This window comes from Propionibacterium ruminifibrarum (genome assembly GCF_900289195.1).
Lineage (GTDB): Bacteria > Actinomycetota > Actinomycetes > Propionibacteriales > Propionibacteriaceae > Propionibacterium > Propionibacterium ruminifibrarum.
The window spans coordinates 115344-346029 of sequence record NZ_OMOH01000001.1 but is presented as its reverse complement, the minus strand read 5'-3'; the positions used below and the strand labels follow the sequence as shown (position 1 = coordinate 346029).

The window sequence follows — 230686 nt, the reverse complement described above, 5'->3', positions numbered from 1 at the left end:
AGCTCATGGCTGCCGGACGCGTCGCGCCGACCGTTCCGCCCTGGTACTACGGCGACCCGGCCGGCTTCAACCCTGTCACGTTCGCCCGCTCGATGACGCACGTCAGCCAGGTCAGCTACGCGAGGAGCTCCACCGGTGGCGGCGGGGTCGGCGGCACCGGCCGCGGTTCCTCGTTCGGTGGCGGCGGCCGGGCCGGCCGCGGCGGCGGTGGTGGGGGAGCGCACAGTTGGTGAGTGAACCCCGGACGAAGAGAACAGGAGCGATGAGATGAGTCATTCCCCGACAGCCGGCACGGCCGGGCGGCGCCTCGGCCTGCTGCTCGCCGCCCTGGGGCTCGTGGTCGCCGGGCTGGTCACGCCCGGCGTCGCCCAGGCCCAGAGCGCCGACAGCGTCGACTCGTGGGACGTCACCTACACCGTGGACACGGACGGGCTGCTGCACGTGTCCGAGACGCTCGTGTGGCGGTTCGGCTCGAACTCGGGTCGGCACGGCATCACCCGCACGCTGCCCACCCGCGAGCCCTTCGGGAACGAGGACGACAAGCGGGACGCCGTCTACGAGATCTCCGACATCTCGGTGTCCAGCCCCGACGCGTCGGCCGCGTTCACCACGAGCATCAAGTGCGACCAGGACGATCCGAGGGACTGCCTCGAGACCATCAGGATCGGCGACGCCAACAAGCGCATCACCTCGGCCACGGCGACCTACACGATCGACTACACGGTCTCGGGCGCGCTGCGCGGCTCCGGTGACTACGACGAGCTCTACTGGGACGTCGTCGGCACCGAGACCCCGCAGGTCGATCTGCTCACCGTCACCGTCGACGTGCCCGGCGGCGCCCAGGACACCCGCTGCTACGCGGGCCGGGCCGGTTCGACCGACGCGTGCACGAGCGCAACCATCACCGGCGGCAAGGCCGTCTTCACCGAACGGAACAAGGCCCAGGGCGAGATGATGACGATCGCCGTCCAGATCACCGCGGGCCTGATCAGCGACAACCGGCCCCACCTGGAGGACGCCGCCGTGTCGAACGCCACGAAGGCGCTGCGGAGCGGCCTCGGGGTCGGCGGTGCCGGGACCGCCGCGGCCGCCGGCGGACTGCTGGCCTACCGGCGGCACCGCCGCGACGAGCGGTTCGACGGCATCCCGCCCGGCACGGTGCCGACCAGCCCCGAGACCGTGCGGGTGCGTGCCGACACGAAGGTCGACAGGGACACCATCCCGGTGCGGGTGACCCCGCCGGACCTGCCGGTCCCCGTGGGCGGCCTGCTCATCGACGGCCGGATCGGCGTGCGCGAGACCTCCGCCGTCCTCGTCGACCTGGCCGTCCGCGGCGCCATCCAGCTTCGCGCCGAGGACGACGGCGACAAGACCTACGCGCGGCTGGTGGACGCCTCCCGCGCCACCCAGCCGTACGAACAGCGCTTCCTGCGCGATGTCTTCGGCAAGCGCGATCCCTCCGGCAAGAATGCCCTGAAGTACTCGAGCCGCGAGGTGGCCCTGCACAAGCCGGGCAAGCTGCTCAAGGCCAGCGAGGAGCTGAGCCACCAGGTGAACGACTCGGCGACGAGCCTCGGCCTCATGAAACACACCGGAAAGGTCGGTGGCGGGGGCGGATCCAACGTTCCCATCCGTGGATTCCTGTACGCTCTCCTCTTCCTCGTCTGGGGCATGGGTGCGTCCGGGATCGTGCTGTCGGGGCTGCTGAGCATCTTCAAGACGAGCGGGTACCGGGTCGGCATCGTCGCCGGGCTGGTCTTCGCCATCACCATCTTCGTCGTCGGTGCCTGGCTGATCCGGCGGCGCGGACAGCGCACGGCCCTCGGTCGGGCCTTCACCGACCAGGTCGACGGCTTCTACGAGTACCTGTCCACCGCCGAGGCGGACCAGATCCGGTTCGAGGAGGGCCAGGACATCTTCAGCCAGTACCTGCCCTGGGCGATCGCCTTCGACCTGACCGACCGCTGGTCCCAGATCTGCGAGCAGCTCGTCGCGCTCGGACGCATCCCCTCGACACCACCGGCCTGGTATTACGGTGACCCGTACTCCTTCCACTACGGCTACTTCGTCGGCTCCATGGTTCACTCCATGAATACCGGCGCCAGCCCCGTGCCGTCGTCCAGCGGCGGTGGCAGCGGCGGCGGCTTCGGCTCCAGCGGCGGCTCGGCCTTCAGCGGTGGCGGCGGCTTCTCCGGCGGGGGTGGCGGTGGCGGCGGTGCCAGCAGCTGGTGAGAGAGCCGTGCGCATGAGTGAACGGACGCCCAGCGGCGTGGGCCGCATTGAGACCAGGGGCATCGAGCCGGTGCCCGACGGCGAACGCCGCGGCGGACCGGCGAGCCTGTTCTGGATGTGGTTCGCGGCCAACATGGGCGTGCTCGGCATCACCCTGGGGGCCGCGCTCGTGACCGTCTACGGGCTCGACCTTCCCCAGGCGGTGGCCGTGACCGTCATCGGATCGTGCGGCTCCTTCGCGCTCGTCGGCTGGCTGTCGACCACCGGCCGGCGCAGCGGCGCACCCGGCCTGACCGCCTCCCGCGCGGTCTTCGGCGTGCGCGGCAACTGGGGCCCGACGTTGGTCAGCTGGATCAGTTTCGTCGGCTGGGAGACGGTCATGTGCACGACGGCCGGGTTCGCCCTGCTCGCCGTCCTCGAGGCCGTGGGCGTACCGGCCACGACGCCCGTCATCGTCGCGTGCATCCTGCTCGTGGTCGTGATCGCCGCCGTCATCGGCCTGTTCGGCCACGCCACGATCATGTGGATCCAGAAGTGGCTCACCTGGGTCTTCGGTGCCCTCACGATGATCGTCATCGGCTTCCTGGCCGTCACCGTCGACTGGCGGGCCGTCGGTTCCCTGCCATCGGGGGACGCCTCGGCCGTTCTCGGCGCCCTGGGCTACATCGCGGCGGGTACCGGGCTCAGCTGGGTCGCAGCGGGCGCCGACTACACCCGTTACCTGCCCCGGGGCGCCTCATCGCGTGGCCTGATCGCCGCGGTCGTCGCCGGCGCCGGCATCCCGCTCGTCCTGCTCATCACGACGGGTTCGCTCATGGCCGGGTCGGATCCGGGCCTCGCCTCCGCCTCCGACCCGGTCGCGGCGATCGGTGCCAGCCTGCCCCCGTGGATGCTCGTGCCCTATCTGCTGGCCGCGGCCTGCGGTCTCATCGCCGCAGCCGACCTGTCCCTGTACTCCTCGGGACTGAACCTGCTGACCGGCGGGATCAGGGTCACCCGCATGAGCGCCGTGTGCATCGACGGCGTGCTCGTGCTGGCCGGCGGCCTGTACATCACCGTCCTCGCCGAGGACTTCTACGGTCCGTTCACCACTTTCCTGACCCTGCTGGCCGTCGGCCTGACCGCGTGGGCCGGCGTCTGCGCCGTCGACCTGGCCACCCGCAAGGTCTACGACACCGCCGGCCTGACCGACACCGGAAGGGGCAGCGCCTACTGGTACACGGGTGGGGTGAACTGGGCGGCCTTCTGCTCCTGGGCAGCGGGCATCGTCCTGGGACTGTGCTTCACCACCGCCGGGGCAGAGGACGCCTGGTTCGCCGGACCGTTCGCCCAGACCTGGCTGGGCCGGAACTCGATGGGCTGGCTCGTCGCCGGCCTGTCCGGTGCGGTGCTGTACGCGATCACCCGCAACACCATCAGACGCCCCGTGGAGACCGAACGGCTGTGAGCGCGATGGGACGGGTCATCTCACTGGAATCGATCATCGTCGACCTCGGCATCGACGTGCCAGCACTACCGCCCGTCGGCGGGGATGTCATCGCCGCCGATTCACGGGCCCGCGTCGGCGGCGGGTTCAACCTGGTGGCCGCCGCCGCCCGGCAGGGCGTGCCCACGAGCTATGCCGGCCGGATCGGCAGCGGGCCCTACGGGCAGCTCATCGCCGAGGCCCTCGCCGCAGAACACATCGACGTCAGTGGCCCGATCGACCCGGCCGGCGACTCGGGCTACTGCGTGGCCTTCCAGGTTCCCGGGGCCGACCCCACCTATGTGACGGTGCCCGGTGCCGAGGGCAGGCTGGTGCCGCGGGACCTGGCCGGCGTCGACTTCGGGCCGCGGGACGTGCTGTGTGTCTCCGGTTATGACCTGCTGTACCGGGTCAGCGGCCCGACGATCATCGGCTGGCTGGCCGAGCACGGCGCCGACCTGCACGTCGTGCTCGACCCGGGCCCCCTCGTGCTGGACATTCCGGCGGCGACCATGAGGACCCTCACCGGCGTGCTCGACGTACTGACGATCAGCACCCGTGAGGCGCTGCTCATCGCCGGGGACGAACCGTCGAGCGATGACCTGCACCAGGCCGTGCGCCGGCGCCTGGGCCTCCATGACGCGACCATGCTCGTCGTCCGAGCTGGGGAGCGGGGCTGCACTGCGACCGGTGGTGGACTCGACGGCCTCGTCACCGTACCGGTCGATGCCGTCGATCCCGTCGACGTGACCGGCGCCGGTGACACCCACACCGGGGTGCTCGCGGCCCGGCTGGCCGAGGGCTCCGGCCCGGAGGAGGCCTTGGCCGCCGCCAACGAGGCGGCAGCCGCGTCCGTCACACTTGAGGGCCCTGCTACGGCACCCGCCCGATCCGACATGACCACATGACGACCCATGATCCTTGAGGCATCAGGGGTATCCCTCATCTTTCCCTTATAATCCCTGTTGTGGTGCTGCCGGTGGCCGACAGTCGGGACCACGGGTGCTCTGGGTTCACCGCAGTGTCGTGGCAGGTCGTTCATGCGCGCATGGTGGGTTCCTGTTCGAAGTCATGCCTGCCGCGACGGCCGACCGAGTCGGCTCGCCATGAGCTGACGGATACTGAAAGCGGGTTTGCATGAGTTCTCTTCATCGTCATCCACTCGCCTGGGCCGCCGGTGTCGGCGTGTGTGGCATGATCCTGGGCTCGGTGGGAGGACAGGCCAGTGTCTCGACGGCGACCGATCCGACCGTCACCGTGTCCGCGGTGACCGTGACCACGGCGACGAGCACGACGACGGTGACGCCCAGCCAGACCCCAACCCCGGCGCCGACCGTCACGGTGACCGAGGAGGTGACCGCCACCGTCACCGTGCCGGTCGAGTACGCAGGCTCCGGTACGGGAGCGGACGAGGGCTACGGCGAGGATGCGGCTCCGGCGAACGACGCCGGCTACGCCTATTACCAGAACTGCAGTGCGGCACGAGCAGCAGGGGCGGCACCGCTGTACCGGGGTGACCCCGGTTACCGGTCGGCGCTCGACCGGGACAACGACGGCGTTGCCTGCGAGTGAACGATTCGGTTCGGGGATGCAGAAGGTATCATGGATTCAAACCCTCCTCGCCGGTTCGCCGTGCGGTGGTCGGGTGACAACTCAACAGGGGGTGATCGGTTTCGACTGGAGTGGTAGCTCCAGGGGAAGCGGGCCGAGAATCCAGAGTCAACTCGTTAATGTCCTCTGGGAACCAATAAGTGCCGATACCAATCGCACTGACTTCGCTCTCGCTGCCTGATCAGTGATCGAAGGGTCAGCCCGGGTGTAGCCTTCCACCCGGTTCCTGGCCTCATTCAGAAGGCTTGCTCAGTAGTCCGTGTCCGGGGGACTGCTGGGGACTCCTCCCGGACTGGGCCTGGCCGCAACTCGCCGACATGAGTGCGGGGGCCGAGTAGACCGTCACAGTCGGCTGCGCCCGGAGAAGACCTGGTCCGCCTCGTCAGGACGCGGGTTCGATTCCCGCCACCTCCACCACGTCCGCCTCGGCGGACACCAGATGCATCCTGTTGACGATGTGGCGGCCCTTTTGCGGGGTCGCCATCGTTGCGTTCTAGGGGGCTTGCGCTCTTCTGAGTCGTCATCGGTATCGGCCGTAATGGTACCGACAGGCGGCGATTCGGAGAGGGAGACAATCACGACGGGCTCGTGGCCCGCGCGCGTGATGATGGTTTCTTCTCGGTTGTTGACGAGGCCGTCGAGCACTTGGGCGCAGTCGGCGCGGGACTCGGTGTAGCAGAGCGTCTTCATGACCACCGCAGGTGCGTAAAAGTGTGCGTCACGAGTAATGCGCCATCAGTGGTGGTGGGGCTCCACGACGCTGGTATCACTTCGGCATCATCGGATCATGGCGATGACACTACGACTCTCCGAACGCGACAAGCGGGCTCTGGCGCTGCTCGCCGAGGCCGACGGCGTGAGCAAGCATGAGGCCACGATCCGCGCCATCCATGAGGTGGCCCGGCGCCGCGGGCATGAGGCGCGGGTCGCTGATGCGTCACAGCGTGTGCGGGCTCGTTACGCCGATGTCATCGAGCGGTTGGGCCGGTGACGGAATTCCTCACGGCCGAGGATCTCCGGGCGCTCACTGACGATCTTGGGGTCGGGCCCGTGCGGGATCTGGGGCTGCTGGAGTCTGCGGCACATCGGCCCACGACGTCGTTGTGGGGGCAGGAGGCCTATCCCTCGTTGGAACTGAAGGCTGCCGCACTGATGGACTCGGTGGTGAACACCCATCCCCTGGTCGATGGCAATGAGCGCTTGGGGTGGCTGGCGACACTGGTCTTCCTCGACGTCAACGGAGTGTGGATCGAGGCGCCCGATGATGACGCCTACGACCTGGTCATCGCTGTGGCAAGCGGTTCCGCCGGTCTCTCTGAGGTGGCTGAGGCCCTGGTGACGTGGTCCCGTTCGCGCAATGCCGACGACAGCTGGCAGGTCTGATGAATGTCGCTGCAACGCAGTCCGTCTTTCGTGCTGTGGGGACTGCTGCAGGGATCGGTGACACTCGGGGTGTGGTGCTTCGGGCCATGGCTTGGTCGGGCCCATGGGCCGTGTCGGCGCTGCAGGCGACAACGCGGCGATGGAGTCATCCTTCGCGCTGTTGCAGATGAACGCGCTCAACACCCGCCGCCGGACCAACAGATGACAGCTCCGCCTGGCGATCATCAGCTGGATCGAGAGTACCTACCACCGCCGTCGCCGACAACGAGCCAAAGCCGGGTTGGCCCCATCGAAGTCGAGACCATCATGAGGACCACCGCCATACCGTCCAGTCGGATGGGGTTTTCACGCCCACACAAGGGGTCCTGCTGTCACAATGGCCGTCCCGAGGGCATCGTGCCAGGCTCAGCGCGCCCACCATCAGGTGACGAAGGGTAGCCTGAGGCGTGTCCGCGTCGATGAGGACGTCGATGAGAACGGACACGTCCGTCTCAAGGCCTCGATCACCCACTGCGTCGTTGAATCGAGTCCCGATCCACGGCGCCGTTGAAAAGAGCAGGCCAGCCAGATGAGAGCACGATGAGGAGCACCATCATGACGAACCGGATATGCGAGATCCTGGGAATCGAGAAGCCGATCATCCAGGGGCCGTTGAACTGGCTGACGAATGGGAGATTCGTCGGCGCCGTGAGTGCCGCCGGGGCGCTCGGCGTGCTGGGTACCAACGCCGGCCAGATGGAGCCGGTCTTCACCGTTGAGGAGACGGTGGAGAACATGCGGCGTGAGATCCGCGTGGTCAAGGGGATCACGGACAAGCCGTTCGGCCTGAACATCGTCCCAAGCTCGGACGATCCCGCCGTCGATCCGTTCACCGGGCCGATGCTCGACCTCATGGTCGAGGAAGGCGTGACGGTCGCGGTCATGGTCGGCGGTTTCAGCAAGGCATGGACGAAGAGGTTCAAGGAGGCCGGCATCAAGGTCGTGTTCCGCGCCCTCGATCCGTCCGCAGAGAGCACGAGAGCAGCCGTGGCCGGCGGCGCGGACGTGATCGTCGCGACGGGTTTCGACGAGGGCGGCACGGTCCCGACCAAGGTAGTCGGCACCTTCTCCATCGTCCCCCTGGTGGTGGATGCGGCCGAGGGCAAGGTGCCGGTCATGGCGGCCGGGGGCATCGCCGATGAGCGCACCGCCAGGGCCGCGTTCGCGCTCGGCGCCGAAGGGCTCTACGTGGGGACGGCGCTGATGATGGCAGAGGAGTCACCGCTCGCCGACAACATCAAGGCGATGGCACTGGAGGCCGACGCCGATGACCTGCTCATGTACCGCACCGTTCCCGCCTACTACCGGTCCCTGCCCGGCGAGCTTCCGAACAGGCTGCTCAAGATGAGCAGGGACGGTGCAACGGAGGAGGAGATCTACGCGGCGCAGAACGCCTATCTCGGCATGAGGGACGGCATGCTGTTCGGCGACCTGACGAAGGGATACGCATCCTTCGGCCTCGGGATCTCCATGATCCACGACATCGAGCCGGCGCAGACGATCATCGACAGACTCATGCGTGGCGTCCCCGACTGATGCCGGAGCTGTCCGGAGACAGTTCCGGGTGGCCCTTCCCGGACGTCTCCAGAAGCAGGAACCGATACCGGTTCAAGATCGTCTTCGCCCGTCCGGCGAACCCTTCGCGCAGACAGGTGAAGGGGACCACCTCTTGGGGACGCGGCGGAGCTACCCGTCCGGACGAGATTGGTGTGATGATGCGGGTTGTTCGCCCAATCCGCAGTTTTCGTTTACGATATTGGCATGAAGGAAACCGAGGTCACCGACGAGCAGATTCAGACGTGGGTGGCTGAGGCCGAGGCCGGCTACGACGTCGAGAAGCTGAAGAAACGTGGGCGTGGTCGCCCGGGGCGTGGTGCTGAGCCGATGCAGGTCGTCGCGGTGCGGCTGACCGCAGATGAGCTCGCAGCCCTCGACGCCATCGCTGAAGGCAGGCATCTGTCTCGCTCGGAAGCCATCCGGCAGGCGCTGGCTGCGTACGTGGCATGAAGCTGCACGACAGCGCTCAAACACGGCCTCGATCCCGAAGACATCATCCACGCCGCCTATTGGGCGCAATGGCTCGAACCGCTCGAGGACGACGATTGGCCCCACCAAGAGCTTCGACTCGGATTTGACACCAAATCACGGCTGCTGGAGACCGTCGTGATGGTCTTCGAAAGCGGCTCTGAACTGGTCATTCACGCCATGCCCGCACGGAAGCAGTACTGGGATCTGCTGCCCTAACTCCTGGGCATGGGTGTCGGTGACAGCGAGGAAGCGGTCCGTGAGACCTACCACCAGGTCACTGCCTCCATGCAGGCCTCGTTCCCGACGGTCGCGGCCATGCTCCGTGACGCCGAAACCGTCCTGACCGCGTTCGCCAGTTCCTCCTCGGTTGAAAACGACTGTGCGGCGCCCCTTGGGGCGCCGCACAGTCGTGGGAAGGGGTGCCCAGAGGCCCTCGGGCCATGGTCACCCGGTTCGGTTCATGCCAGGGATGTCAGCCGTCGGTCTGCCTGGCCGTGGAGTCGTGGCCCCTCTTCTGCTCGCGGTGCTTCTGCTCCCCGCGCTGCCCGTGCTCGCGGCGCGGGGTCATCGCCGCCACGGCTGCCCGGTAGCGCCGCGCCCTGATCTTGCGTTCCATCTCCTCACGGTGCAGACGCCGCTCGTGGGCCAGCTTGCGTGCGAAGCGCTGGTGCTCGCGGTACTCCATGTAGATCGTGTCGTTGCGCAGCCCCTTGACCAGCGCGAACATGAGAACGATCACGATGACCAGGAACGGGCTCGCGGCGATGATCGTCACGTTCTGCAGGTTCGACAAGGCACTGCGGTCGGTGCTGCTCTCGCCGGACAGCAGGAGCATCAGGCCGATGAGGGCGGTCAGCGCGCCCCATGCCGCGGACAGGGTGGGTTTGGCCGTCGCCAGCCCGTTCTGCGACATCGATCCCATGACCGTGGAGGCCGAGTCCGCCGAGGTGATGAAGAACGTGGCGAGCAGGAGCATCGCCACATAGCCGGCGATCGTGCCGCCCGGCATCTGGTGGAGCAGCGTGAACAGCTGGGACTCCGCGTTCCCGTCACCCCAGATCGAGTTGCCGCTCTGCTCGAAGTGGATGGCGGTGCCGCCGAAGATCGCGAACCACACGGTCGACAGGCCGGCCGGCACGAACATCACGCCGATGCAGAACTGGCGGATCGTCCGGCCGCGGGAGATCCGGGCCAGGAACATGCCGACGAACGGCGACCAGGAGATCCACCAGGCCCAGTAGAAGATCGTCCACGTGCTCAGCCAGCTGCCGGCGGTGCCGTCGGCCGAGATCGCGCTACGGCCAGCCATCTCGAAGAAGGAGTTCAGGTAGCTGCCGATCGAGGAGGGGATGAGGTCGAGGATGGCGACCGTGGGGCCGAGGACGAACACGAAGATCGCCAGCAGCGCGGCGAGCACCATGTTGGTGTTGGACAGGTACTGGATGCCGCGGCTCACCCCGGACATGGCCGACACGATGAAGGCGAGGGTGAGGATGACGACGATGGTCGTGACCGTCAGGGTGCTGGGATTCTCGATGATGCCCGAGGCCTGGAGGCCCGCGCTGACCTGGGTGGCGCCGATGCCCAGCGAGCATGCCGTGCCGAAGATCGTGGCGATGACCGCCAGGATGTCGATGAAGCGCCCGAGCGGGCCGGAGGCCCTCCTCTCGCCGATGAGCGGGACGAAGGTCGAGGAGATCAACTGCTTGCGCCCCACCCGGAAGGTCGAGTACGCGATGGCCATGCCGACGATCGCGTAGATGGCCCATGGGTGCAGGGTCCAGTGGAACATGGCGGTGGCCATCGCCGTGCCGACGTCGTGCTCGTCGTGGCCTGGCACGCCCTCGCGGTAGAAGGTCAGCGGTTCCGAGGCGCCGTAGAACATGAGCCCGATGCCCATGCCGGCGGCGAACATCATGGCGATCCAGCTCGAGGTCCGGAACTCCGGCTCCTCGCCGTCGGCACCCAGCCGGATCCTGCCGAAGTTCGACATGGCGACAACGACGACGAAGAACACCGCGACGGTGCCGCACAGGATGAATGCCCACCCGAAGTTCTCCACGATGAAGGCCAGGGCGGTGTCTGCGAAGGCCTTGAAGGTGCTCTTCGATGCAAGACCCCACACCACGATGCCGGCAACCACCACCATGGCCGGGGCGACCACCCACCAGTCGATCGGTGCGCTGTCATTGTCGGCGGCCAGTTCGATGGACTCGTCGGCAGGGGCCGGCTCGCCCGCCTCCAGCAGTGCGGACAACTGCTCGGTCGCCGACATGGATTCGGTGACGGATTCGGCTGTTATGTCAGTTATGTCGGCGCCCTCAGGCGCCTGGTTCTCGCTCGCCACACGGTCTCCGTTCTCTCACAGCAGGTGCACATACACCCGCGGACATGCTTCCCAACCTACCCAATTCCCCCTGTCCCGGGTCTTTCCCGATCCATATGCTGATAGCCGGGCGTGGCCTGGACCGGCGTGTCAGACTGGACTTGTGACCAGTCAGCAGCACGTCAGTGGGGGAGAACTCCTGGTGAGCACCCACCCTGTTGGGGCCGGTTTCTTCGACCAGTCGGTCATCCTGCTGCTCGAGTCGGACGCGGACGGCGCCGTCGGCGTCGCGCTGAACAAGCCGTCCCAGATGCCCGTCTCGCAGGTGCTGCCCGACTGGGAGGCCCAGCTCAACCCGCCGCAGGTGCTCTTCGCCGGTGGCCCCGTGCTGCCCAACGGCGCCTTGTGCCTGGCCAAGGTGCTCAACCCCGGGGAGGACCCGCTCGGCTGGCGGCGCATCACCGGTGACATCGGCGTGCTCCACCTCGACACCCCGGTCGAGCTCGCCGTCGGTGCCTTCTCGGACGTGCGGGTCTTCGCCGGCTACAGCGGCTGGGAGCCGGGCCAGCTTGAGGGAGAGATCCGTCAGGGCGCCTGGCTGCGCACGACGCCCCGCGAGGAGGAGATCTTCGGCGCCGACACCGATGACCTGTGGCGCAGGGTGCTGCGCCGCATGGGCAGTCAGGCCGCTCTGCTGAGTGCCTACACGGCGACCCCGGAACTGAACTAGGCCGGTCAGCCGGCGGGCTGGGCTGGCCCTCCCCACGCCCGGTGAACCGGTTGGTCCTGCTCGCGGCACATCCGTGCCAGGCGCGGGTGCCCGCGCGCCCGAAGAGCTGGTGCGCTGCTCGATGCGGCGACGGTGACGGAGCCCGCGGTCAGGGCGGGGTCCCGTGCAGGGCAGGGTCCCGTGGCCGCCGTCACCCCGCCCGGCGGTGAGCCGGCACGGCTGTGCCCCGGGGCGGTGTCGCGGCCACGACGTGGGCGACTCATCGGGCAGAAGAGCCCTGTGCGCATCTGATCGAACCGGCTCAGTCGGTTGCACCATCAGGGCATGCGGATCGGATGGCTGACCGAGCTTGCCGACGCCGGGCTGGACCTGCTGCTCGGCTCCCAGTGCGCGGCATGCGGCGCCCCAGGCGCCGTGTTGTGCCGGGTGTGCCGCGGGAGGCTCCCGGCCGAACCGATCAGGCGGCGTGCCCCGCTGCCGGGGCTGGGGCCCGACGCCCCACCGGTCTGGTCCGGTGCGTTCTACCGGCCTGTCGCAGGCATGCTCGTCATCGCCTACAAGGACAGGGGCGCATGGACACTGCGCGGACCCCTGGCGGAGCTGGCCGCCCGGGCCGTGCTGGCGGCCACCGGCGAAGCGGGGCTGAGTCCCTCGGCAACACTCCTCGTCCCCGTGCCCTCGGACCCGCGGCGGGCCCGCGAGCGGGGGATCGACCACACCTCCTCGCTGGCCAGGGCAGTGACGAGGCTGACGGGCATCCGGCACGGGCCGGTACTGGCCCGTGCCGGGGCCGCACCGGACCAGATCGGCCTCGGCGCGGAGCAGAGACGGTCCGCGCAGACGGGCACCATGGCGATGAGCCGACGCCCCCGACCAGCGGTGCCATGGCCCGGCGGGCCGGTCGTGGTGCTCGACGACGTGGTCACCACCGGCGCCACGATGGCCGAGGCGGTGCGCGTCCTGGAACGGGCCGGAGTCGAGGTGGCCGGCTGCGCCGCCGTTGCGCAAACCCCCTTGCAGGAATCACGACAGAAATAGGGGGAATACCGCTTGTCCGCTCCCGCGCCGTCACGAAACTGAGTAGCTTTGGGGCATGGCACGGGCGGTGGTGAGGACCGGCTTCAGGTCGCGAATCGCGGGTTCCGTGCCACCGTCGTCCCGGGGCCAGCGCCATGGCCGTCCTGGTGTGGTGTGGGCCCTGGACCGGCGGGACTGAGTCCGCAACCGAAAGGGTACTGACATGGATGTCATCGTCACCGGACGTCGCTGCAGCATCAATGACGACACGCGCGAAGTTGTCGCCCGCCGACTCGAGGATTCGATCTCGAAACTGCGTGATCGCGTGATTCGCACCGAGGTCGAGTTCACCGCACAGGATGCGAAGGGCGACCCGTCCTCCGCCGTCCGATGCGAGATAACGCTCCGCGCGAAGGGCCCGGTCGTCCGCGCGAGCGCCAGCGCCGAGGAGAAGATGCTCGCCTTCGACAAGGCACTCGACAGGTTGCGTGCCCAGTTGCGCCGAGCCGCGGACCGCCGCAAGAACCGTCGTGGACTGCGCGTCCAGGACCTGCCCGTTGCCGAGACCCAGGCCCCCGCCGAGGAACCCGAGCCGGAGAGGCGCCAGGTCGCCGGTCTGACCGTCGAGGGTGACGGCCCGCTGGTCGTCCGCGAGAAGACCTTCGAGACACCGCCCCTGACACTCGCCCAGGCCCTGGACGAGATGGAACTGGTCGGCCACGACTTCTTCCTCTTCCAGGACGCGGCCACCGGGCAACCGAGCGTGGTCTACCGCCGCAAGGCGTACAACTACGGTGTCATCCACATCGATGTGAAGTGACACGTCGGATGCCGTGATGCGTCACTGAGCGCCGGCCCGGGCCCTGACGGCGCCCGGGCCGGCGCTCGTTCAAGGGCCGGCGTCCCCGCGGGCCCAGCCGGTGCCGCGTCGCTCCCCACTGGCCGTGGGGGCAGGCGTGCATAAGATGGGTGGGAATGGTTGCGCTTGTGTGCGCGGCTCCACGCACTGTCGAGAGGAAACCGACTCGTGAGCTTCATGGATCGCCTGCTTCATGCCGGTGAAGGCCGAACTCTCAAACGGCTGGCGCGCATCGCCGACCAGGTGAACAGCATCGAGGAGGACTACCTCGCCATGGACGACGAGGAGCTGCGCGGCCAGACGGCCGACTTCCGCCAGCGCCTTGACAACGGCGAGTCCCTCGACGATCTTCTCCCCGAGACCTTCGCCACGGTCCGCGAAGCGACGAACCGGGTGCTCGGCAAGCGCCCCTTCGACGTCCAGATCATGGGGGGCGCGGCGCTGCACCTGGCCAACATCGCCGAGATGAAGACCGGTGAGGGCAAGACGATCGTCGCCCTCGCCCCGAGCTATCTCAACGCCCTCGAGGGCAAGGGCGTGCACGTCGTCACCGTCAACGACTACCTGGCCCAGTCCCAGTCCGAACAGATGGGGCGCGTGCACCACTTCCTCGGGCTGGACACCGGCGTCATCCTGTCCAGCCTGAAACCCGCCGAGCGCCGCAAGGCCTACGACGCCGACATCACCTACGGGACCAACAACGAATTCGGTTTCGACTACCTGCGCGACAACATGGCCCTCAAACTCGCCGACTGCGTCCAGCGCGAGCACAACTTCGCCATCGTCGACGAGGTCGACTCGATCCTCATCGACGAGGCCCGGACCCCGCTGATCATCTCCGGTCCGGCTGCCGAGAACAAGCGCTGGTACCCGGAGTTCGCCCGTCTCGCCCGTCGCCTGCGCCCCGACGTCGACTACGAGGTCGACGAGAAGAAGCGCACCGTCTCGGTCCTGGCCCACGGCATCCAGATGACCGAGGACGACCTGGGCATCGAGAACCTCTACGAGTCGGTCAACACCCCGCTGATCGGCTACCTGAACAACGCGATCCGCGCCAAGGAGCTCTTCAAGCGCGACCGCGACTACGTCGTCATCAAGGGCCAGGTGCTCATCGTCGACGAGCACACCGGGCGAGTGCTCGATGGCCGCCGCTACAACGAGGGCCTGCACCAGGCGCTCGAGGCCAAGGAGGGCGTGCAGATCAAGGACGAGTACCAGACACTCGCCACGATCACCCTGCAGAACTACTTCCGCATGTACGACAAGCTCTCGGGCATGACGGGCACGGCAAAGACCGAGGAGGACGAGTTCCAGAAGATCTACGGCCTCGGCGTCATCCCGATCCCCACGAACAAGCCGATGATCCGCACCGACCAGTCCGACTTGATCTACCGCACCGAGGAGGCCAAGTTCGACGCCATCATCGAGGACGTCGTGGAGCGCCACGAGGCGGGACAGCCGGTGCTCATCGGCACCGCCTCGGTCGTCAAGTCCGAGGAACTGTCCCGGCGTCTGCGCGAGGCCGGTGTCGTCCACCAGGTACTGAACGCAAAGCAGCACGCGCGGGAAGCCGCTGTCGTCGCACAGGCCGGCCGCAAGGGCGCCGTCACCGTCGCCACGAACATGGCCGGCCGAGGCACCGACATCATGCTCGGCGGCAACCCGGAGTTCATGGCCGATCAGGAACTGCGCAAGAAGGGCATCGACCCCGTCTCCGACCCGGACGGCTACGAGGCGGAGTGGGACAAGGCCATCAAGGAATTCGACGAGCAGGTCGCCGACGAGCACGAGGAGGTCATCGAGGCGGGCGGCTTGTACGTCATCGGCTCCGAGCGCCACGAGTCCCGGCGCATCGACAACCAGCTGCGCGGCCGCTCCGGACGTCAGGGCGACCCGGGGGAGAGCCGTTTCTTCCTCTCCCTCGAGGACGACCTGCTGCGCCTGTTCAAGGCGGACACCGTCGAACGGGTCATGACCACCATGAACCTGCCGGATGACCAGCCCATTGAGATGCGCATGCTGACCAAGTCGATCGAGAGTGCCCAGAAACAACTCGAGGGCCAGAACTTCGAGATGCGCAAGAACGTCCTCAAGTACGACGACGTCATGAACCGCCAGCGTCACGTCATCTACGGAGACCGCCGCACGGTGCTCGAGGGCGCCGACGTCGAGGGCATGCTGCGTTCGACGGTCGACCGGGTCGTCGCCGCCACCGTCAAGCTGCACACCCAGGGCTTCGCCGACGAGTGGGACCTCGATGCGCTGTGGAACGACATGAAGCAGCTCTACCCGGTCGGTCTGGACCAGTCCGACTACGTGGACGTGGAGGAGGCCTCCGAACTCATCGACGACTTCAAGGAGGACGCCCAGAAGGCCTACGACACCCGCGAGTCGAATCTCGGTGAGGACGTCATGCGCGAGCTGGAGCGCCAGGTCTGGCTGACCGTGCTCGACCGCAAGTGGCGCGACCACCTGTACGAGATGGACTACCTGAGGGAGGGCATCGGCCTGCGCGCCATGGCCCAGCGCGACCCGCTCGTCGAGTACAAGCGCGAGGGCGCCAATATGTTCGACGCGATGCGCGACGCCTTCCAGGAGGAGGTTGTCGGCTACCTGTTCAACATTGAGGTCGAGACGCAGGACTCCCCGGTCGTGGGCGAGCGGCATGACGGCGATGGCGGGGTCGTCGATGCGGCGGCGCTGCTGGGCAGGGCGGCCAGGGCCGACGAGGACGAGGAACAGGAACAGCCGAGGGTCCGCGCCATCATCAAGGGTCTGGAGGATCAGCGTCCGAGCAGGATGACGTATTCGGCGCCCGGCGAGAGCGGCGACGCCGAACAGCGCGGCGCCGACGGTGACGAGGCGGAGACGGACCCCTACGCCAAGGTCGGGCGCAACCAGCCCTGCCCGTGCGGTTCGGGCAAGAAGTTCAAGCACTGCCACGGCAAGAACCCCAACGTCCGCTGAACCGCCTGGCCCGCCGACAGCAGGAACCGGTGCCCGTTCACCGGGGCTGGTGCGCATCGGCGCGCCCGAGATTCGGGACGCCGATCGTCAGTTCGCGGCAGACCCAGCCGCTGTCGGTACGCCTCATCTGATAGGCGACGCACACGAGCCTGGCGCCACGACCTCCGCCCGGGCGCCACTCGTAGCAGGCGACGACCTCGGTTGAACGGGCCGAGGCGGAATTGCCGATGTGGAGGGAGTGCAGCCGGGCGCCGGTGAAGGGACGCTCAGCCTGGATGCGGACGAGTTCGTTGATGGTGCTCGGCCTGCTCAGGGGCGCGAGCTGGGCGGCGGGACGTCGACCTGCCAGCACCTCTGCGAGCGCGAGCGCGAACCGTGATGCCGCCGCGGCGCTGGACCGGCTGGGCGCGTTCGTCCGCGGACGCGCAGGGCTTGCACTGATGAGCAGCGTGCCGTCCTCGGAGTGCCAGATGGTGCGGTGCCCATCGGTCGCGGGAGTGGGGGCAGCCATGGGTCAAGCCTGCCTGGCCAGTCGGGCACTGCGCCAGCCTCCGGACGATGTGTGGAAAACTTCGGGTCGAGGAGGCCCCAATGAGTGACCAGCGCCGTGAGACACGCCAGATCGTGTTCGTGCCCGTCGATGAGGCCCAGGTACGACGCCTGAGCGAGCAGCACCAACCGCTGCCGGGCCCGTTGCCGGTCATCGTGGCGAACCATGCCCTGTGCCGCACCTTCGAGGTCGCCCCCGCCAGTGAGGAGGCTGAGCTCGCGGCGCTTCAGGTGGCGTCCGTCAGCGCGCTGGCGCGCACTGGGCGCCGGCTCGTGCTGTCCGCCCAGGTTCCGGCCGCCACGATCGGCGAGCCGGCCGCGGGCGCCGATGCGGCCAACGGTGCTGCCACGCTCAGCCGGCTCGAACCGAACCAGGTGGAGGCCTTCTTCACCGACGATGACCGGGTCGAGACCACGGCAGCCGCGCGGGCGGCGGCCGGGCTGGGCATCGACGAGGCCTGGGGGGCGGCTGCCGTGCAGGAGCTGCTCGGCGAGCCGCTCCTGTGGCATGACGTCAGCGAACTCGCCGGCTGGGTGTCCCAGTGCGCCTCAGCAACCGACGCTCCAGGAGCCCACCGGGACGGGCCCCGCCGGTGAGGGTGGTCAGTCGCCGTGCCCGGCGAGCCAGGCGTCACCGCTGCCCTTCTGGGCGTCGAGCGCCGCGCGGATGCGCGGCTCGGCCATCTGCTCGACCTTCTTGCCGATGAAGGGAATCGTCACCGAGACCGCCAGGAAGTACTCGACGATGGTGCCGGCACCGCCGGGCTGTACGGTGACGCGGGCGGAGATCTGTGCCGGAACCTTGAGCTTGGCGGCCTCGGCGACGCCCTTCCAGCCCTCACCGTCACGCTCCCACAGGATGCGGGTGTTGAGACTGATCGTCTCGCCCACCATGGCCTTGACCTGCTCGGGGGCCTTCGCCTGCACCTGCAGGGAACTGACATTGCCCTGGTTCTCGAGCAGGACGGTGGCGCCCGACCGCTGGCCGAGACCGGAGAAGTACTCGGGGGAGGTGAGCATCGCGTGCACGGCGTCGGGGGAGGCCGCGTACTCGTGACGAACATTCAGATCCATGCCCCTATTGTGCCGGGTCGCGCGGAGCCCGCCGGCGCCATGGTTGGGGACGGCCCCGGCGCGGGGGAGGGCAGAATGGAGGCATGCGAATCGACCTGCACACCCACTCCAATGTCTCAGACGGCACCGACAGTCCGACGATGCTGGTGCGCGCCGCCCAGCGGGGCGGCGTCTCGGTCGTGGCGCTGTGCGATCACGACAGCTTCGACGGCCTGACCGAGGCCGAGGAGGCAGGTCGTCGTTTCGGTGTCGCGGTGCTGCCCGGCGTCGAGATCAGCACTCACAGCCAAGACGCGCAGGTGCACCTGCTCGGTTACGGATGTGATCCCTGGGCCGAGCCGCTGCGCGGTGAGCTGGCGCGGATGCGGGTGTCCCGGGCGACGCGGGTCGGTGACATGCTGGCGAAACTGGACGCCCTGGGCATGCACCTGACCGAGGCAGACGTCGCCGAGCAGGCCCAGGCTGCCGTGACGATCGGTCGCCCCCACATCGCCGACGCACTCGTCGCCAAGGGCTACGTGACCGATCGCGACGATGCCTTCGCCTCCTACCTGTACAACGGCGGCCCCGCCTACGTCGAACGCGAGACGCTGGAGCTGGGGCGCGCGATCGATCTCGTCCATGCAGCCCACGGAGTCGCGGTCCTCGCCCACCCGTGGATCCGCGGCAACCGCGAGAAGGTCACGGCCGAACTCATCACGCAGCTGGTCCGCGAACACGACCTGGACGGCATCGAGATCGACCACCCCGATCAGGACCAGGAGACCCGGCTCATGCTCTTCGACCTCGGCGGCCGCCTGGGGCTGATCCGGACCGGCTCCTCGGACTACCACGGCACGGGGAAGACCGGCCACGAGATCGGCTGCGAGACGACCAGGCCATCGGCTCTTCATGAGATCACCACGCGCATCATTGCCCGCGGCGGCGACCTCGGCACGGTCGAGCAGATTCTCAACCGGTTGTGATCCGGTGGCCTCCGTCGCGACGTTGCCCGATGCCCGGTTCCTGCCGCGAGGCCAGGGTCCTGGCGAGTAGACTGCAGCGCATGCAGATGAGCCCGGGCATCCCAGCAGCGTGCGCACGGTGCTGGCGGCGCCGCTGACGCGGCCATCGTGCATTTCTCCATTGACGACAACGGCCGCTCGCGGCGGTCCTTCGTCATGCTCGGCGGCCGCCGATCAGGGCGCAGGGAAGGGACAACATGCCGGAAACCACCAAGGGCGAGACGAACACGGTCACCAATCCGGCCGATGGCTCGTTGCGCGCCAGCCAGGAACGCAGCGACGCCATCGAGGCCGACATCGAGAAGAACCCGCAGCGCTACCGCGTGCTGACCGGTGACCGGCCCACCGGACGCCTGCACATCGGCCACTACTTCGGGTCCATCGCCAACCGCGTGCGGTTGCAGAACGCCGGCGTCGAATCCTTCCTCGTCATCGCCGACTACCAGGTGATCTACGACCGGGAGGGCGTCGGCGCCATCCAGGAGAACGTCTACAGCGGCATCGCCGACTACCTGGCCAGCGGCATCGACCCGGAACGGACGATGATCTTCACCCACTCCGCCGTCCCCGCGCTCAACCAGCTGCTGCTGCCCTTCCTGAGCCTGGTCACCGAGCCCGAGTTGCACCGCAACCCCACCGTCAAGGACGAGCTGGAGCACTCCGGGAACCGGGCCATGAGTGGTCTCATGCTCACCTTTCCCGTGCACCAGGCCGCAGACATCCTGTTCTGCAAGGCGAACCTCGTGCCGGTCGGCAAGGACCAGCTGCCGCACATCGAGGTCACGCGGCTCATCGCCCGCCGCTTCGACGAGCGCTACGGTCGCGCCGTGCCCGAGGCCCCCGTCTTCCCGCAGGCCGACGCCCTGCTCAGCTCCTCCCCGGCCATCCTCGGCCTGGACGGGGAGAAGATGAGCAAGTCACGGGGGAACACCATCGAGCTCGGCATGACCGCTGACGAGACGGCCAGGCTCATCAAGAAGGCCAAGACCGACTCGGACCGGCACATCACCTACGATCCCGAGAATCGCCCCGAGGTCTCCAACCTCGTGCTGCTCACCGCTCTCGCCAGCGGGCAGAGCCCGCAGGCCGTGGCCGAGCAGATCGGTGACGGCGGCGGGGGAGGTCTGAAGAAGGCCTGCACCGAGGCCCTCAACGATCATTTCGCGCCGATCCGGGCGCGCCGCGCCGAGCTGGTCGCAGACCCCGGCTATCTGCGCGAGGTTCTGCACGCCGGGAACGAGCGCGCCAACGACGTGGCCGACGCCACCCTCGACGAGGTGCGCATCGCCATGAAGATGAACTATTGAGCCCGAATTCGTGTCGGGGCGCCGCGCCGACGTCTCGGTTCGGGCATTGCCCCGGCGGGAGTCAATCCCGCCGGGGCAATGCCGGCGACCACGGCCTGGGCCGCCCCGTGGCCCGTTCTACTCGGTGCTCTCCCTGTCGACCGGGTGACCGTTGCGGGTACGGCGGCGTTTGCGGCGCGGACGATCCTTGCGATCCTTGTCCCTGGCCTTCTTCTCGCCGTCCTTCTTCTCCCCGCGGTGCTTCTTCCCGTCGCCATGCTTGCCGTCGCCACGACCGCGGTGACCGCGCGTCCCATCGCGGTCCTTGTCCTTGTCAGCAGCGCGCTCGGCCCGATGCCGACGCTCGACCTCATCGCGTGACCTGGCCCCGGGCAGCCGGCCCTTGGTCCCGGCCGGGATGTCGAGGTCGGTGAAGAGATGCTCACTCGTGGAGTAGGTCTCGACCGGATCGTGGAAATCGAGGTCGAGGGCCTTGTTGATGACCTTCCAACGGGTGACGTCCTGCCAGTCGACGAGCGTCACGGCGATCCCCTCGTGACCGGCCCGACCGGTGCGGCCGATGCGATGCACGTACTGCTCGGGGCTGTCGGGCACCTCGTAGTTGACCACGTGCGTGACGTCATCGACATCGATGCCACGGGCCGCGACATCGGTGCAGACCAGGACGGTGATCTTGTTCTCGCGGAAACGCTTCATCGTCTTCTCGCGCTGGGCCTGGTTCAGGTCGCCGTGCAGCCCGGCCGCGTCGAAACCACGGTCGCGCAGGTCATCGCACAGGCGCTGCGCGGCGCGCTTGGTGCGGGTGAAGACCATCATCTTGTGCATGCCATCGGCCTGAAGGACCTTGGCGATGATCTCGGGCTTGTCGAGGTCATGCGCCTGGTAGACGAACTGGGTCGTCTGCGGCACCGTCATCTGGGCGTTCTGGCTCTCGGCGCGAATGTGCACCGGCTGGTTCAGGCGGCTGCGGGCCAGCGACATGATGACGGCCGGCATGGTCGCGCTGAACATCAGTGTCTGGCGGTTCGTCGGCGCACGGTCCAGCAGGGCCTCGACGTCGGGCAGGAAACCCAGATCGAGCATCTCGTCGGCCTCGTCGAGAACGGCGATGCTCACGTGCGACAGGTCGAGGTCACGGCGGTGCACGAGGTCGAGGAGGCGTCCAGGGGTGCCGACGACGACGTCAACGCCCTCGGCGAGTGCCTTGAGCTGGTCGTCGTAGCCGACGCCACCGTAGATGGTGGTGATACGGGCCCGGCCCCTGGCAGCGGCAGCGGCCAGGTCATCGGCGACCTGCATGGCCAGCTCGCGGGTGGGCGTCATGACGAGCGCCTGCGGTGTGCCGAGGGTTTCGAACTCATCGGCCTCCTTCGTGCCCGGCAGGACGATGCGCTGCAGGATCGGGATGCCGAAGGCGAGGGTCTTGCCGGTGCCGGTGCGCGCCTGACCGATCATGTCGGCGCCGCCCAGGGCGATCGGTATGGCCATCTCCTGGATGGGGAAGGGATGCTCGATGCCCTTGTCGGCGAGGGCTGCGACGATGGGGGGCGCCACGCCCAGATCGGCGAAGGTGGTCTTCTCGGTGGCCGTGGGGTCAGTGATCGGAAGGGTCATGTACTCGGTTCTCCGCCCCCGCGTCAACGGAGGACAAGCAGTTCGGTGGCCTGCATGCGCGTGCGGTGCGAAACCGGAACCCGGGATCGCCGTACGGCCCGGAAGCACGCCTGATGAGAGAACGACGGCACCGCCGGGAGCATCGTGCAGGCGGCGCACGGGAGTGCGCCGTGACAATTTTACCCGATGATGGCCCCAGCGCCCCGCCCGGATCGGGCCCGGGCCGCTAATGTTGGCGTCGTGAGCCCCAACTCAGACAACCAGCAGAGTGCCGCAGCACGCCACCACGACGAGGGGCGTGCGCCCAGTCCCATCGAACTGCCCCCCGGCGGTGCCGACCTGCTCGGCTTCACCGCCCAGGCCGATCTCGTGGACTTCGAGATGCTCACCGCCTCGGCCCCGCTGGCCCCGACGCTGGCCCAGCGCATCGACGTGGCGATGCTCGCCGCCGACCAGTTCGCCCGATTCGAGCGCATCGCCGATCAGCTCGCCGCGCAGGATCTGGTGCTCGTCGACACCCTGGAGCCATACCGTGAGGCTCTTGACGCCTTCGCCCGCGCGACGAGGGCTCGCACCTGGGACACCTGCGTGCTGCGCGCGCTGCTCGTCAACGGGCTGCGCGCCGATTTCGTCGCCGCCATCGGCGACCGGCTGGACGACCGGATCGCCGCCTTGATCGAGCCGGGCCCGACCGCATGGCGCATCACTGATTTCGCCGGGCGCTCCCTGTCCGAGGCCCTTGAGGCCGATCCCACCGCGACAGGTGCCCTGTCACTGTACGGCCGACGCTTCGCGGCGGAGGCCGTCGGCCAGATCCAGCGTCTCGTCGCGCGGCAGGTCGAGTTCACCTCGCTCGTCGCCCGCGCGGCCGACAGCGATGATGCGATCACCTCTGCTGGTGACGAGCTGGGCGTCGTCAGCGAACTCCTCGAAAGACTCATGGTCGAGCACGGCAAGCGCCTCGCCCGTCTCGGGCTCGGCACGTGAGGCCTGCCGCGTTCGGCGGTCAGATCGCGCCGAAACCGACCTGGCGGGCATGCTCCTGACCGAACTCGATGTACGCGATCCGGGCCGCGGGGACGATGACCTGGCGGCCTCTGGAGTCGGCGATGGTGAGCAGACCGTTCTCGCTGGCGAGGGCCGCGGAGAGGGCTGCTGTGATGTCCTCGCGAGACTGTTCGGTCTCGATGGACAGTTCGCGGGTGACGTTCTCGATGCCGATCTTGATATCCACGGCCTCAACGGTACCGGCGTTCCTCAAGGATGCGGCACGCGGCCAGCGGAGCGGGGGAGAGGCCTCACAGGGGCAGTTCCGGCTGGGGCGATGCCTCGGAAGGGCCGGGCCGGGAGACCGCCGGCTCGTCCTCGGTGGACGCGCGCCGCAACGGGGGCTCGGCGCTGCGGGCGGGGGAATCCATGGAGGGCTCCTGCGCCGCCCGGGCCGGTACACCGCGCAGGTCGTCCTCGTCGATGCGAATGAGGCCGACGCTGATGTTGTCGTGGCCGCCCTGTTCGTTGGCCCAGTCGACGAGCGCGACCGACAGTTTCTCGGCGCTGGCGTCGGCGCTGACCGGAAGATGGTTGAAGACATTGCGGAGTTCGTCGGCGTCGGAGGCGTAGTTCCACAGGCCATCGGTGCAGACCATCAGCCAGCCGGGTTCGGCGACGCGGAAGGGCGAGATCGTGGGGTCGAGACCCGGTGAGCTGGGGCCCAGCCACTTCGTGATGGCATGCGCCTGGGCGCTCGCCTCGGCGATCTCGCGTGGTGTGCCGAGCGAGATGCTCAATTGCGCCATCGAGTCATCGGTGGTGAGGATCATGTTCGTGCCGCTGTCACCGAACCAGTAGGCCCGCGAGTCCCCGACATTGGCGACGATCACGAGGCCGCGGTGGAAGAGCGCGAGGACCAGGGTGCAGGCGTACCCATCGATGTCGTGGCCGGCCTGCGCGACGATCTCGTCCTGGGCCGTGAGGACGGCCATCCGCATGGCCAGGCACAGGTCATCCGGGTCGCTGGTCGCCGGGTGCCGGGTGAGCGCACCGATCAGGGAATCGGTGGCCGCGTCGACGGCGATCTGGCTGGCCAACTCGGAGTGGGGTGAGGTGGAGACACCATCGGAGACCGCGGCGATGGCGCTGTGATGTGCGGCGGCGTTGGTTGCCGCGACGGCCAGTGCGTCCTGGTTGGGGGGAGTCTTGGAGCCCACGTGCGATGCGCCACCTGCCCACACCGCGGGTCCGCGGCGCAGATCATCGCGCCCCGTGGCTCGTGGTCCAGTGGTCATCTGACTTCCCTGATCGGCGTGTGCACTCCAGTTCAGCACCCGGAGCACCCCCACGGGAAATCGCCGCACCGTGGCGACCGGGTGTGTCATGGGCCGGTCCGGCCCGGAATGAGTCGTCAGCATCCTATGCGAGAGGAGGAGCAACCCACCACATGGTCGACGGGAGGCCACGCCCATGGGCGGGACCTCCCGTCAGGAGGGCCGGTGGGTCAACTGAGCGGCTTCACGTGCTCGGCCTGCTGACCCTTGGGGCTCTGTGCGACGTCGAACTCGACCCTCTGGCCCTCGTCGAGCGAGCGGAAACCGCTGGTCTCGATGGCGGAGTAGTGGACGAAGACATCGTCCCCCGCACCGTCGACAGCGATGAAACCGTAGCCCTTCTCCGCGTTGAACCACTTCACAGTTCCAGTGGCCATGTGGTACTCCCTATCGTTGCTCCCGGGCCTTGGCGGGCCGCTACCAGTCTCGTCGAACGTCATCGACGGGCTCCGGGACTGGCGGGATGATGTCGCCGTTACGGCGTGAACAGCGCTTTCATCCTTCCACACTCCCGCCCCCACTGGGAAGGACGAATGGCGTCGCGGCCCCTCCGCCCGCCGGTCATCTGCACGGTCGGGCGCTCGATGGGGCGAGCCGGCCGCATCGGCCATGTCCGGCGCGACGGCTCCGGTGGACGCCGCGCCGGAGGGCCGGGCAGCTACTTCTCCAGCTGGCTGGCGACCTCGAAGGCGTCCCAGATCGCGTACATGATGTTGGCGCACCGTCGCGCGTCACCCACGACGTGGCATGGGATGCCTGCTGCTCTCACTTCGGACAGCAGCTCGTGTCGGGGTGTGTAGCCGATTGCGGTGACGACCGTCGTCGCCGGCACCAGTCTTTCCGCACCGTCGACGGTGACGAGCAGGCCCTCGTCATTGACGCGGTTCGCGCGGGCCCCGGTCAGTACCTCGACCCCGCGGTACGGGACCAGATCGTGAAGCATCACGTGGTTCGCCATGCACAGGGGCGCGTTCTTCTCCAGGACGTCCGACAGCGCCTCGACGATCGTGACCTCGGTGCCGCGTTCGCGCAGCGAGATGGCCAGTTCGCAGCCGGTGAGGCCTCCGCCCACGATGGCGACCCGGTCGCCCAGGGAGCCCGGGTCGAGCAGGGCGTCCGTTGCCTCGACGACCGGTATGCCCTCGCCGAGATCGAGGGACTGCGGCGTCGAACCCGTTGCGACGAGGACGTGGTCGGCTCCGGACCGACGGATCAGGTCGGCGTCGACTCGTGAGCCCAGGTGCACCTCGACCCCGAGATTCTCGAGTTGACGCTCGTACCAGGCGATCAGGGCGAGGTCATCCCGTTTGAACGAGGGTTGGCCGCCTGCGATGACGACCCCTCCGAGCCGGTCGGACGCCTCGTGGAGCACCGGGATGTGGCCACGCTCGGCCAGAACCCGTGCGGCCTCCATCCCCGCAACGCCGCCGCCGACGATGAGGACGCGCATCCGTGTGCGATCGGTGGCCTGCGGCATCGGACGTTCGATCTCACGGGCCGCGAGCGGGTTGACTGCGCAGCGCAGGGACGAGTACTTCTCGATGCGACCGATGCAGCCCTCCTGGCACGAGATGCAGGGGCGGACCAGGTCGCGTCGCCCGCGCTGGAGCTTGTTGACGATGTCCGGGTCCGCGAGTGTCGGCCGGGCGAGCGAGACCAGCGTCGCCGTGCCGTCGGCCGTGGCCGCGGCCGCCAGCTCGGGATCATCCATGCGTCCGGCGACGATCAGCGGGATGTCGGGGCAGGCCTCGTGCAGCTGGCGCGCGTAGGGGACGTACAGGCCCTTGTCCTGGTACATCGGCGGGTGACTCCAGTACCAGGCGTCGTAGGAGCCGACATCGACGTCGAGGGCCTCGTAGCCGTAGGACTCGAGAAGACGGGCCGCTTCGATGCCCTCGTCGATGTCGCGTCCCAATTCGCTGAAACTCTCGCCCGGCATGGCGCCCACCCCGAGGGCCTTGATCATCGACTTCGGGGAGAAGCGGAGCTGGACGGGAAAGTCATCGCCGGCTGATTCATGAATGGCCTCGACCACTTCACGGGCGAAACGCAGCCGATTCTCCAGCGGGCCACCGTATTCATCAGTGCGGTGGTTGAAGAGTGAGATCGCGAATTGGTCGAGCAGATAGCCCTCGTGGATCGCGTGCACCTGAATGCCGTCAAATCCGGCCTCGCGTGCTACCATTCCGACAATCCGGAATTGCGCGACGACGCCCTTGATCTCCTCCACCGTCATTTCACGGCAGGTGATGGTGGGATCCCATCGGTAGGGGATCGCCGACGGGGCCACCGGCGTGCGGCCGCCGAGGACACCCGGGAAAAGCACCCGGCCGAAGCCCGCTCCCGCCTGCAGGACGATCTTCGCGTCATAGCCGTGAACACGTTCGGTGAGGTCTCGGCTCGTGGTGAGGAAGACCCCCGGGGACTGGGTCGGATTGGGGAAGATGCCCGGCGGGACGGCGTCGGCGGGATTCGTCACCTGGCACACGCCCGTGATGATCAAGCCGATCCCGCCGCGAGCCCGCGTCGCGTAGAACTCGATCCCGCGCTGGTTCCACCCGCCCTCGGCATCGGCGAACCCCAAGGGGCCCATCGGCCCCATCGCGAAATGATTCTTCACCTCGATACTGCCCACCGTGGTGGGCTCGAACAACTCTGGATGCAGGGATGCAGACATACCGGTTCCTCCTTGAACTCGGCTCACCCGAACCTCGGTTAAAGCTGAACATAACACTCGACGTCCAGAACATCATCGGTTTATCGGCCATTTTTCTGGGCATTGAGGTTAGGGGATCCTGATGACTTGGGCGACGAAAATCCCCATCCGCTGGTCCTTGGTGAAGCTCATCATTCCCTGTCACAACGATTTCATCGATGAGCCGTGGAACAGTCTTGATGTCGAATCATCGATGTCGTTCACGGATTATCGGGCGGTATTGAATGATCAACGGTGGTGACCGTGAGACTCGAAGCGCGGTCATGCGCGCGGGGGGGGGTCAGCGCGCCGGACGATCACGGGGCGGGCGCAGGCGCGGGTCGGTGTCGTGACGGACAGTCCTGGCCTGCCCGGGGGCGGTCCGCACGCTCATGGCGAGCAGGGCCCACCCGTCCGACCCGTCCAGGACATGAGCCGGGGTGACCGGCTGCTCGGGCACAAACCTGCTCGGCTGATGTGTGGTGTCCCTGCCTCGTGGCAGGGTCGGGTGCCCCCGTGCTGGTTGCGCGAAGGCACCTGTTCATTGCCGGTGCCGGGGTGTGGCGTGTGGGCAGGTATGCCAAATCCCACAGGATCTGGCCGTTTCAGGCCGAAGAAGAGAGGAAACGGCCAGATCTTGTTGGGAAAAGCATGCCCTCGCCGCTGGAGTGCTCGCTGGGCGCCAGTCCCGGACAGGACGCGATGCTCGCGCCGGTGAACCGGTCCAAGTCACCGGTCTCGACCGTTGACGCGAACCCGGTCAATGGTGAGGTCCCGCGGGGCCGGGGGTTCTTGCCGCCTTCCGAGGGAACGGCTGGGTGACGTCATCACAGTGACCTGCCGAGCTCAAAGCCCGCCCTGATCGCCTTGCCCGCCAGGCCGGTTTGCGCGGCATCGCCGATCAGCTCGACCCGGCAATCCAGGTCGCCGAGCTCATCTGCCAAGGCGGTCACGGGCGTGGAACCGATGGCCAGGATCACCTTGTCGGCCTTGACCGTGCCGGCGGACTTCCCCTCGAGTACGACACAGTCCTGCTTGATCTCTTGCACGGTTGTCTCGGTGAGCACCCGGACGCGGTGGCCCTCCATGTCGGCGAGGAGATCCTGCCTGGTGGGGGCCTCTTCGTCGACGGCGATGTCGTCCAACATCTCCACGACTGTCACCGATTTGTGGCTGGCGGCGATGAAATTCGCTGTCTCACAGCCCACGGAACCACCGCCGATGACGACATTTCGCTCCCCGGCGAGCGTCTCACCCGCCAGGACGTCATGGGCGGTCGTGACATGTGCACTCCCGATCCCGGGAATGGTCTTGGGGATGATGGGTTTGGCGCCTGTGGCAATCACGACGACGTCCGGTCGCTTCTCCTCGACAAGTGCTCTGGTGACTTCTGTTGCCCAATGAATCGGGACGCCCATTTTCTCCAGCTGGTGCACCTGCCAGCGGATGAACGAGGCTATCTCACCCTTGCTGGGCGGAACCGCGCCGAGCCGGAACTGTCCGCCGGCCCATTTTCTTCGCTCATAGACCTCAACCTGATGCCCCGCCTTGGCTGCTTCAATGGCGGCCGCCGCTCCCGCGGGCCCGGCCCCCACCACCATGACCTTCTTGGGGTGCTCGGCTCTTACCGTCACCGGAGTGTTGTACTCATGTGCTGTGAAAGGATTCAGGATGCAGCCGCCCGGCTCCTGCTTGTAAATTTCACCAAGGCAACCCTGCTCACATCCAATGCACGTGATGATGTCTTCAAAATCACCCGCCCTTGCCTTGTTGGGTGCTGCCGGGTCGGCTAGCGAGGCACGGCCGAATGCGATGAGATCGGCCTTGCCACAGGCCAGCACCTCATCCGCGATGCGCATGTCGTTGTATCGGCCCACGGATATGACGGGCAGGTTTGTCACCTGCTTGACCTCTCTCGCATCGTCCGCGATCCAGGCATGTCGCGTGTACATGGAGGGGCAGAGGGCGCCCAACGCGCCATAACAGCCAGCACTGACATGGACGTAGTCGATACCCGCTTTCTCCAGGTACGGCACGATCGTCTTGGTGTCTTCAATGGTGCGGCCTCCTGATACGTATTCGTCGCCGGAAATTCGGTAGCCCACGATGAATTCTGGACTGACCTTGGCGCGCACATTACGGATGACTTCTTCGGCGAATCGAACTCGGTTCTCAAGGCCACCGCCGTACTCATCCGTCCGTTGGTTCGAATAGGGCGAGGTGAACTCGGCCAGGAGATAGCCATGCGCACCGTGCAATTCGACTCCGTCAAATCCCGCGGCCTCGGCGCGCCTGGCGCAATCACCAAAGGCTTCCGTCACCTCGTCAATCTCCTCAGTTGTCATCTCGTGCGGAATCTCCCAGCTGAGCGGACACGGGTTGGCCGATGGCGCCCAAGGTTGTTCTCCGCTGATTGCCTCCGTGGTTTGACGTCCGCAATGATAGATTTGCGCAACGACGACGGCGCCCAACCGATGAATCCGGTCCGTGAACTCCTTGAAGCCCTCGACTTGACTGTCCGCCCAGAGACCGGGTACTCCGACGAACCCCTTCGCATGCGGCATGACGGCGAAGTCTTCGGTGATGATCATCCCGAAGCCGCCTTGCGCCTTCGCCTCATGATAGGCGATGAAGCGTTCGGTGCACGTACCATCGGAATTGCACAGGTTCATGACCATGGGAGCGACCACGGTTCGATTCCTGAGGGTCTTTCCTTTGAGTTCGTATGAGCTGAATAGATTGGCTAGCATTGCGTTCTTCCCCTCGCGCTGTGATTGACGCATGGCGCCGTTGGCTGGCAGTGGCGCTGATGGCTCCTGGGTTCGGTTGTGCTCATTTGTCTGGCGAGCGTGTTTTCGTTGATCGTGGATGATGACTGTGGTGTGGTCGGGCTGTAGGGATCGCGTCGGGTGTGCTCGGTCCCGACTTCTTCTGTCGGCGCGCAGCGGCTGATGCGCAGGGTGGCGCCTCGATGGGCGGTGATCCCATCCCCGTGGCATCGACGATCCCCGCGGGATTCATCAGCCCCTGGCGGCATGATTCGCGATCGCGATACGGTCCGCTGTTGCCGGCTCGAACAATTCTGGGTGCCACTATTCTTGATACAGGGCCACGGACATACCGGTTCCTCCTTGAACCCGGCTCTCCGGAAGCTCGGTTAAAACCGAACATAACACTCGACGGCCACGGTATCCATTGATGGGTCGATCATTTTTCGAGTACCTAGGTGAGGGAGACCTGCTGGTATCACCTGCCGGCAACGCATTCAGCATGACCCAGCGAATAACATCGCTCCCCGTCACGGCAATGTCACAGGCACGCAGTGGGTGAATCTTGATGTCGACTTTTCGCCCGTAGCCGCTGGCTGCCGGAGATCGTTTGAATGATCAACAGTGGTGTCTGGAGGCTCGGCGCGCGGTCATGCGGCGGCGAGGGCTCCCACGGGCCGGACGATCACGGGGTGGGCGCGGGCCGGTGCCGTGGCGGACGGCCCGGCGCCGTCCGCGGGAAAACGTCGGTGGTCTGTGCTTGCATTGTCGCCATGGCTGGGCAGCGGATGGATCGGTGGCAGCGCGCTTTCCTCGAAGCGGCCGCCAGGCCGCACGCCGCTGTCCTGGGGGTGGGCGGCCCGCGCACCGGCAAGAGCACTGCGCTAGTCGAAGCCGTCGCCGCCGCCGTCGAGTCAGGGAGCAGCCTCGACCGGCTCGTCGTGCTCACCTGGTCCCGGCCCGCGGCCCATCGGCTCCGCGCCGAGATCATCGCGCGGATCGGGCGCACGCAGCGGGCGCCGGTCATGACCACGGTCCCGGGCTGGTGCCTGGCCCTCCAGTCCGCCTACGGGTCGTTCGACGATTCCGGCGGGATTCCCCGAGTCCTGACCGGGCCCGAGCAGGAGATGCAGGTGCGCGAACTCCTCGCCGGCGCCGGTGAGCAGTTGTGGCCGCCGGACGTCCGCCCGGCCCTGCGGACACGTGCCTTCACCCAGGAGGTCCGTACCGGTATGGCCCGGGCTCGTCAGTACGGGCTCGACCCCGATGACCTCATCGAGCTGGGCGAACGCACCGGCCGCTCCCAGTGGGTCGGACTGGGGGTCTTCTTCGAGAAGTACCTCGACGTGCTCGACGGTCAGGGCGCCTGGGACTATGCCGAACTCGTCCACCGGACACGGCTCCTGTTGCTCGACGAACGAGCCGCGGCCGGTGTCTCCTCGCGTGTGCAGGGCGTCTACGCCGACGAGTTCGCCGAACTCGACAGGTCGCAGATCGGGCTGCTCGCGCACGTGCACGAACTGGGTGTCCCCGTGATCGCCACGGCCGACCCCAGCACCCGCGTCTTCGCCTTCCGCGGTGCTGACGCACGAGCGGTCGCCGACTTCCCGCGCCGGTTCACCGCGCCGGGCCTCGAGGAGCCGAGGATCATCGGACTCGCGGGCGACCACAGCGGTGTACGCGAGGTGCGGGCCGCGCTCCGGGCGGTGCTCGCGCACAATCCGGCCGAACCGGGGTGCGAGGCGGTGACGGTGCAGGAACGGGCGTGGTCGGCAGACACCGATGTGGACCCTCGCGGCAGCCGTTCCCCCGGGGACGACGAGCCCCGTGTCGACGCCCTGCTCCACCCGTCCGCGACGGCCCAGCTGGATGCCGTTGCCCGGTGGCTGCGGGACCACCACATGCAGGGCACGGCCTGGTCCGACATGGCGGTCGTCGGCAGATCCGGGAAGAGCCAGCTGGCGCTCGTCGCGAGGGCGCTGGAGGGCCTCGGCGTCCCCGTCGACGTCGACGGGGACGACATCGCCCTGGGTGAGCAGCGATGCGTCCAGCACCTGGTCGAGGCCGCCGAGTGCTGCCTCGAACTGGCCAGTCTAGGGCGGTTCGGCTCCCCACGCGTCCTCTCCCTCGTGGGCGGCCCACTGTGCCCGGTGGAGCCCAGGACGCTGCGGCTGCTCCGTCGCCGCCTCCGGCGCGGCACCGACGGCTCGGATGAGTCGCTGCTCGACCTGATCGGTCGGTCCGCCGTCACAGCGATGGGCTCTGGCGGCGGGGCGGGCGCTGGGGGCCAGGCCCGGACGACTGCCGGCCCGGTGGCCACCGGCCAGGACCATCCGGTCCCGACGTCGGCCGGGGACGAGGCCGCTGCGCTGACGGCGTTGGGGGCACTTCTCGGCACTGCGGCCCGCGGCCTCAGACGCGGTTCGGGCGTCTACGAGGTGCTGTGGAGCCTGTGGCAGGGCACCGACTGGCCGGCGCGGCTTCGCGCCGAGGCCCTGGGCCAGGACGAGAACTCTGCGCCGGCCCAACGAGATCTGGATGCCCTGTGCGCCCTGTTCGACCTGGCCGCCCGACACGACAGGCTGGAGGGGGACCGGGGCCTGCGCACCCTCGTCGCCGAGATCAACGGCCAGGAGATCCCCGGTGACCGGGCCCGGGAGTCCGACCCCCACGGCAGGGGAGTCCAGGTCATCACCGCACACCGGGTCAAGGGCCGTCAGTGGGCCCACGTGGCCCTCGTCGATCTCGTCGAGGGCACCTGGCCAGGGCAGCGGGGCGGTGAGGGACTCCTGTCTGCCGAGATGATCGGTGATCCGGCCGGCACGGACCAGACCGGTCGTGACGCGCTCGAGGCGGCCCGGGAATGGGTGCGGCAGGAACGTCGGCTGTTCGCCCTGGCCGTCAGCCGTGCCACGCGGACGCTGCTCGTCACAGCGGTGGCCGGTGAGGGCTCCGAGGGTGGCGTACCCTCCCGGTTCATCGCCGAACTCGGTGTCGAACCCCGCCAGGAGCCCCGCCCCGGGACACGACGCAACAGCACCCTCGACGAGCTCGTCGGCGAACTGCGCCGGACCGCTCTCGACCCCGCCCGGCCACAGGCCCTGCGCCGCAGGGCCGCCGAGCGCATCGCCGAACTCGCCGGCGCGCGTTCGGCGCACGGGCGACGACTCGTCCAGGCCGCCGATGCCTCCACCTGGTGGGGGCTGGGAGGGCTCAGCGGGGCGGCGTCCCGGGCACGTCCGGAACTGACCGTGAGCGTCACCGGCCTCGAGAAGCTGGCCAGGTGCCCCCGGCGCTGGTTCCTCGACTCCCGGGCCGGTGCCCCGGAGGCGGCCGGCCCCCAGGCGGCGATCGGTTCACTCGTCCACAAGATGGCCGAGAACGCCGTCGTGCACGGATGGAGCATCACGCGTCAGCACGAGCAGGTCGACGAGTACTGGGACCTCATCGGCTTCGACATCGCATGGCAGAGCCGGGCCCAGCGCGATGCGACCCACGAGATGCTCGATCGTCTGGGGGCGTGGTCGTCCGCCCAGCGTGGACGCGAGGTCGTCGGGGTCGAGGTGCCCATCACGCACCGTTTCCACCTGCCGGGCGGCATCGTCCTCCTGCGCGGCACCATCGACCGCCTCGAACGCGAGCAGGACACCGGCCGCGTTCACGTCGTCGACTTCAAGACCGGCCGGCGCGTGCCCACCCAGAAGCAGCTCGCCGCCCATCTGCAACTCGGTGCGTATCAGCTGGCTGTCGCCGAGGGCGCCTGCGCCGATCTGACAGGGCCACGTCCCGACCTCGGCGGCGCGGAACTCGTCCATCTCCGTGTCCCCCAGAGCGCGAAAGAACCCGGTCAGCCGAAGGTGCTGACTCAGCCGAGTATCGAGGACCACCCCTACCCGCCGCTGGCCGAGCAGCCCGAGGGCGGCGGACCCACATGGATCCACGACGCCATGACGCAGGCCCTGACACACGCCGCCAGCGGCGACTGGACGGCAGTCCAGGGCGACCTGTGCCGCACCTGCACCCACCGGAGCGGATGTCCGCTCTGGACCCGGGAGGACTCCAGATGACCGCACCACTGCACGATCCCGGCCAGCTGTGTGAGGCCCTGGGCATCCCCTTCTCCGAGGAGCAGCTGGCCGCCATCACCGCTCCCCTCGAGCCCGGCGTCGTCATGGCCGGTGCGGGCTCGGGCAAGACCACCGTCATGGCGGCGCGCGTCGTCTGGCTCGTCGGGACGGGCGCCGTGCGGGCCGACCAGGTGCTCGGGCTGACGTTCACCCGCAAGGCAGCCGGCGAGTTGTCGGCCCGCATCAGTGCGGCCCTGGAGCGGTCCGGAGTCGTCGACGAGGAGACCCTGCACGACATGCAGGCCCAGCTCGTCATGACCTACGACGCCTTCGCCGGACACCTGGTCGCCGAGTACGCCCCGCGCATCGGCGAGGACCCGATCGAACGGCTGCTCGCCGAGCCGATGCGCTACCGGCTCGCCGGGCAGGTCGTCTCGGCCGCCGAGGGCGGCTGGGAGTACCTCACCGACATCTCACCGGCGACCCTGGTGGACCACCTCATCACGCTCGACAACGAGATGAGCAGCCATCTCGTCGACCCCGACCGGCTCGAGGCCTTCACCGGCTCACTCATCACCGGGTTGCGTGAGGCCCCGCTCCACAGGGGCAGGCCCTACCGGGATGTCACCCACGCCATCGACGTGGCCCGCACCCGGCTCGAGCTGCTCGGGCTGGTGCGCGCCTACCGGATGCGCAAGAAACAGCTCGCCGTCGGCGACTTCGGGGACCAGATGGCCCGGGCCACCACGATCAGCCTCCGGGTGCCCCAGGCCTCCGATGCGCTGCGCCAAAGGTTCCGCGCCGTCCTGCTCGACGAGTACCAGGACACCTCCGCGGCCCAGACGATGATGCTCTCCGGGCTGTTCTCCGGCCCCGACACCGAGCACGGCCTCGGTCATCCGGTCATGGCGGTCGGCGACCCCCGCCAGGGCATCTACGGCTGGCGCGGGGCCGCCGCGAACACCATCGCCGAATTCCCCCGCACCTTCCGGCGGAGCGACAACAGCCCGGCAGAGGTCTACTCGCTGACCGTCAACCGTCGGAGCGGCCCGGTGATCCTGCGGTGCGCCAACGAGGTGGCGGCCCGGCTCGACGAGGACCCCGCCATGCCGGTCACCGACCCGACGGGTCAGCGGCTGCGCGCCCCCGAAGGGACCGAGCCCGGCCGTGTCACGGTGGGGCGGTTCACCGATGTCGACGAGGAGATGGCCTGGCTCGCCGCCGATGTCGCCGCGCACGGAGGCCCGGGCCGGTGGGCCGGCATGGCCATCCTCTGTCGAACGAACACCTCGACAGGACGCATCTACGAGGAACTGGTCGAAGCCGACGTGCCGGTCGAGATCGTCGGCATCGGCGGCCTGGTCTCGTTGAGCCCGGTGCGTGAGATCGTCGCCACACTGCGGCTGCTCGACGACGAGACGAACAACCCCGCGCTCGTCGAGCTGCTCACCTCGCGGCGCTGGCGGATCGGGGCGAGCGACTTGACACGTCTCGCCGAGGCGGCTCGCTCCACAGCCGCGGAGCAGGAATCCCCGGCCGGGGCGGCCCCGGGGCGCGATCCGGCCGGCGATGACGGTGACGGCGCCATGGCGGCCTTCGTCGAGGGGCTCGTCCGGCCACCGGTATGCCTTCTCGACGCCCTCGATGGGCAGATCCCCGGGATCTCCGAGCAGGGCGGGCACCGGCTGCGCCGCTTCGCCACGGAATTCGCGCGGCTACGGCGCGGGATGGATGCCCCACTCGCCGATCTCGTGCGGCGGATCTGCCTGCTGGCCGGCGTCGACGCCGAACTCGAGGGGGACCCGGCGTTCTTCCGCCAGGGCAGACGCGATCAGGTGCGGCGTTTCCTCGACGTGGTGACGGAGTTCACCGATGTCGATCCGCAGGCGGGACTGAGCGCCTTCCTCGCCCATCTCGACGTGCAGATCGACCACGAGAACGGCATCGAGCAGGCGGTCGTCTCCGCCGGCGACTCGGTCAAACTGCTCACCGTCCACCGCGCGAAGGGCCTCGAATGGGACCGCGTCTATCTCCCGTGGCTGGTCGACGGGGTCTTCCCGGATCACCGCGCGGACAACTGGGTGAGCTCGGCCAGGCTCCTTCCCGGTCCGCTCCGTGGCGACGCCGGCAGCCGGCCGGCGCTGTCGGAGGCCTCGCGTGACGGCATCCGTGCCCATGCCGAGGAACTCAAGTCGGCGGCCGGTTTCGCCGAGGACCGGCTGGCCTATGTGGCGATCACCCGCGCCAGGCATGACCTCGTCGCGACCAGCCACGTCTGGGAGCCCGGCCGTTCCAGGCCTCGTGGGATCTCGCCCTACTACGCGGTTCTCGCCGAGAGCGCGCAGGACGTGGTGGCTGAGCCGCAGACCGTCACCGGCGAGAACCCGCTCGGCGACGGCCACCTGCGCATCAGCTGGCCCAGCACGGGTGACGAACAGGCCCAGAGGCGTCTCGAGGCGCTGGCCGCCTTCGTCCTCGGCCGTGCCCGGTCGGAGCAGGACGAGGAGTCCGGGGAGTTCACCAGTGACGAGCCCCTCGACCTCGACGACCAGGCCACGGTCGACCGCTGGGCGCGTGAATCAGAGCTGCTCCTCGCCCAGGCCGCCCGCCGCGCCGACGGGGATGGCCAGGTCCCGGTGCCCGGCTCGCTGTCGGCAACGGCACTCATCCAGTCCCAGCAGGACCGCGCCGAGTTCATGGCCACCCTCGCCAGGCCGATGCCGCGCCGGGCGAGTGTCGGCGCCGGTGTCGGCACGAGTTTCCACGAGTGGGTCGAGGCCCGTTTCCGTCGGGCGGGCAGCCCGCTCATCGACGACCGGATGCTGCAGCCAGGAGGTGTGGATGACCTCGCCGACGACGGCCGGTTCGGCGCCCACGCCGCTGCGGGCGCCGAACCGGCGCGTGCCAGGCTTGACAGGCTCAAGGAGCGTTTCGAGGCCGGCCCCTACGCCGAACGCACCCCGTGCGCCATCGAGGAGGCCTTCGTCCTCATGGTCGACGGCCAGCAGATCCGCGGCCGCATCGACGCGGTCTTCACACTCGACGACGACCCGGACCACGACTTCAGGGTCGTCGACTGGAAGACCTACGACGGTCCTGGTGACGCCCTCCAACTCGCCCTCTACCGACTCGCCTGGTCCGAGATCGTCGGTGTCCCGCCCGAGCGCGTTGATGCCGTCTTCCACCACGTCATGAGCGGTACCGATGAACGTCCAGCCCGGCTCGTCGGCCGGGAGGGGCTGCGACAGATGGTCGCCGGGCTGCGCTCCCAGGGGCCGGGGTCCGTCGGGGTCACCCGGAGCGGGGCCCTTGGGGGCTGATCGGCTGTGCGTTAGTTTTGACTCCCATGAGACTCAGCCAGGATCTCGATGCCGGCCGCGACCCGTACATGTGGGATCTCGCGGCGTGGGGCGGTCCGCCGAGCCTGGACCATGCCTCCGGCGTCCGTGAGGACGCGCAGCTGATCGAGCAGGCCTGGCGCGAGCCGGGGGCCCGCCTCATCTGCCTCGACGACGAGGGTCGCTTCAACGATGATCCCTTCGGCCGGCCCGTCACCGCGGCCGACGGTGATGTCCCCGGCGATGACGACGTCTTCCTCGGTCGCTTCGACGGTCACCCGTGGTTCGCCCGGCGGGACGCCGGTCCCTACACGGCGGTGCTTCGCAGCGCCAGGCTCACCCCGGGCGAACGCGAGGTCGCCAGCGCCGCCCAGGCCATCCTCAACTGGGTCCGCACGACCCGCCGCTGCGTCCGCTGCGGGGGAGAGCTGCTGCGCACGCGGGGCGGGTTCGCCGCGGTGTGCTCCCAGTGCGGCTACGAGACCTTCCCCCGCACCGATCCCGCCATCATCTGCGCGGTGCTCGATCATGACAACCGACTCTTCCTCGCGCACCAGGGCACCTGGGAGCAGGGTCGCGTCTCGGTGCTGGCGGGTTTCGTCGAGGCCGGCGAGACCGTGGAGCAGGCCGTTCACCGCGAGATCGCCGAGGAGGCCAGACTCCGCATCGCCGCCCTGCGCTACCTCGGCAGCCAGCCGTGGCCCATGCCGCGTTCGCTCATGCTCAGTTTCGTCGCGCGCAGCGACTCCCCGGGCAGGGTCGACGGCCAGGAGCTCTCGTGGGGCGGCTGGTACACCCGCACCGAGGTGACCCGCCTCACCGAGGCCGGGTCACTCGTGCTGCCGCCCGGTGCCTCGGTCGGCCACCACCTCATCCGGGCATGGCTGGAGGACCGGCTGCCCGGCCCCGAGGGCTGAACGGCCCCTGGTCAGCGGCCGCGCCACCCGGGGGCTCTCGACAGTCGCGCGGTCAGCCCCGACGCCCGTTGCGCCTCCGTGGTGACGGCGACCCGGACCGAGGCCGCCGGGCCGATGATGCGCACACCGGTCCTGGCCCTCGTCACGGCCGTGTAGAGGAGACTTCTCGTGAGCAGGGGCGAGTCGGGCGAGGGCAGGACGAGAGTGACGTTGTCGAACTGGCTCCCCTGGGACTTGTGCACCGTCATGGCGTACATCGTCTCGACGTCCTCCAGCACGTAGGCCGGGTAGGTGCGGTGGTTGCTCATCGCCGCGCGCCTGCCCCGGTCCGTCGTGATGACGACGCCGGTGTCCCCATTGCTGATGCCCAGCTCGGGGAGGTTCCTGGTGGCCAGCAGCGGCCTGCCGTCGTACCACGCGCCCGAGCCGAGCTGACCGGCTGCGGCGCGTTGCAGGCGTTCAGCCGCGGCACCCCACGTGGTGACGCCGTACGGGCCGGTGCGGTGCGCGCAGAGCAGGCGGTGGGCCCCGAGCGCCTCGGTGGCCGCCTCCGCACGGCCCTCCCGGGCGGCCCGTGTCGTGGCGAGCGCCTGGTCGACGAGCGCCGTGCGCAGCGAAAGCGTCGCCTCCAGATCGAGTTCGGCGGCGTCCTGGTCATGGAACTCGACACGGTCCGTGCCGGCCAGCAGCTCAAGGGTGCGGTCCGGGTCGCCGTCCCTGATCGCCCGGGCGATGTCGGAGATGCCGCTCGTGAAACGGTAGCCGTGATCGAGGACGACGACGCCCGGCAGGCCCGGTTCCGGTCCGGGCAGTCCCGCCGCGGTGATGTCGGCGAGCACGGCGCCGGCGTCGACCGGGGTCAGCTGATCCGGGTCGCCCACCATGACCAGGCGGGTGTCCGGGCCGAGCGCCTCGAGCAGGCGTGCCATGAGTTCGAGGGAGACCATCGACATCTCGTCGACGATCACCATGTCGAAGGGGAGCCGATGGCCGGGGCCGAAGCGAGGGGCACGGTCGGGGCGGACCCCGAGCAGGCGGTGCAGGGTCGTCGCGGCCGGAGCCCGGCCGCCGAACTCGCGGGCGTGCTCCTCGAGCGACTCACTCAGCCGGGCGGCGGCCTTGCCCGTGGGCGCCGCCAGCGCGATGCGCAGCGGCGTCCCGGAGGCCTCGGCCTGATCCCTTGCGGCGGCGACCACGCGAGAGATCGTCGTCGTCTTGCCGGTACCCGGGCCGCCGCAGATGACCGTCGTGCGGGCGCCGATGGCCGTGCGCACCGCGCGGCGCTGGGCCTCGTCGCGCCGGTCGGACCGCCCCGATCCCCAGGCCAGGCTCTGTTCGAGCACCTGCCCGTCGACACCGGGGAAGGGCCCGCACCTGCCGAGCAGGATCCGCGTGATCGATTCCTGGTCCTGCCAGTGCCGTTCGAGGTAGAGGGCCTCGTCCACGAGACGGAGCGGATGCTCGTTGGCCGGGGCGTGCTCGTCGCCCACGAGAGGCGAGCCGGCCAGCGCGTCGAGCCACTCGTCGGCCCCGGGCCAGGGGAGCGCGTCGAGCTCGGGTGCGATGCCGGCCTGGGCGTCGGCGTCGCGGACGAAGAACTGGGCCAGACGGTGGACCTGCCGGATCGGCAGGCAGACCGAGCCGGCGCGCAGCGCACGCATGGCGAGCGCGGCGCCGAGCAGCGCCATCGGGTTGCGCTCACCGGCTGTGCGGGCGATCAGCTGGGCGGTGTGGATGTCGGGTGCCTCGAGCAGACCTGCCTCGTTGAACCGGGCGAGGTCGTCCCTGGCCGAGACGACACGACCGTCGGCGACACTCACGCCTCACCACCACCCCTGGTCTGCCGGCCGCCGGCGAGGACCTGCGAGGCCGCCTCGACGAGAGCGGCGCTGGGGTGCCACACGAAGACGCCCGGCGGCATGAGGGCCTGGGCCGGGCCCTCGGGGCCGGCCATGCCCCGAAGGAAGAGGTACCCGACACCGGCGAGGTGCTGCTGCGGGTCGTACCCGGGCAGCCGCCAGTTCAGGTACCGGTGCAGGCCGACGCAGTACAGCAGCGCCTGCAGCGGGTAGTGGGCCTCGATCATCGTTCTCGTCATGGCTGCGGGGGTGTAGGCGTGCGGGCCCAACCGGACGTGAGGAGGGGTGGGGATGCGGTTCGTCTTGTAGTCGATGACCGCGTAACGCGCCCGCCTGCTCTCGACGGGCCTGCCCGGTTCGGTGCTCTCGCCGGCCGGCGGGAGCCGCAGCACGGCGTCGATCGATCCGGTGAGGAAGCCGCGCAGGACGGTGTGGGCGGCGCCGCTGTTCGCCAGCGCCTGGCCGTAGTCGACCAGGGGGTCGTCGGCGGGGACGAGGGAGCGGTCGTTCCACAGCTCGGCGATCGCCCCGAGCTCCCGGGAACCGGTCACCGATCCGAGGGGAATGTCGAAACTCAGCTCTGCGAGGCGGTTCACCGCGCCGATGTGGGACAGGCTCGCCCCGCCCGTGAGGTCACCGAGAGGCGTGCCCAGGACGATCTGCAGGCCCTGCGACAGCTGATCCGCCGAGACCCCCTCGATCGGCCACCGGGTGAGCATCTGGCGGGTCGCCGCCAGGACGCGTTCGGCCAGGCGCGGGCCGGCCGGGTCGACGATCTCGAGGACCGAGTGCACCAGCGAGCCGAACTGGGTGCCCCCCGGCAACTCCGACAGGGGCGTGGTGCCCTCGGAGGGCGCCGAGCCCGCGACCTGCGCGCCGACGTCCCCGCCGAGGCTGGGCTCGTCATCGGTATCGTTCTCGTCGAACCCGATCAGCCCGCCGGGTGCGCCGTGGAGGCCGGCCACCAGACCCGAGTACGAGGTGCGGGACCACGCGTGGTCGATGCCGCCGGTGAATGTGCGTCCGACGAGCCGGGGCGGGGCGGCGGCCGGCATCGGGGCCTCGGGCGTGCCCGAGGGGCGCGGCACGACCATCAGCCGCACCAGGTCGCGGCCGGCGCAGGACCGTTCGACGTCGGCCCCGACCGGGTACGAGGAGGCCAGCTCGTGGTTTCCGGCGGGGTTCATCAGCAGACGGTGCAGGGCCGAACGCGAGGTGTTGTGCCTCGTGCGGGTCCACCAGGCGATGAGGCGGCTCTGGGCGCGGGTCGCCGCCACGTAGAGCAGCCGCACGTCCTCGCCCTGCTCCTCGGCGACCTTCGTCCGGTGACGTTCGGCCGACCTGTCCCCGAACAGATCGAGGCCGAGGACCCCGCCGGAGTGAACCAGCACGCGGCCGAGACGGTCCGCCGTGTCCTGACCGATGTACTTGTTCGCCATGTCGGGGAGGGCCACCACCGGGAACTGCAGGCCCTTGGCCTTGTGGATCGTCATGATCGTGACCGCACCGCGGTCGGTCTCGAGACGGCGCACGGCGTCGTCGTCGCCGTGTTCGGCGTCCTCGCGGATCGAGTGCGCCAACCAGTCGCGCAGACCCACGAGGTCACGCCCCGAGTGACGCCGCTCGTACTCGAGCAACTCGGCGACGTGGCGAAGATCGGTGTAGGCGCGCTCACCGTCGCGGTCGTCGGCGAGCAGCCGTGCCAGGAGCCCGGGCCGCCCGTCGTCCTGCTGGGCGCACAGCCGCTCGAGGACACCGAGAGGGCCCGTCTCCGCCATGCACTCGCGCAGCGAGGTGACCAGGATGAGCACGTGGTTGCGGGCCTCGTCACTGGCGTGCGCCAGACGTCCCGGGGACCAGCCGACCAGTGCGGTCAGGGACAGCTCGAACAGCCGTGCAGGACGCGGATCGCACATGGCCTCGAGCAGGCACAGCCAGTCCCTGGCGCCCGCGGAACCGAAGATGGTCTCCCCACCGGTGAAGACCGCGGGAACACCGGCCCCGGTCAGTGCCCGGCGCACCTGGTCGCCGACCCTCCTGCTGCGCACCAGGACGGCCAGATCGGCTGCGCGGACGTTGCGGACGGTGCCGTGGTCGTCGATTCGGCCGCGGGCGAGCAGGTTGATGAATTCGCGCACCAGGTCGGCGGCGACCGCCTTGCGCGCGTCGGCCGCGGGCAGCTCCTGGTCGGGGGCGATCGCCCGCACGTACACCCCCGGTGCGTTGGTGGCGTCGTCGAGCCAGACACGGCACGTCCGGCCCGAACTCGTGACCGGTGTCAGACCGATCGCCTGGCCGGGGCCACCCAGCGATGCCCGGCCGAAGAGCTGGGCGATGCCGTCGACCACGCGGGCGTCGCTGCGGTGGTTGTGGTTGAGGGTGAAGCGGCGGTCCGCGCGGTCCCGGGCGTCCAGATAGGCCTGCAGGTCGGCGCCGCGGAAACCGTAGATGGCCTGCTTGGGGTCGCCGATGACGACCAGGCGGGTGCGGTGGTGGAAGGCCCGTTCGAGGATGCGCCACTGCAGCGGGTCGGTGTCCTGGAACTCGTCCACCATCACCAGGTCGAACCGTGCGGCGAGTGTTCGGGCGGCCAGTTCGCCGGTGCGGGGATCGTCGAGGGCGTCGCTGACTCGCTGCACCATGTCGTCGTAACCGTAGACCCCCATCGCGCGTCGGCGGCGGGCCATCCGGGCCCGGACGTCGGCGGCGAAGGCCAGACGGTCCTGCTCATCGGGGGATTCGCCCGGCCCGGGCAGGAGCGGCAGACCGGGGTGCGTCAGTGCCGCCGCACCGATGACGCGGGCCTGCTCGTGACTGAGCTGCGTGTCGCCGGCGACGGCACGAGCCAGGTAGGCGTCGTCGATGACCTGTGACCGCAGGGCGGTCATGTCCCTCATGAAGCGCATGGCCCCGTCGTGGTCGACGAGCATTCCCAGTTCCTCGAGCAGGCGTGCGCAGAACTCATGGGTCGTGGCGATGACGGCCCGGTCGAAGTCGGCGAGTGCCTGGCGGAGGCGCGCGTGCCGCCGTGCCAGCTCGTCGGCCGGTCCCACGCACAGCTGGGCGTCGACCGGATCGAGACCCTCAGGCCTCGTCCCGGCCGTGGCCTGCCCGAGAACGCGTTCACTGGACTGCAGCCGCTCGTAGACCCGCGAGCGCAGCTCGAGAGACGCCGAACGGGCGAAGGTGACCAGCATGATGCGGTCGATGCCGCCCTGGCCCAGGGCGACGAACCGCGCGGTCGCAGCAGCGATCGTATAGGTCTTCCCGGTGCCGGCGCTGGCTTCGAGAACGGTGGTGCCCTCGGGCAGGTCGGCGGTCGGGTCGAACACCGGGGCGGGGGAGGACGGGTCAGTCATGGCGGGCCCCAGGATCCCACGTGCGCAGGGAAGCCGCCACCGGGCCGTAGAACCAGCGGGCGAGGTTGACGAACCGGCTGGGTGAGGTGGTGAGCGGGTCCTCGGGTTCAGAGCCGATGGCCTCGATGTCGCGCCAGGAGGCCCCCACCCAGCGCAGCACCGGGGAGAACTCGAGTTCTCGGGCGTAGTCACGCGTCAGGAAGGCCGCGGCGCTGCGCGGGTTCCGGTTCGCCCGCCGGGCGTAGTCGAAGCAGGTGTCAGGGGGCATCGGCAGGAACTCGCCGAGCCCGGTGAAACGCAGGCGGCACATCTGCCCCAGCAACGCCCGCGCCCTCTCGGGGCTCGGAGCGCCGATCCTGAGGCGGTCGCTCCTGCCGAGGAGAAGGGCCTCGCTCACGTCTGCGCCGGCAGCGGCGGCACAGACGAGCTCGACCCAGGCGGCTGCGACATGCCTGCCCCCGAGTCGGGCGTAGCGGTGGTGCACGATCCGGCCGGCGTACGAGCTGACGGTGCCGGAAACCGACCACGGGCCCTCGCGCCACGTCACGTCGTGTTCGGCCGGTTCGGTGAGCCGGGCCCGTACCGCAGAGGCGTAGGACTCGAGGGCCGGCAGGCGGCTGCCGAGCATCGTGGTGCCGAGCCGGCCGGGAGGAACCCGGCCGCCGAGCAGCGCCGCGTCCAGGGCCGCCGCGGGGGACTGACCGGCGACCAGTGCCGCGGTGATCGACTCGTTGACCGCCCAGTTCTCGAGGCCGTCCAGGACGATCGGCAGGTCGGTGGGTGTCTCATCGGCCGCGGACCCGGGGAGGAAACCGAAGCTGTGAACGGCCCAGGCCCGGATCGGGTCCTGGAAGAAGGAGGCGAGCTCGTCGACGCTCACCGCGTGGGCCGACTCGTCAGGGGCCGTGCCATGGATCGACCAGATGCGTTCCGGCCGGGGCCTGGGCCGCTGCTCGCTGCGGGCCCTGGCGCCGGAGAGGGCCGCCGCGTCGAAACTCGGCGCACCACCTGCCAGGTCGGGGCCGAAATTGTCTGCCGCATGGGCGTGCAGCGGGTGGACGCGGAGCATGCTGGGCCACCGCCCCGCATCGGGACGGTGCGCCTGCTCCCACACGGCGCCTGGCTCGCGGCCCGTGCAGGCCGCGATGATGTCGGCCACGACGACCGGTTGCGGCAGCGTCTCGCCCGTGCGCGGATCGGCGCCGGCGGCGACGATGAGGAGTTTCTCGCCGGCGCTGCCGATGGCGTCGAGCACCTGCTGCCGGGCGGTGTCCGCGCCGTCCGCCCGGGCCCGGCCGGCGGTGCGGGCGAGCAGGTCGTCGCCCGTCGTACTTGACCGTGGCGGGAAGTGGGCGTCGTCCAGACCGAGGATGGCCACCACCTTGTGGTCGATGGCCTGCAGCTCACCGAGCCCGCAGATGAGCATGGAACCGGCGCCGTAGTCGGCGCGCCCACGCTGGGGCCTCACGAGGTGCCGCAGAGCCGCGGCGATGTCACCGGCGTCGAGCCGGGACCCGGCTCGACCCGCGCACGACAGGTCGGACAGGGCGCTGCTGAGGTGGTTGAGCATCCACTGGTCGTCGGGGCTGTTCCCGGCCAGGTCGGCTGCGGCGCGGAGCAGGCGGGCTCGCCATGTGGCGACGTCGGCGGGCTCCTCGAACCGCAGCAGGTGCATGCGCACCCGTGAGACCAGTTCGGCCATCGAGCCGATGAGGTCCGCGTCGGAACCGTTGAGGTGGTCGACCGGGACGACGGTGTTGAGCCTGGTGAGTGGGTCGTCCGCAACGATGAGGCCGGCGAGCAGCCGGTCGGTGCCGGTGACCCAGGTGCCCTGGCGCACGGTGGGCAGCCCGTGCGCCGCGCGGTGACGCGAGTCGACGCCCCACCTGATCTGTGACCGCTCGACGAGCCGCACGACCCGCTCCAGGGCCCCGGCATCGAAGCCGAAGGTGCGTGCGACGGGCTCGAGTGAGGCCAGCGCGATCAGGTCGGTGCTCGTGGCTCGTGAGGCCGGCAGGTCGAGCAGGGTCAGGAGAACGGTGAGCACCTGGTTCTGCCGCTCCGTCGAGGGGCCTGCGATGCGGGCCCGCAGATCGTGCCCGGGGTGATGGCCGGGAGCGTCGACGGGTCCGAGGGCCGCCTCGAGCAGCGGCGCGTAGGCGGGCAAGTCGGTGCACAGCACGGCGACGTCACGCGGCTGCAACGTCGGGTCGGAGTCGAAGGCGTCGCACAATGCCTCGCGGAGCACCTCGACCTGGCGGTCCGGGCCGTGGCTGACGTGGATGCTGACCGAGCCATCGGGCTCGGCCGGCTCAACGGGCCGGCGGCCGGTGTGCAGCTGGTACTTGAGCGCCTCCAGCATGGTCGAGGGGTCCCGGACGGGCTCGGCGGGGGGACGGACGGTCACCGCGGCGCTGAGCCAGCCCTGCCAGCTTCGCGCGCGGGCCGTGCCATAGCGCTGCCGCAGCAGCGATCCCGCCCGATCCGTGGCCGCCCAGTCCGGGGATCCCAGCTGCCAGATGCGGACCGGTCGTCGCCCGGCCAGCGCGGTGAGCAGTTCGACGTCGGACGGCGGGGGCGCCTCGAGGCAGGCGAACCCCAGTGCGGTGGGCAGCGAGTCCTCCCGTGCCTCGTGCACGGCCCGGCAGAGCCGTTCGTGGCGCACTCCAGGGTGGGGCCAGTCGATCGTCGCCACCAGACGTTGCCACAAGAGGGCCTGCCACTGGTCATGGGCCGCCAGTGGTGCCCCGAGCGGATCGACCAGGGAACCCTGCGACCAGGACTGCACCATGGCGGGGCAGTGCCGCAGGTAGCTGCGGACCAGGCGGGTGTAGTCCTCGGCGGTGGCGACGAGGCGTCCGGGGGCCGGCCCGGGTGCCTCGCCGGGCCCGGGATGACCCGCGAGGTGCCGCTGGACGAGTGCGAACCAGGGTTCTGCGGCGCAGTCGCGCATGAGCGAGGCGACGTGGAGGACCAGACCATTCGAACGCCAGGGATCGGACTGTGGGTCAAGACCGAGCAGGTCGTGTTCGAACCGGGCACGCAGACCGCCCGGTGTCATGGTGTCGACACCGGCGAAGACCTGTGGGCCATCCGGAGCCGCCGCGATGAACTGCCCGATGCTGCGGCTGTGGGCCGCACCGGGAGTGACGAGCACGGGTACGGTGAAGGGATCGTTTGCGTGGGCGGCGAGGAACTCGCCGGCGTGGGCGCAGACGTCGGCCCAGGAGCGGCAGGCGGTGACGACTGCCCTGCCGGGCTCGTCCGGTGCTCGCGTGTACGCCATGGTCAACACCTTAGGCAGCGGCACCGACACCTGGGGCCGCCGTGTCCACGTGGGCGCTGCCGGCCCGGTGTGGACAACCGCCGGCAGGACATGAACGTGCCGGTGGTCGGTCCTAAGGTTGCCACCATGAATGGTCAGCCGCTCGACAGCGCATCCGCGTCGGCCGAACTCGACGAGTCCGTCCTGAACGGGCTCGATCCCGAGCAGCGGCAGGTCGCCACGACCATCGGCGGGCCCGTCGCGGTCATCGCTGGCGCCGGCACCGGCAAGACACGCGCCATCACGCACCGCATCGTGCACGCCGTGCTCACCGGTCAGCAGAAGGCCTCGGCGATCCTGGCCGTCACCTTCACGACGCGGGCCGCCGGTGAGATGCGGGCCAGACTCCGCGCGCTCGGCGCCCCCCGCGTCCAGGCGCGCACCTTCCACTCGGCCGCCCTGCGTCAGATCCGCTACTTCTGGCCGCGCGTGACCGGCACCGAGTTGCCAGAGGTCGCCGGGTCCACCTTCGGTCTGGTCGCCGAGGCCGCGTCGCGTGAGCGCCTCGGCACGGACACGGCTCTCATCCGTGACCTGACGGGCGAGATCAGCTGGGCCAAGTCCACGAACGTGCTGCCGGTGGACTACGCGGCCCTGGCCACCAGGGCCGGCCGTGCCGTCGCGGGCGTCGCCCCGGAGACCGTCGGCCGGGTCGCGGCCGAGTACGAGCGGGTGAAGTCCCGTCGCGGTGTCATGGACTACGACGACATCCTGCTGTGCGCCGTCGCCCTCATGCACGAGCACCCCGAGGTGGCCCAGGAGTTCCGTTCCGGCTACCAGCACTTCGTGGTCGACGAGTTCCAGGACGTCAGCCCGTTGCAGCACTCGCTGCTCACCCAGTGGCTCGGCGATGGTCAGGACATCTGCGTGGTCGGGGATCCCGATCAGGCCATCCACTCCTTCGCCGGCGCCGACCCGCGTTTCCTCACCCGCTTCGCGCGGGAATTCCCCGGTGCGACGGTACTGCACCTCGACCGCAACTACCGCTCGACACCGCAGATCATCAAGGTGGCCAACGACCTGCTGCATCCCCCGAGGCGGGCCGCCGTCGGCCAGGGCGTGGTACTGCGTCCCATGCGCCCCGCGGGGCCCGCCGTCGAGACGGTGTGCAGTTCCGACCAGGACGAGGAGGCCTCGATGCTGTCGGCCTGGCTCGTCGACCGGCACCGCCGGGGCACGCCCTGGTCCGAGATGGCCGTGCTGTACCGGGTGAACTCGCAGTCGCCGGTGCTCGAGGCCGCTCTCGCGCAGGCCCGCGTCCCCTACCAGGTGAGAGGAGCCGAGCGCTTCTACGATCGGGCCGAGGTCCGTGCCGCTCTCGCGGGCCTGCACGCGGCGGCCGAGTCCGATCCGGCCGCCCCGGCCCTCGAGGCCGTCGATGAGGTGCTGGGCGCCCTCGGCTGGAGCCCCGAGCCGCCCGCAGGCCAGGGGCGGGTCCGCGAACGGTGGGAGTCCTGGCAGGCCCTGCACGACCAGGTGGCCGAACTCACCGAACAGCACCCGGCGTCCCTGGGGCAGGCCGTGGCCGACCTGGACCAGCGTGCCGCGGATCAGCAGGCCCCGGTGGCCGATGGCGTCACCCTGTCGACACTGCACTCGGCGAAGGGCCTCGAGTGGGATGCGGTTGCGCTCGTCGGTGTGCAGGAGGGGCTGCTGCCCTTCTCCCTGGCCAGGACCACGCGACAGATCGCCGAGGAGCGAAGGCTCTTCTACGTCGGTCTCACGCGCGCCAGGCGCGACCTGCGCCTGAGCTGGGCCACCGGCGCGACCGGCCACCGCGGCCGCAGGAGGGCCTCGCGTTTCCTCGGCGGCCTGGTCGAGCCCACCGGGGGCGTCGATGAGGAGGCGGCGCCCGGCGCCCGAACACGCCGCCGCGGTGTCGCACGCTGCATGGTCTGCGGCAGGGCGCTGAGCACGGGAGCCGAGATGAAGCTCGGTCATCACGCCGACTGCGAGGTGCCCTTCGACGAGAACCTCTTCGAACGTCTCAGAACCTGGCGTCTGGCCGTGGCGAAACGCCAGTCCGTGCCGGCGTTCGTCGTCTTCACCGACGCGACGCTCATGGCACTGGCCCAGGACGCACCGCTCAGCGAACACGACCTGCTCCAGATCCGTGGCGTCGGGCGCGCCAAGGTCCGCCGGTACGGCGAGGATGTGCTGGCCATCCTCAAGGGCGCGGACGTGGACGACGTCCTCGCCTCGGCCGACGCGGACGGCTAGGACGCCTCGGCCTGCTGCCCGGCGTGCGTCTTGTCGGTCGGGGGCAGCCGGCCCCACCCGGGGGTGCAGATCAGGCAGTCCTCCTGAGGCGCCCTGCTCGGCCAGATTCCGCCACTGAACTCCACCGTGGGGCTGACGGTGCCCTCGTCGAGGTAGGCGGCGCTCACCGACCTGGTGATCGCGACCACCCAGTCGATCACGACGGCGGCTGGAATCGCCGCCTCGGCGGCGGGGCTGATGCCGCGGCCGATGGCCGGCCCCGCCGCACAGAAGGCGCAGCTCGTGGTGCCCGGCCTCACCAGCGGCCCGACACGTGCGTCGCGGTGATGGGCGCTGACGATCAGGTGCGGGATGCCCAGATGGCTGAGCAGCCACGACATGGCCGGGTCGGGTGTGGGCCGGGAGATCGCGACGATGACGAGATCGAGCCGGGTGTCATCGATGCTCATCCAGTGCTCGAGCCGGTCGACCCGGGGCACGGGGCCCTGCCGAGTGACCCGCTCGCCGTGACTGCTTCGCGGTGGCAGCGGCTCGGTGAAACCTCGGACCCAGTGCGTGGCGGCCACGGCGTGCCTGATGTGTTCGGCGCACGTGCCCTCCCCGATGACGCCGATCCGGGCCGGGCTGGGGCGGTACGGCTGTTTGCGGATCATCCCGAGGGACCGCAGTCGTCTCAGCAGGTCCTCGAACAGTTTCAGCTCAGCAGGGGACAGACCGCAGCAGGCGCCGTCGAGGGTGGTGCGGCCGTCGAGCCGCCGCAGGGCCTGGGTGAGGGGCCCCGCGGATCGGCCGGTGATCGCGACGCACCCCCGATCGGGGCCGTACAACTGGTACGCGGTGGCCGAGATGCGGACGACGTCGGCGTCGAGACGAAGCGTCCTGGGCGGCACGCGACGACCCTGCGGCATGCTGGACGTCGGGCTCTGCTGCGCCGTGGGGGCCGCGTCATTGCGGCGACCGGGGGTGGTGTGCATGCCCTTAGCGTCGCCCGTGGACGGGCCGATGTCCATAGTGTGGGGGAACCGGACAACACCTGAGGCGATTCGGACAACACCTGAGCCGGTCGGCGCATGGACGCGCCGGCCCGGAGCCCGCGACGGATCAGGTGCCGCGCGGCACGAACGGACCAGGTCCCGCATGGTGAGGGGCGGAACACCCAGTGGGTGTTCCGCCCCTCACCATGCCCGGCACGTGGCCGGGGAAGTCTCAGGCCCTGCCGAGGATGCGGTTCAGGTTCGTACCGCATTCGGGGCACTTGGCCTTGGCCATGCGAGTGCCCTTGTCATTCACGACGACCGTACCCCGGGCGTGACGCTTCTCCTTGCACTTGACGCAGTAGTACTCGCCCTCGTAGGTCTCGTCTGCCATATTTCCTCCTCGTTCGTTGTCCGTGCCGACCCGCTCCAGGCTGAGCGACGGAGGCCGGCGTGCGACCACAACTGTAGCCACAGCCTGGGAGCGAAGCCGACGCGCCGAACCCCGGTCAGGGAAGGTCTCGGGACGGCTCCGGGTCACGATGATTTCGCCCACAGCGGATTCAAGCCTTGTGACGAGGAACAACGGTTCCCAGCAGGGGCTCGGCGCGACTACCCCGAGAGGACGCGTTGACCGTGGTGGCGGGCTCGCGAACCGCTCGCCGTGCCGGCCGCCGGCCCCATCGGCAGCCGGGCAGCCTCATCGGGACGCAGGCGCAGAGGAAACCCCCGGCGGCTCCTCATCTGCCTTCCCCTGCAGAGAGAACACCGAACCGGGGGTTCTCGTGAACCATATCGGGCCGTCGTCGGAGGCGTCAAATCGGCGCCGGCACCGTGCTGGGAACCGTGCGCGACGGTGGTTAAGCTGAGCCGGTGAGCGGTGATGAACGGACGGTGCGGGCAGTCAGAAGGGGCGTCACCGACACGATCGTCCCGGTCCCCGCCGGCGTCACGTTGCCCGCCGGGGTGGACCGGGTCGTTCTGCGGCGCAGCGCACGTCGCCGCCGCAGCGTGGCCGCCCGCCGCGAGGACGGGCGGATCGTCGTCATGGTCCCCGCTTCGATGAGCAGCGCCGAGGAGACGCGGTGGGTGCGTGAGATGGTCGAGCGCATCGCCACGCGCGAGCAGCACCGGGCGCAGGAGGCCGGTGACGACGGGCTCATGGCCCGGGCGGCCAGGGTCCGCAGGGCGTACGTCCCCGAGGCGCCGGATCCCGTCAGTGTCCGCTGGGTCTCGAATCAGCGGACACGCTGGGGCTCGTGCACATCGGCCAACCGCACGATCAGGCTCTCCGACCGGATGCGCACCATGCCCGACTGGGTCATCGACGCCGTCCTCGTCCACGAACTGGCCCACCTGGTGCACGCCGACCATGGACCGCAGTTCCGCCGTATCGAGCGCCGCTACGGACTCATCGAGAAGGCCAACGGTTTCCTCGAGGGCTGGGACGCGGGTGTCGCCGCCACTCGCCGCGGCGGCTGACGGGAACGAAGGGGTCAGGCGGGCTCGGCAGGACCGGGCTCGGGGTCATGGCCCGGGTCGTCCCCCCGGTCGTGCTGCTCGAGGAGTCTGCTCAGTTCGAGATCCCAGTCGGCGCCGGCCTCGGCGGAGTGGGACTCGCCTTGAACGAAACCGATCGGGTCCTCGATGTCCGCGGCCGACGGCATGAGATCGGGATGACTCCACAACTGGTCCCGGCCGGCGACACCGCGGTCCGCGAGCACGACCTGCCAGAAGCGGGCGCTCTCGCGCACGAGGCGGGGACGCAGCTGCAGGCCCAGCAGGGCGTTGGTGATCTTCTCGGTCGGCCCGTTCGTCGCGCGGCGCCGCCGGACGGCCTCGAGCAGCGCCGGCTCGTGGGTGAGCCACTGCCCGCAGGCCTCGTGGGCCACGGCGTCGACCCAGCCCTCGACGAGGGCGAGCAGCGTCTCCAGGCGTGCCAGGATGTCCTCCTGCTCGGGGGAACGGGTCGGTTTGAAGAGCTTGCCCTGCAGCTGCTCGGAGATCTCGGCGAGCTTGCCGGGTGTCATCTCGGAGACGTCGCCGATGTCGATCGTGTCGCTGATGGCGCCCGTGTCGATCGTGATCTCACGGGCGTAGTGCTCGATGAGCGCCAGCATCTGCGGGGCGAGCCATTTCACGGAGGAGAACAGTCGCTGGCGGGCCGCCTCCCTGACGACGATGTACATGAGCGTGTCCTCGTCCGGCAGGCCCAGCCCCTTGACGAAGGCCTCGGCGTTGGTCGGCAGCAGGACCACGCGCGGTGCCGACAGCAGCTGCAGTCCGAGCTCGGCGCCGCTGATGACCTCGGTGGAGATCTCGCCGATGGCCCGGGCGAGCTGCGAGGTGTACATCTGGCCGGCCGCCATCCGCATGACCGGGGTGAGCATGCCGGTCAGCTGGGCCATCTCGGGTATCTCGGCGGCGGCCTCCCCGCCGAGATCCGAACTCATGGCCTCGGCGATCGAGGTGACGACGGGTTCGACGATCGCACGCCACGAGTCCATCGTGTCCTCGATCCACTGGGCACGGCTCCATGCCTGCGCCGGGGCGGGGCAGGCCTCGAACGAGACGACCGGATCGAGCCAGGACTCGGCCAGGCGATGCGAATCGGCCAGGTGCGTGCGCTGGGTCTGGGACGGCACGGGATCGGAACCGAGCGACGCCGCGACCTGACGCGCGGTGCGGCGGGCCATCGTCCAGTCGATTCCCGTCGCCGACTCGGAGCCGGCCTGCGCCTGGGCCATCATCGACTGGAACTGCCCCATCATGGCGCCCAGGTTCATGCCGCCCTCGGGCAGGCTGATGCCGAGCTGGCGCAGCAACTCACTGAGCGGATCCTCGCCGGGCTCACCGGGGGAACGGCTGATGTTGTCATCGCTCATGACAGGGCTCCTCGTGGTGCGACGCGGCCGGCCCGGCCGCAGCATGCCTCCATTCAAGCGCGCCCGATCAATGCCGGGGCGGCGGCCCGTCCTCCTGACCGGCGATTGCGGTGCGGCACCCCTGGTGGGCCCATGGGCGATGGGTAGACTTCCAGGGCATGGACACAGCCGTTCCGGTGACGACACGCAGGGGGACCCGGGCATGACACGTCAGACCTGGACGGCAGTCGTCTCGGCCCTGGTCCTCATCATTCTTGCCGGGGTCATCGCCTTCACTCCGATTCCCTACGTCGCGTGGGACCCGGGCGTCACGAATGACGTGCTCGGCCAGTTCGACGGGGCCGATGAGATCACGGTCCACGGCGCCGAGACGGCCGAGACCTCGGGAAGCCTGTTGCTCACCTCGGTGTCGGTCACCTCGTCCAGTGCGACGCTGACCCTGCCCTCGGCGCTGTTGTCCTATGCGCGTCAGGTCCGCGATGTCGTGCCCAGGGACTGGGCCTATCCGGTGGGACGCAGCGGGGCGGACCTGTCCGGCGATGCGGCGATGCGGCTGAACGAGGCCCAGGAGAGCGCAACGGTCGCGGCCCTCAACGCGGCCGGGATCGCCGTGCAGGAGAACCCGGTCGTCGACTCGGTCTCCACCGGCGGGCCCTCCTACGAGCTGCTGCAGACCGGCGACATCATCGAGACGGTCAATGACACGGCCGTGCGCACCGCCGACGAGGTCAACACCGTCATTCGTTCACTGGCTGTTGGGGCCACAGCGGATTTCGGCATCGTGCGGGGCGGTTCGACAATGACCGTCTCGGTCATCACGCAGGCGAGCTCGACCGACCGTTCCGTACCGCGGGTCGGGGTCACGATGCGGCCCGGCTACCGGTACGAGCCGCAGGTCGAGTTCAACGTCCCGGACGTCGCCGACGAGAGTTCCGGTCTCGTGCTGTCGCTGGCCATCTACGACAAGCTGCGCAGCGAGGATCTCATGAGTTCGCGCGTTGTTGCGGGAACCGGCACCATTGAGGCCAACGGAACCGTCGGGGCGGTCTCCGGGATCGCCGAGCGCATGAGCGGTGCCGAGCGAGACGGCGCAGAGGTCTTCCTGGTCCCCGCGGCGAACTGCTCCGAGGCGACCGAGGTCACCACGGGGATGGAGATCGTCAGGGTGTCACGACTGTCCGACGCCGTGTCATCCCTCGATGCCCTGTCCCAGGGGCGCGCCGAGGCGGTGCCGAGGTGCTAGAAGAGGCCATGACCACAGGCCACTCATGAGGGGAGGAGTCCAATGAGTTCCGAGTCCCAGGACCATGCGGGGGCCGGCGGCCCGACACCGGCCCAGGAGCCCCTGGCGGCAGCCCTGATCGAGATCGAGCGCTACGTCGGGGCCTCCGGGTGGGACCAGCCGGCCCGGCTGTTCGCGTTGGCGCCGACCGCCCGGCTTCTCGAGGCGGAGCCCTCCCTGGCAGGCCGGCTCACGGTGAGCGCGCCCGACCAGTTGTCCTCGATCGAGCAGGACGACTTCCATCCCGGCCAGGACGTCCTGGCCGGTCTGGCCGCCATCGCCTGGCCGGGAACGGTGACGGGCTGTGCGGTGTGCACCGAGCGCTCCTTCCTGCCCGCCGGCCACGAGGCCGAGATCCCCGACGATCCCGATGAGGCCGCCGACTTCGTGGCCTCGCACCCCTCACGCGAGGACATCCGCGTCGTCATGGGCGCCCTGCGTGACGGCACCACCTACGGCGTGGCCAGGCTGGCCAGCCATCCAGACGAACTCCTGGCCGGTGACCACCTCGTACCGGCCCTGTCCAGCGCCCTCGTGCGCACCTTCGAGTGGGAGGACACCGATCAGGCATGAGCACCGCATCGCAGGCCAAGAAGTCACCGCGTCACCACACGGCACTGGGCATGACCCTCGTCATCCTCGTGGCGGTCATCGTCGTGTGGTGGATCGTCAGCGAGTTCGTCACCGACTGGATGTGGTTCCGCAACCTGCACTTCGGTCAGGTCTTCACCACTCGGTTGGTCACGGGCGCGGTCCTTGCCGTCGGTCAGGGCCTGCTGCTGGGCGGTGTCTGCGCGCTCAACATGGCTCTCGCCTGGCGCAAACGGCCCCAGCGCACCATCAGCGACTCGCCCACCCTCGACCACTACCGGGCGGCCCTGGCCAGGCGCACGGCGGTGATCATCGCCATACCCTCACTGGTCATCGCGCTCGGGGGCGGCTCGCTGGCAGTGACCCACATCGACGAGACCCTCGCCTTCCTCCACCGCACGCCCTTCGGCCAGTCCGATGCGTATTTCGGCAAGGACGTCTCCTTCTACGTCTTCACCCTGCCCTTCCTGAGGTACATCGTCTCGGTCCTGCTGGCGGCCCTGATCATCGGGACGCTTGCCGCGGCCGTCGTCCACATCATCACCGGCTCGCTGTACGCCTCCCCGGTCGCGGTGCGCCCGCAGACCGCCGATGAGGAGGGCGTCCATCCGCCGACCGTCGAGCTGAAGAACCCGTTCAGCGCGGCGGCCCAGGTGCACCTGTCGGTGATGCTCGGCCTCATCATGGTCGTCTACGGCTTCCAGCGCCTGCTGTCCCGCTACGAGTTCGCGGTCAGCGACAACGACGCCCTGTTCACCGGCATCGGCTACACCGACGACCATGCGCGCATCACGGCCCGCCTCATCATCGCCATCATCGCGTGGATCTGCGCGCTCATGTTCTTCGCCAACGTCCGGCTCAAGATGTGGCGTGTGCCCGGCACCGCGATCATCCTCATGATCGTCTCCAGCCTCATCATCCAGGGCGTCTACCCGGTCGCGATCCAGCAGTTCACGGTGCGCCCCAGCGAGGTCAACCAGGAGCGCAGCTACATCGAACGCCAGATCGAGGCGACGAGGGCGGCCTATGACATCGAGGACGTGACGATCTCGGACTACTCCGCCGAGACGAATGTCAGCGCCGGTCAGCTGCGCTCCGACGCCGAGGCGCTTCCCGGCATCCGGCTCATGGATCCGGCGTTGATCGGCGAGACCTACGAACAGCTGCAACAGGTACGCGGCTACTACCAGTTCCCCTCCGTGCTCGACGTCGACCGCTACGACGTCGATGGCGACACCACGGACACGATCATCGCGGCCCGCGAGATCAACATCGCGGGCCTGCCCGACCAGAGCTGGATCAACACGCACACCGTCTACACCCACGGGTACGGCGTGGTCGCCTCCTACGGCAACCGCAGCTCGTCAAACGGTGAGCCCGTGTGGATCGAGGGCGACATTCCTCCCGAGGGCGAACTGGACATCGACGAGTCCCGGATCTACTACGGCGAGTCCGAGAGCCAGTGGGTCGTCGCGGGCAACGTGGAGGGTGCGACACCCATCGAGCTCGACACCCCCGGCGGCTCCGAATCCGGCGGCGAGCAGCACTACACCTACACCGGGGCCGGTGGCGTGGCGATCGGCAACTACGTGATGCGCGGCATGTACGCCACCAAGTTCGCCGATCTGAACCTGCTGCTGTCGAGCAACGTGAACTCGGCCTCACGCATCCTGTACAACCGCACTCCCCGTGAGCGCATCGGCGAGGTCGCCCCATGGCTGACCGTCGACCAGGACCCGTACCCGGCGGTCGTCGACGGGCGCGTCGTGTGGATCGTCGACGCCTACACCACGAGCGCGGACTACCCGAACGCGCAGCACGTCAACCTGCAGGAGACCATCTCGGACTCGGCGCGCCAGAACGCCGGCGAGGACACGCAGATCAACTACATGCGCAACTCGGTCAAGGCCGTCGTGGACGCCTTCGACGGAACCGTCGACCTCTATGCGTGGGACACCGACGACCCGGTCCTGCAGACCTGGATGAAGGTCTACCCGGGCCTGCTGAAGGACCGGGGCGACATCTCCGAGGACCTGATGAGTCATCTGCGCTATCCGCAGGACCTGTTCAAGGTTCAGCGCCAGGTTCTCGGCCGCTACCACATGGAGAACCCCGACAGCTGGTACAACCAGTCGGATCTGTGGGTGGTCCCGGCGGATCCGCGAGACTCCAGCGGCGCCTACGAACCGCCCTACTACCTGTCGATCAAGTGGCCCGGCGACGAGTCCCCGATGTTCAGCCAGACGGCCGTCTACGTGCCGAAGAACCGCGAGAACATGGCCGCGTACATGTCGGTCGTGGCCGACGCGTCGAGTCCGGACTACGGCAAGATCCGGGTCCTGAAACTCTCCGACACGGCTCAGGTGCCGGGGCCGAACCAGACCTACAACGCGATCGTCTCCGACCAGCAGGTGGCCGACAAGCTGCTGCCGTTCATCGGCCAGGGCTCGGACAGCTCGGCCGACGCGCTCTACGGCAATCTGCTGACACTGCCGCTGGGCAATGGCCTGATCTACGTCGAACCGATCTACACCCAGCGCAAGTCGGCGGCATCGGGTTCCTCGGCCGGCACTTACCCGGTGTTGCGCTTCGTCGTCGTCCGGTTCGGCACGCACATCGGTATCGGCGACACCCTGCAGGAGGCCCTCGACTCGGTCTTCGCCGGTGACGCCGGCGCGAGCACCGGTGAGGACGTGGACCAGCAGTCCTCCGGCGACTCGGGTTCCACCGAGCAGCTGACGAACGAGGAGGCCGCCAAACAGCTGCTGCAGGAGGCGAACGACGCCTTCACCAAGGCGGACGAGGCCCTCAAGAACGGCGACCTGGGGGAGTACCAGACCCAGATCGAGACCGCCCAGTCCAAGGCCCAGGAGGCCTACCGGCGGCTCAACGGCTGACCCGTCGCCCGTCCCGCGCGGGGGAGCGGTGTGGTTCCTCCGGGCCACCTGGCCCGGAGGAACCACACCCGGCTCGTCACAGCACGGGGTCGATGACCTCGACCTGGAAGCCGTAGCTGCGCAGGTCGGGCACGAGCCTGGAGGCGTCGCCGCACAGCACGGCACGCATCATGCCCTCCTGGGTGGCCTTGCCGACGGTCGCCTCGAAGGCCGCCGTGGCCTGGTTGGCGTTCGTCGCGGCGAGCCTCTCGTTCAGCTCGTTGACCCAGTTGACGTCGACCCGGTGCGAGGCCAGGACGCTCGCCTGTGCGGCGATCGCATCGGCGGTGTCGTAGCGCAGCGGCGCGATGCCCACCATGAAGCGCACCGCGTCGTCGGCCTCCGACTTCTCCAGCGGCCGGCGCGACAGGTCGAGCAGCTCGAAGACGCCGCGGAACGCCCTCGCCGCCACCTCGGTGCGGAAACTCGCCTGAATGGAGAAACTGCCGTTGAACCTGCTCGCGGCCAACCCGGCCTGCACGCCGTAGGTGAAGCCGTGCTTCTCCCGCAGCTCCATGTTGAGCCGGCTGCCGAACAGTCCGCCGACGGCGCTCGTCGCGACCTGCATCGGCGCCCAGTTCTCCCACTCGCGCCCCGGCACGATGAGGCCGACGCGCATGTCGGCGGCGACCGCTTCGGGGCGGTCGATGACGTAGGTGGGGCAGGGGCCCTCTGCCGGGATCGGGGGCTGCGCGCCGCTGCGTACGCCGGTTGCGGGCCAGGCCCCGAAGATCTCGGCCGCGTGCTCGACGAGTCCGTCGGGCAGGGCGCCGGCAAGGATCAGCGTGGCGCCATCGGCGCGCCACCAGCGGTCGTGAAAGGCGCGTACGTCCTCAGCCGTGATCGTCGGCACGGTGGTCGACGTGCCCGCAGCGGGCAACTGCTGACGGCTACCGGTGACCCAGCTCTTCTGGGCCAGGCCGATCGTGGCCATGGCCGCCGAGTTCGCCCGTTGCTGCTCGATCTCGGTGAGGCGCAGTGCCTTGTGGCGGGCCACGTCGGAGTCGGCGTAGGCGGGGGTGCGGACGATCTCGTCGAGCAGGTCGATGCCGGCCAGCGCATAGGGGGCCGCGACGTCGATGCCGCAGCGGGTGTCCCAGGACCCGGCCGAACTGTCGAAGACCGCACCGATGTCCTCGATGCGTCGGGCGAGGGCCTCACCGGGATGGTCGACCGAGCCCTCGTCGCAGCACCGGGCAGCCAGATGAGCGACACCCTCCTTGCCGGCGGGTTCGTCGGTCAGCGCGACGTCGAAGACGATCTCGGCGGTGATGACGTACTGACCGGGCAGGTCGTAGGCCCAGATGCACATGCCGTTGTCGAGGTCGATGACCCTGGGCAGGGGGAATCGCCACGTGCTGGTCGGGTCGACAGGGGGGCGCAGGATCTCAGAACTCATCGGGCATCCTCGGCTTCATAGATGAGCACCGCTCGGTGCTCCGGGGCCAGCCAGGTACCGGCGGCCTCGGCTATCTGATCGGCTGTGACCGCGTGCATGCGGGTCAGCAGGCTGTTGACCATGTGCGGGTCGCCGGACAGGCTGGCGAAGCCGCTGATCTCGTCGGCGCGGGAGTCGACGCTGGCCAACCGGGTGAGCCATTCACGGTCGAAACCGGCATTGACCCGGGCCAGTTCCGCCTCATCAGGACCCTGCTCCGCCAGCCGGACGAGTTGCTCGAGGATCGCCTCGCAGAGTTCCTGGGGGCTGTGACCCGAGCGCACCCTGGCGCTGAGCGAGGCCATCGAGACGCCGCGGGCGAGACCGAAATCACCGGAGCCGACGGCGTCGGCGATCTCGCGGTCACGGACCAGCAGGCTCGGCAGCCGGCTGGACTGGCCGGACGCCAGCACCGCGAGCGCCTGCTCGACGGCGTAACGCTGGGGAGAGTTGAAGTCCGGGCTGCGCCAGCACAGGTGCACCATCGTGCTGGGCACGGCACGTCGCACCTGGATCGTGGGGACGTCCTCGTGCCGGGGCAGGGGCGCGAAGGGGCGAGCGTCCTGGGCGGGCGCGGCCGGTATGTCCGCGAAGTACTTCTCGACCAGCCCGACCGCCTTGTCGGCCCCGACCGGACCCGACAGGGTCAGGACGGCGCCCCCGGGGTGGTACCAGCGCCGGTAGAAGCCCTGCACGTCCGACAGTGAAGCGGCGTCCAGGTCGCTCATCGACCCGATCGTGGGGTGGCCGTACGGGTGCTCGGGTGGGAAATTCAGTTTCAGCAGCAGTTCGAGCTGATCGCCGTAGGGAACGTTGTCGTAGCGCTGGCGTTTCTCCTCCTTGACCACTTCGACCTGGGTGTCGAAGTTGGCCTGGTTCACCGCCAGCGTGCTCATGCGGTCCGCCTCGAGCCACAGCGCCAGCTCGAGGGCGCCCGGTGGAACCGTCTCGAAGTAGTTCGTGCGGTCGAAGCTGGTCGTCGCGTTGGCGCTTCCCCCGGCCGACTCCATGAGGGCCAGGTGCTCACTGGCCGCCACGTGCGCCGACCCGGCGAACATGAGGTGCTCGAACAGGTGGGCGAAACCGGTCACGCCCAGGGTCTCGTCGCCCGAGCCGACGGCGTACCAGAGGTTCACCGCCTCGGCCGGTGCACCGGGGTCGTGGTTGACGATGACGCGTAACCCGTTGTCCAGGTCGTGTTCGACGATTTCGTAGTCGAGAGCGATGTGCGGCACGGAGTCATTCTACGAGTGCCTCCCAGCCGGCACTCGCAGGGCGGACTCCGATCCGCTCGCCCCCGGACCTGTTCGCCCAGAGTAATAAACAAGGCTGATAATGGATTAAATCCGTCCAAAAATAAACCCGGGATGCTCCTGATAATTATCATGACGCCCATGACGGACTCGCAGCACAGCACCATCGCCGGCCCCGGCTGCTCCCGCCGTACCATGGTGGTGAGCAGGGGGTGGGTCCAGGGCGTCATCCTGGTGATGCTCTTCGGATTCACGGTCATGGGCATCCTCGCCTGGCGCACCTACACCGACTCGATTCCCGTTCCCGACAAGGTCACCGACCAATCCGGGGAGGTGCTGTTCACCGGGGACGACATCGCCGCGGGCCAGGAACTGTTCCAGAACCGCGGTCTGATGCAGTACGGATCGGTGCTGGGCCACGGCGGCTACCTCGGACCCGACTTCACCGCGGACTACCTGCGCCGGGCCAGTGACCGCACGCTGCAGGCGTACCGGGACGAGGGCGTCGCAGACCCGTCGGCCGCCACCATCACGGACTGGCGCACGAACCGTTACGACGAGGACAGCGGGGTGCTCCGGTTCTCCGAGCACCAGACGGACGCCTACCGGGAGCTCACCGGCTACTACGCCGGCTACTTCGGGCAGGACTCGCACGATCTCGGCCTGCTCGCCGACGACATCACCGATCCTGAGCAGATCCACCAGCTGGTGAGCTTCTTCGCCTGGACCGCCTGGGGCGCGGCGGCCCAACGACCGGGGCAGGACTACTCCTACACGAACAACTGGCCGGCCGAGAGCAACGTTGCCAACGAGCCCACGGCCGACATGGTGCTGTGGTCGGCGCTGTCCCTGCTCGTGCTCCTCGGGGGTATCGGCGTGATGTTCGCCATTTACGGACGGTGGAGCGCCAGGATCGGCTGGCACGCCTCGGACGCCCCGTCGATCTCCTTCATCCCGCCGTCCAGGGTGGGGCTCACCAGGTCCCAGCGTGTCACGGCCTGGTTCTGGGTGGCGATATCGGCGCTGTTCCTGCTGCAGACCATCGTGGGTGCGGCGGCCGAGCACTACAGGGCCGACATCACGAGCTTCTTCGGTTTCGACCTGGCCAGCTGGTTCCCCTACAACCTGGCGCGCACCTGGCACGTCCAACTCGCCCTGCTGTGGACGGCGGCCTCCTTCCTGGCCGGGGGCATCTTCCTCGCCCCCTTCATCTCGGGCAGGGAACCCAGGGGCCAGAGCAGATGGGTCGGTGTGCTGTTCTGTGCCGTCTGCTTCGTCGTGTTCGGCTCGCTCGCGGGCGAGATGCTGTCGATCTACGGGGTCTCATGGGCCAGCGGGCCGCTCCTCGGCCAGCAGTGGGAGTACCTGGACCTGCCCAAGGTCTTCCAGGCCGCGCTGACGCTCGGCATGTTCCTCTGGGTGTTCATCATCGTCCGAGCCATCCGGGGCAGGCTGCGCGCCGAATCGCACGGCAATCTGCCCTGGGTGTTCTTCTTCTCCGCCCTGTCCATCCCCGCCTTCTACGCGGTCGGCATGCTCGCCGGTACGACGACACAGATCTCGGTGGCCGAGTACTGGCGCTTCTGGGTGGTCCACCTGTGGGTCGAGGACTTCCTCGAACTGTTCACCACCGTCATGGTCGCGTACATCTTCGTCATGCTCGGCGTGGTGCGCGAGAAGGTCGCCCTGGGAATCATCTACATGGACGTCATCCTCTACTCCGTCGGCGGCGTACTCGGCACCATGCACCACGTCTACTTCTCCGGCACCCCGAGCTCGAACATGGCGGTCGGTGCGGTCTTCTCGGCCGCCGAGGTCATCCCGCTGACCTTCCTGACCGTCGAGGCCTGGGCGTTCATGCAGTTGGGTGCCAGACGAGAGGCCAGGTCGAGCACCCCGTTCCCGCACCGCTGGTGCGTCATGTTCCTCGTGGCCGTGGGTTTCTGGAACTTCGTCGGTGCGGGTCTGTTCGGCTTCCTCATCAACCTGCCCATCGTCTCCTACTACGAGATCGGCACGGCACTGACGGCCAACCACGCGCACGGCTCCATGATGGGCGTCTACGGCATGATGGCGATGGGCCTGGCGATGTTCGCCCTGCGCTACCTCATCCCGCAGGACAAGTGGGACGACAGGCTCGCCAAGGTCTCCTTCTGGTGCTCCAACATCGGGCTCGCCTGGATGGTCTTCGTCACCCTGCTGCCGCTGGGGGCGCTCCAGCTGTACCGTTCGGTCGGCGCCGGATACTTCGAGGCGAGATCGCTCAACTACATCACCGAGCACAAGAACGTCGTACTCGAATGGCTGCGGATGCCGGGCGACCTCGTCTTCATCCTCGGCGGTGTCCTGCCCTTCCTCGTCATGGCGGTCCGCGGCTGGATCCACCGTCACGAGGGGCGCACCGTGGACGAACTGCCCGTCGAACGGCTGTTCGTCGAGGTGGGCTCGGACGGACACGGGTACGCCCCGATCGCGAGCGTGGACTGACCATGGACGAGATGGGCGCCCAGGTCTACCTGTCCTGCCTCTACGCGGTCGTCCTCGTCGCCTTCGCCTGGGGGCTGGACGTGCTGGGGCGGCGCAGCAACCAGCGGTCCCGGGAGTGGCGGACCAGTACCTTCGTCTTCCACGAGGACCACGGCGCGTGGAAGTGCCACCAGGACCAGTGGCTGTGGCCCGCCAGCTTCGACCCGGAGAAACGCGTCATCCGCTACCGGGGGCAGGACGAGATCTGCGGGCGCTGCCCCGTCAAGAGGGACTGCGCGCCACGGCTGGGTCCGCGTGAGATCACCCAGCCGGTCGATCCCTGGCCGCACTCCGAGGCGGGGGTGTTCCACCGGGGCATGAGCCTTGCGATCATGGCCGCCGGTGCAGCGCTCCCGGCGGCCATGCAGGCCGTGGCGAACGGGCTCGCTCAGCGCATCGCGCTCGGCGCGGCCGTCGCCTTCGTCGTCGTGGCCGCCTGGCCGATGATCCGCTCGCTGCGCACCACACCGGTCAACGCGCCCGAGGACCTGCCCCTCGAGTCCTCCGTCCCCGACGATGATGCCGGCCCGGTCATGACCACCGGGACGGGGAAACGGACCACGGCTCAGCGGGTCAGGACTCACGGCGTGCACGGACAGGCTCAGACGGACCGCGCCGCCGATGAGGCCACGCGCCTCATCGAACGCTACGCACCCGCATGGTCGAGCGGACGCACCCGTTATCACTCGACCCTTGACGACACCGACAGGAGCTGACCGTGGGCAGTACTCAGTGGTTCTTCACCCTCATCGCACTCGTCATTCTCGTGGCCGGCCTCCTGGTCACCTGCCTGAAGATCATCCCCGAGTACGAGCGGGCCGTCATCTTCCGCCTCGGCAAGGTGAGGCCGCTGCACGGGGCGGGCCTGGCCCTCATCGTCCCCGGCCTGGACAGGATCGTCCGGGTCGACACGAGGACGGTGACCCTGACGATCCCGCCGCAGGAGATCATCACCCGCGACAACGTTCCGGCCCGGGTCAACGCCGTCGTCCTGTTCAATGTCACCGATCCGATGAACGCGGTGATGAACGTGGAGAACTACGCGGTGGCGACCAGCCAGATCGCCCAGACCACGCTGCGCACCGTGCTCGGGCGCGCCGACCTCGACACCCTGCTGGCCCATCGCGAGGGGCTCAATCGCGATCTGCGCGAGATCATCGAGGTGCAGACCTCCTCCTGGGGCGTCGACGTGTCCGTGGTCGAGATCAAGGACGTGGAGATTCCCGAGGCCATGCAGCGGGCGATGGCCCGCGAGGCCGAGGCCGAGCGTGAGCGTCGCGCCAAGGTGATCAACGCCCGCGGCGAGCTCCAGGCGTCCGGCGAACTGAGGCAGGCCGCCGACGTGCTCTCGGCCAGCCCCGCCTCCCTGCAACTGCGGTACCTGCAGACGCTGCTCGAGCTCGGTGCCGACCAGAACTCGACGGTCGTCTTCCCTCTGCCCATGGACCTGATCGGCCCCCTGCTGTCGCGCACCCTCGACCAGGACCGGTGAGCGGCCCCTGGCGGGTGCGGACCACTAGCATGGGCCCATGACGTGGCAGCGCAGCATTCCCGGACTCCTGACCCGCGAGGTCCGGATCAACGTCCCCCTCGACCACTCCAATCCCGCGGACGAACGCGGCATCACCATCTTCGCCAGGATCGTCGCTGCCCCCGACGGCACCGACCGCCCCTACCTGGTCTTCCTGCAGGGCGGGCCAGGGTGCGAGTCCCCCCGTCCCGGGCTCGACCCGATGTGGCCGGGCTGGCTGCGCCGTGCCCTTGACGACTACCAGGTGGTACTGCTCGACCAGCGCGGCACCGGACTGTCGAGCCCGATCAGTGAGCCGCTCGGGTCGGCGGCCGACCAGGCCGAGTACCTCACGCATCTGCGTGCCGACGAGATCGTCGCCGACTGCGAGGACCTGCGCGCCCACCTCGGGGTCGAGCGCTGGGCGGTGCTGGGCCAGTCCTTCGGCGGTTTCACCGCCGTCCACTACCTGTCGACCCGCCCCGACGCGCTGCTGGCGGTCTACTTCACCGGCGGCCTGACCGGTGTCGGCCACAGCGCCGAGGACATCTACACCGCCTGCTACGAGACGATGGCCGGGAAATCACTGGAGTACTACCGGCGGTTCCCCGAGGACCGCGACCGCGTCGCACGGCTGGTCGACCTGGCCGCCCAGGAGGCCCTTCGCACCCCCAACGGCGACGTGGTCGGGCCGTCCCGCATCCGCTCACTCGGCCACCTGCTCGGCGCCTCGGGCGGGGCCGAGAAGCTGCACTACCTGCTCGAACGCGATCCGGGGTCACGCGGCTTCCGCTACGACCTGGCGGACCTGCTGCCCTTCGGCGGACGCAACGTGCTGTACACGGTGATCCACGAGTCGAGCTACGCCGACGGCGTGGTGACGAACTGGGCGGCCGCCCGCACGCTGCCCGAGGCCTTCCGGGCCGATCCGACCCTGCTGACCGGAGAGCACGTCTTCCCCGAATGGTTCGACGAGGACTCCTCGCTGCGCCCCTGGAAGCACAGCGCCCAGCTCATCGCCGAGCACCCCTGGCCCAGGCTCTATGATCCGCAGGCGCTGGCCGAGGCCGATGTGCCGTGCGCCGCAGCCGTCTACGCCCACGACGCCTACGTGCCCCTGCACCACTCGCTCGAGACGGCGGCGCTGCTCCCGGACATGCACGTCTGGATCACCAGCGAGTACGAGCACAACGGCTCGAACGCCTCGGGCGGGGCGGTCCTCGACCGGCTCATCAGGCTCGCCGACCGAACCCTGGTCCGCTGAACGAGGCCGGGCGCCACGCGCCCGCGTTCGAGTGCAGGGGCGTCCCGGCGGCCCGGATAATCTTGGTGCCACGTGCGCCGACAGTTGGGGGACACACCATGGCCCATCGCATTCGAACCACCCACGTGGGCTCCCTGCCCCGTCCCGACGAACTGCTGGAGGCGAATGCCCGACGGTCCGGGGGCGCCATCGACGACGAGGAGTTCGCCTCGGTCCTCGGCGCCAGCGTCGAGCAGGTCGTCGCCCGCCAGCGCGAGATCGGCCTCGACATCGTCAACGAGGGCGAGTACGGCCACATCACATCCGGGGCAGTCGACTACGGCGCGTGGTGGAACTACTCATTCACCCGCCTGGGCGGCCTGACGATGACCGACGAGGACCGCTGGGCGAACCCCGAGATCGTGCGTTCGACGCCGGGCAACCCACGGCTCACGTCCTTCCCCGACCGCCGCGACCGCGCGGCCTTCCGCGCCGCCTACGAGGACCCGGATTCGGGCATCCTCACCGGACGCGCCTCGGTGGGGAACCCCAAGATCACCGGTCCGCTGACCTACATCGGTTCCGAGGCCGTCGACGCCGACATCGAGCTGCTGCTCGAGGGCCTGGCCGACAACGGGCTGTCCCCGGCAGACGGCTTCATCGCCGCACTCAGCCCGGGGTCGGCTGCGCGGGTGAGGAACGAGTACTACGACAGCGACGCCGACCTGCTGGCCGCCTGCGCCGATGCGATGCATGAGGAGTACAAGGCGATCACCGACGCCGGCCTGACCGTGCAGATCGACGCCCCCGACATCGCCGAGAGTTGGGACCAGATCAACCCGGAACCGACCGTCAGTGACTACCGCGACTTCATCGGCCTGCGCATCGACGCGATCAACCGGGCCCTGGAGTCCATCCCCGCCGACCAGGTGCGCCTGCACGTCTGCTGGGGCTCCTGGCACGGTCCGCACACCACCGACATCCCGTTCGCCGACATCATCGACCAGGTGCTGTCGGTCAGGGCCCACGGCTACTCCTTCGAGGCCGCCAACGCCCGGCACGAGCACGAATGGAGGCTGTGGCACCATGTCCCGCTGCCCGAGGACAAGGTCATCATCCCCGGCGTCGTCTCGCACTCGACCAATGTGGTCGAACATCCCGAACTCGTCGCCGAACGCATCATGAACTTCGTCTCGGCGGTGGGGCCGGATCGTGTCATCGCCTCGACGGACTGCGGGCTGGGCGGCCGCATCCACCCGCTCATCGCCTGGGCGAAGCTCGAATCACTCACCGAGGGCGCCCGGCTGGCCACCACACGCCTGAACGACTGAGAAGGAGCACACCATGAGCAGAGGCGCCGAGAGCATCGAGATCACCGACAACGCCGAGCGGCACCGCTACGAGGTTCTCGTCGACGACGCCGTCGCGGGCTTCCTGGAGTACTCGGTGGACGGTGAGGTCGTGACGATGCCGCACACGGTCGTCGACCCGGCGTTCTCAGGCCGCGGCCTGGCCGGGATGCTGGCCCGCCGGGCACTCGACGACGCCGCTGCTGCCGGCCGGACCGTGGTGCCCACGTGCTCCTTCGTCGCCCGGTGGATCACCAAGCATCCCGAGTACGAGCGTCTCGTGCGGCACTGAGGGACCCGTCCCGTCGAGCCGTGCTGCGGCACCGGATTAAAAACTGGAACAACCCCTCTGCCCGCTCCTCCAGGCGTAAGTTCGCTGGGGACAGACCATCCGTGATGGAACCCCAACATCTGGAGGCAGACGAATGTCCAGTACCACTGCCGGCGCCCAGCCGGCCAACCCCACCAGAGCCAACGGTCTGGTGCTGCGAAGCGCCGTCGTGGCGGCCCTCGGCGGTCTCGTCTTCGGCTTCGACACCGCCGTAATCTCAGGCACGACCACTTCCCTGGAGAAGGTCTTCAACCTCAGCCCGTCCGGTCTCGGTTTCACCGTGGCCATGGCCACCATCGGCACCATCGTCGGGGCCCTGTTCTCGGGCAATCTCGCCGACCGCTATGGCCGCAAGATCATGCTGTACAGCATCGGGGTGCTCTACATCGTGGGCTCGCTCGGTACTGCGCTCACCCCGGCGGGGGCGCACGGGCTCTTCCTCGTGTTCCGCTTCCTCGGCGGTGTCGGCGTCGGCATGTCGAGCGTGTGCGCGCCCATCTACACCGCCGAGATCGCCCCGGCCGCACACCGCGGGCGCCTCGTCGGCCTCGTCCAGGGCAACGTCGTGCTCGGCATCCTGCTGGCCTATCTGAGCAACTACATCATCAGGCTCATCGCTCCCGAGGATGTCGCCTGGCGCTGGATGCTCGGCGTCATGGCCGTCCCCGCCGCCATCTTCCTCATCCTGCTGCTGGCCGTTCCCGAGACGCCCCGCTGGCTGATGTCCGTGGGCCGCGAGGACGAGGCCATCGCGATCAGCCGTCGGCTGTGCACCACCCGGGAGGAATCCGATGAGCAGATCGCGGAGATCCGCGCCCAGCTCGCCGAACAGGCCGAGTTGCGCTCGGTGAAGGTGAAGTTCTTCTCCAAGCGCTATCGGAAGGTGATTCTCCTGGCGTTCTGCATCGCCATGTTCAATCAGATGTCAGGCGTGAACGCGATCCTCTACTACGCCCCGGTCGTGATCCAGGAGGCCGGTGCCTCGACCGACTCGTCGTACCTCATGAGCGTCGCCGTCGGCCTCATGAACCTCATCGCCACGATGGCGGCTCTCACCGTGATCGACAAAATCGGACGTCGCGCCCTCATGATCGTCGGTTCCATCGGCTATCTCGTCTCACTGGGTTTCCTGGCCGGCGTCATGTTCGGTTTCTCCGGACACTTCAACACCACGTCGTCGGTGCTGGTGCTCGTCGGCCTGCTCGTGTTCATCGCAGCCCATGCCTTCGGCCAGGGCTCGGTGATCTGGGTGTTCATCTCGGAGATCTTCCCGAACCGGGTCCGTGGTCGCGGCCAGTCCCTCGGCTCGATGACGCACTGGACGTTCGCCGCCCTGACCACCTACGCCTTCCCACCGGTCATCGCCACACTCGGCGGCGGTGTCGCATTCCTGATCTTCTTCGTGTTCATGTGCGGCCAGCTGTTCTGGGTGCTCAGGGTGATGCCCGAGACCAAGGGCGTGCCCCTGGAGGAGATGGAGTCCCGCCTGGGCCTGGCCGAGACGAGCTGATCCGTCCCTGACGGCAGCGCCGATGCGGCCGCCTGGCCAATCGCATGCCCGGCAGCCGGTGCGCCCCTACTCGCTGACTTGAACAGTGTTCAAGTCAGCGAGTAGGTTGGCGTCTGCGGGGTTGGGAAGGTCCCCTCCGGCAGGAACGGGAGCCGTGATGGATCTTGAGGCCATGGTCCGAGAAGGGCTGCAAGGACGCTCGGTCTCCAAGGGGCAGGCCCTGGAGCTCCTGGCCGCCGACGATGCGATGACCCTGCCGATCGTTGCGGCGGCGGGGCGAGTGCGCCGACACTTCTTCGGCACGGGAGTGCGACTCAACCACCTCATCAGTCTCAAGTCCGGCATGTGCCCCGAGAACTGCTCCTACTGCTCGCAGGCCCTCGGCTCGTCGGCGGCGATACCCAGGTACACCTGGATCGACGACGAGCAGGTGCATGAGAGTGTGAGAACCGGCATCGCGCACGGGGCCTCGACGATCTGCCTGGTGGCCTCGGGGCGCGGCCCGTCCGCACGCGATACCGACCGGGTCGCCCGGATCATCGCCCGCATCCATCGTGAGCATCCGGATGTGCACATCTGCGCGTGTCTCGGGCTGCTCGACGAGGACAAGGCGGCCGTCCTGCGCGAGGCGGGTGCCGAACGCTACAACCACAACCTCAACACGGCACGTTCGCACTACGACGAGATCTGCACGAGCCACGGCTACGACGACCGCGCCGCCACCGTGGACGCCGTGCAGGCAGCGGGGATCAGCCCGTGCTCCGGACTCATCGCGGGCATGGGGGAGAGCGACGAGGAACTCGTCGACGTGGTCCTCGCCCTGCGCGCGATGGGTGTCGGCTCCGTGCCGGTCAACTTCCTGCTGCCCTTCCAGGGCACGTCGCTGGCCGGTCACCGCGAACTCACCCCGCAGCGGTGCCTGCGCATCCTCTCGATGGTGCGGCTGGTCCATCCCGACGCGGAGGTGCGCTCTGCCGCCGGACGCGAGTACCACATCCGCACCCTGCAACCGTTGGTCCTGGAGGTGGCGAACTCGATCTTCCTCGGCGACTACCTCACCAGTGAGGGCCAGCCCGGGCGCGACGACTTGGCGATGATCACCGACTCGGGCTTTCACATCGAGAGCGCCGGGGGAGAGGCCGGTACGGTGTGCATCGGCGACGACTCCGCTCGGGGAGAGGGCACGCCGTACCTCGACGCCGCGGGCGTTCCTCTGCGTCGCAGAGGACCCGGGATCGGGTAGGGCCCGGCGTTCGGCGGCGCCGGCCCGCCCGACCGGCCTCTCAGGGCAGCTGCGATGCGAGACCGTGCAGGATCTGCGCCGTCGGCGCCGCCTGGGCGCTCGCGAAGCCGGTGCCGGCCCACAGTGAGAGGCGATCGGTGTCGCCGGTGATCCACGCCCTGGTTCGCATCGGGCTCGTCATCCGGTGGACGGCCGGGTAGGCGGTGGGCGCGTGCTCGCCGTGACGCTCGATGAAGCCGTTGTGCAGTCCGCGCGCAGGTCTTCCGGTGAAGGCCCTGGTGATCGTCGTCCGCGTGAACTCGCCGCTGACGAGGGCGTCCTGGTAGACCGGTGAGGCGCCCGACTCCTCCGCCCGCACGAGCAGGGTGCCGATCGCGACGCCGTCGGCGCCGGCGGCCATGATCTCGCGCACCGTCCCGGGGCCGTCGACCCCACCCGTGCCGATGATCGGCACGCTCGTCAGTGCCCGGATCCGGGCCACGATCCGTGCGGTGGGGAAGTCCTCGATCGCCCGGGTGGGCGTCCAGGTCGCCGAGTGCCCGCCGGCCCGGGGCCCCTGCACCACCAGGGCATCCACACCGGCGTCGAGCGCCGCCCTGGCCTCGTCCAGGGTCGTGACGGTCTGCAGCACGACGGTGCCCCTGCCCTTGAGTTCGGCGATGAGGGAGCGGTCCGGCAGCGCGAAACTGAACGAGACGGCCGGGACGGGGGCATCCAGCAGGAGGGCGATCTTGTCGGCCCAGTGGTCGTCGTCGGCACCGGGCGCGAAACGGACCTCGGCGCCCAGTGCCGCCGCCTCGTCGGCCAGCTCGGCGGCGTACGCGTTCAGGGCCTGCTCGTCATAGGGCTGGTCGTTCGGGACGAAGAGATTGACCCCGAAGGGCACGCCCCAGCCCCTGGCGGTGTCCAGCTCCTCAGCCATTCGCTCGGGCGTCTTGTAGCCCGCCGCGAGGAAACCCAGGCCGCCTGCCCCGGCCACTGCCTGGACCAGTGCCGTCGTGGAGGGGCCGCCCGCCATGGGCGCGGCGACGAGGGGGAGTTCCGTGTCGAAGGGTCGGCTGCTGCTCATGGGTGCTCCCACCGGAAACGAGTTGGATTGTTTCCACCCTAGGTAATTCCTGATGATCTCTGCCAGCGGTACGAGAGAGAAGGTCAGCGGATGATGGCCTCCTCTCTTCGTGATGCTCCTTGTCGAGGACCATTCCTGCGTGCTGGTGCGACCGGTGCGGGGCGAGCCTGGCCTTGAGGGCCCTGGATGGGAGCCGTTATTTTCCCCCAGTGAATGAAGTCCTCGGCGTGCACGACCTGCGCGTCGCCGCCGGTCGGCAACAGCTGGTCAGGGGCGTGAGCTTCTCCGTGATGGAGGGGGAGCGGCTGGCGCTGCTCGGCGCAAGCGGCTCGGGCAAGTCCCTCACAGCCGAGTCCCTGCTCGGCACTCTTCATGCGCGTCTGAGCCGCAGCGGCGTCGTTGAGTTCGAGGGTGTCGACGTCACCGGTACGCTCCCTCAGGACAGGGCCGGCATGGCCGCCGTCTTCCAGGCCACGGCCACCGCGCTGAACCCGCTCATGAGGGTGGGCAGGCAGTTCCGGCTGGCCGGCCACGAGCACCGTGACGCCGCCGAGACGCTCGTCGCGCTCGACTTCGATGATCCCGACCGCGTCCTCGCCTCCTATCCCATGCAGCTGTCCGGCGGTCAGCTCCAGCGGGTGTGCCTGGCCATGGCCGTACTGCGCAGGCCCCGGATCCTCGTCGCCGACGAGCCGACCAGCGCCCTGGACACCGTCAGCCAGGCCGAGGTGGTCAGGGCCCTGCGCGCCGCGACCGGCCCGGGCCGGGCCGCACTGTTGTTCATCACCCATGACGTCGCCCTGGCCAGCGGGCTGTGCGACCGCGCACTGGTCATGCACGAGGGGACCATCGTGGCCGACGAGGACTTCACCACCCTGCTGGGCCGCACCGGCGATGACTACGTGAGTCGCCTCGTCGCCGCGGCACGCGCCATGAGCGGGGTCGACTCATGAGTCTGTCCGCCGAGGCCCTGACGAAGACCTACCGGATCGGACGCCATGCGGTGTCCGCCCTTGACGGCGTCGACCTGGAGCTGCTCCCGGGGCAGGGGCTGGGGGTCGTCGGCCCCTCGGGCAGTGGCAAGTCGACCCTGCTGCACATCCTCATCCGACTCATCGAACCCGATGCGGGGCGCATGGTTCTGGAGGACGCCGAGGTCACGCGCGGCGCACTGCGTGACTTCCGGCGCGCCGTGCAGTTCGTCCCGCAGGACCCGGCGAGCAGCCTCGACCCGCGCCGGTCGGTGCTCTCCCAGGTCCGTGAACCGCTGCTGCGGCTCGGCGTGACCGGCGATCACGACTCCATGGTTCGCACCGCGCTGAACCGCGTCGGACTGCCCGATCGGCTCATCGCCCAGAGGGCTTCGGGACTGTCGGGCGGTGAGGCACAGCGGGTGGCGGTCGCCCGGGCCATCGTCACCGCACCCAGGTACGTGCTGGCCGATGAGCCGACCAGTGGCCTGGACGCGCCGCTACGGCTCCAGGTACTGGACCTGCTTTCCGAGCTGCGGGCCCAGGGCGTCGGCGTCCTGCTCGTCAGCCATGACCTGTCCGGCGTCAACCGGGTGTGCACCTATCTGCTCGTCATGGCTCGAGGGCGCATCGTCGAGTCCGGCGACCTGACTGCCGTGATGAACGACCCCCAGCACCCCGTGACGCGCACCCTCGTCGAGGCGGTCCCGCGGATCAGGGGTTGAGCAGGCAACACGACACGCAGACCCCACAAGCTCTGGCCAGAACAACAAAACGACCAGGGGCCATCACCGCTGTTGCCGGTGGCCCGCCACAACCCCCATCACGCGAAAGGTTCCTCATGAAGACATCACGACGAGCACTCCTGGGCGCCATCGGCCTGGCAGGTCTGAGTGGTACGGCCCTGACCGGCTGCTTCGGCGACTCCGATTCCACGGGCTCGTCCTCCAGCCGGAGCGAGCGCATCAGGATCGCCTGCCTGTCGGCCCCGCGCTCATCGCTGTCACCCTTCTCGGACGACGCCTACAAGCTCATCGCCTGGTCGGCGGCCGAGTGCCTGACCGTCCTGGACGAGGAGGGCACGCCCCAACCCAACCTGGCCACCAGCTGGGAGCAGCGCAGTGACACCGAGTGGGTTTTCACGCTGCGCGACGGCGTCAGCTTCCACGACGGCACCGCGTTCACCGCCGAAACCGCTGCGAACTCGTTGACCAGGGCCGCCGAGGCCAGCCCGCTCCCGCGGGTCCTGACCGGGGTGGGCCTGTCCGCCAGCGCCGAGGACGGCCGGCTTGTCGTCACCACCGCCTCGCCAGACCCGCTGCTGCCCAATCGCATGTCGAGTCCGAGTCTGTGCCTGCTGGCCACCGCCGCCTATGGTGCCGACGCCACGGACCCGATCGGTTATGGCACCGGCGCCTTCATGATCGCCGGGCTCAACGGCAATGCCAGCGCCAGTCTCGACCGCTACGAGGACTACTGGGGCGAGAAGGCACTCCTGGCCGGTATCGACGCCACGTTCGTGCCGGATGGCACCGCCCGGGCCTCGGCCCTGCGCACCGGTGAGGCCGACATCGCCGAGGCCGTACCGATCGGTCAGCTCGGGGGCATCGACGAGGAACTCATTCACGAGGTGCGGACCTCTCGCACCACCAGCCTGTACCTCAACACCGCTTCCGGTCCCTTCGCCGACCCGGCCGTCCGCGCCGCAGCCCGGGCCGCGATCGACGCGCAGACCCTCATCGACAAGGTCTTCGAGGGGCATGCCGATCTTCCCGAGGGATTGTTCGGCCCCGCGCTCGGATGGGCGGCCCAGGCTCGTGGACGCGTCGGCTTCGATGACCTGCTCTCCTCGCGGGCGGGTGCCGCCACTGACCTGAACGGCCAGGCGGTCACTCTCGCCACCTACAGCGACCGTTCCGAACTGCCCGAACTGGCCGTCCAGGTTCAGCAGATGCTCGAGTCTGCCGGTTTCACCGTCACCCAGGACGTGCGTGAGTACCAGTACATGAACAAGGAGATCCTGGACGGCGGCTTCGACGCCGTGATCCTCTCCCGTGCCATGACGATCGACACCGGGGACCCGGTCTCGACCCTGGCCAGTGATTTCGGAACCGAGGGTAGCTTCAACATTCCGTTGCTGAAGGACTCCGCCGTCGACCAGCTGATCGCCGCGGCTGGCGTCATTGAGCCCGGCGAGGACCGTCAGGACGCGATCGCCCGGGCCGAGGCCGGCGTCCTCGCCCGCGATGCCGTCATCCCGCTGCTGCATGAGCGCAGCTTGCAGGGCGAGGGGTCCGGGGTCGCCGAATGCGCCCGAGACCCCCAGGAACGACTGTTGGTGACGAGCAGGACGAACGTGACCCGATGAGACGCACGATTCGGCCGGGCCTGGTCAACGGCCTGGTGCTCGCCGCCTCGCGTGTCACCGCAACGGCGCTGGTCATCCTGCTCATCGGCATGATGCCCTGGCTGAGTGGCAGTTCGGCCGAATACACGATCCTGCGCGCGCGGTACGCCGAACTCGAAGCGACTCCCGAGAACCTGGCACTGGTCCGTGCCGAGCTCGGGCTGGACCGGGGGCCGTGGGTGATCTTCTGGCAGTGGCTGACCGGTCTGCTGCACGGTGACCTGGGCAGTTCCTGGATCACCGGGGAGGCTCTCGGCCCCGGGCTGTTTCGCTCGTTCAGCGTCTCGCTCACCCTGATGGGCCTGTCCCTCGTGGTGGCCTTGCTCGTCGTCGCACTGATGCTCATCCGCCCGATGCGCGATGGGCTGCGCTTCCGCCCCAACCGGGGTTCGGGACTGGGGTCGGCTGCACTGTCCTCGCTGCCGACCTTTCTGCTTGGTTCGCTGCTGCTCATCTGCTTCGCGGTCTGGTTGGGCTGGTTCCCGCCATACGGCTGGCAGAGCATCCGTTACGCGGTGCTGCCGGCCATCGCCATGGGTGTTCCCACGGGGGCCTACTTCGGACGGCTGCTCTCCGACGCCGTGGCGGGGGCGTGGAGCGAGCCCTGGGTGCGGACCTGGGTGCTGGGCGGTGTGCCGGAGCGCAGTCTGGGCCTGGCCGTCCTGCGACGCGCGATGAGCGGCCTGCTGTCCCAGGTCGCCCTGTCGATCGTCGCCCTGACGGCCGGTGCGGTCGCCGTCGAGCAGATCTTCGCCATCCCCGGCCTGGGCCGCAGCATGCTCGGCTCGGCGGCGGCCCAGGACGTGCCTGCGGTCCAAGCCGCCATGGTGCTGCTGCTCCTGCTCGCCGCGGTGGTCGGCGTCCTGGCCGCCGTCGGACGGTGGATCATTCTCGGCCCCGCGCTGAGGGGCGGGGCCATTCCCGTGCCGAGACCTGCGGCGGTGGGTACGAGACGAACCGGTGTCACGGCGCTCGTTGCTGCCGGGCTGCTCGGGCTGATCATCGCGGCAGGGCTGCCGCGCGACCCTTACGCCGCCGACCATGAAAGGCTCCAGGCCCCCAGCTGGGGGCTTCCCCTCGGCGCCGACGCTTCAGGGCGCGACGTTCTCGCCAGGGTCGCCCACGGCGCCGTCTCGACACTGGGGGTCGCCGTCCTCGTGGTGGCCGCCACGTTCGTCATCGGCATCCTCGTCGGCCTGTGCGGGCGCTGGGCGACCGGTCTCATCGAGGTCGTCAACGCGCTGCCGACACTGATCGTCGGCCTGCTCGTTGCCGCGGTAACGGGCCCGAATTGGTTGGGCGCTGCCATCGCAGTGGCGATCACCGCCTGGGCGCCGCTCGCGGCGCACACGGCGGATCTCGTGGCCGAGGTCAGGGCGCGACCCTACATCCAGCTGCAACCGCTGTGGGGCGTGGGCAAAGCGCGGCAGCTGTTCTTCGGTGTGCTGCCGGCCGTCGTGCCGACGATCGGCCGGCACGCTGTCCTGAGGCTTCCAGGCAGGGCACTCGAACTCGCCTCGCTGGGGTTCCTCGGACTCGGGGCGCAGCCGCCCTCGCCCGAATGGGGCCTGCTGTTGTCAGAGGGCATCGACTACTTGGAACGAGCACCTTGGGTCGTCCTTGCCCCGGCGCTCGCGCTCGTGCTCGCCTCGGTGGCTGCCGTTGCTGCCTCCTCCCGGGAGGGGTGAGGGAGGATCCTCCGCTCGGACGCGCGCAGTGGTTCCGTGGTGGCAGCACCACGGAACCACTGCCCCTGATCGGGCAGCGGTCAGCCGGACAGCGGCTTGTGGGCCACGACGGCGATGCCGCGCATGCTGTCCTCGTAGGTCCTGAAGGTCGCCGCCATGCCCCGGATGCGCTGCCGCAGCTCCTTGTCGGCCAGGATGTTGCGGGCCATCCGCAGGACCCCTCGGACGCCCTCGTCCTCAAGATTGCGGCGCGGCTTGAGCAGGGCCATGGGCGCCATGCCCACCCAGTCGACGACCAGGCCGGCGTCCGCCAAGAGCTCCCGCCAGGACTTCTCCGTCATCGGCCGGGCATTCACGTGGATGGCCCTGGCCAGCCCCTGGCGCACCTGGGTGTAGATCTCCTCGTCGACGTCGTCGGGGACGATGCCGAGTTCGTGGATCGCGTAGCGCCCGCCCGGCCGCAGGATCCTCGCAGCCTCCTCGACGATGGCTCGTTTCCCCTTGTCGCCCTGCATGGTGAGCATCGCCTCGCCGATCACCACGTCGGCGCAGGCATCGTCCAGGCCGGTGTCGGAGGCCTCGCCCTGCCGACAGGTGCCGCGGTCGGCGATGATGGCGGCGACGCGCTGAACGGCGTCGGGGTCCCGGTCGATCGCCGTGTAGGAGCCCGGCTCCCTCCTGAGCACCTCGACGGCCGTCCGGCCCAGCCCGGGCGCCAGCTCGACGATGTCAGAGCCTGCGATCCGGGCCTCGTCGAGCATCTGCCATGACAGTGCGGCGCCCCCGGGGCGCAGCACCCGTTTGCCGGCCCGCGCGAGAACCCAGTGCCCGGGCGCGGAGGACACCGGCCGGTCGGCGAAGGGAAGCGGGGTATCGGGTTCGGTTCTCTTGTCAGCCATGAGCACCAGACTAGGGAACCTGTGCGGAAAAAATAAGCCCAGCCGAACCTCACTTATTGTCGGCTGCGCGGGGCGTCGCGATAGGCTCGCCCCAGACGCTGGATCAGGAGCACCGGCCGGACGGTGCCGGGCATGCCGCGTCAGCTGGAGGGCATCATGCGAGCAGCAGTCTTCGTCGAGCCGGGGACGGTGCGGGTCGAGGATCGTCCCGAGCCGGTCATCGAGAAGCCCACCGACGTGATCGTTCGCGTCACCGACGCCTGCGTGTGCGGCTCCGACCTGTGGTGGTTCCGGGGCATCAGTCACCGCGAGCACGGCTCACTCACCGGGCACGAGGCGATGGGCGTCGTCACCGAGACCGGCTCCGAGGTGTCCTCGCTGGTCCCCGGGGACTTCGTCATCGTGCCCTTCACCCACGGCTGCGGCACCTGCTCCGCGTGCCAAGCGGGTTTCGACGCCAACTGCCGCAATGGCGAGCCGGGTGGCAACGCCGGCTACCAGGCCGAGTACATGCGCGCCTACAACGCGGACGGCGCCCTGGTGAAGGTGCCGGGGGCCCCGGGCGACTACTCGGCGGCGATGCGGGCGAGCCTGCTGACCTTGTCCGATGTGATGGCGACCGGCTACCACGCGGCCCGGATGGCTGAGGTGGGGCCCGGCGTCACGGCGGTGGTCCTCGGAGACGGCGCGGTGGGGCTGATGGGGGTGCTGAGCGCCCGGCTGCTGGGCGCCGAACGCATCATCTCGATGAGCGGGCACGACGACCGCGCCGCCCTGGCCCGCGAGTTCGGCGCCACGGATGTCGTGCCCGAACGGGGCACCGAGGCGGTGGCGCGGGTCATGGAGCTGACCGAGGGCGGCGGTGCCGGAGCCGTGCTCGAGTGCGTCGGCACCAACCAGTCCACCCAGACGGCCATCGCCGTCGCCCGCCCCGGGGCCGTTGTCGGCCGTGTCGGCGTTCCCCACGACGTCGACATCGATGCGATGGGCCTGTTCTGGCGGAACATCGGTCTGCGCGGCGGACCGGCCTCGGTGACGACCTATGACCGCCAGGTCCTGTTGGATGCCGTTCTCGACGGCTTGATCGATCCCGGGCGGGTGTTCACCGCGGAATTCGACCTCGACGACGTGCAGGAGGCCTACCGGGCCATGGATGAGCGCAGGGCGGTCAAATCGCTGCTGCACGTGAGCGATTCCTGACCGGTCCGGTCGCCCGCCGCACTGTCCGGCCCGTGGACAGGGGCATTGACAGATCGTGCCGTGACCCCGGTAACGTCACGGGCGAAGGGGAGTAGCTCCCACGGATGGGTCCTCTGCGGGGCCCGGAGATACGTCGACACACTGGCGGCACCACCGCCCGGCGTATCGCTCCGCCCATCGCGGAGTGAGCGAGACCTTCGGCTGTTGTCCACGGCCGAAGTCCTCCCCGAGCCTTCGGCCACCACCGAAAGGCTCCAGATGTCCTTCCTCGGTATCCTGCTCGTCGGCCTCAGCGTCTCAGCCGACGCCTTCGCCGTCTCGATCGCCAGCGGCCTGCAGATGGTGCGTCTGCTCTGGGGCAGGGCGTTCCTCATCGCCGGCACCTTCGGAGTCTTCCAAGCGCTCATGCCCCTTCTCGGCTGGGCCCTCACCTCGCAGTTCGCCACCCTCGTCGAGCCAGTCGATCACTGGATCGCCTTCGGCCTGCTGGGGTTCATCGGGGCCAGGATGATCTGGGAGGCCCTGCGCCCCGGCAGCGAGGGAAGCCCGCGCGCCGAGTGGATGGGATTCGGGCGGCTCGTGCTGCTAGGCGTCGCCACGAGCATCGACGCGGCGGCGGTGGGCGTCTCACTGGCGGTCCTCGACGTGCCGATCCTCCAGGCCGTCGCGGTGATCGGCCTGACCACCTTCGTCGTCGCCCTGGCCGGGGTGCCCATCGGCCACGGTCTCGGTACCCGGTTCCGCACCCCGGCCGAGGTGCTGGGCGGTGTCGTCCTCATCGGCCTGGGCACCAGAATCCTGCTCGAGCACCTCGGTGTCATCGCCTGAGCGGGATGCGCCGCGTGGCGGCAGGTGAGATGCCTCACGCGTCCTGGGGAGTCGGCTGCTCTCGGGGGCGGCGAGTTCAGCGGGCTCACACGCACCAACCCGCGCTGGGACTGCGCGAGCACGCCGGTGCCCTGGCCGGGGCCGTTGCAGTCCCGGTGGGCATCACCGTGAGCCCCGCGCGAACCGCTGCCTGCCTCGCAGGATCAGGAGGTGTCCCAGACCGCCGACGACAGCCGAGATCGCCGTGCCCAGCCCGCGGGCCGGCCAGACGCCGGCTCCGATGTTCTGCGAGACAGCCAGGACGAAGTCGCCGGCGCTCACGGCGACGAAGAGGACTATGAGGAGGCAGATCACGTCACGCATGACCTCATCGTGCCGCCTCGGCCCGGCCCGCGCATCGGCCCTGCGGACGACTTCGTCGGTTCGCCATGAAGCAGTCCTCGTCCGTAGGGATGAGGCCGGCTGTGTCGCTCCTCACGGCGGAAGGGCAGCGGGGCAGGACGCGCCGGCCGGGGACGGTGGTTCGGTGTCTCCTGCCTCGTCCTCGAACCGTGGCGGACCGGCCAGGACGAACGAACCGCCCGGCTCCGCGGCATGATCCTCGGAACCGGGCGGTCTCATCGTAGCGGGGACAGGATTTGAACCTGTGACCTCTGGGTTATGAGCCCAGCGAGCTACCGAACTGCTCCACCCCGCGTCGGCTCAGTCAACTATAGACGTCCACGCCCGAAAGCCAAAACCGACGGATCGATCCCGGGCGGGGTGGGGGAGCGTGGCCCAGCGGCCGGGGACCGGTGACGTAAGATTTCGGCAGACTCGTTCCGGAGGACGCACGCCGATCGGCCTCGCCCCGGAGACCGCACCCGCTGTACGCGAAATCGAGGGGGACCGTCAATGAACATCCGGCTCGGACGTCGTTCGTTTCTGGGGGCAACGGTGATCGGCGCCGCGGCGTCGCTCGTCGCCTGCTCGAGTGGCGGCGCGGAGACCCAGGAGCAGGCGCGTCAGCTCGTCATCGGGGCCACGGCCCCTCCCGCCGCGCTGGATCCATCGACGAACAGCGGAGCGGCGATCCCGCAGGCGCTGCTCTACAACGTGTACGAGACACTCGTGAAGATCGACTCGGACGGCCAGATCGTGCCGCTGCTGGCCACGAGCTGGAACGAGTCCGAGGACGGGCTCACCTACACGTTCACCCTGCAGCCCAAGGCGACCTTCGCCAGCGGGGCCGCGCTGGACGCCGAGGCGGTCAAGACCTCGCTCGAGCGTGTCAAGAACGACGATGCGGTGCTCGCCACGCTCAAGTCCCAGTTGGGCGCCATGGAATCGGTCACCGTGCAGGACGCATCGACCGTCGTCGTGAAACTCTCCCAGCGCGACAACGACTGGCTCTACTACGCGGCCCAGACCGCCGGGATCATCTACGACCCCGATGGGATCGACTCGCTCGGTACCGCCCCGGCGGGCTCGGGGCCCTTCGTCTTCGAGTCGTGGAGCGAGGGCAACCCGATGGTGCTGACCAGGAACGAATCCTACTGGGGCACACCGACCGTCTTCGACTCCGTCACCTTCAAGTACTTCTCCGATCCGACCGCGGAGAACTCCGCGATGAGCAGCGGTGACCTCGACGTCATCTCGAACATGCAGGCCCCCCAGGCGATCAGTCAGTTCGAGGACCCGGATCAGTACACCATTCTCAACGGCACGTCGATGGGCGAGGTCGTCCTCGGCTTCAACCACCAGCGTGAGGCGTTCTCCGACGTGCGCGTCCGCCAGGCCATCAACTACGCCATCAACCGGTCCGATCTGCTGCAGACGGTCACGGCCGGCTACGGCACGCTCATCGGCTCGATGGTCGCCCCGACCGACCCCTGGTACGAGGACCTCGCGGACACCTACGGTTACGACCCCGACACGGCCCGTCGGCTGCTGGCCGAGGCCGGCTACGGCGAGGGACTCGACCTGTCCCTGCGTGTACCGAGCCTGCCGTACGCCACCTCAGCCGCCACGTTCATCACGAGTCAGCTCGCCCAGGTGGGCATCACCGTCACCACTGACACCCTCGAGTTCCCATCGCGCTGGATCGACGAGGTCATGACGAAGTCGAACTACGACATGACGATCATCAGCCACGTCGAGGGCCGGGACATCGCCAAATGGGCCAACCCGGAGTACTACTGGCACTACGACAACCCGGAGTTCACTCAGTTGATCACCGAGGCGAAGACGGGCCCGGCCGATGAGCAGACCGAGAAGATGAAGCAGGCCGCCCGTGTCCTCGCCGACGACGCGGCAGCGGACTTCCTCTATTCGATGGCCAATCTCGTCGTCCTGCGCGCGGGCATCTCGGGCATCTCCGAGAACCTGACGAGCGAGTCGATGGACCTGACGGCGGCCTCGTCGACGGACATCTGACGACCCATGCGTGCCCTTGGCGCCATCGCACGCCAACTCCTGAGCCTCGCGGGCAGTCTGCTCATCGCCTCGTTCATCGTGTTCGCCCTGATCAATGCGCTGCCCGGTGATGTCGCCGCGACGATTCTCGGTCCCAACTCCGATCCGGCCTCCATCGCCGCCCTGCGCGAACGGATGGGACTGGACCGGCCCCTGCTGCTGCGCTACGTCGAATGGCTCGGCGGGCTTCTCACCGGGCAACCGGGGTCCTCTGCGCTGTCGGGCGCGCCGATCGGCTCGATCATCGGCCCCAAGCTCGCCGTCACGGCATGGCTGGCGACCCTGTCGATGCTCATGGGCGTCGTCCTGGCCGTTCCCACCGGGCTGTACAGCGCGGTGCGACGCAAGCGCGCCGATGGCGTCATCATCTCCGGCCTCACCCAGGTCGCCATGGCCGTCCCGCACTTCCTCGTCGGACTCGTCCTCATGATCGTCTTCGCCGTGACCCTGCGATGGCTGCCCGCCAACGGGTACACGCCGCTGACCAGCAATCCACTGCAGTGGCTGCGTCATCTCGTGCTGCCCGTTGCCGCCATCGCCGTCGTCGAGGCGGCCATGCTCATCCGCTACGTGCGGTCGGCCTTCATCGACGTGCTCAACGAGGATTACTTCCGCACCGCCCGCGCCGTCGGCTGGCGTTTCGTCCCGGCCGTCATCCGGCACGGCCTGCGCAATGCGAGCCTCGAGGTCATCACGGTGGCCGGCCTGCAACTGGCCTCACTGTTCGTCGGATCGATCGTCGTCGAGAACGTGTTCCTGCTGCCCGGCCTGGGCTCGCAGCTGCTCACCGCGGTGAACCAGCGGGACCTGCCCGTCGTCCAGGCGATCGTCATGATCTTCGTGGCGATCGTCCTCGTCATCAACACGGTCGTCGACATCTGCTACCACCTGCTCGATCCCCGGGTGCGTGCTCAGGACGAGGAGACGAGCTCATGAGGCGCTCCCACCCACTCGTCGTCGGCGCGGTACTCGTCGGCCTCATCTGCATCCTGGCCGTCGTCTCGTTCTTCTGGACACCCCACGACCCCGGCCTGGTCGACGCCTCGATCGCCCTGCAGCCCCCCAGCCGCACCTATCCGCTCGGCACCGACGGTTTCGGCCAGGACATCTTCTCCAGGATCCTCGTCGGCGCCCGTATCTGCATGCTCGTCGGTGTCATGGCGGTGACGATCGGCGCCCTCCTCGGCGTGCCGATCGGCATCCTGGCCGGGATGAGCCGCCGGCACGTCGGACGGCGCATCATGCGCTGGGCCGACATCTTCTACGCCTTCCCCGCGCTGCTGCTGGCCATCCTGCTGGCCGCGGCGAACGGCACCGGCTCGACGATGACGGCGATGATCGCCATCGGCATCAGCTCCATCCCGGCCTTCGCCCGCGTCGCCAACACCGCGAGCCGAAGCGTCATGAGCCGCGACTTCGTGGCCGCCGCCCGATCCTCGGGCATCGGCTGGACGGCCATCGCCTGGCGGCACGTGCTGCCGAACATCCTCCCCGTCGTCCTCGTGCAGGTCTCCTCCGCACTGGGCAGGGCCATCCTCGCCGAGGCCGCCCTGAGCTACCTGGGAGTGGGGACGCAGCCGACGACACCCACATGGGGGCGGATGCTGTACGACGCGCAGAAGTTCGTCTACGACCATCCGGCCCAGATCGCCGTACCGGCAGTGTTCATCGCCATCACGGTGCTGGGTTTCAACCTGCTCGGCGATGGCCTGCGCGAGGCCCTCGACCCCAGACTGAGGCAGGAGGCCTGAGATGGGCGCGCTGCTCAGGATCCGTGATCTGCGCATCGGCTTCGGCCGCGCGGAGGCGCTGCACGGCATCGATCTGACCGTAGGCGAGGGGGCCAGGGTCGGTATCATCGGCGAGTCCGGCTCCGGGAAATCAGTGACCGCGCTCGCCACGATGGGGCTGCTGCCCGACACCGCGCGGGTCAGCGGCTCCATCGAACTCGGCGGACGCCAGCTCGTCGGGCTGTCCGACACGGGTTTCGCCCGGCTGCGCGGTGACGTCGTCTCGATGATCTTCCAGGAGCCCATGACGGCTCTCGACCCGACGATGCGCGTCGGGCGGCAGGTGGCCGAGGTGCTGCGCCTGCACCAGGGCGCCCCGGCCGGAAGGGCCCGCGAACGGGTCATCGAGATGCTCAGCCAGGTCGGTCTGCCCGACCCGGAGCGCATCTCGATGAGCTTCCCGCACCAGCTCTCCGGCGGGCAGCGCCAGCGCGCGCTCATCGCCATGGCCCTCATCAACCAGCCCGAACTCGTCATCTGCGACGAACCCACGACCGCCCTGGACGTCACCGTCCAGGCGCGAGTACTGCGCCTGCTCGACGAGCAGCTCGATGCCGCGGGCGCCGCGTGCCTGTTCATCAGTCACGACCTGGCCGTCGTCTCGCAGGTCTGCGATGAGGTGCTGGTCATGTACCGTGGCACCATCGTCGAGTCCGGGCCCATCGCCCAGGTGCTCGAGAACCCCCAGCACCCCTACACCGCCGGCCTGATCGCCACCGCGCGAATCGACCAGATCGAGCCGGGACGGCCGCTTCCGGTCATCGAGAACTTCTGGGACGGGAAGGAGGGGCGGCCATGACCGACGACGAGCCGGACCCGGGCGTGCCCGTGTTCGAGGCACGCGGGGTCTCACGAACCTTCCGGCGCAGCGGCACCCGCGGAAGGGTCCTCACGACGGCGCTCGACGGCGTCGACCTGACGGTGCGGCCCGGCCAGCGGCTGGGCATCGTGGGGGAGTCGGGTTCGGGCAAGAGCACCCTCATCCGTGTTCTCGACGCGTTGCTCCCCCCGAGTTCCGGCGAGGTGCTGTTCCGCGGGCGCCGCATCGACAACGCCTCGAGCAGGCAGCTCGGTGACCTGCGCTCCAGCGTGCAGATGGTCTTCCAGGACCCGCGAAGCTCACTCGACCCGCGCATGACGGTGGGCGACATCATCACCGAGCCGCTCCGATCGCCTCTGCTGCGCAGCCGACCCGACGTCCCGCGCAACCACGGCGAGCGCCTCGCCGAAGTGCTCGAACAGGTCGAACTCGAGGCCGATGCCGCCGGCCACTACCCGCACGAGTTCAGTGGTGGCGAGCGCCAGCGCATCGCCATAGCCCGGGCCATCGCCCCCCGCCCGGACGTGCTCATCGCCGACGAGGCCGTCTCGGCCCTCGACGTCTCGGTGCGCGCCCACGTGCTGAACCTGTTCGCCGACCTGGTGCGCAGCGACCGGCTGACGCTCATCTTCGTCAGCCACGACCTGGCCGTCGTCCGGCACGTGTGCGATCACGTCGCCGTCATGCGCAGCGGCAGGATCGTCGAGTCCGGGCCGATCGAGCAGATCTATGCGAGCCCGGCCCGCGAGTACACGCGGAATCTGCTCGCCTCGGTGCCGAAGCTCCGGGTCAGAACCGCGTCGAGCCGGCGGACCGCCACTGAGGTGCCGGATGAGATGCCCCCGGGGCCCGATGACCCGCCCGCATAAGATTCACGCCATGAAGGCACTTCTGCTCGAGAACATCCACCCGGAGGCCACCCGGATCCTCACCGAGGCCGGCTATGACGTGGAGACACGCGCCGGTGCGCTGGGGGAGGACGAACTGGTGGCCGCACTCGACGGCGTGGAGCTCCTGGGCATCCGATCACGCACCAATGTCACGGACAAGGTTCTGGCGCGAATCCCCTCGAGCCTGAAGGCCATCGGCGCCTTCTGCATCGGCACGAATCAGATCGCCCTCGAGCCCGCCGCGGCCAAGGGCATCGCCTGCTTCAACGCCCCCTACTCCAACACCCGCTCGGTCGTCGAGCTGGCCATGGCCGAGATCATCGCCCTGGCCAGGCACCTGACCGACCGCAACGCCCAGATGCACGAGGGCACCTGGAACAAGTCGGCGTCCGGCTCCCACGAGGTGCGCGGTCGCCGACTCGGCATCGTCGGCTACGGCAACATCGGTTCGCAGCTGTCCGTGCTCGCCGAGGCCTTCGGCATGCGCGTCTACTACTACGACATCCAGGACCGGCTGGCCATGGGCAACGCCCGGCGCTGCGACAGCCTCGAGGACCTGCTCGCCCAGGTCGACGTCGTCACCCTGCACGTCGACGGCCGACCCGAGAACACGGGTTTCTTCGGCGAGGACGAGTTCGCCGCCATGAAGCCCCGCGCATTCTTCCTGAACCTCTCGCGCGGCTCCGTCTTCGACGACAAGGCCCTGGCGGAGGCGCTGCGCTCCGGCCACCTGGCCGGGGCGGCGGTCGACGTCTACCCGACCGAGCCCAAGAAGGCGGGCGAGCCCTTCGTGTCGCCGCTGCAGGGCCTGCCGAACGTCATCCTGACCCCGCACGTGGGCGGGTCGACCCAGGAGGCCCAGGTGAGCATCGGCCGCTACGTGGCCGGCAAGCTCACCGAGTACGTCACGACCGGCGGCACCTCGATGAGCGTGAACCTGCCCGAGGTGACCGTTCCGGCCCGTGAGGGCAACCGCGTGGTCCACATCCATCGCAACGTCCCGGGCGTCCTCGGCACCATGAACTCGGTCCTGTCCGAGCACAACGCGAACATCGCCTTCCAGGCGTTGTCCACCCGCGGTGAGATCGGTTACGCGGTCACCGACGTCGTGGCTGCCGAGTCCGGTTGGCTCGATGCCCTCGCCGAGGTTCCCAACACCATCAGCTGCCGCGTGATCCGCTGAGACCAGTCCTCGCTGTGCTGCACGACCCGGTCGGCTCACGAGCCGGCCGGGTCGCTGACTGCTGTGTCCGCACCCTCCGTTCGGTCTCCAGTGTCCCAGCTGTTCCATCTCCTTGAGTATTCTGTGCGAAATCTGTGATCCGAGAGACACAGCTTTCGTCACAAGTTTCGCACAGAAATGCCACAGATTTGCGCGCTGGATTGTCTGGTGGCCCCCGACCGAAGGAGACTTGCCCATGTCCGATCTCATTCTCGCCGCCATCGATGTGGTGATGATCTGCCTCCTGGTGTTCGGCGTCTACCTGCCACGACACCACCGCCGGGACATGGTCGTCTCCTACATCACGGTGAACATCGGCGTCATGGCCGTCGCCTTCGCCCTGTCCATCAGCGCGACGGCGGCCGGGTTGGGCATGGGCCTGTTCGGCGTCCTGTCGATCATCCGGCTCCGCTCCGAGGAACTCAGCCAGATCGAGACCGCCTACTACTTCAGCGCCCTGGCACTGGGGGCTGCTCGGCGGTGTCGGTGTGTCACTGACCTACGGCATTGCGCTGATGGTCGTCCTCGTCCTGTCCATGGCGATCATCGACACCCGTCGTGTCACCGGGCGGGCCAACCGCCAGGTCGTCCTGCTCGACCACGCGATCGCCGACGAGGCCGCTCTCCGCCATGAGCTGAGCGCCCGCCTCGGCGGCGAGGTACTCACCGCCTCGGTGCAGCGTCTGGACTTCGTCAACGACACCACCCTGGTCGACGTCCGGTTCCGGGCCACCGACGGCGACGAGGACGGGGCCCGTCGCGCCGCGCCAGGCCCCGTCGCAGGTGGCGCCCATGGGGCACGGGCATGAGCACCACCATGATGCCCCGCGAAACCCCCACGGCGGGCTTCCCGCCGATCGACCTGGCCGAGTTGAACAACGCCGGCGCCCTGCAGATCCGTGTCGACCGCAAGTACCTCGTCCCGCCGCGCCTCCTGGCCGGGCTGCTCGAGGAGCTGCCGCCCTGGACCCGGGTCCTGACGATCGACGGCCGTCAGAGCTTCACCTACGACTCCACCTACCTCGACACCGATGCCCTCGACAGTTATTACGCAGCCGCCCGCGGCCGCAAGCGCCGGTGGAAGATCCGCGAGCGCAGCTATCTCGACACCGGTACCAGCTGGCTGGAGGTCAAGACCCGCCGCGGGGAGCACACCGTCAAGGAACGCATCGAGGTGACCGGAGGACACCCCGATCAGTGGAGCGACGCGGAGCAGCTGATGATCGACGGGGCGCTCGGCAGGGCGGGTGTTGGTCCGGTGAGCCTGGCGGCCCTGCGGCCGACGCTGAGCACTCGTTATCGGCGTATGACGTTCTTCGACCCGGTCTCCCGGGCCCGACTCACCCTCGACCACGGCCTGTCCTGGCTCTACGAGATCACCCGGCGGACCGGCCGCCTCGGGCAGACGGTCGTCGTCGAGACCAAGTCACCCGGTGCGGCGGCAAGCGCGGCCGACCGTCTGCTGTGGCGACTGGGTTGCCGGCCGGCCCGGTTCAGCAAGTACGCCACCGGCATGGCCTTCCTGCGCGAGAACCTGCCGCACAACAAGTGGCACCGGACGATGACTCGCCTCGCCCCCGACCTGGTCGTGGGGGAGTACCTCTCCACCAGTACCGTTCCCGCGCCGCACGTCCCCGTGACGCACATACCCATCAGCCGTCCGACACCCCCTCGGTCCTAGTAACCCCGTTCATGGCGGAGGACCGCAGACATCCCCCGAGTGCGCCCCGCTGATCCCCGATCACCTCAACAGCACGGAGCAGAACATGATCTCTTGGAAGAAGACCCTTGCCGGTCTCGCTGTCGCGGCGAGCCTCGTGGGTTGCAGTGCCGCCACCGACCCGGCGGCGACCAGCACGTCGGCCCCAACCACCGCCGGCGGCGGTGAGGCGGCGGGGGGTGCGGCCACCACTGCCGGCGGTGAGCAGGCCACGGCCTCCTCGCTCATCTCGAACAACAAGGGCTCGCACTACGACGAGGCCGACACCGAGTACGACGAGTCCGCGGTGGTGACCATCACGCTGTCCGGCGCGAGTGCCTCCGGCGGCGGTGACGGCGTGACGATCGACGGCAGTACCGTCACCATCACCCGGGTCGGCACCTACCGGATCAGCGGCACGCTCGACGACGGCCGGATCATCGTGAACTCGACTGGCGAGGGCGAAGTCCGCCTCATCCTCGACGGAGCCGAGATCACCAGCTCGACGGGCCCCGCCCTCCTCGTGGAGGAGGCCGATGAGACCGTGGTGCTGCTGGCGGACGACTCGGTCAACCGGCTCACGGACGGTTCCGGCTACGACACCAGCGCCGACGGCGCGGCCAACGCCGCGCTCCACTCGAAGGACGATCTGACGATCAGCGGCCAGGGCGCCCTGGACGTGACGGGCAGGACCGCCGACGGCATCACCAGCACGGACGGGCTGGTCATCGACTCCGGCACGATCACCGTGACCGCCGTCGACGACGGCATCCGTGGCAAGGACTACCTGATCGTTCAGGGCGGCACCGTCCGGGTGACCAGCGGCGGCGACGGTCTCACCTCCGACAACGAGGAGGACACCACACGAGGCTATGTCCAGATCGACGACGGCGCCCTGACCATCGATGCCGGAGGCGACGGCGTGGCGGCGATCACCGATGTCATCCAGACGGGCGGCACGACGACCATCACTGCCGGTTCCGGCACCGCGGCTGACGACGAGGCGTCGACCAAGGGCGTCAAGGCAGGCGTCGCCGTGAGCCTCGCCGACGGCACCGTCACCATCGACTCCAGCGACGACGCCCTGCACAGCGACGACGTCGTCCAGATCGACGGCGGCACCATCGACCTGGCCAGCGGCGACGACGGGGTGCACGCCGAGAACGCGCTGCTGGTCAACGGCGGAGCCGTCACCGTCTCCACCAGCTACGAGGGCTTCGAGGCCAACGACATCACCATCAACGACGGCACCGTCGAGGTGACCTCCAGCGATGACGGCATGAACGCCTCCGACGGCTCGGGCACGTCCCAGGACCCGATGGCCACCACCGACTCGACGCTGACGATCGCCGGCGGCACCGTCACGATCACCGCCGACGGCGACGGCCTGGACTCCAACGGCGACATGGTCATCTCCGGCGGCACCACCGTCATCAACGGCCCAAGCAGCGGCGACAACGGCGCCCTCGACGTCGGCACCTCCCTGCAGATCACCGGCGGCACGCTCTTCGCCGCGGGCAGCCAGGGCATGGCCGAGTCGCCCGACGCCGACTCCCCGCAGGGCTGGGTCCAGGCCTCCGCGGACGGCCGTGCCGGCTCCACCGTGACGATCTCGGACGAGTCCGGCACCGAGATCGCCAGTTACACGCTGGCCAGGGCGGCCCAGAACATCATCGTCAGCTCCCCGGCCATGACCCCCGGCGGCACCTACACGGTGAGCGTCGACGGCACCTCGACGAACGTGGTCGCCAACCAGTCCAGCGGCGGTGCCATGGGGCCCGGCGGTGGTGGCATGGCACCCGGCAACGACGGCGGCATGGGCCCAGGCGGTGCCGCCCCCAGCAGACGCTGAGCCGAATGCTCCACCGCCTCGCCGCCTGATCTGCCGCGTGTGGTTGCCTGCTCGCGGTGGGTGGGTTGCTGCACGGGTCGGGTCCGTTGCGCCTGTGGGGGCCTTTCCCGCCCGCTGGCGCACAGGTTCGCTGCGCGAACAGGTGCGCCAGATGCCCGGAGCCGAGCCCTGAAAGGCCCCCGCAGGCTCCACTCGGCCCGCACCGGGTTGGCTGTGAGCGGAGTTCGGCAGGCCCCTCAGGGCTCGGCATCGGGCATTGTGATTCACATGTTCGCCTCGGCGAACCTGTGAATCACAGGGCGGGAGGGGCCTGCCGAACGCAGCGAACCCACCCACGAAGCGCACCGGTCCCGGCCAGTTGGACAAAGAGGGGCACTGGAGCCGACGGGGAGGGCTCAGGGTTCGGGGTCGTCCTGGTCGGGGGCAAGGCGGGCGAGCACCTCGTCGTGCAGGAACCCGTTGGTGGCGAGGGCGCCCGGGCCGACCGGGCCGGGTTCGCCGTCCAGGTTCGTGAAGCGGCCGCCGGCCTCGGTGACGATCGGTACGAGGGCCGCCATGTCGTACAGCTCCAGGTCGGGTTCGCAGGCCAGGTCGACGGCGCCCTCGGCGACCAGCATGTAGCTGAAGAAGTCACCGAAGGCCCTCGTCCGGCCGCAGTCGCGCATGAGATCGACGAACTCCTGGCCACGCCCGGTCTCGATCCAGCCATGGATCGAGGAGTACGACAGGAAGGCGTCGGCGATGGCCGAGGTGCCCGAGACGCCGATGGGTGTCGGGTTGAACAGCGACGTGCCGGTGAAGGCCCCGCCGCCCTTGGACGCCCACCAGCGTCGGCCGAGGGCGGGCGCGCTGACGACACCGACGACCATCTCCCCGGCGACCTGCAGGCCGATGAGCGTGGCCCAGATCGGCACTCCCCGCACGTAGTTGGCCGTGCCGTCGATCGGGTCGATGATCCACTGGCGGGGACCGTAACCGGTGTCGGGCATCTCCTCGCCGTGCACGGCGTCGCGGGGACGGGCGGTGGCCAGCGTGTGACGCACCGAGGCCTCGACGGCCTGATCGGCCTCCGAGACCGGCGTGTGGTCGGCCTTGGCCCGCACCTTCAGGTCGCGCGCCTTGAACCGATTCAGCGTGAGGGAATCGGCGTTGTCGGCCATGAGGTGGGCCAGACGCAGATCATCGGTGAAGTCAGGTACAGCGGCCATGAGCCGACTCTATCCGGCGATCCCGACGCCGGCCTGCCGGCTCGCCCGCGCTCGGCGTGGCTCAGCGGTACTCCTCGGGCCGGTCGACCGCCTCCAGCACGCGGCGGAAGGACTCCAGGCGCGCGGCGGCGAGTTCCCCGCGGCCGGCGGCCTCATCCAGGCCGCACTCGGGGGCATCGGAGTGGTGGTTGCAGCCGCGTGGGCAGTCGGCGGTGAAATCCGCCAGGTCGGTGAAGGCCTCCAGGATCGTCTGGGGGTCCACGTGGCTCAGGCCGAAGCTGCGGACGCCCGGCGTGTCGATGACCCAGCCGGGATCATGGCCGCCCGGCCCGTCGAAGGGGGGCAGGGCGATCGCCTCGGCCGAGGTCGAGGTGTGCCGCCCCTTGCCGGTCGCCTCGTTCACCTGGCCGGTGGCGCGGTCGGCGCCGGGCACCAGGCGGTTGATGAGGGTCGACTTGCCGACACCGGAGTGGCCGACGAAGACAGTCGTCTTCCCGGCCAGGAGCTCACGCAGCTGCGAGAGATCCGAATCCGGCTCGGAGACGACGATGGGCACGTCGATGGGCTCGTACAGTGCGATGAGCTCGGCCGGGTCGGCCAGGTCCGCCTTCGTCAACGCGATGACGGGGCGGACGCCGGCGTCGTACCCGGCCACCAGGACGCGGTCGATCATGCCGGGCCGGGCCGGGGGATCGGCGAGGGCCGTCACGATGACGAGCTGATCGGCGTTGGCGACGATCGGCCGTTCGTAGGGGTCGGTGTCATCAGCGGTGCGGTTCAGCTCGGTGCGACGGGGTTCCAGCTGGACGATGCGCGCCAGGGTGCCCTCGTCGCCGCTCGTGTCCCCGACCACGCGCACCAGGTCGCCGACGATGACGCCCTTGCGTCCGAGCCGGCGGGCCTTCGTCGCGACGAGCGGGTGCTGGTCGCCGTCGACCATCCGGCAGTGGTACCGGCCGCGGTCGACGGTGATGACGCGGGCGATCCGGGCGGCCGAGTAGTCGGGGCGGTCCTTCGTCCGTGGGCGGCTGCGCTTGGCGGGGCGCCCGAAGTCATGGGTGTCGAAGTCGGTGCCACGGCCGATGGCGCCGCGTGTGCGGCGGGGACTCATCGGGTCCCCGCCATGGTGTCCCAGCGTCGGGTGAAGTCGGGCATGGTCTTGCTGGTGCACCCCACGTCGTCGAGCCGCACGCCGGGGATGACCAGGCCCATGAGGGCGCCCAGGTGCGCCATCCGGTGGTCGGCGTGGCAGGCGAACAGGCCATCGCCCTCGCTCGGATGGAGCCGGTCGAGGTGCCCGGCCATGCCCGTGATGGTGAGGCCGTCGGGGAGTTCCCCGGCCGGGACGCCCAGCCGGTTCAGCTCGGTGACGATGGCCTTGATGCGGTCGGTCTCGTGGCCGCGGATGTGGCCGACGCCGGTGATCGTCGTGGACCCGTGCGCCGCGACTGCCAGCGCGGCGGCGACCGGTGTCAGTTCGCTGGCCTCGTGGAGGTCGAGCCGGGCGCCCCTGAGGGAGACGGCCGAGGCCCCCAGGCCGTCGGGGGCCTCGATGACGGTGGCGCCCATGCGGGCCAGGACCGAACCGATCACCGCACCCGGCTGCGTGCTGCGACGTGGCCAGCCGGCGATGGACACCGTCCCGCCGGTGAGCACGCCGGCGGCGAGGAACACCGCGGCGTTGGTCAGATCGGGTTCGATCCGGTCATCGCGGGCCGTGATGACGCCGGAGTGGACCCGCCAGTGATGACCGGTCTCGAGGGTCTCGATCCGGACCCCGTGACGCGCGGCCATGTCGATCGTCATTGCGATGTGGGGAGCCGATGGCACCGCGCTGCCGACGTGCACGATGTCCAGACCCCGTTCGAAGCGGGCCCCGGCGAGCATGAGACCCGAGACGAACTGGCTGGAACTGCTCGCGTCGATACGTACGGTGCCGCCCTTCAGGCCGGTACCGGCGTCGAGCGTGAAGGGGACCGCGTCGGCGTCGATGCAGGCGCCGAGTTGACGCAGACCCTCGAGCAGCGGGGCGAGGGGACGCTCGCCGGCCCGCTCGTCCCCGGTGAACGAGCTGCACCCGCCCGCCAGCGCCGCAACCGGTGGGACGAAGCGCATGACGGTGCCGGCCAGTCCGCAGTCGATCGGCCGGGTCGCCGCGTGCAGCGGGCCCGGCGTGACGCGGCAGGTGCTGCCGGTGGTCTCGACGGTGGTGCCGAGGGAGCGCAACGCTGCGGCCATGAGGCGGGTGTCCCGAGCGTCGAGGAGACCGCTGAGGGTGCTCGGGCCGTCACTGAGGGCGGCCAGGACGAGTGCCCTGTTGGACTCGGACTTCGACCCGGGCACCTCGACCGTCGCGTGCAGCGCCCGGCCCGGGTACGGCGCCGGCCAGCCCGCGCCGTCGGATCCGGCCGCACGGGTCCAGGTCGCCGAGTCATCCATGACGCCCAGAGTAGCGAGCCGGGTGACAACCGTGGTACGGCGCCCGGCGGCGTTGGGGCAGCGGGTCGGATCCACGATCACCCGGCCTGTGGGAATACCGTGCCGCACCTGGGCGTTTCCTCGGTGTGATGACGATGACTGCACCGAGAGATTCGGTACTGTCGTATGCGATGAACCCGACGCATGAGATGAGCGATGCCGGCTTCGACCTGACCCAGCAGGCCGACGACATTCGCGACACCGAGACGCAGCAGCAGCGGATCGCCCGATTCGAGCGCGATGCCATGGTCTATCTCGATCAGCTCTACGGCGCGGCGCTTCGCATGACGCGCAACCCGAGCGATGCCGAGGACATCGTGCAGGAGACCTATGTGAAGGCCTTCAGCTCCTTCAAGCAGTTCAAACCGGGCACCAACCTCAAGGCCTGGTTGTATCGCATCCTCACGAACACCTACATCAACAGTTATCGCAAGGCCCAGCGCCAGCCGCAGACCAGTGGCGGCGAGGAGGTCGAGGACTGGCAGTTGGCGAGGGCGGCCTCTCATGACTCGAGTGGTCTGCAATCGGCCGAGATGGCGGCCCTCGACTCCATCCCCGACCAGGCGGTCACCGACGCACTCAACTCGTTGTCGGATGACTTCCGTCAGGCGGTGCTGCTGGCTGACGTGGACGGTTTCTCATACAAGGAGATCGCCGAAATCATGGGAACCCCCATCGGCACGGTGATGTCGCGGCTCAATCGTGGCCGGGCTCAGCTGCGCGAGGCCCTGGCGGACTACGCCCGTGAGCACGGCATCGGAAGGCAGCGTGACAGATGAACGAGTTCAGCTCAGACTTCTTCCCCGTGAGCGCGACCGACGAGGCGGCGTGCGACTACGCCGCGGCCAGCGTTCACGCCTTCCTGCACGGTGAATTGCCCGAGGCCACCGCGGACGAGATCCGTCACCACCTGATGATCTGCGAGAGCTGCATGGATGATTTCGGGATCGAGGCGACCATCAGCACCCTGGTGCAGCGCAGTTGCTCCGGCACGCCGTGCGCCTCGGGAGAGCTGCGCGCCCGCATCGCCCGTCTCACCATGATCAGTGAACAGGTCCTCTAGTCTCACGGCCCGGCCACGGCCGCGGGGGCCGGTGCTCGTCAGCTCGGTAGGATCGGCGCATGCAGACGATGGAGCGAATGTTTGCCGAGCACACTGAGATCGGCGAGGAGGATCGGCTCTGGCTCAGCTCCTTCGTCCGCGAATGGCACGTGCTGGCGGACACCAGCTTCTCCGACCTCATCCTGTGGGTGCCGGACGTCGATGACAACGTCTTCTGGGCCATCGCCCAGCGCCGGCCGGTGACCGGCCCCACCGCCCTCGAGGAGGACGTCGTCGGCTCCGAGATCCGCTACGAGCCCGACTCGTTGGTCGTCGAGGCCTATCTGTCGCGCGAGATCTGTGAGACGAGCAACAACAAGCTGCAGGCCGGCATACCCGTCGACGTCCTGGCGATCCCCATCATCCGTCACGACGAGGTCATCGGCATCCTGGAGCGGCACACCAACAGGATGGGTGTGCGAGCACCCGGCGCCATGGAGGACGCCTACCTGAGGATCGCCGACATGTTGTCCGACATGGTCTGGCATGGTGACTTCCCGATCGACCCGCCGAGCGATCCCACGCTCAGTCCCCACGTCGGCGATGGTCTCATCCTGGCCCGCGCCGAGGGGCTCATGGAGTACGCGAGCCCCAATGCGGTCTCCGCCTACCGGCTTCTTGGTCTGGTGGGCGATCTCATCGGCGACAACCTGTGGTCCCTGACCGAGGAGGGCCTCGGAGCGCAGGTCCAGCCCGTGGAACCCACTCACGCGCGGTTCGACGGCATGGCGGGCGGTGAGTACGAGGCCGAGAACAGTGCCGGTTCCATGAGATTGCGCATTCTGCCCCTGACCAGGGACAGCGAGTGCGTCGCGATCGTTGCGCTGTGCCGCGACATCACCGATCTGCGGTATCGCGACCGCGAACTCCAGACGAAGAACGCGATGATCCGCGAGACCCACCACCGGGTCAAGAACAACCTGCAGACGGTCTCGGCCCTGTTGCGTTTGCAGTCGCGGCGGGCGACCTCCCCCGAGGCCAAGAATGACCTCAACGACGCGATGAGTCGTGTGCAGTCGATCTCCATCGTCCACGAGATCCTGTCGCGGAGCATTGATGAGGCCGCCGAGTTCGACGAGATAGCGGACACGATTCTGCAGATGGTCGGGGACATGGCGGCCAGTTCCGGTGTCGTCCGCGTCACCCGCGAGGGGAGTTTCGGGCTCGTCCCGGCCAAGGTGGCCACCTCGTTGTCGCTCATCATGACGGAGCTGTGCCAGAACGCGATCGAGCACGGCCTGGAATCCGGTGACGGTGCCGTGCGCGTGGTTCCGCAGCGTCAGGAGGACGGCGGGCTGATCCTCGACGTCGTCGACCAGGGCGTCGGTCTGGCCGATGACTTCCGGCTCTTCCACACCGACAGCCTCGGCACGTCGATCGTCGCGACGCTGGCGGCCGACCTGCACGGTGACTTCACCTTGTTCAACAACCCCGACGGCGTCGGTGCCACCTCCCGGGTCGTCATCCCGGCCGAGACACTGGCCCTGTGAGCCGGGCCCCGAGGCAGTGAGGTCTCGGGCACGACGAAGTGCGGCGCCGACGTCGGCCGGCGCCCTCCCGGTAAGGGGACTCGGAGACTCAGGCCGCCTTGCGTGCTCGGGCCGCGCGACGTTTCATGGTGCGCCGCTCGTCCTCGGACATGCCGCCCCACACGCCGTGGTCCTGACCGGCCTCGAGAGCCCAAGCGAGGCACTTGTCGCAGACGCAGCAGCGCTGGCAGACCTTTTTCGCCTCCTCGATCTGGGTGAGGGCCGGCCCAGTGTTGCCGATGGGGAAGAAGAGCTCCGGGTCCTCGACCCGACAGGCGGCCTCGTGACGCCAGTCCATGTGTGTACGACTCCTTAGGCGAGTGGCGGGCCGTCATGACCCGCTGTCAGCGCGCGGACAGGGCAGGCCCCGTCCGTCGCGTGGCGATTGTTCTTCGAACGAATCAGGGGCCCGGACCACCGCCGCCGTCCGCGCGTGATCCGGGCCAGGGGCGCCCGATCACGGGTGAGACGGCGGGGAACTTCAAGCCCCAGAGCACCAGCTTGCCATGCGCTTCAAGATTCAGCTAGAGATCGGACGCGATCATCATCCTTTGTGCATCCTGAGCGGCTCGGCGTGCACTTTCTGATCATTTCATCATCATTGACTTGACAAATCAGGACTGAGTTGGCAAAGCGGATCGGGGTTCGTCACGGGGAGACAGTGGGGACGCCGCCGACCGCTTGAGACCCAGCGCGGCGACGAAGGCCTCGACCCAGGCAAGGACGGCCAACGCGACGACGCACAGGTTGCGCAGGACGAGCATCATCGTCGACCCGATGTTCGGATCGAGGGCGGAGATGATGCCGCTGTAGGTGAGGGGATAGACGAGCTGGGTCAGGGCCGTCGCGGTCAGCCCGGCGGCCACGAGTCGCCTGGCCGCTCCGGCCCTGTCGGGGGTGCCCAGCCCCGAGGCGACGAGGGCCAGCGGGCCGAAGAGCCAGGTCATGTACTGGGGGCTGAGGGTCTTGTTCGCCACGATCCATCCGCAGATGATCGCCAGGACCGCCAGCCGGACGGCCCACTCGTGACCGGGGGGAGTGCCGGGTGAGATCGGGGCCTGCTCCTGCTCGCGCAGGGCGAGGACGGCCGACAGGGCCACGGACAGCGCGACCAGGATGATCATGGCCGCGCTTGCCGCGATCCGCCAGCCTCCGACGGAGGCGGCGAAGACCTCGTAGGCCTTGAAATCACTGAACTGGACGTCCACGCCGGTGGCGCCGAGAGCACGGGCGAGCATGAGCGGAGTGGCCCAGACCGATTCGATCTGCAACCCCCGCTCGGACTGCCAGGTCAGCGGCGAGACGGTCCGGCCGAGACCGGATGTGGCCACCGAGAGCAGGACGAGCACCATGCCGGTGAGGACGAACCCGACGCCACGGCGCCGGGCCGTGCGTGAGCGGCCCAGCATCGGCAGGACGAGCAGCGCCGGCCACAGCTTGAACCCGGCGCCGAGCGCCAGCAGCGCGCCGGCCAGGGCGGGCCGGCGGCTCATCTGGTGCAGCGCGCCCAGTACGCACAGGGCCGGGACGATGTCGAGTCGGAACCACAGCAACGGGCCGAGCAGGGCGCCGCAGGCCGCCCAGACCCATGCCGCACGGGCGCTCTCAAAGGTGTGGAGCATGGCGCAGCAGACGCCGTCGGCGGTCGCCACGAGTACCGCGAAGAGCAGGACGTACAGATCGACCGAACCGGCTGAGGGCCACTCGAGCACCTGGATGAGCCAGACGAGGGGAGTGGGGTACTCGATCAGGACGCCGGTCAGGTCCGTCAGGACGGGGACGGGCAGACCGGAAACGGACATCGCGTAGTAGTTCACGTCATTGCGGACGAAGCTGCACAGCGCCTGCCACAGGAACAGCATGACGATCCGGCTCAGGGTCCAGAATCCGATCAGCCAGAGGGCTGAGCCGCCCCCCGGGGTCGGGGTTCGGTCGTCGTGCGGTGACAGCTGCTGCATGGTCGGGCGGCTCCTCATCGTCCTGGACCAGGGGGGAGGACGGTCCCGCCACGTCGAGCGCGAACGGCCCTGACCGCCGACGGGCGCAGGTAGCTCCACACCCAGCGCACCACGAGCCCCAGGACGATGACCACCGCGACGTTGCGCAGGGCCAGCAGCACCGTGGCCGGCAGGCGCAGCAGCTCGTCGCTGACGTTCCAGTCGCTGACCAGGCGGTCATAGCTGAGCGGATAGACGAGCAGGGTGAAGGCGGTGGCCACGAGCATCCACATCGAGATCGCGTTCATGCGCGAACGATCCGTGAAGAAGCTCTCGGTGCGCTGGCTGCGCGCACCGAGCACGGCGTACGCGGCTGCCTGAGGGCCACCGATCCACATGATGTACTGCGGGCTGAAGGTCTTGTTCGTGACGATCATGATGAGGATCACCAGCTGCAGCAGGGCGACTGCCTCGATGATGCGGCCATGGCCACGCCACAACCACACCAGATAGGCGAGAAGCGCGGCGACGATGCCCACGTAGAAGGCCATGTCGGCGACCGCGACGATCGCGCTCACGCCCGGCCCCCAGATCTCGTAGGCCTGGTAGCGGCTGAGGGTCACCACGTAGTCACCGGTCCCGAGTGCTCGTCCGAGCATCGGCGGCGTGGCCGCGATGGACTCGATCTGCAGGCCCCGCCCCGACTGCCAGTGCAGCGGCGACATGAGGCGGTCCCAGCCGGCGAACCCGATGGAGGCCAGCACCAGGACGATTCCGGTGACCGCGAAACCGGCCGTCGTGGTGATCTTCTGGCGCCTGGAGCCGGGCAGCAGGGCCGGCCACAGCAGCGCGGGCCACAGCTTCACCGCGGCACCCGCCGCCGTCAGGGCGCCCGCGGTGACGTGGTGACGGCGCAGCAGGAAGATGACGGACCAGCCGGCGAGGACGCTGGTGAGAAGATCGAAGCGCAGATAGGCGGTCGGACCGACCAGGGCCAGGAAGAGCGTCCAGAAGACGACCGCCTGCCCCTTCATCGCGCCACCGGTGTGCCAGAGCGACCAGGTGAAGGCCGCGTCGAGGGCCAGCATCATGAGGGCGAAGGCCACCACGTAACCGTGCTGGGTGCCGAACCCGAGCAGGTAGGGGACGACCAGCAGGGCGATGACCGGGGTGGGGTATTCGGTGAGCGTGCTCGCCGGCCCGGAGTCGAACAAGACCTGGATCTTCTCGTAGTAGTAGACGACGTCTCCCTGCGTCGAGGGGGTCAGGAAGGCCCAGATGCAGCAGATGACCAGACGGGCGACGAACCAGAAGAACAGCAGGAAGCGACCCGACTGGAGGCGCTCGCGGGTGAAGGCCAGCGTGATCTGACGCGAGATGCGGGTGGACAGGCCCGAAGGGGTGGCGGCGGTGGCACCGGTACCGATGAGTGGCTGGTCTGCCGTCATCGTGCCCCTTCCGCGGCCAGGTGGCGAGCACCGCCCATTCAGCTGCAAGGCCCCGCGCCGATGCGCGAGGTAGGTTCGGTCGTAGGGCGCTCCCGGAGGGATTCGAACCCTCGCACCCGCCTCCGGAGGGCGGTGCTCTATCCCCTGAGCTACGGGAGCATGGCCCCCGATCTGGTGGGCCGCGCTTCAGCATAGCGCCCTGGTGAGGGCGGTGGCGAATGGCGCCGCGCCGGGGCCGTTGGAGCCGGCGGGTGGCCGGGCCTTCGTCTGGAAAGCTTCGATCCGGTCTGGAAGGATTGTGCATCGTGACTCATATGCATGTTGCCGGCGCGGTTCACGCCGACGTCGCAGCCCCGAGCCCGCAATGGCTCACCCGGCCCGACGACCCCAATGCCCTCGACCCGGCGCTGTGGAGTCGAACGGTCAGGCGCAACGAGGCCGGTTGCCTCGAGGTGGGCGGTGTCGACGTGCGAACCGCGATCGAGCGGGAGGGTTCACCGGTCTACCTCTTCGACGAGGCCGATTTCCGGTCCAGAGCCCGTGAGTTCGCCAGGGCATTCTCCGGCTGGGACGTCTACTACGCCGGCAAGGCGATGCTGACGCGGACGATCGCACGCATCATCGCCGAGGAGGACCTCGACCTCGACGTCTGCTCCGGGGGCGAACTGGTCGTGGCCCTCGCCGGCGGAATGGATCCGAACCGGATCGGCATGCACGGGAACAACAAGACCCCCGACGAACTCGAGCTCGCGCTGCGCAACGGCGTGGGCCGCATCATCGTCGACTCGCTGGACGAGATCGCCCGCATCGAGGAGTTGTGCAGCGCGGGCGGCTGGCAGGCCAGGGTCATGGTGCGCGTGACCCCCGGCGTCGAGGCGCACACCCACGAGTACATCGCCACGGCCCACGAGGACCAGAAATTCGGTTTCTCGATCGCCAACGGCCAGGCCATGGTTGCCATGGTCCGCTGCCACTACAGCCCCTACATCGAGCTGCTCGGCGTGCACAGCCACATCGGCTCCCAGATCTTCGACACCGGCGGTTTCGAGATCGCCGCGCGTCGCACCATCAAACTGATGAGCCAGTTCGCCGACGCGACCGGCTCCCACCTGCCCCAACTCGACCTGGGCGGTGGCTTCGGGATCGCCTACACGAGCGCGGACTCCCCGGCGACTCCCGAGCACCTGGCCGCAGGACTGCGCGACATCGTCGAGCACGAGGCGCGCGCCTACAACATCGACGTGCCCCGGATGTCCATCGAGCCCGGCCGGGCGATCGCCGGGCCCAGCACCATGGCCGTCTACACGGTCGGCACGGTGAAGGTCGTCGACCTTGACGGCGGTGCCCAGCGCCTGTACGTGAGCGTCGACGGCGGCATGAGCGACAACATCCGTCCCGCCCTGTACGCGGCCGAGTACTCCGGCGTCCTGGCCAATCGGATCTCCGACGAGACCGCGGTGCTGTCCCGCGTCGTCGGAAAGCACTGCGAGGGGGGCGACATCCTGGTGCGCGACGTCTTCCTGCCCGGCGACATCGTTCCCGGCGATCTCATCGCGGTGCCGGGGATGGGTGCCTACAGCCGCGAGATGGCCAGCAACTACAACCACGCGCTGCGTCCTCCCGTGGTGCGCGTGAGCGGGGGCGCGCTGCACCCTATGATTCGCCGTGAGACCATGGATGATCTGATGAGCCTGGATGTTGGTGACTGAGAGGGCGAGATGACCGACGAAACGAAGAATTCAACCACTCAACGCGTCCTGAAGGTGGCACTGCTCGGCTGCGGCACCGTGGGGGCCAAGGTTGCCCATACATTGCTGACCCAGCGTGCAGATCTCGCGGCGAAGAGCGGTTGCGTGCTCGAGCTGGTCGGCGTCGCGGTTCGTGACGCCTCCCTGCCACGTCCGGGCATCCCCGACGAACTGCTCACCGAGGATCCTGCCGCCCTGGTCGCCGACAGCGGCGCAGACATCGTCATCGAACTCATCGGAGGCATCGACCCGCCCCGCCAGCTCATCCTGTCCGCCATCGAGCACGGCGCCTCCATCGTCACGGCCAACAAGGCGCTGCTGGCCAAGCACGGCGAGGAGATCTACGCCGCAGCGGAGCGCAAGGGCGTCGACATCTACTACGAGGCCGCAGTGGCCGGCGCCATCCCGATCGTGCGACCGCTGCGCGAGTCACTCGTCGGCGACCAGATCCTGGCCGTCATGGGCATCGTCAACGGAACCACCAACTACATACTCGACAAGATGACCACCGAGCATCAGGACTTCGCGACGGCCCTCGCCACCGCGCAGAAACTCGGTTACGCCGAGGCCGACCCGACGGCCGACATCGAAGGATTCGACGCCGCGTCCAAGGCCGCCATCCTGGCCTCCCTGGCCTTCCACTCGTCGGTCCGCATCGACGACGTCTACCGGGAGGGCATCACCGGCGTCACGAGCGAGGACATCCAGGCGGCGGAGCTGGCGGACTGCGTCATCAAGCTCCTGGCGGTCGCCAGGCTCGACGACGAGGGCCGCATCGAGGTGCGCGTGCACCCGGTCATGGTTCCGCGCAGCCATCCGCTCGCGGTGGTCTCGGGTGCGAACAACGCGATCTTCATCGAAGCCGCCAACGCGGGCCGGCTCATGTTCATGGGTCCCGGCGCCGGCGGCTCGCCGACGGCCAGCGCCGTGACCGGTGACCTGGTGACCGTTGCCCGCAACAGGCTGCGCGGCGTCGAGAACCCGGCCCATTCGGTGTACCAGGGGCTCGCGGTCGCGCCGATGCGGCAGACCCGTACCCGGTACCACCTGAGATTCCAGGTCGCCGACCAGCCCGGCGTGCTCGCCGCGGTCGCCGGCCTGCTGGCCCAGCACCGCGTGTCGATTCATTCGGTGCATCAGCACGCCGAGCGCCCCGAGGAGCATCCCGACCTCGCCGTCCTGTCGATGGTCACCCACCTGGCGCGGGAGGCCGATGTCATGGCATGCATCACCGAGCTGGAGAAGACCGGTTACGTTCACGGTCAGGTGCGTTTCATGCGCGTCGAGGGCGTCTGAGGGGGACGCGAGCACCATGCACGTTGCCTGCCTGGACATGGAGGGCGTTCTCGTCCCCGAGATCTGGATCAGTGTCGCCGAGGCCACCGGTATCGATGACCTGCGCCTGACCACCCGCGACATCAGTGATTACGACGAACTGATGAGGCACAGGCTCACGGTCATGGCCGAGCACGACCTGAGGCTGAGCGTCATCAAGGACGTCATCGCCGACATGGGTCCCATGCCCGGCGCCGTCGAGTTCCTCGACTGGTTGCGCGAGCGGTGGCAGGTCGTCATCCTGTCGGACACCTTCTACGACTTCGCCGACCCGCTGATGGCCCAGATGGGGCGCCCGACCATCTTCTGCCACAGCCTCGTCACCGACAACGATCGTGTCGTCGGGTACCGGCTGCGCATGGCCGACCAGAAGCGAGAGGCCGTCAAGGCCTTCCGCGGGCTGAACTTCACGACCCTGGCCGCAGGGGACTCGTACAACGACACCCGCATGCTGCGTGAGGCCGACTACGGTGCGCTGTTCTGCCCGCCGCCGAACGTCATCAGCGAATTCCCCGACCTGCCGGTCGCCACCGACTACGACGCACTGGCCAGCCTCTTCGAACAGGCCGCGGAGTCCATCGAGGCCCGTTGAGACGTGTGCCAGATTCTCGTGGTCAGGGGTGCACGGGACGCCACCGTTGTTGCCCGGCGCTGCTACAGTTGTCCCGTGACGGGGCCACCCAGCCCTTGTTCTCACTGAGCCCGGGTGTTGAGCCGAACGGGCCGGTCACCGGATCCGCATTCGTCCAGGACCCGCCGCGTGCTGTCGTCGCGTCGGCCTCCGCGATCCGGGACTCGCCGAACCGATCCCTCATCACCGTGACGCGCAGTACGGGCACGCCGATCCCCGGTGGTGCGCGCGGCGCATGTCCGGGCGCACCACACGTCAGCCGTCATCGGTGAACCGGTACGGCACCACCAGGACTCCTCGGCACAGTGCGGGAGTCACATGCGGTTGTTGAAAGGATTCCAGTGACCGAAACCCAGGCTTCCCCCGCTGCTGCGGGCGAGGGCTCCACCACCGCCGCGCTGAGCGCCATGAAACTGTCCGAGCTGAAGGCGGTCGCCGCAAAACTCGGGATCAAGGGCGCTGGAAGCATGCGCAAGGGCGATCTGGTCGAGGTGATCAGCGCCCACCGTCCGGAAACCGGCGAGCAGGCGGACGAGGCTCCCAGGCAGGCCGCCCACCGCCGCGTCAACGGCGACGGCGGGGGCGCCCGGAAAACCGTTGCCCGAACCCGCAGGGGAAGCGACGCCCACGCGGACCAGGAGGTCGCCGGGCACGAGGCCGAGGCGCCTGCGGGACCACTCGAGGAGAAGCTGTCCACCGCCGATGCCGTGGCGGCTCGTCTCGAGGCCGCCGAGCAACTGTCCGGAGAGCGTCGCACGCGGGAGAACGCCGCCGAGCCGGGGGCCCCGGGTGGGCACGACAGGACACCCCGGGGCACCGACCCCGACACCGCGGATGAGATCGGTGCGCGGCTCGACCGTCTCTCCGGCAAATCGAGCGAAACCGAGCCGGCCAGGACCAACGGGGGAGACCAGCGTCGCAACCGTGACCGCAACCGTCGCGACGACGAGGAGTCCGGCGGATCGCGCCGCTCGCGCCGACGCCGCAACCGTGACCGCTCGAACCGTCGCCGGGGCGGCATGAACGAGCTCGAGGACCCGGTGGTACGCGAGGACGACGTCCTGCTCGACGTTTCGGGCATCCTCGACGTCCTGGACAACTACGCCTTCGTCCGCACCAGCGGCTACCTGCCGGGGCCCAACGACGCCTACGTCTCACTGTCGATGGTCCGCAAGAACGGGCTGCGCAAGGGCGACGTCATCACCGGCGCGATTCGCCAGCCCCGCGAGGGCGAGCGGCGCGAGAAGTACAACCCCCTCGTACGCCTGGACACCGTCAACGGCACCACGCCGGAGAACATGAGGCAACGTCCCGAATTCGCCAAGCTCACGCCGCTGTACCCGCAGGAACGCCTGCGCATGGAGACGACGCCGACCAACATGACCGGCCGCATCATCGATCTCATGTCGCCGATCGGCAAGGGGCAGCGCGGGCTGGTCGTCTCGCCGCCCAAGGCCGGCAAGACGATGGTCATGCAGAACATCGCCAACGCCATCACGGTCAACAACCCCGAGGTGCACCTCATGGTCGTCCTGGTGGACGAGCGTCCCGAGGAGGTCACCGATTTCCAGCGCACGACCACGGCCGAGGTCATCGCCTCGACCTTCGACCGTCCCGCCGAGGATCACACGACCATCGCAGAGCTCGCCATCGAACGCGCCAAGCGCCTGGTCGAGCTGGGGCGTGACGTCGTGATCCTCCTCGACGGGATCACCCGCCTCGGCCGCGCCTACAACCTGGCCGCCCCGGCGTCGGGCCGGATCCTGTCCGGCGGTGTCGACTCCGCGGCCCTGTACCCGCCCAAGAAGTTTTTCGGGGCGGCCCGCAACATCGAGAACGGCGGTTCGCTGACGATCCTCGCCACCGCGCTGGTAGAAACCGGGTCCAAGATGGACGAGGTCATCTTCGAGGAGTTCAAGGGCACCGGCAACATGGAACTGCGCCTGTCGCGCCAGCTCGCCGACAAGCGCATCTTCCCGGCCATCAACGTCGACGCGTCCAGCACTCGTCGTGAGGAGCTGCTGATGAGCGCCCAGGAACGCGACATCATCTGGAAGCTGCGGCGCGTGCTGTCCGGCCTGGACGAGCAGAAGGCCACGGAGACCCTGCTCGGCCGCTTGCGCAAGACCCGCAACAACTCGGAGTTCCTGGTCGTCATCTCCCGGACGACACCCGGTAGTGACTGACGCGGGTCCTGCCCCGGCGCTGGCCGTCGGGCACGCTGGATGAACCTGGACCCGTCGGCTACCATTGAGCGGCGCTCCGGTTCACGCCCGCCCCGCACTTCGCGCGGGGCCCCACGAGGGCGACCCGGAACGAGGAAACAGGAGAAGAACATGAAGAAGGCCACCCATCCCGAGTACCACGACGTCAGGGTCGTGTGCACCTGCGGCAACGAGTTCACCACGCGCAGCACCTACCCCGGCCAGACCATGACGGCCGATGTGTGCAGCAACTGCCACCCCTTCTACACCGGCAAGCAGAAGATCCTCGACACCGGTGGTCGTGTGGCGCGCTTCGAACGTCGATACGGCAAGCGTCAGGGAGCCAAGTAGGCTCTCGTCCCACTCAGGCGCCGGGGGAGTTCCCTCGGCGCCTGAGTCGTCCCTGGCCCACCTGCCCGTCGTACGGGTCGACCGCCGGAAGCCGACGGACCCGGAAAGGAGTGCCACGTGTTCGAAGCCGCCCAGTCACTGCGTGACGAGTTCGCCGAGCTCGAGACCCAGCTGGCCGACCCCGAGGTGGTCGGCGACCCCAAACGTTCGCGTCTCCTCGGACGCCGGTACTCGGAGCTGATCGGCATCGTGAGAACCCTCGACGAGTACGACCGGCTCACCGGCGACCTCGCCGCCGCCGAGGAGCTGGCCGGCGACGACCCGGGTTTCGCCGCCGAGGTCGTCTCACTCGGCGCCCGCCGTGAGGCCGCCGCCGACCGGCTCACCCGGCTCCTGGCGCCGCGCGATCCCAACGACGCCGACGACGCGATCATGGAGATCAGGTCGGGCGAGGGCGGTGAGGAGTCGGCCCTGTTCGCCGGCGATCTGCTGACCATGTACAGGCGTTACGCCGAGCACGCCGGCTGGGTCGTCGAGGTGCTCGAGGCCGAGGGCACCGACCTTGGCGGCTACAAGTCGGTCACCGTTGCCTTCCGCGCACGCCCGGGCCAGGGCGTCGACGAGGCGCCCTACGGGGTCCTCAAGTTCGAGGGCGGGGTGCACCGCGTCCAGCGCGTCCCCGTCACCGAGTCGTCCGGGCGCATCCACACCTCGGCCGCCGGCGTCCTCGTCATGCCCGACGTCGAGGACGACGAGATCGAGATCGACCCCGACGACCTGCGCATCGATGTCTACCGCTCCACCGGCAAGGGCGGTCAGGGCGTCAACACCACCGACTCGGCCGTACGGATCACGCACCTGCCCAGTGGCATCGTCGTCACCTGCCAGGACCAGCGCAGCCAGCTGCAGAACAAGGAGCAGGCCATGCGGATCCTGCGCGCGCGTCTCGCCGCCGCCGCCGAGCAGGAGGCCGCCGCGGCCGCGGAGCAGGCCCGGCGTTCCCAGGTGCGCACGGTCGACCGCTCGGAGCGCATCCGCACCTACAACTTCCCCGAGAACCGCATCACCGACCACCGCATCGGCTTCAAGGCGCACAACCTGGATGCCGTCCTCGCAGGGGAACTCGGCCCGGTCCTCGCGGCGCTTCACGAGGCCGATCTGGCCGAGCGTCTCAACCAGGTGGGCCGGCGATGACCCCCAACCGTCCCGCGGCGATGATCCGCGAGGGCATCGAGCGCCTCGCCCGGGCCGGCCTGCCGACCCCCCGCGCCGACGCCCGGCTCCTGCTGGCCCATGCCGCACGACTGGAACCGTCGGGGCTGGCCACGACCCGGGAACTCGACGACGTCGTGGCACGCCGCTACGAGGAACTGCTCGTCCGCCGCAGCAGCGGCGAACCGCTCCAGCACCTGACCGGCGTGGCATGGTTCCGCACGATCAAGGTGCTCGTCGGGCCGGGCGTGTTCATCCCGCGCCCCGAGACCGAGAGCGTCGTCCAGTTCGCGCTGCGCCAACTCGTCGCCCTGCGCCCGTCAACGGGCCCCGAGCCCGTCGTCGTCGACCTGTGCACCGGATCGGGTGTCATCGCGGCATCGATCGCCGACGAGTACCCCGGGCGGCCACGCATCTGGGCCGTCGAGAACTCCGACGAGGCCCTGCAGTGGGCCAGGCGGAACCTGGAGCCGCGGGGCGTCGAAGTCGTTCACGCCGACATGGCCGATGCACTCCACGAACTCGACGGACACGTCGACCTGGTCGTCGCCAACCCGCCGTACATCCCCGAGACCGCCGCGTCCCAGCTGCCCGCCGACGTCGTCGACCACGACCCGCACGAGGCCCTCTTCGCGGGTGCGGACGGCCTGGACGCCCTGCGCGTGCTCGCCGGCACGGCGGCCAGGCTCCTGAGAACCGGCGGCTGGCTCGTGGCCGAGCACGACGACACGCAGGGCGGCTCGGCGCCGCAGCTGCTCGCCGACACCGGATTCTTCCACACGATCGAGGACCACCCGGACCTGACCGGCCTGCCCCGCTTCGTCAGTGCGGTGCGCGCCCCGAGGCGGCCCCGGGATGAGGTGGAAGAATGAGCACCGTGAATGAGGCCAACGAGAACGAGACGGCCGCAGTGCCCGCCCTGTGCTTCGACCTGCGCACCGAGCACGACGAGGCGATGGCGGCGGCACAGCGGGCCGTGAAGGCCGGCCGGCTCGTCGTCCTGCCCACCGACACCGTCTACGGCGTCGGCGCCGATCCGTTCTCGCCGCAGGCCGTCCAGGAGCTCCTCGACGCCAAGCACCGCGGGCGCGACATGCCGCCGCCCGTCCTCATCGCGGAACCCGCCATGCTGCCGGCCCTGGCCGCAGCCGTTCCGCCGGGGGCCAAGCGCATGGTGGCCAGGTTCTGGCCCGGCGCACTCACCCTGATCCTGCGCGCGCCCACGAGCCTGCAGATGGACCTGGGGGAGAGCGGTGGCACGATCGCCGTGCGCGTCCCCGACAACGACGACGCCCGCGAGCTGCTGCGCCACACCGGACCGCTCGCCGTCTCGAGCGCGAACATCTCCGGTCAGGAGGCGGCGACCACCGTGGAACGGGCCCGGGCCATGCTCGCGGACACGGTTGCCGTCTACCTCGACGGGGGCCCGACGCCCGGCCCGACCGCCTCGACGATCGTCGACTTCACGAAGAGGTACGGCGGACGCATCCTGCGTACCGGCGCGATCGGCTACGACGAGCTCCTCGAGTGCAGCCCCGGCCTCGAGGACATCCAGAACCCGGCTCCCGACCCGGACGCCGGCTCCGAGCCCGGCGACCCCGCCGAGACCTCGGACGCCGAGACCCTGGACCCGGCCGAAACGCCTGACCGGGCCACGACCTGAGGCGACACATGCGCGAATACGTCCTGGTCATGCTCATCGCGGCCCTCGGCACATTCCTGTTCTGCGGGCCGTGCCGACGCGGTGCCGTGCGTGCGGGCGCTCTCGCGCCGGTGCGCGAACGCGATGTGCACTCGCGCCCGACGCCCTACCTGGGGGGCATGGCCATGCTCATCGGCGTCCTCGCCGCCTTCCTCCTGGCCATCCACCTGCCCTTCCTCGGGCGGCACGCCACACTGACGCACGACGCGCTGGGGATCTTCGCAGCCGCTGCCGTCATCTGCGTCATCGGCGCCATCGACGACGTGATCGATCTGCCGTGGATGGCCAAGATCGCCGGGCAGGTGCTCGCTGCCGGCGTCGTCGTCCTCAACGGCGTGCGCATGTACTGGGTGAGCCTGCCGCACCAGATCATCGCCCTCGACACGCCGACATCACTGCTCATCACGGTGCTGTACATCTTCGTCTGCGTGAACGCCATCAACCTCATCGACGGGCTGGACGGTCTGGCCGCCGGGGTCGTGGGCATCGGAGCGCTCGCACTGTTCGTCTACACCTATCTGCTGGCCTACCAGCAGCAGTTCGTCGTGGCGACGACGGCCTCGCTGGTCAGCGCGACCATCGCGGGGGTCTGCGCCGGGTTCCTGCCGCACAATTTCCACCGGGCCCGCATGTTCATGGGTGATTCGGGGTCAATGCTGCTGGGGCTCCTGCTGGCGTGCAGCACGATCTCGCTCACCGGCCAGATCGACTCGTCCGCGCTGACGCCCAGCAGCGGTGATGTCCTGCCCGCGCTGCTGCCCATCCTGCTGCCGATCGCCGTCATGGCGATTCCGCTGGCCGACCTGACGCTGGCATACGTCCGCCGCACCTGGAACGGCAACTGGTGGTTCGTGGCCGACAAGAAGCACCTGCACCACCGCCTGCTCCAGCGCGGCCACTCGCAGGTCAAGGCCGTGCTCATCATGTACATGTGGACCGCGCTGGTCGCCTTCGGCGTCATCGTCCTCGGCCTGGTCTGGAACCGCTGGCTCGTCGCCGGCCTGGTCCTGCTCGTGGTCGTGGCCGTCCTCGTGACGATCGGGCCACTCAGCGCAGCCCGTTCCGTCGCACGGAAGAACGCCTCGTGAAGCCCCGGTCGCCCCGGCCATGGCCGCGCACGATGCTGCTCTGGGGACTGGCCTGGGCGCTGGTGTTCAGTGTTCCCGCCGGCCTCGGAGGTCTTCTCGTCGCCGGCGTGGACGGGCTCAGGGGCTGGGCGATGTCACTGGCCGTCGTGGGGGCCTATTTCGCGGCGAGCGTCATCGGGGACGCCCATGCGCTGCGCACCCCGGACATGAGGGCCCTCGGACCGCTCCTGGCCGGTTTCGTGGCCAGGGCCGGTTGCGTGGTCCTCGCGCTCCATGGGTTGGAGGCGGTCGGCTGGCTCGTCGGGCGGGGTCGTGTGGACTGGTTCGCGTGGACGACGGTAACCTTGGTGTGCGGTTGGTCCTTCGGGATCATCTGGGCTCGGCTGCGTACGCGGAGCTTCATCTACGACGGCAACGAAGCGGAGGGGGCCGCCGATGAGTGATCATCAGCTCGACGCCCCGGCGAACGGGGCCGACCTCTCACCCGCCGGCAGTGGCGTGACCGCCGTGTCCTATCTGCTCGCCGGCGTCGGCTTCTACGGTGCGCTGGGCTGGCTCGCCGATCGGGCCCTGGGAACCGGCTGGTGCCTGCCTGCCGGTCTCGTGCTGGGCGCGGCAGCGGCCGTTTACCTGATCGTCAAGAGACTCGGAGGCGATGCATGAGCAGTGCTCAGACAACGGTCCCCGCTCAGCGCGAGAGGAAGGGCACCAGTCCGGCGCTCATCGCGGTGCTCGTCATCGTCGTGTGGATCGCGGCCACCAAGGCCTCTCAGCTCCTCACCGGTGCGACCAGCAGCTGGGAGTCCCCGAGCACTGAGGACTTCCAGTTCGAGGGCTGGTTCGGCATCGGGTGGTTCAACAAGCCGCTGCTGCTGGCACTCGTCGCCTTCATCGGCATCCTGGTGTTCTGGCTCCTCGCCTCGCGCAATCTGAAGGTCGTGCCCACCAAGGCGCAGTTCTTCGCCGAGTACGTCTACAACTTCGTCCGGACCATCGGCCGCGACATGATCGGCCCCGGCTACCGCAGATTCGTGCCCTATCTGCTGACGGTCTTCTGCTTCGTGCTGGTCAGCAACTGGTTCGGTGAGACCTTCCTGTTCATGTTCCCGACGTTCTCCCGGGTCAGCTACGCCTACGCGGCGGCGATCTGCACCTTCGCCGCCTACGTCGTGTCCGGTTTCAAGCAGCACGGTCTGGGCTACCTCAAGGTCGCGCTGGTCCCCTCCGGTGTCCCGATCTGGTTGACCCCGGTGATCATCCCGCTCGAGTTCATCTCGGCCTTCATCACCCGCCCACTGACCCTGTCGGTCCGACTCTTCGCGAACATGTTCGCCGGCCACATGTCGATCATGGTCTTCGTCGGCGGTGGAGCCGCCCTGCTCACGTGGGCCCACAACGCCTTCTACAACGTCACCGGCGTGGTGGCACTGCTCTTCGGCATGGTCATGCTGTGCTTGGAACTCTTCATAGGTTTTCTGCAGGCGTACATCTTCACGATGCTGACCGCGCAGTACATTGGCTCCTCAGTCGGCGAAGCCCACTGAGGGCCGTCCTCCCGGACGTCTTCACCCGACACGAAAGATCCGAAAGGAAATGCAATGACCCCGTTGGAGATCAGCGGTTCGCTGAACGTTCTCGGTTACGGCCTGGCGACGCTCGGCCCTGCCATCGGCGTGGCACTCATCTTCTACGCCGGCATCAACGGCATCGCTCGTCAGCCCGAGGCCCGGGGCACGATCATGCAGCCGGTCTACATCGGTTTCGCCATCGTCGAGGCGCTGGCCATCCTCGGGTTCGTCCTCGCCTTCGTCGTGCGGTGAGTAGCCCGCGATGACACCGTTCGAACTGGTGCCCCTGCTCGACCTGGGCCCGCTGCTGCCGGAACTGCCCGAGTTCCTCGCCGGTCTGGCGTTGCTCGCGGTCATGTGGCTGATCGTGGCCAAGATGGTTGCTCCCCGCTTCGAGGAGCTCTACGAGCGGCGCGCCGAGGAGATCGAGGGCGGTATCCGGCACGCCGAGCGGGTGCAGGCGGAGGCGGACGCCGCCAGGGCCGAGTACCAGAAGCAACTCGACCAGGTCCGCGCCGAGTCCTCCCGCGCCCGCGACGAGGCCAGGGAACGCGGTGACCAGATCATCGCCGAGGCGAAGGAGAGGGCGGCCCAGGAACAGGCCCGCATGATCGCCGAGGCACGGGCCCAGATAGCCGTCGAACGCGAGATCGCGATGGCCGAGCTCCGGTCGCAGGTGGGTGTCCTGGCCACGACACTGGCCGGTCGCATCCTCTCGGAGTCCCTCACCGACGACGAGCGGGCCCGCCACACGGTTGACCGCTTCCTGGCGGAGTTGGAGACCCAGCCCGTTCGCGCCCTGGACGCGGAGGAGTGAACTGCTGTGCCCGAGAACCGATTCGCAGCACTCAGCCGGGCGGCCGATGGGCTCGCCCCGGACCAGGCGCTGATCGGTGACCTCTTCCAGATCGTCGAGACCCTGCGCGACAATCCCGCGCTGCGCCGTGCCCTGACCGATACGACGCTCGACCCGGGCGACCGCGGACGGCTTGCCGAGCGCCTGTTCGGGCAGCGGATCGGCTCAGCGGCGGTGGGTCTGCTGTCCGCCGCCGCGGCCATGGACTGGCGGTCCGGGTTCGAGCTGGCAGATGCCCTGGAGACGCAGGGCGTGCGCATCGGCGTGCGCTCGGGCGATCCCGCCGCGGTCCGCGACGAGCTCGGCGCCTGTGCCCGGCTGATCAGCGGCACCGCACAGATCGAGCAGGCGTTCTCGATGCACGGGTCAGGGCCGCATGATCGTGCCGCGCTCATGACACGGCTGCTCGGTTCGCGGGTGAGTGCCGCAACACATGCGCTGATCCGGCACGCCGCTCGCCGCGGCGGTCGGGTCGGCCGGACGATCGCACGCTACGAGGAGATCGCCTCGGGTGTTCTCGGCCGGCGGCTGGCCCGGGTCACCGTCGCACGGCCTCTCCCAGCCGATCAGGCCGAGCGGCTCAAGGAGCAGCTGGGGCGCGTCTATGCCACACCGGTCGACCTGAGCGTCCGCATCGACCCCGACGTGCTCGGCGGAGTGCACGTGCGCATCGGCGACGAGGTGATCGACGGGACGATCGCGACCATCCTGGATCAGGCCCGCAGGCAGCTCGCCTGATCCGCCCACAGACCAGGCCCTGCGGGGCCGACATGCAGGAATCGAGGAAGACAGGACGCCATGGCTGAACTGAGTATCAGCTCGGACGAGATCCGCAGCGCACTGGCCAGTTTCGTGGAGAGCTTCACGCCCGACGAGGCCGTGCCCGAGGAAGTGGGTCGCGTGGTGAGTTCGGGCGACGGCATCGCGCGTGTCGAAGGGCTGCCGCGCGCGATGGCCAACGAACTGCTGCGTTTCGAGAACGGCACGATGGGTATCGCCCTCAACCTCGAGGCCCGTGAGATCGGCGCCGTCGTCCTGGGCGACTCCGAGGGCATCGACGAGAACTCCGTCGTGCGCGGCACCGGCGAGATCCTCTCTGTTCCGGTCGGCGACGGCTACCTGGGTCGTGTCGTGGATGCCATGGGCAACCCGATCGACGGCAAGGGCCCGCTGACCGGCATCGAGGGGCGTCGCGCCCTCGAGTTGCAGGCCGCCGACGTCATGCACCGGCAAGAGGTCCGCGAACCGCTGATGACCGGTCTGAAGGCCATCGACTCGATGGTTCCGATCGGTCGCGGACAGCGCGAGCTCATCATCGGCGACCGGAAGACGGGCAAGACCACCATCGCCACCGACACGATCATCAACCAGCGGGCGAACTGGCTGTCCGGCGACCCGACCCAGCAGGTGCGCTGCATCTACGTGGCCATCGGTCAGAAGAACTCGACCGTCACCGAGGTCCGGGAGAATCTCGAGAGGGCCGGTGCGATGGAGTACACCACCATCGTCAACGCTCCGGCCTCCGACCCCGCCGGGTTCAAGTACATCGCCCCGTACGCCGGGTCGGCCATCGGCCAGCACTGGATGTACGCGGGCAAGCACGTCCTCATCGTGTTCGACGACCTGACCAAGCAGGCCGAGGCCTACCGCGCCATGTCGCTGCTGCTGCGCCGTCCCCCGGGCCGCGAGGCCTACCCCGGCGACGTCTTCTACCTGCACAGCCGGCTGCTGGAACGCTGCGCCAAACTGTCCGACGACCTGGGCGGCGGTTCGATGACGGGTCTGCCGATCGTCGAGACGAAGGCCAACGACATCTCGGCCTACATTCCGACCAATGTCATTTCGATCACCGACGGCCAGATCTTCCTGCAGTCGGACCTCTTCAACGCCAACCAGCGGCCCGCCGTCGACGTCGGTCTGTCCGTCAGCCGGGTCGGCGGCGCCGCCCAGACCAAGGCCATGAAGCAGGTCTCCGGCACGCTGAAGATCGACCTGGCCCAGTACCGTGACATGCAGGCCTTCGCCATGTTCGCCTCCGACCTGGACGCGACCAGCCGCCGGCAGCTCGACCGGGGCGCCCGCCTCACCGAGCTGCTGCGCCAGAGCCAGGCCAGCCCGGTCCCGATGGCCGAGCAGGCGGTCGCCCTGTGGGCGGGCGTCAACGGCCACCTCGACATCGTTCCCGTCGAGGACGTGCTGCGGTTCGTCGAGGAGTTCCTCGAGCACCTGCGCGAGCAGACCGACGCCCTCGCCGCCATCGCGAGCTCCGGCGAGCTCACGGCCGAGACCACCGACGAACTCACCCGGCAGATCGACGCCTTCTGCACCATCTTCCGCACCAGCGACGGCCAGCCGCTCACCCGCGGTGAGGCCGACGAGGTCGACGGCGAGGACATCAGCCAGGTCACGATCGTCGCAACGAAGAGGTCGTGACATGCCCGCATCCCTCCGCGAGCTGCGGCAGCGCAGGAACTCCGTGGCCACGACGATGAAGATCACCAAGGCCATGGAGCTCATCGCCGCCTCGCGCGTCACGAAGGCTCAGCTGAAGGCGCGCAAGTCGGACGACTACACCCGCGAGCTGGTCAAGGCCGTCTCCTCGGCCGCCGCCTACTCCACGGTCGACCACCCCCTGACGAATGACATCACCGACGCCACCCGGGTCGCCATCCTCGTCGTGAACTCGGATCGGGGTCTGGCCGGAGGCTACCCCTCCAATGTGATGAGGGCCACCGAAGGACTCATCACCCGGCTGCGCGATCTCGGGCGTGAGATCGACATCTACACGGTGGGGCGCAAGGCCCGCGACTACTTCGCCTTCCGCGGCGTCGAACTTGCCGGCTCCTGGACCGGTTTCAGCGACGACCCGCACTACCGGCACGCCTACGAGATCGGCAACAGACTCATCGACGCCTTCATGCGGCCCACCGACAAGGGCGGCGTCGACTCGATTCACGTGGTGTTCACCCGGTTCCAGTCGCTGGTCACCCAGGAGACCGAGATCATCCGGCTGCTGCCGCTCAAGATCGTCGAGGACAGCGGTGACGTGGCCGAGAGCCCCGACGTGGCGCTGGAACGCCCCGAGGGCTTCGTCCCCCCGTACCTGTTCGAACCCAACCCGGAGACCGTGCTCGACGCGCTGCTGCCGCTGTACGTCATCGACCGCATCAAGTACATGCTCCGCGAGGCCGCCGCCTCGGAGCTGGCCGCCCGGCAACAGGCCATGCACTCGGCCACCGACAATGCCAGCACCCTGATCGACACCCTCACGCGCCAGGCGAACCAGGCCCGCCAGGGCGAGATCACCCAAGAAATCAATGAGATCGTGGGCGGCGCGGGAGCGTTGTCCGAATCCACCCAGGAGATCTGAATGACTGTCACATCCACAGCTCCCGGTTCCACCGAGGCCACGACCGGCGGCCACGTCCTCCGCGTCATCGGAGCCGTCGTCGACGTCGAGTTCCCCGACGGCAGGGTTCCCGCGATCAACAACGCCCTGCACGTGACCGTCGACTCCGGCGAGGGCGAACGCACGATCACCCTCGAGGTGGCCCTGCAGATCGGTGACAACACGGTGCGGTGCACCTCGCTGAAACCCACTGACGGCCTGCGCCGCGGAACCCCGGTCGTCGACACGGGCGCCCCGATCACCGTGCCCGTCGGGGAGATCACCAAGGGCCACGTGTGGAACGCCACCGGCGACGTCCTCAACGCCGATCCGGCCGACATCACGGTCACCGAACGCTGGCCGATCCACCGCGACCCGCCGGCCTTCGACGCCCTCGAGCCGCGCACCCAGATGCTCGAGACCGGTCTGAAGGTCCTCGACCTGCTGACCCCTTACGTCCAGGGCGGCAAGATCGGTCTGTTCGGCGGCGCGGGTGTGGGAAAGACGGTGCTCATCCAGGAGATGATCTACCGCATCGCCCACAATTTCGGCGGCACGTCGGTGTTCGCCGGTGTCGGCGAACGCACCCGCGAGGGCAACGACCTCATCCACGAGATGGACGAGGCCGGCGTGCTCAAGGACACGGCTCTGGTCTTCGGTCAGATGGACGAGCCGCCGGGAACCCGGCTGCGGGTGGCCCTGAGCGCCCTGACGATGGCCGAGTACTTCCGCGACGTCCAGAACCAGGACGTGCTGCTGTTCATCGACAACATCTTCCGGTTCACCCAGGCCGGCTCCGAGGTGTCCACGCTGCTGGGCCGCATGCCCTCGGCGGTGGGCTACCAGCCGAACCTCGCCGACGAGATGGGGCAGCTTCAGGAACGCATCACGTCGACGCGCGGTCACTCGATCACCTCGATGCAGGCCATCTACGTGCCGGCGGACGACTACACCGACCCGGCCCCGGCCACCACGTTCGCCCATCTCGACGCCACCACGGAACTCTCCCGTGAGATCGCCTCGCGCGGCCTCTACCCGGCCGTCGACCCGCTGACCAGCACCAGCCGGCTGCTCGCACCCGAATACGTCGGCAAGGAGCACTACGAGGTCGCCACGCAGGTCAAGCAGATCCTGCAGCGCAACAAGGAGCTCCAGGACATCATCGCCATCCTCGGCATCGACGAGCTGAGCGAGGAGGACAAGATCGTCGTGGCCCGCGCCCGCCGCGTGCAGCAGTTCCTGTCCCAGAACATGTACACGGGCACCAAGTTCACCGGTGTCGAGGGCTCGACCGTCCCCGTGACGCAGACCGTCGAGAGTTTCAAGATGATCTGCGATGGCTCGTGCGACGAGATTCCCGAGCAGGCCTTCTTCAACGTCGGCGATCTCGATGACGTCTACAAGAAGTGGGACCAGCTCAAGAAGGAGGCGTGATGGCCCCGCCCCTCGACGTCGCGGTGGTCGCAGCGGACGGAATGGTCTGGCAGGGCCAGGCCGTCAGCGTGATCGCCAGGACCACCGAAGGCGACATCGGCATCCTCGCCAACCACACGCCACTCATGGCCGCCCTCGTGCCGTGCGCCGTGCAGATCACCCGCGTCGACGGCGTCACCGAGGTCGTGGCGGTCTCCGATGGCTTCGTCTCGGTCTTCAACAACCATGTCTCGCTGCTGAGCGCCTTCGGCGAGATCGCCTCCGAGATCTCGGTGGACCAGGCCCGCAGTACGATCGCGCACCTGCACGAGGTCGTCGACGCGGGCGAGGCCGATCACGATCAGATTCGCGCGTACAACCATGCCATCGCCCAGGTGCGGGCGGCCACAAGGGCGGCTGCGCTGGCCGGTGGTGGTGAGGCCGAGATCACGCCGGCCCCGGTCCGGGTCATCGGGGAGAACTGATCGGGACTTGGTGCATCGGTGCGAGACGAGTAGGTTTCTGGCATGGGAGCGGGAGCCGTGGCCGCCGGACTGGCCGGTCTTGTCATCGTGGTGGCTCTCGCGGTCTGCGTGCTCTGCGTCCTACGCCTCCGGTGGATCTGGTCGCGCGGGGGCGTCTTCGAGTGTCAGTTGCGGCAGGAACGTCCCGTGGCCCATCCCTGGCACTCGGGATTGGCCCGCTACGAGGGCAACCATCTGGGCTGGTACCGGCTGCTGTCCCTCGGGCATCGTCCCAGCGTCGTCATTCATCGCCGACGAGCCGAACTGATCGGTCACCAGCCCCCTGAGGGCGGTGACCTGCACCGGCTCACGGCCGCCCAGCAGGTCGTCTCCGTCGCTCAGCGCTCGAGGCACGGCGATTCCGCGCTGTGGCACCTGGGCATGGATGCCGAGTGCCTCACGGGCTTCATGAGCTGGCTCGAAGCGGGTCCACCTGGCGAGGGACGGTACCGTGCGATGAATCGCACGGACAAGGACTGAACAGGAGATGCGCCGTGCGCGGTGAATACAAGGTCAGGGGCGGCAAGCTCGTCGTCGTCGACGTGGACGAGATCAACGGCCACTATGCGAACGCCCACCTGTCGGGCGATTTCTTCCTCGAACCCGATGAAGCCCTCGAGCAGATCAACGCCGGGGTCAACGGGGTGGCCACCACGGCGTCCTCCGAGGACCTGGCCGCCTCCATCCGGACCGCCCTGGACGATGACGCCCGGCTGGTCGGTTTCGACCCGATGGCGGTCGCCATCGCCGCCCGCAGGGCCGTTGGCGGGGCCATCAGCTGGGCCGATCTGACCTTCGAGGTCATCGGCCCCCAGGTCATGGATCCGGCCATGCACGTCGCACTCGACGAGGTCTTCCCGGCCGAACTCGCTGCCGGTCGACGCGGCCCGGTCCTGCGGTTCTGGGACTGGGACTCACCGCTGGTGGTCATCGGTTCCTTCCAGTCGGTGCGCAACGAGATCGACGTCGAGAACGCCGCCAAGTACGGCATCCGAGTCGTTCGACGCATCACCGGTGGTGGCGCGATGTTCATGGAGCCCGGCAACTGCATCACCTACTCATTGACCGTGCCCGGTTCCCTCGTCGAGGGTCTCAGCTACGAACAGTCCTACGCCTACCTCGATGACTGGGTGCTCGGCGCTCTCGAGGAGGTCGGTATCCACGCCACCTACAAGCCGCTCAACGACATCGCCAGTGACAAGGGCAAGATCGGGGGTGCGGCCCAGCGTCGGCTGGTCGACGGCACGGTCCTGCACCATGTCACGATGAGTTACGACATCGACGCCGACAAGATGATGCAGGTACTGCGCATCGGCCGGGAGAAACTCTCCGACAAGGGCACGAAGAGCGCGAACAAGCGGGTCGACCCGATGCGCTCGCAGACCGGCCTACCGCGCGAGGAGATCCTCCAACGGTTCAAGGCCTCTTTCATGAACCGCTACACCGCCGTCGAGTCTGACTACCGCCCCGATGAGATCGCCACGGCGAGGCGTCTGCTCGGCGAGAAGTTCACCACGCAGGAATGGACGCATCGCGTGCCGTGAGGTCACTGGGCCTGGGACGCCTTCTGGGCCGCGACCTGCTCGGCGTGCTCTGCGTTGCGCTCGCCACCAGGCAGCCACAGCACCTCGTCGTGCGCGGCGATGAGATTCGCGTAGCGAGCCATGTTGAACAGCAGGTCCGACAGGCGGTTGAGGTACTTGACGGCCAACAGGCTGACACCCCCGTGCGGCTCGGTCTCCCCGTCCTCGGCGCCGAAGACCTTCACGGCCTCCCACGCCCTGCGCTCGGCCCGCCGGGCCAGGGACCGGGCGACGTGCAGTTGCGCGGCCAGGGGAGAGCCGCCGGGAAGGATGAACGAGCGAAGACTCGGCAGTGGTTCCCCGAACTCGTCGCACCACCGTTCGAGACGGTCGATGGACGACTGCACGACACGCAGGGGTTCCCACTGCGGGTCGGCGATGACGGGGTTCGACAGATCCGCGCCTACGTCGAACAGCTCGTTCTGGACGATCACGAGTGCGTCACGGAGTTTCTCGTCCGGATCGAGCGTGAGAGCCAGGCCAATGGCCGAATTGGTCTCGTCGGTGCTGCCATAGGCCTCGACGCGGGGATCGGTCTTGTCGGCCACTTCATTGTTCGACAGTCTCGTCGTGCCGGCGTCGCCGGTCCGGGTGTAGATGCGCGTCAGATTCACCATGTGCTCAGACTAATCGGCATGGCGCTGCCGGCTGAAGGCTCAGGTCGTGACAACCTTGAACAATCATGAGTGAGCAGACGATGAGCAGGGCGGGACGAGTCGTGGGCGTCGCGGCAGCGGCGGGGGCCCTGGTACTGGGTGGGTGCGCCGCCGGCCCGGCGAACGATGCGCCGACCAGCCCCGCCGTCACCAGGGTCACCTGCGACTACACCGTCACGGGCGGTGCGGCGAGAGTCGCAGACCCTCCGAGCGGCTCCCAGGTGCCCGCCTCGGGCACCGTCACGGTCACCCTGGTGATGGGCGCAGGAACGCTCACGCTCACCCTCGACCGGTCCGCCGCCCCGTGCGCGGTCCACTCCTTCGAGTCGCTGGCGGGGCAGGGCTACTACACCGGCACCGGCTGCCACCGACTGACAACGGCCGGAATCCGGATCCTGCAGTGCGGCGACCCCAGCGGCACCGGCCGGGGCACCTCCGGATACGGCCTCGCCCCCGAGACCGGTTCGCCCCTGGTCACCTGCTCCGACGAGGCCCGCACCGAGTGCCACTACCCGGCGGGGGTGGTCGTGCTCGCCGATCCGGAACACGATGGCGGCCAGTTCTTCATGACCCACGCCGAGTCGACGATCGACGGCGACTACCCGGTGCTCGGCACCGTCGACGAGGCGGGCCAGCAGGTGCTCTCCGAGATCGCGGAGCGAGGATTCAAACCCGATGCCTCGCCCGCACCGGCTGCCGACACGACGTTCAAGCAGGTCACGCTGGGCTGACGCCGCGGGTTCACTCCACCAGGAAGGCCCGCAGCAGCTGCGCGAAGACCTTCGGCTGGTCGGCGTGAACCCAGTGCCCCGCGTCCTTGACGCGCACCAGCCTGGTCCGCGGGAACAGTGCGCGCATGGCCCGGGTATGGGATGGGTGCACGTGGTCGGAGCGGGCGCCGGCGACCCACAGCACCGGTCCGTCCCAGCTGGCGCCACCCATTGAGGGGAAATCGGCCATCCGATCCAGTTCGGCGCGCAGCATCGCCACGTTGCACCGCCACTGCCAGGTGGGGCCGTCGGCCGACGGCCCGCGGTACAGGTTCTGCAGCAGGAATCCTCGGGTCGCCTCGTCCGGGACGAGGCTGGACAGCGCGGTGTCGGCGTGATCCCGCGAGGCGATGCCCTCCGTGCCGAGCGCGGCCATCGCCTCGACGACCCGTTCGAAGAACTCGGTCCGCTCGTAGCGGGCCGGTGAGGCGTCGACCACCACCAGACGCTCGACCAGGTCGGGGTGCCGCAGGGTCAAGCACATCGCGATCTTGCCGCCCATCGAGTGCCCGACGAGGGTGACCGGCCGGGTGACGGCGCCGCCGGCGCGCACGGCGTCGGCGATGATGTCGGCGAACTGGAGGTAGTCGAAGTGCTCCGTCCAGCCGGATCGGCCGTGGTTGGGGACGTCGACGAGCAGGCTCGTCGCCAGGTCGCCGATGCTTCTCGCGGCCGTGGCGAGGTTGCGGCCCTGCCCGAGGAAACCATGCAGGAAGACGACGGGCCGCGGGCCCGTACCGGTCGTGGTGACGTGCAACCCGGTGGTGGTCACGGCCTGCGGTTCCAGCAGGAGGTGTGGAAGTGTCGGCGAAAGTCCAGACCGGATGTGGAGCCGACCGGGGGAGTGTGCGGCCAGGCCACGACGTGAGCCGTGCCCGGCCTGATGAGCTGATCGCACTCGGGGCAGCGGTAGTCCTTCGTCGACTGCCCGGCCCGGATCTGGCGCAGCACCCAGCGACCGTCCTGCTTGGTCGCGCTGGTCTGGAACGAGGCGAGACCCAGGGGCCGCGCAGGGCGGGTGTGCTTGCTCGGACGGTGACGTGCCACGGGTCAAGACTAACCGGTCCGTCCGCCCCCGGGCGTGGAGCGGCGTCGACGCTGGTAGTTTGGCCGGGTGCGTTTGGTGATTGCCCGATGCCAGGTCGACTACGGCGGCAAGCTCACGGCCCATCTGCCGATGTCCACCAGGCTCATCATGATCAAGGCCGACGGTGCGGTGTCCGTCCACGCCGATGACCGTGCCTACAAGCCGCTCAACTGGATGACTCCGCCGTGCACGCTCACCGTGCAGGACGCGCCCGAGGATCTGGCCGCGACGACGTCTGACCTGGATGAGCAGATCCAGCAGGTGTGGACGGTCAGGGGCGCGGACAAGGACACCCTGCAGATCGCCATCGCCGAGATCATCGACGACCACGAGTACGAGCTGGGTGTCGAACCCGGGCTGCGCAAGGACGGCGTCGAGGCCCATTTGCAGGCTCTGCTCGCCGAGAACCCCAGCACCTTCGGCGAGGGGTACACGCTGGTGCGGCGCGAGTACCCGACCCCGATCGGGCCGGTCGATCTCATGCTGCACGACGCGCAGGGCGCCTACGTGGCCGTCGAGGTCAAGCGCCGCGGCGAGATCGACGGTGTCGAACAGCTCACCCGCTACCTCGAGCTGATGAACCGCGACCCGCTCATCGCGCCGGTCACCGGGGTCTTCGCGGCCCAGGAGATCAGGCCGCAGGCCCGTGTCCTGGCCGCCGACCGTGGCATCACCTGTCTGACGGTCGACTACGATGCGCTGCGCGGCATCGACAACTCCGAGGAGAGGCTCTTCTGAGTCCTCTCCGGCCAGGATGGACGCCCTCACGAGTGAGCGTCAGGGGGCGTGCCGTACTGCGCAGCGGCACTCACTGATCCGTCTGCTGAGCACCCGCCCCCTTGAGCCGCTCGGTGTTGATGAGGGCGGTGGGCTCGTCGGCTCCGGCCCGCCCCTGGTCGGCAGGAGCCTCCTTGAGCCATTCCTGGCCGTCGGTGACCGGGATCTCGTGCGTGTCCTCGGCGCTCTCGTCCGCGCCCTCGGCCAGCGGCAGTCGCACGTCTGCCTCGGGCTCGGCGGCATCGGCGGCACCGAAATCCTCCGCGGCCTCCTCGCCGAGCTCACGGATGTTGGCGAGTTGCGCCACGAGGGCGTCCTTGCGCAGCTGCAGGGCATTGACCTCGCGCTCGAGCTGCTCCTTGCGCCAGGCGTACTGCTCCTCGAGACGGTCCTTCATCATCGCCGACTGCCTGTTCGCAGCGGCGACCGTGGCCTCGGCCATGTTCGCGGCCTCGGTCTTGATCTGCTCGGCGTTCTCGAGGGCCTCATCGGTGACCTTGCGGGCCTCGGCGGCCTGCGCCTGGGTCAGACGCGTGGACTCCTCGGAGGCCTTCGTCGCGGCGGCGTAGAGCTCGGTCATCTCGGCGCGCATCGCCTCGGCCTGGGCGTTGGCCTCGTCCTGGCGGATCCTGGCCTGCTCGTTGGCCTCGGCGCGGATCGTGTCCGCCTCGTCGCGTGCCTCATTCAGGATCTGCTCGGCCTGGGCCTGGGCGGCACTGGCGGTGTCGGAAGCCAGCTGGTTGGCCTTCGTCGTGGTGTCGGAGGCCTCCGATCTGGCATCCCTCAGCAGATCGGCGGCGTCCTGCTCGGCCTTCGTCCGCACATCCGTGGCCTCGGAGCGGGCGGCGGCGAGCAGATCACTGGCCTGCGCGTTGGCGTCGGCCTTGAGCTCCTCGGCCTCGGCACGGGCGTTGGCCAAGATCTGCTCGGCCTGGGTACGGGCGGCCCCGGTGATCTGATCGGCCTCGTTCCGCGAGGCGGTGGCGGCGTCGGCGGCGTCCTGCGCGATCTGGTTGCGGGAGGCCTCCGCCTCGCCCTCGGCGGCGCGGCGCGTCATGGCGGCGTTGTGCTCGGCCTCCTCGGTGATCGTCTGCGCGTGGCGCTGGGCGGTCTCGACGAGATTGTTGGCCTGCGCCCGGGCCTCGTCCAGGATCGACTGGCTCTGGCGCTGGAGCTCCTCACGCATGGTCCGCAGGTTCGTCATGCCAGAGACGCGGATGTCGTCCGCCTCGGTCTGGGCGTTCGCGCGCAGGTCGGCGGCGACGCGACGGCCCTCCTCCTTGATCCGTTCGGCCTCGATACCGGCTTTCGAGACGAGGTCGTCGGACTGGGCCTCGGCGGCACGCAGCAGAGCCGTGGCGTGTGAACCGAGCCGGGTGAAATCGGTGGTGCCCTGCTGGGCCTTGAGCATCTCGAGGTCGCGCAGCCGGTCGCGGTTGAGCTGGCGGGCGGCGGCCAGACGGTGCTCGAGGTCACGCACGTAGTTGTCGACCGTGCCGCGGTCGTAGCCCATCATGGCGTGGGGGAAGCTGCCGGCCGCGCTGGCCCGGTCGTCGAAAAGGTTGAGACCGGTCTCCTCGCCGAACTCATCGGCGCCGGCATCGGGGTAATCGCTCATCAAGACTCCTGAGGAAGTTCAACTGAAGGTTATCAGCGGAGGTTGCGTCAACCGGGGTGACCCGCCGCGGGCTGGAGGGCATGCGGGCGGTGGATGGTCAGCGAACTGGCTGGTCGGCGTCCTCCTCACGCAGGCGCGGTTCGGAGCGTCTGGCCGGGACGACGCCGCCGAAGCGCGCGTAGAACGCGCGGATCTCGGCCATGTCGGCCCTCACGTCGTCACTCATCATCAGCGTGGGGCCGATCTCGACCTCCCTGCGCCCGTGGTCGATGCCGGCCAGCGTGACGGGCAGCCCCGAGCCGAGGGCGATCCGATGGAACCCCGACCTCCAGTAGTCCCGTGGCGAGCGGGTCCCCTTCGGTGCGATGACGAGTTGGAAGTGCTCACCCCGCTCGGCCCGGTGGACGAGATCCTCGACCAGGCCCGACGGCCTGGAACGGTCGACGCCGACACCACCCATCGCCGTGATGAGGGGGCCCGCCGGACCCTTCACCCAGGAGTCCTTGATGAGCACCTTCATCGGCATCTCGTAGTGCCAGGCGACACCGAGGAAGGCGACGAAATCCCAGTTGCTCGTGTGGGGAGCGCCCAGGAAGATGCCGGGTTCGGACGGCAGGGGGCGGCCGACGAGACGGTAGGGGGACAGCCACCAGCCGAGATCGGCCAGGGCACGACGGATTCGCATGGTCCTATCGTGCCGCACCCCGGCCCTCGGGGCGGGGATGCGGGCCGGGTTCGGCCCAGAACGGGGGAGCGGCCCGGGTCCGGCTCCGTTCGGGGTGGTGCCCCCTTCGTGCGGCACGGCGCGCCGGGCCGGTCCCCGGACACCACCGGGGGAGCCGGCGCCGGGGCGTGTCATACCCGAGTCGGACCGCCGTGCGGCCGGCGGGCACCGCCCTGGGGCACAGCCGGGTAGGTGCCGACGGGCGGCGTTCCCTGGTGCCCCGCCTGCGGCGCGCCCGGTGGAGGCGGGTCGGACGGGCCGGGGGCCGTGCCCCACTGGGCGTCCGCCCTCGCGTACAGCACCGACAGAGCGAAGCAGATGAGACCGCCGATGAACAGTGACACGACCCTCGTCAGCGAACTCTGCGCGCTGATGTCCCAGAAGGCGAACTTGAGGACCATGACGATGACGAGAACCAATCCGTAGAGACGGACGGCCCGCGCCCTCTGTCGGAAGCCCAGCACGATGGACAGGGCCCCGGCGACGAGCATCGCGATGCCCGCCGGGACACCCGCCGCGCCCGATCTGCTCGCCAGGCAGGTCGCAAGGACCACGAACCACGTGCCCCCGGATGCGGTGGCGAGCCCGTGGAGGGGCAGGGCGACCAGCGGCGCCAGCAGCCACACGAACGTGACCGCGAGGGCGAGGAGGGCCGCGGCGAGGACGAGACGCTGGACCTGTTCACCGGGGGCGGTCACGTCCCAGAAGTCCCAGTCGGCCAGCGGCACCAGCTGCCAGGACCACACCCACATGAGGACGGCGAGCACCCAGGCGGACTGGGACGAGGAGCGGTACGTCCCGCCCGGGAGGGCGGCCGGCACGATGACGGCCCGGGCGCCGGCGAAGCGGCCGGTGAGAAGGGCGACGGGCCCGTGCAGCCCCGCGCCCAGGCCGAGCGCCGACAGGACCACGAATGCCAGCGCGCTGAGGGCCCAGTTGAGGGTCATCGCCTGCTGCGTCGACAGCGCCAGGCCGTCCGCGACGGACCCCACGGCGGCGGGAACCCGCCACACGAGCAGGACGGCGACGAGCACGCTCGTCGCGCGCACGGCGCTGTTCTGGCCGGACCGTCGGTCGACGACGAGCGCGACCCCGATGGCGGCGAGCGCAGCCGCGAGGATGACGGCGGCGAGCGCCCAGCGGTCCGACAGCAGCGCTCCCGCGGCGAACACGAGCACGCCGAAGGCCCACACCCCCGACTGACGTCCGGCGAGGACCACCGGGAGCTCGGCGAGTAGCGCGACGAGGAGGGTCGCGCCGAGCAGCAGTGGCGTGCGCTCGCTGCCCAGGTGTATGCCGATCGGTCCGGCCAGGAGGGCCGCGGCGAAGAGGCAGTGGCAGGCCCAGGCCCCGGAGGCGGCGCGGAGGGAGGCCAGCAGGGTCTGGGCGAGTGCGGTGACGCCCAGGACTGCGAGGATGAGGTAGGAGAACGCGTCCAGGCTCAGGGAGGAACCGAGTCCGCCGGGCCGAGCGACCAGGAGAAACGGGACGAGAGGCACGCTGAGCCAGCTGGCGGCCCACTGGGTCGGCCGCTGAGCAGCTGCGGGGCGGTGCTCCTGCCCGGGTGGTGCCGGTGAGGGCGGCGACGCGCCGTGAGCGGCGAACGCGGCAGACGTGAGGACCAGGACGTGCCCGATGAGGATGGCAAGGAGCAGTCCGACACCGGCGAGCACCCCGGGCTCGAAGATCCAGTGGGCGGCCTCGATGGGTAGGAGGACGGCCGTGGTGATGATGAGCAGCAGGGGCGCCAGGAGATACCCGGGGCGGGACGGCGGGGGCACGGAGCGGACCACCACGGCCGAGGTCAGGCTGGTCGCACCGGCGTAGGCGACCATGAGGAGCAGGGCGAGGAGGGCCTGGTCGGGATTCTCGGCGGCCTGCCCGGCGGCGAGAGCCGTCGTCGCCACCCCGCCGAGCGCGACGATGACGATGGTGAAGACCAGCCGGGTGCGCGCGGCGAGACCGAGCAGGACGAGGGTCCACACACTCAGCGCGGCGAAGGAGGGGATCGGCGCCACGAGGTGGAGCAGCGAGGCCCCCATGAGCCCGACGAATCCGAGTCCGCCACCGATCCCCGTCACGGTCGCGGCGTGCAGGACGCTGCCGGGGCGGCGGATGGCCAGCCACGTCCCGATGACGGTGAGCACCACCCCGATGACGAAGACGGTGGAGACCTTCACGAGATCGGGAATCGCCTCCCACCACATCGCGATGAGGGTGGTTGCCGACAGCAGGACGAGCAGGGCGGCCGCCCCCGACAGGAGGTACTTGCCGACCCTGTTCTCCGTGCCGGCTTCGAGCCGTGCGGCGGCCGGCGCGGCAGGTGGCGGCGGCAGATGGCCGTCGGGAGGCTGAACGGGGAGCCGGGCGCCGGGAGGCGGGGTGGCGGCCGACGATACCGGCGGGGCAGTGCCGGGGAACTGGCCTGGTGCGGGCCCGGCACCGGGCACCGGCGGGCCCGTCAGCGGCTGCTGCGGATGAGCACCGGGAGCCGGTGGCGCCCCGGGGACGGCCGGCGCGGCCCAGAACGCCTGCGCCGGCGGCACGGGTGCGGTCGGCGGCTCCGGGGGGCGTGGTGGCGCGGCGGCAGGGCGCCGACTCGCCTCGAGGCGGGCGAGGCGCTGCTCCATGGTGCCGAGCCGGGCCGAGATCTCCCGGAGAACGGTGAGAGCCTCATCCGGCGGGGGTGTCGCGCCGGGGTCATCGGTGCTCTCCTCCACGAGGATCCTCCCTTCTCGAACGGTCGGCGATCGTGGCCCATCATGTTACGGGTCGCCCGGCCCCGGCAGAAGCGGTCTCGCGTCCGGAACGCAGCCGCCTGCGGTAGCGTGCCGGTGGGCGAAGGGGGTTCGGCATGGGCGTCGGCTTCATGGTGATCACGGTCACATCAGACCAGCACATGCTCGACGCCGAGGCCTTCCTGCGTCACGCCCGGCAGAAGTGGCCGGGCTGCCGCACGTTCGAGGACGATCCCGCAGAAAGGATCAGCGACGCTGAGGTCAATGTGAGCCCGGTCGGCGCCCCATCCTTCACGGTGATCCACTTCCCGAACGACATGATCTCGGTGGACGGCAACCTGGATCAGAGCGCAGCGGTGGCGGCGTGGGTGAGGTCGCTGCACCCGGACCCCGATCTGGTCCTGTGGTACGTCGACGAGGGCTTCACCGGCCACGCGGTCCTGTTCCCCGGCATCACCGCGGAGCAGGTCGCGAGCGGCTGGGTCGATCACGGCGAGCACGACCCCTTCGAGGAGTACCCGGACTACTTCAGGTGACACTCTCCACGGTCCTCGCGGCAGGGTCCTCATGGGTTCACTCGGGCGGGTGGCGCGGCGACGGCGCTGCGCCGTGCGATGGATGCCGAGATCCCCATCACGTTCTGGGGCGTCGCGGCGGGGTTCGGTTCGCGCACGCGAACCGGCCGGCCCGGTGCGCCGTTGCGCGGCCATGCCGTGTGGGCCGGCGGAGAGCCGGCGAGTCCGGTCGCCCGCGGGCGGTATTGACACAGGTGTGGCGCGCCCGGGACGGGCGCGCCACACCTGGATCACACCGGCAGGGCCGGTGCAGGACCGGACCGGTTGAGGTCTCAGTCGTTCTTCGGGTACTGGGTGAGCTCGATGAGGACGCCGCGGCCCGACTTCGGGTGCATGAAGTTGATGCGGTTGCCGCCGGTGCCGATCTTCGGCTCGTCGTAGAGCAGACGGACGCCGCGCTCACGCAGGGTCGCGCTCACGGCGTCGATGTCATCGACGCGCCAAGCCATGTGGTGCAGGCCCGCACGACCGTTGTGCTGCTCGAGCCACTTGGCGGTGGTGGAGGTCTCGCTGATCGGACTGATCATCTGGACCTGGGTCATGTCGGGGGTCAACTCGGCGGCAGGGGCCATCATGATCTCGAGGATGCCCTGCTCGGGGTTCTCCTCACGGTGGATCTCGTGCCAGCCGAAGGTCTCGATGTAGAACTTGGCGGCCTCGTCTGCGTCGGGGCACGCGTAGGCGATGTGGTCAATGCAGGTGAAGAGATCTTCGTTTTCCATGGGGGCATCATCGCACAGAACATCAGTCGCCGACGGCGCAGGGCCGTGGTTTTCGGCAGGCCCCGTCGAGGGGGAGAGCCGTCCCCACCGGTCCGGGCCGGCAGCCGGTTCCGGTCGGCGGGGACGGCCCCACTACCAAGGAGATCAGAACAGGGCGGAGCCGAGATCGCGTCGCGCAGCCAGCAGGACGGGATCGGCCGGGTCCATCGTCTCGAAGAGTTCGAGGACCCGCACGCGCAGGCGTTCCCGGTCCTCACCCGCCGTGGCGCGGATGAGACCGATCAGCCGGCCGAAGGCCTTGCCGGCGTCACCGGCGATGATCTCGGCGTCCGCCGCGGCGAAGGCCTTGTCGATGTCCTGCGGGTCGGCGTCGGCGGCCGCGATGGCGTCCTGGCCGCCATCGAGCGGGCTGCGCTGGAGCATCGCCGCGGTGGCCCTGGCAGCGGCCGCCTCGTGGTCCTTCGGGTTCGCGGCGAGCAGCTTGTCGTACTCGGCGATCGCCGTGGCGTAGTCACCGGCCGCCATGGCCTCGTCGGCCTTCATGAACCTCGGGTCGGGTCCGGCGTCCGGGTGCGAGACCGGGGTGACGCGGCCCGCAACGCCGTTGGCGACGGCCGTGTCGAGCACCTGCCTGAGGACGGCGCGCACCTGCTGCTCATCGGCCGTGCCCTGGAAGAGCGGCGCGATCTGACCGCCGATGATCGCCATGACGGTCGGGACGGCCTGAACCTGGAAGGCCTGGGCGATGCCCGGCTGGGTGTCGACGTCGACCGTGGCCAACAGCCAGCGGCCGGCGTCGTCGTCGGAGATCCGGGTCAGGGTCGCCTTCAGCTGTTGACATCCCGGGTCGGCGCCCGACAGGAGCGCGATCACCACCGGGTAGTTCATCGACTGCTGCAGCACCGAGTTCAGCTCGGCCTGGGTGACCTCGACCGTGTAGCTGCCGGCACTGGCCGGGGCATCCGGGGACGTCTGCTGGGCGGAGGCCTGGGCCGCGATCTGGGACAGGTCGACGGCACCAGGACGGCTGAAGGACGCGCTGGCGGGGGCCGCGCCGCCGGCAGGACGCCGCGCCTGGCCGGGGGCCTGATTCGGATTCACCGGTTGACTCATGCCCCCAATTGTTCCACCGCGCCGTCCTGTCCGGCCCGCAGACATCGGGTGAGCCGGCCGACCCGCCACGGCGACCGGACCGAGGGCCGATGGGCGAACATGTGAGCACAACGGCCCCGAGTGGGGGAAGATGGGTTCATGGCACACGAACGCGCCGGGAAACCGGCTCTCCCCTCCGATCTGATCAACGTCGACGCAGTGATCGGCGCCTACTACGACATCAAGCCCGACCCCGCCAACCCCGACCAGCAAGTCGTCTTCGGCACCTCGGGACACCGCGGCGCCAGCCTCGACGGCGCCTTCAACGAGACCCACATCGCGGCGATCACCCAGGCGATCGTCGAGTACCGTGCCGCGCAGGGCACGACCGGCCCGCTGTTCATCGCGAAGGACACCCACGGCCTGAGCCTGCCGGCCTGGAAGACCGCCATCGAGGTGCTCGTCGCGGCCGGCGTGCACGTCATCGCCGAGCGCGAGGACGAGTACACGCCGACCCCCGCCCTGTCGCGCGCCGTCATCGTCCACAACCGCGGACGCAGCACGGACCTGGCCGACGGCATTGTCGTGACACCCTCGCACAACCCGCCGCGCGACGGCGGTTTCAAGTACAACCCGCCGAACGGGGGCCCGGCCGACACCGATGCCACCGGCTGGATCGCCGCCCGTGCCAACGAGCTGCTGGGCGATCTCGATGCGATCAAACGCATCCCCTACGAGCAGGCCGCCGCCCAGGTGGAGCGCCACGACTACCGCACCGCCTACTGCCAGGACCTGGTCAACGTCGTCGACATCGAGGCCATCCGGGCCTCCGGACTGCGGATCGGCGCCGATCCGCTCGGCGGCGCCTCCGCCCAGTACTGGGAGTACATCGCCGAGAACCTGATTCCCTCGATGACCGTCGTCAACAAGGTCATCGATCCCACCTGGTACTTCATGACGCTCGACACCGACGGCAAGATCCGCATGGACTGCTCCAGCCCGAACGCCATGGCGTCACTGGTGAGCAACAAGGACAAGTACGACATCGCCACCGGCAACGACGCCGACTCCGACCGGCACGGCATCGTCACGCCCGATGCGGGTCTCATGAACCCGAACCACTACCTGGCCGTCGCCATCGAGTACCTGTTCGGCAACCGCCCGGGCTGGCCGGCCGGCACGGCCATCGGCAAGACCCTCGTGTCCAGCTCGATGATCGACAACGTGGCCGCCAAGCTCGGCCGCACCCTCGTCGAGGTGCCGGTCGGCTTCAAGTGGTTCGTGCCCGGTCTCATCAGTGGTGACCTCGGCTTCGGCGGCGAGGAGTCGGCCGGTGCGTCCTTCCTGGAACTGGGCGGGGCCACGTGGACGACCGACAAGGACGGCCTCATCATGGACCTGCTGGCGGCCGAGATCACCGCCAAGTGCGGCCAGACCCCGAGCCAGCGCTACGCGGAGCTGGCCGCCGAGTTCGGCGACTACCACTACGCCCGTATCGACTCGGACGCCACCCGTGAGCAGAAGGCCCGCCTCAAGGCCCTCTCACCGGCCGACGTGAAGGCCACCGAGCTGGCCGGTGACCCGATCACCCACATCTACACCGAGGCACCCGGCAACGGGGCGGCCATCGGCGGCGTGAAGGTGACCACCGACGGAGGCTGGTTCGCCGCCCGGCCCTCCGGCACCGAGGACAAGTACAAGATCTACGCCGAGTCCTTCCGCAGCGCCGAGCACCTCGCCCAGCTGCAGGACGGCGCCCGGCAGGTGGTCTCCGAGGCCCTCGGGGGCTGACCGGTTCCCGTCGACCGGTCCTCGGACGGCGACGGGCGACATGAGGTGGGCGGATCGGGCGACCGATCCGCCCACCTCGCTCCGAACGGCGCAGCCGGGCAGGGCCCCTTGGGGATGCGCGGGCGGGCCCGCGACTGACGGTCCTGTCCGGTTCAACGGGTCGTCGATCGTTCGCAACCGGGCTCAGCCCGGCGACTGGCCGGGGTCGACGGGGGAGCCGGCCTCGGTGTAGCCCAGGCCGGTGCCGTCCAGGATGCCGGCGATGCGCCGGGCCGAGAAGTCCTTGACCCTCAGGGGGATCTCGGCGGGTGCCACCCAGTGGTAGTCGCGGATCTCCTCCGGCGGGGGCACGAAGGTCTCGATGTCGCTGGCGGCGATGCGGCCGCCGTCGAAGATGAACTCGAGCGCGTCGTGCCAGCCCAGGTAGGGCGGCATCCAGTCGGCCACCAGCGGCTGATCCGTCACGGCGATCTCGACGCCCAGTTCCTCCCGCACCTCGCGGATGGCGCCGTCACGGGGCGACTCGTCGACCTCGACGACACCGCCCGGCAGCTCCCAGTCCTCCTTGTAGGTGGGTTCGACGAACAGGATCCGGTCGATCTCGTCACGGATGATGACGTGGCCGATGATGCGGTGCGCCGGCATGACCGAGTCCATGATCGCCGTCATGGCGCCCATGCCGTAGACCTGGTCCTCGATGAGACGCGCGTACAGCAGCGCGTCGACGAAACCGCCGTTGCCGTCGGGGACGGCCCGGCGGCGCCTGCCCTCACGGCGGAAACCGGCCTTGTGCAGGGCGCGCTGGGCGAGCCGGTCGGTGGCCGGGACACTGGCCTCGACACGGCGCAGGCCTCGGCCGATGAGGGAGTCATCGGCCGCCAGCGAGACGGCCTCGTCGAGGGTGCGCTGGTCGGCGTAACCGGACCAGTGCAGGACGCCGATGTCGCCCTCGACGACGACACGCACCTGGAAATCATCGGACATCGGCAGGCCCTCCCGATTCTCGTGGCGGTGACAGGCCGGGACCGGCCCAGCGGGGCCGGTCCCGGCGCGTCCACAGCGAATCTAGCGCAGCCGATCCAGCCGGTCCTGTCAGGCCTGCTCGGCGCTCGCGACCGGGTCGTAGGCCAGCCACAGCCCGGCGAGCGGGGGGATCCGCACCATGAGCTGGTCGGTGCCGTCCTCTCCGACGAAGGTGGTCAGCGTGCCGTTCTCGTAGCCGCCGTCACCGTCCCACCGCGTGTCGGAGGTGTTGAGGATCTCGCGCCACACCCCGGGCCTGGGCACCCGGATCGCGTACTGCTCGTAGGGCTCGGGGGAGAAGTTCGCCACGCAGGCCACGATCTCGCGATCGTGGTCGGCGCCGTAGCGCAGCCAGCTGAAGGTGTTGGCCATCCAGTCGTTGGCATTGATCCAGCTGAACCCGTCGGGCTCGCAGTCGCGTTCGTACAGGGCCGGCGTCGCGGCCTGCACCAGGTTGATCTCGCGCATCATGTCGCGCAGGCCCCGGTGCCACTGCAGGCCGTCGACCCACCACTCGAGGCCTGCCTCCTCGTTCCACTCGGCGCGCTCACCGAATTCCTGGCCCATGAACAGCAGCTGCTTGCCGGGGAAGGCCCACATGAACGAGTAGAAGGTGCGCAGCGTGGAGAACTTGCGCCAGTCGTCCTGGGGAACCTTGTTCACCATGGAACCCTTGCCGTGCACGACCTCGTCGTGGCTGATCGGCAGGATGTAGTTCTCGGAGTAGGCGTACACCATCGCGAAGGTCATCTCGTTGTGGTGGTACTGCCGGTAGATCGGATCGAGCTGAAGGTACTCGAGCGAGTCGTTCATCCAGCCCATGTTCCACTTGAAGCCGAAGCCCAGACCGCCCTCGTGCACCGGCTTGGTGACGCCCGGGAAGCTGGTGGACTCCTCGGCTATCATCATGACGCCGGGCTGGCGCTCGTACAGGTGCTTGTTGACGTATCGCAGGAAGTCGATGGCCTCGAGGTTCTCACGGCCGCCGTACTTGTTGGGGACCCACTCGCCCTCGTTGCGCGAGTAGTCCAGGTAGAGCATCGAGGCGACCGCGTCGACGCGCAGGGCGTCGATGTGGAACTCGCTGATCCAGTACAGGGCATTGGACACCAGGAAGCTCTTGACCTCGTTGCGGCCGTAGTTGAAGACGTAGGTGCCCCAGTCGGGGTGTTCGCCCTGCCTCGGGTCGGCGTGCTCGAACAGCGCCGTGCCGTCGAAGCGGCCGAGCGCCCAGTCGTCCTTGGGGAAATGGCCCGGCACCCAGTCGAGGATGACGCCGATGCCGGCGGCATGCAGGGCCTCGATCAGCTCGCGCAGCTCGTCGGGGTTGCCGTAGCGGGAGTCGGCCGAGAAGTAGCCGGTGACCTGGTACCCCCAGCTGGCGGCCAGCGGGTGCGCCATGACCGGCATGAGCTCGACGTGCGTGTAACCCATCCAGGCGACGTACTCGGGCAGTTCCTTGGCGAGCTGCTTGTAGTCCAGGCTCTTGCGCCAGCTGCCCAGGTGAAGCTCGTAGATGCTCATCTGGGAGTGGTAGGGGTCGGCGGCGGCCCGTCGGGCGAGCCACTCGTCCTCGGTCGGCGCCCACTCGTGACGGGACGTCCACACGACCGATGCGTTCTCCGGCGGCACCTGCGAGTAGAAGGCGAAGGGGTCGACCTTCTCCTGCCAGGTGCCGTCGGCGTGCTGGATCTTGTACTTGTACTGCGTGCCCTCGAGCACGTTCTCCTTCCACAGCGCCCACACGCCCGAGCCGGGGACGAGCTCCATGTCGTCGCCCTGCCACCAGTTGAAGTCGCCCATCACCTGGACGCGGCGGGCGTTCGGGGCCCAGACCGCGAAGCGGGTGCCGCGCAGGGTGCCGCGCTGGGGGTCCTGGACGTCGACGACATGCGAACCCAGCCGCCGCCATGCCTCCGTGTCTCCGCCGTTGTGGAAACCCTCGAGGTCCTGTCCGGTCAGATTCCCGAAGTTCATCCGAGTCATGGCCAAACCTTTCTGCATCAGCGTTGTGACCCTGACGCACCGGGGGCGGCGAGCGCCCTGAGCGTATTCAGCGGTATGTGGACCCAGTCGGGTCTGTTGCGGTGCTCGTAGACCACCTCGTAGATGGCTTTGTCCGCCACATATGCGCTCAGCGTATCGTCCTGCCTGCTGGGTTGGTCGGCGCCCGTCCACGAAGCGACGAAGGCGTCCGTGCAGGATCGTTCCCAGCGCTCGCGGTCGGCCCGTGTCAGGGCTGTTGCGGTGGCCGCCGCATAGCCGAAGGAACGGATCATGCCGGCGACGTCGCGCAGTGGGCTGTCGGGGCTGCGGCGTTCTTCCAGGGACTTGAGCGGCTCGCCCTCGAAATCGATGATGTGCCAGCCGTCCTGCCCCAGCAGTGTCTGGCCGAGGTGGAAGTCACCGTGGATGCGCTGGGCCGGCAGGTCGTGTCCACGCAGCGCGTCGAAGATGCCGTGCAGCGCCGGCACGTACTCCGTCAGCTGCGGCACCTCGGCCGCCGCGGAGGCCAGGCGATCGGCCATGGCGTCGGCGACCCGGTCACCGCTCAACGTGCTGGTGCCGAGCTGCTCGGCCAGCGCGGCGTGCACCTGCGCCAGCGCCGAGCCGAGACCGGCGGCCGGTCCGGAGAAGTCATGGCCGGCGGCCGCCTCGGCGCAGGCCAGTTCCCACCCGTCCCGGGCCTTGTCGATCAGCACGGTGATCATGGCCAGGTCGACCTGGACGCCGGGACCGTCGCCACCCGGGAGGGTGGCGCTGAGGGCGCCGAGCAGCTTGTCGGTGCTCGTCACGCCGGCCCGCGCCAGCGCCTCGTGCAGCTCGATGTCGATGCTGCGGCCCGGTTCCAGGCGGCGGACGATCTTGAGCAGGGCGCTGCGGCCGAGGAAGACGGTCGAATTCGACTGCTCGCCCTCGAAGACGCGCACCGGGCGCGGATCGGCGGGCAGTGCGTCGAACGCCAGGTGGGCCTGCCAGTCGGCGCCGTGGCCGTCGCCGCGGATCGCCGAGAGGAGCGCGATGATGGCCTGCGGGTCCCGGGTGGCGTCGTGCACCCACTCGAAGCCCTCGTCCAGCCCGCGTCCGATGACGGCCCCGGCGAGGCGGTCCACCCGGTAGCTGAGCAGCAGCTGGTAGTCCTCCGACCTGCCGTCGGGGTAGGCGACCGAGAGGATCTCGGAGCGGACTGCCGGACCGCTCCCGCCCGGCGGCACGATCCAGTCCAACGGCGTGATGGCCACCGGGACGGCGGCAGAGCCCTTGCCGGCGAACCAGCGCGAGGCCGCGGCGTGGATCCAGCGCGGATCGGTCAGCAGATCACTCATTGTCATCCTCGGGGGGTTCGGTGAGTTTGAGCCAGGCATAGCCCCACGGCGGCAGCTGGTGCCTGAACTCGTGGTTGGGGCCGACCGGCTCGTGGTGGCGGGCGGAGATCAGGTCGATGGTCCGGTAGTCGGCGAAATTGGGCAGGTACAGCAGGATGTCCTGCGGTTCGGGGGACAAGTTGTTCAGGCACAGGACACGGCTCGTGCCAGTCTCGTCGCTCAGGGTTCGCAGATAGCTCAGTACCGCGTCGTTCTCGCCACCCAGGTCCATGAAGTCCCCCAGGCCGAAGACCGGGTTGTCACGGCGGGTGGAGAGCATTGAGCGCAGCCAGAACAGCAGGGAACTCGGGTCTCCTGTCTGGGCGGAGACGTTGACATGACGCGGGTCGTAACGTTCGTCGGTGACGAGCGGCAGGTAGAAGTCCTCCGGCTCGGCCCGCGAGAAACCCGCCCTGCGCCCGCCGGTCCACTGCATCGGAGTGCGCACGCCGTCGCGGTCGGGCAGGTCGATGTTGTCGCCCATGCCGATCTCGTCGCCGTAGTAGAGCACCGGGGCGCCGGGCAGCGACAGCAGCATCGCGTGCATGAGCCGGATCTTGTCCTGGTCGCCGTCCATGAGCGGAGCCAGGCGGCGCCGGATGCCCAGGTTCAGCCTCATGCGCGGATCGGGCGCGTAGCGGCGCCACATGTACTGCCGGTCGTCCTCGGTGACCATCTCGAGGGTCAACTCGTCGTGGTTGCGCAGGAAGGTGGCCCACTGGCAGCCCTCGGGCAGTGGGGGAGTGGACGCCAGGATCGTCGTGATCGCCTCGCGCGTGTGGCGCTCCATGCCCATGTAGAGGCGGGGCATCACGGGGAAGTGGAAGGCCATCTGGCACTCGTCGCCGTCGCCGAAGTACTCGATGACGTCGCGCGGCCACTGGTTGGCCTCGCACAGCATGATGCGCCCGGGGAACTCCGAGTCGATCATCTGGCGCACCTGCTTGAGGATGGCGTGCGTCCCGGGCAGGTTCTCGCAGTTGGTGCCCTCGGCCTCGACCAGGTACGGCACCGCATCGAGCCGGAAGCCGTCGATCCCGAAACCCAGCCAGAACCGCAGGGTGTTGAGCATTTCGGTCATCACCCGGGGGTTCTCGTAGTTGAGATCGGGCTGGTGGGAGTAGAAGCGATGCCAGTAGTACTGGCCGCGCACCTCGTCCCAGGTCCAGTTCGAGGTCTCCGTGTCGAGGAAGATGATCCGCGCGTCGGAGTACTCGTCCGGGGTGTTGCGCCACACGTAGTAGTCGCCGAACGGGCCGTCGGGGTCGCTGCGGGAACTCTCGAACCACGGGTGATCGGTCGACGTGTGGTTCATGACGATGTCGATGATGACGCGCATGCCCCGGTCGTGGGCGGCGTCGATGAAATGGCCGAACTCGTCCAGGGTGCCCAGGCCGGGTTGGATGGCCCGGTAGTCCGCGACGTCGTAGCCGCCGTCGCCCATCGGGGACGCGAAGAAGGGCGGCAGCCACAGGCAGTCGACGCCGAGCCACTGCAGGTAGTCCAAGCGGCTGGTCAGGCCTGCGAGGTCGCCGATGCCGTCGTCGTCCGAGTCGGCGAACGAGCGAACGAGCACTTCGTAGAAGACAGCCGTCTTGAACCAGTTCGGGTCCTCCGGGTCGATGGCGCCGCTGGGTGTGGTCATGGCCAGGGCCAGTTCCAGCCGTGCGTCGTAGTCGTCCGCGGGGACGTCGAAGCTCAAGGCCTTCGCGTCGGGGGGAGTGATTGTCACCATCTCCTGCCTGTGTCCGGGTGCTGACGAGATGAGGGGTCCTCAGCGCAGGACGGCGTGGTACGGACCCGTCCGGCCCGTACCACGCCTGAGCGGATCAGCCCTGGTCTGCCGGGCGCACCGACAGGACGTGGGCCGGCTGGGCCGGCCACAAGCGTACGTAGTTGTCGGCGCCCCAGTCGAAATCCTGCCCGGTCAGCTCGTCGTGAACTCGGACCGGGGCGTCCGGGTCGAGGCCGAGCCAGCCGAGATCGATGTGCACCGTGCCGTCCACCCCTTCGTCCGGGTCGAGGCTGACGATCGTGACGACTCGGTCGTCCCCGTCGCGCTTGGCGAAGGCGAAGATCTTGTCGCTGCTCGTGCCCAGCACCTGTGTGCCGCGCATCTGCTGCAGCGCCGGGTGCCCGGCCCGGATGGCGTTCAGCATCCTCATGAGCCCGTTGAGATTGGGTTCGGCGTCGTAGTCGCGGGGGCGGAACTCGTACTTCTCGGAGTTCATGTACTCCTCGCCACCGGGCTTGAGCACCTCGTGCTCGCACAGCTCGAAGCCGGAGTAGACGCCCCAGGCGGGGCTCATCGTCGCTGCCAGGATCATGCGGATCGCGAAGGCCGCCGGATTGCCGGACTGGGTGAACGTCGGATTGATGTCCGGGGTGTTCGTGAAGAAGTTCGGGCGGAAGAAGTCCACCGACTCGTTCGAGAGTTCGGTGAGGTACTCGCCCAGCTCGTACTTCGTGTTGCGCCACGTGTAGTAGCAGTAGGACAGGTGGAAACCGACCTTGGCCAGGGCATGCATCATCTCGGGGCGCGTGAAGGCCTCGGCCTGGATCACGACCTCGGGGTGACGTTCGTGCAGACGTGCCGCGAACCAGGCCCAGAAGTCGACCGGCTTGGTGTGCGGGTTGTCGACGCGCAGGATCGTCACGCCGTGATCGATCCAGAACTCGGCCAGGCGCAGGGCCTCGTTGTAGATGCCCTCGGGGTCGTTGTCGAAATTGATCGGGTAGATGTCCTGGTACTTCTTCGGCGGGTTCTCGGCGTAGGCGATGGTGCCGTCGGCGCGCGTGGTGAACCACTCGGGGTGCTCGACGGCCCACGGATGGTCGGGGGAGGCCTGCAGCGCGAAGTCCAGGGCGATCTCCAACCCCAGCTCGTGGGCCCGGGCCACGAAGTGGTCGAAGTCCTCGATGGTGCCCAGCTCGGGGTTCACCGCATCGTGCCCGCCGTCGGCCGAGCCGATGGCCCAGGGCGATCCCGGATCATCGGGGCCGGCCTGCAGCGTGTTGTTCGGTCCCTTGCGGAAGGCCCTGCCGATCGGGTTGATGGGTGGCAGGTAGGCAACGGTGAAACCGAGCTCGGCGATGCGTTCCAGCATCTTCTCGCTGGACCTGAAGGTGCCGGAGGTCCAAGAGCCGTCCTCGTGGCGGACGGCTCCGACCGAACGGGGGAAGAACTCGTACCAGCTGGAGAACTGGGCACCGCGGCGGTGGACGACGAGCGGGAACTCGGCGGTGGGGGTCAGCAGGTTGCGGGGGAGCCAGCGGCTCATGGCCGCATCCACCTCCGGTCCCGTCACGACCTCGCGCAGCTGCTGGACTGGGGCGCCCGGGTCCAGACGCCGGCCGGCGTCGGCCAGGAGGGCGGCGTCGTGCTCGGCGTCGGCGGCACGCGCCGCCTCGGCGGCCTCCTCCAGCAGGATGCGGCCCTCGGCGCAGACCAGGGGCACGTCGAGGCCGGCATCCAGCTTGATGGCGGCATTGTGCTGCCAGGTGCGCCAGCGGTCGTCGAAGGCCTCGACGCGGAAGCTGTAGTCGCCGGGCACCCCCAGCCGCACCTGCGCGGCCCAGATGTCCAGGCCCATGGGTTCGACCTGGGCCATGTCGATGCGCTGCTCGGTGCCCGCCGGGTCGGTGAGGATCACGCAGGCGCCCAGGGCGTCGTGGCCCTCGCGGAAGATGTTCGCGCGGACGGTGATGGTCTCGCCCTCGACGGCCTTGGCCGGGTAGGCGCCGTTCTCGAGGACGGGCGAGACGTTGTGGACCGGGATGCGACCGAAGCCGTTCGGCACGCCGCGGCGCGGCGGCACCGGAATGCGGGTCGGGTTCTCGGCGGGCGGCTCGGGGGCCGCGTGGCGCGGCCGGCCGGCGTCGGGCTCGTCGGCGAGGGCCTGCTCCGGTACCACCGGGGGAGAGACCGGCTGCACGTCGGCCCGGGGTGCCGGCTCTTGCCGGTTCGGGGGCTCCTGGGGCATCGGGGCGGGGGCCGTGGTGGGCTCGTCCGGGACCTGCTGGGGGCTCTCGTTGCGGCGCTGGGAGCGCGACTTCCACTTGCTGAACACGCATCTACGCTACCGGCCCGGCCCGGCTCCCTGCGCCGGGGGACGCGCGGTGACCCGCAGGTCCTTCACGGCCAGCGTCTTCACCATCGGCGAACTCCCACATGCTGGACGGATGAGCGCCACTGCCCCTTGCTTCGCCGCGCCCGATACCCTTGTGGGGTGCGAGCTATCAGAAAATTCATTGTTCAGCCGGTCCTGCCGGAGCCGCTCAAGCCCCTGCACGATCTCGCCCTGAACCTGCGGTGGGCATGGCACCCGCAAACCCAGGACCTTTTCGAGTCCCTCGACCCCGAGCTGTGGGAGGTCACCGAGCGCTCCCCCCTGAAACTGCTGGCGACCGTCTCCCGTGAGCGTCTCGACACGCTCGCCGGCGACCGGCGCTATCTGCGTCACCTCGAGCTCGTACAGCAGGACTTGAACGACTACGTGAACGGTGACCGGTGGTTCCAGGGCTTCGCGGCCAGGACCGAGGGCGCCCCCGCATCCATCGGTTACTTCTCCGCCGAGTTCGGCATCGCCTCCGTGCTGCCGCAGTACTCCGGTGGCCTCGGCATCCTCGCCGGTGATCACCTCAAGGCGGCCTCCGACCTCGGTGTGCCGATCATCGGCGTCGGGTTGCTGTACGCGCAGGGCTACTTCCGCCAGAGCCTGAACGCATCGGGCTGGCAGCAGGAGTACTACCCGATGCTCGACCCGCACGAGCTGCCGATCAGCCCCCTCATGGACGGCGACGGCCAGGCCAGCATCGAGATCACCGTCGGCCACCGCCCGGTCAAGGCCCAGCTGTGGACCGTCCAGGTCGGCCGTGTGCCCCTGCTGCTCATGGACACCAACGTCGAGGCCAATGACGAGCCGGCCCGCCACATCACCGACCGCCTCTACGGCGGCGACTCGAACCATCGACTCGCCCAGGAGATCCTCCTCGGTGTCGGCGGCGTGCGCGCCCTGCGCGTGTTCTGCCGTCTGACCGGCCGTCCCGAGCCGGACGTCTTCCACTGCAACGAGGGCCATGCCGGCTTCCTCGGCCTGGAGCGCATCCGCGAGTTCATGGAGTCCGGGGACGACTTCGAGACCGCCCTGGAGAAGACCCGTGGCGGCACGCTCTTCACGACCCACACCCCGGTCCCGGCCGGCATCGACCGGTTCGGGCAGAACCAGATCGCCGACCAGTTCAGCGATTTCGCGCCCCTGCCGCTCGAGCGCATCCTCGCGCTCGGCGCCGAGGACTACGCCGACGGCGACCCCTCGCGCTTCAACATGGCCGTCATGGGCCTTCGCCTGGGACAGCGTTCGAACGGCGTCTCCCTGCTGCACGGCAAGGTCAGCCGCGAGATGTTCCAGGGTCTGTGGCCCAACTTCGACGTCACCGAGGTGCCGATCGGTTCGGTCACCAATGGCGTCCACCACCCCACCTGGATCCACCCGGACCTGCTCGGGCTCCTCGAGACCCGGACCAGTGACGCCGAGACCGTCGTCGACGGCTACGACTGGTCGGCCCTCGACCGGGTCGACGACGCCTCGCTGTGGTCGCTCAAGCGCCGCATGTGCGGTGAGATGATCCTGATGGCCAGGGAGCGGCTCGAGAAGAGCTGCCAGCTGCGCGGCATCAACGCCGACTGGGTGAGCGGTGCTCTCAACCCCAACGCCCTGACCATCGGGTTCGCACGCCGCGGCGCCTCGTACAAGCGCCTCACCCTCATGCTGAGCCAGCCCGAACGGCTCAAGAAGCTGCTCAACGACCCCGAACGCCCCGTGCAGTTCGTCATCGCCGGCAAGGCCCACCCGGCCGACGACATCGGTAAGGGCCTCATCCAGCAGATGGTGCAGTTCGCCGACGACCCCGAGGTGCGCGGCAAGATCGTCGTCCTGCCCGACTACGACATGTCGATGGCCCGCCCGCTGTACCCGGGCTGCGACGTCTGGCTGAACAACCCCCTGCGTCCCTACGAGGCCTGCGGCACCTCCGGTATGAAGGCGGCCCTCAACGGCGCAGCCAACCTGTCGGTGCGCGACGGCTGGTGGGACGAGTGGTACGAGCCCCGCTTCGGATGGGAGATCCCCTCGGCCGACACGATCACCGACCCGGTGGCCCGCGACGCGGCCGAGGCGGAGGCCCTGTACGACATCATCGAGGACGAGATCGTACCGAAGTTCTACAACCGGGACGCCAACGGCCTGCCCACCGCGTGGATCCGCATGATGCGCGAGACGATCTCCGACCTCGGGCCTAAGATCCTCGCCAGCCGCATGGTGCGCGACTACACCACGTGGTATTACACGCCCGCCGCCCGTTCCTCTCGTGCGCTGGCCGCCAAGGGGGCCGCCGCCGAGCTGGCCCAGTGGAAGCGGAACGTGCGCAGCGCATGGTCCACCGTGTCCGTCGAGCGCGTCATCTCCGACCTGCCGAACCCGGTCCCGGTCGGGTCCGAGAACAACCTCGTCGCGTGGGTGCGTCTCGGTGATCTGACCGCTGAGGACGTCTCGGTTCAGCTGGTGACCGGCGACGTCAACGGAAACTCCGACGAGATGTCCAACGTGCGCATCAACGAGTTGAAACCGACCGGCCGCTCCGAGGGCGGCGCTCAGGAGTTCACCACGCGAGCCGTCGCGCACTTCGCCGGTGCGGTCGGGTACACGGTGCGTGTCGTGCCGAAGAATCCGCTGCTGGCCAGCCCCTCCGAGTTGGGCCTGGCGGTCGTGGCCGATGCCTCGGCCGCCGAGCTCTGACAACCGACTCCGACGTCAAAGGGCCGGGCCCCGAGGAATTCCTCGGGGCCCGGCTCTGTTCTTCGGTGCCGTGTCCGGTTCGTTGCCGCCCGCACCATCGGCGGCAACGGCTCACTGCGCGGGCCCTGTGGTCTCCTGAGCGGCGGATTCTACGGCCTCCAGAACGGCGGGCTCAGCGGCGGGTTCGGCGACCGGGCGGGTGAGTTCGGACAGCTGCGCCGCAGTGGTCGGCACGGCCACCTTCATAGCGACGACCGTGCGGCCGGGCATCGTGAAGGTCTGGCCAGGGGCCAGGTCCTCTGTGGGCAGCTCGCCCTCATCGGCGGTGGATGCCACGATCTGGTAACTCGTACCCCACGGGAGGGGAGGCATGGTCACCTCGATGGGTTGGTCACCGGCGTAGAACCAGGTCAGGATGGCCTCGCCGGAGGCGTCCGAGACGTACTTGCCGAGAAGACGACGGGCGCCGTCATTCCAGTCGCCCTCACCCATCTCACCGCTGTAGCCGTTCATCCAGGCCATCTCGTAGCGGCCCAGCGGCTCTCCGTCTGCGTCGGTGACCTCGGTGCGGTAGTGGTAGTCGTCGGCCTGCAACAGCGGCGAGGAGGCGCGCAACGCGATGAACCGCTTCGCGGCGGCGAAGACATCGCCCCAGGACTCGAGCAGGTCCCAGTGCACCCAGTTGATGCGGTTGTCCTGGCAGTAGGCGTTGTTGTTGCCCTGCTGGGTGCGACCCATCTCGTCGCCGGCGCAGAACATCGGCGTGCCGTCGGACATGATGAGAGTGGCCAGCATGTTGCGCACCTGGCGGTGACGCAGTGCGTTGACCGCCGGGTCGTCGGTCTCGCCCTCGGCACCACAGTTCCAGGACCGGTTGTCGTCCGAGCCGTCGCGGTTCCCCTCGCCGTTGGCCTCGTTGTGCTTGCCGTTGTAGCTGACCAGGTCGCGCAGGCAGAAGCCGTCGTGGGCGTCGAGGAAGTTGATCGAGCTGGACGGCGGGCGGTCATCGTGGTCGAAGATGTCGGGTGACCCGGCGATCCGGGAGGCGAACTCGCTGACGCCGTGCACCTGGGAGCGCCAGTAGTCGCGCACGAGGCCGCGGTAGCGGTCGTTCCACTCGCTCCACCCCTTGCCCCAGCGTCCGACCTGGTAGCCGTAAGGGCCCATGTCCCACGGTTCGGCGATGAGCTTGATGTCGTCGAACACCGGGTCGGCGGCCAGACGCTTCTTGAACTCGTGGTTCTGGTCGACCCCGTGGGCGCTGTCGCGGATGAGGGTGGTGGCCAGGTCGAACCGGAATCCGTCCACGCCCATCTCGGTGACCCAGTAGCGCAGCGACTCGTGGATGAGGTCGAGGACCTCCTCGTGCCCGGTGTCGACCGAGTTGCCGCAGCCCGTGACGTCGTAGTCGTTGCGCAGGTCGTCGGTGAGCCGGTAGTAGCCCTTGTGGTCGATGCCGCGGAAACTCAGGGTCGGGCCCTCGTGGCTGCCCTCGCACGTGTGGTTGTAGACGACGTCGAGGATGACCTCGATGCCGGCACGGTGCAGGGCGCTCACCATGTTCTTGAACTCCCGGACCTGGTCGCCCTCGGTCCCCACCGAGCAGTAGGCGCCGTGCGGGGCGAAGTACGCCAGGGTGTTGTAGCCCCAGTAGTTCGACAGGCCCCGGCCCATGATGAAGGGTTCGGAGACGAACTGGTGCAGGGGGAGCAGCTCGATCGCGTTGACGCCGAGCTCCTTGAGGTGCTCGATGACGGCGGGGTAGGCCAGACCCGCGTAGCGGCCCCGCATGTGCTCGGGCACGGCCGGGTGCATGATCGTGAAACCCTTGACGTGCGTCTCGTAGATGACGCACTCCTCGAGCGGGCGCCTCCGGGCGATCGGCTCGGGGGCGGGGGAGTCCGCCACGACGACGGACAACGGCACGTGCTGGGCGGAGTCGCGGGTGTCCGGCTCGTAGTCCGATTCCGCGGTGTGGTCGAAGATCGGGCCGGTGTAGTCGACGCCGGCGGTGACGGCGCGGGCGTAGGGGTCGACGAGGAGCTTGGCCGGGTTGGCGCGCAGGCCTGCATCGGGGTTCCACTCGCCATGGATCCGGTAGCCGTACCGTTGGCCCTCGTTCACGCCCTCGACACGGGTCCACCAGATCTTGCCGTCGCGTCGCATGTCGACATTGCGAATCGTCGTGCCGTCGTCGTTGACGAGGGCCAGTTCGACGCGCTCGGCACGAGGCGCCACGAGGCGGAAATCGCAACCGTCCTCGGTGAGGACGGCTCCGAGGGCTGGGTGACTCTTCGTTGGCGAGATGGTCATCTTCACTGCTCTTTCCGGCTGAGACGGCTCTTCGGACGGCCCAGATGTCTCACCGGGGAGGCGCGCGGGCCGCTGACATGAGGATGAGAGTTTATCCGCTGACGCCCTTAGAATGTGAATGTGCCAAGAGGTGCGTGTCGTTGCGCGAGCGGCGAACCCTCCCCATCCGATTCCCCTCCACCAGGAGCCTGCCAATGCGTGTTGCGGTGGCCATGTCCGGCGGCGTCGACTCGGCCGTCTCCGCGGCCCTCGTCCAAGCGCAGGGCCACGACGTCGTCGGTGTCCATCTCCTCATGGGGACGGCCTCGGTGCCGGAGACCGCTGACGCCCGGCGGGTCGCCGATCAACTCGGCATGGAGCTGGCGGTCTGGGACCTGCGGGAACCCTTCAACGGGCAGGTCATCGACTACTTCGTCGACTCCTACCGCCATGGGCTGACCCCCAACCCGTGCCTGCGCTGCAACCGCACCGTGAAGTTCGGCGGGCTGCTGGCCCGGAGCCGCGCCGAGGGGTTCGACGCCGTCGCCACGGGCCACTACGCCCGGATCACCCGGTCCCCGCAGGGCCGGGCCGAGCTTCGTCGGGCCGCGGACCGGCGCAAGGACCAGTCCTACGTGCTGGCGGTGCTGGGCCCCGATGACCTGGACCGGCTCATGTTCCCCCTCGGCGACATCGCCGGCAAGGACGAGGTGCGTGCCCTGGCGGGCCGTCTCGGGCTGCCGGTGGCCGCGAAGCCCGACTCCACCGACATCTGCTTCATCTCGGCCGGCGGGGCCGGCGAGTTCTTGGCCGGGCACCTGCCCGACCGGCCGGGCGACATCGTGGACGAGAACGGCGTGGTCATCGGCCGGCACAGGGGCATCCACCACTTCACGATCGGGCAGCGCAAGGGGCTGGGGCTCGACCGTCCGGCGGCCGATGGCAGGCCGCGTTATGTCACGGGTCTTGACGCCGTGACGAACACCGTGCGCGTCGGCCAGGGCGCGGCGCTGCTCGTCGACCAGCTGCTCGCCGGTCGGCTGCGGCTGACCGGCCCCGCCCTGCCCGATGGGTGGCATGGCACGGCCCAGTTCCGGGCTCACGGCGCGGCGTTCCCGGCCACGGTCCGGCACGAGGGGGACCGGGTACGCGTCGTCTTCGACGAGCCGGTCGCCTCGGTGGCGCCGGGCCAGTTCATCGTCTTCTACGACCAGGACAGGGTTCTCGGCTGCGCCGAGATCACCGCCACCCACCGCCCCGGCGACCCCTGGCCCCACACCGCCGGGGCGGTGCGGGCATGATCGCCACGGCTCTCGGTTCCTTCGCCGGGCGGGACTACGCGGCCTGCTGCCGTGCGGTCCTGGGCGAGCTGGAGCACCGGGCCCCTCTGCCGGAGCTGCCGGCCCGCGGCCCGGGCGCCGACATGATCGGCCGATCCGCGTGTCTGCTGCCCGAGATGCCCGTCGACCTCTCCCCGGCAGGCTGGCGGCTGTGCCAGGGCTCCTCCCTCATCGCCGCCCGCGCCCGCCGCATGCTGGCCGATGACCGTGAGATCTTCATCGAGACCATGCAGGGCTGGTCCGGCATCCCCGCCATCACCGTGGCCGGGCCGCTCACGCTGGCGGCCTGCATCGATCTGCCCAGAGGGGGCCGCGCAATCGGTGACGCCGGGGCCAGCCATGACATCGCCCAGTCGTGGCAGGTCGGCGTCGGCGACTTCCTGCACGAGATCGTGCGTCTCACCGGGCGCGCGTTCGCCGTCCAGATCGATGAACCATGCCTGGCGCAGGTGCTGGACGGGGATGTGTCCGACGAGTCGGGACGGCACCGGCTGCCGCCCGTCGACGCGCAGGAGGCCCGCCGGGTCCTGGCTGAATCCGTCGAGACCGCCAGGAGCGGCGGGGACCAGGTGGTTCTCCACTGCTGCGCCGACGACCCCCACCTGGATGTGCTCGGCGGGGCCGGCGCCGACGCGTTGAGCCTGGACGTGCGCGACTGGGGCCGGGACCGTTGGGACGAGTTGGCCCAGTGGTGCTCCGCCGATCCGGCCCGCCGCCTGTGGCTGGGGCTGGTCGGGGCCGATGAGGACGACCTGGGGGCCCGGGCCATCGCCCGCCGCTTCTCGCAGGCGCGCGCCCACCTCGACCTCGCCGAGGGCTCGCCGCGCCTGGACGGCTGGGCCATCACGCCGGCCTGCGGGCTGGCCTCGGCCACCGGCACCGGTCAGTGGCAGATCCTGCGCGACCTGGTGCGGGTCGCCGCCGACCTGTGACCCGGGCCGGCTCGCTGCGAACCGGCGACCGGGGACGGCTGGATAGAATCGCGGGCATGGCCTCGTTCTTCTCCGACCTGGATCTCACCGGCGACACGCCGGTGCGTGTGCGTCCCCGCCTGGGGGAGTGGGGGCCCGCGCTGGTGCCCACCACCTCGCGCAAGAAGCGTGTCCGGATCCTCACCGTCGCCGCCCTCACTGTCGGCCTGGCCGCCGTGAGCGCTCTCATGGCGCTCTTCTACAAGATCCTTCAGGGCGGATGATTCGGTACGCCGGTCATGGCCGGGGAGGGGCGGGACCGGCCCGCTAGGATGAACCCCGGACAGGGCCCCGGCTGCGTCCGACGACGTCGGACGGTCGACGGGTCCGTTAGGAGCATTCATCGTGGCACTCACGCCGCAGGACGTCAGCAGGCTGGCGGAACTGGCCCGTATCGAGCTGACGCCGGCCGAACTGGCCGAGATCGCCCCCCAGCTCGATGTCATTCTCGAGGCCGTCGCCTCGGTGGGGCAGGTCGCCGATCAGGACATACCACCCAGTTCCCACGCCGTGCCGCTGACCAATGTGATGCGTGACGACGAGCGCCGGGACAGCTGGCCCGCCGAGGCCATGCTCCGGGGGGCTCCGGCGCAGGGTCAGCAGCGGTTCCGCGTGCCCCGCATCATCGACGACTCGGATGCGGGCTGAGGTGCGCCATGAACCGTGACATCTGCACCGCAACCGCCCTCGAACTGGGTCGGCGCATCCGCACCGGGGAGCTGACCAGCGTCGAGACGACCCGGGCCTTCCTCGACCGGATCGAGGCCGTCGAACCCGCCGTTCACGCCTTCCTGTCGGTCGACGGTGAGCGCGCCCTGGCCCAGGCGGCCGCCATCGACGCCCTGGTCGCCGCGGGCGATCCCCTGCCGTCCCCGCTGGCCGGTGTCCCGGTCGCCGTCAAGGACCTGCTCTGCTACGAGGGCCTCCCCACCACCGCGGCCTCGCGGATGCTCGAGGGCTGGGTCCCGCCGTACAACTCGACCGTCGTCCAGCGCCTGCTCGACGCCGGGCTGGTGATCCTCGGCAAGACGAACCTGGACGAGTTCGCCACCGGCTCCTCGACCGAGTCGTCCGCTTTCGGCCCCACCCACAACCCGTGGGACCTTGATCGTGTCCCCGGGGGTTCGGGAGGCGGCTCGGCCGCGGCACTGGCGGCGTTCGAGACCCCGCTGGCGATCGGCACCGACACGGGCGGTTCGATCCGCCAGCCGGCATCAATGACCGGCACCGTCGGTGTCAAACCGACCTACGGCGCCGTCAGCCGTTTCGGCATCATCGCCATGGCCTCCAGTCTCGACCAGGCCGGCCCCTGCGCACGCACCGTGGCCGACGCGGCGGCCCTGCACGCGGTCATCGCCGGGCACGACCCCGCCGACTCGACGAGCCTGGACGAGCCCGTCCCCGACGTCGTCGCCGCGGCGGACTCGGCGGACGTGGCCGGCATGCGCATCGGTGTCGTCGCCCAGCTGGGCGGTGAGGGCTACGCGGCCGGCGTCGAGCAGAGGTTTGGCGAGTCCGTCGAACTGCTCCGGGCGGCCGGAGCCGAGATCGTCGAGGTCTCCTGCCCGCACTTCACGCAGGCCCTGGCCACCTACTACCTCATCATGCCGAGTGAGCTGAGCAGCAACCTGGCCCGCTACGACGCGATGCGCTACGGGCTGCGTGTCGGCGACGACGGCACCAACTCGGCCGAGGCCGTCATGCGGCTGTCACGCGGGGCCGGTTTCGGCGCAGAGCTCAAGCGCCGCATCATCCTGGGCACCTATGCGCTGTCCGCGGGCTACTACGACGCCTACTACGGCTCGGCCCAGAAGATGCGCACACTCATCGCCCGTGACTTCGCCGCCGCCTTCGAACAGGTCGACGTCCTCGTCTCGCCGGTCGCCCCGACGACCGCCTTCAAGCTGGGGGAGCGCGTGGGGGACCCGCTGGCCATGTACGCGGGCGACCTGTGCACCCTGCCCGCGAATCTCGCCGGCGTCGCCGCCGGTTCGTTCCCAGCCGGCCTGGCCCCCGAGGACGGACTGCCGGTCGGTTTCCAGGTGATGGCCCCCGTGCTCGGCGACGACCGGGTCTATCGTGTCGGCGCGGCGCTCGAGGGACTCGCCGGGACCGCCGACCTGTGCGGACAGGTACCCGACCTGCCCGTCGAAGGCAGTGGGGAGGCCGCGAAATGAGCGTGCAGTACAGCAGTGACGAACTCATGGACTACGACGAGGTGATGGAGCGGTTCGACGTCGTTCTCGGCCTCGAGGTGCACGTCGAACTGGGTACCCGCTCGAAGATGTGGTGCGGATGCTCCACCGAGTTCGGCGGGGAGCCCAACACCCACACCTGCCCGGTCTGCCTCGGCCTGCCGGGCTCCCTGCCGGTCGTCAACAAGAAGGCCGTCGAGTCAGCCATCCGCATCGGCCTGTCGCTCGGCTGCGAGATCGCCCCCTGGTGCCGGTTCGCCCGCAAGCAGTACTTCTACCCGGACATGCCGAAGAACTACCAGATCAGCCAGTACGACGAGCCGATCGCCTTCGACGGCCTGGTCGAACTCGAGGTCGACGGCACCGGCTACGAGGTGCCGATCGAACGGGCCCACATGGAGGAGGACGCCGGCAAGTCCCTGCACGTCGGTGGGGCGACGGGCCGCATCCAGGGCTCCGACCACTCCCTGATGGACTACAACCGTGCCGGCGTGCCCCTGGTCGAGATCGTCACCAAACCGATCCGCGGCACCGGTACGAAGGGGCCACAGGTCGCGCGCGCCTACATGGCGCACCTGCGCGACATGGTGCGCGCCCTCGGCGTCTCGCAGGGGCGCATGGAACAGGGCCAGCTGCGCTGCGACGCCAACGTCTCGCTCATGCCCAAGGGCACCACCGAGCTGGGCACCCGCACCGAGACGAAGAACGTCAACTCGCTGCGCTCGGTCGAGGCCGCACTGCAGTACGAGATCTGCCGCCAGGGTGCCGTCCTGGCCGGTGGCGGCCGCGTCAAGCAGGAGACCCGCATGTGGAACGAGGCCGGCGGGTTCACCACCGCCGGCCGCTCCAAGGAGCAGGCCGAGGACTACCGCTACTTCCCCGAACCCGACCTGGTCCCCATCGCCCCGAGCCGCGAATGGATCGAGCAGCTGCGCGCCGGCCTACCCGAGATGCCCGCCGTCAAACGCGCCCGCCTGCAGTCCGAGTGGTCCTTCTCGGACCTGGAGATGCGTGACGTCAATGGCACCGAGGGTGCCCTCGACCTCATCGAATCCACCGTGGCGGCCGGCTGCGCCCCGGCCGCGGCCCGCAAGTGGTGGCTCACCGAACTGGCACGAGCCGCCAACGAGCGGGGCGTCCTGCTCGAGGACCTGCCGATCGCCCCGGCCCAGGTCGCCGAGGTCCAGCGGCTCGTCGAGGCCGGAACGATCAACGACAAGCTGGCCCGCACCGTCCTGGAGGCCGTCCTGGCGGGCGAGGGATCCCCGGAACGGATCGTCGAGGAGCGCGGTCTGGCCGTGGTCAGCGACGAGGGCGCGCTCTCGGCGGCAGTCGACGCGGCCATCGAGGCGAACCCCGACGTCGCCGAGAAGATCCGGGGCGGCAAGACCCAGGCCGCCGGCGCCCTCATCGGCGCCGTCATGAAGCGCATGGGCGGCAGGGCCGACGCCAGGCGCGTCCGGGAGTTGATCATCGCCAAGCTGTCCTGAGCGACCTGGGCCGGCCCGGCCCGTCATGTCGGGTTCTCGGCGCGTGGTTCCTTACCATCGGGCCATGCACGCAGTAGCCGACACGACGCCGCCAGGAACCGCCGTCGGCTATTCGGCTGCCGCGGCGGGACCGGCCGGCTGGTGCGCCCGGCTGTGGCACGCTCCGGCCAGTCTCGCCCTGGCGTTCGTCTCCCTCCTGATGACCGTGATCGAGGACTGGTTGACCCCGTCCAGTCCGATCTCGATCGGCCCGGTCGCCCACCGGCCCTGGTTGCGTCTCGACCCCGCCACGATCACCCCCGGCAGGATCGGGCTGGAACTCATCACCCCGGGCACGTGGACGGCGCTGCTCGTCGTCCTGGTCGCCGTGACGGTCATCGGACCGGCCGTCGAACAGCGCCTCGGCACCCGGCGCTACGGCCTCGTCCTGGTCACCTGTCAGCTGGCGGGCTTCCTGTTCGTCACCGCACTCACCTGGACCATCCACCCCTGGTGGCCGGAATGGGCAGCCGCCATGCGCGAGGGCTGGACCTGCGGAGCCCTCCCGGCTCTCATGGGCACGCTCATGGCGGTCTCGGCCGGCATGTCCAGGCTGTGGTGCGCGCGGGTGCGCTGGGCTGGACTCGCCATCACCGTCACCTGGATGCTGTACGACCCGACCTCAACGGCCTGCCTCACCTGCGGCTGCATGCTCGCCGGACTCATGATCGGCGCCCTCATGTGGCGCGGCCGCCACCGCACGGGCGTCCGCCCGGTACGGTCCGAACAGCGTCTGCTCGTGGCGCTCGTCGTCGCCTGCACCAGTATCGGCCCGTTCCTGTCGGCCTGGTCGGCCACCATGGAGAGCCCCCTGAGCCAGCTCGGCGGATACCTGAGCACCGGCTCCCTCGATTCCCCCGATGTGCGCGTCATCTGCGCGCTGGCGAGCCGCCACGCATGCACGCTGGCCCGCCTCCACGACGCCGCCGGGTTCGGGACCCTGCTCACGACGGTGCTCCCCTCACTGATCCTGCTGGTGGCCTGCGTGGGGCTGCTCCGCGGCCTGCGGTCCGCCTGGCGCTGGGCGCTCGGCGTCAGCGTCGTGATGGGCGCCTCGACCGTCCTGCTCATCGTCACCGGCATGGCCGGCTCCCAGGACCCGGGGGAGCGGCAGAACCGGGGGCGTGCCGCGAGCGTGCTGGTCGACCTCGTCCCGGCGCTCGAACCGGTGGCGGTCATCACGATGCTGATGCTCTGCGCCGGACTGTTCACCGTCAGACTGTCCTCCCGCGAGGTTCTGATCCGCCTGGTCCGCTATGCCGGCCTGTACGTCGCCGGCATGGCGGTCTTCGTCCTCGCCGGCCTGATCATGGCGGGTTCGTGGCAGCCCGACGGCCGGATCGGCGACCTCACCCACGACGCCTTCGCACGCGTACTGGGCCTGGAGGTCTTCGCCGGCATGGCGCCTGCCCTCACCGCCACCTCGCTGCCCACCGAGCTCCTCACCACGGTGATCCCGCCGCTGACCGCGGTGGTCTTCCTCGTCGCGCTCAGACACGACATGGCGTCGAACCCGGTGCGCGCCACGGCCGACGGGACGCGGATCCGCGAACTCGTCACCGAGGGCAAGGGCGGTCTCCTCTCGTGGATGGCCACCTGGTCCGGGGTGACCCACTGGTTCGGCCCGGGCCGGGAGTCCGCCGTCGCCTACCGTGCCTCGCACGGGGTCGCGCTGGCGGTGGGGGAGCCACTGAGCGCCGACCAGGCCGGAGCGGCCGACCGGTTCAGCGCCTTCTGCGACGGGCGGGGACTCGTTCCCTGCTTCTACTCGGTCGGTTCCGAGTTCGCCAGGGCGGCCCGTGACCGTGGCTGGCACGTCCTGCAGGTTGCCGAGGAGTCCCGGCTCGAACTCGGTGAGGTCACCTTCAGGGGCAGACGCTTCCAGGACGTCCGCACCGCCATGAACCGGGCCAGGCGTGAGGGCATCAGCGTGCAGTGGACGACCCTGCCGCAGTGTTCGGCGCAACTGCGCCATGACATCGCCCTCGTCGTCGAGGGCTGGCAGGACGAGCAGGGGCTGCCGCCCATGGGCTTCACCCTCGGCGGCCTGCCCGAGATGGATGACCCGGCCGTGCGCTGCCAGCTCGCCGTCGACCAGTCCGGGCGGGTGCACGCCGTGGCCTCCTGGCTTCCGCTGCACACCGACGGCCGGGTGAGCGGTTGGCTGCTCGACGTCATGCGCCGCAGCGGCCGTCCCGGTGCCTTTCGCGGCGGCATGGAGCTGCTCATCGGGCAGGCGGCGCTCACCTTCCAGGAGGAGGGCTACGCGGTGATGAGTCTGTCCGGCTCGCCGCTCGCCAGGGCGGAGCGCGCGGACGAGCCCGTCGAGGACGAGGTCGCCGAGACCGTCACAGGCTTCGTCGACCAGATCGCGGGAGCGATCGAGCCGTTCTACGGCTTCACCTCGCTGCACCACTTCAAGTCGAAGTTCGGGCCCGACTACCACCCCCTCTACCTCGTCTACGCCGACCACAGCCACCTGCCCTCGATCGGCAGGGCGCTGACCACCGCCTATCTCAGCGACTCCGACCACGTGAGCTGGCGTGCACTGCTGTCCAGGATGATCCGCTCGCGCCGTGCTGCGGGGGCGGACGGCCCGTCGGGGCGGCCATGACGGTACGGAACCGTTCGCTCAGACCCGAGCAGCGCCGGGGGAGTGCCCGGTGCGTACCAACGTCGTCGTGACGAGGATGACGGCCGGGAAGACCAGCCCCACGCCCAGGCCGGTAGCCAGCGAGTCGAAGCGGTCGGCGACATGGCCGACCAGGTCCGGGCCCAGGGCACAGCCGGCGTCGCCTCCCAGCGCGAGCAGGGCGAACAGCGCCGTACCGCCGCGCGGGAAGGCCTGCGAGGCGAGGGAGAAGGTTCCGGGCCAGAAGATGCCGACGCTGAAACCGCACAGGGCCATCGCGGCCAGGCCCAGCCACGGCAGGGGAGCGAGAATGGCCAGCAGATAGGCGAGGATGCACAGCAGGGCGCAGAACCGCACGATGCGGGACAACGTGGCCGGCGTCGCCCTGGATCCGAAGAAGACCCGCGAGCCGCCCATGCACAGGGCGAACAGCATGGGCCCGAACAGGTCACCGACGGTCTTGGTCAGGCCCAGACCGTTCTGGGCGAAGGCCGAGGCCCACTGGCTCATCGACTGCTCGGCGGCGCCGGCGGCCAGCATGAGCACGACGAACCCCCAGAACAACGGCCTGGCGAACAGCTGGCGGTAGCTCATCGAGACCCCGTCAGTGACCAGTTCGTAGTAGGGCACGCACCACAGCAGCACCGCATTGGCCAGCGGGACGAGCGCCCAGCAGAAGCAGACGATCCGCCACGAGGCGATGCCGAGGAGCAGGAAACCGGCCGTCGTGAGCAGGACGACGCCCACCTGCCCCCACGAGTAGAACGAGTGCAGCAGGCTCATGTGGAAGGCCTTGTTCCTCGTCGGGCAGGCCTCGACGACGGGGGAGACGAGCACCTCGAGCAGGCCGCCCCCGACGGCGGCGATCGCCATGGCGGTCAGCAGACCCGTGTAGGGATCCGCCATGACGAAGGGGAACCAGCCCAGACCGGCGACACCGATCGTCGCGGCGACGTGGGCGATGACCATGGCCACGCGGTAGCCGATGCGGTCGATGATCTTCGCCGAGCAGAAGTCGATGACCAGCTGAATGCCGAAGTTCAGGCCGATGATCGAGCCGAGCCTGGCCAGTGAGACCCCGAAGCTGTCGTGCCAGACGACGAACAGCAGCGGACCGAGGTTGTTGACGATGGCCTGCACGACGTAGGCGACGTAGGACGCGCCGATCGTATGGCGGTGGTCGAGCCCGCTCACGAGGGCTCTGCCTCGTGCCGGTTCCCGTGGCGGCCTGGGATTCGCCGGGGTTGTCATGGGCGGCGGATCAGGCTTGCAGCCGCCAGTCCTGGGGACTGTGGTTGCAGCGCTCCGGAGCACCGTCGGCGCCGATCGCGACGATGTCCTCGATGCGCACGCCGAATCGGCCCGGCAGGTAGACCCCGGGCTCGACGGAGAAGGTCATGCCCGGCGCCAGGGGCGTGTCGTCGCCGCGCACCATGAAGGGGTGCTCGTGGACCTCCATGCCGATGCCGTGGCCGGTGCGGGTGATGAAGTACTCCCCGTAGCCGGCATCCGTGATGACAGCGCGGGCGGCGGCGTCGACACCGGAGCAGGGCAGACCGGCCCGCGCCGCGTCGATACCGGCCCGCTGGGCGTCCTGGACGATCCGCCAGACGCGCTCGAACTCCGGGTCGGCGGGTTCGCCGCACACGTAGGTGCGGGTCGAGTCGCTGAAGTAGCCGCTCGGCGCGGGGCCGCCGATGTCGATGACGACGGGTTCACCGGGCTGGACGACACGGTTGGACTGCTCGTGGTGGGGGCTGGCCCCGTTGGGGCCGGAGCCGACGATGACGAAGTCGGCGCGGCGGTGCCCCTCCTCGACGATCGCCGCGGCGATGTCGGCGCCGATCTCCGCCTCCGTGCGGCCCGGCCGCAGCCACTCGGCGACGCGAGCGTGGACGCGGTCGATGGCCTCGCCGACGCCGCGCAGCGCGTCGAGTTCATCGGCCGTCTTGGTCATGCGCAGCGCCCGGATCACCGGGCCGCCGGGCACGGTCGCCGCGCCGAGCGCATCGCCCAGGCCATGAGCGTGCATGCTGGGCATGTAGTCGTCCACGCCGACACGGGCACCGGGAGCGAGCCGGCCGGCGACGAGGCGGTAGGGGTTCTCCCCATCGGCCCAGGTGGGCACGTCCACGAGCCGTTCGGCGTCCGAACCCGCCCAGCCGGGACGTTCGAGGCGGGGGACGACGAGGAACGGTTCGTCGTCTGCCGGCACGACGAGGCCGGTGAAGCGTTCGTGCGAGCCCTGGGAGCGCCCCAGGACGTGGCGAAGATCGGCGCCGGGTGCGATGACGAGGGCGTCCAGCCCGGCGGATCGTACCTGCCCGGCCAGCCTGATCAGCCGGGCCCGCTGTTCATCGACACCGGGAACCCACAACAGGCGAGGATCAGTCATGGGCGGAACAGTACCGCTGCCCGGCGGCACCGTGCATCGCGGGGGAGACGGGCCAGGAAACCAGGTGACGAAGAAGCAGGGTCCGACTTTTCGCCGACAGCGTAATATCGATACACAATGTACTCACAGGTTGTTCATGTGGGAACATAACTTTTGCGTGGCTCAAGGCCCCCGGGTTCCACACCCCTTGATGCTCCCGGCCGGCCGCCGCGTGGGGTGTTCGCAGGATGAGCCCGAAGCCGGTCGCGAGCATTCCGGGCTTGTGGCCACTGATCTGCCCATCGCTGGCCACAAGCTCGCAAGGGGGGATCCCGTACGCCAGCCATGGCCGCATCCACTGGCGCGTCGATCAGTGACACCGGACCGCATGCAATCGCAGTGGCGGCTTCAGGGCGTGGGCGGGGGAACGGCGATGAGCCGATGACATCCCTACGCCACGCCGATCTGACATAATGCTGATTATCGGGCATTGAATGGTGGCTGGTGTCGAACGCGTGTCCGGCATCCGCCCTCGAACGAGAAACCAGCGGGCGGTACGGGGATCTTCGTCGAGCCCTGACCGTGGTGTGAGTACCGTTGCCCCGTGCCCATGAAGACCCGTGAGATCGCCGCGCGCCGGCTCATCGCCCAACTGCTCGCGCCCTCACAGGCCCATCCACTGGCCGGCCGGGAACTCACGCCCCATGACGTCTGCCGCTGGATGCTGGCGATCCAGGGACAGAACTACACCGGTGGCCTGGAGGCCGTCGCGATCCGCCAGGGCCGTCGGCGCAGCAGAAGGTGGACCGAGGGCACAGAGGCCGATCTCGAGGCCGGTCGCATCGCACGATGCTGGCCCCAGCGCGGCACCCTGCACTTCATGGCGGCCGAGGACGTAGCCTGGCTCAGCCGGCTCTGCGGGCTGCCCCGGGCGAACGCCTACGCGGCGTGGCTCGGCCTGCCGGCCGGGTTCGACGAGCCGCGACGTGTTCTCCACGAGGCCCTCGCCGAGGGGCCGCTGACGAGGAGACAGTGCTACGAGGCCTTCGCACGGGCCGGTCTCGATCAGGCCGCACGGCACGGTCCACGCCTGCTGCGCGTCCTCGGCAGTGAGGGCATGGTCGTCCAGGGCGCCCGGCGCGGCGCCGAGGAGGTCTTCAGGCTCACCGATCAGCTGCCCGTCCCGCAGCGCACGCTGACCGATGAGGAGGCCTTGGCGGAACTGGCCACACGTTATGTCAGTTCGCACGGCCCGGCGACGCTCGACGACCTCGTCTGGTGGACGCACTGCGGGCGCACCACGGCCCGGCGCGCCCTGGAACTGGGAACCGGTTACCACAGGGACGGCGCGTACTACGTGCCCGACTGGCAGGCCGGCATCACCACCAGGGAACTGGAACGTGCCCTGGCCAGGACGTACACGCTCCCCCCGTTCGACGAGTACCTGCTCGGCTACACCGACCGCACCGGCATCCTGCCCGAGGAGCTGCGCCCGCAGGTGCTCACCAGCAACGGCCTGAGCTGGCACTTCACCGTGCGCCGCGGAGTCGTGCGGGGTCGTGCCGAGCGGCTTCCGCACCGGTCCACGCGCGGGGCGAAGGCCGGCCGCCCCGCTCCCCCGGACGCATCGTAGGATTGCGGTCAGGGAACACCCCCGGGACGTTCCACCACATGACGAGGGGATTCATGCGCAGCATCCGCATCTACGAACAGGCCGCCGACAAGGTGGACCCGGCCGAGTTGGCTGCCTTCGAGCGGGCCGTCGCCGCGGTCACAGCCGAGGGCATCGAGGTCGAGCGGCTGCGCCTGGGACGCAACCCGGAGGCCTTCCGGCGCAGCCTGGTGACCCGCCGCCTCATCGAGGCCGAGGGCGAGGAGAAGCTGCCCGCCACGACCGTCGACGAACTCATCATGCTGTACGGGCGGTACCCGAGCGCCGACCAGTTGCGGCGCTATGCCGGTGCCGCGAAGGCGGTCCGGTCCATCACCCTGCCCGGCGAGAACACGACGACCCGTGACGCCCCGGCCCTTCAGGCGCCGGGGAACACCGCCAGGCCGGCCGTGAGCAGGCCCGGCAGCGGCTCCCCCATCGAGGTGCCGATGGCCGGGCACTCCGAGGGCGGGTGCGGCTGCGGCGGCGCCTGCGGATGTTCCCACTGACGAAATCTCGCGCACCGGGGCGCGTTCCCGGGCCGTGAGACCACCCCATCCAAGGAGGATCATGACAGAATCACCCTTCCCCGTCATCGCGCCCGATGCCCCCGTGGACCACTCCGATCTGTGCCGCTTCGCCTCGCTGCACGAGCTGATCGTCATGGAGAACCAGATGGCCTTCCACGAGTGGCTCGGCGAGGACTCCAACAAACCCTTCGCCTTCGACCCCGACCAAGGCACCCTGAGCCTGGGCGATCGCACGTTCAAGGCCCAGCTGCTCGGCTCCCTCTCGGGCCTGGACAACACCTGGCTGTGGTCCTGGGCCAACTCGGGTTACCAGGGCAATCCCATGATCGAGGCGGCCGTCTGGCTGCGTGACGCCAGCCCCCTCCACGACCGGGTCTGGCAGCTGCGCACCGCCAAGTTCCCCGTCGACGAGATGTCCTCGACCGAGGGCGCACCGGCCTGGGCCCTGCAGTTCGCGTGCTTCGCCTGGCTCGCGCCACGCGCCCAGTACTCGTGGAGCTACGGATCCGGACGGGCGTTCATGACGATCCACGACGAATCGGTCCCCCGCTTCGAACCCTCCCCCGCCCACTTCCCGTTCCGCGTCATGGACCTGGTCAAACAGGGCGTGGACGTCACCGAGCCGGTGCGTGCCTACGCGCAGTGGTACGGGCTGCAGTTCACCCAGCACGAGCCCGGCGGGTGGCGCATCGCCTTCGCCGACGGCACCGTCTACCAGGCCGCCCTTGACGAGTACGGCAGGCTGACGAATCTGAAGTCCGTCTGAGCGCCGCGGGTCCGCCCAGAGCCCGGGCGACGCCCGACACCGGTCCCATAGACTGGTCCCCCGATGCCGCGGAGGGAGGCGACCATGCACAACGGTGAGGTGCGGCGCACCCTCGTCCTGGTCCGTCACGGCGAATCCGTCTACAACGCCGACCAGATCTTCACCGGCCTGCTCGACGTCGATCTCTCGGCGCGCGGCATCGCCCAGATCGACGTCGCGGCCCGGCTCATGTCCGATGCGGGACTGCGCCCGCGCCTGCTCATCACCTCCCCCCTGCTGCGCGCCACCAGGACGGCCGAGGGCCTCCGGACGGCGCTGTGCCCGGATGCTGAGCTGTGTCAGGACTGGCGGCTGGCCGAGCGCGACTACGGATGCCTGACCGGGGTACCCAAGCACGAGTGCCGCGCGCGCTGGGGCGAGGAGGCCTTCTTCACCTGGCGCCGCACCCTGACCGGAAAGCCTCCGCCGGCCACCGCCGAGCAGCGCGCCGCATGGCGGTCCGGCGCCAACGGGCTCGGGCCGCTCACGCTCGGAATGAGCGAGTCCCTGGCCGACGTCGTCGAGCGCGTGCGTCCCTTCTGGGCCGCACTGCGTGAGCGCCTGGCCTCGGCCGATGGCCCCATCGCCGTGATCGCCCACGGCAACTCCCTGCGCGCACTGTGCCTGCTCATGAGCGACCTGTCCGCCACCGAGGTCGAGCACCTCAACATTCCGGCGGCCCAGCCGCTGGTCTTCCGAACCGACGAGCACGGCGATCCGGTGGGCCCCGGCGTCTATCTCGACCCGGTCACGGCACAGGCCGAGGCGGCCAAGGTCGCGGCCGAGGGCGGTACATGACGGATCGCCCGGCGACCGCGCGTGACCGGGCACGGCTGGGTCTGGTCGTCGTGCTCGTCGCCATGGTCGCCGGTCTCATCGGCTCACTGACCCGCTGTCTCTCGATCGGCATCGAGACGATCTGCTTCGGTTTCGACTACACCACGGCCCCGGACGGCGTCGCCGCCGCGCCGGTGTGGCGACGCCTGTGCGTGGCCGTCCTGGCCGGTCTGGCCTGCGGCTTCTGCTGGCGGATGATCCGCCGCCGGCCCAGGGGCATGCCGCCCGGCATCGCCGAGGCGGTCGACCCCGATCCGGCCGGACGCATCCGCCTGCCGGTCAGGAGCAGTGTCGCGGACGCCCTCGCCCAACTTCTCATCGTCGGCTCGGGACTCTCGCTCGGCAGGGAGTCGGCACCGCGCATCCTCGCCGCGGTCGGCGGTCAGATGGTGCTCGACCGCACGCGGCTCGGCGAGGAGGAACGCCGGCTGCTCGTCGGCTCCGCGGCCGGTGCCGGCCTGGCGGCCGTCTACAACACCCCGGCCGCGGCCGCCTTCTACACGGTGGAACTGATCCTGCGCCCCGACCTGCGCACCCGCCGCGGCTGGGCGCACACGGGGCTGGCGGCCCTCGTCTGCGTCATCGCCACCGTCGTCTCGTGGGCCTTCAACCACGACGAACCCGTCTACGCCGTGCCGCCCGTGACACCCGCCGCGCCGGACAGCCCCTGGCTGCTCCCGGTCGCCGTGGCGGCCGCCCTACTCGTCGGATGGGCCTTCAACGCGCTCATCGGCGCCGCCAGGAGACATGCGCCGCCGACCCGCCTGCTCGTTGGGACCGTCCCGCTCGGGGCGCTCGCCGTCGCGGTGCTGGCCGTCTGGCAGCCCCTCGTCGTCGGGAACGGCCAGGTGATCGTCCAGCACGTCCTGGCCGGCGGGCTCACGCCGGCGGCGCTGATCACCCTGCTGGTGGCCAAGGCCTGCGGCACCGCAACGGCTCTCGTCACCGGGTCGACCGGGGGTCTGCTGACGCCCTCGCTGGCCGTTGGGGCCTGCACCGGCGGGATCGTGGGCGTCGTGGCCGGGGCTGATCCGGCCACGACGGTGATGCTGGCCGTCGCCGGGGCGGGCTGCGTCCTCGCCCTCAACCAGAAGGCTCCGCTCTTCGCCGCCTTCTTCGCGATCGAGCTGACGAAGGCACCGCCGTCGCTCGCCGTCTGGGCGCTCCTCGCCGTGTGGGCCGTCTGGTGCCTCGACCTGCTCATCACGGGCGCGCTGCGCAGACGCCGACGCTGACGGGGCCACTCACGACTGCTGGGGCGCCCGACAACAGGGCGCCCCAGCAGCGAACGACAGACGATGACCGGATCGGGCGATCAGAGGTTCGTCATGTGGCCCTCGATGCCCTCGGCCACCTCCTTGAGCGCCTCGGACAGGGTCGGGTGCGCATGGACGTTGCGGGCCACCTCGCCGGCGGTCAGATCCCACTTCTGAGCGAGGGTCAGCTCGGGCAGCAGCTCGGTGACGCCCTCACCGATCATGTGCGCACCGAGGATCTCGTTGTAGCGGCTGTCGGCGACGAGTTTCACGAACCCGGTGGCGGCGCCCATGCCGACGGCCTTGCCGTTGGCGCTGAACGGGAACTTGCTCGTGGTGACCTCGTAGCCGGCATCCCTGGCCTGCTTCTCGGTGAGACCGAAGCTGGCGATCTGCGGCTGGGAGTAGGTGGCCCGCGGAATCATCGTGTAGTCGACGGGCATCGTCTCGACCCCCGCGATGGTCTCGGCGGCCACGGAACCCATCGCCTCGGCGGTGTGGGCGAGCATCATCTTGGCGGTGCAGTCACCGATGGCGTAGATGCCCGGGACGTTGGTGCGGCAGTAGTCGTCGATCGCGATGGCGCCGCGTTCGGTGAGCGCGACCCCGGTGTTCTCGAGGCCGTAGCCCTCGACGCGGGGGGCGAAACCCATGGCCTGCAGCATCTTGTCGGCGTGCAGCACCTGGGACTCGCCGCCGGAGGCCGGGGCCACGGTGACCTCCACGCCGGATCCGGTGTCGACGACGGACTGCACGGCGGTGCTCGTCATGATCGTGATGCCGAGCTTCTTGTACTCGCGGGTGAGTTCCTTGGAGATCTCCTCGTCCTCGTTCGGGACCATGCGGTCGAGGAACTCGACGATGGTCACGTCGACGCCGTAGCTGGCCAGAACGTAGGCGAACTCGGTGCCGATGGCCCCCGAGCCACCGATGATGATCGAGTCGGGCAGCTGGTCGGACAGGATCATCTCCTCGAAGGAGTAGACGTTGTCGGACTTGCTCGTGCCGGGCAGCATCTTCGCCGTGGCGCCGACATCGATGATGCAGTTCTCGAAGGTGACGGTGTCCGTGGTGCCGTCGTCCCTGGCGACCTGGAGGGTCTTCGCATCGACGAAGGTGCCCCAGTAGCCGTCGTACTCGGTGATCTTGTTCTTCTTCATCAGGTAGTGGACGCCCTTGACCATGCGGTCGCTGACCTGCCGGCTACGGGCGAAGGCCGTGCCGTAGTCGACGGTGATGTCACCACTGATGCCGAAGGTCGCCGCCTCCTTCGTCACGATGTGGGCCAGTTCCGCATTGCGCAGGAGGGCCTTCGTGGGGATGCAGCCCACGTTGAGGCAGACACCACCCCACCACTGCTTCTCGATGATCGCGGTCTTCAGGCCGAGCTGCGCTGCACGGATGGCGGCGACATAGCCGCCGGGGCCGGCACCGAGAACAACTACATCAAAATGAGCGCTCATATCGTCACTGTAAATGATCAGCCCCCACCTGGATGGGCCCTAGTGACGGGTTCGCTCTGAGCAACATCGGCCCTGTTCCCCGCGGTGGCCCGGCACGGTCGTCTCATCCCGGACCTACCAGAGATGAAATATCTCACGGATGAGTTATGATGTCGTCGTGACTCAGGAACCAACCCCCGCCAACATCGGCCGTCTCATCCGCGATGCCCGCAAGCAGCGCGGCATGACCCAGAACCAGCTGGCCTCCGAACTCAACACGAGCCAGAGCGCGATCCACCGAATCGAGTCCGGGCACCAGAACCTGTCCCTGGAGACGATCAACCGGATCGCCAACGCCCTGGAAGCACCCCTCATCGTCCCCGGCAATACGAGCGCCCTGAACTTCCGTATCGGCGGTGAGACGCACCTGGAGGGCTCCATCCCGGTGCGCTCCAGCAAGAACGCCGCCGTCGCGCTGCTGTGCGCGAGCCTGCTGAACCGCGGGCGTACGGTGCTCAAGGGCATCGCCCACATCGAGGAGGTCAATCGGCTCCTCGAGGTACTCACGAGCATCGGCGTCGAGGTCTCATGGTCGCCGGACGGCAAGGACCTCACGCTGCACCGCCCCGATGAGCTCGACCTGACCGGCATGGACGAGGCAGCAGCCCGCCGCACCCGCTCGATCCTCATGTTCATGGGTCCGCTCAGCCGCTTCTACGACACCTTCCAGCTGCCTTACGCCGGCGGCTGCGATCTCGGCGTGCGCACCGTCGAGCCCCACCTGCAATCACTGCGCCACTTCGGTGTTCAGGTTCATGCCACCAATGGCCAGTACCACGTCACGGCAGACCGTGACAGCGGGGGCGAACGGCGCATCGTCCTCACCGAGCGCGGCGACACGGTCACCGAGAACACGCTCATGGCCGCAGCCGTCACCCCGGGCACGACGGTCGTCCGCAACGCCTCGTCCAATTACATGGTGCAGGACCTGTGCGCCTACCTCATGCTGCTCGGCGTGCGGATCGAGGGCATCGGCACCACGACACTGGTCATCCACGGTCTCGACGAAGCGCCCAGCATGGACGTCTCGTACCAGATCAGCGAGGACCCGATCGAGGCGATGAGCCTCATCACCGCGGCCGTCGTCACCGGCTCCGAGCTCACCATCGAGCGCGCGCCCATCGAGTTCCTCGAGGTCGAGCTCGCGGTGCTCGGGGAGGAGATGGGCCTGGACTTCTCGCTCGGGCACGAATACCGGTCCGGCAACGGGCTCACCCGCCTGACCGACGTCACGGTACGACCCAGTGAACTCAAGGCGCCCCAGGACAAGATCCACCCCATGCCGTTCCCGGGCCTCAACATCGACAACCTGCCGTTCTTCGCGGTCATCGCGGCGACGGCCCACGGCCAGACGCAGATCCACGACTGGGTCTTCGAGAACCGCTCCATCCACTTGCTGCAGCTGTCGCAGCTCGGCGCGAACGTGCAGCTGCTCGATCCCCACCGGCTCGTCATCAATGGTCCGACGCGGTGGCGCGGCCGTGACATGGTCTCGCCCCCGGCGCTGCGCCCCGCTGTCTGCCTCTTCCTGGCGATGCTCGCAGCGAGGGGTAACAGCGTGCTGCGGGACGTCTACGTCATCAACCGGGGCTACGAGGACCTGCCCACCCGGCTCAACGCCCTCGGCGCCCACGTGGAGCCCTTCTACGAGTGATCCACGGCTGATTCCAGCAGTGGGCCCGGCCGGGGTGGCCGGGCCCACTGCGCTGCTCCCCCGGTACGACGCAACCCTGCGACCACGGGTGGAGCTCTGGCCTGCCGGCTCCCCCACGAGAACCCATCCGGGTGTGGAAACGCCCTGGCGGGTCTGTTCTTCTGGCAGCATTGACCCGTGAGCACAGCGCAGGTCTTCGACGAGGGGCCGCAGCAGCGACTCCACGCCCTCGGGCCGCATGGGCTGCCCGGTCCGGACGAGGAGACCGCCGCCGGGGCAGGCCGCCCGCTCACGGTGCTTCCCGGGGCGTCTGCGGATCCGACTGGCCCGGACGCCCCGCTCGACGACCCTCCGGCGAACAGTGGCGGCGAGGGCCCGACACCCCCGAGGCCGCACGACGATGGCCCGGACGCTGCACGAGACGATGGCGACGACGCGACCGCGCCCCGGGCGCACGGCATCAGGCCGGCCATGCACCGCTGGCTCATCCCCCGTCGGGAGCGGTTCGCCTGGCGCGCCCGTCTTCATGCGAACCCGGCCAGTTCCCTGGCCTACCGCATCGGTGTCGGTGTTCTCGGCGCCCTTCTCCTCATCCTGTCGGCGCTCACGGGCTGGTTGCCGGGCCCCGGCGGTATTCCGCTCTTCCTCATCGGCATGGCCGTCCTGGCCAGCGAGTTCCGGTGGGCGCACCGCATCACCGTCACCGTCCTGATGGTGGTGCGCCACGTCGAGTGCTGGTCGAGGCGGGCGAAGGTGATCGGCGTGTGCGTCTTCGGCGGCGTCGTCGTGGTCTGCTTCTACATCGCTCTGCTGGTCGTCGGCATCCCCTCCTGGGTTCCTGGCTGGGCCGTCCGGCTGCTGTCCCGTCTTCCCGGTGTCGGCTGAGAGGCGTCCCCGGATCATGAGTGGAAGCCGTAACGCCAGCGACTACGCGTTCTTCGACGTGCCCTTCTCCGCGTTCGCCCACCGCGGCGGCTGTGACGACAGTGTCGGTGAGGAGTTCGAGAACTCCCTGCTGGCCTTCCGGCACGCAGTCGACGACCTGGGCTACCGCTACGTCGAGACCGATGTGCATGCAACGTCGGATGGGGAGTTGCTCGCCTTCCACGACATGAGGCTCGACCGGGTCACCGATCAGCGGGGCGCCATCGCCAAACTCGAGTGGGCCCAGGTGCGGGCCGCCCGCATCGGCGGCCGCGAACCGATTCCCACGATGGACGAGGTCTTCGAGGCGTTGCCCGAGGCGCGCATCAACATCGACATCAAGGAGTCCAACGCCATCACGCCGCTGGTGCGGGCGATTCGTCGTCACAACGCCCATGACAGGGTCTGCGTGGCGAGTTTCAGCCCCCTGCGGCTGGCCGCCTTCCGTCGGGCCATGGGGCCCCGGGTGGCCACGTCGGCGTCGCTGTGCGCGGTCGCCTGGTCGTCCTTCGTGCCGGTGCTCCCCCGCTTCGTGAATGCGGGCGTCCAGGCCTTCCAGATCCCCGTGCGGCAGCGGATCGGGCCTGCCGACATCACCGTCCTGACCCGAGGGCTGCTGCGCACTGCTCGCGGCCGTGACATGCGCGTCCACGTGTGGACGATCGACGACCCCGACCAGATGCGTTCGCTCATGGATGCCGGCGTCGACGGCATCGTCTCGAACCGGATCGCCGAGCTGAAGGCCCTGTGCATGGACCGTGGGCTGTGGTGAGGCACCCGCCCGGGACGGGCGGCCCGGAGGCAGGCGACGGGATGTGCGCGATTCCGGGCCCGATGATAATGGGTGGTGGGGGCAGTGGGGTCGTGTCGGCCCGTGGAACAATGACGGTGCACACCTCGTTGAAGACGGTAAGACATCCCTGCCGATACGTCCGAGTCATGCAGGATCGCCCGTGAGGGCCAGGACACGAAGGAATTGAGATGGCAGATCGAGCACTACGCGGTATGGGCCTCGGGGCCAAGAGCTTCGAGGACGAGGAAGGTGTCGAGTTCGCCGCCCGCAAGGTGTTGGGCTTCGACTGTCCCAAGGGCCACCACTTCGACATCACGTTCTCGACCGAGGCCGAGCTGCCGGCCGAGTGGGAGTGCCCGCGCTGCGGGGCCGTGGCGGCTCGTTCCGACGGCACCCAGCCCGAGGACAAGCAGGTCAAACCGCCTCGCACCCACTGGGACATGCTGCTGGAACGCCGTTCGATCTCCGAGCTGGAGGAGTTACTCGCCGAACGCCTCGAGGTCGTGCGCAACACCCCGCACTACTGACCGCTCTGCGGCTCCCCGAATGCGCTCAAGGGCCGCAGGAAGCTGCTCGCGCAAGGCCGGCCGCCGGCTCACCGCGGCGGCAGAGAAGGTGCCGACGGTCCGGTCCTCGCCGGTCAGCGGGTCTGGTCGGTGAGGCTGCCGAGCAGCGGCTTGATCCTGGCCGCTGCCGCGCCGGCGAGTTCCCTGACCTGGGCCGAACGCTTCTCGTAACCCCACCCGGCCGTGCGGCGCAGCGCCTCGACGATGATCGAACCGCTCATCTTCGACTCGCCGAGCTGGCGGTCCGGGAAACTGATGGGTACCTCGGCCACCGTGCCACCCGCCGCGATGACGCGCCGGGTGAGATCCACCTGGAAGGTGTACCCCTTCGAGGCGATCGTGTCGAGGTCCATGCTCTCCAGTGCACCGGCCCGGAACGCGTTGAAACCGCCGGTGCTGTCACGGACCGGAAGATCCATCACGGCCTGAATCCAGATGTTCGCCAGCCGTGACAGCCATTCGCGCTTGGGGTCGTAGTCGACGACCTCACCGCCGCGCACCCAGCGTGATCCCTTCACCATATCGGCATCGCGCAACGCGGCGAGCATGGCGGGCAGGAACTGCGGCTGGTGGGACCCGTCGGCGTCCATCTCGACGAGCACGTCGTAGCCGTTCTCCAGCCCCCACCGGAAGCCTGCGACGTAGGCGGCCGCCAGGCCCTCCTTGCCGGCACGGTGCAGCACATGGATGTGGTCGTCCTGGTCGGCCAGGCGATCAGCGATGGCACCCGTGCCGTCCGGGGAGTTGTCATCGGCGATCAGGGCGTCCGCGGTGGGCACCGCCTCGCGCAGCCGCTGGACGATGGGTTCCAGGTTCTCGGCCTCGTTGTAGGTGGGGATGATGACGAGCACCTTGTCGAGGGACTCGTGCTTGCGGTCAACCATGACACACTCCTCGTACTGGAGAGGGCCCGCACGGGCCCATCAGACATCACTGCAGCGGCGGCGCGGCAACGGGCTCAGTCTAGCGATCCGTCTCCCTGCGCCGTGCACGACCCACGATCACCCCGGCCACCGCGCCGGCCGCGACCAGGGCAACGCCCACCAGCTCGCAGAGCGGACCGACCGTCATGGCCGGCGTGGTCCCGGAGCGAACCGGCACGGTGAAGGACTGGGCATAGGCGGTACCCGGGGTGCTGCGGGCGATGACCTCGCCGCGGGCTCCGATCAGGCCGGAATAGGAACTCGTCGTCGACACGACGATCTCACGCCGCATCTCCATGGCCCTGATGCGGGTGATGGAGAACTGCTGCAGCGGCTGCATGGTGCCGTCGTAGGTCGCGTTATTGGACTGGACCGTCATCACCTGGCCGCCGTGGCGCTCGGTGTCGTAGACGGTGGCGTCGAAGGCCAGCTCGTAGCAGATGATGGCGCCGACGCTCAGCACGCGCCCGCCGTTGAGCTCCCCGTCGATGACGCCGGGCTCGGTGCCCGGCACCGTCTGCCGTCCCACCTGCCTGGCCATCGGCACGAGCGCGAACACGAGGTCCTTCATGGGGGTGTACTCGCCGAAGGGAACGGCGTTGCGCTTGGCGTAGCGGTCGGTCTCGCCCGCGGCGGTCCACCACAGCGCCGTCGTCTGGCGCTCGTCGGCACCGGGTCCGTCGGTGACGGCGCCGACGAGGATCGGGACGCCTGCGATGGACTGGGCCCGGCCGATGAGTTCGCGGGTCTGCTCGTCGGTGTTCGGGTCCATGTCCGTTGAGTTCTCCGGCCACAGCACCAGATCGGGCATCGGGTCCAGGCCCGTCCGGGCGCGGGCCATCGCCATGATGGTCTCGGAGACGTGGTTGTCCGTCACCGAACGCGCGTAGCCCATGGTGTGCGGACCCGCCGAGCCGTCGACGTCGCCCTGGACGACGGCGATCGTCACCTCGCCCTCGTCCGTTGCGGTCACGGGGACGGCCCGCAGCACCACCCCGCCGGCGAGGACGAGGGCCGCCACGACGAGGGGCGTCACGACTCGTCCGACACGACGGCGCGTTCCTGCCAGGCCGTCGAGGGCGGCGAGCAGGAGCGTGCCGGTCACAGCGACGACGAATCCCGTGCCCGCCGTGCCGAGAACCCACAGATAACCGCCGAACGGCGCATCGGCGGTGCTGAATCCCAGCCGGTCCCAGGCGAAGCCGCCCAGCGGGAAGCGCTGCGCGCAGGCCTCGACCGCAGTCCACGCCGCAGCGGCCCACAACGGCCACAGCGGCAGTCGCTGGACGAGACGCTGGACGGTCGCGATGAGCCCGACCCACAGGGCCAGGACCGGCACGAGCAGCAGCGGCAGCCACCAGTCCACGACGTACTCGAAACTGACCGTCACCCCGTACATGACCAGTCCCGCGGCGAACCCGGACCACAGCACCCGGCGTACGCGGGCCTGGCGGGACAGCCAGCACAGCAGGCCGACACCGAGCGGCGCGGTGAACCAGAGGCCGAAGGGCTGGAAGGCCAGGGCGAGCAGCCCGCCGGCCACCAGGGATGCCACGAGCGACATCCACCAGGTCAGGACCAGTGGCGGTGGCCCGCCACGCCGGGCCCCTGAGCGATGGTGCCGACGGTCGCCGGCCGCCGGAGCGGCTGTGTGCGGTGCGGCGTTCACGGGCCGCTCGCGGTGTCGGGATCGTCGACGAGGGGTTTGCCGGCGAACATGGTGCGCAGCACGATCGTCGTCGAGGTGGCCACCGGCTGCGCGATGCGGATGCGGGTGAGCAGATCGTCCAGCTCCTCGGGGGTGTCGACCTCGGCCTGGCAGAGGTAGCTGGCGTCACCGGCCACCGAGTAACACGCGGTGATCTCCGACATCTGCTCAAGCATTTCGACCACGCTGGAGTCGTCCCTCACCTGACTGACCGGAATGATCTTGATGAAGGCGACCAGCGAACGACCGAGCGCCTTGCTGTTGATCTGGGCGCGGTATCCGAGGATGAAGCCGCGTTGTTCGAGACGCCGCACGCGCTGCTGGGCGGCGGACGTTGACAGGCCGGTTTCGCGGCCGATGTCCGTGAAAGACATCCGCCCGTCGCGGGCCAGCAGCGCGAGAATCTTCTGGTCGGTCGACTCCATGACCGTTATTTTGTCAGAACACGCGGGGCAGAGGCCGGCTGCCCGCATTGTGCCCCGCGTCCCGGCGGGTCAGTTGCTGCGGGCGAGGACATAGATCGCCGAGCCGGCCAGCAGATTCGCGCCGTGCTGCAGGAAGTGTTCGCCGATGCGCGGCTGGCGTCCCCTGCCATCGAGGGGGATCCGCTTCTCGATGACGAGACCGCACTCGTCGAAGAACTCCTCGAGCGTGACCAGTGTCGTGTGGTGCAGGTTCGGGGTGTCGTACCAGGTGTAGGGCAGATCGCGGCTCTGCGGCATGCGGCCGCTCAGTAGGCGCAACCGGTGCTGCCAGTAACCGAAGTTTGGCATGGTCACGATGAGACGCCGGCCGATGCGGCGCATCTGCACGATGACGTCCTTGGGGTGGAGCACAGCCTGCAGTGTGCGGGACAGCACGACGACGTCGAAGGAGTCATCGCCGAACTCCTCCAGCTGGGTGTCGAGATCGAGCTCGATCAGCGGCACTCCCCTGCCGATGGCCGCCATGACGGCTCCGGGATCGCGTTCGACGCCGGTGCCGGTGCAGCCCATGGCGCCGATCAGGTAGGCGAGCAGGTCGCCGTCGCCGCAGCCGAGGTCGAGGACTCGTTCACCGCGGTTGATGAGCGCGGCCACCGACTGCAGGTCGTGGCGCAGCAGGCCCTGGGTCAGGCGATCGGGTGGCATCAGTGGTGCCTCCCCAGACGTCGACGGTAGATGCTCGGTTTCGGTTTCGCCGGTTGCTCGAGGAAGGCTCGGACGGTGTCGAGATAGGGGTCGATCTTCATCAGGAAGGAATCGTGGCCCCACGGCGCACTGATCTCGCGGAAACTGACCGGCAGCCCGCGTGACTGCAGCCGGCGGACGATGCGTCGGGAGTGGGCGGTGCCGAAACGCCAGTCGGAGTCGAAGCTCATGACGAGGTACTTCAGGGCGGTCCGGGCGACCTTGTCCATGGCGGTCGGGTCGGCGAAGGGATCGAAGTAGTCCATGACGCGCGTCAGGTACAGGTAGGTGAGGGCGTCGAAACGGTTCACGAAGACGCTGCCCTGGTGGTCCAGATAGCTCTCGACGGCGAAGTCGACGCCGAAACCGGGATGCCGGGCGTCGAACTGGGGACGCCGGGCGAACTTCTCCTCGAAGCCCTCCTCGCTCGTGTACGTGATGTGCGCCATCATGCGCGCCACGGCCAGCCCGACCGTGGGGTTGACGTCGTGCGCGGCGAAGCGGCCGTCGTAGAAGTTCTCGTCCCGCATGATCGCCTCACGTCCGACGGCGCTGAAGGCGATGTTCTGCGCGGTCAGGCGGCTGGATGCGGCCACGATGACGGCCTGGTCCATGTCCTCGGGGTGGGTCAGGGACCAGTCGAGCACCTGCATGCCGCCGAGGGAGCCGCCGACGACGGCATGCAGGTGGTCCACGCCGAGAGCGGCCAGGAGAGCGCGGTGCACCGTGACGAAGTCGTGCATGTCGATCAGCGGGAAGTTCAGGCCATATGGTTCGCCCGTGGCGGGGTCGAGGTCCGAGGGGCCGGTGGTGCCCTGGCAGCCGCCGAGGATGTTCGATGCGATGACGAACCACCGGTCGGTGTCGATGGCCTTGCCCGGCCCGATCATGACATCCCACCAGCCCGGATGGGTGTCGCCCTCGTGCCAGAAGGCCGCATGGGCGTCGCCGGTGAGGGCGTGGCAGATGTAGACGGCGTTGTCACGGGCCTTGTTCAGGGCACCGTAGGTCTCGTAGGCGACTGTGACGTCGGTCAGCCGGCCGCCCCGCACGAAGTCGAGTGGCCTGTCCTCGTCGAACAGACGGATCCTCTTCGTCTCGACGAGCGTCCTGGGCTCGGCCGATGTCATGGACTCACTCCTGATGTGCTCCGGTTCACGAACCACGGGCTGCGGCACTGGTTCGCGGCTCAACTCTAGCCGGGACCGTCCACGGCCAGCACGGGCAGAAGCCGGTCGTGTTGCGGGGCCTCACCCCAGCATGGTGTGGGCCCGTCCGGGATCGACGGCCTCGGCCGTGATCTGTTTCTCGGCCAGGAAGGTGCTCATGGCGGCCCAGGTGTCGCAGTCCTGCCTGCCGAAGTCATCGCCGTACAGGGCGTTGGTCGCCTCGAGGGTGGCCTTGGCCTTCGCCCGCTGCTCGTCGTCGGTGAGCGTCGTGATGTACCTGGCGGACAGCTCGACGGCCTCGTCCGGGTCGGCGATGCAGTCATCAGCGGCACGTTCCAGGGCATTGAGCAGCCCGGTCAGGTCGGCGCTTCGCTCGGAGACGGTCGCGGCCATGGCGCCCAGGCCGAGACCGACCAGAGGGGTGTCCGGGCTCGGGGGGATCTCTCGGATGTCGAAGCCGGCCTGGCGGAACTGGACGGCGTCATTGTTCGCGAAACCGACGACGGCATCGACCTTGCCGGTCATGAGGGCTGACTGCTGGGTGAACCCGATGGTCTGGATGTCGACGTCCTCACGGCTCAAGCCGGCCTCGTCGAGCAGGGCCAGGAGGGTGTACCAGGTCTCCCCGTACTCGCCGGGGACGCCGATCGAGTGGCCCTTCAGGTCGGAGAGGGAGCCGATGGCCGAGTCGGCGGGGACGATGAGTTCGCCGGGGTAGCTCTGGTAGATCGTGGCGAAGTCGACGACGTCGATGCCCTGGGCGCGGTTGACCATCATCTCGTCGCCGCCGGCGTAGACGACGTCCTCGTCACCGGACTGCAGGGCGCCGAGCAGGGACTCCGACGTGCCGTGATGGCGCAGTGTCACGGTGAGCCCCTCATCGGCGAAGTAGCCCTTCTCGGCCGCCACGTAGAACGGTGAGAACTGGATGTCGGCGGTGTAGGTCAGGCCGACCACGATCTCGTCGCCACCGGTGTCTGCGGTGGACGAGTCGGCGCCGGAGCAGGCCGAGACGACGAGTGTCAGTCCCAGGGCCAGGAGCAGGGCCTGCCACAGGCGGCGGAAGCGGGAATGGGTCATGCGATCAGCTCCTTGTCGGCGGTTCGGGCATCGAGTTCGGGGACGGCAGGTGGGATCAGGGCGGTGGTCGCCGGCAGCGACTCGGCGTCGTCGGCCCCGGGTTCGGCGCGTTCACCGGCACGCGTGCGGCAGGGGTCGGTGAGGTGCTCGGCCAGGACCAGCGCCATGTAGATGACGACGGCGAGCGCGCACAGGACGATGAGCGTGGCGAACAGGCCGGTGGTGTCGGCGGTGGCCGACTCCACCGAGACGATCATGCCGAGGCCCTTGCCGCCCATGACGAACTCACCGACCACGGCACCGGTGATAGACAGCGTGAAGCCGTTGCGGATGCCGGTGAGGATCGCCGACCGGGCCATCGGCATTTCGATGTGAGCGATCATCGACCAGCCCGAGGCGCCGTCGAGTTCGGCGGCCTCGGTGATCTCGTCATCGACGGTGCGGATCCCCAGCGTGGTCGACAGCACGAGCGGGAAGAAGACGAGCAGGGCGCACAGCAGCACGATCGGCAGCAGGCCGTAGCCCACCCAGATGACCAGCAGGGGGGCGATCGCCACTGCTGGGATCGCCTGCGAGGCCGCCAGGTACGGCGAGAACGCAGCCTCGGCCGGGCGGGCATGGGCGATCAGATAGCCGATCGGCAGGGCCACGACCATGGCGAGCGCGCAACCGAGGATCGCCTCCCAGATCGTCACGAGGGTGCGCTGCACCAGGAAGCCGGCCCTCAGGTCACTGACCAGGCGGGCAAGCACCTGACCCGGGGCGGGCAGCAGGGCCGACGGGACGGCGCCCGAGGAGACGACGAGCTGCCAGGCGACGAGCAGGACGCAGAACACGAGGACCGGTGCACCGATACGCACGACAAGCGGCGCCGGCGCCCTGTTGGCCTTGATCGTCCTCATCCGTCGTGCATCTCCCCGTCACGCTGTCGTGACCGGGGTGCGGGCGAAGCGCAGGATCAGTGGCTCGGCGCATGCCGACGCCGACCCCGTGGGCCTGCACGTGCTCTCCCATCCGGACTGTGACCGTCGGCACCGGAATCTCACCGGTTCGGCCAGCTGGGCTGGTTCGCGGGCTTTACCGCCGGTTCGGATTTCCACCGACCCCGGGCACGTTTGGTTGCCGAGAAAACTATATATCCCCACCGGCGATCCACCACACCCGGCGAGTGCGCGGGGGCGGGGAAGGGGGCGCTCAGGCGTGTTCCGCGCTGCTGTGGGGCTGCGCGGGCCCCGTCGAGGTGTCCCCCGTCCCCTGGTGGGCGGGATACAGGACGACGACCGCGACGGCTGCCGTGGCGACGACACCGGCGCACACCCCCAGCCCGAGGGTCGTGCCGGCGCAGAAGGCCTCACGCATGGCGGCGAGCAGCTCGTCCATGCCGTCCATGGCCATGGCGAAGGCCTCACCGGCAGAGCTCAGGACCGTCTCACGAGTCGCCTCGTCCAAGCCGCCGACCACTGCTCTGCCCTCGAGACCGGCCCGGTAGGCGGAGGCCAGCAGGCTGCCGATGACGGCCACACCGAGAGCACTGCCCACCTGCATGAGCGCACTGTTGACGGCCGAGCCCTCTCCCTCGGAGCCGGCGGGCAGGGAGTCCATGACGGCCTGGGTGGCGGCGGGCATGAGCATGCCGGCGCCCAGCCCGAAGGCACAGGCACCGACGACGAGGTGCGAGTAGGCCATGGACGACGCCGTCATGGCCAGGCCGGCGAAACCGCAGGTGACCAGGACGAGGCCTGTGACGACGATGCGTTTGATCCCGATCGCGCCGAGCAGTCTCGGCGCGCAGACGGCGCCGATGAGCATGCAGGCGGCGACCGGCATGATTGCCATACCGGCTTGCCACGGCGTGAACGTCAGCACGTACTGCATGTACTGGGCCAGCACGAACAGGGCGCCCGCTCCCCCACCGGTGACCAGGCCGGAGACGGCGACCGCGACGGTGAAGCGACGCCGTCTGAACAATGTCAGGTCGACCAGCGGCGCCCTGACCCGCCTCTGTCCTTGGAGGAAGAGGCCGAGCACGGCCAGACCGACGAGGAATGCGCCGATCACGAGCGGTGATCTGGCCCCCAGGCCGGGCGCCGAGATGACGGCCCAGCACAGCACGGACAGGCCGATGGTGGAGGCGATGGCGCCCGACCAGTCGATGTGCTCGTCGGCGCGGTCGGGTGCGGCGTGCGGCAGCAGAACGGCGCCGGCCGCGACGCAGAACGCGGCCAGTGGCACGTTGATGAGGAAGATGGCCGACCAGGTGGAGTGTTCGAGGAGAGCGCCGGACAGCAGCGGGCCGGCTGCGGCGCCGGCGCCGTTCGCCGCCGACCAGATGGCGAAGGCCGTCGTCCGCTCGGCCGGGCGGCGGAAGAGCACAGAGACCTCGGCCAGGGTCGACGGTGTGAGCAGGGCCGCGCCGACGCCGGTGAGGGCCCGTGCCGCGATGAGCATGGCCGCGCCACGGGCCAGCCCGGCGGCGATCGAGCACACTCCGAACAGCACCACGCCCGTCATGAAGGTGCGTTTGCGTCCCCAGCGGTCGACGAGGCCGCCCGCGACCAGCAGGAAACCGGCATAGGTGAGCTGGTAGGCGTCCACCGTCCACTGCAGGGCGTCGTTCGTGGCGTGCAGTTCACGGGCCAGTGTCGGCAGGGCGATGTTGAGGATCGTGTTGTCCATCGACGCCATGAGCAGCGCGACGCTGAGGACGACGAGCCCCCACCACCTGCGCCTGTCGACGTGAACGCGTTCCACGCGGGTTCTGGCGCTCTGCGGGGAGTTCACCGAAGGATCTTCTCATCGGCTCCGACGCTCGCCCGCACCGGACGCGCCGTTCACCGCAGGCCGATCGGACCGGACTCGACGGCGGGCTCTTCCCCGAAGGGGCCCGGCCAGGGGCACGGAGCACGAGGCCGCTGAACACGACCCGGCCCCACCGGGCCGGGCTCAGCGGTCGACCCGGGCGTTGCCCCCGCCGGCCAGCTTGAACACCTCGGCCTTGGAGGCCATGGAGGTGTCGCCCGGGGTGGTCATGGCCAGCGCGCCGTGGGCCGCACCGTACTCGACGCAGGTCTGCAGGGGCTCCTCGCTCAGCAGCCCGTACACGAGGCCGGACGCGAAGGAGTCGCCGCCGCCGACCCTGTCGAAGATCTCCATGGCGTCGCGCTGGGTCGCCTGGACCAGACCGTCCTGCCTGCTCCAGGCCAGGGCCCCCCAGTCGTTGCTGGAGGCCGACCGTACACCGCGCAGGGTGGTCGCGATGACCTTGAAGTTCGGGTAGGCGTCGGCGACGGATTCGATCATGGCTCCGAACTTGTCGACGGGCAGGTCGGTGAGGTCCTCGTCCACGCCCTCGACCTCGAAACCGAGTGCGGCCGTGAAGTCCTCCTCGTTGCCGATCATGACGTCGACGTACTTGGCGAGTTCGCGGTTGACCTCCTGGGCGCGGGCCTGCCCTCCGATGGCTCGCCACAGGCTCGGGCGGTAGTTCAGGTCGTAGGAGACGACGGTGCCGGCCTCGTGGGCCGCCCGTACGACGTCGATGCAGGTCTGGGCGGTCTGTTCGGACAGGGCGGCGTAGATGCCGCCGGTGTGCAACCAGCGCACCCCTGCGCCGGTGAACAACCCGTCCAGGTCGAAGTCGCCGGCCCTGGCCTGGGCGATGGCGGTGGCGCCACGGTCGGAGACGCCGACCGAGCCGCGGACGCCGAAGCCGCGCTCGGTGAAGTTCAGGCCGTTGCGCACCGTTCGTCCCACACCGTCGCCGGCCACCCAGGTGATGTGTGAGGTGTCGACACCGCCCTGTTCGATGAGGTCCTCGACCAGGTGTCCGATCTCGTTGTCGACAAGGCTGGTCAGGATGGTGGAGCGCAGGCCGAAGACCTTGTGCAGGCCGCGGACCACGTTGTATTCGCCGCCGCCCTCCCAGGCGTGGAAGACGCGGGATGTGCGGATGCGACCCTCGCCGGGATCGAGCCGCAGCATGACCTCGCCCAGGCCTGCGGCATCGAAGGCGCACTGAGCGGCGGGACGAAGGGTGATATCTGCTGTCATTTCGGTGCTCCTCGTCAACAGGCCTTGACCGCGTCGACGGACTCGGAGACGAGGCGGGTTACCTGGTCGAATTCGCCGGCGTCGACGAGCCCGGCCGGAACCATCCAGGAGCCGCCGACGGCCGGGACGCAGTCGAGCGCGAGGTATTCGCCCGCGGTTTCGGCGCTGACGCCGCCGGTGGGGATGAACCTCACCTGCGGGAAGGGGCCGGACAGGGCCTTGATGGTCCGGGCTCCGCCGAAGGCTCCGGCGGGGAAGAACTTGACGGTGTCGAGACCGGAATTGACCGCGGCCGTCACGTCGGAGGGAGTCGCAGTACCGGGCAGGACCGGAACGCCGAGGCCGAGGCACTCGTCGACGACGGCCTGGTTGTACCCGGGGCTGACGATGAAGCCGGCGCCCGCGTCAAGGGCGCGGTGCACCTGCTCGACGTCGAGAACGGTGCCGGCGCCGACGAGGACATCGCCGCGCCGGACCATGATCGCGATGGACTCGGCGGCCGCATCGGTGCGGAAGGTCACCTCGGCGACGGGCAGGCCGCCCTCGACGAGGGCCTGGGCGAGGCCATCGGCTCGGTCCGCGCTGTTGAGTACGACGACGGGAATGATCCTGTGGGCTGTGATGGTCGATAGGTCCGCGCGCATGTCTGATGATCCCTCCGGTGCATGAGGCCTGGTGCTGCGGGTGACAACCAGACACTCGTAAGTATTTTACTGTATGAAACATGCAGTTTTCTGCATGAAACACTTGAAGTGTACGCCGAAAGCGGCGGAATGTCAGCCGAGGAGCACCCCACCCGGTGGGCCCTGCGTGCTCGCGGACGAAGGGAGCCTCGCCCGCCGGTTCAGGCGCGCAGTTCGGGCAGCCTGAGACCGCCGGGCAGCAGCGGCGGGACGACGTCCGCGATGGCCCGGACCAGTTCTGCCCGGCGCCCTGGTGTGAATGTCGACGCGAAGGTCGTCACGCTCAGGGCGGCGACCGGATGGTCGCCGCGCAGCAGGGGCACGCCGAGGCAGGCGATGCCCGGCTCGTTCTCCTCGTTCTCGTAGGAGTACCCGCGTTCCCTCGCGAATTCGACCATCTGCCACAGATGCTCGGGCCCCACGTCAGCGCCGGCCGGGATGTAGGCGGAGAGCTGTTGGCGTTCGACGTCGGTGAAGGCGAGGATGGCCCGACCCAGCGCGGTGTTGCAGACCGGGACGGTGCGGCCGATGTCGGACCACACCCTGATCGTGCGGGAGGGCTCGACCTTGTCGAGGTAGACGATCTTGTCGCCCTTCATGACGCCGAGGTGAACGAGTTCGTCGACCTCGCGGGACAGGGCGACGATCGCCGGGTGCATCCCCGAGGCGAGGGCGTCGTCGTCGAAGTACCGGGACGACAGCATCAGTGCCGCGGGGCCGAGCCCGTAGTTGCCCGTCCTCGGGTCCTGCTGGACGTAGTCGCGGCCACGCATGGTCGTGAGGGCGCGATAGGCGGTCGACTTGTTCATGCCGACGCGAGCGCAGATGTCGGCCAGGGAGGCCCCTCCGGCGCCGGCCTCCGACAGGTCCTCGAGCAGCACCAGGGCACGGTCGATGGCCTCGATGTGTGCTGGCCCGTTGGTGACGCCGGCCATTGAACGACTCCTTTCGCCCCGGGACGCCATGCGCGCCGCGGGAAGTGCTGTCAGCCTGGCCCTCGTGCCGGGCCGGTACTCGCCGCCGAGGACGGTCAGGCCATGACCTGTTCCCACTCGCCGCGGCGGGCGAGCATCGCGGCGGCGGCCCCCTGTGCCCCTTCGAGACTGTGGTGGGCGCCCCACCCGCACTGGATCTCGTTGGCGGCGGGAACGGCCGCCAGTTCGAGGATGTCACGCAGGGTGCGTTCGACCAGCTCGCAGGTGGCGGATACGTCGGGTGAACCGGCCATGATCAGGTAGAAACCGGTCTGGCAGCCCATCGGTCCGAAGTCGATGACGGCGTCGCTGTGGTTGCGCACGCACTCGGCGAAGGAGTGCTCGATGGAGTGCACTGTCGCCATGTCGAGGTGCTCGCGGTTGGGCTGGCAGAAGCGCACGTCGTACTTGGTGAGCACGTCGCCGGCCGGCAGTTCCTTCACGTCGGCGATCCTGATGAAGGGCGCGGACACCTTCCGGTGGTCCAGGTTGAAGCTCTCCACGTTCATGCGCTCAGGCACGGCTCATCCCCCATCGTCGGTTCTCCTCGCTGCCGCCATTGTCGCAGAACAGCGCCGGCCGGCAAGCACGGGCCGAGTGGGGGTAGGGCGTCAGGACGCGATGAACCAGGCTGCCTGGTACGGCCAGATGCCGATCGTGGCAGGGCGCAGGTCGTAGTCGTAGCCGCCGATGAGCTCGCGCGCGGTGTACCCGAGGTGCTGGGTGAGCACGCTGTGGTGCAGGTCGACCCGCTGCTCGCTCATGTTGTACAACTCGATGAGCGGGCCGAGAGGGTGCTCACGCTTGAGGATGAGGATGCGCGGATCGGGGCTGGGGACCACCTCGGAGGCGACCGAGGCATGCAGCTGGGGAACCGTGGCGCGCACCTGCAGGGCGTGGCGGATGGCCCGGTCGAGCCGGGTCGCCGGCAGATCCTCCCCGTTGCGGACCCGTTCCACGAGATCCCAGTCCATGAAGGGGCGGTGGGCCCAACGGTTGTCGTCGGCATGGGCCGGGTCGCGGGCGTAGTCCATGTCGTTGAGCAGCCCCAGCTCGTCACCCATGTAGATGACCGGCACGCCCCCGTAGCCGCAGATCAGCGTGTACATGAGCAGGATGCGGGCGATCGCCATGTCGACACCGTGCTCGTCGCCCTCGTCCAGGGCCTTCTCCAGCCCCGCCAGGCTGGCCGCCGATCCGGAGATGCGCCGGTCGCCGGTGAGGGGGTTGTCCTGGAAGACCAGGCCCCGGGCGAACGAGGTCTTGTACTGCCCCGAGTAGAAGTCCGACAGGAAGCGGCGGTGCTCATAGCCGTCCACCCCCACCGCCGCGGCATCGGCGTCCGAGATCGCCCAGCCGATGTCGTCATGGCCGCGCACGTAGGTGGCCCACGTGGTGGACGGGGGCTTGACCGGCATGTTCGCCAAGGCGACCTCGGCCATCTTGGCGTCCGCGGTGGCCATGCAGTTCCACAGCTGCACCATGAGTTCGTTGTGGTAGGCCATGTCGGAGACGAGGCCGTAGTGCTCGCCCGTGCCCAGATAGGCCATGAGGTCCTCGGGCGAGACGATCGCCTCGGCCTTGAAGGCCACCGCGGGTGCGGCGATGCGCATACAGGCGCGCATGATCTGGGTCAGGTCGTGCACCTCGGGCTGGTTCTGACAGTTGGTGCCCATGCGCTTCCAGATGAAGGCGATGGCGTCCAGCCGGAAGACCTCGACCCCCTTGTTCGCCAGCCAGCACATGAGATCGACGAACTCGCACAGGACGTCGGGGTTGGCCCAGTTCAGGTCCCACTGGTAGTCGTTGAAGGTGGTCCACACCCAGGCGCCCGCCTCGTCGTCCCAGGTGAAGTTGCCCGGCGCGAAATCGGGGAAGATCTCCGGCAGGGTGCGCTCGTAGGCGTCCGGCACGGAGCGGTCGGGGTACATGAGGAAGTAGTCGCGATACCTGGTCTCACCGGCCCTGGCCCGAGCCGCCCATTCATGCTCGCGCGCCACGTGGTTGATGACGAGGTCCATCACCAGGGAGATGTCATTGGCGCGCAGTTCCGCCGTGAGTTCCTCGAGATCGTCCATGGTGCCCAGCTCGGGGCGGATCATGCGGTAGTCGGCCACCGCGTAGCCGCCGTCGTTCGCCCCGGGCCGGGGTTTGAGGAAGGGCATGATGTGCAGATAGCGCACCCCGAGCCCGTGCAGGTAGTCGACGTGGTTCTTGACGCCCTGCAGGTCGCCGGCGAAGCGGTTCGCGTAGCAGACGTAGCCGACCATGTCGGGCTGCTGCAGCCAGTCGGGCAGCAGCAGTCGTTCCTCGTCGAGGCGGCGCAGTTCGGCCGAGCGCTGTTCGATCGCCGACTCGAGAATCGCGTACAACCGTTCGGTCACCTCGTAGGCGCGGTCGGGGAACAGCCGCGCCAGGCAGACGGCGATCTGGGGCGCGTAGCGGTCCCAGCGCAGGTCGAAACTCTGGCGGGCAGGGGCGTCAAGACTCATGCCTCAGTCCTCCGTGACATCGTCGACTTGGACGTCCTCGGCCACGTTCGGCTCCGGGGCGTCCTCGGTGGGGCGCACGATGAGTACGTCGCGGTGGGCTCGACGCACGACGTCGGAGGCCACCGTCCCCAGCAGGCGGCCGACGATCGAGGTGTCGCGGATGGCGCCGATGACGATGGCGTCGACCCGGTGGTCTCGGGCGGTCTCGAGGATCGCCGCGGCCGGGTCTGAGTCCACGAGCAGGGCCGCCGTCACGCGGGCCCCCTCGTCGTGGGCGACCCGCATGGCCTCCTGGATCGCCTGAGTCGCCGCCTCAGTGCCGGGCACCTGGCCGAGTGTGGCCACCGAGCCCTCGATGTTGGGGTCCTTGGCGGCCTCGCGGGGAGGCAGCTTCGTGTAGGCGCACACGACGATGAGGTCTGCGTCGTCGGCCACGGCCAGCCGGGCCGCCCGGGTGACGGTGGGGCCGGCGAGGGACGATCCGTCCGTGCCGACGAGGATCTTCTGGTAGCGATCGAGGTCCATGGCTCACTCCTCCCCCATCTGGACCTTGGCCGGGGCAGAGACGTCGTCCACGTCGCGCACGATCGGCGGCTCCTTGATCCAGAGCATTGCCACCGCGGCGCACCCGAGCAGGATGGCTGCGAAGGTGATGGCGTTGGTCGGGTTGGAACCGAGCAGGTGCTTGTACACCGCGCCGAAGGTGAGGGTCTGCAGCAGCTGCGGGATGACGATCATCATGTTGATGATGCCCATGTAGACGCCGTAGCGGCTGGACGGCACCATGCGCACGGCCATGATGTAGGGCACACCCATGATGGAGGCCCAGGCGACGCCCAGGCCGATGATCGGCAGGAACAGCAGGAACCTGTTGCCGATGTGGGGGAAGAACAGCAGACCTATCACGGCGAGCATGAGGCAGGCCGAGTGCACGTACTTGGCGCCGTGCTTCTTGGCGAAGGCGACCAGCGAGAAGGCCACGCAGAAGGTGACGACGTTGTAGCCGCCGTTGATCAACCCGGTCCAGGTGACGGCGGACTCGTAGGCGGACGAGTGGGTGTCCGTGGTGTCGAAGGCGCTCTTGGCGACCGACAGCGACACGTACTGCCAGTAGACGTTCATCGCGTACCACTGGAACAGGTAGACCAGGGCGAGCTTGCGCAGCTGGGTGGGCATCTCGACGATGGCCGTCCAGATGCCCTTGAGGGCGTTGTCGTTCTGCTTCGACCGAAGCCTGGCCAGCTCCTCCGGCGAGGGCGGGATCTCCGGGGTGCTGAGCACGGAGACGAGCACGGTGCCGATCGAGCAGACCGAGCCGAGCATGAACGAGCCGAAGACCCAGTACGGCAGCCCGGCGGCAGTCATGCCCGACAGGACGTGCTGGAACAGGAACAGGGAGATGTTGGCGAGCGTGATGCCCAGGCCCGTGAAGAAGCTCTGCGCCAGGAAGCCCTTGGCCGTCTGGCTCGGGGGCAGCTTGTCGGCGATGAAGGCGCGGTAGGGCTCCATGGCCGTGTTGTTCGAGGCGTCGAGCAGCCACAGCAGCAACGCCGCCATCCAGACGGCCGAGACGAACGGGAAGCAGAACAGGCAGACCGCGCACCCGGTGGCGCCGATGAGGAAGAAGGGCTTGCGTCGGCCCCAGCGCTCGCTCCACGTCCGGTCGGACAGGGAGCCGATGAGGGGCTGAATGAACAGGCCGGTGATCGGACCGGCCATGTTGAGCAGGGGCAGCTGCTCCGGCGAGGCGCCGAGGAAGTTGTAGATCGGGTTGATGGCCGTCTGCTGCATGCCGAACGAGTACTGGATGCCGAAGAAGCCCAGGTTCATGAGGAGAATCTGCTTCATCGACATCATCGGCTTGCGCCGGATGACGGTGGTGGCCGTGGTGGTCTGGCTCATCGCGTGGTGTCCTTGGGTGTGTTGAGGGTGTCGAGGTAGGTCTGGAGGTGGTCGAGGATGGACTCCCAGCCGTCGGAGTAGTCCAGGGCTGCGGACTCGGTGTAGGGCCCCTGGACGATCCTCAGCAGCGTCTTGCCCTGGCCCAGTCGGGTGAACTCCACGCGCAGCTCGACCGGACGGCTCGGGTCGATCCCGGCGATGCCGCTGATGCGCTGGCGCGTGACGAGGACGTCGGGGTAGAAGACCTCCGTGTAGACACCGTCGACGACCCAGATCTTCTCGGGGTCGTCGTCGCGCACCTTCGTGTGGCGGATGCGACCGCCCAGCTGGGGGTTCAGCTCCACCGACTCGGGGAGCACGTGCCAGCCGGTCGGTGCGAACCACTGACTGAACGCGGCGGGCTCGGTGAATGCCCTGAACAGTACGTCGCGGGGACAGGCGAACTCTCTCTCGACTTCGAGGATTGTGTCCACTTCCTCCATACCGACTCCTTCATCGCAACGGATCGCGGGCACCAGGGGTGGGCCCGCCGTGACACATCTTCTCAGAACCCTTAGGGGAATCAGTGCCCGTCCATTCCTCTCAGAGCGGAACAGGGACTGGTGTCCTCTGCGCAGAGCTGACGTTTCCCGGCTTGTCACGGGGGTGTGAGCCGTTCACGCCAGACACCAGGCTCGGCGCTGAGCTCGTGTCTCGGGTGCAACCATAGTCGTTACCGATGATCCGCGCTGATACGACCCCGGACTGACTCGAGGACCGCGGTGGCATCAGGTGCAGTGGTGGCGCCACGGCCCCGGGCCCGGACATGCCCCGAGGACTCGACTGGAAAACCACGAGTGACATGGGCTAGAGTTCAGCGGCGGGCCGTGATGGCCCGGCGGGCTGTAGCGCAGCTTGGTAGCGCACTTGACTGGGGGTCAAGGGGTCGCAGGTTCAAATCCTGTCAGCCCGACAGATGACGGTCCCGTGCCATGGGGCCGCTTTTCTCGCACACCGGGTCCTTGCATGCCGCGCCCGCACCGGCCCGCGCCATGGCAGCCCGCAAGTGGCGTGGGCTTGATCTCATCCGGTGACCCGCCTGTGGCCTGTGCCCCTACGATGGGGCCAGACGCTGAAAGGGGTTCCCGTGGTGCAGATTCCGCGTACCGACATCGACATCCTCCCGCTCGTCCTGGGCGCCAACACCTTCGGCTGGACCAGCGACGAGAAGACCTCGTTCGCCGTACTCGATGCCTTCGTCGAGGCCGGCGGGTCACTCATCGACACCGCGGACGGCTACTCGGCCTGGGCCCCGGGCAACAGCGGCGGCGAGTCCGAGACGATCATCGGGCGATGGCTCGCAGCCCGCGGCAACCGCGACCAGGTGGTGATCGCCACCAAGGTGGCCACGCACCCGCAGTTCAAGGGCCTCTCCCCCACCAACATCGCGGCCGCCGCGCAGGCATCCCTGGAACGCCTCGGCACGGACCGCATCGACCTGTACTACGCCCACTTCGACGACCAGAGCCAGAGCGTCGAGGACATGGCCACGGCCTTCGACGCCCTCGTCAGGAACGGAACGGTGCGCCACATCGGCTTGTCGAACTTCTCCGTCGAACGCGAACGCGCCTGGATCGAGTACGCCGATCGGCAGGGCCTGGCCCGTCCGGTGGCCCTGCAGCCGCAGTACAACCTGCTGCACCGCGGCGACGTGGAGAACGGTTACGGGCCGCTCGCCCGCGAGTTCGACCTGGCCGTCTTCCCCTACTTCTCGCTCGCCTCAGGGCTGCTGACCGGCAAGTACCGCTCACCTCAGGACGTCCAGGGCACGGCCCGGGCGGACATGATCGACGCCTATCTGCCCGACGAAGCGGTCACGCTGGCCGCGTTCTCGCTGCTCGACGTGGTGCGGGGTGTCGCGAATGCTCACGAGGTCGAGGTGAGCACGGTCGCGTTGGCCTGGCTGCGCGCCAAGGGGGTCACCGCGCCGATCGCCTCGGCCCGCACCCCGGAACAGCTCCCGGCTCTGCTCGCCTCGGCCACCCTCGAGTTGACCGCCGATGAGGTGTCGGCCCTGGACGATGCCTCGACGTCGTTCCGCTGAAAGGCCCGGTAAGGATGGCGGAAGCCATGGACCCGATCCCCGTCAACGACAGTTGTCGAGACCTGCTACCTCAGCCTCACGAGGCGATGAACCGACCCAGCAAAGACCGGCACCCCACCTCACCCGGCTCCCCGGGGGTCGTTCGGCGCCAACAACGTCACGACCCACAACATTTTAGTCACAGGGCTGTGACCCCTAAAGTGTCATAGCCCCTCGATAGGCTATCCCCCTACGAGACAGACAGGGAGCTCATGGTCACAACAAGACAGTCCGCAGTACCCCTATTCAACCACGACATTCGCTCCGTCCACGACCTAGCCCAAGAGGCGAACTTTGAGCCGGTGGGCGTAGGTCGCTGTCAAGAGCAAGTACTCACGGAACAGGGGACGCTGTTTCAAGGAGACTCGCTTCAATGGTTAACGACACTTCCAAGCGGGAGCGTGGAGCTCGTCTTTGCCGACCCACCCTACAACATCAAGAAGGCAGACTGGGACAACTTCGAGTCACAGGAGGCTTACATAGAGTGGTCTCTGCAATGGATCAGTGAGGCCAGCCGCATCCTCAGCCCTACAGGAAGCCTCTACATTTGTGGCTTCTCCGAGATTCTTGCTGACCTCAAGCACCCCGCTAGTAGATACTTCAAGGCGTCACGCTGGCTGGTCTGGCACTACAAGAATAAGGCGAATCTGGGTAACGACTGGGGACGCTCTCACGAAAGCATCCTGCATCTACGAAAGAGCAAGGCTCAGAAGCTCCACGACATCGACCATGTGCGCATTCCCTACGGGAATCACACACTCAAATACCCCTCCCACCCACAAGCGGAGACATCCGCCTACGGCAAAGGACCTAGTAAGCGAGATAATTGGATGCCGCACCCGCTGGGCGCCAAGCCCAAGGATGTCATCGAAGTTCCCACCACCTGCAACGGAATGAACGAGAAAACTCCACACCCGACTCAGAAGCCCGAAGAGCTCGTAAGAAAGTTCGTTTTCGCGGGGTCTCGACCAGGCGATCTTGTCGTAGACCCATTCTCTGGATCGGGAACAACCGCTGTGGTTGCCACCCAGCTCGAGCGGCGGTGGCTTGCCTGCGAGCTTGACCCCACCTACAACAGCTGGGCAGCCGAGCGCCTCGCTCGTGTCCCTTTCCAGACCGAAGATGACTGGTTCGAGCACGATCGCCGCAACGCCGAAAGAAGAGGCTCGATCCGATGAACATTATCCAACTCCGCGAGTGGGCCATTGACAAGTCCCGCTTCACTATGCCACAGGACTACTTGACCTTCGCCACCGCTTTCATGGAGTGGCGGTCCAATGGAGGAATGCAGGCTGAATTAGTAGCGAAAAACGACCACCGTTACCGCTTTATCCAGTTCAAAGAGGAGGCCGGATTTCAAATCTCGCGCCCAATCAACAGCGATATCTTCTACGACTTAGAAAACTTCGAGGCGGCACGGGCAACCTTCATTGAGACGCTCCAAGCATGCGCGGATGGAGAAGAGGTCGGCGCAGAGGGGCGCCGCGCTCTTCAGCGAGTCATCTACACCTCACAGCAGACCATCGGTGCTGCCCTCGACGCTCTTCCAGTAGGAGCAAGCAACCAAGCCCGAAAGGTGAACGGCGATCTCTTCGAGCGCTTCATTGGCCTCCTAGTTGAGGAGTGCGGGGCTGAGTGTCACTCCGGCGTGCTGGCTGTACCGGTGAAGGACGAGAACAATACTGAGCTCTTCAAGATGAACTACCAGCACGACCTCATGGTAGAGGTGAAGGGTGACCTGAAGGCCATCGGGTCAGTTAAGACATCCAGCAAAGACCGCCTAGACAAGGTCTTCATCGACAAGTTTCTCTACAACCGTCTGACAAGTGTGGAGCTACCCCACTTCGCCATCTTCCTCCACGATGTACAGAGAAAGGGGAAAGAACCCAATTACGGTATCAGTCAAACCTTCCTTCGAGGCCATTTCAAGGGCTACACGGTGAAGCTAAACCCTCTCGACGGCGTCTTCTACTGTGATCTGCTCCCCATGATGGAGAGTGACCCACTCCTGAGACAGCACATCCGCTCCATCGATCATTTCTTTGTCGATGCGCTACCGAAGTTCATTGAGTCTCCCGTTGCAGGCCCCAAAGACGCGAAAGAAAGCAGTGAAGAAGACATTCTGGACGCGACTGATTAACTAGCTCAAGTCAGAGTGAGAACTGTTAGCGCTACCCTATGCCCCGTCATCAGTAGCGCTGACGGTCTCATCGGGAAACTGCCAGTGGACGGCAGCAGCATAAGAGCTGTCAGGTCATGCAGAACTCGCAAGTAGCTTGCTCAATACACAGACACAGCAGGAGACAACATGGCGCTCCACTCACGACGGAAGCGACTCCAGGAGATGGCCGAGCAGGAAGCTCAAGGTGTCTCCTTCTGGACCGATGAATTCGATGAGTCTTTCCGCTACAAGGTGAAAAACTACATAGATCTGTTCGAGTATGCATGGAGCATTTGCAACACAGCACGAAATCAGATGCTGCTCGAGTTGGGAAAGCCATACCTCCACCACATCCAATTAGAAGAGTATGCCGACGTAATGAATGCTCTGATCTTCGGTCCGAACGAGACGGTTCCTGACATCATTGAGGCCTTGCGCTTTGGCCTCGAGCAGGTCATGTCTCATGGGTGGCAACGTTTCGACCTCTCGGAGTATGATGCTTTTATCAAAAGAAATCTGAATGAACATCGCATTGCTTACGATTTCATTGACGGAAATATGTGTCAGAAAAAATCGCAGGAACTTCATGCTTCAATTATGGAGCCCACTCTCACGCTCTTGTCCGGGCGACCCTACCTTGAAAGCGTGGAGAAGGCCTACACAGCCGCGCTAGAGGAACTCGCACAGGGAAACCCCGCAGACGCCCTCACCGACGCGGGAACAGCCCTCCAGGAGATGCTCAAGGCAGTGGGCTGCGAGGGAGAGACCCTCAACCGACAGTTCAAGGATGCCAAGACCAAAGATGTCCTTGGAGGAGAGGATTCGCCCCTTCTCGAGTCTATTGAGAAAAGCATGAGCTGGGTGGCAAGCGTGCGTAACCAGAAGAGCGACGCCCACCCCGGCACAGGGAATGCGAGCACAGCAGACGGGTGGCTTATGGTGCACATCGTGGGTGCGCTCATTCTCAGACTGGCCCAAGGGGACGAAGGATGAGGGCAGAGCGCGCCATCGAAGTCCTTGAGGAGCTTAAAGAGCAAGCTTTTAGCCTTGGCGTGCAGCAGGCCGGTTAGGAATTCCCCGCGTGGCAGAACACAGTGCAAGAGGTACTTGTTGAGAGTCTGGCAAAGATTACCACCTAGTTGCACGTCTCGACAAAGCCGAGCTACTCGCTCGGCTCCTGAACTGACCGCACAACACGAGCGGACGTACCAGCTGCCCATCAGCGCGGAGTCACACGAGCTACCGGCTGGAGTGATATAGGTTTGTCAGACAGTGGTTAATGGTTGGCTTTAGGCTGCTGTCTTGTGTTGTTGTCTCCATTCGGTATCGACTTGGTTGAGGGTCTGGTAATCGATGGCCGAGCGGTTGGCGTTTGTGATTGTATCGTAACTCGATCCAGGCTGTCACGTCTCGAGCTGCATGCTGACCCACGAGTTCTTTTTCAAACGCATTGAAGGACTCAGCGGCGGCATTGCCATAGCAGCTACCGGTCCCGCCCCACGGACGGGAGAATCCCGTGATTGGTCATGAATTCCGTGTAACAAGCCGACGCGTATTTGACTCCCCGGTCCGAGCGGGGAGATCGTGACCCCACGGGTCGGTGGGCAGGCCCGACGCGGCCATGGCCAGGGCTTCGGTGACGAGCTCGGTGCGCATGTGACCGGCAATCGCGCGCCGATGATCTTACGGGTGAAGCGCTCCATGACCACCGCCAGGTAGGCGAATCCCTGCCAGGTCGGAACGTACGTGATTCCGCCCACCCATCCCCATCCCGTACCGGGAGCGGTGGCCGAGCAGGTCCCTTCCCAGCCGGTCGGGCCGGCCTGGAAGATCTGGGGCAGTATTCCGAGCTCACCCGGGGCTCCTGGGGTGAACGAGGGCCGCCGCTTTCCTCGAGGTGCTCGGCCTCCATGCGGGCTTCCCGGAGTTCTGCTTTCAGGCGTTTGACCTCGGCGTGTTCTTCCGGTGGTGCCATCTGTACCGGGGCCGGTGTGTTTTCCGCCACTTCGCAACCCAACACCCTGACCGTCTGCGCCACAAGACCGTATGATCTGGCGACCCCCGCTATCGGCTTGGACTGTTGGACGACCTCGAGAACGACTTGTTCCTTGAAATCCGCGCCGTACTTCGGTGCCGACATGATCTAATTCTACCTCACGATCATTTCGCCCACTGTCCGAAAAACCGAGCATTCCAAGGAACACAGGGACACCCCCAGACCCACCGAGGCAATTCACTAAGCCGACACCCAAGAGGCATTTGCACCTCTGAGCAGTTGAATGCTTTCGATGTCAATGTTCTCACTGAACACGACAATTTCTGAGCCGATGTGTTGGCGTTGCGCCGTGTGAGCGATGTCAAACCGAGCCATTCGCAGTCCAGCATAGAGCTCTTCGGTCACGCGCTCGCTGACATCGTATGTCAGCATCCAAGGAGTTGAGGAGGCGCGTAGTTCTGCTGCGAGAAGTCTGTGATCATCATATGAAAGCGAATCGAGGTACAGGTTCTCACCTTGAACAATGTAGGGCGGGTCGACGTAAGCGAAAGCATCGCTACCTAGTGGTTGGAGCGTTCTCATGAATTCCCGGCCATCTAGCTGCGAGACTTGTACTCGTCGGCGGTACTGCCCCAAGCGACGCACCCGTTCCGCAAGGTCTACCCGGTTAAATCGTGCATCAATTTTCCACTTGCCCGTCTGGTTCATTCCTCCAATCGGGCGTGCGGTAAGAATGCCAGATCGATTACACCTATTCAGGAAAAACGTTGCGAATCCAAGTTCGAGATCCTCTTGCCCAAAAGGGCTCTCAAATATCTGTCTCGCCTGTTTCCATTGCTCAAGATCAACAACGGCACTCTCTATCTTTCTAGCGAACCGCTCGGTGTCATAGAAGACACACCGCCAGAAAGCGGCGATCCCTGGCGCGAGATCGTTGATACGGACCGCGCGCACTTGTTCATCGACAAGTAGACGGAGGGCGGCACCAGCGCCGCCAGCGAAGGGCTCTGCATAAATCGTTGGTCGAGGCGACTGGGTGCGCATCAATGATGCGAGGTAAGGTGCGACGCGAGCTTTGCCCCCCGGATATCGGAGCGGGCTGAGAAACGGATGACTCACTTTACGTGGCTGCCAATGAGTTGATCCAAACGCTCCAACACGGGTCGGAACGTCTGACTCAGGGCCCGCACTTCTGACGGGGCAGCGTTGCCATGGATGTTATGAACGAAGGCGTTTAAGGATTGGACAGCTAACGCATCTCCATCTTGGGTTCTCGTCCAAGCCATTTCCAGCGACTTGTCTCGCTTAGACGGGTTCTCGCAATTGCGGTCAAGCGTCAACAACGCCTGCCGAACCTTCTTCTTCAGCGAGTCACCCTCCGTCGCGCCTGTGACGGCTCCGCAGGCGATAGCCTCAGTGACGGTGAGCTCCAAGAGGACGCGTACCAGTATCCCGCTAACAGGCGCAGCATCGACGATGTTGATCTTATGAGACATGTCGAGAAGTTCTCGAATGCGCGGATTTAAGTGAGGCATCTTCAACGATTTGAAAATCACGTTTTCTGGTGGCGGGGTCTTCCCGTTCCTGCCTTTAACAGAAATCCCACCTCTGTTGTTCAACTCTCCGCTGGTGGAAGTTCTGTTTCCTGCTGACCCTGCACCATTGCCCACACCTGATCCGACACTAGAAACGCCGCCTCTAACATCAGTACTGGTACCACCATCATTCTCATCTAAGAGATCAAGTGAGGACTTCTCACCAGGGCGTCTGGGGGTGGAAAGTCGATTCGCCCTGTTGGGTAAAACTTCGGAACGATCAGCCACGTACTGTCGGCGTTGGTCTTTCGACTTGATATCAGTAACGCTCACGCCATTGGCCGTCAGGGCAAGATCGCTGAAGATACGACTCACTCCAGCGCGAAGATCATCGGTCTCGTAATCAAACAGCACAGCGTCCTCATCAAACTGGAAGCCAAAATCGCGACGAACGTCAGGATCTGCAACCAAACGCCCCAGGGTTGTCAAACGATTTTGACGTACGGCCACCACGTTGGATAGCAGCTCTGTGTCGTCCGGGAAATCGACTTCCACTGCCTCACAAAACATCGTGGCTCGGTCAGCTTGACTCCCTCTCCTGCGTCGATAATTATTGGTTTGCCATGATTTCCACCCAACAACGCCGACCCCGTCGTTCTCACCTGTGTGTCGCAGTTTGATCCAGTGCCGTGCAGCCTCGCGACTATCTGCCTGAAAGGCGTCAATCGAGTCCGGGCCGACGCCAATCTGCTGAAGCGTCTTGAACTTCCCAACAAGAGGTTCGTCCAACTCCGCTGCTGCCGCCGTCGCGAGAGCCGGATTACGAAGCAGCTTTAGCGCGGCAAGCCGCCTATTCCCCTCGATAACGACCAGTTCGCCATCTTCTTCAACTACGACTGGGAGGTCTGTTGGATTGAGCGAATTCTGCGTTGCGATGTCATGTGCAAGGTTGACGAGCTTGTCTGCAGCGTCTAGTAGGAGCACTGTGACGGCTTCATCCTGTCCGTTAACTTGCTCTCGGAACCGTGGGTTGCGTTCGTCAAGAAGTAACCCAGATACAGCCTCATTGATGACCACTTTTGCCCCTTGTTTGATGCTTGTCTGTCCCTCCGAGGATAGCATCGAGAGCTTCTCGGGGCGAGGATCTGGCTGGCTACGTGGCTGGCGCTCCAACCGCTCAGGTGTCAAGCTGTACTCTCAATCGTACACTCCTGTGAAGAGAATGGTGCCAACCTTGAGGAGAAGCTGGCACTGTGTCGATCGCGGGAGGCTGGTGTCTTATGTCTGCCGCTTGAAGCCCTCAGCACCGTTGCTTCCACACCATGGTCCGCGCACCACGCCGTTCTTGAGCGCGGGCCGAATCCGCGGCTCCCCAGTACCCCGTGTTCCGGCGAAACGGCTCTTCACAGAAGTGAGTGGATCAGTGGTCTGAAGCGGAGGTGTTCGGGCAGTCCGTTACGGTCTTGGTGGGGCCGTCCGATGTGCCGGGGTGATAGAAGAACGCCAGGGTGTTATCGCGGCGCCGTGTCAGTGTGTCCTAGTGGCCGTAGCTAGTCGAAGCCACTCGGAACTCCGCTGTGGATGCTGGTGATCAAACGGGTCATGATCTTCTTCCCCTCGGCTGGGTCGTGGGCTTGGTAGGCGTCTATCACGTTCTTGGTAGAAGCTCCAGGTGACCTCGAACGCGATATGTCGCTCGTCAACGAACACCTTCGCGAGCCGGTGCTGCTGCTTGGTGGTCAACAGCCCTGCCCGGGTGCGGGCGGCGCGGCGGATGCCGTAGAGCGGGTCACCGGGGCGTCCCCGATGCCCCAGAGCCTCGTGTTGGACGCGTTGCCGGCAGTGGTCCAGCTTCTCTGCGACCAGGGCCACCACATGGAAGGAATCCATGACTGTGACCACAGTGTCGATCGCTTCGAGTGCTGCGGTCTTGTAACCGGTGAAGCCGTCCATCGCGACGCTCTCCACCCGGTCACGGAACGCCTCAGTTGGGCGTCGAGTCAGGACTTGAATGCCTGCTTCGATCGGCCCTCCACCACCGCCAACAACCTCGGCGCTCCGATCTTGGTCCTTGTCAGGGTCAAGTCGATGATGCCGGTGACGTACTTGTCGCCAGCTTGGGTGCGCCGCCAGACATACTCATCGGCCCCGACCGTGGTGACGCCCTCCAGCCGGTCAGCGTTGTCGCTCAGCAACTCGGTGCCGGCGGCCAAGATCGCATCCGAGGCGGTGTTCCAGGCAACACCGAGGTTGGCCGAGGCCCGGGCAATCGACATCCGATCGACCACCACAGACGGTCAAGTCCCTGGGAGTTGAAGTGATATAGGTTTTTCGGACAGTGGTTGGTGGTTGGTTTTAGGCTGCTGTCTTGTGGTGTTGTCTCCATTCGGTGTCGACTTCGTTGGGGGTCTGGTAGTCGATGGCTGAGTGGAGGCGTTTGTGATTGTATCGTAACTCGATCCAGGCTGTCACGTCCCGGGCCGCGTGCAGGCGGGTCGGGTAGACCTTACGGTTGGTGAGTTCTTTTTTCAGGATCGCGTTGAAGGACTCGGCGGCGGCGTTGTCGAAGCAGCTACCGGTCCGGCCCACGGACGAGAGAATCCCACGGTCGGTCATGAATTGCGTGTATTCGGCCGACGTGTATTGACTGGGTTCAATCGGTCGTTGCAACACTGGCTTGTTTGAGTGATTGTAGTTGTTCGTTGAAGACTTCTGCTGGGGTTTTCCATCCTAGGATTTTGCGGGGTCGGTTGTTGAGGGTGTGGGCGACTGCTTCGAGGTCTGTGGCGTTCCAGCGGGACAGGTCGGTGCCTTTGGGGAAGTACTGGCGCAGGAGCCCGTTGGTGTTCTCGTTAGTGGGGCGCTGCCAGGGTGAGTGGGGGTCGGCGAAGTAAACTCGTGTTCCTGTTGCCATGGTGAAGGCTGCGTGGCCGGATAGTTCTTTGCCGCGGTCCCAGGTGATGGTCTTGCGTAGTTGCTGGGGCAGGGCCGTGATCGAGGCGGCCAGCGCGGTGTTCATCGCTTCAGCGCCGTATCCGGCCAGGGCGGGGCCGTTCTTGCCGCGTGGCTGCTCGCCGTAGCCTTCCAGTCGGGGCAGATGAACAAGGATCGTGGCGCGGCTACTGCGTTCGACCAGGGTACCGATCGCAGACCGGCCTGTTCCGATGATCAGGTCGCCTTCCCAGTGGCCTGGAACTGCTCGATCGGCGGCCTGTGCGGGGCGTCTGCTGATCACGACATCAGCAGTGACGTGACCGTGGGGCTTGTTGCGGGAACGTTCCCTTGGCCGCCGCAAGGCTCGCCCGGTCCGCAGGCAGGCCACGAGCTCGCGTTTGAGCGCGCCGCGCCCCTCGATGAACAGTGACTGGTAGATCGCCTCGTGACTGATCCGCATGGATTCATCATCGGGGAAGTCCAGCTTCAAGCGGTTACTGATCTGCTCAGGGCTCCAAGCCGTTGCCCATCGCCTGTCTTGTCTACGAGGCTTGTTCAGACCCTTCCAAGCCGGTGTGGCGGGCCCGGTGACAGGCGTGCCGTCAGGGCCGGTGACCCTGCCCGCGAGACGGTCTTGGACGTACTCCCGTAATCGGGGATTGGTAACCAGTTTCGCGGTCTTGGGTCGTTTGGCCGCTTGCTGGGCCTTCCACTGGGCCACCGTGGCCCGGTACTGCAGTTTCCCGCTCCTCGTGGCGGCATTACGCCGTAACTCCCGTGACACGGTACCGGGATCACGACCGATAGCACGCGCGATGGCACGGACCCGGCCCCCTTGGCCCGCAAGATCGCGATCTCCTCCCGCTCCTCAAAGGACAAATAACGACCATTGGGCTCAGATAAACGGATGGGCGGCATGCCCCCAGCGTGACGAAACCAGCGTGAACCAACCGGAACAGACACGCCCACCATCGTCGCCGCTTCCGCAGTCGTGACACCAGTCGCGATGATCCGCCAGAACTGCCGCTGCACCGCCCGAGACGGTTCTGGCCTACCCGGGGACCGCATCGCAGGCCGCAACGCGCGATCAGCCCGCCACTGCCGACGCACCACCCCCGGCACGCCCCCGACCCTCAAACCCCAGTCCTCGACCACCATCAACCACACCTCTCACCTCAAGGTGTTGCGACGACCAGTTGAACCCACCTTGGGCTCCCCGGTCCGAGTGAAAGACAGTGACACCGCGGGTTGGTGGGCAGTTTCGCAGGGCCATAGCCAGGGCTTGGGTGACGAGTCCGGTGCGCATGTGACCGGCGATTCGTGTGCCCGACGATCTTCCGGCTGAAGCAGTCCATAACCACCGCGAGGTAGGCGAATCCCTGCCAGGTCGGGATGTACGTGATGTCGCCCACCCATTTCATTCCCGGGGCGGTGGCGGTGAAGTCCCTTCCCAGTCGGTCGGGCCGGCCTGGAAGGTCGGGGGCAGGGGTGGTCGTCTTGGCTCGTTTCGTGGGCTGACAAGCAACGAGACCTTCTGCTGCCATGATCTTGCGGACCGTGTCGCGCGAGACCCGGGTTCGGTTTCGGGCCAGCTCGGCGTGGATTCGGCGGTAGCCGTAGGTCTGCTCGGACTCGGCGAAGATTACTTTGATGATGGCCGTCAGGTCTTCCCTCCGCCGGGCCGTTGAGGACTTGGGTCGGTTTCGCCACGCGTAGTAGCCTGACTTGGATACTTTCGCCCACCGGCACATGGAGCGGACCGGGTAGTTGCCTTCCTCGCGGTTGATGCAACGGTATTTCACGCTCACCCGGACTCCTGGGCGAAGAAGGCCGCCGCTTTTTTCAGGAACTCGGCCTCCATGCGGGCTTCCCGGAGTTCAGCTTTCAGGCGCCTGATCTCGGCGTGTTCTTCCGCGGTGGTGCCATCAGTACCGGGGTCGGGGTGTTCTTTCCGCCATTTCGCGACCCAGTTCCCAACCGTCTGCGCCACAAGACCATACGACCTGGCGACCTCGGCTATCGGCCTGGACTTCTGGACGACCTCTGGAACGACTTGTTCCTTGAACTCCGCACTGTATTTCGGTGCCGACATGATCTAATTCTACCTCACGATCATTTCACCCACTGTTCGAAAAACACCAAGCACTCCAAGTGTGTAGTGGTCCTTCGTTGGGGATTAGGCGGTGAGGGAGGGCGGGGGGTTGGTAGTTATCTCCTGTGTTGTGGCGTCGGTGATGGCGTTGAGACGGCAGCGGGTCAGGACGTCCAGGCCGAGATAGCGGCGGCCTTCGGCCCATTCATCGGTCTGTTCGGCCAGTACTGCGCCGACGAGGCGGATGATCGCGTCGCGGGTGGGGAAGATGCCGACGGAGTCGGTGCGGCGGCGGATTTCCCGGTTGAGGCGTTCGGTGGGGTTGTTCGACCAGATCTGGGCCCATACATTCTTGGGGAACGCGGTGAACGCCAGCAAGTCGGCGCGGGCGTCGTCGAGATGCTCGGCCACGGCCGGGAGTTTCTCGCCAACGTAGTCCAGCAGCCGCTCGAACTGGGCGTTCACGGCGGTGGCGTCGGGCTGGTCGTAGACACTGTGCAGCATCGCTTTCACTGCCGGCCACGTGTCCTTGGGACAGACACTCATCAGGTTCGCCGCGTAATGGGTGCGGCAGCGCTGCCAGGCTGCGCCAGGTAGGTGGGCTGCGATCGCTTCGACCAGCCCGGCATGAGCGTCGGATGTGACCAGGCGGACCCCTGCCCGGGCCGCGGGCGACCAGATCGGCGAAGAAACTGTTCCAGGCCGCGCCGGTCTCGGAGGTCGCGACCTGCATGCCGAGGACTTCGCGGTGCCCGTCGCCGTTGACGCCGGTGGCCAGGAGCACGACGGCGTTGATGACCCGGCCGCCCTCGCGGACCTTCATCGTCAAGGCGTCGGCGGCCACGAACGTGAACGGGCCAGACTCCGACAGCGGGCGGTGGCGGAACTGCTCGACGTGCTCGTCCAGATCCGAGGCCATGCGAGAGATCTGCGACTTCGAGAGGTTGTTGATGCCCAAGGTCTTGACCAACTTGTCCATGCGACCAGTGGAGACGCCGGCGAGGTAGCAGTCCGCCACGACCGTGATCAGCGCGGACTCGGCGCGCTTGCGGCGCTCCAGCAGCCACTCGGGGAAATAGGTGCTGGAGCGTAGCTTGGGGATCGCAACGTCAATCGTGCCCACACGGGTATCGAGATCACGATGGCGGTAGCCATTACGCTGGGCGGACCGGTCCGGGCTGGGCCGGCCGTACTCCGCGCCGGCAACAGCGTCCGCGTCCGCGGACAGCAGGGCATTGATCACGTCCTGGAGAAGGCTGCGCATCAAATCCGGGGACGCTTCGGTAAGGGCTTCACCGAGCAAGCCGCGAGGGCCGACATGTGGTAAGCGGTCATCGTGATGACTCCGTTCGAGAGTGCTGTGAGAGGTTCACTCGAAGGATCACACGGTGGCCGCGTCCTCGTCCAAGACGACCACGAGACCACCGCGTTACACCACTATGAGGGACTCAATTCCACAGACTTCACCGCCACCATGATTGCGTCACGCGACAGCTTCCCCCCCCCNCCCCCCCCCCCCCCCCCCCCCCCGCGAGGGCGCCGCCGCCGTGATGTCGTGACGCCAGCCTCGGCGACACGGCGCACACCGGTAACGCGGAACCACCACCTCCAGGATCGTCGGCTTCCACCCGAACGGCACATGAACCAACCGGCGCACCACCGCATCATGCCGCACCACCGACCCGGTGAGGTCGTGGTCGCCTCCAATGCTCACAGGCATCGACGCCTGGGCAGTGCTCCCACCCGCTTGACTTGGAGCGCGCTCCAGCACCTAGCGTTCCGGGCATGACGAAGAGTCCCGACCGTGACGCGCTCCTCATCGGCGAACTCGCAGCCGAGACGGGGTTGTCACCGGACACACTGCGGTACTACGAACGTGCCGGGCTCATGCGCGACCCCGTTCCCCGCAACGGCAGTGGGCAACGCATCTACCGGGCAGGTGACGCGAGGTGGGTTGAGTTCATCACCAAACTGCGGTCGTCCGGCATGCCCATCGGCATGATCCGCAGGTACACCGAGCTCGCCCGGGCGGGCGAGAGCAGTGCTCCGGACCGGCTCGCCCTGCTCGAGGAGCACCGCCGGGGCATGCGCCGGCGCCTCGACGACCTGCAGCAGGCCCTCGACGTCATCGACCACAAGATCGCGTTGTACCGGCGGATGGGAGACGGTTTCATGATTCAGCAGACACGACTCGGCACGGCAGGCCCCCGGACAGGCGTCATCGGCCTGGGATGCATGGGCATGTCCGCCTTCTACACCGGCGCGGGCCGGGACGAGGCCGAGTCGATCCGCACCATCCGCAGGGCCGTCGACCTCGGCGCGACCATGATCGACACGGCCGAGGTCTACGGGCCCTACACGAACGAGGAACTGGTCGGCAGGGCCCTGCGGGGCATCCGGGACCGGGCCGTGATCGCCACGAAGTTCGGCATGCTCTCCCATCCGGCCGGCGGCATCCGCCGCTACGACGGGCGCCCCGAGAACGTCCGCCGGGCGGTCGAGGGCTCGCTCAGGCGGCTCGGCGTCGAGCACATCGACCTGTACTACCAGCACCGCCAGGACCCGAGCACGCCCATCGAGGAGACCGTCGGGGCCCTGGCCGAACTCATCGAGGAGGGCACGATCGGCGCCTACGGACTCAGTGAGGTGGACGCCCGGACCATCCGCCGCGCCCATGCCGTGCACCCCGTCACCGCCGTGCAGACCGAGTACTCGCTGTGGTCACGCGACGTCGAGTTCGAGGTGCTGCCCGTCCTGCGCGAGCTGGGCATCACGCTGGTCCCCTACTCCCCGCTCGGCCGGGGCTTCCTCACCGGCCGCATAAGGGATCTCGAAGGACTCGACCGGGACGACTTCCGCCGCGGCAACCCCCGGTTCACGCGCGATGCCCTGCCGGCGAACCTGCGCATCGTCGAGCAGGTCGAGCAGGTCGCAGCCGAGCTCGACGCGACCCCGGCCCAGGTCGCTCTCGCCTGGCTGCTCGCCAAGAGTGGCCCCGGGCACGACATCGTGCCCATCCCCGGCACCCGGCACCGCGCCAGACTGGAGGAGAACCTGGGCGCCTGCTCGGTGCGCCTCAGCGCCGAGCAGATCGGCCGGCTGGACGGGCTGCCCGAACCAGTCGGCGACCGCTACCCAGACATGCGCCATCTCACCGGTACCGGGCCGGTGCAGGACGTGCCCTGACCCCGCCCGGCCCGGCGGCACCGCGCCGGCCGGATGCGTCACGGTCCCCGGTGGTGCCCGCCGTCGAGGCGGGCCCGATCCGCCCCTCAGACCTGACGGGGCGCCGGGGCGCCCGCCCCGCGCACCGGTCTCGGCCCGAACCTGACATCACGGTTCGCATCCTGGACGCGCCCGGCAGCTGCTCACGCGCTCCCCCATAATGACCGGGCTTGTCGGGAAGTGCTCGCAGGTGCACGCGCACCATGACCGGGTACTTCCCGCTCCTACGATCAGGAAAGGTGGGCACCATGTCCTCCCTGGCTCCGCCGCAAGAGTCCACTCAGCGCGAACAGTGGGGAAGCCAGTTGGGCTTCCTGCTCGCCGCAATCGGTTCAGCCGTCGGCCTGGGCAACATCTGGCGTTTCCCCGGCGTCGCCTACACCAACGGCGGCGGCGCCTTCATCGTCCCCTACGTCGTGGCCCTGCTGATGGTCGGCATCCCCGTCCTCTTCCTCGACTACTCCATCGGACACCGCTTCCGCGGGTCGGCGCCGGCCGGCTTCCGCCGGCTCAGCCGCAGATTCGAATGGCTCGGATGGTGGCAGGTGCTCATCTGCTTCGTCATCATGACCTACTACGCGGTCATCGTGGCGTGGGCCCTGCGCTACACCTTCTTCTCCATCAACGCGGCCTGGGGTGACGACGCCCAGAGCTTCTTCTACGACTTCATCGGCCTCAACACCGACGCCGTCGCCTACTCGGCATCGCCGGTGGGAGGCGTCGCGATCCCGCTGATCATCGTGTGGGCCTTCGGCCTCATCGTCATCGCCCTCGGCGTGACCAACGGTGTCGAGCGGGCGAACAAGTTCTTCCTGCCGCTGCTCGTCATCATGTTCGTCGCCTTCGTCATCAGGGCCGTCACGCTGCCCGGGGCGACCGACGGGCTGAATGCCCTGTTCACACCCGACTGGAGCGCGCTCGGCGACTACCGCGTGTGGATGGCCGCCTTCGGGCAGATCTTCTTCTCGCTGTCCGTGGCCTTCGGCATCATGCTCACCTACTCCTCCTACCTCCGCAAGCGCTCCGACCTGCTGGGCACCGGCCTCGTCGCCGGTTTCGCCAACTCCTCCTTCGAGATCCTCGCCGGCATCGGCGTCTTCGCCACGCTCGGCTTCATGGCGGGCCAGCAGGGCGTCGCCGTCGGAGACCTGGAGGGGATCAGCGGCGTGGCGTTGTCGTTCATCACCTTCCCCACGATCATCTCGCAGATGCCCGGCGGCGCCCTGTTCGGCGTCCTGTTCTTCGCCTCCTTCACGATGGCCGGCCTGACATCGTTCATCTCGATCATCCAGGTGGTCGCCGCCGGTGTCACCGAGAAGTTCAACCTCAGCCCGGCGAAGGCCTCCCTTCTCGCCGGGATCCCCGCCATGGTGATCTCCCTGGTCCTGTTCGGCACCGACTCGGGCCTGTACGACCTGGACGTCGTCGACGCCTTCATCAACAACATCGGCGTGGTCGTCTCGGCCATCATCATGTGCGTCGGCGTCGGTCTCGTCCTGCGCCAGACCGGCACGCTGCGCCGCCACCTCAACGTGGTCTCCGGGTCCCATCTCATCGGCGTCTGGTGGCAGGTGATCATCTGCGTCGTCGTGCCGGTGCTGCTCGGCTTCATGTTCGTCCAGACGGTCTGGGCCTACGCCACCGCGGGCTACGACCCGACCAGCTACACGCCCGGGTTCGAGGCGGTCTTCGGCTGGGGAATGCTCTTCGTCTGCGCCGTTGCCACCGCCGTCCTCACCATGATCAAGTGGCGGACACCCGTGGACGACTTCACGCCGGTGAACCTGGACGAACTCGAACTCGAGGAGGCGCACTGAGATGACCACCATCGCCATTACCACCATGATCGGGGCCATCGTCATCATCTGGGGCGGGCTCGCGGTCTCCGTCGTCTCGCTGGTCCGGCGCAGCCGCAGCCGTAACAGCAACTGACCACAGGCCGGTCGTCCCCTGCCCTCGGCAGGGACACGACTCAGCAGGGGCGGTCCGGGACCGCCCCTGCTGTCATTGGTGCATCACGCCTGCACGGCCGCCAGGCCCTGACCGCCGTCGCGCCGCATGGGCTGGGGCTTCCACCAGGTCAGGCAGCGCCAGGCCCATTCCAGCGGCCCGTAACGGAAGTGCCGGAGCCACACTCGTGCGACGAGTGACTGGCCGGCCAGGACGACGACGGCGACGCCCAGCACGGGCAGCAGGTCCGTGCTCTCGCGCCAGCCCAGCAGAAGGCCGACGGGCACGACGACGCAGCTGGCCCCCACGTAGCAGCTCAGTGCCGTGCGCCCCAGCGGCTCCAGGAAGGCGACGAGCGGACGCCTCAACGGCGTTGCGCAGGCCAGCGCCACGAGCGCCACGTACAGCGCGGCCTGCACCCCACCGGCGATCCCGCCTGCGGACACGAAGCGGGGATCCCCGCCATCGCTCCTGGACTGCCAGAACACGGCCAGACCGGTCAGGGCGGCGAGGCCGACTGCGACGGCGACGAGACGCCGGTCGGGGCGTTCGAGGAAGGCGGGCAGGCCGTAGGCGACCGCCGCCGCGCCGAGCAGGAAGAGTCCGGGCACGTTGAGCTCGCTCGACCCGGCGAGCCCATAGCTGGCGGCGGTGGCCACGATCCCCAGGACGGCCACCAACCGGCGCGGCGCACGCAGGACGATGGGGATCATGACCGCACCCACCACGGCATAGATCTTGAGCACCTCGCCGGGATAGACGAGGGTGTGCAGCAGCCCGATGGCCAGCAGCCCGGCCATGCGTCGCAGCAGCACCTGCCACGCCGGGACGCCGCGCCGCCGGGCCGAGTCGGCGACGAACATCAGGCTCATCCCGAACATGAGGGAGAAGATCGGCACGAAGCGCGTGGACACGAGGTAGTACAGGACGTTCTGCGTGGTGGAGGGGCCCTGTCCGACGACGACGGGGACGTCCATGCCCAGCTCGGTGATGTCACCGATGTTGACCAGCAGGATGCCGCAGACCGCGAAGCCTCGCAGGACGTCGAGGACCTGGTAGCGGGGAGCGCTCGCCGCGTCCGCTGCGCGTACTCCCCCGCCGGTGGCGTGGGATCCCGGCACTGGGGCTGAGATATCAGGTGACTGCGTGATGTTGGCGTTCATGCCGCTCACGCTAGGGGAGACGGGTTTCTCCGTGGTCGCTCTTCCAGCCCGGTTCACCCTCACGGAGGAGCCCTCGGGGCCGAATTCCACCCGCAGGTGGAGCACCAGGATGAGGCATCGGCCGCCCTGGTCTCCGGACGGTTCCCCGTCGTGGCGTGCACCTGTCGTCCTGTTCGTCACCAGGGAGTGAGCCCACCGCACTGCGCGATCTCGACGATCTCGGCATAATCTGGGTCGACCGCCCCCTCTGGTCGGCGCCGCGTGGGCGCTACGCGACAATGCCTCCGCCCATGACGCCATGTACATGGCCCTCGCCGAGAGACTCGGGTGCCCGCTCCTCACCTGTGACCGGCGCCCGGCCAAGGCCTTCACGCACCGCGTCATGCCCCAGGGGTGATCCGAACAGGTGGGCTCGTCGAGGACGAGCACGGTTGCTTGACCCTCACGCGGCGTGAGGCACCAGGTTGGTTCACGTGAGAGATGCTGAAGCCATGGACACCAACGATGACGGGCAGGAACTGACCGTGGGCGCAGTGGCGTCCCTGGTGGGGGTGAGCGTGCGAACGCTTCACCACTGGGACGCGATGGGCCTGGTTCGCCCCTCCGGGCGCACCTGGTCCGGCTACCGCCTCTACTCGGCAGAGGACATCGCCCGGCTCCACCGGGTGCTCGTCTACCGGGAGACCGGCATGCCGCTGGCCCGGATCGCCGAGGTCCTGGACGACCCCGACGCCGACGCCGGCGCGCATCTGACCCGTCAGCGCGCGTTGCTCATGGAGCGCATCGATCACCTGCACCGGATGGTCCGGGCAGTCGACACGATGATGGAGAAGATCATGAGCAACACCAATCCGACCCCGTCGGAGCAGGCCGCGATCTGGGGTACGACGTGGACCCCCGAGTACCAGGCCGAGGTCGAAAAGCGCTGGGGCGGGACCGAGGACTGGGCCGAGGCAGAACGCCGCAGGGCCGCCATGACCCGCCAGGACTGGGAGCGCGCACGCGACGACACCGAGGCGCTTGAGGCCGCACTCGTCGCCGCCAAGCGCGGCGGTGTCGAGCCGGGCAGCCCGCAGGCGAACGACCTCGCCCGGCGACACCTGGACAACCTCAACACCTGGTTCGACGTCACCACGTCCAAGCAGGTCCTCATCGCCGGCACCATCGCCGAGGACCCGCGGTGGGTCGCCCACTACGACGCCCTTGAGCCCGGTCTGGCCGCCTGGCTCAGGGATGTCATCGACGCCTCTGCCCGCGCTCAGGGGATCGACCCGCAGGCCGCCACCTGGCAGTGAGTGACAGGGCGGTCGCCGCCGCCCCGTCCCGACATTCGCCCGCCGCAGGACCGTGATCGCCCTGCGGCGGGCGAACCGCCTCCGGGGGAAGCCCCGCGAGAGGCCCGGTCAGCCCCCGTAGCGTCTCCGGAAGCGTTCGATGCGCCCCTCGGTGTCGATCTCACGGCTCCGGCCGGTCCAGAAGGGATGACTGCTCGACGAGATCTCCACGCGGACCAGCGGGTAGGTCTCGCCGTTGAACTCCACCGTCTCGTACGAACCGAGCGTCGAACGGGTCAGGAACATCTCCCCCGTCGCGTTGTCCCTGAACACGACGGGTTGATAAACCGGGTGAACGCCTCGTTTCACAGTGGTCCTTTCTTCTGATCATCTTCTGTGCTCTAATGATAATCATTCGCAATGATAACTGAGAGGGGATCATGAGCAGAAGGTGTCAGGTCAGCGGAGCGGGCCCCGGCTTCGGCAACAACGTCAGCCACAGTCATCGGCGCACCAGGCGCCGCTTCGACCCGAACGTCCAGACCAAGCGGTACTGGGTGCCGTCGTTGGGTCGGTACGTCCGGCTGCGCCTGTCGGCGCGGGCCATCAGGACCATTGACAGACGGGGCATCGACGCCGTCGTCGCCGACCTCATCGCCGCTGGGGCGCGGCTGTAATGGCCACGAGAAGGTCGGCCGTTTCACGGCCCACGATCATTCTCGAGTCCACCGCCGGCACCGGCTACCGGTACGTCACGACGAAGAACCGGCGCAACACCCCTGACCGGCTCGTACTTCGCAAGTACGACCCCATCGCTCGTCGCCATGTCGAGTTCAGGGAGAGGAGGTAGTTCTCTGGTGATCAACGGCGCCGTGGCCCGGCATGCGCACACCGGGCCACGGCGCCTTGTTTTCCTCGCGGGTGGCGTGAACCGTTCAGTCAGGTCGGGGACGGGGCAGCGCGCCGCCCGCGCCCTGCCTGACGGCATCAGGACCGCAGACTGGCACCATTGCCGGCGATGACTTCGCGGTACCAGTCGAAGGACTTCTTCCGGTACCTCTCCAGGGTGCCCGTGCCGTCGTCGTTGCGGTCGACGTAGATGAAGCCGTAGCGCTTGGACATCTGTGCGGTGGAGGCCGAGACCAAGTCGATGCACCCCCAGCTCGTGTACCCCATCACGTCAACACCGTCGGAGACCGCCTCGGCGACCTGGACGAGGTGGTCGTTGAGGTAGGCGATCCGGTAGTCATCCTCGACGGTGGGGGTGCCGTCGGGCCCGGGGACGAGTTCGTCGACGGCGCCGAGGCCGTTCTCCACGATGAACAGTGGCTTGCCCCAGCGGTCCCAGAAATCGTTCAGCACGATCCGCAGGCCGAGCGGGTCGATCTGCCAGCCCCATTCGGAGGCCTGAAGGGTGGGGTTGTTGACGCCGCCGAGCAGATTGCCCACGCTGGTTTCCACGTCCTGGGTGACTGTTGCGCACAGTGACATGTAGTAGGAGAGGGATACGAAGTCCACCGTGTTGTCCCGCAGGACTTGGCGGTCCTCATCGGTGATCTCGAGTTCCACGCCCTGCTCGCGCAGCGTGCGCAGGAAGTAACCCGGGTAGCGTCCACGGCAGTGAACGTCACCGAAGGCATAGTTCTCCCTCTCGGCCTGCTTGGCCGCCCACACGTCACGCGGATCGGGTGTGAGGGGGTAGAAGGGTGCGGCAAGGATCATGCAGCCGACCTTGAGGCCCGGGTCGATCTCGTGGGCGATGCGGGTGGCCGAAGCCGAGGCGACGAGTTCGTGGTGCATCGCCTGGTAGCGGTCCTGGGCACTCAGTTCCTCGGCCGGGGCGCCAATGCCTCCGGAGATGAACGGGAAGTGCGGCAGGGAGTTGATCTCGTTGAAGGTGAGCCAGTACCTCACGCGCTTCCCGTAGCGTTCGAACAGCGCACGGGCGTACCGCTCGTAGAAACCGATCAGTTTCCGGCTGGCCCAGCCGTTGTACTCCCTGGCCAGGTGCAGTGGGGTCTCGTAGTGACTGAGGGTGACCAGCGGCTCGATGCCGTACTTCTCCAGTTCATCGAGGACGCGATCGTAGAAGGCCAGGCCCTCCTCGTTGGGCTCGGTCTCGTCGCCGTTGGGGAAGATGCGTGACCAGGCGATCGAGAAGCGGAAGACCTTGAAGCCCATCTCGGCGAACAGGGCGATGTCCTCGGCGTAGCGGTGGTAGAAGTCGATGGCCTCGAGCTTGAGGTTGTCCGCCGTCGGCACCTCGGTCCGCGGCCCGGCGACGCCCTTCGGCGTGACGTCCTGGACGCTCAGGCCCTTGCCGCCGACGTCATGGGCGCCCTCGATCTGGTTGGCGGCGGTGGCGCCTCCCCAGAGGAAGCCCTCCGGGAAGGGCTGTGCGAGGTTGTCAGTCATGCTGTGGTGGTCCTTTCCTGCGTGGTGTTCTGTCCTGTGACGGTCAGTGCGGGGTCGACGGGGTCGCCGGATTTCTTCTTGAACCCGACACCACGCCCAGTGACGACCACCTCACGGCCCAGCTCGTCGCGCGCCAGGACCACATTGTTGTTGAAGACGCGCAAGACCTCCATCGGACACGAGGATATGCCAGGCCGGACACCGGCGGCAGAGCGTCCAGCTGGTTATACGATGTCCTCATGAACTGGCGCGATGTCTGGATGCTCGTGGGACGCCCCCACGTCGACTTCGCCGCCGTGTCCTCGGCGTTGTGTCGCTGCTGAACCCGAAGAGCCCCTCGGCTCGGGCCTGACCACGGGCCCCACTGGTCGGCCGCCATCACCGGTGTTGCCGGCGCCTTCCAACACACTCCGCAACACGATCGCTTCAGCAGCACTCCCCCATGAGGACACATGACCACTCTCACCAGTACACCCGCGAGTACATCCAGCGCTCCCGCCCCGACGTCGACCGGCCCCGCACTCGTCATCGCCCTGCACGGAACCCGAAACCCGGCCGGCCTGACCGGCGCCGAGCAGCTGAGTGAACGCGTCGCAACCCAACTGCCCGACGTCCGCGTCGGCGTCGGCTGGGTCGACGTGCACGAGGAGACCCTCGAACAGACCCTGCCCGCCGTCGGGCCGGCAGTCGTCGTCCCCGCCTTCCTGAGCGCCGGCTACCACGTCACCCACGACATCCCCGCAGCCGTCGAACGCACTCACGGCCTGGCCCGGGCAACCTCCCACGTCGGCGCAGACCTCGACGCGGCCCTGCGCGACCGGCTCGCCGAGGCCGGCCCGCTCGGCGACGGTGTCATCCTGGCCTCGGCCGGTTCGCGCCACGACACGGCGAACCGGGAGACCCGGGCCACGGCCAGGCGACTGTCCCGGCTGCTCGACCGCCCCGTCGAGGTGGGGCTGTTCTACGCGAAACACCCCAGCCTCGATGAGGCCGCCACCCGCCTGCGGGAGGCCGGCGCCACCGACATCAGCGTGTCCACCCACGCCCTGTTCCCCGGCCTCTACCAGCAGCGCATCGCCGCTCTCGGCCTGCCCACGGCCGAGCCCATCGGGACCCACGAGGCGCTCGTGGCGGCCATCGTGCGCCGCTACCTCGAGGCCCTGCCCGGCTGAGACCGCAGCAGGGGTGCCTGGAGGGCGGAGGCGTCCACGGCAGGCCGCCGGCAGCGGTGCCTCTCGACCGGGTCCGTCGTGCCGGGGACGGTTTCAGCCCCAGACCATGGCGACCCGGTGCCCGTCGATCTCGTGGACGGGCACGTCCATGCCGAACACCTCGCTGAGGCACTGGCGGGTCATGATCTCGGCCGGCGTGCCCTGCGCGACCAGTGCGCCGTCGCGCAGGGCCACCACGTGGTCGGCCCAGGCGGCTGCCATGTTGATGTCGTGCAGGACGACGATGATGGTGCGCTCCAGCTCGGTGGCGGCGGCGCGCAGCGTCGTCATCATCGACACCGAGTGCACCATGTCGAGGTTGTTGAGCGGCTCGTCGAGCAGCACATAAGGCGTCTGCTGGGCCAGCACCATGGCGACGAAGGCACGCTGGCGCTGGCCGCCGCTCATCTCGTCGAGGTAGCGCTCGGCCAGGTCCGCCAGGTCCATCCAGTCCATGGCCTCGTCGACGATGCGGTCGTCATCGGTCGTCAGGCGCCCATGGGTGTGCGGATAGCGGCCGAAGGCCACGAGGTCACGCACGGTCAGACGCACGTCCAGGTGGTTGTCCTGACGCAGCACGGACAGGGTGCGGGCCAGCTGCCCCGGGTGGGCGCTCGTCACGTCGAGACCGCCGACCGTGACACTGCCGGCGTCGGCGGCAAGGAGACGTGAGATGATCGACAGGAAGGTCGACTTGCCCGCCCCGTTGGCCCCGACGAGCGCCACGATGCCCCCGGCGGGCAGGTCGAGGGTGATGTTGTCGAGCACCCGGCGAACGCCATAGGACTTGGTGACCGCCTTGGCAGAAATCATGAGGGCCTCCTGGGGCGACGGATGAGCAGCGCGATGAGGACGATGCCACCGAGGAAGTCGATGACGACCGACAGCACGGTTTCGTCGCCGAGAACCTTGTGCAGGATCGTCTGGCCCGCGACGAGCACGAGCATGGCCAGCGCGATCGCCATCGGCACCGTGATGACGTGCCGATCGGTGCCCGCGGCCTTGTAGGCGAGGTGTGCCACGAGCAGGCCGAAGAAGGTGATGGGTCCGACGAGGGCGGTGGACACCGAGATGAGGATCGAGACGACGACGAGCACCCGGCGGGTGAGGCCGCGCTCGTCGACGCCCAGGCTGACGGCCGTGTCCCGGCCCAGCGCCATCACGTCGAGAGCACGCAGCCAGCGCCACGCGCACACCGTGGTGACCGCCACGACGGCTGTCGTGAACACCAGGAGCCGTGAGTCGATCATGTTGAACGAGGCGAACAGGCGAGACTGCAGGATCAGGTAGTCGCTGGGATCCATGATGCGCTGCACGAAGGTGGTGATGGCACGCAGCAGGGTGCCGACGATGACGCCGGCCAGCACGACCGTCGTCACCGAGCGTTTCCCCCTGAACACCGCGCCGAACAGCAGCAGCGAGAAGCCCACCATGATCACCGTGGTGAGGGTGAACCGCACGGTGCTTGGCAGCGACGCATAGCCGATCCCGCCCAGGAAGAGGATGAGCAGGGTCTGAAGCAGCGAGTAGAGGGCGTCGAATCCCATGATCGCCGGGGTGAGGATGCGGTTGCCGGTGATGGTCTGGAAGATGACGGTCGACAGCGCCGTGGCCCAGCCCACGACGAGCAGGGCGCCGAGTTTCGGGGCGCGGTAGGGCAGCACGAGCCAGGGGTTGCGCGCGTCGAGGACCAGGAAGACCGCGCAGGCGGCCAGGACGCAGACCAGGACGATCCCGATGCGCAGCGCGCCGTTGCGGTTCTGGGCGCGCCGCCGCGGGGACGGCACGCCCCTGGCCCCGGCGGGTTCGACGGTGGTGAGCAGGTGATCAGCCACGGTCCACGCTCCGCAGGAGGATGATGAGGAAGCCGGCCGAACCGATGACGCCCATGATGACCGACAGCGACACCTCGTAGGGGTAGCGCACGAGGCGTCCGACGATGTCGCAGGCCAGTGTCAGTACTCCCCCGGCCAGCGCCACCCAGGGCAGGGTGCGGCGCAGATTGTCGCCGAGCAGTCTGGAGGCGACGTTCGGCACGACGAGCCCCAGGAAGGGCAGCGTGCCGACGACGACGACCGAGATCGCCGTCGTGACCGAGGCGATGACGAGGGCCAGCGCGATCGTCCGTTCGTAGTGCAGGCCGAGCCCGACGGCGGTCTCACGGCCCAGGCCCGCCACGGTCAGGCGGTCGGCCGCCAGGTAGACCAGGACGACGAGTGCGGCGACGATCCACAGCAACTCGTAGCGGCCGGCCAGCACCGTGGACAGGTCACCGACCGTCCAGGAGCCGAGCGACTGCAGCAGGTCGTAGCGCCAGGCGAAGAACGTCGTGACGGCCTCGACGATGCCGCCGAGCATCATGCCCACCAGCGGCACGGTCACATCGCTGCTGGTGCGCCGGCGCGGCAGGGCCCGCAGCAGCGCGACGAACAGCAGGGAACCGGCCACCGAGAACACGGCGGCGCTGACCATCTTCCCCACGAGGGGCGCCGACGGGAACCAGATCGCCATGACGAGCAGGCCGCCGAGGGCGAACTGGGTCGTGCCGGCCGTCGTCGGCGAGACGAAACGATTGCGCACGGCCAGCTGCATGACCGAGCCGGCGACGGCCACGCACATGCCGGACAGGATCGCCGCGAGAGTGCGGGGCACCCGTGAGATGGCCAGCAGATGCACCTGGCCGGCGTCGAGCCGCGCCAGGTCCGACAGGCTGAGGCTCTGCGTGCCGGTGAACAGCGAGACGACGGACAGCACCACGAGGAGAGCGCCGACCAGCCCGGTCGCCCAGCGTGAACGGGCCCGTGCCGATGGAGGCGATGAAGCCGCACCGGCACGGGCCACGGGCGTGGTCGTCACTGCTCGAGGTCGGCCTTGATCTCGGCGGCCTGGGAGAGCGAGTTGTTCAGGCCTGCGCCGACGATGTACCAGGACGCGCCGGACAGGTAGAAGATCTTCCCGTTCTTTCCGGCGTTCGTGCCGTTGACCAGGTCGTTGTCGAGCAGCTCCTGGGCGGACTGGCCCTCCTGGCCGATCGTCGTGGCGCGGTCGAGGACGAAGAGCATGTCGGGGTTGGCCTCGGCGATGAACTCGAACGAGATCGCCTCGCCATGGGTCTGGGCATCGACGTCCTCGACGGCGGGAGTGACGCCGAACTCGTTGAAGATGACGTCCAGGCGCGAACCGGTGCCCAGTGCGGACACCGCATCGCCGTTGGTCAGCAGCGCCAGCCCGGTGCCCTTGTCGGCGGCGAGGGACTTGACCTCGGCCGCCGCCGTGTTGAACTCGTCGACCTTGCCCTGGGCCTCGGTCTGGACGCCGAAGGCGGTGCCGAGGATGGTGGCGAGGTTCTCCAGCGAGGCAGTCATCTCGACACTCGCATTGCGGCCGCCTCCGCCGCCCTCGCCGCCACCACGGCCTCCACCGCCACCGCCGCGGCGCTCGCCCTGCTCGGAGGAACCCTCGTCGGAGGCCGACTGCTCCTCAGCGGTGGACTGCTCGGCCGAGGACTGGTCCGAGGCGCTGGCTGACGCCGAGGCCGATTCGGCGGACTTGGCCGAGGCATCGATGGTCGGGAAGGACTCCGCCAGTGCCTCGTACGAACTCGCCGAGCGGTTGGCGACGATGACGAGGTCGGGCTCGAGTTCGGCGATGGCCTCGAGGTCGGGTTCGAAGAGCGAACCGACGTTGGTGTACTCCTCACCCTCGAACTTCGACAGGTCATCGGGGTAGGTGCTCTGGTTCTGGGGTACGCCGACGACGGCGCCGTCGACGCCGAGAGCCACCATGGAGTCGAGAACGCCGAGGTCGAAGACGACGACTTTCTCCGGCTTGGCGTCCAGGGTCAGCTCCCCTTGAGCGTGAACCACGGTGACGGGGTAGGAACCGGCACCCGAACTGGCTGCCGAGGATGAGGTGTTATCAGTGCTGTCGGAGCCGGAGCACGCGCTCAGGGCGGCAGCGCCCGCCGCAGCACCGGCACCAGCGAGAAGAAGGCGACGTGAAATGGCCACTGTGTTCTCCATCGATCGTGAGTGGCCCGGATTGACCGGGGTGGATGTCATCGTAGCTATGGGTAGCCTTATCTGTCTTCAAGAATGCTCACATGGTGACACTCCGGGCCCAGACGCCGGTGTTCCGGCTCGACGAGCCGCCCCGACCAGGGTCCCTCGCACGGTGTCCGCCGCTGATGCCGGCGGCGACGACGATAACCTTGGATGACCACCGTCGAGAGGATGTCGAAGATGACAGGAAACGATCCCTTCGCCACGATGAAACAGGTCCCGCCGCTGACGATCACCAGCACGACCGTACGCGACGGGCAGGAGTTCGGCCCGGCGCAGATGTCCGGTCTCATGGGCGTCACCGGGGGCGAAGACGTCTCGCCCCAGCTGTCGTGGTCGGGCGCGCCGGACGGCACCAAGAGTTATGTCGTCACCATGTACGACCCGGACGCCCCGACCGGTTCCGGGTTCTGGCACTGGGTGGTGGCGAACATCCCGGCCACCTGTACGAGCCTGCCCGCCGGCGCCGGCGACGACACCGGTTCCGGCCTGCCCGACCGCGCCCTGCAGCTGCGCAACGACGCGGGCAGTGCCCGGTTCGTGGGGGCCGCTCCCCCCGCCGGCCACGGTCCGCACCGCTACTTCCTGACGGTCTTCGCCCTTGACGTGGATCACCTCGACGTCGGGCCCGATGCGACGCCGGCCTTCCTCGGTTTCAACGTGTTCTTCCACACCCTGGCGCGCGGTTCCATCATCGCCACTGCAGAGATACCGGCCTGATCAGCCGGCCGGTCCTGGCCCGCCGGGGCCCACCACACCGTGGAACGTCCGGGTGGGCCAAGGCTCATCCCTTAGACTGCCCTGGTGGGCAAGGTCAAGTCGAAGAAGAGGACGGGGCTGCTCGTCGGGCTGCTGACGGTTGTCATCGTCGCCGCGGCGAGCGCCGTCGGGTACGGGCTGCGCACGGCTGATCGTGGCCTGCCGGGCGCGAGTGTCGCGGGGCAGTCGATCACCGGTGAGTCGATCGATGCCGTCCGTGAGTCGGTCGAGCAGCGCGCCGAGCGACTGGCCGTGGTCGTCACCCTGGACGGCCAGGACCATCGCGTGTCCCTGCCCGAGCTCGGCGTGAGCATCGACGCGCAGGCCACTGCCGATCAGGCCTTCGAGGCGAACAAGTCGGTGGCCGCGCGATTCGCCGCCATCGTTCACAAGAGGGACACGCCGGCCGTCATCACCGTCGACCAGGAGGTGCAGCAGGCCTTCCTCGGGGCACTGGCCGCCCAGCACGGCGCGACGGCCAAGGACGCGTCCGTCGTGTTCTCGGCGACTGACGGAGCCTTCTCGGTCACGCCCGGGGAGAAGGGCAAGGGCTATGACGTGAGTGCCATCGCCGACGCGGCTGCCGAGGCCGGCAGGTCGCTCAGTGACCAGTCACTGTCCCTGGAGCTCGCCGAGACCAATCCCGCCGTCACCACCGAGCAGGCCCGGGCCGCCGCCGACGCCGCCAACGCCCTCGTCGCCCTGGACGTCTCGGTCACCGGCACCGATGGCGTCGTCCTCACGGCGACCCCTGCCGACAAGGCCTCCTGGGTGGTCACCACCGATCAGGACGGCCGCCCCGTCACCGATCCGAGTCTTGACCGGGACGCCGTGGCCGGGTGGGTGGCCGATACCGCGGAGAGCACCAATGTCGCCCCGGTCAGCGCCTCCCGACTGGTGAGCGCCTCGGGTGAGGTGCTCCGCGTCACGGTCGAGGGCACGGACGGCATGTCGGTCAACAACGCGGCCGAGATCACCAGCCAGCTGCTCGACGCGCTCGACTCGGGCCGGCCCTACTCCGGCACCTTCACCTACGACACCGTCGAGGCGCAGAACGAGGACACGGTCATCGCCGACGGCGCCGAGAACCTCGCCCACCCGGCGGCTCCCGGCGAGCACTGGCTCGACATCAACCTCAGTGACAACACCGTCACCGCCTACATCGGCGCGGACCCGCAGGCCACCATGCTCATGGTGCCCGGCCGGCCGGGCATGGAGACCGTCACCGGCACCTTCCAGGTGTACCTGAAGTACGAGTCCCAGACGATGACCGGCACCAATGACGACGGCACCACCTGGACCGCCCCCAACGTGCAGTGGGTCAGCTACTTCTACGGCTCGTACGCCCTGCACGCGGCGCCCTGGCAGCCCTCGTTCGGCTGGAGCGGCCCGGGCGGGTCGCACGGCTGCGTGAACATGTCGACCGGCGACGCCCAGTACGTCTTCGACTTCGCGCCGGTGGGCACGACAGTGGTCAGTCACTACTGACCCGCCGGTTCGGCAGGGACGGGGCGAGCCCCAATCCTCCTTGCCCTCGGATGAGGCGGCGACTCCGGTCAGCGGTCCTTGCGCTTGGCCCGGGCGCGCACCTCGATGTGCACCGGGGAGCCGGCGAAGCCGAACTCCTCGCGCAGGCGGCGCTCCACGAACCGCACGTAGCCGGCGTCCAGCTGGCCCGAGGTGAACAGGATGAACGTGGGCGGGCGGTTCTGCGCCTGGGTGCCGAACAGGATGCGGGGCTGCTTGCCGCCGCGCACCGGGTGCGGGTTGGCGGCGACGACGCGCCCCAGGAAGGCGTTGAGCCTGCCGGTGGGGATGCGGGTCTGCCAGCCCTCCAGGGACGTGTCGACGGCCTTCGCCAGGCGCTGCACGCCACGGCCGGTCAGCGCCGAGATGTTGACGGTGGGCGCCCAGGCCCAGGCCTGCAGGTCGCGTTCGATCTCGCGTTTGAGGTAGCGCTGGCGTTCCTCGTCGACGAGGTCCCACTTGTTGAAGGCGATGACCAGGCCGCGGCCGGCCTCCTCGACGCCCGAGAGGATCTTGAGGTCCTGCTCGCTGACGGGCTCTGAGGCGTCGACGACGACGACGCAGATCTCGGCGCGCTCGATGGCGGCCTGGGTGCGCAGCCAGGCGTAGTACTCCGAGCCACTGGCCTCCTTGACGCGGCGTCGGATGCCGGCGGTGTCGATGAGCCGGAAGGGCTCGCCACCGATCTCGACGAGTTCGTCGACGGGGTCGACGGTGGTCCCCGACACGTCGGAGACGACGGAGCGCTCGGAGCGGGCCAGCTTGTTGAGCAGGGAGCTCTTGCCGACGTTCGGTTTGCCGACGATGGCGATGCGGTGCGGCCCGGCTTCCTCGTCGGCCAGCGGCGTGGCGGGGTGTTCGGGCAGCACCTCGAGCAGGTGGTCGAGCAGTTCCCCCGAGCCCCTCCCGTGCAGGGCCGAGACCGGGTGCGGCTCACCCAGGCCGAGGTTCCACATGGCCGCGACGTCGGCCTCGAACTGCGGGGCGTCGACCTTGTTCGCGGCCAGGACGACGGGTTTGCGGGAGCGGCGCAGGACGCGGACGACAGCCTCGTCCTCGTCGGTGGTGCCGACGGTGGCGTCGACGACGAACAGCACGGCGTCGGCCAGGGAGATGGCCATCTCGGCCTGCTCGGCGATCATGGCCCCCATGCCCTCGGTGTCGGGCACCCAGCCTCCGGTGTCGACGAGCACGAACTCGCGTCCGGCCCACTCCGCGTCGTAGCTGACCCGGTCGCGGGTGACGCCCGGGGTGTCCTGGACGACGGCCTCACGACGGCCGAGGATGCGGTTGACGAGGGTCGACTTCCCCACGTTCGGTCGCCCGACGACCGCCACGACGGGACGGGAGGGCGTTGCTGCTTCGGACGTGGGCTCGGACATGCCCTCAAACCTACTTGGTCGCAGAAGCCGGTGCGGCAGCGAGCAGGGCCGTGTCGTGTTCCCGACCCAGGTCGCGGCACCGGACGGTCCTGTCACCGGCACGGCCCGGGGCGGCGCCCCGCGGTGGCGCTCCGCGGCCCCGGCAACGGTGCGGCGGAGCAGCGGTTCCGGACACGCGCAAGTGGCGGTTCGCAGCAGGGGCCGGTAGAATCCAGCGCCTCCGCACGGGCGGCTCACGGGTGAGCGCCGCGCACCTCCACGGGCGGGACTCATGGAGGATCAGGAGGCGTCATGGCGTTCGACTACAAGAGGGAGTACAAGGAGTTCTACCTTCCGCCCAGGCGGCCGGTAACCGTCACGGTGCCCCCGATGAACTTCGTCGCGGTGCGCGGCAGGGGGGACCCCAACGCCGAGGACGGTGACTTCACAAGGTCCATCGACCTGCTGTACGGCATCGCGTTCACCATCAAGATGAGCAGGAGGGGCGACCACCGCATCGAGGGCTACTTCGACTTCGTGGTCCCCCCGCTCGAGGGCTTCTGGTGGCAGCCGGGCGGCGCGGGGATCGATCTCTCCCGCAAGGAGGACTTCGAGTGGACGGCGGCCATCCGCCTGCCCGAGTTCGTCACGGCCGACGAGTTCGCCTGGGCGGCCGGTGAGGCTGCCCGCAAGGAGCAGACCGATTTCTCCGCCGCCGAGTTCTGGACCCTCGACGAGGGGTTGTGCGTGCAGTGCCTGCACGTCGGACCCTACGACGACGAACCCGCGACCCTGGCGCTCCTGCACGAGTACGCCGAGTCGCAGGGCTACGTGCTGGACGGCACCGGTGAGCGCCACCACCACGAGATCTACCTGAGTGACGCGAGAAGGGTCGCGCCGGAGAAGCTCAAGACGGTCCTGCGCCAGCCGGTGCGCGAGGCGTGAGGCACGCCCGCACCGATCCAGACGTGCCGGCCCGCACGCGGTGCGGGCCGGACGGGCGGCTCAGCCCAGGTCCGAGGCCATCGCGATGACCGTTCCGATCACCTCGTCGAGGCCCAGGTGGGTGGTGTCCAGCAGCCTGACACCCTCGGCCGGGGTCTCGAACTGGCTGACGGCGGAGTCCTTGCGGTCCCGGTCGACGATCGACGAGACGACCCGCTCGTGCCCGGCGGCGCCGGCCAGCTCGGCCTCGCGGCGGGCGATGCGGGCGGCCGGATCGGCCACCATGAGCAACCGCAGCTGGGCCTGCGGCCACACGACCGTGGTGACGTCGCGTCCCTCGGCGACGATCCGGGCGGAGTCGGCGATGATGCGGCGCATCTGGCCGGTCAGCAGCTCGCGGATCGGGATGACGCCGGCCACCGCGCTGACGTGCTCGGCGATCGCCGGCTCGCGGATCGCGGCGGTGACGTCGTGCCCGTCGACGACGACCCGCGGATCGGCGGGGTCGAGCACCATCTGCAACTCGGCGTTCCCGGCGCGCTCCAGCATGGCGGCCGGGCTGGTCATGTCGATGCCCCCGACCATGCACGCCCAGCTCATCGCCCGGTACATCGCGCCGGTGTCGAGGTAGTCCAGCCCGAGCCGGGTCGCCACTCCCCTGGCGGTCGACGACTTGCCGGCCCCGCTGGGCCCGTCGATGGCGATGACGAGTTCGTTGTCCTGGGCCATGGGATGCGTGCTCCTCGCTCGTGCTGCGGCCGCGCCAGGTCGGGTCGTCGGCCGCACCCAGGTTAGGGCCATGCGGCGCCGGGCGCACATCGGCCGGCTGAGGAGTCGACAAATCGCCTGGGCGACATCCGCCTCACCCCACGACACGGGCGGTCCGGCCCGGCGGCCAGGAGACTCAGGACCGCAGCGTCCAGCCCTTCTCGCCCATCGCCTCCCGCAGGTCCTGCGCCTGCTCGGCCTCGACGGTGATCGACAGGTAGCCGACCTCGCGGTCGTAGCCGTGCTCGATCGACAGGTCCTCGACGTTGACGCCCTGACCCATGATGTCGACGAAGAGCCTGGCCAGCGCACCCGGCGTGTCGGGGATCTCGACGGTGACGTGATCGAGGGTCGTACTGGCCGGGCGTCCGTGCTTGCCGGGCAGCGCGGCGACGCCGACCCGCCCGCGGGCAATGAGGTCACCGATGGTCCTGATGTCGTCCAGGCCGGCGATGAGCCGGTCGAGGTCGTCACGGATCGCCTTGAGCTGGGTGGCGATCTCGGCGCGGTTGCCGGTGATGATCTGACGCCACAGGGCGGGGTCGGAGTTGGCGATGCGGGTGACGTCGCGCACGCCCTGCCCGGCCAGGCGAAGGTCCTCGGAGGGCACGTCGGCGAGGCGGGCCGCGGTGAGCGAACTCATGATCTGCGGCACGTGGCTGGTCTCGGCCACGGCGCGGTCGTGGTCGGCCGGGGCGCATCGTACGAGGCGGGCGCCGCAGATGCCGATGAGTTTCTCGACCGTCTGGACCGCCTCCGCGGAGCCGGTGCCCTCGGCGAGCACCCAGGTGCGGTCGACGAACAGGCGGGGGCGGGCGGTGAGCGGGCCGGACAGCTCGGAGCCGGCCATCGGGTGCGAGCCGACGTAGCGTCGCAGGTCGGTGCCCATGGCCTCCAGGTCGGCCAGGATCGGCTGTTTGACGCTCGCCACGTCGGTGACGGTCGCGTTGCGGTAGTGCTTGATGGCCTGCGCGACCGTGGGGGCGACGACGGCAGGCGGGACGGCCACGACGACGAGCCGCACCTTGGCGGCCATGGGCGCCTCCACGGACCCGGCGCCGACACCGGCGGCGACGACGGCGTGGGAGCGGTAGCGGTCGCGCAGCCTCACGTCCACGCCCGCCTCGGTGAGCGCGCAGCCGATCGAGGCGCCGATGAGGCCGGTGCCGATGATGACGGTGGGGCTCAGTGCGTCGGCGTCGGGATGTTTCGGCGCCATCAGCCCTCGTCCCCCACGAGTTCGGTGATGCGGGGGCCGTCCAGGCGCACGAAGGTGCGGCGGCGGTCCAGGCGGGACCGGTCGAGCAGGGCGACCTCGAGCTCCCCGAGGCTCACGTCCCCGCCGGTGCGCAGCGCCGCGACGGCGGCCCGCAGCGTCTCGGCGAGGGAGCCGTTCACGTCGTAGCCGTTCTGCAGGGCCTCGACGATGGGTTCGGCGCGACCGCCTATGACGGTGAAGTCGTCGGCCTGGGTGACCGAGCCGTCGAAGTTGATGACGAACAGGCGGTCCAGTTCGGGTTCGGCCCCCAGTTCGGCGACGCACAGCTGCACCTCGAAGGGCTTGTCGGTGCCGGAGCTGAAGGATGTGCCGAGGAGCTGGGCGTAGGAGTTCGCCAGGCCGCGCGCGCTCACGTCGGCCCGGTCGTAGGCGTAGCCGCGCAGGTCGGCGTAGCGGATGCCCTGCACCCGCAGCGCCTCGAACTCGTTGTACCGGCCGACGGCCGCGAAACCGATCCGGTCGTAGATCTCGGAGATCTTGTGGAGGCTGCCCGAGGAGTTCTCGGCGACCAGGACGATGCCGTCGGCGCACCGCAGGGCGATGACCGATCGGCCGCGGGCGATGCCCTTGCGCGCGAAGTCGGCCCGGTCCTTCATCATCTGGTCGGGTGAGACGTAGAACGGCATGCTCATCGCGGTTCCTCCCCCGCTCCGTCCGGGCCGGTCCTGCGCTGCTCGATCATGGCCTCGACGAGGGAGCCGACCCGGTCCGGCGTCCACTCGTCGAGCCCGTCCGGTCCGACGGAGGCGATGGTCGGGTAGATGGCGCGCACGATGTCGGGTCCCCCGGTGGCCGAGTCGTCGTCGGCGGCGTCGAAGAGGGCCTGCAGGGCGATCATGGCGGCCCGTTCGGCGCCCAGGCCGGGGCGGTAGAGCTTCTTCAGGGAGCCGCGGGCGAAGGCGGCGCCGGACCCGATGCAGGCGAAGGACTCCTCCTCGTAGTGGCCGCCGGTGGCGTCGTAGCCCATGATCCGTCCGCTGCCGGTCCGCGGGTCCCAGCCGGCGAGCAGCGGGACGACGACGAAGCCCTGCATGGCCAGGCCCAGGTGGTCGCGGATCAGGCCGCCGAGCCGGTTGGCCTTGCCGCTGAAGCTGAGCGGGGTGCCCTCGATCTTCTCGTAGTGGGCCAGTTCCACGCCGAACAGCTTGGCCAGGTCGACGGCGAAACCGGCCGAGCCGGCGATGCCGATCAGTGTGCTCTCATCGGCGGCGAAGACCTTGCGGATGTCTCGCTGGGAGATCTGGTTGCCCTGGGTCGCGCGGCGGTCACCCGCCATGAGCACGCCGTCGGCGTGGACGACGGCGAGCACGGTCGTGCCGTGGGCGGCGAGCTGCTCGCCCTGGCCCGGGTGCGGAAGGGTGCCTGGGCTGGTCCGGGCGACGAGGTCGGCGAAGGATTCGTTGGCCCGGGTCCAGAACTGTCCCGGATCGTGGGGACTGGCGTGGTCGATCATCGTTCTCAGCCTATCGGGCTATCGGGGTGGGTCAGTGGCCGCGGCGGCGCAGCGCCTTGCGGATGGCCGGTGGGATCAGCTCGGAGTCGTCGGTGGCGCGGCTGCGGTTGGCCTCGAGGTGCTCGGCCGCGACATTGCGCGGGATGGGCCCGTCGTAGTCGGGCCCGTAGGCTCCCGGCGCCGGGCGGCGCTTCTTCACCGGCGCCAGGACACCGGGCGCCATGCGGCGGCTGATGACGAGGAAACCGGTGTGGGCGCTCGTGCCGTGGCCCGGACGGATCGCCAGGCCCTCGGCGTGCCATTCCCGCACGGTGGTCTCCGTGATCGCCGGCTCGATGAAGCCGCCGTGGTGGCGCAGCTGGTCGGCGACGCGGCCCATCTGGGTGGTCGTGGTGACATAGCAGCACAGCAGGCCGCCGGGGACGAGACGCTCGGAGACCGCGTCGATGCAGTCCCAGGGCCGCAGCATGTCGAGGATGGCCCGGTCGACGGGTTCATCGGTGATCGTCTCGGCCAGGTCGCCGACGGTGATCGTCCAGCCCGGGTGCGGGGCGCCGAGGAATTCCTCGACGTTCCCGCGGGCGACCCGGGCGAACGTCTCGCGGCGTTCGTAGGAGTGCAGCGTGCCGGTGGGCCCGATGGCGCGCAGCAGGTACAGGCTCAGGGCGCCCGACCCGACACCGGACTCCAGGACACGGGCGCCGGGGAAGACGTCGGTCCACAGCACGATCTGGGCCGCGTCCTTCGGGTAGATGACGGCGGCCTCGCGTGGCATCGACACCGTGTACTCGTGCAGCAGGGGGCGGAAGACGGTGAACTCCAGACCGCCGACGGTGCTCACGACGATGCCCTCCGGACGGCCGATGATGTCGTCGTGGGCGAGGGCGCCCTTCGTCGTGTGGAAGACGGCCCCCTCGGCGAGCAGCAGCGTGTGGCGGTGCCCCTTCATGTCGGCGAGCGTCACCCGCTCACCGGCTTGGAGTGTTCCCCGCCGGACGCCGGACAGGTCGGCTGGATCGATGCTCATGTGCGCCTCTCGTGATCAGGCTGCCCCGCACCGGGCGGGACCGGTTGCCAAGACTAGTTGCTCCGCCGTGCCGGTCCACTGCGGCAGGTGGCGCGTCCCCCGGTTCAGACGGCGTTGACGTCGTCGGGGACGGGCTCGTCCAGGTGGGCCCGGACGGCGCCGTCGAGTTCGTCGACGGTCAGGCCCACCAGCGAGGTGCGGCGCAGCTGGCCACGGGTGGCGGGCAGGGGCACCACCGAGGGCACGCCGATCACCTGGGCGCCGGCGCGCTGGCCGGACTCGCACCCGGTCGGCGAGTCCTCCAGGACGACGCAGCGGTGGGGCCGGACGTCGAGCAGGCGGGTGGCGAGCAGGTAGCCGTCCGGGGCCGGTTTGCCGTGGGAGACCATGGGGCCCGCGACGACGGCGGCGAACATGTCGGTGGCGCCGATCACTCTCAGTCCCGCCTCGATGAGCCTGGCCTGGCTCGCCGAGACGATGGCGTTCGGGACACCGGCCGCGCAGGTGAGTTCCAGCAGTTCCAGCACGCCGGGCATGGGCGCCCCCTCGGCGAGCAGGCGCTCCACGACGACGTCGGTGACACCGTCGTAGACGTCCCAGGCGGTCAGCGACGGGTCTGCGCCGTACTCGACGAGCCGGTCGCGCATGGCCTGCCCCGATGTCGTCCACGCCGCGCCGGCATAGCTTCGGGACTCCTCGGGGAGCCATGGGGCTCCCCGGCTGGTCACGTACTCGATCTCCGCGGCGAACCACATCGGCTCGGTGTCCACCAGGGTGCCGTCGAAGTCCCACAGCACCGCTTCGAGAGCGAGCCCGCCGGCGTCCGGCGTGTTGAGTGAGGAAGTCACGGCGTCGATTCTCTCAGCCCCTCCCCAGCGGGCCCAAGTCGTCCCGCCGGAAGGCCCAGCAGCGTCCGGCGGAGATGGCGTGCACCGGGCCGTGGCGGTTAACCTGCTTTCATCGAGCCCGCGAGACGAAGGAGTCATGGTGAGCGCATCCGACGACACCGGCCCCGCACCCGAATCGGACAACACCAGGACCACTCCCCGTCAGGCCCCGGACGGCGCCCGGCCCGCACCGGCCGGCGCCGAACCGAACCCGGCCCCTCCCCCGCCCGGGCCGCTGCTGGTCGCCGGCGGGCCGAGGCCGTCGAGCTTCAAGCGCGGCTTCGGCGCCGGCGCCGGCGCCGCCCTCGGTATCGGCGCCGTCGTGTGCGCGCTGAGCCTGCTGAACATCCTCGGATTGGTCGCGATGCTCGCCATCGCCCGCCCGAGCAGCGCCAATACGAGTGCCGACACGTCGACGACGAAGACGATCTGGGGTGAGCCCGGCGCCTCCCACACGCTGCGGGCCATCGAGGTGACCGGCACGATCGCGACGAGCGGGGAGTCCACCAGCTCGCTGTACACGAGCACCACCTACGGCTACGACGTGGCCGACATCATCGACGGCCTCGAGGCCGATGACGCCGACGGGCTGCTCCTGCTCATGAACACCACGGGCGGTACGATTCCCGGCTCCCGCGCCATCGCCATGGCCGCCGAACGCTACCGGGAACGCACCAGGCACCCCGTGATCGCCTATGTCACGGGCCTGTCGGCCTCGGGCGGCATGTACGCGATGGCCGGCGCCGACCACATCTACGCGGATCAGGGCACCCTCATCGGTTCGATCGGCGTCATCATGGGCCCGTTCGCCCACTACAGCGGCGTCACCCAGATCGACAACGGAATCCTCTCGGGCGGTGTCTCGGCGGAGTCGATCGAGCAGTTCTACCTGACGCAGGGCACCGGCAAGGACTTGGGCAACCCGTACCGTGACATGACCGAGGAGGAACGTGCCACCTACACCGACGGCATCGCCCGCGAGTACGACGTCTTCGTCCAGTGGGTCGCCGACAACCGCGGCATCAGCACCGACGTGATCCGCGACGAGCTGGGCGCCTACCTGTTCGACGCCCAGACCGCCGTCGACAAGCACCTGGCCGACGCCGTGCTGGGCCGGGAGGAGGCCTTCCGCCAGGCGGCCACCGACGCCGGGGCCGACCCCGGCGACACGAGGATCATCACCGACACGACGCCCGGCACCCTGTCGCGTCTCTTCGGCGCCGATGCCTCGCGGGTCTTCGCGCACGGCCGGCCGATGACCTCGGGGACGGCCACCAGCGAGCTGTGCACGTCGGCGACCACCGTCTTCGCGTGGTCGGCCAACCCCATCCAGGCCTGCGGGGGCTGAGTACGACCGCGGCGGCGGGCCGGCCCGCCGGATCCAGCACCCCGCTCAGCGGACGTTGAAGTAGCCGGCCTGCGGGTGCGTCAGGACGATCGCGTCGGTCGACTGCTCCGGGTGCAGCTGGTGCTCGGCGCTCAGCTCGACACCGATCCGGTCCGGGCGCAGCAGGTCGCGGATGATCTGGCGCTGGGCCAGGTCGGGGCAGGCGCCGTAACCGAGGCTGTACCGTTCGCCGCGGTAGTTCTGGCCGCGCAGTGCGGCGGTGACGTCCTCGTCGGCGGCCGCGATGCCCAGTTCGACACGCATGCGGTGGTGCCACAGTTCGGCGAGTGCCTCGGCGAGCTGCACCGACAGCCCGTGCAGTTCCAGGTAGTCGCGGTAGGAGTCGGACTCGAACAGCTCCCTGGTCGCCTGCGACAGGCGCGGGCCCATCGTGACGAGCTGCAGGCCCAGCGTGTCGGGCCCGAACCGCTCCGCCTCGGTGCGGTCGCGGAGGAAGTCGGCCAGGCACAGCCACGGGTCCCGGCTCTGCCGGGGGAACTCGAAGCTCGCCACGACGGCGTCGAGGTCGCCGGGGCGGTCCGGGTCGACGACGTGGACGCTCCCGCCCTCGCTCCAGCAGGGGAAGTAGCCGTAGACGACACCCGGCACGGCCCACTGCTCGGCCCTGATCCGGTCGAGCCAGGCGCGCAGGTGCGGCGTGCCGTCGGTGCCCACGACGTCCTCGTAGGAGCGGTCGTCGTCGGCCTTCAGCCCCCAGCGGCCCCGGAACAGTGCCCGCTCGTCGAGCCAGGCGACGATCTCGTCCAGGCCGATGCCCTTGGCCACGCGGGTGCCCCAGAACGGTGCCGCCGGCACGTCGACGCCGCCCGGGACGGGCCTGGTGGTCCGTGAGCGGGCGGGGGCAGGCTCGGCGGGCGGCCCCGGCTTGACCGGGACGCGGCGTTCCCGGGGGGCGGGCAGAGCCGCGTCCCGGTCGCCGTTCTTGACGGCCATGACCGTCTCCATGAGCGCAAGCCCCTCGAAGGCGTCCTTGGCGTAGCGCACCTGGCCGCTGAAGGCGCTCGCCAGGTCCTGCTCGACGAAGCCGCGGGTCAGGGCGGCGCCGCCGAGCAGCACCGGGTACTTCTCCCCGAGGCCGCGCCGGTCGAGCTCGGCGAGGTTGTCGCGCATGACCATCGTCGACTTCACGAGCAGGCCGCTCATGCCGATGGCGTCGGCGTCGTTGGCCTCGGCCGCGGCGATGATCTCGTCGATGGACTGCTTGATGCCCAGGTTGACGACCTTGTAGCCGTTGTTCGAGACGATGATGTCGACCAGGTTCTTGCCGATGTCGTGGACGTCGCCCTTGACCGTGGCGAGCACGAGGGTGCCCTTGTCGGGCCCCTCGGTGGCGTCCATGAACGACTCGAGGTGGGCGACGGCCTGCTTCATCGTCTGGGCCGAGGCGAGGACGAAGGGCAGTTGCATGCGGCCCGAGCCGAACAGCTCGCCGACCTCCTTCATACCGCCCAGCAGGTCGTTGTTGATGATGTCGAGCGGCTCGCGGGTGGCCAGGGCCTCGTCGAGGTCGGCGGTCATCCCGTCGGCCTCGCCCTCGACGATGCGGCGGTGCAGCCGCTCGGACAGCGGCAGGGCCGCGAGCTCGGCAGCCCTGCCGGCCCGCACGTCGGCGGTCGAGACGGACTCGAAGAGCTCGAGCATCCGGGCCAGCGGGTCGTACCCGGCGCTGCGGCGGTCGTACAGCAGGTCGAGGGCGGCCTCGCGCTGGGCGTCGGGGATGCGGTCCATCGGCATGATCTTCGCCGCGTGGACGATGGCGGAGTCCAGCCCGGCCCGGACCGCCTCGTGCAGGAAGACCGAGTTGAGCACGACACGGGCCGCGGGGTTGAGGCCGAAGGAGATGTTCGAGATCCCGAGCGTGGTGTGCACGCGCGGGTGGCGCCTGGTGAGCTCGCGGATGGCCTCGAGGGTCTCGATGCCGTCGCGGCGGGTCTCCTCCTGGCCGGTGGCGATCGGGAAGGTGAGGCAGTCGACGAGGATGTCCGCCTCGTCCATGCCCCAGTCGCCGGTGAGCGTGGAGATGAGGCGCTCTGCGACACGCAGCTTCCACTCGGCCGTGCGGGCCTGGCCCTCCTCGTCGATGGTCAGGGCGACGACGGCGGCGCCGTGCTCTGCGACCAGCGGCATCACCTGGTTGATGCGCGAGTCGGGGCGGTCGCCGTCCTCGAAGTTGACCGAGTTGATGATGGCGCGCCCGGCAAGGTGCTCCAGGCCGGCGCGGATGACCTCGGGCTCGGTGGAGTCGATCATGACCGGCAGTGTCACGTCGGTGGTGAAGCGTGCGGCCAGAGCCGCCATGTCCTGCCTGCCGTCGCGTCCGACGTAGTCGACGCACAGGTCCACCACGTGGGCGCCCTGGCGGGTCTGGGCTCGGGCGATCTCGACGCAGCCGTCCAGGTCGCCGTCGAGCATCTTCTCGCGGAAGGCCTTGGAGCCGTTGGCGTTGGTGCGCTCCCCCACGGCGAGGTAGCTGGTGTCCTGCCTCAGCTCGGTGGGCGCGTAGAGGCTCGAGACGGCGTTGAGGTGATCCGGGTTCCGGTCGGCGACCGGGCGGTCGGCGCCGATCGCCTCGCGCAGGGCGGCGATGTGTTCGGGGGTGGTGCCGCAGCACCCGCCGACGAGGCCCAGGCCGAAGTCCTGCGTGTACTCCAGCAGGTTCTCGGCGAGTTCGTCGGGCGTCAGCGGGTAGCGGGCGCCGGTGAGGGTGATCTCGGGCATGCCGGCGTTCGGCATGGCCATGAGCCCGCAGCGGGCGTGGGCGGACAGGGCCCGCAGGTGCTCGCGCATCTCGGCGGGCCCGGTTGCGCAGTTCATGCCGATCATGTCGATGCCGAGCGGTTCGAGCGCGACGAGGGCCGCGGTGATCTCGCTGCCGACGAGCATCGTGCCGGTGGTCTCGACGGTCACCGAGGCGATGATGGGCAGGTCGACGCCTGCCCTGGCGCAGGCGCGCCTGGCGGCGATGACTGCGGCCTTGGCCTGCAGCAGGTCCTGGCAGGTTTCGAGCTGGATGCCGTCGATGCCCTCGGCGATCATCGCGACGAGCTGGGTCTCGTAGGCCGTGACGAGGGTGGTGAAGTCGATCTGGCCCAGGCTCGGCAGCTTGGTCCCGGGCCCCACCGACGCGGTCACCCACCGCTGGCCGGGGGCCTCGTCCGCGGCCCGGCGGGCGAGGCGGGCGCCCGCGCCGGCCAGCTCGGCGATGCGGCCGTCGAGGCCGTACTCGGACAGGTTCGCCCAGTTGCAGCCGAAGGTGTTGGTTGCGATGATGTCCGAGCCGGCGGCCAGGTAGCCGTCGTGGACGGCGCGCACCACGTCGGGGCGCGTGAGGTTGAGCATCTCGTTGCAGCCCTCGGCACCGCCGAAATCGGCGCCCGTCAGGTTCCAGTTCTGCAGCATCGTGCCCATGCCGCCGTCCCCGACGAGGACTCGGCCGGCCAGGGCCTCCCGCAAACTCAACGTGTCCACCCGCCCAAGCGTATGCGGGCCGGGCGGCTGTTCTCGCCCGGCGCACATCTGGCGAACGGCTCCCGGTCGCGCCATCAGCCCCGGTCGCCGCCGGGCGTCAATACTGCGCGGAGCCGGCGCCGCGTTGGAGCCGGTCATTACCCTTGAGGCATGGCCGAGTCAGTTGAGTCGCGCATGCCGTCCGTCGTGATCGCCGCCTTCGAGGGCTGGAACGACGCCGCGGACGCCGCCACTGGCGTGATCAGGCATCTGGCGAGCACCTACCCCACCGAGCTGCAGTACCGCCTCGACTCCGAGGAGTACTACGACTTCCAGGCCACCCGCCCGCGGGTCGAACTCATCGACAACGAGCCGCAGATCAGCTGGCCGGCCACCGAGGTCTCGCTGTGTCACCTTCCGCACCGCGACGCCCTGCTCATCTCGGGCCCCGAACCGAACATGCACTGGCGGTCGTACTGCACCTCGCTGGTGTCGGCGATCCGCTCGGCCGAGCCGGAGATCGTCATCGTCCTGGGGGCGATGCTCACCGACTCGCCGCACTCGCGTCCGCTGCCGGTCAACGCGTCGTCCAGTCATGGTGGTCTGACGACAGAACTCGGCATCGCCCCGAGCGACTACGAGGGTCCGGTCGGCATCGTCGGCGTGCTGGCGGACGCCTGCGATCGGGTGGGCCTGACCTGCGTGACACTGTGGGCCTCGGTGCCGCACTACGTCGCCACTCCCCCGAGCCCGAAGGCCACGCTGAGCCTGCTGACCCGGGTCGAGGACCTGGTCGACGAGGCGCTCGACCCGGGCGAGATCCCCGAGCTGGCGCAGGCCTGGGAGCGCGGGGTGAACGAGCTGGCCAGCAATGACCCGGACGTCGCCGAGTACATCAGTGACCTCGAGGAGCAGCAGGACGCCGAGGAGCTGCCCGACACGACGGGCGACACCCTGGCGGCCGAGTTCCAGCGCTACCTGCGCCGGCGCAACCTGTGAGGGGCCGTCCTGCCCGGTCCGGACCACCCGGAACCATCGACAAGGCGACGGGCGAACACGGAGCAGCGCCCGCCGTCCGGCTGGAACCCCGCGGCGCCCGGGACCGGGGGCGGATCGCACCAACTGACCACCGTGGCCCGTGTCCGTGAGGCTGCCGGGTTCGATGACGCCTGAGCCCGGGGCGCGCGCTCCGGGTCCCGGCGTCATCGAGGGCCCCGGTCAGGCCAGGGCGCCCATCGGGTCCCACAGCGGCAGGACGACCGGCTCGGTGTCGAGGACGGCCGCCAGCTCGGCCGGCAGCAGCCGGCGGGGCACGGCGACCTCGTAGACGTACTCGGCGAACCAGGAGTCATTCATCGTCCAGAAGCCCTTGTCGGCCGCCTCGTCGCCCCACGAGTTCTCGACGCGCCAGCGGCGCGGGACACCGTCGAGCAGGTCGACGCCGGTGAGCACCATGGCGTGCGTCATGGCGGACTGGCCGCTCACCATGCGTTCGGCCTTCGTTGTCGACATGTCGATGCCGTAGACGGCCTCGTAGTCGTGCAGCCGGGCGTCCCAGATGCCCCGCTCGCGGTCGGACTGCGGGACCGTGTCGCAGCCGAACCAGACCGGCTGGCCGTCGCGGATGATCTCGGCGGCGAGCCGCTTGATGACGTCGATCTCGACGTTGAGGTAGCGCACCGGGCGCCCGCCGACGACGTTCCCGAGGTGGTCGACGGTGAGCATGCGGTTGTAGCCGCTGCTCGGGCGCGGGTCGTTGACCAGGCAGACGTAGTCGTTGACGTCAACGGCGAGCACCTGGGCGGCGAACCGGGTCGGGGTGAGTTCGCCGCCGCGCACGAAGTTCTTGTCCTTGTCGCGGTACTGCCAGATGAAGCGGGTCGGCGGGGTGCCCAGGTGGATGCACAGCACGCGGTGGACCTGCTCGAGGATCTCCAGGCGGGCCTGCTCGCCGCTGCCCCGGGCGACGGCCTCGCGGATGACGAGGGCGCCTCGGCGCAGGATCATCTCGAGTTGGGCATTCATCGAGCGAGTGTTCGAGCTGGAGAAGGTCTCGGGCATCGCGTACTTGGGGACGACGCCGTACTTGGTGACGAGGGAGACGAACATGTCCCACTGGCCGCCGTCGCCGATCGGGTCGGCGAGCAGCTGGTGGACGGTGCGGTCGTCGAGATCGCGGCCGGCCAGTTCGATCATCGAGGTGCAGAACCAGTTGGCCTTCTCGAGCTTGTCCCAGAAGTGCAGGTACGCCTGGCTGAACTCGAAGTCCGGTTCGAGGTTGAGCCGGTCGATGACGCCGCTGCGCAGCAGGTTGAGGCCGCTGAACAGCCAGCAGCGGCCGGACTTCTTCTGGTTGGCGGCGTGCCAGGTGTCCACCCGGTTCGAGACGCTGGGGTCGATCGAGGCGACGACCGACCGGTCGAGGCTGATCGTGTCGATGTCGGTGGTGGCGACGGCGTTCTGGGCCACGCGGGCCGCCGGGTCGGCGGCGAACCGCCCGGTCAGCGCCGCGATGGTGTCGGGATCGATGGCTGTTTTCGGTGTGCTCACCGCACCAGGATATCCCGGCGGGTTGAGAACGGTTCGCAACCCCGTTGGTGGTAGCCGCAGCCGGGACGCCGGGATTCAGTGGGAGCAGGCAGCGGTGGCCTGCTCGCGCAGCTGGCGCACCATCTGGTCGGGGTCGTCGGCGCGGAAGACGGCGGTGCCGGCGACGAAGACGTCGGCGCCGGCCTCGGCGCAGCGGCTGATCGTCTCGACGCTGACCCCGCCGTCCACCTGGATCCAGATGTCCTGGCCGGTGGCGGCGACGAGCCGGCGGGTGCGCCTGATCTTGGGCAGCACGAGGTCGAGGAACTTCTGGCCGCCGAAGCCCGGTTCGACGGTCATGAGCAGCACCTGGTCGAGTTCGCCGAGCATGTCGGCGTAGGGCTCGATCGGGGTGGCCGGTTTGAGGGCCATGGAGGCGCGGGCGCCGAGCCGGCGCAGCTCGCGGGCCAGCCGGATCGGCGCGCCGGAGGCCTCGACGTGAAAGGTGACGGACTCGCAGCCGATCTCGGCGAACTGCGGCGCGTAGCTGTCGGGGTTGTCGACCATGAGGTGAATGTCCATGGGCAGCGTGGTGCGCCGGCGCAGGGCCTCGACGACCGGCAGGCCGAAGGTCATGTTCGGCACGAAGTGGTTGTCCATGATGTCGACGTGCACGGCGTCGCTGCTGGGGATCTTCTCGAGGGTGCCGGCGAGGTCGGACAGGTCGGCGTTGAGCACGCTGGGCGTGATGCGCATGGTCACGGTGCAAGTCTATGCCCAAGGGGTCCGCTCATCGCTTGCGCAGCAGTGCCAGGAACATCGCATCGGTGCCGTGCCGGTGGGGCCACAGCTGGACGAAGCGCGGGTCGGTGGCCGCGGCGGCGTTCGGCACCTCGGGGATGAGGGCCGGGGCGTCGAGCAGGTCGACCCGGTCGAGCACGCCGGCGACGACGTCTGCGGTCTCGGCGCGGTGCGGCGAGCAGGTGACGTAGGCCACCAGGCCGCCGGAGGACACCGAGCCGAGGGCGACGTCGAGCAGGTCCTGCTGCAGCGGGACGAGTTCGTCGAGGTCGTCCGGGTGGCGGCGCCACCGCGACTCGGGACGGCGGCGCAGGGCGCCCAGGCCGGAGCAGGGCACGTCGGCCAGGACCATCTGGAACCCGGCCTCGTCCCAGGCCGGTTCGCCGCCGTCGGCGACGATCACCTGGTGGCCGCGCCGGTCGTAGCGGCGCAGGGCGAGGCTCACGAGGCGGGCGCGGTGCGGCTGGGCCTCGTTCGCGACGAGGAAGGCGCCTCGTTCGGCGGCCAGGCCGCGCAGCAGGGCGCTCTTGCCGCCGGGGCCCGCGCACAGGTCGAGCCAGCGGGGCCCGTTCAGCTGCTCGGCGCGGCTCAGCGCCAGGCAGACGAGCTGGCTGCCCTCGTCCTGCACGCCGGCGCGGCCGGAGCGCACGGCCTCGACCTCGGCCGGGTCGCCGCCGCGGCGGGCGCCCCAGGGCGACCAGCGGGTGGGGGTCGCGCCGGCGGCGAGCAGTTCGTCGCGCTCGCACAGGCCGGGTCGCACGACGAGCGTCGGTTCGGGGGCCTCGTTGTCGGCGGCCAGGGCGGGTTCGAGTTCGTCGGGGCCGAGCAGTTCGGCGTAGGCGTCAATGATCCACTGCGGGTGCCCGGTGCGCAGCGCGCGCTCACGGGCCGGGTCGTCGCCGGCGATGAGCGTGCACCACTGCTCGAAGGGGCGGGCGACGATGCGGCGCATGATGGCGTTGGTGATGCCGGTGGCGCGCTCCCCCACCACGTGGGCGGCGAGGTCGACGCTTGTGTCGACGGCGGCCCGGTCGGGTACGCGCATGGCCAGCCCCTGGTGGGCGCCGAGTCTCAGCACGTCGACGAGGTCGGGTTCGAGGTCGCCGAGCCTGCGGCCGGAGGCGTGCTCGATGATGGCGTCGTAGCTGCCGGCCATGCGGCAGGTGCCGAAGACGAGTTCGGTGACGAAGGCGGCGTCGCGGCCGGTGATCCGCTGCTCGGCCAGGACACGGCTGCAGGCCAGGTTGGCGTAGGCGCCGGACCGGTCGATGTCGCGCAGCGCCTCCAGCGCGGTGCGGCGCGGCCGGTCGAGGGGACGCCTGGTGCCGCCGCGGGACCGGTTCGGGCGGCGTTGCCCGCGGCCTGCGGAGGGCCGCGG

At 68.7% G+C, this 230686-nt stretch carries 193 protein-coding genes, 3 tRNA genes, 1 other RNA gene, 7 pseudogenes and 1 riboswitch (2 of these 205 only partly in view); of the genes and pseudogenes, 113 read left to right on the top strand and 91 right to left on the bottom strand.

The annotated features are described in order from the left end of the window. The 6 genes from PROPJV5_RS01510 to ssrA all read left to right on the top strand — a co-directional run. Positions 1–233, top strand: partial view of a DUF2207 domain-containing protein gene (locus PROPJV5_RS01510; protein ID WP_119714558.1) — the 3' portion only. The gene continues 1714 nt to the left of window position 1, outside the view; the window shows 233 of its 1947 coding nt (coding positions 1715–1947); the start codon falls outside the window, past its left edge; the stop codon is at positions 231–233. 34 nt (positions 234–267) lie between these two features. After that, complete coding sequence (locus PROPJV5_RS01505; RefSeq protein WP_119714557.1) at positions 268–2232, top strand: DUF2207 domain-containing protein; 1965 nt, start codon at positions 268–270, stop codon at positions 2230–2232. A gap of 13 nt (positions 2233–2245) precedes the next feature. After that, positions 2246–3679 (top strand): purine-cytosine permease family protein, encoded by a 1434-nt coding sequence (locus PROPJV5_RS01500; protein WP_119714670.1) that lies wholly within the window; start codon positions 2246–2248, stop codon positions 3677–3679. Between the two features lie 5 nt (positions 3680–3684). Next, entirely contained in the window at positions 3685–4605 is a 921-nt protein-coding gene (locus PROPJV5_RS01495; protein ID WP_119714556.1) for a PfkB family carbohydrate kinase, read from the top strand. Positions 4606–4834: 229 nt separating this feature from the next. After that, positions 4835–5269, top strand: a complete 435-nt coding sequence (locus tag PROPJV5_RS12800) for an excalibur calcium-binding domain-containing protein (protein WP_239018345.1) — start codon at positions 4835–4837, stop codon at positions 5267–5269. Between the two features lie 87 nt (positions 5270–5356). Further along, positions 5357–5725, top strand: a transfer-messenger RNA (tmRNA) gene (gene ssrA / locus PROPJV5_RS01485). A 201-nt stretch (positions 5726–5926) separates the two neighbouring features. On the opposite strand, the pseudogene PROPJV5_RS13075 reads toward ssrA, so the two are convergent. Then, positions 5927–5998: pseudogene (locus PROPJV5_RS13075) on the bottom strand (type II toxin-antitoxin system Phd/YefM family antitoxin); the annotation flags it as partial. Between the two features lie 97 nt (positions 5999–6095). On the opposite strand from PROPJV5_RS13075, the gene PROPJV5_RS01475 reads away from it, so the two are divergent. The 5 genes and pseudogenes from PROPJV5_RS01475 to PROPJV5_RS01460 all read left to right on the top strand — a co-directional run bounded on the left by PROPJV5_RS01475 (position 6096) and on the right by PROPJV5_RS01460 (position 8737). Continuing rightward, entirely contained in the window at positions 6096–6299 is a 204-nt protein-coding gene (locus PROPJV5_RS01475) for a CopG family transcriptional regulator (protein WP_119714669.1), read from the top strand. Further along, positions 6296–6691, top strand: coding sequence for a type II toxin-antitoxin system death-on-curing family toxin (locus PROPJV5_RS01470; RefSeq protein WP_119714554.1), 396 nt, complete (start codon positions 6296–6298; stop codon positions 6689–6691). The genes PROPJV5_RS01475 and PROPJV5_RS01470 overlap by 4 nt, the downstream gene beginning before the upstream one ends. Before the next feature lie 79 nt (positions 6692–6770). Continuing rightward, a pseudogene (locus PROPJV5_RS12795) lies at positions 6771–7001 on the top strand (IS3 family transposase); the annotation flags it as partial. A 284-nt stretch (positions 7002–7285) separates the two neighbouring features. Then, positions 7286–8266, top strand: a complete 981-nt coding sequence (locus PROPJV5_RS01465) for an NAD(P)H-dependent flavin oxidoreductase (RefSeq protein ID WP_119714668.1) — start codon at positions 7286–7288, stop codon at positions 8264–8266. Positions 8267–8491: 225 nt separating this feature from the next. After that, a complete protein-coding gene (locus PROPJV5_RS01460; RefSeq protein WP_119714667.1) occupies positions 8492–8737 on the top strand; it encodes a ribbon-helix-helix domain-containing protein in 246 nt (81 codons plus the stop codon). 493 nt (positions 8738–9230) lie between these two features. Here PROPJV5_RS01460 and PROPJV5_RS01450 read toward each other — a convergent pair whose 3' ends face one another. Continuing rightward, the gene (locus PROPJV5_RS01450; RefSeq protein WP_275403685.1) at positions 9231–11105 is read right to left on the bottom strand and encodes a BCCT family transporter; all 1875 of its coding nucleotides are present in this window, start codon (positions 11103–11105) and stop codon (positions 9231–9233) included. Between the two features lie 142 nt (positions 11106–11247). Between PROPJV5_RS01450 and PROPJV5_RS01445 the strand changes: the two genes are divergently transcribed. The 4 genes from PROPJV5_RS01445 to secA all read left to right on the top strand — a co-directional run bounded on the left by PROPJV5_RS01445 (position 11248) and on the right by secA (position 16657). After that, entirely contained in the window at positions 11248–11814 is a 567-nt protein-coding gene (locus PROPJV5_RS01445) for a YqgE/AlgH family protein (protein ID WP_239018344.1), read from the top strand. Between the two features lie 324 nt (positions 11815–12138). Then, complete coding sequence (locus tag PROPJV5_RS01440) at positions 12139–12852, top strand: ComF family protein (protein WP_119714551.1); 714 nt, start codon at positions 12139–12141, stop codon at positions 12850–12852. 202 nt (positions 12853–13054) lie between these two features. Next, the gene (gene hpf, locus PROPJV5_RS01435; RefSeq protein ID WP_119714550.1) at positions 13055–13651 is read left to right on the top strand and encodes a ribosome hibernation-promoting factor, HPF/YfiA family; all 597 of its coding nucleotides are present in this window, start codon (positions 13055–13057) and stop codon (positions 13649–13651) included. Positions 13652–13858: 207 nt separating this feature from the next. After that, positions 13859–16657 carry a preprotein translocase subunit SecA gene (gene secA / locus PROPJV5_RS01430; RefSeq protein WP_476704271.1) on the top strand — a complete coding sequence of 933 codons (2799 nt, stop codon included), beginning with the start codon at positions 13859–13861 and terminating at the stop codon, positions 16655–16657. A gap of 37 nt (positions 16658–16694) precedes the next feature. On the opposite strand, the gene PROPJV5_RS01425 is transcribed toward secA, so the two are convergent. Beyond that, positions 16695–17168 (bottom strand): Rv3235 family protein, encoded by a 474-nt coding sequence (locus PROPJV5_RS01425; protein WP_119714549.1) that lies wholly within the window; start codon positions 17166–17168, stop codon positions 16695–16697. An 80-nt stretch (positions 17169–17248) separates the two neighbouring features. Between PROPJV5_RS01425 and PROPJV5_RS01420 the strand changes: the two genes are divergently transcribed. Beyond that, positions 17249–17803, top strand: a complete 555-nt coding sequence (locus PROPJV5_RS01420; RefSeq protein WP_119714548.1) for a DUF6912 family protein — start codon at positions 17249–17251, stop codon at positions 17801–17803. Positions 17804–17809: 6 nt separating this feature from the next. Here the strand turns inward: PROPJV5_RS01420 and PROPJV5_RS01415 are convergent, their stop codons facing one another. Further along, positions 17810–18280, bottom strand: a complete 471-nt coding sequence (locus PROPJV5_RS01415; protein WP_119714547.1) for a DUF2505 domain-containing protein — start codon at positions 18278–18280, stop codon at positions 17810–17812. An 83-nt stretch (positions 18281–18363) separates the two neighbouring features. On the opposite strand from PROPJV5_RS01415, the gene PROPJV5_RS01410 reads away from it, so the two are divergent. Together PROPJV5_RS01410 and trpS are read left to right on the top strand one after the other, a co-directional pair. Next, positions 18364–19245, top strand: a complete 882-nt coding sequence (locus PROPJV5_RS01410) for a PHP domain-containing protein (protein WP_119714546.1) — start codon at positions 18364–18366, stop codon at positions 19243–19245. A gap of 236 nt (positions 19246–19481) precedes the next feature. After that, positions 19482–20591: a tryptophan--tRNA ligase gene (trpS, locus tag PROPJV5_RS01405; RefSeq protein ID WP_119714545.1), complete on the top strand. Its 1110-nt coding sequence runs from the start codon at positions 19482–19484 to the stop codon at positions 20589–20591. A gap of 117 nt (positions 20592–20708) precedes the next feature. Here the strand turns inward: trpS and PROPJV5_RS01400 are convergent, their stop codons facing one another. Continuing rightward, the gene (locus tag PROPJV5_RS01400; protein WP_119714544.1) at positions 20709–22205 is read right to left on the bottom strand and encodes a DEAD/DEAH box helicase; all 1497 of its coding nucleotides are present in this window, start codon (positions 22203–22205) and stop codon (positions 20709–20711) included. A 240-nt stretch (positions 22206–22445) separates the two neighbouring features. On the opposite strand from PROPJV5_RS01400, the gene PROPJV5_RS01395 reads away from it, so the two are divergent. Then, positions 22446–23192, top strand: a complete 747-nt coding sequence (locus PROPJV5_RS01395; RefSeq protein ID WP_182858522.1) for a ferritin-like fold-containing protein — start codon at positions 22446–22448, stop codon at positions 23190–23192. Positions 23193–23211: 19 nt separating this feature from the next. Here the strand turns inward: PROPJV5_RS01395 and PROPJV5_RS01390 are convergent, their stop codons facing one another. From PROPJV5_RS01390 to PROPJV5_RS01365, 6 genes are all read right to left on the bottom strand, one after another. Then, positions 23212–23439, bottom strand: coding sequence for a DUF3107 domain-containing protein (locus tag PROPJV5_RS01390; protein ID WP_119714542.1), 228 nt, complete (start codon positions 23437–23439; stop codon positions 23212–23214). A gap of 64 nt (positions 23440–23503) precedes the next feature. After that, the gene (locus PROPJV5_RS01385) at positions 23504–24490 is read right to left on the bottom strand and encodes a PP2C family protein-serine/threonine phosphatase (protein WP_182858521.1); all 987 of its coding nucleotides are present in this window, start codon (positions 24488–24490) and stop codon (positions 23504–23506) included. A 209-nt stretch (positions 24491–24699) separates the two neighbouring features. Next, positions 24700–24906, bottom strand: coding sequence for a cold-shock protein (locus PROPJV5_RS01380; RefSeq protein WP_119714540.1), 207 nt, complete (start codon positions 24904–24906; stop codon positions 24700–24702). 281 nt (positions 24907–25187) lie between these two features. Beyond that, positions 25188–27206, bottom strand: a complete 2019-nt coding sequence (locus PROPJV5_RS01375) for an oxidoreductase (RefSeq protein WP_119714539.1) — start codon at positions 27204–27206, stop codon at positions 25188–25190. A gap of 319 nt (positions 27207–27525) precedes the next feature. Next, positions 27526–27684 carry a hypothetical protein gene (locus PROPJV5_RS12485; protein ID WP_182858520.1) on the bottom strand — a complete coding sequence of 53 codons (159 nt, stop codon included), beginning with the start codon at positions 27682–27684 and terminating at the stop codon, positions 27526–27528. A 367-nt stretch (positions 27685–28051) separates the two neighbouring features. Next, positions 28052–29974: an oxidoreductase gene (locus tag PROPJV5_RS01365; RefSeq protein WP_119714664.1), complete on the bottom strand. Its 1923-nt coding sequence runs from the start codon at positions 29972–29974 to the stop codon at positions 28052–28054. A gap of 791 nt (positions 29975–30765) precedes the next feature. On the opposite strand from PROPJV5_RS01365, the gene PROPJV5_RS01360 reads away from it, so the two are divergent. From PROPJV5_RS01360 to nudC, 3 genes are read left to right on the top strand one after another with little or no spacing between them, the layout of a single operon-like run. Beyond that, entirely contained in the window at positions 30766–34059 is a 3294-nt protein-coding gene (locus PROPJV5_RS01360; RefSeq protein WP_182858519.1) for an ATP-dependent DNA helicase, read from the top strand. After that, a complete protein-coding gene (locus PROPJV5_RS01355; RefSeq protein ID WP_182858518.1) occupies positions 34056–37379 on the top strand; it encodes an ATP-dependent DNA helicase in 3324 nt (1107 codons plus the stop codon). The genes PROPJV5_RS01360 and PROPJV5_RS01355 overlap by 4 nt, the downstream gene beginning before the upstream one ends. Before the next feature lie 26 nt (positions 37380–37405). Next, positions 37406–38314: an NAD(+) diphosphatase gene (gene nudC, locus PROPJV5_RS01350; RefSeq protein ID WP_119714536.1), complete on the top strand. Its 909-nt coding sequence runs from the start codon at positions 37406–37408 to the stop codon at positions 38312–38314. Positions 38315–38325: 11 nt separating this feature from the next. Here the strand turns inward: nudC and recD are convergent, their stop codons facing one another. From recD to PROPJV5_RS01335, 3 genes are read right to left on the bottom strand one after another with little or no spacing between them, the layout of a single operon-like run. Further along, positions 38326–40134: an exodeoxyribonuclease V subunit alpha gene (recD, locus tag PROPJV5_RS01345; RefSeq protein WP_119714535.1), complete on the bottom strand. Its 1809-nt coding sequence runs from the start codon at positions 40132–40134 to the stop codon at positions 38326–38328. Then, complete coding sequence (locus PROPJV5_RS01340; RefSeq protein WP_119714534.1) at positions 40131–43532, bottom strand: UvrD-helicase domain-containing protein; 3402 nt, start codon at positions 43530–43532, stop codon at positions 40131–40133. The genes recD and PROPJV5_RS01340 overlap by 4 nt, the downstream gene beginning before the upstream one ends. Next, positions 43525–46818, bottom strand: coding sequence for an exodeoxyribonuclease V subunit gamma (locus PROPJV5_RS01335; protein ID WP_119714533.1), 3294 nt, complete (start codon positions 46816–46818; stop codon positions 43525–43527). Before PROPJV5_RS01335 ends, PROPJV5_RS01340 begins: the two co-directional genes overlap by 8 nt. Before the next feature lie 126 nt (positions 46819–46944). On the opposite strand from PROPJV5_RS01335, the gene PROPJV5_RS01330 reads away from it, so the two are divergent. Continuing rightward, the gene (locus PROPJV5_RS01330; protein WP_119714532.1) at positions 46945–49077 is read left to right on the top strand and encodes an ATP-dependent DNA helicase UvrD2; all 2133 of its coding nucleotides are present in this window, start codon (positions 46945–46947) and stop codon (positions 49075–49077) included. On the opposite strand, the gene PROPJV5_RS12345 is transcribed toward PROPJV5_RS01330, so the two are convergent. Continuing rightward, a complete protein-coding gene (locus tag PROPJV5_RS12345; RefSeq protein WP_147385311.1) occupies positions 49074–50051 on the bottom strand; it encodes a hypothetical protein in 978 nt (325 codons plus the stop codon). The genes PROPJV5_RS01330 and PROPJV5_RS12345 overlap by 4 nt on opposite strands. 232 nt (positions 50052–50283) lie before the next feature. Continuing rightward, entirely contained in the window at positions 50284–50445 is a 162-nt protein-coding gene (locus PROPJV5_RS01315) for a DUF5679 domain-containing protein (protein ID WP_119714530.1), read from the bottom strand. A 479-nt stretch (positions 50446–50924) separates the two neighbouring features. On the opposite strand from PROPJV5_RS01315, the gene PROPJV5_RS01310 reads away from it, so the two are divergent. Continuing rightward, a complete protein-coding gene (locus tag PROPJV5_RS01310; RefSeq protein ID WP_239018341.1) occupies positions 50925–51533 on the top strand; it encodes a M48 metallopeptidase family protein in 609 nt (202 codons plus the stop codon). 14 nt (positions 51534–51547) lie between these two features. On the opposite strand, the gene PROPJV5_RS01305 is transcribed toward PROPJV5_RS01310, so the two are convergent. Then, complete coding sequence (locus PROPJV5_RS01305) at positions 51548–52936, bottom strand: zinc-dependent metalloprotease (RefSeq protein WP_182858517.1); 1389 nt, start codon at positions 52934–52936, stop codon at positions 51548–51550. A 202-nt stretch (positions 52937–53138) separates the two neighbouring features. Between PROPJV5_RS01305 and PROPJV5_RS01300 the strand changes: the two genes are divergently transcribed. From PROPJV5_RS01300 to PROPJV5_RS01290, 3 genes are read left to right on the top strand one after another with little or no spacing between them, the layout of a single operon-like run. Further along, positions 53139–54179, top strand: a complete 1041-nt coding sequence (locus PROPJV5_RS01300) for a YlbL family protein (protein WP_182858516.1) — start codon at positions 53139–53141, stop codon at positions 54177–54179. A gap of 42 nt (positions 54180–54221) precedes the next feature. Next, entirely contained in the window at positions 54222–54791 is a 570-nt protein-coding gene (locus tag PROPJV5_RS01295) for a PPA1309 family protein (protein WP_119714528.1), read from the top strand. Further along, positions 54788–57706 (top strand): UPF0182 family membrane protein, encoded by a 2919-nt coding sequence (locus tag PROPJV5_RS01290; RefSeq protein WP_119714527.1) that lies wholly within the window; start codon positions 54788–54790, stop codon positions 57704–57706. The genes PROPJV5_RS01295 and PROPJV5_RS01290 overlap by 4 nt, the downstream gene beginning before the upstream one ends. A 76-nt stretch (positions 57707–57782) precedes the next feature. Here the strand turns inward: PROPJV5_RS01290 and PROPJV5_RS01285 are convergent, their stop codons facing one another. Then, positions 57783–59144, bottom strand: coding sequence for a M16 family metallopeptidase (locus PROPJV5_RS01285; RefSeq protein WP_119714526.1), 1362 nt, complete (start codon positions 59142–59144; stop codon positions 57783–57785). Continuing rightward, positions 59141–60418 (bottom strand): M16 family metallopeptidase, encoded by a 1278-nt coding sequence (locus PROPJV5_RS01280; protein WP_119714525.1) that lies wholly within the window; start codon positions 60416–60418, stop codon positions 59141–59143. The genes PROPJV5_RS01285 and PROPJV5_RS01280 overlap by 4 nt, the downstream gene beginning before the upstream one ends. A 159-nt stretch (positions 60419–60577) precedes the next feature. On the opposite strand from PROPJV5_RS01280, the gene PROPJV5_RS01275 reads away from it, so the two are divergent. From PROPJV5_RS01275 to bioB, 8 genes are all read left to right on the top strand, one after another. Continuing rightward, a complete protein-coding gene (locus PROPJV5_RS01275; protein WP_239018340.1) occupies positions 60578–62923 on the top strand; it encodes a nitric-oxide reductase large subunit in 2346 nt (781 codons plus the stop codon). Positions 62924–62925: 2 nt separating this feature from the next. Beyond that, positions 62926–63678, top strand: a complete 753-nt coding sequence (locus PROPJV5_RS01270) for a hypothetical protein (protein WP_239018339.1) — start codon at positions 62926–62928, stop codon at positions 63676–63678. Between the two features lie 2 nt (positions 63679–63680). Further along, entirely contained in the window at positions 63681–64454 is a 774-nt protein-coding gene (locus tag PROPJV5_RS01265; RefSeq protein WP_119714524.1) for a slipin family protein, read from the top strand. A gap of 37 nt (positions 64455–64491) precedes the next feature. After that, a complete protein-coding gene (locus PROPJV5_RS01260; RefSeq protein WP_119714523.1) occupies positions 64492–65736 on the top strand; it encodes an alpha/beta fold hydrolase in 1245 nt (414 codons plus the stop codon). A gap of 98 nt (positions 65737–65834) precedes the next feature. Beyond that, positions 65835–67046, top strand: coding sequence for a cobalamin-independent methionine synthase II family protein (locus PROPJV5_RS01255; protein WP_119714522.1), 1212 nt, complete (start codon positions 65835–65837; stop codon positions 67044–67046). A gap of 13 nt (positions 67047–67059) precedes the next feature. Further along, positions 67060–67356 carry a GNAT family N-acetyltransferase gene (locus PROPJV5_RS01250; protein ID WP_119714521.1) on the top strand — a complete coding sequence of 99 codons (297 nt, stop codon included), beginning with the start codon at positions 67060–67062 and terminating at the stop codon, positions 67354–67356. A 133-nt stretch (positions 67357–67489) separates the two neighbouring features. Continuing rightward, positions 67490–68905 carry a sugar porter family MFS transporter gene (locus PROPJV5_RS01245; RefSeq protein WP_119714520.1) on the top strand — a complete coding sequence of 472 codons (1416 nt, stop codon included), beginning with the start codon at positions 67490–67492 and terminating at the stop codon, positions 68903–68905. Between the two features lie 157 nt (positions 68906–69062). Next, entirely contained in the window at positions 69063–70148 is a 1086-nt protein-coding gene (gene bioB, locus PROPJV5_RS01240; protein ID WP_119714519.1) for a biotin synthase BioB, read from the top strand. Between the two features lie 40 nt (positions 70149–70188). Here the strand turns inward: bioB and PROPJV5_RS01235 are convergent, their stop codons facing one another. After that, a complete protein-coding gene (locus tag PROPJV5_RS01235) occupies positions 70189–71217 on the bottom strand; it encodes an NAD(P)H-dependent flavin oxidoreductase (RefSeq protein ID WP_119714518.1) in 1029 nt (342 codons plus the stop codon). Between the two features lie 209 nt (positions 71218–71426). Here PROPJV5_RS01235 and PROPJV5_RS01230 point away from each other — a divergent pair, with 209 nt between their 5' ends. From PROPJV5_RS01230 to PROPJV5_RS01215, 4 genes are all read left to right on the top strand, one after another. Continuing rightward, positions 71427–72170, top strand: a complete 744-nt coding sequence (locus PROPJV5_RS01230; RefSeq protein WP_147385309.1) for an ABC transporter ATP-binding protein — start codon at positions 71427–71429, stop codon at positions 72168–72170. Then, the gene (locus PROPJV5_RS01225) at positions 72167–72913 is read left to right on the top strand and encodes an ABC transporter ATP-binding protein (RefSeq protein ID WP_220474283.1); all 747 of its coding nucleotides are present in this window, start codon (positions 72167–72169) and stop codon (positions 72911–72913) included. Before PROPJV5_RS01230 ends, PROPJV5_RS01225 begins: the two co-directional genes overlap by 4 nt. A 116-nt stretch (positions 72914–73029) precedes the next feature. Continuing rightward, complete coding sequence (locus PROPJV5_RS01220; protein ID WP_119714516.1) at positions 73030–74556, top strand: ABC transporter substrate-binding protein; 1527 nt, start codon at positions 73030–73032, stop codon at positions 74554–74556. After that, positions 74553–76283 carry an ABC transporter permease subunit gene (locus PROPJV5_RS01215; protein WP_119714515.1) on the top strand — a complete coding sequence of 577 codons (1731 nt, stop codon included), beginning with the start codon at positions 74553–74555 and terminating at the stop codon, positions 76281–76283. The genes PROPJV5_RS01220 and PROPJV5_RS01215 overlap by 4 nt, the downstream gene beginning before the upstream one ends. Before the next feature lie 80 nt (positions 76284–76363). Here PROPJV5_RS01215 and PROPJV5_RS01210 read toward each other — a convergent pair whose 3' ends face one another. Next, positions 76364–77182 (bottom strand): class I SAM-dependent methyltransferase, encoded by an 819-nt coding sequence (locus tag PROPJV5_RS01210; RefSeq protein WP_119714659.1) that lies wholly within the window; start codon positions 77180–77182, stop codon positions 76364–76366. Positions 77183–77338: 156 nt separating this feature from the next. Between PROPJV5_RS01210 and PROPJV5_RS01205 the strand changes: the two genes are divergently transcribed. Further along, positions 77339–78382, top strand: coding sequence for a zinc-dependent alcohol dehydrogenase family protein (locus tag PROPJV5_RS01205; protein ID WP_119714658.1), 1044 nt, complete (start codon positions 77339–77341; stop codon positions 78380–78382). Between the two features lie 258 nt (positions 78383–78640). Further along, complete coding sequence (locus tag PROPJV5_RS01200) at positions 78641–79210, top strand: manganese efflux pump MntP (protein WP_119714514.1); 570 nt, start codon at positions 78641–78643, stop codon at positions 79208–79210. A 162-nt stretch (positions 79211–79372) separates the two neighbouring features. On the opposite strand, the gene PROPJV5_RS01195 is transcribed toward PROPJV5_RS01200, so the two are convergent. After that, positions 79373–79573, bottom strand: a complete 201-nt coding sequence (locus PROPJV5_RS01195; protein WP_119714513.1) for a hypothetical protein — start codon at positions 79571–79573, stop codon at positions 79373–79375. Between the two features lie 260 nt (positions 79574–79833). Next, positions 79834–79907: transfer RNA gene (locus PROPJV5_RS01190), tRNA-Met, on the bottom strand. Positions 79908–80104: 197 nt separating this feature from the next. Between PROPJV5_RS01190 and PROPJV5_RS01185 the strand changes: the two genes are divergently transcribed. The 10 genes and pseudogenes from PROPJV5_RS01185 to PROPJV5_RS01145 all read left to right on the top strand — a co-directional run bounded on the left by PROPJV5_RS01185 (position 80105) and on the right by PROPJV5_RS01145 (position 89937). Continuing rightward, a complete protein-coding gene (locus tag PROPJV5_RS01185) occupies positions 80105–81625 on the top strand; it encodes an ABC transporter substrate-binding protein (RefSeq protein WP_119714512.1) in 1521 nt (506 codons plus the stop codon). Between the two features lie 6 nt (positions 81626–81631). Further along, positions 81632–82600: an ABC transporter permease gene (locus PROPJV5_RS01180; RefSeq protein WP_119714511.1), complete on the top strand. Its 969-nt coding sequence runs from the start codon at positions 81632–81634 to the stop codon at positions 82598–82600. Beyond that, positions 82597–83415 (top strand): ABC transporter permease, encoded by an 819-nt coding sequence (locus tag PROPJV5_RS01175; protein ID WP_119714510.1) that lies wholly within the window; start codon positions 82597–82599, stop codon positions 83413–83415. Before PROPJV5_RS01180 ends, PROPJV5_RS01175 begins: the two co-directional genes overlap by 4 nt. A 1-nt stretch (position 83416) precedes the next feature. Continuing rightward, complete coding sequence (locus PROPJV5_RS01170) at positions 83417–84253, top strand: ABC transporter ATP-binding protein (RefSeq protein ID WP_119714509.1); 837 nt, start codon at positions 83417–83419, stop codon at positions 84251–84253. After that, positions 84250–85143 carry an ABC transporter ATP-binding protein gene (locus PROPJV5_RS01165; RefSeq protein ID WP_119714508.1) on the top strand — a complete coding sequence of 298 codons (894 nt, stop codon included), beginning with the start codon at positions 84250–84252 and terminating at the stop codon, positions 85141–85143. Before PROPJV5_RS01170 ends, PROPJV5_RS01165 begins: the two co-directional genes overlap by 4 nt. 10 nt (positions 85144–85153) lie before the next feature. Further along, the gene (serA, locus tag PROPJV5_RS01160) at positions 85154–86347 is read left to right on the top strand and encodes a phosphoglycerate dehydrogenase (protein WP_119714507.1); all 1194 of its coding nucleotides are present in this window, start codon (positions 85154–85156) and stop codon (positions 86345–86347) included. A gap of 235 nt (positions 86348–86582) precedes the next feature. Then, positions 86583–86798: pseudogene (locus tag PROPJV5_RS12790) on the top strand (DUF4956 domain-containing protein); the annotation flags it as partial. 76 nt (positions 86799–86874) lie between these two features. Next, positions 86875–87195 (top strand): DUF4956 domain-containing protein, encoded by a 321-nt coding sequence (locus PROPJV5_RS12785; protein WP_239018338.1) that lies wholly within the window; start codon positions 86875–86877, stop codon positions 87193–87195. Further along, positions 87192–88067 carry a polyphosphate polymerase domain-containing protein gene (locus PROPJV5_RS01150; RefSeq protein WP_220474282.1) on the top strand — a complete coding sequence of 292 codons (876 nt, stop codon included), beginning with the start codon at positions 87192–87194 and terminating at the stop codon, positions 88065–88067. The genes PROPJV5_RS12785 and PROPJV5_RS01150 overlap by 4 nt, the downstream gene beginning before the upstream one ends. An 85-nt stretch (positions 88068–88152) precedes the next feature. Next, positions 88153–89937, top strand: coding sequence for a carbohydrate-binding domain-containing protein (locus PROPJV5_RS01145; RefSeq protein WP_119714506.1), 1785 nt, complete (start codon positions 88153–88155; stop codon positions 89935–89937). Between the two features lie 395 nt (positions 89938–90332). Here PROPJV5_RS01145 and PROPJV5_RS01140 read toward each other — a convergent pair whose 3' ends face one another. The 3 genes from PROPJV5_RS01140 to aroA form a co-directional block, all read right to left on the bottom strand. Beyond that, a complete protein-coding gene (locus PROPJV5_RS01140; RefSeq protein WP_119714505.1) occupies positions 90333–91145 on the bottom strand; it encodes an inositol monophosphatase family protein in 813 nt (270 codons plus the stop codon). Between the two features lie 61 nt (positions 91146–91206). Next, complete coding sequence (gene rsgA, locus PROPJV5_RS01135; RefSeq protein ID WP_119714504.1) at positions 91207–92256, bottom strand: ribosome small subunit-dependent GTPase A; 1050 nt, start codon at positions 92254–92256, stop codon at positions 91207–91209. Further along, the gene (aroA, locus tag PROPJV5_RS01130; protein ID WP_119714656.1) at positions 92253–93584 is read right to left on the bottom strand and encodes a 3-phosphoshikimate 1-carboxyvinyltransferase; all 1332 of its coding nucleotides are present in this window, start codon (positions 93582–93584) and stop codon (positions 92253–92255) included. Before aroA ends, rsgA begins: the two co-directional genes overlap by 4 nt. Positions 93585–93772: 188 nt before the next feature. Between aroA and PROPJV5_RS01125 the strand changes: the two genes are divergently transcribed. From PROPJV5_RS01125 to PROPJV5_RS01115, 3 genes are read left to right on the top strand one after another with little or no spacing between them, the layout of a single operon-like run. Further along, complete coding sequence (locus PROPJV5_RS01125; protein WP_182858533.1) at positions 93773–94402, top strand: sigma-70 family RNA polymerase sigma factor; 630 nt, start codon at positions 93773–93775, stop codon at positions 94400–94402. After that, positions 94399–94686, top strand: a complete 288-nt coding sequence (locus PROPJV5_RS01120; protein ID WP_119714502.1) for a zf-HC2 domain-containing protein — start codon at positions 94399–94401, stop codon at positions 94684–94686. The genes PROPJV5_RS01125 and PROPJV5_RS01120 overlap by 4 nt, the downstream gene beginning before the upstream one ends. Before the next feature lie 59 nt (positions 94687–94745). Beyond that, a complete protein-coding gene (locus PROPJV5_RS01115; protein WP_119714501.1) occupies positions 94746–96215 on the top strand; it encodes a sensor histidine kinase in 1470 nt (489 codons plus the stop codon). Positions 96216–96303: 88 nt separating this feature from the next. Here the strand turns inward: PROPJV5_RS01115 and PROPJV5_RS01110 are convergent, their stop codons facing one another. From PROPJV5_RS01110 to PROPJV5_RS01095, 4 genes are all read right to left on the bottom strand, one after another. After that, positions 96304–96552 carry a WhiB family transcriptional regulator gene (locus PROPJV5_RS01110; protein ID WP_119714500.1) on the bottom strand — a complete coding sequence of 83 codons (249 nt, stop codon included), beginning with the start codon at positions 96550–96552 and terminating at the stop codon, positions 96304–96306. 316 nt (positions 96553–96868) lie between these two features. Further along, the gene (locus PROPJV5_RS01105; protein ID WP_182858515.1) at positions 96869–98212 is read right to left on the bottom strand and encodes a glycosyltransferase 87 family protein; all 1344 of its coding nucleotides are present in this window, start codon (positions 98210–98212) and stop codon (positions 96869–96871) included. 14 nt (positions 98213–98226) lie between these two features. Then, the gene (locus tag PROPJV5_RS01100) at positions 98227–99639 is read right to left on the bottom strand and encodes a glycosyltransferase 87 family protein (RefSeq protein WP_119714498.1); all 1413 of its coding nucleotides are present in this window, start codon (positions 99637–99639) and stop codon (positions 98227–98229) included. 87 nt (positions 99640–99726) lie between these two features. Further along, a tRNA-Arg gene (locus tag PROPJV5_RS01095) sits at positions 99727–99798 on the bottom strand. Positions 99799–99944: 146 nt separating this feature from the next. Here PROPJV5_RS01095 and lysA point away from each other — a divergent pair. From lysA to PROPJV5_RS00990, 21 genes are all read left to right on the top strand, one after another. Beyond that, positions 99945–101348, top strand: coding sequence for a diaminopimelate decarboxylase (gene lysA, locus PROPJV5_RS01090; protein ID WP_119714497.1), 1404 nt, complete (start codon positions 99945–99947; stop codon positions 101346–101348). Between the two features lie 9 nt (positions 101349–101357). After that, complete coding sequence (locus PROPJV5_RS01085) at positions 101358–102683, top strand: homoserine dehydrogenase (RefSeq protein WP_119714496.1); 1326 nt, start codon at positions 101358–101360, stop codon at positions 102681–102683. Between the two features lie 16 nt (positions 102684–102699). After that, positions 102700–103314: a bifunctional phosphoserine phosphatase/homoserine phosphotransferase ThrH gene (thrH, locus tag PROPJV5_RS01080; protein WP_119714495.1), complete on the top strand. Its 615-nt coding sequence runs from the start codon at positions 102700–102702 to the stop codon at positions 103312–103314. Positions 103315–103760: 446 nt separating this feature from the next. Further along, positions 103761–105539 carry a transcription termination factor Rho gene (rho, locus tag PROPJV5_RS01075; RefSeq protein WP_119714655.1) on the top strand — a complete coding sequence of 593 codons (1779 nt, stop codon included), beginning with the start codon at positions 103761–103763 and terminating at the stop codon, positions 105537–105539. A gap of 150 nt (positions 105540–105689) precedes the next feature. After that, positions 105690–105908, top strand: coding sequence for a 50S ribosomal protein L31 (gene rpmE, locus PROPJV5_RS01070; RefSeq protein ID WP_119714494.1), 219 nt, complete (start codon positions 105690–105692; stop codon positions 105906–105908). A 117-nt stretch (positions 105909–106025) separates the two neighbouring features. Continuing rightward, positions 106026–107102 carry a peptide chain release factor 1 gene (prfA, locus tag PROPJV5_RS01065; protein ID WP_119714493.1) on the top strand — a complete coding sequence of 359 codons (1077 nt, stop codon included), beginning with the start codon at positions 106026–106028 and terminating at the stop codon, positions 107100–107102. Next, positions 107099–107992 (top strand): peptide chain release factor N(5)-glutamine methyltransferase, encoded by an 894-nt coding sequence (gene prmC, locus PROPJV5_RS01060; protein ID WP_239018337.1) that lies wholly within the window; start codon positions 107099–107101, stop codon positions 107990–107992. Before prfA ends, prmC begins: the two co-directional genes overlap by 4 nt. Beyond that, positions 107989–108783 (top strand): L-threonylcarbamoyladenylate synthase, encoded by a 795-nt coding sequence (locus PROPJV5_RS01055; RefSeq protein WP_119714492.1) that lies wholly within the window; start codon positions 107989–107991, stop codon positions 108781–108783. Before prmC ends, PROPJV5_RS01055 begins: the two co-directional genes overlap by 4 nt. An 8-nt stretch (positions 108784–108791) precedes the next feature. Then, on the top strand, positions 108792–109910 hold the full coding sequence (locus tag PROPJV5_RS01050; RefSeq protein ID WP_119714491.1) for an MraY family glycosyltransferase: 1119 nt from the start codon (positions 108792–108794) through the stop codon (positions 109908–109910). Between the two features lie 32 nt (positions 109911–109942). Beyond that, the gene (locus PROPJV5_RS01045; protein WP_119714490.1) at positions 109943–110353 is read left to right on the top strand and encodes a hypothetical protein; all 411 of its coding nucleotides are present in this window, start codon (positions 109943–109945) and stop codon (positions 110351–110353) included. Further along, on the top strand, positions 110346–110573 hold the full coding sequence (locus tag PROPJV5_RS01040) for a hypothetical protein (RefSeq protein WP_119714489.1): 228 nt from the start codon (positions 110346–110348) through the stop codon (positions 110571–110573). The genes PROPJV5_RS01045 and PROPJV5_RS01040 overlap by 8 nt, the downstream gene beginning before the upstream one ends. Then, positions 110570–111454, top strand: a complete 885-nt coding sequence (gene atpB, locus PROPJV5_RS01035; RefSeq protein WP_119714488.1) for a F0F1 ATP synthase subunit A — start codon at positions 110570–110572, stop codon at positions 111452–111454. The genes PROPJV5_RS01040 and atpB overlap by 4 nt, the downstream gene beginning before the upstream one ends. A 54-nt stretch (positions 111455–111508) precedes the next feature. Continuing rightward, positions 111509–111730, top strand: coding sequence for an ATP synthase F0 subunit C (locus PROPJV5_RS01030; protein WP_119160736.1), 222 nt, complete (start codon positions 111509–111511; stop codon positions 111728–111730). 10 nt (positions 111731–111740) lie between these two features. After that, entirely contained in the window at positions 111741–112295 is a 555-nt protein-coding gene (locus PROPJV5_RS01025; RefSeq protein ID WP_119714487.1) for a F0F1 ATP synthase subunit B, read from the top strand. Between the two features lie 6 nt (positions 112296–112301). Further along, positions 112302–113072: a F0F1 ATP synthase subunit delta gene (locus tag PROPJV5_RS01020; protein WP_119714486.1), complete on the top strand. Its 771-nt coding sequence runs from the start codon at positions 112302–112304 to the stop codon at positions 113070–113072. 60 nt (positions 113073–113132) lie between these two features. Beyond that, positions 113133–114767, top strand: a complete 1635-nt coding sequence (atpA, locus tag PROPJV5_RS01015; RefSeq protein WP_119714485.1) for a F0F1 ATP synthase subunit alpha — start codon at positions 113133–113135, stop codon at positions 114765–114767. Between the two features lies 1 nt (position 114768). Beyond that, positions 114769–115704 carry a F0F1 ATP synthase subunit gamma gene (locus tag PROPJV5_RS01010; protein ID WP_119714484.1) on the top strand — a complete coding sequence of 312 codons (936 nt, stop codon included), beginning with the start codon at positions 114769–114771 and terminating at the stop codon, positions 115702–115704. Continuing rightward, complete coding sequence (gene atpD, locus PROPJV5_RS01005; RefSeq protein WP_119714483.1) at positions 115705–117156, top strand: F0F1 ATP synthase subunit beta; 1452 nt, start codon at positions 115705–115707, stop codon at positions 117154–117156. Next, positions 117156–117620 (top strand): F0F1 ATP synthase subunit epsilon, encoded by a 465-nt coding sequence (locus PROPJV5_RS01000; RefSeq protein ID WP_119714482.1) that lies wholly within the window; start codon positions 117156–117158, stop codon positions 117618–117620. Before atpD ends, PROPJV5_RS01000 begins: the two co-directional genes overlap by 1 nt. A gap of 42 nt (positions 117621–117662) precedes the next feature. Then, a complete protein-coding gene (locus PROPJV5_RS00995; protein WP_119714481.1) occupies positions 117663–118139 on the top strand; it encodes a DUF2550 domain-containing protein in 477 nt (158 codons plus the stop codon). A gap of 14 nt (positions 118140–118153) precedes the next feature. After that, positions 118154–119203 (top strand): lipoate-protein ligase LplAB, encoded by a 1050-nt coding sequence (locus tag PROPJV5_RS00990; protein ID WP_119714480.1) that lies wholly within the window; start codon positions 118154–118156, stop codon positions 119201–119203. A gap of 2 nt (positions 119204–119205) precedes the next feature. On the opposite strand, the gene PROPJV5_RS00985 is transcribed toward PROPJV5_RS00990, so the two are convergent. Continuing rightward, positions 119206–119859 carry a cob(I)yrinic acid a,c-diamide adenosyltransferase gene (locus PROPJV5_RS00985; protein WP_119714479.1) on the bottom strand — a complete coding sequence of 218 codons (654 nt, stop codon included), beginning with the start codon at positions 119857–119859 and terminating at the stop codon, positions 119206–119208. 65 nt (positions 119860–119924) lie between these two features. Between PROPJV5_RS00985 and PROPJV5_RS00980 the strand changes: the two genes are divergently transcribed. Beyond that, positions 119925–120629: a peptidylprolyl isomerase gene (locus PROPJV5_RS00980; protein WP_119714478.1), complete on the top strand. Its 705-nt coding sequence runs from the start codon at positions 119925–119927 to the stop codon at positions 120627–120629. A gap of 10 nt (positions 120630–120639) precedes the next feature. Here the strand turns inward: PROPJV5_RS00980 and PROPJV5_RS00975 are convergent, their stop codons facing one another. Together PROPJV5_RS00975 and PROPJV5_RS12780 are read right to left on the bottom strand one after the other, a co-directional pair. After that, on the bottom strand, positions 120640–121440 hold the full coding sequence (locus tag PROPJV5_RS00975) for an alpha/beta fold hydrolase (protein ID WP_119714477.1): 801 nt from the start codon (positions 121438–121440) through the stop codon (positions 120640–120642). Continuing rightward, positions 121437–121715, bottom strand: a complete 279-nt coding sequence (locus tag PROPJV5_RS12780) for a hypothetical protein (protein ID WP_119714476.1) — start codon at positions 121713–121715, stop codon at positions 121437–121439. Before PROPJV5_RS12780 ends, PROPJV5_RS00975 begins: the two co-directional genes overlap by 4 nt. A gap of 67 nt (positions 121716–121782) precedes the next feature. On the opposite strand from PROPJV5_RS12780, the gene nucS reads away from it, so the two are divergent. After that, positions 121783–122493, top strand: coding sequence for an endonuclease NucS (gene nucS / locus PROPJV5_RS00965; RefSeq protein WP_119714475.1), 711 nt, complete (start codon positions 121783–121785; stop codon positions 122491–122493). Between the two features lie 70 nt (positions 122494–122563). Here the strand turns inward: nucS and PROPJV5_RS00960 are convergent, their stop codons facing one another. The 3 genes from PROPJV5_RS00960 to PROPJV5_RS00950 form a co-directional block, all read right to left on the bottom strand. Continuing rightward, positions 122564–124150, bottom strand: a complete 1587-nt coding sequence (locus PROPJV5_RS00960) for a hypothetical protein (protein WP_119714474.1) — start codon at positions 124148–124150, stop codon at positions 122564–122566. A 97-nt stretch (positions 124151–124247) separates the two neighbouring features. Next, positions 124248–124835, bottom strand: a complete 588-nt coding sequence (locus tag PROPJV5_RS00955) for a 1-acyl-sn-glycerol-3-phosphate acyltransferase (protein ID WP_119714473.1) — start codon at positions 124833–124835, stop codon at positions 124248–124250. Positions 124836–125005: 170 nt separating this feature from the next. Beyond that, entirely contained in the window at positions 125006–127594 is a 2589-nt protein-coding gene (locus tag PROPJV5_RS00950; RefSeq protein ID WP_119714472.1) for a hypothetical protein, read from the bottom strand. A gap of 134 nt (positions 127595–127728) precedes the next feature. Here PROPJV5_RS00950 and PROPJV5_RS00945 point away from each other — a divergent pair, with 134 nt between their 5' ends. After that, positions 127729–128148, top strand: a complete 420-nt coding sequence (locus PROPJV5_RS00945) for a hypothetical protein (RefSeq protein ID WP_220474281.1) — start codon at positions 127729–127731, stop codon at positions 128146–128148. Positions 128149–128459: 311 nt separating this feature from the next. Here PROPJV5_RS00945 and mce read toward each other — a convergent pair whose 3' ends face one another. Beyond that, entirely contained in the window at positions 128460–128909 is a 450-nt protein-coding gene (gene mce, locus PROPJV5_RS00940) for a methylmalonyl-CoA epimerase (RefSeq protein ID WP_119714471.1), read from the bottom strand. Positions 128910–129053: 144 nt separating this feature from the next. Beyond that, entirely contained in the window at positions 129054–130022 is a 969-nt protein-coding gene (locus PROPJV5_RS00935; RefSeq protein WP_182858514.1) for a tetratricopeptide repeat protein, read from the bottom strand. Positions 130023–130160: 138 nt separating this feature from the next. On the opposite strand from PROPJV5_RS00935, the gene pgm reads away from it, so the two are divergent. Further along, entirely contained in the window at positions 130161–131792 is a 1632-nt protein-coding gene (gene pgm / locus PROPJV5_RS00930; protein ID WP_119714469.1) for a phosphoglucomutase (alpha-D-glucose-1,6-bisphosphate-dependent), read from the top strand. A 183-nt stretch (positions 131793–131975) separates the two neighbouring features. On the opposite strand, the gene PROPJV5_RS00925 is transcribed toward pgm, so the two are convergent. The 5 genes from PROPJV5_RS00925 to PROPJV5_RS00905 all read right to left on the bottom strand — a co-directional run bounded on the left by PROPJV5_RS00925 (position 131976) and on the right by PROPJV5_RS00905 (position 140163). Continuing rightward, positions 131976–132776, bottom strand: a complete 801-nt coding sequence (locus PROPJV5_RS00925) for an NUDIX hydrolase (protein WP_119714468.1) — start codon at positions 132774–132776, stop codon at positions 131976–131978. A gap of 108 nt (positions 132777–132884) precedes the next feature. Continuing rightward, positions 132885–134801, bottom strand: coding sequence for a 1,4-alpha-glucan branching protein GlgB (glgB, locus tag PROPJV5_RS00920; RefSeq protein WP_119714467.1), 1917 nt, complete (start codon positions 134799–134801; stop codon positions 132885–132887). A 17-nt stretch (positions 134802–134818) separates the two neighbouring features. Further along, entirely contained in the window at positions 134819–136141 is a 1323-nt protein-coding gene (locus PROPJV5_RS00915; RefSeq protein ID WP_182858513.1) for a phosphotransferase, read from the bottom strand. Next, positions 136134–137825 carry a maltose alpha-D-glucosyltransferase gene (gene treS / locus PROPJV5_RS00910; protein WP_239018357.1) on the bottom strand — a complete coding sequence of 564 codons (1692 nt, stop codon included), beginning with the start codon at positions 137823–137825 and terminating at the stop codon, positions 136134–136136. Before treS ends, PROPJV5_RS00915 begins: the two co-directional genes overlap by 8 nt. Before the next feature lie 184 nt (positions 137826–138009). After that, positions 138010–140163, bottom strand: a complete 2154-nt coding sequence (locus PROPJV5_RS00905; protein WP_119714651.1) for an alpha-1,4-glucan--maltose-1-phosphate maltosyltransferase — start codon at positions 140161–140163, stop codon at positions 138010–138012. A 246-nt stretch (positions 140164–140409) separates the two neighbouring features. Between PROPJV5_RS00905 and glgP the strand changes: the two genes are divergently transcribed. Beyond that, positions 140410–142977: an alpha-glucan family phosphorylase gene (gene glgP / locus PROPJV5_RS00900; RefSeq protein WP_119714465.1), complete on the top strand. Its 2568-nt coding sequence runs from the start codon at positions 140410–140412 to the stop codon at positions 142975–142977. A 111-nt stretch (positions 142978–143088) separates the two neighbouring features. On the opposite strand, the gene glgX is transcribed toward glgP, so the two are convergent. Continuing rightward, positions 143089–145290: a glycogen debranching protein GlgX gene (gene glgX, locus PROPJV5_RS00895; protein ID WP_119714650.1), complete on the bottom strand. Its 2202-nt coding sequence runs from the start codon at positions 145288–145290 to the stop codon at positions 143089–143091. A 194-nt stretch (positions 145291–145484) separates the two neighbouring features. On the opposite strand from glgX, the gene mnmA reads away from it, so the two are divergent. The 7 genes from mnmA to PROPJV5_RS00860 all read left to right on the top strand — a co-directional run bounded on the left by mnmA (position 145485) and on the right by PROPJV5_RS00860 (position 153918). Next, on the top strand, positions 145485–146570 hold the full coding sequence (gene mnmA, locus PROPJV5_RS00890; RefSeq protein ID WP_119714464.1) for a tRNA 2-thiouridine(34) synthase MnmA: 1086 nt from the start codon (positions 145485–145487) through the stop codon (positions 146568–146570). Continuing rightward, positions 146567–147541, top strand: a complete 975-nt coding sequence (locus tag PROPJV5_RS00885; RefSeq protein WP_119714463.1) for a uroporphyrinogen decarboxylase/cobalamine-independent methonine synthase family protein — start codon at positions 146567–146569, stop codon at positions 147539–147541. Before mnmA ends, PROPJV5_RS00885 begins: the two co-directional genes overlap by 4 nt. A 56-nt stretch (positions 147542–147597) precedes the next feature. Further along, positions 147598–147804, top strand: a complete 207-nt coding sequence (locus PROPJV5_RS00880; protein WP_119714462.1) for a hypothetical protein — start codon at positions 147598–147600, stop codon at positions 147802–147804. Between the two features lie 121 nt (positions 147805–147925). Further along, the gene (gene gatC, locus PROPJV5_RS00875) at positions 147926–148228 is read left to right on the top strand and encodes an Asp-tRNA(Asn)/Glu-tRNA(Gln) amidotransferase subunit GatC (RefSeq protein WP_119714461.1); all 303 of its coding nucleotides are present in this window, start codon (positions 147926–147928) and stop codon (positions 148226–148228) included. Positions 148229–148236: 8 nt separating this feature from the next. Further along, on the top strand, positions 148237–149757 hold the full coding sequence (gatA, locus tag PROPJV5_RS00870; RefSeq protein WP_119714460.1) for an Asp-tRNA(Asn)/Glu-tRNA(Gln) amidotransferase subunit GatA: 1521 nt from the start codon (positions 148237–148239) through the stop codon (positions 149755–149757). Next, a complete protein-coding gene (gene gatB, locus PROPJV5_RS00865) occupies positions 149754–151265 on the top strand; it encodes an Asp-tRNA(Asn)/Glu-tRNA(Gln) amidotransferase subunit GatB (RefSeq protein WP_119714459.1) in 1512 nt (503 codons plus the stop codon). Before gatA ends, gatB begins: the two co-directional genes overlap by 4 nt. 64 nt (positions 151266–151329) lie before the next feature. Continuing rightward, on the top strand, positions 151330–153918 hold the full coding sequence (locus PROPJV5_RS00860; protein WP_182858512.1) for a bifunctional lysylphosphatidylglycerol flippase/synthetase MprF: 2589 nt from the start codon (positions 151330–151332) through the stop codon (positions 153916–153918). Positions 153919–153936: 18 nt separating this feature from the next. Here PROPJV5_RS00860 and PROPJV5_RS00855 read toward each other — a convergent pair whose 3' ends face one another. Next, positions 153937–155130, bottom strand: coding sequence for an MFS transporter (locus PROPJV5_RS00855; protein ID WP_220474280.1), 1194 nt, complete (start codon positions 155128–155130; stop codon positions 153937–153939). A 67-nt stretch (positions 155131–155197) separates the two neighbouring features. Then, a complete protein-coding gene (locus PROPJV5_RS00850) occupies positions 155198–156331 on the bottom strand; it encodes a M24 family metallopeptidase (RefSeq protein WP_119714456.1) in 1134 nt (377 codons plus the stop codon). Positions 156332–156920: 589 nt separating this feature from the next. Here PROPJV5_RS00850 and PROPJV5_RS00845 point away from each other — a divergent pair. From PROPJV5_RS00845 to PROPJV5_RS00825, 5 genes are all read left to right on the top strand, one after another. Further along, positions 156921–157943, top strand: a complete 1023-nt coding sequence (locus PROPJV5_RS00845; protein WP_119714455.1) for a winged helix DNA-binding domain-containing protein — start codon at positions 156921–156923, stop codon at positions 157941–157943. Between the two features lie 53 nt (positions 157944–157996). Beyond that, positions 157997–158470, top strand: a complete 474-nt coding sequence (locus PROPJV5_RS00840) for an arsenic metallochaperone ArsD family protein (RefSeq protein ID WP_182858511.1) — start codon at positions 157997–157999, stop codon at positions 158468–158470. Positions 158471–158531: 61 nt separating this feature from the next. Further along, positions 158532–159257, top strand: a complete 726-nt coding sequence (locus PROPJV5_RS00835; RefSeq protein WP_119714453.1) for a DUF6882 domain-containing protein — start codon at positions 158532–158534, stop codon at positions 159255–159257. 84 nt (positions 159258–159341) lie between these two features. Beyond that, positions 159342–160094, top strand: a complete 753-nt coding sequence (locus PROPJV5_RS00830) for a 2,3-bisphosphoglycerate-dependent phosphoglycerate mutase (RefSeq protein ID WP_182858510.1) — start codon at positions 159342–159344, stop codon at positions 160092–160094. After that, positions 160091–161368: a chloride channel protein gene (locus PROPJV5_RS00825; RefSeq protein WP_119714451.1), complete on the top strand. Its 1278-nt coding sequence runs from the start codon at positions 160091–160093 to the stop codon at positions 161366–161368. The genes PROPJV5_RS00830 and PROPJV5_RS00825 overlap by 4 nt, the downstream gene beginning before the upstream one ends. An 80-nt stretch (positions 161369–161448) precedes the next feature. Here PROPJV5_RS00825 and lpdA read toward each other — a convergent pair whose 3' ends face one another. After that, entirely contained in the window at positions 161449–162852 is a 1404-nt protein-coding gene (gene lpdA, locus PROPJV5_RS00820; protein ID WP_119714450.1) for a dihydrolipoyl dehydrogenase, read from the bottom strand. Positions 162853–163009: 157 nt separating this feature from the next. Between lpdA and PROPJV5_RS00815 the strand changes: the two genes are divergently transcribed. The 4 genes from PROPJV5_RS00815 (at position 163010) to PROPJV5_RS00800 (ending at position 166789) form a co-directional block, all read left to right on the top strand. After that, positions 163010–164545, top strand: coding sequence for a UDP-N-acetylglucosamine 1-carboxyvinyltransferase (locus tag PROPJV5_RS00815; RefSeq protein ID WP_275403684.1), 1536 nt, complete (start codon positions 163010–163012; stop codon positions 164543–164545). 177 nt (positions 164546–164722) lie between these two features. Beyond that, on the top strand, positions 164723–165430 hold the full coding sequence (locus tag PROPJV5_RS00810; RefSeq protein ID WP_119714448.1) for a PGPGW domain-containing protein: 708 nt from the start codon (positions 164723–164725) through the stop codon (positions 165428–165430). Between the two features lie 16 nt (positions 165431–165446). Then, a complete protein-coding gene (locus PROPJV5_RS00805; protein WP_119714447.1) occupies positions 165447–166241 on the top strand; it encodes a glycerophosphodiester phosphodiesterase family protein in 795 nt (264 codons plus the stop codon). A gap of 209 nt (positions 166242–166450) precedes the next feature. Further along, positions 166451–166789, top strand: a complete 339-nt coding sequence (locus tag PROPJV5_RS00800; protein ID WP_119714446.1) for an RNA polymerase-binding protein RbpA — start codon at positions 166451–166453, stop codon at positions 166787–166789. Positions 166790–166902: 113 nt separating this feature from the next. On the opposite strand, the gene PROPJV5_RS00795 is transcribed toward PROPJV5_RS00800, so the two are convergent. From PROPJV5_RS00795 to PROPJV5_RS00720, 16 genes are all read right to left on the bottom strand, one after another. Continuing rightward, positions 166903–167712, bottom strand: a complete 810-nt coding sequence (locus PROPJV5_RS00795) for a polyprenol monophosphomannose synthase (protein ID WP_119714445.1) — start codon at positions 167710–167712, stop codon at positions 166903–166905. Positions 167713–167791: 79 nt separating this feature from the next. Next, positions 167792–169306, bottom strand: a complete 1515-nt coding sequence (lnt, locus tag PROPJV5_RS00790) for an apolipoprotein N-acyltransferase (protein ID WP_182858509.1) — start codon at positions 169304–169306, stop codon at positions 167792–167794. Between the two features lie 110 nt (positions 169307–169416). Then, positions 169417–169884 (bottom strand): Lrp/AsnC family transcriptional regulator, encoded by a 468-nt coding sequence (locus tag PROPJV5_RS00785; RefSeq protein WP_119714443.1) that lies wholly within the window; start codon positions 169882–169884, stop codon positions 169417–169419. 69 nt (positions 169885–169953) lie between these two features. Then, positions 169954–170589 carry a methionine biosynthesis protein MetW gene (gene metW, locus PROPJV5_RS00780; RefSeq protein WP_119714442.1) on the bottom strand — a complete coding sequence of 212 codons (636 nt, stop codon included), beginning with the start codon at positions 170587–170589 and terminating at the stop codon, positions 169954–169956. Next, on the bottom strand, positions 170589–171758 hold the full coding sequence (metX, locus tag PROPJV5_RS00775) for a homoserine O-acetyltransferase MetX (RefSeq protein WP_119714441.1): 1170 nt from the start codon (positions 171756–171758) through the stop codon (positions 170589–170591). The genes metW and metX overlap by 1 nt, the downstream gene beginning before the upstream one ends. 120 nt (positions 171759–171878) lie before the next feature. Then, positions 171879–172877: an ABC transporter substrate-binding protein gene (locus PROPJV5_RS00770; protein ID WP_119714440.1), complete on the bottom strand. Its 999-nt coding sequence runs from the start codon at positions 172875–172877 to the stop codon at positions 171879–171881. Next, the gene (locus tag PROPJV5_RS12985) at positions 172874–173779 is read right to left on the bottom strand and encodes an ABC transporter permease (RefSeq protein ID WP_119714439.1); all 906 of its coding nucleotides are present in this window, start codon (positions 173777–173779) and stop codon (positions 172874–172876) included. The genes PROPJV5_RS00770 and PROPJV5_RS12985 overlap by 4 nt, the downstream gene beginning before the upstream one ends. Before the next feature lie 96 nt (positions 173780–173875). Further along, positions 173876–173994: riboswitch (FMN riboswitch) on the bottom strand. Positions 173995–174071: 77 nt separating this feature from the next. Beyond that, positions 174072–175658, bottom strand: a complete 1587-nt coding sequence (locus PROPJV5_RS00760) for an MFS transporter (RefSeq protein ID WP_239018335.1) — start codon at positions 175656–175658, stop codon at positions 174072–174074. Positions 175659–175820: 162 nt separating this feature from the next. Further along, positions 175821–176927 (bottom strand): sugar kinase, encoded by a 1107-nt coding sequence (locus PROPJV5_RS00755; RefSeq protein WP_119714438.1) that lies wholly within the window; start codon positions 176925–176927, stop codon positions 175821–175823. Positions 176928–176941: 14 nt separating this feature from the next. Beyond that, the gene (locus PROPJV5_RS00750) at positions 176942–177571 is read right to left on the bottom strand and encodes a bifunctional 4-hydroxy-2-oxoglutarate aldolase/2-dehydro-3-deoxy-phosphogluconate aldolase (RefSeq protein WP_119714437.1); all 630 of its coding nucleotides are present in this window, start codon (positions 177569–177571) and stop codon (positions 176942–176944) included. A 200-nt stretch (positions 177572–177771) separates the two neighbouring features. Then, entirely contained in the window at positions 177772–178545 is a 774-nt protein-coding gene (locus PROPJV5_RS00745; protein ID WP_182858508.1) for an IclR family transcriptional regulator, read from the bottom strand. Between the two features lie 95 nt (positions 178546–178640). Continuing rightward, positions 178641–179093 carry an S-ribosylhomocysteine lyase gene (locus PROPJV5_RS00740; protein ID WP_182858530.1) on the bottom strand — a complete coding sequence of 151 codons (453 nt, stop codon included), beginning with the start codon at positions 179091–179093 and terminating at the stop codon, positions 178641–178643. 102 nt (positions 179094–179195) lie between these two features. Beyond that, the gene (locus tag PROPJV5_RS00735) at positions 179196–181076 is read right to left on the bottom strand and encodes an alpha-amylase family protein (protein ID WP_119714434.1); all 1881 of its coding nucleotides are present in this window, start codon (positions 181074–181076) and stop codon (positions 179196–179198) included. Between the two features lie 3 nt (positions 181077–181079). Next, a complete protein-coding gene (locus PROPJV5_RS00730; protein ID WP_119714433.1) occupies positions 181080–181601 on the bottom strand; it encodes a universal stress protein in 522 nt (173 codons plus the stop codon). 3 nt (positions 181602–181604) lie between these two features. Further along, entirely contained in the window at positions 181605–182978 is a 1374-nt protein-coding gene (locus PROPJV5_RS00725) for an MFS transporter (RefSeq protein WP_119714432.1), read from the bottom strand. Beyond that, on the bottom strand, positions 182975–183460 hold the full coding sequence (locus tag PROPJV5_RS00720; protein ID WP_119714431.1) for an SRPBCC family protein: 486 nt from the start codon (positions 183458–183460) through the stop codon (positions 182975–182977). The genes PROPJV5_RS00725 and PROPJV5_RS00720 overlap by 4 nt, the downstream gene beginning before the upstream one ends. Before the next feature lie 396 nt (positions 183461–183856). Here PROPJV5_RS00720 and PROPJV5_RS00715 point away from each other — a divergent pair. The 5 genes from PROPJV5_RS00715 (at position 183857) to PROPJV5_RS00695 (ending at position 188254) form a co-directional block, all read left to right on the top strand. Next, a tRNA-Pro gene (locus PROPJV5_RS00715) sits at positions 183857–183930 on the top strand. Positions 183931–184104: 174 nt separating this feature from the next. Next, the gene (locus PROPJV5_RS00710) at positions 184105–185061 is read left to right on the top strand and encodes an aldo/keto reductase (RefSeq protein WP_119714430.1); all 957 of its coding nucleotides are present in this window, start codon (positions 184105–184107) and stop codon (positions 185059–185061) included. Between the two features lie 440 nt (positions 185062–185501). After that, positions 185502–186278 carry a DNA-methyltransferase gene (locus PROPJV5_RS00705; protein ID WP_220474278.1) on the top strand — a complete coding sequence of 259 codons (777 nt, stop codon included), beginning with the start codon at positions 185502–185504 and terminating at the stop codon, positions 186276–186278. Then, positions 186275–187240: a hypothetical protein gene (locus PROPJV5_RS00700; RefSeq protein ID WP_182858507.1), complete on the top strand. Its 966-nt coding sequence runs from the start codon at positions 186275–186277 to the stop codon at positions 187238–187240. The genes PROPJV5_RS00705 and PROPJV5_RS00700 overlap by 4 nt, the downstream gene beginning before the upstream one ends. 168 nt (positions 187241–187408) lie before the next feature. Continuing rightward, a complete protein-coding gene (locus PROPJV5_RS00695) occupies positions 187409–188254 on the top strand; it encodes a hypothetical protein (protein WP_119714428.1) in 846 nt (281 codons plus the stop codon). Between the two features lie 1243 nt (positions 188255–189497). Here the strand turns inward: PROPJV5_RS00695 and PROPJV5_RS00690 are convergent. The 10 genes and pseudogenes from PROPJV5_RS00690 to PROPJV5_RS12770 form a co-directional block, all read right to left on the bottom strand. Then, entirely contained in the window at positions 189498–190376 is an 879-nt protein-coding gene (locus PROPJV5_RS00690) for a DNA adenine methylase (protein ID WP_220474277.1), read from the bottom strand. Then, a complete protein-coding gene (locus PROPJV5_RS12340) occupies positions 190373–191869 on the bottom strand; it encodes a hypothetical protein (protein ID WP_147385307.1) in 1497 nt (498 codons plus the stop codon). Before PROPJV5_RS12340 ends, PROPJV5_RS00690 begins: the two co-directional genes overlap by 4 nt. A 450-nt stretch (positions 191870–192319) precedes the next feature. Then, the gene (locus tag PROPJV5_RS00685; protein WP_275403688.1) at positions 192320–192796 is read right to left on the bottom strand and encodes a transposase; all 477 of its coding nucleotides are present in this window, start codon (positions 192794–192796) and stop codon (positions 192320–192322) included. After that, positions 192793–193068, bottom strand: coding sequence for a hypothetical protein (locus PROPJV5_RS12480; protein WP_182858505.1), 276 nt, complete (start codon positions 193066–193068; stop codon positions 192793–192795). The genes PROPJV5_RS00685 and PROPJV5_RS12480 overlap by 4 nt, the downstream gene beginning before the upstream one ends. 79 nt (positions 193069–193147) lie before the next feature. Further along, on the bottom strand, positions 193148–193408 hold the full coding sequence (locus tag PROPJV5_RS00680; protein WP_119714425.1) for an integrase core domain-containing protein: 261 nt from the start codon (positions 193406–193408) through the stop codon (positions 193148–193150). Positions 193409–193445: 37 nt separating this feature from the next. Next, positions 193446–194863, bottom strand: a pseudogene (locus tag PROPJV5_RS00675) (IS30 family transposase). Between the two features lie 38 nt (positions 194864–194901). Further along, the gene (locus PROPJV5_RS00670) at positions 194902–195534 is read right to left on the bottom strand and encodes an IS3 family transposase (protein WP_119714424.1); all 633 of its coding nucleotides are present in this window, start codon (positions 195532–195534) and stop codon (positions 194902–194904) included. Then, complete coding sequence (locus PROPJV5_RS00665; protein ID WP_119714423.1) at positions 195531–195818, bottom strand: transposase; 288 nt, start codon at positions 195816–195818, stop codon at positions 195531–195533. Before PROPJV5_RS00665 ends, PROPJV5_RS00670 begins: the two co-directional genes overlap by 4 nt. Before the next feature lie 84 nt (positions 195819–195902). Next, a pseudogene (locus PROPJV5_RS00660) lies at positions 195903–197121 on the bottom strand (IS256 family transposase). A gap of 204 nt (positions 197122–197325) precedes the next feature. Continuing rightward, a pseudogene (locus PROPJV5_RS12770) lies at positions 197326–197484 on the bottom strand (ISL3 family transposase); the annotation flags it as partial. A 119-nt stretch (positions 197485–197603) separates the two neighbouring features. Here PROPJV5_RS12770 and PROPJV5_RS00650 point away from each other — a divergent pair. From PROPJV5_RS00650 to PROPJV5_RS00640, 3 genes are all read left to right on the top strand, one after another. After that, on the top strand, positions 197604–199004 hold the full coding sequence (locus PROPJV5_RS00650) for an aldo/keto reductase (RefSeq protein WP_119714421.1): 1401 nt from the start codon (positions 197604–197606) through the stop codon (positions 199002–199004). A gap of 287 nt (positions 199005–199291) precedes the next feature. After that, positions 199292–200860 carry a sodium-dependent transporter gene (locus PROPJV5_RS00645; RefSeq protein ID WP_119714648.1) on the top strand — a complete coding sequence of 523 codons (1569 nt, stop codon included), beginning with the start codon at positions 199292–199294 and terminating at the stop codon, positions 200858–200860. A gap of 1 nt (position 200861) precedes the next feature. After that, positions 200862–200975, top strand: a complete 114-nt coding sequence (locus PROPJV5_RS00640) for a methionine/alanine import family NSS transporter small subunit (RefSeq protein WP_119714420.1) — start codon at positions 200862–200864, stop codon at positions 200973–200975. Between the two features lie 83 nt (positions 200976–201058). On the opposite strand, the gene PROPJV5_RS00635 is transcribed toward PROPJV5_RS00640, so the two are convergent. Continuing rightward, positions 201059–202156 (bottom strand): DUF418 domain-containing protein, encoded by a 1098-nt coding sequence (locus PROPJV5_RS00635; protein ID WP_119714419.1) that lies wholly within the window; start codon positions 202154–202156, stop codon positions 201059–201061. Between the two features lie 473 nt (positions 202157–202629). Here PROPJV5_RS00635 and PROPJV5_RS00625 point away from each other — a divergent pair, with 473 nt between their 5' ends. Beyond that, a complete protein-coding gene (locus PROPJV5_RS00625) occupies positions 202630–203451 on the top strand; it encodes a MerR family transcriptional regulator (RefSeq protein WP_239018334.1) in 822 nt (273 codons plus the stop codon). A gap of 108 nt (positions 203452–203559) precedes the next feature. On the opposite strand, the gene PROPJV5_RS00620 is transcribed toward PROPJV5_RS00625, so the two are convergent. Continuing rightward, positions 203560–203799: a type B 50S ribosomal protein L31 gene (locus PROPJV5_RS00620; protein WP_119714416.1), complete on the bottom strand. Its 240-nt coding sequence runs from the start codon at positions 203797–203799 to the stop codon at positions 203560–203562. Positions 203800–203870: 71 nt separating this feature from the next. On the opposite strand from PROPJV5_RS00620, the gene rpmB reads away from it, so the two are divergent. Beyond that, positions 203871–204107, top strand: a complete 237-nt coding sequence (gene rpmB / locus PROPJV5_RS00615; RefSeq protein ID WP_119714415.1) for a 50S ribosomal protein L28 — start codon at positions 203871–203873, stop codon at positions 204105–204107. Further along, the gene (gene rpmG, locus PROPJV5_RS00610) at positions 204107–204280 is read left to right on the top strand and encodes a 50S ribosomal protein L33 (protein WP_119714414.1); all 174 of its coding nucleotides are present in this window, start codon (positions 204107–204109) and stop codon (positions 204278–204280) included. Before rpmB ends, rpmG begins: the two co-directional genes overlap by 1 nt. Before the next feature lie 137 nt (positions 204281–204417). Here the strand turns inward: rpmG and PROPJV5_RS00605 are convergent, their stop codons facing one another. Together PROPJV5_RS00605 and PROPJV5_RS00600 are read right to left on the bottom strand one after the other, a co-directional pair. After that, positions 204418–205845: a glycoside hydrolase family 1 protein gene (locus tag PROPJV5_RS00605; protein ID WP_119714413.1), complete on the bottom strand. Its 1428-nt coding sequence runs from the start codon at positions 205843–205845 to the stop codon at positions 204418–204420. Further along, on the bottom strand, positions 205842–206018 hold the full coding sequence (locus PROPJV5_RS00600) for a CAT RNA binding domain-containing protein (protein WP_220474275.1): 177 nt from the start codon (positions 206016–206018) through the stop codon (positions 205842–205844). The genes PROPJV5_RS00605 and PROPJV5_RS00600 overlap by 4 nt, the downstream gene beginning before the upstream one ends. A gap of 279 nt (positions 206019–206297) precedes the next feature. On the opposite strand from PROPJV5_RS00600, the gene PROPJV5_RS00595 reads away from it, so the two are divergent. After that, positions 206298–207017, top strand: coding sequence for a sirohydrochlorin chelatase (locus PROPJV5_RS00595; protein ID WP_119714412.1), 720 nt, complete (start codon positions 206298–206300; stop codon positions 207015–207017). A 93-nt stretch (positions 207018–207110) separates the two neighbouring features. Here the strand turns inward: PROPJV5_RS00595 and PROPJV5_RS00590 are convergent, their stop codons facing one another. From PROPJV5_RS00590 to PROPJV5_RS00575, 4 genes are read right to left on the bottom strand one after another with little or no spacing between them, the layout of a single operon-like run. Beyond that, a complete protein-coding gene (locus PROPJV5_RS00590; RefSeq protein WP_119714411.1) occupies positions 207111–207869 on the bottom strand; it encodes an iron ABC transporter ATP-binding protein in 759 nt (252 codons plus the stop codon). Beyond that, positions 207866–208891 (bottom strand): iron chelate uptake ABC transporter family permease subunit, encoded by a 1026-nt coding sequence (locus PROPJV5_RS00585; RefSeq protein WP_220474274.1) that lies wholly within the window; start codon positions 208889–208891, stop codon positions 207866–207868. Before PROPJV5_RS00585 ends, PROPJV5_RS00590 begins: the two co-directional genes overlap by 4 nt. Beyond that, a complete protein-coding gene (locus PROPJV5_RS00580; protein ID WP_220474273.1) occupies positions 208884–209912 on the bottom strand; it encodes an ABC transporter permease in 1029 nt (342 codons plus the stop codon). The genes PROPJV5_RS00585 and PROPJV5_RS00580 overlap by 8 nt, the downstream gene beginning before the upstream one ends. After that, positions 209909–210922, bottom strand: coding sequence for a siderophore ABC transporter substrate-binding protein (locus tag PROPJV5_RS00575; RefSeq protein WP_220474272.1), 1014 nt, complete (start codon positions 210920–210922; stop codon positions 209909–209911). The genes PROPJV5_RS00580 and PROPJV5_RS00575 overlap by 4 nt, the downstream gene beginning before the upstream one ends. Positions 210923–211297: 375 nt before the next feature. Here PROPJV5_RS00575 and PROPJV5_RS00570 point away from each other — a divergent pair, with 375 nt between their 5' ends. After that, the gene (locus PROPJV5_RS00570; RefSeq protein ID WP_119714645.1) at positions 211298–211837 is read left to right on the top strand and encodes a YbhB/YbcL family Raf kinase inhibitor-like protein; all 540 of its coding nucleotides are present in this window, start codon (positions 211298–211300) and stop codon (positions 211835–211837) included. An 84-nt stretch (positions 211838–211921) separates the two neighbouring features. Then, the gene (locus tag PROPJV5_RS00565; protein ID WP_119714409.1) at positions 211922–213364 is read left to right on the top strand and encodes a L,D-transpeptidase family protein; all 1443 of its coding nucleotides are present in this window, start codon (positions 211922–211924) and stop codon (positions 213362–213364) included. A gap of 68 nt (positions 213365–213432) precedes the next feature. Here PROPJV5_RS00565 and der read toward each other — a convergent pair whose 3' ends face one another. Beyond that, on the bottom strand, positions 213433–214785 hold the full coding sequence (gene der, locus PROPJV5_RS00560) for a ribosome biogenesis GTPase Der (protein WP_119714408.1): 1353 nt from the start codon (positions 214783–214785) through the stop codon (positions 213433–213435). 291 nt (positions 214786–215076) lie between these two features. Here der and PROPJV5_RS00555 point away from each other — a divergent pair, with 291 nt between their 5' ends. Then, positions 215077–215709, top strand: coding sequence for a GyrI-like domain-containing protein (locus PROPJV5_RS00555; RefSeq protein ID WP_119714407.1), 633 nt, complete (start codon positions 215077–215079; stop codon positions 215707–215709). A 60-nt stretch (positions 215710–215769) separates the two neighbouring features. Here PROPJV5_RS00555 and cmk read toward each other — a convergent pair whose 3' ends face one another. From cmk to PROPJV5_RS13105, 5 genes and pseudogenes are all read right to left on the bottom strand, one after another. Beyond that, the gene (gene cmk / locus PROPJV5_RS00550; RefSeq protein WP_119714406.1) at positions 215770–216438 is read right to left on the bottom strand and encodes a (d)CMP kinase; all 669 of its coding nucleotides are present in this window, start codon (positions 216436–216438) and stop codon (positions 215770–215772) included. A gap of 175 nt (positions 216439–216613) precedes the next feature. Continuing rightward, on the bottom strand, positions 216614–217696 hold the full coding sequence (locus PROPJV5_RS00545; RefSeq protein WP_119714405.1) for a prephenate dehydrogenase: 1083 nt from the start codon (positions 217694–217696) through the stop codon (positions 216614–216616). Then, a complete protein-coding gene (prcA, locus tag PROPJV5_RS00540) occupies positions 217696–218388 on the bottom strand; it encodes a proteasome subunit alpha (protein ID WP_119714404.1) in 693 nt (230 codons plus the stop codon). Before prcA ends, PROPJV5_RS00545 begins: the two co-directional genes overlap by 1 nt. Then, on the bottom strand, positions 218385–219209 hold the full coding sequence (gene prcB / locus PROPJV5_RS00535; RefSeq protein ID WP_119714403.1) for a proteasome subunit beta: 825 nt from the start codon (positions 219207–219209) through the stop codon (positions 218385–218387). The genes prcA and prcB overlap by 4 nt, the downstream gene beginning before the upstream one ends. Before the next feature lie 31 nt (positions 219210–219240). Further along, positions 219241–221033 (bottom strand): annotated as a pseudogene (locus PROPJV5_RS13105) (HAD-IA family hydrolase). A 190-nt stretch (positions 221034–221223) separates the two neighbouring features. Here PROPJV5_RS13105 and PROPJV5_RS00520 point away from each other — a divergent pair. Then, positions 221224–222471: a S49 family peptidase gene (locus PROPJV5_RS00520; RefSeq protein WP_182858502.1), complete on the top strand. Its 1248-nt coding sequence runs from the start codon at positions 221224–221226 to the stop codon at positions 222469–222471. A 45-nt stretch (positions 222472–222516) separates the two neighbouring features. On the opposite strand, the gene metH is transcribed toward PROPJV5_RS00520, so the two are convergent. Continuing rightward, positions 222517–225999: a methionine synthase gene (metH, locus tag PROPJV5_RS00515; protein WP_338047462.1), complete on the bottom strand. Its 3483-nt coding sequence runs from the start codon at positions 225997–225999 to the stop codon at positions 222517–222519. Positions 226000–226149: 150 nt separating this feature from the next. Between metH and PROPJV5_RS00510 the strand changes: the two genes are divergently transcribed. Then, on the top strand, positions 226150–226977 hold the full coding sequence (locus PROPJV5_RS00510; protein WP_119714398.1) for a PAC2 family protein: 828 nt from the start codon (positions 226150–226152) through the stop codon (positions 226975–226977). A 219-nt stretch (positions 226978–227196) separates the two neighbouring features. On the opposite strand, the gene PROPJV5_RS00505 is transcribed toward PROPJV5_RS00510, so the two are convergent. The 3 genes from PROPJV5_RS00505 to PROPJV5_RS00495 form a co-directional block, all read right to left on the bottom strand. Next, positions 227197–228528, bottom strand: coding sequence for a C1 family peptidase (locus PROPJV5_RS00505; RefSeq protein ID WP_239018333.1), 1332 nt, complete (start codon positions 228526–228528; stop codon positions 227197–227199). A 75-nt stretch (positions 228529–228603) separates the two neighbouring features. After that, positions 228604–229269 (bottom strand): ribulose-phosphate 3-epimerase, encoded by a 666-nt coding sequence (gene rpe / locus PROPJV5_RS00500; protein WP_119714397.1) that lies wholly within the window; start codon positions 229267–229269, stop codon positions 228604–228606. A gap of 28 nt (positions 229270–229297) precedes the next feature. Next, on the bottom strand, positions 229298–230686 hold the 3' portion of the coding sequence (locus PROPJV5_RS00495; protein ID WP_119714396.1) for an RsmB/NOP family class I SAM-dependent RNA methyltransferase. It continues 48 nt past the right edge of the window; only the last 1389 of its 1437 coding nucleotides appear in the window; the start codon falls outside the window, past its right edge — the gene reads right to left on this strand; its stop codon occupies positions 229298–229300.

Excerpts from the sequence above, each read along its gene's own strand:
- PROPJV5_RS01215 (WP_119714515.1), top strand. The coding sequence starts at position 74,553 with ATGAGACGCACGATTCGGCCGGGCCTGGTCAACGGCCTGGTGCTCGCC.
- aroA (WP_119714656.1), bottom strand. The coding sequence starts at position 93,584 with ATGGATGACTCGGCGACCTGGACCCGTGCGGCCGGATCCGACGGCGCG.
- PROPJV5_RS00720 (WP_119714431.1), bottom strand. The coding sequence starts at position 183,460 with ATGGAGGAAGTGGACACAATCCTCGAAGTCGAGAGAGAGTTCGCCTGT.
- PROPJV5_RS00830 (WP_182858510.1), top strand. The coding sequence starts at position 159,342 with ATGCACAACGGTGAGGTGCGGCGCACCCTCGTCCTGGTCCGTCACGGC.
- PROPJV5_RS00730 (WP_119714433.1), bottom strand. The coding sequence starts at position 181,601 with ATGGACCTCGATCGCTACCAGAAGATCCTCGTCGGCACGGACGGATCG.
- hpf (WP_119714550.1), top strand. The coding sequence starts at position 13,055 with ATGGATGTCATCGTCACCGGACGTCGCTGCAGCATCAATGACGACACG.
- PROPJV5_RS00985 (WP_119714479.1), bottom strand. The coding sequence starts at position 119,859 with ATGGTGAATCTGACGCGCATCTACACCCGGACCGGCGACGCCGGCACG.
- PROPJV5_RS00885 (WP_119714463.1), top strand. The coding sequence starts at position 146,567 with ATGATCGCCACGGCTCTCGGTTCCTTCGCCGGGCGGGACTACGCGGCC.
- PROPJV5_RS00955 (WP_119714473.1), bottom strand. The coding sequence starts at position 124,835 with ATGCGAATCCGTCGTGCCCTGGCCGATCTCGGCTGGTGGCTGTCCCCC.
- PROPJV5_RS00880 (WP_119714462.1), top strand. The coding sequence starts at position 147,598 with ATGGCCTCGTTCTTCTCCGACCTGGATCTCACCGGCGACACGCCGGTG.
- PROPJV5_RS01040 (WP_119714489.1), top strand. The coding sequence starts at position 110,346 with ATGAGTGATCATCAGCTCGACGCCCCGGCGAACGGGGCCGACCTCTCA.
- PROPJV5_RS01475 (WP_119714669.1), top strand. The coding sequence starts at position 6,096 with ATGGCGATGACACTACGACTCTCCGAACGCGACAAGCGGGCTCTGGCG.
- PROPJV5_RS01305 (WP_182858517.1), bottom strand. The coding sequence starts at position 52,936 with ATGAGCGATGACAACATCAGCCGTTCCCCCGGTGAGCCCGGCGAGGAT.
- PROPJV5_RS00635 (WP_119714419.1), bottom strand. The coding sequence starts at position 202,156 with ATGAACGCCAACATCACGCAGTCACCTGATATCTCAGCCCCAGTGCCG.
- PROPJV5_RS01380 (WP_119714540.1), bottom strand. The coding sequence starts at position 24,906 with ATGGCCACTGGAACTGTGAAGTGGTTCAACGCGGAGAAGGGCTACGGT.
- PROPJV5_RS00755 (WP_119714438.1), bottom strand. The coding sequence starts at position 176,927 with ATGACAGCAGATATCACCCTTCGTCCCGCCGCTCAGTGCGCCTTCGAT.
- gatA (WP_119714460.1), top strand. The coding sequence starts at position 148,237 with ATGAACCGTGACATCTGCACCGCAACCGCCCTCGAACTGGGTCGGCGC.
- PROPJV5_RS00735 (WP_119714434.1), bottom strand. The coding sequence starts at position 181,076 with ATGAGTCTTGACGCCCCTGCCCGCCAGAGTTTCGACCTGCGCTGGGAC.
- rho (WP_119714655.1), top strand. The coding sequence starts at position 103,761 with ATGAAACTGTCCGAGCTGAAGGCGGTCGCCGCAAAACTCGGGATCAAG.
- der (WP_119714408.1), bottom strand. The coding sequence starts at position 214,785 with ATGTCCGAGCCCACGTCCGAAGCAGCAACGCCCTCCCGTCCCGTCGTG.
- PROPJV5_RS01165 (WP_119714508.1), top strand. The coding sequence starts at position 84,250 with ATGACCGACGACGAGCCGGACCCGGGCGTGCCCGTGTTCGAGGCACGC.
- PROPJV5_RS00795 (WP_119714445.1), bottom strand. The coding sequence starts at position 167,712 with ATGGTTGACCGCAAGCACGAGTCCCTCGACAAGGTGCTCGTCATCATC.
- PROPJV5_RS00845 (WP_119714455.1), top strand. The coding sequence starts at position 156,921 with ATGAAGACCCGTGAGATCGCCGCGCGCCGGCTCATCGCCCAACTGCTC.
- PROPJV5_RS00905 (WP_119714651.1), bottom strand. The coding sequence starts at position 140,163 with ATGCCCCAGGAGCCCCCGAACCGGCAAGAGCCGGCACCCCGGGCCGAC.
- PROPJV5_RS00995 (WP_119714481.1), top strand. The coding sequence starts at position 117,663 with ATGGGAGCGGGAGCCGTGGCCGCCGGACTGGCCGGTCTTGTCATCGTG.
- PROPJV5_RS01465 (WP_119714668.1), top strand. The coding sequence starts at position 7,286 with ATGACGAACCGGATATGCGAGATCCTGGGAATCGAGAAGCCGATCATC.
- PROPJV5_RS00695 (WP_119714428.1), top strand. The coding sequence starts at position 187,409 with ATGGCGCTCCACTCACGACGGAAGCGACTCCAGGAGATGGCCGAGCAG.
- PROPJV5_RS01415 (WP_119714547.1), bottom strand. The coding sequence starts at position 18,280 with ATGGATCTGAATGTTCGTCACGAGTACGCGGCCTCCCCCGACGCCGTG.
- PROPJV5_RS00915 (WP_182858513.1), bottom strand. The coding sequence starts at position 136,141 with ATGAGTGATCTGCTGACCGATCCGCGCTGGATCCACGCCGCGGCCTCG.
- PROPJV5_RS00545 (WP_119714405.1), bottom strand. The coding sequence starts at position 217,696 with ATGGCGCCGAAACATCCCGACGCCGACGCACTGAGCCCCACCGTCATC.
- PROPJV5_RS01245 (WP_119714520.1), top strand. The coding sequence starts at position 67,490 with ATGTCCAGTACCACTGCCGGCGCCCAGCCGGCCAACCCCACCAGAGCC.
- PROPJV5_RS01170 (WP_119714509.1), top strand. The coding sequence starts at position 83,417 with ATGGGCGCGCTGCTCAGGATCCGTGATCTGCGCATCGGCTTCGGCCGC.
- PROPJV5_RS00805 (WP_119714447.1), top strand. The coding sequence starts at position 165,447 with ATGAGTGGAAGCCGTAACGCCAGCGACTACGCGTTCTTCGACGTGCCC.
- metX (WP_119714441.1), bottom strand. The coding sequence starts at position 171,758 with ATGACATCGGCCGAGCCCAGGACGCTCGTCGAGACGAAGAGGATCCGT.
- PROPJV5_RS00680 (WP_119714425.1), bottom strand. The coding sequence starts at position 193,408 with ATGACCGACCGTGGGATTCTCTCGTCCGTGGGCCGGACCGGTAGCTGC.
- rpmG (WP_119714414.1), top strand. The coding sequence starts at position 204,107 with ATGGCCACGAGAAGGTCGGCCGTTTCACGGCCCACGATCATTCTCGAG.
- PROPJV5_RS00640 (WP_119714420.1), top strand. The coding sequence starts at position 200,862 with ATGACCACCATCGCCATTACCACCATGATCGGGGCCATCGTCATCATC.
- atpB (WP_119714488.1), top strand. The coding sequence starts at position 110,570 with ATGAGCAGTGCTCAGACAACGGTCCCCGCTCAGCGCGAGAGGAAGGGC.
- PROPJV5_RS00590 (WP_119714411.1), bottom strand. The coding sequence starts at position 207,869 with ATGATTTCTGCCAAGGCGGTCACCAAGTCCTATGGCGTTCGCCGGGTG.
- PROPJV5_RS01180 (WP_119714511.1), top strand. The coding sequence starts at position 81,632 with ATGCGTGCCCTTGGCGCCATCGCACGCCAACTCCTGAGCCTCGCGGGC.
- PROPJV5_RS00750 (WP_119714437.1), bottom strand. The coding sequence starts at position 177,571 with ATGCGCGCGGACCTATCGACCATCACAGCCCACAGGATCATTCCCGTC.
- PROPJV5_RS00650 (WP_119714421.1), top strand. The coding sequence starts at position 197,604 with ATGACGAAGAGTCCCGACCGTGACGCGCTCCTCATCGGCGAACTCGCA.
- PROPJV5_RS00935 (WP_182858514.1), bottom strand. The coding sequence starts at position 130,022 with ATGAGTCAACCGGTGAATCCGAATCAGGCCCCCGGCCAGGCGCGGCGT.
- thrH (WP_119714495.1), top strand. The coding sequence starts at position 102,700 with ATGCACGTTGCCTGCCTGGACATGGAGGGCGTTCTCGTCCCCGAGATC.
- PROPJV5_RS01195 (WP_119714513.1), bottom strand. The coding sequence starts at position 79,573 with ATGCGTGACGTGATCTGCCTCCTCATAGTCCTCTTCGTCGCCGTGAGC.
- PROPJV5_RS00800 (WP_119714446.1), top strand. The coding sequence starts at position 166,451 with ATGGCAGATCGAGCACTACGCGGTATGGGCCTCGGGGCCAAGAGCTTC.
- PROPJV5_RS01375 (WP_119714539.1), bottom strand. The coding sequence starts at position 27,206 with ATGTCTGCATCCCTGCATCCAGAGTTGTTCGAGCCCACCACGGTGGGC.
- PROPJV5_RS01200 (WP_119714514.1), top strand. The coding sequence starts at position 78,641 with ATGTCCTTCCTCGGTATCCTGCTCGTCGGCCTCAGCGTCTCAGCCGAC.
- PROPJV5_RS01250 (WP_119714521.1), top strand. The coding sequence starts at position 67,060 with ATGAGCAGAGGCGCCGAGAGCATCGAGATCACCGACAACGCCGAGCGG.
- PROPJV5_RS01270 (WP_239018339.1), top strand. The coding sequence starts at position 62,926 with ATGGACGAGATGGGCGCCCAGGTCTACCTGTCCTGCCTCTACGCGGTC.
- PROPJV5_RS01140 (WP_119714505.1), bottom strand. The coding sequence starts at position 91,145 with ATGGCCGCTGTACCTGACTTCACCGATGATCTGCGTCTGGCCCACCTC.
- lpdA (WP_119714450.1), bottom strand. The coding sequence starts at position 162,852 with ATGAGCGCTCATTTTGATGTAGTTGTTCTCGGTGCCGGCCCCGGCGGC.
- PROPJV5_RS01255 (WP_119714522.1), top strand. The coding sequence starts at position 65,835 with ATGGCCCATCGCATTCGAACCACCCACGTGGGCTCCCTGCCCCGTCCC.
- prcB (WP_119714403.1), bottom strand. The coding sequence starts at position 219,209 with ATGATCGACCACGCCAGTCCCCACGATCCGGGACAGTTCTGGACCCGG.
- PROPJV5_RS01045 (WP_119714490.1), top strand. The coding sequence starts at position 109,943 with ATGCTGCTCTGGGGACTGGCCTGGGCGCTGGTGTTCAGTGTTCCCGCC.
- PROPJV5_RS00665 (WP_119714423.1), bottom strand. The coding sequence starts at position 195,818 with ATGTCGGCACCGAAATACAGTGCGGAGTTCAAGGAACAAGTCGTTCCA.
- rpmE (WP_119714494.1), top strand. The coding sequence starts at position 105,690 with ATGAAGAAGGCCACCCATCCCGAGTACCACGACGTCAGGGTCGTGTGC.
- serA (WP_119714507.1), top strand. The coding sequence starts at position 85,154 with ATGAAGGCACTTCTGCTCGAGAACATCCACCCGGAGGCCACCCGGATC.
- PROPJV5_RS00770 (WP_119714440.1), bottom strand. The coding sequence starts at position 172,877 with ATGACCCATTCCCGCTTCCGCCGCCTGTGGCAGGCCCTGCTCCTGGCC.
- PROPJV5_RS01260 (WP_119714523.1), top strand. The coding sequence starts at position 64,492 with ATGACGTGGCAGCGCAGCATTCCCGGACTCCTGACCCGCGAGGTCCGG.
- PROPJV5_RS01290 (WP_119714527.1), top strand. The coding sequence starts at position 54,788 with ATGAGCACCGCATCGCAGGCCAAGAAGTCACCGCGTCACCACACGGCA.
- PROPJV5_RS01000 (WP_119714482.1), top strand. The coding sequence starts at position 117,156 with ATGGCCCCGCCCCTCGACGTCGCGGTGGTCGCAGCGGACGGAATGGTC.
- PROPJV5_RS01500 (WP_119714670.1), top strand. The coding sequence starts at position 2,246 with ATGAGTGAACGGACGCCCAGCGGCGTGGGCCGCATTGAGACCAGGGGC.
- PROPJV5_RS01110 (WP_119714500.1), bottom strand. The coding sequence starts at position 96,552 with ATGGACTGGCGTCACGAGGCCGCCTGTCGGGTCGAGGACCCGGAGCTC.
- glgX (WP_119714650.1), bottom strand. The coding sequence starts at position 145,290 with ATGACCATCTCGCCAACGAAGAGTCACCCAGCCCTCGGAGCCGTCCTC.
- PROPJV5_RS01315 (WP_119714530.1), bottom strand. The coding sequence starts at position 50,445 with ATGGCAGACGAGACCTACGAGGGCGAGTACTACTGCGTCAAGTGCAAG.
- PROPJV5_RS01295 (WP_119714528.1), top strand. The coding sequence starts at position 54,222 with ATGAGTTCCGAGTCCCAGGACCATGCGGGGGCCGGCGGCCCGACACCG.
- PROPJV5_RS12800 (WP_239018345.1), top strand. The coding sequence starts at position 4,835 with ATGAGTTCTCTTCATCGTCATCCACTCGCCTGGGCCGCCGGTGTCGGC.
- PROPJV5_RS00785 (WP_119714443.1), bottom strand. The coding sequence starts at position 169,884 with ATGGAGTCGACCGACCAGAAGATTCTCGCGCTGCTGGCCCGCGACGGG.
- metW (WP_119714442.1), bottom strand. The coding sequence starts at position 170,589 with ATGCCACCCGATCGCCTGACCCAGGGCCTGCTGCGCCACGACCTGCAG.
- PROPJV5_RS01205 (WP_119714658.1), top strand. The coding sequence starts at position 77,339 with ATGCGAGCAGCAGTCTTCGTCGAGCCGGGGACGGTGCGGGTCGAGGAT.
- PROPJV5_RS01125 (WP_182858533.1), top strand. The coding sequence starts at position 93,773 with ATGAGCGATGCCGGCTTCGACCTGACCCAGCAGGCCGACGACATTCGC.
- prcA (WP_119714404.1), bottom strand. The coding sequence starts at position 218,388 with ATGAGCATGCCGTTCTACGTCTCACCCGACCAGATGATGAAGGACCGG.
- PROPJV5_RS00555 (WP_119714407.1), top strand. The coding sequence starts at position 215,077 with ATGGCGTTCGACTACAAGAGGGAGTACAAGGAGTTCTACCTTCCGCCC.
- PROPJV5_RS01210 (WP_119714659.1), bottom strand. The coding sequence starts at position 77,182 with ATGGCTGACAAGAGAACCGAACCCGATACCCCGCTTCCCTTCGCCGAC.
- PROPJV5_RS01460 (WP_119714667.1), top strand. The coding sequence starts at position 8,492 with ATGAAGGAAACCGAGGTCACCGACGAGCAGATTCAGACGTGGGTGGCT.
- rpmB (WP_119714415.1), top strand. The coding sequence starts at position 203,871 with ATGAGCAGAAGGTGTCAGGTCAGCGGAGCGGGCCCCGGCTTCGGCAAC.
- PROPJV5_RS01220 (WP_119714516.1), top strand. The coding sequence starts at position 73,030 with ATGAAGACATCACGACGAGCACTCCTGGGCGCCATCGGCCTGGCAGGT.
- PROPJV5_RS01055 (WP_119714492.1), top strand. The coding sequence starts at position 107,989 with ATGAGCACCGTGAATGAGGCCAACGAGAACGAGACGGCCGCAGTGCCC.
- PROPJV5_RS01115 (WP_119714501.1), top strand. The coding sequence starts at position 94,746 with ATGCAGACGATGGAGCGAATGTTTGCCGAGCACACTGAGATCGGCGAG.
- PROPJV5_RS01400 (WP_119714544.1), bottom strand. The coding sequence starts at position 22,205 with ATGACCCTTCCGATCACTGACCCCACGGCCACCGAGAAGACCACCTTC.
- atpA (WP_119714485.1), top strand. The coding sequence starts at position 113,133 with ATGGCTGAACTGAGTATCAGCTCGGACGAGATCCGCAGCGCACTGGCC.
- PROPJV5_RS01050 (WP_119714491.1), top strand. The coding sequence starts at position 108,792 with ATGCGCGAATACGTCCTGGTCATGCTCATCGCGGCCCTCGGCACATTC.
- PROPJV5_RS00600 (WP_220474275.1), bottom strand. The coding sequence starts at position 206,018 with ATGGAGGTCTTGCGCGTCTTCAACAACAATGTGGTCCTGGCGCGCGAC.
- gatB (WP_119714459.1), top strand. The coding sequence starts at position 149,754 with ATGAGCGTGCAGTACAGCAGTGACGAACTCATGGACTACGACGAGGTG.
- PROPJV5_RS00745 (WP_182858508.1), bottom strand. The coding sequence starts at position 178,545 with ATGGCCGGCGTCACCAACGGGCCAGCACACATCGAGGCCATCGACCGT.
- PROPJV5_RS01235 (WP_119714518.1), bottom strand. The coding sequence starts at position 71,217 with ATGAGCAGCAGCCGACCCTTCGACACGGAACTCCCCCTCGTCGCCGCG.
- PROPJV5_RS01360 (WP_182858519.1), top strand. The coding sequence starts at position 30,766 with ATGGCTGGGCAGCGGATGGATCGGTGGCAGCGCGCTTTCCTCGAAGCG.
- PROPJV5_RS00925 (WP_119714468.1), bottom strand. The coding sequence starts at position 132,776 with ATGTCCGATGATTTCCAGGTGCGTGTCGTCGTCGAGGGCGACATCGGC.
- PROPJV5_RS01385 (WP_182858521.1), bottom strand. The coding sequence starts at position 24,490 with ATGACCACTGGACCACGAGCCACGGGGCGCGATGATCTGCGCCGCGGA.
- treS (WP_239018357.1), bottom strand. The coding sequence starts at position 137,825 with ATGACCACACCCAGCGGCGCCATCGACCCGGAGGACCCGAACTGGTTC.
- PROPJV5_RS00700 (WP_182858507.1), top strand. The coding sequence starts at position 186,275 with ATGAACATTATCCAACTCCGCGAGTGGGCCATTGACAAGTCCCGCTTC.
- PROPJV5_RS01300 (WP_182858516.1), top strand. The coding sequence starts at position 53,139 with ATGACACGTCAGACCTGGACGGCAGTCGTCTCGGCCCTGGTCCTCATC.
- PROPJV5_RS01410 (WP_119714546.1), top strand. The coding sequence starts at position 18,364 with ATGCGAATCGACCTGCACACCCACTCCAATGTCTCAGACGGCACCGAC.
- pgm (WP_119714469.1), top strand. The coding sequence starts at position 130,161 with ATGGCACACGAACGCGCCGGGAAACCGGCTCTCCCCTCCGATCTGATC.
- PROPJV5_RS01355 (WP_182858518.1), top strand. The coding sequence starts at position 34,056 with ATGACCGCACCACTGCACGATCCCGGCCAGCTGTGTGAGGCCCTGGGC.
- PROPJV5_RS00840 (WP_182858511.1), top strand. The coding sequence starts at position 157,997 with ATGCGCAGCATCCGCATCTACGAACAGGCCGCCGACAAGGTGGACCCG.
- PROPJV5_RS00945 (WP_220474281.1), top strand. The coding sequence starts at position 127,729 with ATGGGCGTCGGCTTCATGGTGATCACGGTCACATCAGACCAGCACATG.
- PROPJV5_RS00740 (WP_182858530.1), bottom strand. The coding sequence starts at position 179,093 with ATGAACGTGGAGAGCTTCAACCTGGACCACCGGAAGGTGTCCGCGCCC.
- glgB (WP_119714467.1), bottom strand. The coding sequence starts at position 134,801 with ATGACTCGGATGAACTTCGGGAATCTGACCGGACAGGACCTCGAGGGT.
- PROPJV5_RS01025 (WP_119714487.1), top strand. The coding sequence starts at position 111,741 with ATGACACCGTTCGAACTGGTGCCCCTGCTCGACCTGGGCCCGCTGCTG.
- mce (WP_119714471.1), bottom strand. The coding sequence starts at position 128,909 with ATGGAAAACGAAGATCTCTTCACCTGCATTGACCACATCGCCTACGCG.
- PROPJV5_RS00960 (WP_119714474.1), bottom strand. The coding sequence starts at position 124,150 with ATGAGCGATTACCCCGATGCCGGCGCCGATGAGTTCGGCGAGGAGACC.
- PROPJV5_RS01505 (WP_119714557.1), top strand. The coding sequence starts at position 268 with ATGAGTCATTCCCCGACAGCCGGCACGGCCGGGCGGCGCCTCGGCCTG.
- PROPJV5_RS01105 (WP_182858515.1), bottom strand. The coding sequence starts at position 98,212 with ATGCAGCAGCTGTCACCGCACGACGACCGAACCCCGACCCCGGGGGGC.
- PROPJV5_RS12985 (WP_119714439.1), bottom strand. The coding sequence starts at position 173,779 with ATGAGGACGATCAAGGCCAACAGGGCGCCGGCGCCGCTTGTCGTGCGT.
- prmC (WP_239018337.1), top strand. The coding sequence starts at position 107,099 with ATGACCCCCAACCGTCCCGCGGCGATGATCCGCGAGGGCATCGAGCGC.
- cmk (WP_119714406.1), bottom strand. The coding sequence starts at position 216,438 with ATGGCCCAGGACAACGAACTCGTCATCGCCATCGACGGGCCCAGCGGG.
- PROPJV5_RS00980 (WP_119714478.1), top strand. The coding sequence starts at position 119,925 with ATGAGTGAGCAGACGATGAGCAGGGCGGGACGAGTCGTGGGCGTCGCG.
- nudC (WP_119714536.1), top strand. The coding sequence starts at position 37,406 with ATGAGACTCAGCCAGGATCTCGATGCCGGCCGCGACCCGTACATGTGG.
- PROPJV5_RS01275 (WP_239018340.1), top strand. The coding sequence starts at position 60,578 with ATGACGGACTCGCAGCACAGCACCATCGCCGGCCCCGGCTGCTCCCGC.
- PROPJV5_RS01340 (WP_119714534.1), bottom strand. The coding sequence starts at position 43,532 with ATGACTGACCCGTCCTCCCCCGCCCCGGTGTTCGACCCGACCGCCGAC.
- PROPJV5_RS01420 (WP_119714548.1), top strand. The coding sequence starts at position 17,249 with ATGAGTGACCAGCGCCGTGAGACACGCCAGATCGTGTTCGTGCCCGTC.
- PROPJV5_RS01225 (WP_220474283.1), top strand. The coding sequence starts at position 72,167 with ATGAGTCTGTCCGCCGAGGCCCTGACGAAGACCTACCGGATCGGACGC.
- PROPJV5_RS01495 (WP_119714556.1), top strand. The coding sequence starts at position 3,685 with ATGGGACGGGTCATCTCACTGGAATCGATCATCGTCGACCTCGGCATC.
- PROPJV5_RS01440 (WP_119714551.1), top strand. The coding sequence starts at position 12,139 with ATGCGGATCGGATGGCTGACCGAGCTTGCCGACGCCGGGCTGGACCTG.
- PROPJV5_RS12480 (WP_182858505.1), bottom strand. The coding sequence starts at position 193,068 with ATGTCGATTGCCCGGGCCTCGGCCAACCTCGGTGTTGCCTGGAACACC.
- trpS (WP_119714545.1), top strand. The coding sequence starts at position 19,482 with ATGCCGGAAACCACCAAGGGCGAGACGAACACGGTCACCAATCCGGCC.
- PROPJV5_RS01150 (WP_220474282.1), top strand. The coding sequence starts at position 87,192 with ATGAGCACCACCATGATGCCCCGCGAAACCCCCACGGCGGGCTTCCCG.
- PROPJV5_RS01425 (WP_119714549.1), bottom strand. The coding sequence starts at position 17,168 with ATGGCTGCCCCCACTCCCGCGACCGATGGGCACCGCACCATCTGGCAC.
- PROPJV5_RS01030 (WP_119160736.1), top strand. The coding sequence starts at position 111,509 with ATGACCCCGTTGGAGATCAGCGGTTCGCTGAACGTTCTCGGTTACGGC.
- PROPJV5_RS01085 (WP_119714496.1), top strand. The coding sequence starts at position 101,358 with ATGACCGACGAAACGAAGAATTCAACCACTCAACGCGTCCTGAAGGTG.
- PROPJV5_RS01335 (WP_119714533.1), bottom strand. The coding sequence starts at position 46,818 with ATGGCGTACACGCGAGCACCGGACGAGCCCGGCAGGGCAGTCGTCACC.
- PROPJV5_RS00825 (WP_119714451.1), top strand. The coding sequence starts at position 160,091 with ATGACGGATCGCCCGGCGACCGCGCGTGACCGGGCACGGCTGGGTCTG.
- PROPJV5_RS01185 (WP_119714512.1), top strand. The coding sequence starts at position 80,105 with ATGAACATCCGGCTCGGACGTCGTTCGTTTCTGGGGGCAACGGTGATC.
- PROPJV5_RS00645 (WP_119714648.1), top strand. The coding sequence starts at position 199,292 with ATGTCCTCCCTGGCTCCGCCGCAAGAGTCCACTCAGCGCGAACAGTGG.
- PROPJV5_RS01330 (WP_119714532.1), top strand. The coding sequence starts at position 46,945 with ATGAATGGTCAGCCGCTCGACAGCGCATCCGCGTCGGCCGAACTCGAC.
- PROPJV5_RS01365 (WP_119714664.1), bottom strand. The coding sequence starts at position 29,974 with ATGCTAGCCAATCTATTCAGCTCATACGAACTCAAAGGAAAGACCCTC.
- PROPJV5_RS01120 (WP_119714502.1), top strand. The coding sequence starts at position 94,399 with ATGAACGAGTTCAGCTCAGACTTCTTCCCCGTGAGCGCGACCGACGAG.
- PROPJV5_RS00510 (WP_119714398.1), top strand. The coding sequence starts at position 226,150 with ATGGCCGAGTCAGTTGAGTCGCGCATGCCGTCCGTCGTGATCGCCGCC.
- PROPJV5_RS01100 (WP_119714498.1), bottom strand. The coding sequence starts at position 99,639 with ATGACGGCAGACCAGCCACTCATCGGTACCGGTGCCACCGCCGCCACC.
- PROPJV5_RS01285 (WP_119714526.1), bottom strand. The coding sequence starts at position 59,144 with ATGAGTTCTGAGATCCTGCGCCCCCCTGTCGACCCGACCAGCACGTGG.
- PROPJV5_RS12345 (WP_147385311.1), bottom strand. The coding sequence starts at position 50,051 with ATGCACACCACCCCCGGTCGCCGCAATGACGCGGCCCCCACGGCGCAG.
- PROPJV5_RS00570 (WP_119714645.1), top strand. The coding sequence starts at position 211,298 with ATGACAGGAAACGATCCCTTCGCCACGATGAAACAGGTCCCGCCGCTG.
- PROPJV5_RS00725 (WP_119714432.1), bottom strand. The coding sequence starts at position 182,978 with ATGAGCCAGACCACCACGGCCACCACCGTCATCCGGCGCAAGCCGATG.
- PROPJV5_RS01175 (WP_119714510.1), top strand. The coding sequence starts at position 82,597 with ATGAGGCGCTCCCACCCACTCGTCGTCGGCGCGGTACTCGTCGGCCTC.
- PROPJV5_RS00850 (WP_119714456.1), bottom strand. The coding sequence starts at position 156,331 with ATGACTGATCCTCGCCTGTTGTGGGTTCCCGGTGTCGATGAACAGCGG.
- atpD (WP_119714483.1), top strand. The coding sequence starts at position 115,705 with ATGACTGTCACATCCACAGCTCCCGGTTCCACCGAGGCCACGACCGGC.
- bioB (WP_119714519.1), top strand. The coding sequence starts at position 69,063 with ATGGATCTTGAGGCCATGGTCCGAGAAGGGCTGCAAGGACGCTCGGTC.
- PROPJV5_RS00595 (WP_119714412.1), top strand. The coding sequence starts at position 206,298 with ATGACCACTCTCACCAGTACACCCGCGAGTACATCCAGCGCTCCCGCC.
- PROPJV5_RS00835 (WP_119714453.1), top strand. The coding sequence starts at position 158,532 with ATGACAGAATCACCCTTCCCCGTCATCGCGCCCGATGCCCCCGTGGAC.
- PROPJV5_RS00860 (WP_182858512.1), top strand. The coding sequence starts at position 151,330 with ATGCACGCAGTAGCCGACACGACGCCGCCAGGAACCGCCGTCGGCTAT.
- PROPJV5_RS00605 (WP_119714413.1), bottom strand. The coding sequence starts at position 205,845 with ATGACTGACAACCTCGCACAGCCCTTCCCGGAGGGCTTCCTCTGGGGA.
- rsgA (WP_119714504.1), bottom strand. The coding sequence starts at position 92,256 with ATGAGTCCCCGCCGCACACGCGGCGCCATCGGCCGTGGCACCGACTTC.
- PROPJV5_RS01010 (WP_119714484.1), top strand. The coding sequence starts at position 114,769 with ATGCCCGCATCCCTCCGCGAGCTGCGGCAGCGCAGGAACTCCGTGGCC.
- mnmA (WP_119714464.1), top strand. The coding sequence starts at position 145,485 with ATGCGTGTTGCGGTGGCCATGTCCGGCGGCGTCGACTCGGCCGTCTCC.
- PROPJV5_RS01145 (WP_119714506.1), top strand. The coding sequence starts at position 88,153 with ATGATCTCTTGGAAGAAGACCCTTGCCGGTCTCGCTGTCGCGGCGAGC.